Source organism: Streptomyces sp. NPDC048337, assembly GCF_043201175.1.
In the GTDB taxonomy this organism is placed as follows: Bacteria; Actinomycetota; Actinomycetes; order Streptomycetales; family Streptomycetaceae; genus Streptomyces.
The window spans coordinates 111639-316165 of sequence record NZ_JBICYR010000004.1; the positions used below are offsets into that span (position 1 = coordinate 111639).

The window sequence follows — 204527 nt, forward strand, 5'->3', positions numbered from 1 at the left end:
GTTACGGACAGGCGGGTCACCATCACCGAGCCCGACGACGCGACGGTGACGGAGTGGCGACGCGTGATCGACTACGCGAAGCGCCACAGCCTCGTCCCTGAGGGCAAACGCATCGAGAGCCTCCGCATGTGGAATCGCGACCTGCAGATCTCTCTCGCCGAGGGGTCACACCCCAACTCGCTGAGGCAGAGGCCGGATGAGGCGCCGCCCGTCCATGTACCCACTCAGTTGCGCTCTCCGCATCCAGTCGTGGCCGCACTGAGAGACGATGAGGGCCGACTCGTCATGCCCGGCCCGCTGCGTCGCCGATCGTTGCTGCTTCTCCAGGGCCTCGCCGCCGAGGCAGTACGTCGAGGGCACAAGGTGAAGGGGCATGAAGTCCCCTCCCGCCGGCGCAGCCATGCCTACACGTACAACGGGCGTCACTACCCCTCCAGCTACTCCCTCCGCGAGGGCGAAATGGACTTGGTCGTGAACGGCTTCACCTACACCGTCACGATCGATCAGGAGTTTCCCCAGTCCACCGACCCAGAGCGCTCGAAGAGCCTCGTGATCGAACTCGGCTACAGCCGATCCAGCCGGCAGTCCCGCTGGGCCGATCGCAAGCGCTGGGTGCTGGAGGACATCCTGGGAGCCGTTCTCCGGGAGATCGAGACCCGCGCAGTAGAGGACGCGCAGCGGAAGGCAGACGAGGAGCGTGCGAAGGCCGAGCGCGAGGTCCGCTGGCGGGCGGCCATGGAGAAGGCGAAGGAGCTAGCCGCCCAGGAGCAATATGCCGAGGTACTCCGCGCTCAGGCCCGCCAGTGGCAGGAAGCGGCGGCCCTTAGCGCGTACTGCGACGCCCTGGAGCGCCGGCTGGAAGACCCGTCTGGAGAAGATGAGACGGCGATGGAGTCGGCACAACGATGGCTGACCTGGGCGCGCCGTTACGTTCAGAGCCTCGACCCACTGACCCGTCTACCTGCCATGCCCACCGCTCGCGAACCGAAGCCCGAGGAGCTCGCGCCCTACCTGAACGGCTGGAGCCCACATGGCCCCGAAGCACACCGCGGCCGGGGGGTCCGCTGAGAAGAGACGGAACCCCCATGCGAGGTGCTCCCATCCCGAACTGCTGCCAGCCTCGCACCTTGGGCGAGACCGGCACGGGCGGAAGATCCCCGGCCCTACGCCTCCGCGATGACTTCCTCGGCTGCGACGTCCGGCTTGACCTCGCCACCCAGTGCCTCGGCGATCGCCTCAAACTCGGAAAGGGCGGCTTGGAGGTCATCAACGATCTCCTGGGCAATGACCTCGGGAGGGAGCAGGCTGTCTGCGTCGTCGAGCGCCGGGTCCTTCAGCCAGGTGATGTTGAGGTTTGCCTTGTCGCGTGCGACGAGCTCCTCGTACGTGAACCGCTTGAAGCGACCGTCCTCGGTCTCCTTGCGCGCCGAACGGTCGTCCGCCCTGTACGCCTCGATGAAGTCGGCCAGGTCGGCCAGGCGGAGGGGATGCTTCTTGAGCGTGAAGTGCATCCCGGTCCGGAAGTCGTACACCCACACCGCGGACGTGTTGGGTACGTCGTCGGCCCGCGGGGGCTTCTTCTCGAAGAACAAGACGTTGGCCTTGACGCCGCCGGCGTAGAAGATGCCCTTCGGCAGACGCAAGATCGTGTGAAGGTCAAACTCTTGCAGGAGCCGACGCCGGATCTTCTCGCCAGCCCCACTCTCGAACAGCACGTTGTCGGGCAGTACGACCGCCGCGCGGCCATCCATTTCCAACAGAGACATGATGTGCTGCAGGAAGTTCAACTGCTTGTTGGTGGTCGTCGCGCGGAAGTCAGACCTGTCGTAGGTAATGTCCTCCCGGTCGGTCTTGCCGTCCGTCCCCACCACAGTGATCGCCGACTTCTTGCCGAACGGCGGGTTTGCCAAAACTAGTGACGCCCGGTCGCCGGGAGCATCGGCAAGCGCGTCACCGGTGGTGATGAGAGACTCACCACCAGCTTCACCAATGCCGTGAAGCAGCATGTTCATCGCGGCGAGTCGAGCTGTGCCTGGAACGAGCTCGTTTCCCCAGATACTGCCCTGGCCAAGTCCAAGGCGCTGCTCTCGGGAGAGGCCCTTCAGGTGGTGCTCGCGGATGTAGCTGTGCGCAGCAATGAGGAATCCAGCGGTTCCGCAGGCCGGATCAGTGATCCTGTCCTTGGGGCCAGGCCGCATCACCTGCACCATGGCATCGATCAGGGGGCGCGGCGTGAAGTACTGTCCGGCACCGGTCTTAGTGTCCTCGGCCCCTTTGGCAAGTAGGCCCTCATAAGCGTCGCCCTTAAGGTCGGTGCCTTCGAGGACCCAGTCGGTCTTGCCAATCAAGTCGACTACCAGCTTCTCAAGAAGAGCTGGCTCAGTGATCCTGTTCTGAGCCTTTGCGAAGACAGTTCCCAACGTCGTGCCAGGGCGCTTACCGAGTTCGGTGAGCACGTTGCGATAGTGCGCCTCTAGCTCCTCACCGCGCTTTGAGACAAGGGACTGCCAGTCGCAAGCGGGGGGAACGATGGGGCTGGCTGTCTCCTCAGCGAACGGATCCGAACCCATCTCATCAGCCATCTTGAGGAAAAGAAGGTATGAGAGCTGCTCGACGTACTCGACGGTCGACAGACCATTGTCACGAAGGACGTTGCAATAGTTCCAGAGCTTGGCGACAAGCGAATTGGTCTGCGCAGTGATCTTGGCCGGAGCAGTCGAAGTAATCTCAGTAGTACCCACTAGAGCTCGAACTCCTGCTGAATGTCCACGCGAGGTGTCGGGGAAACGGAAGCAGAGGAAGCAGCCGGAGTCGCGGAACCAGCCTCGTCCCTCTTCTTGCGTGATCGGCGGGTGCGCTTTGGTGGAGTTCCACCTGCTTGCAGTTCATCTCGAAGCCGATCAAACATCAAACTGGCGGTTCCCTCGTCCGGGTCCTGGGGAACGAGGGCGCCCGTGAAAGCACGATACAGAAGGGATCTCCGCAGGCTGACCGCACGCAACTGTGCAAGCTCGATACCTCTTTCCGCCATGTCAAGGCGTGAAATGTAGGCATCCAGGGCTCCAACGATCCGCTTTTGCTCATCGAGCGGCGGGACGGGGATCTCTACCCCCTCGAGGATCTTCTGGTTAATCTTATAGATCCCTGCTGTCGTGCGAACCGAATCCTCGATTTGCCTTCTCACGATAGCGGAGTCCCAAATAAACTCCAGGTACTCAGCTAGCACCATGGAGTGTCGGACTCGAACGCGAATCATCGTATCCGGAAAAGCGACCGGGAATGGCACGTGCTTAACCCTTGCACCGCGCCCAACAAGATTCAGAGAGCCGTTCCCGCGACTCAGAAGGAAGTCCCCTTCAGATACCAGGAATGGAGCCGCCTCCTCTTCGCTCCACGCGCCAGACTTATGTTCTGAAAGGTCGACTCCACCACGCTTCAGCGCAGTGAGGCGCAAGACCGGGAATCCGCCATCCATGCTGCGCACGGAACGGCCATTAATCAAGGGCTCACTCAGTACGTCCGCCAGACGGACACGCACCCATCCGGGAGGAATTTCCGTGGTACTCAAGCCAGTTCTCGATTCAGCTCATTCAGGAGGTCGTGCGGGCTGCGCCCCGGAAAGGCCAAGGCAAGGCCCCTGCCCCCGCCGCGGCTGACGAAGGGCTCAGCTCGGAAGTCCGGCGGGGCGATACCGACGTCGCTGGCGACGACGTCGCGGATGGCCTCCAGCCACCACATCTGGTCCTCAGTGAACTCCACGCCAGCCTGCCGCTGCCTGAGCAGCCAGCCTTCGAAGCGCTTCTCTACCGTCTCACGGTACGGCTTGAGCTCCGAATCTACGCCGAGCTCGTATCGGATGAGCGAGATGAGGTCGGGTACGCCGGCCTCCCTGCCCGGCTGCTCGGTGGCACGGCCGAGGTCCTCGTAGTACGTCCACAGGACCTGCGGGGTCCAGGCGAAGTCGGGGCGCCGAATCTTCTCGGCCAGCGCCTTGAGCGCCGTGTACGCCTCCGTCGGGCCGACCGAGCGAGGGCTGGAAAGTGCGATGGAGATTGCGGCGATCTTGTCACGTTCATCCTCGAGCAAGCGGCTCCAGCGGTCGACCTGCTCGCGTGCCCGCTCCTCGCGGGGAATCGCGTGAACGTTGGTGACGGCGACCGCCGTGGTCTCATCCATCACGTAGTCCTTGTCCCGGCGGATCTCGATGATCACCCGGCGCAAGTCGGGGCTAGCGGTGAGTGGAGCGACCGCAGACACGATCAACGCGTGGGCTGCCTTCTCCCCGCCCTCCGCCTGGGCCCGGTCCTGCCTATCAGGGTCGGCGGCCTGCATGATCTTGCCCGCGATCTCCGAGAGGGTGAGGCCCCCTGCAGCCTTGGTGATCTGATCGCGCTCGCCGTCATTGAGCTGCTGGTTCAGGCGAGCGAGGCGACCGGCAAGGATCTCCGCCTCCGAGGCACTGATCGACTTGGTGCCGGCCTTGTCGAGGAGCTTGGCCAGGGAGACCTGGCGCTCCCCGGCCGGAACGAGCGGCCGTGCGTCCACGAGCGGGGAGTCGGTAACACCGACGGCGTCTACGAGGACGAAGCGCTCCTTGCGTACCCGCGCATCTCCGCCCGGGGTCACCTCAAGCAGCTCGGTGGCGTCGATCGTGCGGGCACCGCGGCCCTTCATCTGCTCGAAGAGGACCGCGCTGCGCACCTCCCGCAGGAAGATCACGCACTCCAGCGCCTTGACGTCTGTGCCGGTCGCGATCATGTCGACGGTCACGGCGATCCGCAGGCGCGGGGACGTCCGCAGGGCACGAATCAGCTCGTCAGGGTCCTCGCCAGCCTTGCGGCTCTTGTACGTGATCTTTTTGGCGAACTCGTCGCCCCGCCCGAAGACCTCCTTGGCCTGAGCGAGAACGTCCTCAGCGTGGTCCTCACCGACCGCGAAGATTAGCGTCTTGGGGACTTCCTTGCGGCCAGGGAACCACCGCTGCCAGTTGTCCCGATAGGCAGTGAGAACGGCTCGGATCTCATCGACGGCCACCACCGAGCGTCCGATCTGACGTGTGGTGTAGGTGAAGTCGTCCGCCAGCTGCTCGTAACGCTGGTATCGGGTCTTCCGGTCACGGATCTTGACCGTCGTGCCCTCTTCTATGGTCGCGCCGCCGTTCTCCCGCAAATCCGTGTGGATGCGGATGACGTCGAAGTCGACGTTGACGCCATCGGCTACAGCCTGGGGATAGGTGTACTCGGAGACCAGGTTCCGGCCGAAGAAGCCGAGGGTCTGCAGAGTCGGGGTGGCGGTCAGCCCGACGAGGTGGGCATCGAAGTACTCCAGCACCGCGCGCCAGAGGCCGTAGATGGAGCGGTGGCACTCGTCCACGATGATCAGGTCGAAGGACTCGATCGGCACGGCCGGGTTGTAGCCCACCTCGATGGGTCGCTCGGCTGCGTAGGACTCTTCGTAGGCTCTGTCGTCGTTCGCCTCGTCTACCGGGTCGTCGTCGACGAGCTGCTCGCCGGTCAGCAAGCGGTACATCTTCTGGATCGTGCAGATCACGACCGAGCTGCTGTCCTGCAGTCCCGCAGCGCCCAGGCGCTCGACGTTGTAGATGTCGGAAAACTTGCGGCCGTCGTCCGGGGTCGTGAACTTCCGGAACTCGTCCAACGCCTGCTTACCGAGGTTGTTTCGGTCCACCAGGAACAGCACGCGGCGGGCTCGGGCGTGCTTGAGCAGCCGGTACGTCTGAGAGACGGCGGTGTAAGTCTTGCCCGCGCCGGTCGCCATCTGAATCAGGGCCCGCGGCTTGTCCAGGGCGAGCGAGCTCTCCAGGCCCTTGATCGCCTCGATCTGCGCCGGCCGAAGACCGTTGCGGTGGAGCTCCGGAACACTGCGCAGGGCTGCGCGGAAGGTCCGGGCCGCCGGGTGCTCCTCGGCTCGACGCATCCAGTCGGCGATGGTGTCCGGCTTGTGGAAGGCGAACACCTCACGGGAGCGTGCCTCGGGGTCCAGCCGGTTGATGAAGTACGTCTCGGTGCCCGTGGTCGCGTATCGGAAGGCGAACGGCTCGTCCTCACGCCACACCGCAAGCCGGTGCTCCTTGAGCACTCCGCCCGCGTATCGGTCGTTCTGCGCGACCGCGCTGGCCAGGTGCGTACCCTCACGCTTGGCCTCGATGACGCCGGCGATCTGTCCGTCCACGTACAGGACGTAGTCGGCCCGTCCCGTGGCGAGCGTGAACTCACGCACGGCCACGCCCCGACCGGCCATCGGGTTGACCTCGCTGCGGTCCTGCACCACCCAGCCGGCGGCGCGCAGCAGCTTGTCGATCTCCTTACGGGCTTCGATCTCGTTCAGCGGAGCCCGCCGCTGCGCGCGATGGATGATCTCGTCGCGGGCGGCCGGATCGACCTTGCGCGGGGCCTGACGGGCCTCTTCGTAGGCGGCCGTCTGAGCAACGCGCATCTCGGCGACCTGCGCCGCCAACTGCTCGATCTGGGCCAAGAGCTCCGCGTTGTTCACGCTGGCACTGGTGATGAGGCGTTCCGCCTCGACCCTTGCCTTCCGCTCGGCCTCGAGCTCGCTCGTGGACTCCGTGAGGCGCGTGCGCGCGTCGGTCAGGGCCTGGCGGTGCCCGTCCAGGGCCTCATTCAGTTCCGCGACCTCATCGGGGTCCGACAGGCGTTCGACCGCCTGCGGATCCGTAGGCGGCACGAACTCCGCCACCGTGCGACGCCCGGAGATCGCGTCGTGGAACCACAGGCCAAGCTTGTAGCAGACCCGAACGGCGTCCAGCGCTCGTGCCGTGTCGAACAGATGGGCGTGGGCGGCCCTGTTGCGATCCACCCGCAGCTGGTCAAAATCCCGACGCGTCTCGGGGATCAGGACGCCGGCTCGAGTCAGGGCGGTAAGTCGGTCGATCTGCCGATCGCCGTCCACTCGCATGCCGATCCGGGTGATCAGCTCCTCCGCGAGAACCTCACCGAATTGGCCTGCCTGGACGAGCGAGGAGTTCGGGTTCGTGAAGACCGTGGCCTCGGCCTGGGCGCCGTAGAGCGACAGCAGAGGCTTCAGTGGGTAGAGGATGCCGAAGTTCGGAGAGGACTTCGCCAGTTTCCGCAGCCGCTCGTCCATGTCCCCCACCAGCTACTCCATCCTCGTGGCTGACCGCATTGCCGCCCCTGCTGTGTCGAAGGCACACAGTCTAGGAGGACGTGATCAGTAAGCAGAAGGGAATTGGACAGGTAGGGCAGACCTCAATCGTCATGCCGACGGGGTTACATGCCACGGGCCGTGCTTCGCGTTCCCCGTTGCCGAGATGCGAAGCAGTCAGATCCCTGGTTCCGGCGACTGGCCGTGTTCGAGGTAGGCGGTCAGCCCGTTTGTTCGGGCCTGGATGGCCGCTGCGATTCGGCGTGCGAGGCGGGGGATGGTGAGCCCGGGCACTTGGTCGGGGTTGTGGAAGTCGTAGCCGTGGAGCTCGTCCGCTTGCAGTGCGATCTGCTCCCGGTGCTCAACGCTAAGGCGGCCGCCATCGAAGAGGTAAAGGACCTTGTCGCCCTCCCCCTGGTTCGGTGCCCAGTCGACGACGAGGAGGCGGCCGATGTGCGGTGCGATGCCGAGTTCCTCCTGGACCTCGCGCACGCAGGCTTGTCGGGGTGACTCCCCCTCCTCGACGTAGCCCCCTGGGATGTCGCGGTAGTCCTTGTAGGACGGTTCGACGAGGAGGACTCGATCGGATTCGTCGAAGAAGAGAGCGCCGGCTGCCATGCGGGGGCGGGCCATCTTCGCTTCGTGCTCGTTCTCGCTCACAGTTCGGACTTTAGCCGCCCGCGACGACGCCCAGTCCGCGGGCCAGATCTGCCACGGGACGGGAAGGCCGGCCCCTGGTGCCACGTATCCAGCCGATGACCAGTTCCCGGCTCAGGTAGTGGTGTCGCACCTGCTCGGGCGCGGCCTGTTCGGCTTCCAGCAGGACGGCCAGGGCTTCGTCGGTGCGGTTCCAGGAGCTCAGCGCTCTGGCGACTTCGAGGCTGTGTCGTACGCGCCGCTCCACCGGCAGGGCTCTCGCGTCGATGCGTGAGCCCAGATCTGCGGCGATCTGGATGTCGCCGAGTTCGCCGGCGGTGGCCACGCAGTGGATAGCCACGTTGGTCGGGCCGAAGGCCGTCCACATGTGATTGGCGTCGGTGCCAAGTCGTTGCGCGGCCTCGTCGGCTTCGCGGAGGAAGGTCTGCGTGGTCGCCCGGTCATCTGCCCGCGCGGCAGCCATCGCGCCGGTGAGGAACAGCGTGCCGTACACCGAGAGGTATTCGTTATTGGCGTCGCCCAACTCCGGCTGCATGACGGCTGCCGCGTCGTTCACCAGCTGGACCGCGGCTGTGAAGCGCCCGGTGGCCAGGAGGCAGTGCGTGACTGCTCGGAAGAGCGAACCCGTGACCTCGCTGCGGCCGCTGGACTGCGCTGCTGCCAGGCCCCGGTCCGCGGCGATCCATGCCAGCTCGGGCTCTCCCAGCTTGCCCAGCACCATGGCCGCCCCGTGGTAGGCGAGAGCGAGCAGCGCGTGGGCTTCCTCCGCCTCGTGCCCCGAGTAGGCGCGGGACGCGGCGAGGGCATCGGCCAGGACGAGGGGGAGACGTCGGGTGGCGAAGCCGTACCGGGACGCCTGGTAGGCATCGAGCACATCGCGCACGTTGCCTCGAAGGTCCTGCAGGGCGGGGGGCTCATCGTCGACTGCGAGGCTCAGTAAAGGGGTGAGCTGCTTGTAGTCCATGAGCGTTTCGCGCAGCGCGGGGACGGTCCGGCGCCCGCTGTCGGCCGACCACTCCATGAGGGTCGGCTCGGCGAGCAGGTCTCCGAGGGAGACGTCGAGCGCGTCGGCGAGTGAGGTGATCACCGAAAGGCGATCAAGCTCGATCCTGTTGTTCTCCGCCTTGCTCAGCCAGTCCGTCGTACGGCCGACAAGGCCGGCCAGGACCTCTTGGGAGAGGCCGCGCCGACGCCGGTACCAGGCGACGCGCTCCCCGATGGTCAGGTTCTGTGTCATCCCGCGCATGTCCTGATCATCACCTCGTGGCCGAAGTGGACCCCGGAAGGATTTTCCGGGGTGCCCTGGGGTGCCCTGGCTACTGTCGCAGCAGACCGAGAACGCCGCAGGGCGATGCGAGCAACTCAGCCCGTGGCAAACGGCTTTGACCAAGGACGTTCATCCGTCCCACCCGTCTTCCTCAGGCCGAGAGATCGGAGTTTGTCATGCGCGAAACCATCACGACCGAGGGTGGCTACCTGTCCATCGAGACGGGCACCGCCAAGCCCGGTGCGACCACGATCGTCGAGCGGAAGGGGCTCGGTCACCCGGACACCCTGGCCGACCACCTCGCCGAGCGGCTGTCCCGCGCGTACAGCCGCTACACCGTCGAGCGCTTCGGCGCGGTGCTGCACCACAACTTCGACAAGCTCGCCCTCCTCGGCGGTGCCAGCGAGGTCCGCTACGGCGCCGGCCGCATGACGGCCCCTGTGCGCGTCCTGGTCAACGGGCGGGCCGCGCCCATGTGCGGGGGCGAGAAGATCCCCGTCGAGGAGATCGTCGAGGCCGAGGTCGGGGCATTCTTCGCCGAGCGGCTCCCGGAGGTGTCGGAGCACCTCAACATCACCTTCAACATCACCAGCAACTCCAGCCCCGGAGCGGTCCTCACCGGTGACGCGGTGCCGGACCGCACCCGCTGGTTCAACCCCCGCTCCATCGACGACCTGCGTGAGCGCCGGGTCCGGCTGTCGAACGACACCTCCCTCGGAACCGGCTGGGCGCCGGAGAACCCCTTCGAGTCGTTCGTCCGCGAGCTGGTGGACCACTTCTCCGGGGAGAGCGACTTCACTCTCTCGCGCGCGTGGTGCGGATCGGACGTGAAGCTCATGGGCTACTGGGACGGCGAGCAGGCGGACGTCGTCCTCTGCGTCCCGCAGAAGTCGCGGCTCGTCGCCAGCCGCGCTGAGTACGTGCGGAACACCGAGAGCGTCCTCGCCGAGTGCCACCGGCTGGCCGGCCTCCGTCTGCCCGGAGCCGAGACGCGCTTCCGGCTCAACGCGCGCGACGTGCCGGAGAAGGACGAGCTGTACCTCACCTACACCGGCAGCTCGATCGAGTCCGGCGACGAGGGCGTCGTCGGCCGCGGCAACCGGGTCAACGGACTGATCACGCCACTGCGGCCGATGAACTTGGAGGGTGCCAACGGCAAGAACCCCGTCTACCACGTCGGCAAGCTCTACAACATCGCCGCCCAGCGCCTGGCCCAGCGGCTGTACGAGGCCACCGCCGGGCACGCGGAGGTGCACCTCATCAGCACCACCGGCCAGCGCCTCGATCAGCCGTGGCGGATCCTGGTCCGGCTGTCCTCCCCGGAGGTCGAGACTGACAAGGTCCAGGCGCTCGTCGCCGAATCCTTGGAGGGCTTCCCCGCCCTCACGGACGAGCTGGTCTCCGACGGAATCGTGCTGAGCTGATGGAGAAGCGGACGCTCGGCGAGGTCTCCGAGGAATGCCGACGGCGGCTGGTCACGCACTACGGTCCTGGAGTCTCCGGCTGGCTCGACGCCGTGCCCACCTTGATGGAGCGCGCGGCGGAACGCTGGAAGCTCACACTCTGGGCGTACCACGACGCCGGACATGCCTCGGTGGTCGTCACGGCCGGAACCTTCGACGGGCGTCCGCTGCTTCTCAAGGCGTGGGCCGATCCCGCCCGGTTCCGCAACGAGGTCAATGCCTTACGCCTGTGGGCGGGCGGGCCGACGGCGGGCGTCGTCGAGGCGGCGGACGACCTGGCCGTGGCGGCCCTGGAGATGATCGGAGGGAGCCCCGGTGGCGGTGAGCGACCGCCGCGCGAGCTTCCGACTGTGGCCGCCGCCCTCCACGGCCTCCACACCTTCGGCCGCCGTCGGCGCCGGCCGCGTGACCTTCCTTTCCTGACCGCGTACATCCACCAGGAGGTACGCCCCAGGGTGCGGTGCCGACTGGAATCGGTCGACGCCAGCCCGTGGCAGGAGCACGTCGACGCGGCCGTCCCGGCCCTCGTGGCCCTGGAGGAGGACTCCGCTCGATCCACCGTCCTGCACGCGGACCTCTACCGAGAGAACGTCCTCTTCGACTGGCTGGGCCACCCCCGCCTGATCGATCCCCTGCCGATGGTGGGCGACGCAGCCTTCGACTGGGCCTTCTGGACCGTGTACTACGACCTCGGGCACGGCACGGACGCTCGCTTGGCCACAGCCGCCCGGATCTCCCGCATCCCCGTGCCCGTCCTGGCGCCATGGTGCAGGGCCCTGGCCCTGGACGGCCTGCTCTTCTACCTCGACACCGATGATCCGCGCGCGCCGAGGATGGCCGACGTCCTCGCGTGGCTGTCGGCGCCGACCCCAAGGAACCGATCATGACGACGTACGTCCTCCGCCACGGACAGACGAACTACAGCCGGCGCTATCTCGTCAACGGCGATCCGACCGCGCCCATCCGCCTGAGCGAGGAGGGCCGCCGGTCGTTGAACAAGGGATGGAGCAGCGTCCCCCTCCACAGCGTGAAGACGTGGCTGGCCAGCGAATTCCCCCGCGCCCAGCAGACCGCCAACCTGCTAATGGGGGTCCCTGGGCCGGAACTGATCATCGATCCTCGGTTGAACGAACTCGACTACGGGGAATTCGAGGGAAACCCGTTCCTGGAGTACGCCGTCTGGCTCGACGGCCATGGCGCCCACGAGCGCCCGCCGGGCGGGAGCGAGTCGCAGCGCGAGGGCATCCGAAGGATGCTCACCGGGGTGCTCGCGGCCCTGGAGCATCCCGGCCCCCGCGTCATAGTGGCCCACGGCCTTCTGGTCTCCGTTGTTCTGTGGCACCGCGAACGGACTCCTGGCGGGGCCATGCCCCTCTTCTTCCGGGAAGCCCCGTACATCGAGCCGGTCGCCATCCCCGATGACGAGTTGCCGGTATTCGTCGGGGCCCTGATGAACGATCTTGAAACTGGCGTTCTCGATCACGCGGTCGGCTCTGGTGACGGGGAGGTAATGCGGATCGGCGAAGGGGCCGCGGTTGCTACCGTCGATCCCGTATCCCACCACTCGCCGGATCAGAAGGATCTTCCTCATGCATGATGCCCGCGCCCTGATTGAAATGGGTGCCGAAGCGGTTCGTCGGCTCGCTCGTCGCGGTTACTCCCTGGACCTGTCCGAGCTGGAGTCGCTCCAGTCTCGTCGGAACCAGAACATCCGCTCGGCTGACGAGCTGCGGGCCGAGTCCAAGCGGGTGGCGAGTAAGGTTCAGCAGACGGCCAAGCAGGGCGGCGACATCAGCAAGCTGAAGGAGCGCGCCCGCGAGATCAAGGAGCAGGTCCGCGACATCGAAGCGGGGCAGGAAGAGATCGAAGCCCAGCTCCGTGATCTGCTCCTGAGTATCCCGAACCTGCCGGACGACTCGGCGCCTGATGGCAACTCCGAGGAGTTCGCCATCGAGATCCGGCGCATCGGCACGCCTCCCGCGTTTCCGTTCGAGCCGAAGGACCACGTCGATCTCGGAGAGGCCACCGGCATCCTCGACTTCGGCCGCGCGACCAAGCTGTCCGGCCCGCGCTTCGCGGTCTCCCGCGGCGCCGGCGCTGCTCTGGAGCGAGCCCTGGCCACGCTCTTCCTCGACCTCCACACCCGCCGCCACGGGTACGTCGAGTACGCGGTCCCGTACCTGGTCACCCGCAAGACGATGACCGGGACCGGCCAGCTCCCGAAGTTCGAGGAGGACCTGTTCAAGACCGGTGTCGCCGACCGGGAGCTCTTCCTCATCCCGACGGCCGAGGTTCCGCTGACCAACCTCTACGCGGACGAGATCATCCCGCCCGCCGAGCTGCCGCTCGCGTTCACGGCGCACACTCCGTGCTTCCGCTCGGAGGCCGGCTCGTACGGCCGCGACACCCGTGGTCTGATCCGCCAGCACCAGTTCGCCAAGGTCGAGATGGTCAAGATCGTCGACCCGGAGACGGCGGACGCCGAGCTGGAGGAGATGGTCGGCCACGCCGAGGCGTGCCTCAAGGAACTCGGCCTCGCCTACCGGGTCATCAAGCTGCCCGCTGGCGACACGGGCTTCTCCGCCCAGCTCACGTACGACATCGAGGTCTGGATCCCGAGCCAGAACACGTACCGCGAAATCTCCTCGGTCTCTAACTTCGGCACCTTCCAGGCCCGCCGGGCGAACATCCGGACCCGCGGCGAGGACGGCAAGCCCAAGCTCGTCGCCACCCTCAACGGCTCCGGTCTGCCCGTCGGCCGCACCCTGGCCGCGCTCCTTGAGCAGTGCCAGCAGCAGGACGGCTCGATCGTCCTGCCCGAATCACTCTTCCCGTATCTCGGCTTCCGCCGTATCTCGGCGGACGGAACACCGGAGGCATAACGTGCTCGTCGGCGTCTGCGACTTCCCTGGTAGCTACGCCTTTCCACCCGCCGGATACGGCGGGATCGAACGATGGCTGTGGGCGGTCGCAGTAGGCGCCCGTGCCGCAGGCGCCGACGTACACCTCCTCGGGCCGGGCTGGCTCACGGACCTGGAGCACGACTGGGTCCGCAAGCCGGTCCGTCTGGAGGACATCTCCACCGGATCGCTCGCCGAGCGCGAGCTGCGCGACACGGGGTACGACCTCCTGGTCGTCGGCCACGAGTACCCGTCGCTTCCCGCGTGGACGCGCACCTGGAATGAGCTGGCCTGCGACGTCGCCACCTTCCAGCACTCGCCCGTCTTCCAGCACACCGCCACCGCCTTCGACGGCCAGCGTTCGCGGCTCTACTGCTACTCGCCCGAGATGGTCGAACGGTACGCGGACCACCGGCCGATCCCTGAGCTCGCCGTCCATCTCGGCCTCGACGAGGAGGAGCCGCCGGCCACCGCGGGCACCGATCTCGTCTGGCTCGGCCGGATCGACGAGGAGAAGGCACCGCACATCGCCGTGCGGGCGGCCCAGATCCTCCATCGTCGCATTCGGATCGTCGGCCCCGTCTTCGACGAGGCGTACGTGCGACGCCACGAACGGCTCTTCAGCGCCGACCACGTGAAGTGGATCGGCGAACTTGGCGGTCCTGCCAAGACCGCAGCCATCGCCGACGCCTCGGTCTTCGTCTACACGTACGCCCGCACGTACGTGGAAGCCGGTGCAGCGGTGTTCGGAGAATCCCTCCGCGTCGGCACCCCCATGGCCGCCCTGACCTGGCGCGAAGGAACCTGCGCCCACGCTGCCCTGTGCGACGAGACGGGCACGGTCGCGGTCGTCGACCCCAGGGAGGAGGACGAGACCGCGGCACGAAGGCTCGCCGACGCGATCGAACGGGCGGAAAGCCTTGACCACCAGAACGTCCAGGCGATCGGCATGCAGCGCTTCGACCCGGCGCGCCACTTCCAGGCGATGTCGGCCCGATCGTGCTGACCCGCGCCGCCGGCACCGTCGGAGACGACCTGGCCCAGCGGATACCAGACGTACTGCGCACCGCATTAGGCCCCCACTGGGAGTTCACCGCCGACGGCCCCCACATCGCGATTCTTCACCCGCACCGGGAGAGCCCCTACCAGCCGCCACGCAGATCACCCACGTGGAGGGAGATCCTCGACTGCCTGGAAGTCGGCTTCGCGCGGGTCGGCGCCCCACGTGACGCCTGCCTCCCGCTCAGGTGGGGCAGGGAGACCGAACTGACGATCTCCGCTGTCCAGGCCCTGGACCCGGTCCTCAAGGACGGCCAACCCCGCACGTATCGAAGCGGATTCATCCCGCAGCCGGTCGTCCGTTTCACCGGCCAACGGGACGCGGAAGGCCATTTAATGGACGGCTTCCTGACCTCTTTCGTCAACGTCTCCCGAGTCCAACCCATAGGCGGCCTCGACGAGTACGGCGCCATCCTCGACGGCTGGCTGACCGTCCTCTCCCAACTCGGCTTCCACGCAAGGCATCTGAGCATCTACGGAACGCTCACCCCGTGGCGCCGACGGCAGGTCGAAGGCATCACACTGCGCTTCCGCCACCTGGACCTCACCCTCGGCGACATCGTCCTCCTGTGGAACACGGATCACCCGGACCGGATGGCCGTTGACCTCGGCACTGGGCTGGAACGCCTGGCCTGGGCGCGTACCAGGGCGAGCTGGCACCCCCTGATCTTTGGGCGCTTCGCACAGATGGCGACACCACCGACACTGGATGCCCTCCGTACCGCCACGCTCCTGCTCGGCCACGGGATCGCCCCCGCAGCCCGCGGTGCCGGCGGAATCACACGGCGCGTCATAGGCGCCATCGATCCCGAAGCCACCCGCCTCGGCGTCAGCGCCATGGTTCGAGCCGCCTACGACTACTGGTCGCTCTTCGGTGCCTTGCGCGCTCCATGGCCGGAGATCGCTCGCGTCATCGAGGGAGAGGGGGAGGCGACGCGCTCGGCACTGGCGGCATAGCAGTTGCGTGCAGCGATCGTTCTCGACCCAAGCTTGAAACGGCTGAAGCTGGTAGGTCGAGCCGTAAACGCGCAGGTCGAACGATGAGCGAGGGACGGGGTGCGGGGTTCTTCTGACCGAAAATCCATCACTCCCGGTGATCGACTTCTTACATGCTGTCGGTGGTGCGTGCTGTCATACGACCGGCGCGGGGATGCACCAACGGCCTTGGACAGAGGGGGAATTCCTTCATGGCGGTTCAGCTTGCGGACCACGTTCGGGGTGACGTCCCGGTGTGGACGCAGACATGGTGGCATGTGGGATCAGACGCGGTAGGCGGTGCCACGTGCACGCCGCACCTGTGTGCTTCCTCCGCCTCGGCGCAGCTGGGCGGGACTCGATGAGCCGCCGCCCGGCGCGGCGTACTGCCCGGCGTCGACGGGTCAGCCGTTCCAAGAGACAGGACGAACAGATCGTTCTGGTATTCGGTGCCGTGGCGGTGATCGGCTTGATCGCCGCCATCGTGCAGTGGCTGCTCACGCACTGGTGGGTTCTCGTCCTCGCGGCCGTCATCGCCGTGGTCATCGGTGGCTTCTGGTACCAGAGGGCCAAGCAGAGGGCGGAATGGGCACGCGTCCGTGCGGCAGCCCTGCGGCTGAGGATCGCTGAGCTGGACGGGCTGGATCACCGCGCGTTCGAATTTGCCGTACGGGACCTGATGCGCCGCGACGGGTGCGACGCCGAGCGGCTGGGCGGCGCCGGGGACAACGCATGCGATGTGCGCGCAGTCGACCCCGCTGGCCGAGTCTGGGCGATCCAGTGCAAGCACCGCCGTGACGGGGATCGAGGCTCTGCTGTGGGCGTCGGGGTACTGCAGCAGGTCAACGGCACTGCACGCCAAATCCACGGTGCGGACGTCGCGGTCGTCCTCACCAACGGCCGCTTCTCCTCAAAGGCGATCCCCTGGGGTGCGCAGCACCGAATCCACCTCGTCGACCGCCGCATGCTCAGTCAGTGGGCTGCGGGATCCCGGCCCCTGTGGGACCTGCTTGACCGCATCCCACCACCGCGCCGCCCTTCGGCGCTGTCCTGATGCGTCGGAACGTGACGCAGGAAAGCGGAGATGTCTGATGAATTGCTTGCCAGGAGGGCGTACAGCGTGATCTTGACCATCAACATGGCGGTCCTGCTGGCCGTCATCATCGTCCTGCGCCTTCGTCGACGTACCCAGGCCCGAAGCCGATTAGATGAGAAGGCGACCGTGATCATTGTGCTCGTTTTCGGAGTGCTGGTTGCTCCGACAGCCTTCGGTCAGGGCGTCTTGGACGTAGTGACCCAACTTGCGCGCGGCATCTGTCCCGTCTCATTTGATCTTTCTCGTGAGCAACGCTGCGACCTGGGCGGATGCAACGGCAGGTGAGACGAGTTCGGGCTGGAGTCTCAGATGACGTCGTCTCTCAGGTGCGTTTCGGTGCGGTTGTCTCACTTGTTGTTGCTGGTCAGTCGTGAAGCGCCGTGCGTTGGCGCCAGGCGGCTTGCCGGCAACGGTGTGAACAGTATCGGGCGTCCTGACGTCGGTCGTTGCCGCTTGTCCAGGTGACCCCGCAGGTTGGGCACTCCACCTTCTGCATGGAGGAGGAGGGGTCGCTGAGTGCGCGTTGGTGCTGTTCGAGCCTCCAGTTGCGTGATCTGCATGCGGTTGAGCAGAACCGTGTCCTCGAATTTCGGGCCTTCAACTGGCTGCCGCAGTTGGCGCAACGGCTCCGGTCGTCAGAGGTGAGCATGGCGGCCCGGCGAGGAAGTTCGTCCGGCCTCTTTGAGTTGTCCGCCCGGGGCTCGTCCAACTTCGGCCAGGGGTGGTCGGGCAGGGTGCGGTAGTAGCGTTCCTCCTCGATCCAGCGGACGAGTGGGTCGGCGGCTCCGGCGCCTTCGTAGCGGTAGCCGGGGGCGACTCGGTCACGGACTTCTTTGATGAACCGACGGAAGTCTCCGGTATTGCCGGTGAAGGGCAGGCTCCGGAGCGTTGGCGAGGCCAGGAGGCCGGCAAGGGCGACGATGTTGGGGTAGCCGCTGGCGATGAGTCGGGGGTCGTCGCGGTAGTGGGACCATCCGGGGGCGCTGAGGGCTTGTGCCCTGCGGTCGCGGCGGTGGTGGAACCTGCGGCCGTTCCACCAGCTTGAGCACCAGTCGGTCGCCTCGCGGACGGCGATCTCCACGGTCTGCCAACCCTGTTGACGGACCAGGCGGTGGTGGTTGTGTTGTGCCTGGCTGATCTCGGGAAGCGGGCGGATGTCGATCTGCTGGCCGTGGGTGTCAGTCCAGCGGCCGTGGCGGAGACAGAGCCGGGTGCTTTGGGTGATCCAGCACCGGGCTTCGGTGAAGACGCCCTTGCTGGCCAGGCAGTGTGTGCAGGCGGCCTGGATCCGCCAGCCGCGGTCGAGCGGCTGGCATGCCGCGGGCAGGTGTCGAGCGAGGTCCGGGGTCCGCAGGTCTGGCAGGGCTTTCAGAAGCCGGTCGCGAGGATGGCCGGACAGGCTGCTGACGGCGTCCAGCAGGGGCAGCGGAGCGGGATGGATTCGATGCCGGCTGTTGATGTGTTCGTGGAGTTCGAGGTGGGCGATTCGGTTCGCCAGGGCGAGCCGGTTGACGTAGGAGCCCCAGCTTTCATGGTGCAACGGGGCGACGGTGTGCGGGAGCCGCCGCAGGTGCGGCGGCGGCAGGTGCCGGATCATGCCGCGTCGTCGGCCTCGTCGTCCTCGGCCCCGGCGGGGCCGGGGCTGTCGGACTGGGTGTTGTGGTCGACCGGGACGGACTCCAGCAGACGGCGGGTGATCCGTTCGCTGCCGTCGGCGATCGCGCTGATAGCGCCCGCACGAACGAGGTGGGACAGGCTGCTGATGCTGCCGCCGGTGCGAGCGTGGAGATACTTCGCCAGCCGGACCAGGCTGCCGGGCTCGTGATGGTGCAGCCGCAGGGAACCCTCCATCGCCGCGATCATCGAGCGCCATTCGACCTGGTAGGGGAAGTTCCCCGTGTACTTCATCACGCATCTGGCCGCGATCTGCTTGCCGCGGACCCCGGCGAAGAGGCCCTCGCGTTCAACGTTGATGCCGGCGTAGATGAACGTGGCCGGGATGTGCTCGGTGAAGTACTTCAGGTGGTCGGACAGGTCCTTGCCTGTGGAGGTGGCCATATTGATGTTGTGGATCTCGTCGACCAGGACGAGATCGCAGCGGGCGTCGGTGAGGATCTCGCAGACCGCGTCTGCGATGTCCATCTCGTTGTGGCGGGACTTCAACGGCAGGCCCAGGAAGTGCGCGAAGCGGGTGGCGAGCTTGCGAGGGGAGCCGCCCGGTGGGGCGGAGATGTAGACGACCGGGATGCGGTCGTGCTCCGGAAAGCGTTCGCGTACTCGCAGTTCGTGGGCCCGGCCGAGTTGCTTGATGGCGGTGGACTTGCCCGTCGCCCAGAGCCCGGAGACGATCAGCCCACGGCGGGCACTGATCTCCCGCCGGTTCACCAGGGTCAGCAGCCGGCCCTGGTGGAGGACCTCGCGGATGGTCGGGGTCTCCACGATGATCAGCTCGGAGTGGTAGTTCACCCGGCCTTCGTCGTACTTGTCCCGGGCCCGGGGAGGCAGGTCCTTCCACTCGTCCTCGGACAGCAGGAGGAATGCGATCGGGTCCTCGTCCACGAAACGGCGCCAGCCCTCCAGCGTCGTCGTGGGCATCCGTCGGTCCTCCGGTAGCCCGAACTCGTAGGGGTTCACCACCATTTCTTGGCCTCCTTGCGTGCGTCGAAGACTCTGAGCGGGACAACGTCGGCGATGGCCTCGTCGTCTGCCTCCTCGGCTGCGGCCGCGGCCGAGGGCTGCGGCAGGGCGGCAGGCCGGGGAGGAGGTTCAGGTCTGGGGCAGGCGGGTTCGCGGCTGGTGGCCTGCGTGCGGGCGGCGACCTTGGAACTGCGGCCCCCGCCGCGGCGACGTCGGGCGGGCTTGTCATTGTCGGGCCCCGCACCCGCGCGTTCCAGCAGGTCCTCGACCGCATCCGCGATCGCGTCCTCGGTGGTCGGCTGCCCTTGCGCGCGCAGGTCCCGGGTGGCGTGGTCCCAAGCCAGCTCTCCGAACGGTGTGGCGGTCCGCGACAGAAGTCGCCAGGGGACAGTGATCCAGTGGCCCTCGTGGTGATCGCGGAGCCAGACGAGCCGGATGTCGTAGGGGTCGTGGCGAACTTCCCAGTGGTTCTTGTGCTCCGCGATCCCGGACTTCTGCCGCCGTAGAGCGACCAGCTCGTCACAGTCGTAGATGCGATGGCTGATCTTGATGCCATAGGAGTTGACGGCCTGCCAGCGCGTCGGCAGCAGCTCCAGGTAGTCCTCGGCGGTCAGCGGCAGCGGCAGGTAGCCGGCCGTCTCCACCAGGGCCGCGTACTTCTCGTTCGGGGTGAACGTCCGCCCCGGGGCGAGCGGGTCGCGCAGCGAGTCGTGCGGCCGATTCTGCCACAAGGTGATCCATTCCTGCAACAGTTCCTGGAGCTGGTGCATGGACCACAACGGCTCATCCTCCACCTTCCGTCCGCGATGCTCGGCCGAGCGGCCGGTGTAGCCGGTGAGGAACTGGGCGAACAGGGAGGCGGCCGAGCCCAGTGTTCGCTCGATGTGGGGCTTGTGGGTCGGAGTGCGGGGCGGGGCGTGGATCACCTCGGTGCCGAACGCATTGCAGGCGGCGTGGAAGTTCTTCGACAAGAACGCCTTGCCGCCGTCGACCACGATGGCCTCCGGGATGATCAGCGGGACCGCGGCCGCGTGCCGCAGCCGCTCGTCGACCGACAGCAGCCGCTGATAGGGCAGGGCCGAATACTCCATCCGCAAGGCCTGCGGCCAGCCGGGCCGCATCGGCGCCGGCGTCACCGCGCGGGCCAGCAGCAGCGCGGCGTCCACCGACTTCGTAGTCGGCTGCAGGACTGCGGCGGCGATGGTCCGCGTCGCGATGTCGACCAAGCCGGTCAACTCGACCCGGTCCACCTCGCCGTTGTCGAGCCGCACCAGCACATCGAACGGCGTGGAGTCGATCTCCATGAGTTCGCCCGGCCGGCAGACCGTCACCTTGTCGAACACGCCGTCGGGCTGGTTGGCCAACGAGCGGCGGGTGCGGGCCGAGCCGGTTGTGTGGCGCCCGGCTTCCAATCGGTCGAACAGGCGGTAGAACGTCGCCCGGGACGGCATCGTCACCGGTGAGCCCTCCAGCTTCCTCACCGCCAGGCCCACCTGCACGAAGTAGTAGCTGACTGTGCGGGTCGATCCGTTCGAGGCTTCGCCCATCAGCTGCCGCAGCACCTCCACCACCCGCGGGTCCACCTGGCCGCCGACCGTGCGGCGCGGGGACTGTCGGCCATCGACCATGCCCAGCACTCCACTTCGCTGGTAGCGGCGGCGGCGCCAGCGGACCGTGTGGACGCTGACCGCACGTCCCGTCTCCGCGCTGAGTTCGGCTGCCTTGGCCGTCTCCCGTTGGGCCAGTGTCCGCGTCGCAGGGTCGTACTCGGATCGCGGCGCCTCTCCGAGCGGAGCGTCCGGCGGCAGGCCGTTCAACAGCTCGGCCATGTGCCGGTGCCACCACAGGGCCTTCTCCGCCCGGTCGGGCGGCACTCCGTCCAGCAGCCCCGCCGGGAGCTGCGGCGGCAAGCTGGCGGCGCCGAGTACCTCGAACCCGGGTGCGGTCATCAGGGTGGGCAGGTGCATCGCGCTGCCCTGCCCCATCGCGTCGGCCAGTCGCACCAGCACTCCGGAGAGTCCGACCACCGTGTGCACCCGCCCGTCGAACCGCACCCGGTCTCCCGGCCTGACCACCAGCGGACGCCGCACCTGCCTCACCTCCGTCCGATCGGCGCGCGGACCACGCTGTGTGGGCCCAGCGGCCCCAGGTCCAACTTGACGTTCAGCAGCCTCCGCCAGAGCAGGTGGTAGAGGACCGGCAGCACCGCTAGGCGGTCGCCGACCCGTTCAGCTCCGGCGAACAAGGCCGTCGGCTCGGCGAAGGCCGCCAGCAGCCGCGTGGCGACAGGCTCCAGGTGGTAGCGCGGGTGTCGGTAGCCCGCCAGCCAGCGGACATTCGCCAGCAGCACCGGGTCGATCGCCCCCACCCGGCGGAAGGACCATCCCGCCAGCTCGCACGCCCGCGCAGTCGCTGCGAACGCCTCCGCGTCCTCCGGCTCGATCCGGTCGTCCGGCCGGACGTCCACCACAAGGCCCCCGCCGCCGGCCAGGCGGGCGAAGAAGTCCGGAACATGCCCGCGCCGGCCCCGTCGCCCTGGCCAGAACAGGCGGAAGGGCTGACACGTCAGGCCCGTCACCTGCGGATCGAAGTCCAGCAGCATCGCGTGGTGCCGCTCCAGCTGCGACTCGCACGACACCTGACCGCCCGTCGTAGCCGCCCAGTAGTCCCGCGTCACGGACCCCTGCCCCGGATAGGACTTGACCGGCCGAACCGGCTGCAGCTTCTCGAAGCCCAACGTCCAGCACGCCGCCAGCGACTCACGACGATGTACCAGGTCCTCATCGACGTACGCGACCTCGAACCCATCCGGCCCCACCACCCCGACATCCACCAGTCGACCTCCTCTCCCGTCCGTGCTGGTTCGAGGGAGCCACAACCGGCAAGACGCCACCGTGTGAATCGGACCCAAACCGCCCGGGAGAGGGAACGAACCCTGAGACATCACATGATCAGCGACAACCTCAGCCGAGACGACTGTCCGGATCCGTCCAGGTCAGGGCCTGCGCAGGAAAATAGCGACGGAATAAGCAGGAATCAGCTTGACTCGCATGAGACCAGGAGAGCATCCTACTCATGCAAGTGATTCGTCATTCCGTCGTTATTTTGAGGGGCAGGGATAGGCGCGCATGGCCATCACATTCACGATCACGTGCACCGAGGACGACGATGAGTTCGCCCGGAAGCTGATGCAACTACTCAACGAGTACGGGGCCGTTGAGAAGCCCGATGAGGAGAACGGCTGGACCATCGAGCTGGCGAAGGAACTCATCCGCGAGCTGAACCACCGCGCGAAGACCCTCCTCCGAGCCGCCGCCGACGGAGAAGGCTGGGTGAGCGGAGGGGAGTTCCGAGAGGAGCATGGCGACAGCGCTCTCTACGGCCCCACCGCAGCGATCACCAAGGCGGTGAAGCGCTGCATCCGCAACGGCAAGCTCCCTGAGGGCTCCACGAGCCCGATCAAGCCCACCTACGACCCGGACAACCCCAGTTGGCAGAAGACCGGCGGGTACACCATGACCAAGCACGATGCGAAGGTGTTCTCCGGCGCGTTCGCTGCACTGGACGGCCAGTAGGCGATCGTCCCTGAGTCGGGGAGTCTCACCGGCGTTATCCCTCGCTGGCGAATCGGACAACGTCCGGTGAGGCAACGACAAAATCCGGTGAGACGGGACAGCATCTCGCAGTCCGGCAGCCCCTGATGCTTCCCAGGCATGCCGTTGCCGCAGTCGTCATACGCGCCGGTTGCGTCGAGGTCGAACCTCCGCCTCGCCCATGCCACGTCCTGGAGTGTGGGATCGGGGCCAGCCGCCCGCGCCAGAGGTGTGCGGAGAGGGAGCGGTTGCTGCGCTGACGGAGGTGGTGGGGAAGTCGGTGGGATGAGCGATCGCTCTCGGGGCTGGCGGCGGCGCTCCAGCCCCGAGAGCTGCAATGGCTCAGTCCAGGGCGATCAGGCGCTGGGCCAGGAAACGGACTTCGGGTGCAAGACCCCCGAGGATGTCGCGGGTGAGCTGAGTGCCGGGCCGGGCGGCGAGGTCCTGGACGGTGGTCCAGTTCTCGGCAATCAGCTGGAGAGTGTGCTGGGCCCGGTCGATGGCGTCTTGCCGGTGGGCGAGGAACTCTTCGGCGCGCTGGTGTGCCTGGCCCCATGTGATGTCGCCGCGTTCGACGAGTTGGGCGAGGGGCGGGGTGGTGTCGCCGTCCGCGAGGCGCAGGGTGTCGGCATCGATCACGTGCTGCCGGAGCCGTTCCGTTTCCAGCCGCTCGTCGAGTGCCGCTGTGGCGTCGTCGAAGGTGAGGAGGCCCTCGGTGACCTGTGCGGCGAGGTCGGGGGCGTGCTCGCGAAGGCGGTCGTACTGGGCCTTGAGTGCGGCAGTCCGGTCTCTCTGCTCGCGGGCGGCGGTGTAGGCGGCGTCGAGGCCGAGTGTGCCGACGCGGACTTGTTCGGCCAGGTGAGGGGCGTGCTTGAGGACGGTGGCGGCGTTCGACAGGCGGGTGAGGCTGAGGCCATGGTGCTTGGCCTGGTCTCGCAGGGAGTGTTCCGAAACGGAACAGGCCATGGCGGTGATCATTGCCTGCTGGCCCTTGCTGGTGTGCCGACGGACCAGGTTGCCGGACATGATCAGCCTCATGTGATCGGTGCCGGTGTAGGTGGTGAAGCGGGGTTCGACGCCAGCGATCTTGCAGGCGGCGAGGCGGTTTCGGCCGTCGAGGAGGACGCCATCGGGGTCGAGGACGATCGGCTCGTGCTGGCCCTCAGTCTTGATCGACGCGGCGAGGTCGAGCAGTTCGTCCTGGTCGAGCATCGGGAAGATGTCGGCGGCGGGGTGGATCTTCAGGGCGGGCTCCTTATTGTCGGCTGTGGTGGTGTGTGGCTGTTGGGTGGCTGTCACAGGGGCTCCTTGTGGCTGTCAGCGGCGTCGGTGGCGTTGATCGGTGGGCGTCGTGGGTGTGGTGGTGGGCTGGAGGTTTCGGGCCTGAGGTCCGCTGGGCGGGAGCGCCATGGTGGAGCGGCGGCGGGCGGCTTCGGCGCGGGGGTTGGGTGCGGGGTTGCGGCTGGTGTGCTGGATGCGGGTGATCAGGACGCGGGCGGGTTGGCGGGCGGTGGCGAGTTCACGCCGGGCGGCGGCCTCCTTGAGGAGCTGGTGGGGTTTGTGGCCGCCGGCTTCGGCGTCGGCGAGGACGGTGGCGAGGGCCGGCCAGGCGGGGTCGGTGAGGATGCGGTCGGCGTGGTCGGGGACGGCGGCCCGTACGTCGTGGGCGAGAGTCCGGCGGGCCTGATCGTTCGGCCGGCGGGTGGCGAGGCTGTCGACGACGGGCGTGAGGGCTCGGTCGGCGGCGGCCTGGAGGTGGTGGAGGGTCTGGCGGGCGGCTTCGGTCTGGTGGGCGTGGTTCTTCGCCTCGTGCCAGCGGGCGGCGACGATCGTGGCCCAGACGAGGGCGGTGAGCAGGGTCGCCAGGGCGCTGCCGTCGGGGCCGGTGGCGGTGTGTGCGAGGTCCCGGGCCGCTCGGCGCAGGGTGTGGGCGGCCTGGTTCTCGGCGCGAATCTGGGAGCGCTGAGCGCGGGCGAATGCCCTTGAGGCTGCTCGTAGTTCGGCGTGGAGGTGGTTGGGGGCTTTCTGAGCGGTGGCTTCGATGAGGTCGCCGAGCGCGGTGATGTGGGCCTGAGCGTGGGTGTCGTCAGCCATCCCCTGGTGGAGGGTGTCGAGGGCGTCGATGGCCTGGTGCCAGGGGGTGGCTGGCTGGTCACGGCGGGCGGTGGGGTGCTCCTCCGGCTCGGTGGTTTCGAGGCGGGCCTTGAGCTTGGGGAGGGTGAGGTCGGGGCCGATCTTCCCGCCGGGGTGGAAGATCTGTTCGCCGTCCTTGTTGAGGTCTCCGGGGCGGCCGGCGGCGTAGCCGAGGAGGTCTCCGGACGGTCCGCGGCGGGGTTTGACCGCGATGCCCATGGCTTCGAGGTAGGCGAGGAGTTCCTCGGCGGTGCGGGCGTGGGGGATGGCGGCGCGGATGCGGTCCTGGAGCCAGTCGCGGCTGGTCTGCTCCCAGCCGAGGCGCTGGGCCTTGTGCATCTCGGCCTGGGTGGGCCGGCGCCCGGCGGTGCGGTCGCCCTTCTTCAGCTGGCGCAGGCCGTAGTCGGTCTCGATCTGGCGGCAGGCGTCGCCGACGCGGATGCCGCTGTCGTGGAGCCTGGGGCGGCGGCCGTCCTCGCGGATGGTGGTGGCGAGGATGTGGATGTGGTCGTCGGCGTGGCGTACGGCGATCCACCGGCAGGCCAGGTCGTCGCCGGGCGGTGCGATGCCGGCGGCCTCGACGATCCGCTGGGCGATGTCGGCCCACTCGACGTCGGAGAGGTGCCGGTCTTCGGGGGCGGTGCGGACGGGGCAGTGCCAGACGTGGTCGGTGACCTTCTTGCCGAACTCGCTGTTCCGAAGATGGACGGGCTCGTCGAGGTGGCGGGCGAGCTGGGTGAGGGTGGCGTCGGGGTCGCGGCCGGGGTCGGGCATTCCGAGCATGGCGAAGCCGGCGACGATGTGCGGGTCGGTGTGTTCGTCGTGGCGGCCGGGGCCGTAGAGGTAGGCGAGCAGGCCACGGGTGTTGGACCCTGCCGGTTTGATGGCGGCGATCACGCGGCCTGGTCCTTCCTGGATTCGGTCGGTTCGCGCAGGGCCTCGGCGATCAGCTCCAGCAGGCGGTGGAGCTCGTCGAGTCGGTGGCGGATGTCGGGTGGGGTGAGGTCGCTGTTGAGGGCGCGGGCGATCTGGTTGACGTTGACGCCGATGCGGTTGAGCTCGCGCAGCACCTGGGCGCGGAACATGTGGGTACGGCGGCGGTCCTCGGACAGCGGCAGGTTCGCGGTGAACCTGCCGGCGATGAAGGTGAGGACGATGTCGGCGGCGAAGCCGGACTCCCCCTTGTAGCCGTGCTCGGCGGCGGCCTCCTGGAGCGCGTTGTGCTCGTCGCCGGTGAACCGCAGCGGTCCGACGCGTACGGTCCGCTTGGTGCCGGTGAAACGGCGGATCGCCGGCTGGACGCTCTGCACCGCTCGCTCGCCGACCGGAGGATCGGCGGCGGGTGTGGGGCGGAGGATCTGCTGCTGGGCGGCGTGGAGTTCGTCCTGGTCGGGGCCGCCCTCGGCCCCGACCTCCCGGACCGGCGCCCCCTGGCGTCGGGCCGTCTCCGCCACCCCCGGGGCGGAGATCCCCGAAGACCGGCCTTGAGTCGGACTCGGGGTACTACTGGCTCCGCCAGGGGCCGTCCGCCCGAACGCGCTCCGCAAACGGTTCATGAACGTAGGCGACTTCGGCTGGAGGGACGCCGTGACGGTGCCGGCAGTGGCGTCGTCGTGGGAGTCACGGGGCACAGGCGTTCTCCGATGCGTGGGACGGAGGCGGGTGCTGGGGGCACGGGGAGGGCATGTGTGCGTATCCACAGGAGCGGCCCCCAGGGTGTGGACAAGGCCGTGGTTGGGGTGGTCGGAAGGGTTCCGACCACCCCAACCGGGCTCAGGGTTCGGACGGTCAGGAGGTTTCGGAAGGGGCCTTCGCCTCGGCCCGGAGGATCTTCATGACCTCGGTCAGTCGCTCGCCGGCCATGCCGAGTCCCTGGTCCCGAGCGGCCTTCTTGACGATGGCTCGCGACAGCTCGCCCTGCTCAGCGGCAGCAGCACGGCCGATCTCGACCAGGTCCTCCAGCGAGGCGTCCGGTGGACGTCCGCCTCGCCGCTTGGCCTCCGTATCCCCGGCAGGCTGTTCCGGAGCCTCGGTGGTGGTCTCACGGGTGATCAGGATGTGGAGGTGGACCGCGCCTGCCAGGGCGAGCGGCGCGATGGTGGAGAGGACGCCCACGGTGGCGTCGCCCAGGTACAGGCCGCCGGATGTGACCTGTTGGTTGAGGCGGAGGGCGTGCAGGGCGTTCGCCCAGATGCTCGCCGTGGTCGCTGTTCCGAACAGGGTCCACACGTAGAGGCGGGCTCGGAACGGGGCGGTGCGCAGAACGAGGAGGGCTCGTACCCCGTAGGCGATGAACCCGTCGATCACGAGCGGGAAGAGGTAGGTGAGGAACCCGCGGATGTGGATGGCGACGGCCATCTGCTGCAGTGCGTCGTACGAGAGGGCACATGCGGCGGCGCCGAGGGTGAGGATCGCGGCGCGGTCCCATCCGGTCGCCTGGTGGGCTGTGTGGTGGTGGTCGGGTATGGCAGGGGTGCTCAAGCGGGAGGCTCCTGTGGTGGTGCGTGATGCGTCTTGGGCGTCTTGGCCGTTGCAAGCGCAGGTCAGGGCCGGTACGGCAGGTCCGGCCGGTGTCCGTCTTGGCCCCGCCCGCTGAGGATCAGGGGCGAGGACGGTACGGGGCTGTCTTCCGTCTTGGCCTCATGGCCGGTGACCTGCGGCGATACGGCGCGTACGCATGGGACGGCACGAGACGGATGCGGGCGACGTCCCGCGCTTCACACGGGCGGTCGTGATCGTGTTGCCGTCTTGGGCCCGGTTGCCGTCTTGCGCGTATGCCCTCTGACCTGCGCGATCACGGCAGGGACGGCAAGGACGGCAACCAGCGGGGGTGGGCGGGGTCAGCCCTGCGGGAGGGTGGGCGCGGCGTCGACCGGGTGAATGGTCGGGCAGTAACGGCGCCAGGGGTCGAGGAACTTGTTGCGCATGTAGCCCTTGCGCTGGGTTCCGTCGGCGATGCGGACGTTGCCGGGCTTGATGCCGAACTGCCGGAGCATCGAGCCGAGGTCACGCGGGCTCAGCCCACTGCGCCCCCACACGGCCCACGGGCTCTCCGGATCCTGGCGCAGGTGGTGGATCAGCTCCTCCGTGGAGAGGCTATCGACCTCGCGCTGCGCGACGAAGACGCGCCGGATGTCGGCCAGGATGCGGGCCCCGCTGGGGTGGTCCTCTTCAGCCGCTGCCTCGGCTGCGACCATCTGCTCGCACGCGGTACGGGCGCGGCGTGGCCAGGTGCCGGCGGCGAGGTCGGCGACGATGGCGAGGGGTTCCCAGGTGTCGGCGGCCCGGTCCTCGACCGGCATCGCCGGTTCCAGGTCGGCGGCCTCATCCAGCATGGGCCTCGCCCAGGCTGCGATGCGATCGCGCAGACCGTGCAGGGCGGGGATGTCCCGCCGTGACCGGAAGGGGCGGACGGTCTCGCCTTCCGCCCGCCGACGCATGCGGATGACCACCGACCGGTCCATGATCGTGTCGGGTAGGTCACCGATTCCGGCGATGGCCGCCATGGCGAAGGTGGCGAATCGGTGGGGCGTGTGGTCATTGCCGACCACCCGGGTCACGTACCGGTTGCGCTGATGGCCGGCGTTCAGCAGGCCGCGCATCTCCTCGTTCTTCTCCGCCTGCTTCGGCGTGCCGAAGATCGTGTCCGCCTCGTCCACCAGGAGCGTGGGCGGCTCCTCGGTGATGGAGCGGAAGACCGCCGCAGGCGTGGTGTTGATGGTGAGCATCGGCTCGTGGACCGTCTCGGTCAGCACGTCCAGCAGCCGTGACTTGCCACACCGCTTCGCCGGCCCCACCACCGCCAGGCGCGGGGCGTGCTGCCACGCGGGCTGCAGATGCGTCGCCGCCACCCACAAGGTGACCGCGTCGAGCGCCTGCTCGGAGGGGAGGATGACGAACTCCAATATCTGCGCACGCAGTTCGTCGAGCAGCTCCGATCCGTGTGTCGGCTCCGGATCTGCCTGTTCCGTCTCGGGACACCGCTTGGGGTCGAGGTCGGACCGTTCATTTTCGGGACACCGCTCGGCGGGCGGCGAGGTCTGCGCCGGGTCGCCGACGGCCTGGCCGGTCTCGGATATGGTCCGGCCCGGCTGGCCGGGCTTGGCGACCGGCGGCCACTCGGGCCTGTCAGGGGCGGAATAGGGATGGGGTTCGGGGTGTTCCACAGGGCAGCTCCTCGTCTGGCGGTGGCGGGCTCGCACGCCCTTGCCGCCGGGTTGGTTCTTCCAGGGCCGTTCGGGGTTGCTCGGGCCTCCGGCGTCGCACCGCCGGGGGCCCATTCCCTTCTCGCGGGCATCAGGCCACCGCGAGGGACCACGAACCGTACGTCCACGCCTGGCCACAGTCCAGCGCTTCTGTGTCAGCTCAGCGCAGAACTGCCTGCTATGTTGCCTCGCCCTCAAGCGGCCAGCCCCAGCAGACTGAGCAGATCCGCGGTCACCACGCGGTACGCCTTGCCCAGCCGCAGGACCTTGCACGGGTACTCGCCCCGCTTCGCCAGCTCGTAGCCCTTGCTCCGCCCGAGACCCAGCGCACGGTTGCCTGTGTCCAGGTCAACGGCAACAGGAAGAGCCAGCAGCTCCTCGCGAGTCATGCCTGTTGCCCGCTCGGTCATCGCGTCATCGCGCACGTGGCGCTCCTCTCGTCACAGCCCTCGGCGAACATGCCCAACACATCCGGCTCCAGGCGTCTAGGAACCATCATGAGAGAGCTAGTGTGTCTACATGACACAACACGGTTTCGATGATGAAGAGGACGACGACTTCCCGGAGTGGGTCGACCGGATCAAGGCCAACGTGGCTGGCGAGGTCCGGCGACGGAGAAAGGAGATGGGGTGGAGCGCGCAGGACCTGGCGGACGAGTGCGAGAGGCTCGGGCACCCCATCCCGCGCAACGTGATCGCCAACATGGAGTCCGGGCGCCGGGCCACCCTTCCTCTGGTGGACGTCATCGTCCTCGCCGCCGCCCTGGAGACGTACCCGGTCTGCCTGATCTTCCCGGTCGGTTACGTCGACCGGACCCAGGAACTCCCGTTCCAGAGCCTCGTCCCCACCTGGGACGCCCTACGGCGCTTCACCAGCGAACAGGAGGTGCCCGAACGCGACGCGGGCATGGTCCCCGACTTCGAGCTTCACGCCAGACTCACGCGCACCGCGCTCGCCGCGCTCGAAGAGGAAGAACGGGCACGATTCGCCGCCAAGACGGCCACTAGCCGCGCCCAGCAGGAAGAAGCCGAACGCAGGCGGACCGAATACGCCGACCAGGCCATCTCCGCCAAGTACAACCTTCGCCACCTCCGCCGGGACATCCGCGAGGAGGGTGCTATCCCACCAGACCTTCCGCCCGCCCTGGGCGATGTCGACCCGCCCGAAACCGATCCCAACACCACCCCGGAGGAAAGCCTTTGAAGGGCTCTACCTATCGCCGCTGCTCCTGCCGTGACCCGAAGACCGGCAAGGAACTCGGCTCTGCCTGCCCGAAGCGCAACAGCAGGAATCACTGCACGTACTCCATACGCCAGGAGTTGCCTCCCCGCGAGGACGGCAGCCGACGTTCCTTCGCCCGTGGCGGGTACGGCAACCTCAAGGCCGCCCAGGCCGATCTCGACCACGTACGAGCTCTCCTGGGACTCGCCGAAGCCGACGACCCCGAGGGCATCCAACTGGTCGCCGCGATGCTGGCCGAGGTCAGCGGCGAGAAGCTGCCCCTGCCGGACGTGGAGGAGACCCGGCGCCGGCTCAGGGCTGGCCAGGATCTCATCGGCAGCCTGACCGTGGCCGAGTGGCTGGACCGGTGGCTCGCCGGCAAGCGCATCCGGAAGTCGGGCATCAACCGGTACGAGACCGATGTCCGCGTGCACCTCAAGCCGCACATCGGCCACCGGCGTCTCGACCGGCTGCGTGTCAGCCACCTGAGCGACATGTTCACCGCGATCACCGACGCCAACGCCGAGATCCTGGAGCAGAACGCCCAGCGGCGTGCGGCGGTCGAGGAGTTGGCGACCGTCCCGTGGAAGGGTGTGGCGAACCGCGCCCGCCGCAAGGCGATGAAGGCGGCGATCGACGCGATGCCGGCCTTCCGCCGCGTCACCGGCCCTGCCACGCGCCAGCACATCAAGGCCACGCTCCGCGCGTCCCTCAACGACGCGATCGGGCAGCAGATCATCACGTTCAACCCGGCGGCCCACGTCGAGATCGACCCGGTGCGCAAGCCGAAGGCGCTCGTATGGACGGACGAACGGGTCGCCAAGTGGGAGCAGACCGGCGAGAAGCCGCCCCCCGTGATGGTCTGGACGCCGGAACAGACCGGCGCCTTCCTCGACTTCGTCGCCGAGGACCGGCTGTACGCGATGTGGCACCTGATCGCCTTCCGCGGCCTGCGTCGTGGCGAAGCGTGCGGACAGCCGTGGTCGGAGACCAACCTCGACCGGCACTCCCTCACGGTCACCGGCCAGCTCGTGCAGGACGGCTGGGAGGTCGAGGCGTCCGAGCCGAAGACAGACAGCGGCTTCCGCGTCGTGGCTCTGGACGACGACACCGTCCACGTCCTGAAGCGGCACCGTGAGCAGCAGGAGGCCGACCGCGCCGAGTGGGGCTCGGCCTGGGTGAACACCGGGCTCGTCTTCACCCAGGAGGACGGTTCTTGGCTCCATCCGGGCAAGGTCACCGACCTCTTCGAGCGGCTCGTGGCGGCCTCCGGACTGCCGCCGATCCGGCTGCACGATCTCCGACACGGGGCGGCGACGCTCATGCTGGCGGCCGATATCGATATCAAGATCGTGTCGGACACGCTCGGGCACAGCGACACCCGGATCACGCGTGACATCTACCAAAGCGTGCTCCCCCACGTCGGCAAGAGCGCCGCTGAGGCCACCGCGAAGCTCGTGCCCCTCCAGCGCAAGGCCGAGCAAGAAGCGCAGGTCCGAGAGGCCGCCGAGGAAGCGAAGAAGGCCGCCAAGGCGAAGGCCAAGCGGAAGAAGAAGGCCAAGGCCAAGAAGGCCGCGAAGAAGGGCTAACGGCCGCTCCGCTCACGCATCGCTCACGCAAGCAAAGTCACGGCACTCCGACCGTGTAGCTCGCCATGCCCCGAGCAACAGAAAACCCCAGGTCACGGGTGATGTGACCTGGGGTTTCTCTGAGCCGCCTTCGGGATTCGAACCCGAGACCTACGCATTACGAGTGCGTTGCTCTGGCCAACTGAGCTAAGGCGGCACCGCTGGTCAGACAAGTATTCCCCCGAAGAGGTGTGCTCATCAGCAGCGGCGCCAAGTCTACAGGGTGCAGACGGGTGCCCCGAACCGCTTTGCTCAGACTCGGACGATCGGGGACATATCGGGCCCTAGGGCTTGGAGGTCCCGCGGCACTTCTTGCCGGGATCCGGGGCCTTGCCCTCCAGGAGGTACTGGTTGATCGAGGTGTCGATGCAGTCGCTGCCCCGGCCGTAGGCCGTGTGTCCGTCGCCCTCGTAGGTGAGCAGGGTGCCCGAGTCGAGCTGGTCCGCCAGGGCCTGGGCCCACTTGTACGGGGTCGCGGGGTCGCGCGTCGTGCCGACCACCACGATCGGCGGGGCGCCCTTGGCGGTCAGTGCCTTCGCCTCGCCCGTGGCCTTCACCGGCCAGTACGTGCAGTTCAGCGAGGCCCAGGCCAGGCCCGCGCCGAAGACCGGGGAAGCCTTCTCGAAGGAGGGGAGGGCGGAGCGGACCGCGTCCGGGCCGCTGAAGGCCGGGGGCTGGTCCAGGCAGTTCACGGCGGCGTTCGCGTACATCAGGTTGGCGTACTTGCCGTCCGGCTCGCGCTCGTAGTAGCTGTCGGCGAGCGCCAGCAGGGGCGCCCCGTCGCCGTTCATGGCGTCGGTGAGCGCCTCGCGCAGCTGCGGCCAGGCGCTCTCGTCGTACAGCGCGGCGATCACCCCGGTCGTCGCGAGGGCCTCGCCCAGCGGGCGGGCCGACTCGCCGGTGGGCACGGGCTGGGCGTCGACCTTGCGGAAGAACTCCTTCAGGCGCGCTCCCACCTCCTCCGGGGTGCCCCTGCCCAGCGGGCAGTCGGACTGCTTCGCGCAGTCCTTGGCGAAGGAGGTGAAGGCCGTCTCGAAGCCCGCCGTCTGGTCGCGGTTCAGGTCGAGCGCCGGACGGGTGGGGTCCATCGCGCCGTCCAGGACCAGCCGGCCGACCCGGCCCGGGAAGAGGTCCGCGTACGTCGCCCCCAGGAAGGTGCCGTACGAGGCCCCGACGTACGTCAGCTTCTCGTCGCCGAGCACCGCGCGCAGCAGGTCCATGTCGCGGGCGGCCTCGACGGTGGAGACGTGCGGCAGCATCCGCTTCGAGCGCTCCTCGCAGCCTGCCGCGAACTCCTTGAACGCGGTCACCAGCAGGGCCTGCTCGGCCGCGTCGTCCGGTGTCTGGTCCACCTGCGTGTACTTGTCCATCGCCGGGCCGCTCAGGCACTCGACGGGGCTGCTGCGGTCCACCCCGCGCGGGTCGAAGGAGACCATGTCGTACCGGGCGCGGACGGGCGCGGGATAGCCGATGCCCGCGTACGCCTGGAGGTAGCCGATGCCGGAACCGCCGGGCCCGCCCGGATTCACCACCAGCGAGCCGAGCCGCTTGCCCGGGCCGGTGGCCGGGCGCCGGGCCACCGCGATGTCCACGTCCTGGCCTGAGCCGGGGTTCGCGTAGTCCAGCGGGGCCTTCATGGTGGAGCACTGGAACCCCGGGACACCGCAGTCGCGCCAGGTCAGCTTCTGCTCGTAGTACGGGCGCAGCGCGACCGGGTCCGGGGACGGCTGCGCCGACGGCGTCGCCGAGGACGCGGCGGCCTTCGGACCCTCCGACCCGCCCGAGGTGCATCCGGAGAGCAGCAGCCCGGCGGCTGCGATCAGGGTCCCGGTGGTACGCAGCACGCTCCTGGTGTCCATTCCCGGAGCCTACGTCCTGTCGGCGCGGCCCGGCGGGCGGCCCTGCACCGGACGGCCGCACGCCTTCCGTGGCCCGTACCGGGCAGGGCAAGGACCGGGCCCGTGCCGACCCGGGCGGCCGGTCCGCCCGTACGGGTGAGCCGGTCAACCGGGCGGGTCCGCCTCAGCCGGCGCGCAGCGACATCGTCATCGCCTCGACCGCGAGGAGGGGGGCCACGTTCCGGTCCAGGGCGTCCCGGCAGGCGATGATCGCCTCGATCCGGCGCAGGGTCCGCTCGGGACCCGAGGCCCGGGCGATCCGGTCGAGGTCCGGCCGTATCTCCTCGTTGGCGATGGCCACGGACGAGCCGAGCTGCAGGGCCAGCACATCGCGGTAGAAGCCGGTGAGGTCGGTCAGTGCCAGGTCGAGGCTGTCGCGCTGGGTACGGGTGCGGCGGCGCTTCTGCCGGTCCTCCAGCTCCTTCATCACGCCCGCCGTGCCGCGGGGCATCCGGCCGCCGGTGCCCGCGGCCGCGCCGAGCGCGGCCCGCAGCTCCTCGGTCTCCTTGGCGTCGATCTCCTCCGCGACCTGCTTGGCGTCCTCGGCGGCGGCGTCGACCAGCTCCTGCGCCGCCTTGAGGCAGCCGCCCACGTCGTCGACGCGGAGCGGCAGCTTCAGCACGGCGGCCCGGCGGGAGCGGGCGGCCTCGTCGGTGGCGAGCCGGCGGGCCCGGCCGATGTGCCCCTGGGTCGCCCGGGCGGCGGCCGCGGCGGCGGCGGGCTCGATGCCGTCGCGCCGGACCAGCACCTCGGCGACGGCGTCGACGGGCGGGGTGCGCAGCGTCAGGTGCCGGCAGCGGGAGCGGATCGTGGGCAGCACGTCCTCCAGGGAGGGCGCGCACAGCAGCCACACCGTCCGCGGAGCGGGCTCCTCCACGGCTTTGAGGAGCACGTTGCCCGCGCCCTCGGTGAGCCGGTCGGCATCCTCCAGGACGATGACCTGCCAGCGGCCCACGGCCGGGGAGAGCTGCGCCCGGCGGACCAGGTCGCGGGTCTCCTTCACGCCGATGGACAGCAGATCCGTACGGACGATCTCCACATCGGAGTGCGTGCCGACCAGGGTGGTGTGGCAGCCGTCGCAGAAGCCGCAGCCGGGCTCGCCGCCGAGGGCGCGGTCGGGGCTGGTGCACTGGAGGGCGGCCGCGAAGGCACGGGCGGCGGTGGACCGCCCGGAGCCGGGCGGTCCGGTGAACAGCCAGGCGTGGGTCATCTTGGACGCGGCGGGCGCCTCGCCCCCCTGCTCGATGGCCGTGACCAGGGCGTCTGCATCGCGGGCGGCGGCGGCCAGCTGCGTCTGGACCCGCTCCTGTCCCACCAGGTCGTCCCATACGGGCATCCCGCCCACCACCTTTCACTCTCCGTGCACCCATTGTGGCGGGCGCCACCGACAATCCCGTACGGCCGGCCCCGCCGCGGGTCAGCGGCGGCGGCGCGGGCCCCGGCCCTCGTCCTCGTCGTCCTCGTGGCGGCCCAGCAGTTCGTCCGCCAGCGTGGGCAGATCGTCCAGCGGGGTCTCCTCGGCCCAGTCCGGGCGCGGGCGGCGCGGGCGTCCGTCGTCGCCGAGGACCGGGAGCTCCCGCGTCCGGTCGTTGCCGGAGTCGGCGCCGGAGTCCCGGAAGATGTTCGGCGGCACCCGGTCGGCCGGGTTCTCGTCGGGGCGCCGGCTCGTGGGCCGCGAGGCGGACCGGGCCGGTCCGGTCCCACCGGAGGGCCGTACGGGCGGCAGGACGGCCGTCTCGTCGGTCGCCCGGACCGGCGGCAGCACCGAGGTCTCCGCGGCGGACGCGTCCACCGCCGGATCGACCTTCGGCACCGGGACGGTCTGCGTGACGTCGTCCGGCCGTACGACCCGCCTGTCGACCACCGGGGTCTCGATCGTCACGGCGTCGTCCGCCTGCGGGGCCTTCGTCATGCCGACCTTCGGCGCGGGCGCCGGCGCGGGCGCCGGGGCGGGCGCGGGCGCCGGAGCCGCCGCGGCCGAGGCGGCAGCGGCCGCCGCAGCCGCCGCCAGCCGGCGCGCCTCCTCGGCCTTCAGCAGGGCCTCCTCCGCCCGCCGCTGCTTCTCCAGCCGCCGCTCCTCGGCCTCGGCCCGCAGCCGGGCCTCCTCCTCGGCCTGCTTGCGCAACCGCTCCGCCTCCGCGGCGCGCGCCTTCTCCTCGGCCTCCACCCTCAGCCGCTCGGCCTCGGCCCGGGCCCGGGCCTCCTCCTCGGCCTTCAGCCGGGCGTCCTCCGCCTTGCGCGCGGCTTCCGCCTCGGCCTTGATCCGGGCCGCCTCGGCCTCGCGGGCCAGCCGGGCCTCTTCCTCGGCCTTCAGGCGGGCTTCCTCCGCCTGGCGCGCGGCCTCTTCCTCGGCCTTGCGCCGGGCCTCCTCCTCGGCGAGGCGCCGGGCCTCCGCCTGGGCGGCCACCTCGGCCTCGGAGAGCGGCAGCATGCGGTCCAGGCGGTGCCGGACGACGGTGGTCACCGAGTCCGGGTCCTGGCCCGCGTCGACCACGAGGTAGCGCCCGGGGTCCGCCGCGGCCAGCGTCAGGAACCCGGACCGCACCCGCTGGTGGAATTCCGCCGGCTCCGACTCCAGCCGGTCCGGAGCCTCCGTGAACCGCTCCCGCGCCGCCTCCGGCGATACGTCGAGCAGCACGGTCAGGTTCGGGACGAGCCCGTCGGTGGCCCAGCGCGAGATCCGGGCGATCTCGGTCGGGGACAGGTCGCGGCCGGCGCCCTGGTAGGCCACCGAGGAGTCGATGTAGCGGTCGGAGATGACCACCGCGCCGCGCTCCAGGGCCGGGCGCACCACCGTGTCCACGTGTTCCGCCCGGTCGGCGGCGTACAGCAGCGCCTCGGCACGGTTCGAGAGCCCGGCAGAGGAGACGTCGAGCAGGATCGAGCGGAGCCGCTTGCCGACCGGGGTGGCCCCCGGCTCGCGGGTCACGACGACCTCGTGGCCCTTGCCCCGTATCCATTCGGCCAGCGCCTGCACCTGGGTGGACTTGCCGGCTCCGTCGCCGCCCTCCAGGGCGATGAAGAACCCGGTGGCGGATGCCGCCTGCACCGGCTCCCCGCCGCGCAGCGCCTCGCGCAGGTCGCGCCGCAGGGGCACGCCGCCGCGGTCGTCAGCCTTGGTCAGGACCACCACGGCGACCGGCAGCAGCAGGGCGCCCACCAGCATCAGGGTGAAGGCGGCCCCGCCGTGCGAGAAGACGATCTCGGCGCCGGTGAGCCGGTGCGGCCCGATCACGGCGGCCAGAACGGGGGCCACGACGGCCCCGACGGCGATGGCCACCCGGACCACGGCCTGGAGGTGCTCGGTGACCCGGGCCCGGCGGAACTCTTCGGTCTCCTGGTCCAGCAGCGTGTGCCCGGTGTTGGCGGCGACGCCCGCGGCGGTGCCGGCGAGCAGCGACAGGAACAGCACGGTCGCCGTGTCCGGGACCAGCCCGGTCAGCAGCAGCGCCAGCCCCGCCACCGCTATGGCGAGGGCCAGCAGACGGCGCCGGGACAGCGCGGGCAGCACCTTGCCGGCCTGGGTGGCGCGGATGCCGGCGGCGGTGCCTCCGACGAGCGCGAGGACGGCCAGGGCGAAGGAGGCCGGGCCGCCGCCGAGGTCGAAGGCGTGCAGTACGGACACGGCGACGGCGCAGGACACCGCTCCGGCGACCGCGGCGCAGGCCAGGACCAGCAGGGGGATGGCGCCCGTACGGCCCTTGTCGGGCCGGTCGCCCGCCTTGGGGGCGCGCAGGCCCTCCAGCGGGGAACGGGGGCGCGGGGTCTTCGTCCCGGGCAGGACGAGCGGGAGCAGCAGCGAGACGGAGGCGGCGAAGAGGCCGGAGGCCACGTACGAGCCGAGGGCGGCCTGGTTCTCGGCGAACCAGTCGATGCCGAGGCCGAGGGCCTTTCCGACCAGGGTGGCGGCGAGCAGCGCGGCGGCGGCGACCGGGAGCGCCGCGAAGGCCGTACGCAGGGTCAGGCGGCGCAGCGCGTCCAGGTGGTCCGGCAGCGGCCGTACGGTCGCCCCCTCCGGCGGCGGCGCGGGCAGCAGGGCGGGGGCCGCGCTCTCCTTGGCCAGGGTCCACAGCCGCTCGGCGGTGCCGGCGACGAAGACGGTGGCCAGCAGCGCGGTGAGCGCGTGGGCCGGGATCCAGTCGAGCCACAGCGGTGCGACGACGAAGAGCCCGAGGCGGACCCCGTCGGCTCCGATCATCGTCCAGCGGCGGTCCAGCTTGCCGCCGGGGGCGATGAGCCCGGCCAGCGGGCCCAGCAGGACCGCGCCGAAGAGGAGGGTGGCCAGGATCCGGACCCCGAACACGGCGGCGACGGCGAGGGCCGCGCCGCGGTAGCCGCCGCCGAAGGCGTCCTCCGAGACCGCGGCCTGCAAGGCCAGCAGCACCAGCACCAGCAGGGCGAGGGCATCGCCGATGCCGCTCACCAGCTGGGCGCTCCACAGCCGGCGCAGCCTGGGGGTGCGCAGCAGTGCGCGCACCGCACGCTCGCGGGAATCCGCGGCTAGGGCTTCGTCGTAGGTGGGGTTCGCGGGGGCGGTCACGACCGTTGGCTGCTCGGCTCGCGTCATCCGCCCAGCCTATCCGCTGCGCTTGGCCGCTGCGGAGGCCTGTGGACAAGGCCCCCTGTGACTCCGGCCCCACCACCCGGGGCTCCGCCCCGGACCCGTACCTCGGGCGCGGCCCGACGGCGGTCGCACGCGACGGGCACCGGCTCCGCCGGGCCCCCGGGGCTCCGCCCCGTACCACGCGCCTCAAACGCCGGCGAGGCTGGATGGTGCCCGACGGGGCTGAACGCGCCCGTCGGCGCCGGACGCGCGTAGGCCCCGCGCTGCAGCGCGGGGCCTACGTCTGCGGCCTGCGGCTACTCGTCCGCCGGGGCGGACGCCGCCGTCTTCTTGGCCACCGTCTTCTTGGCCACCGTCTTCTTGGCGGTCGTCTTCTTCGCGGCGGTCTTCTTCGCGGCAGCGGTCTTCGTCGCCGTCGCCTTCTTCGCCGGGGCCTTCTTCGCCGCCTTCTTGGCCGTCTTCTTCGCCGGGCCCTTCGCCCGCTTCTCCGCGAGCAGCTCGTAGCCCCGCTCCGGCGTGATCGTCTCGACGTCGTCGTCCCGCCGCAGCGTCGCGTTCGTCTCGCCGTCCGTCACGTACGGCCCGAAGCGGCCGTCCTTCACGACCACCGGCTTCTCGCTCACCGGGTCGGTCCCCAGCTCCTTCAGCGGCGGCTTGGCCGCCGCCCGGCCCCGCTGCTTCGGCTGCGCGTAGATCGCGAGCGCCTCGTCCAGCGTGATCGAGAAGAGCTGGTCCTCGGTCTCCAGCGACCGCGAGTCCGTGCCCTTCTTCAGGTACGGGCCGTAGCGGCCGTTCTGGGCCGTGATCTCCACGCCCTCCGCGTCCGCGCCCACCACCCGCGGCAGGGACATGAGCTTCAGCGCGTCATCCAGCGTGACCGTGTCCAGGGACATCGACTTGAAGAGGGAGGCCGTCCGCGGCTTCACCGCGTTCTTGCCCGTCTTCGGCGTGCCCTCGGGCAGGATCTCCGTCACGTACGGCCCGTAGCGGCCGTCCTTCGCGACGATCTGGTTCCCGCTCACCGGGTCGGCGCCCAGCGCGAACTCCCCGCTCGGCTTCGCGAACAGCTCCTCCGCGTACGCGACCGTCAGCTCGTCCGGAGCCATGTCGTCCGGTACGTCGGCCCGCTGGTGGCCCTCCGCGTCCTTCTCGCCCCGCTCCACGTACGGCCCGTAGCGGCCGACCCGCAGCACGATGCCCTCGCCCACCGGGAAGGAGGAGATCTCCCGGGCGTCGATCGCGCCCAGGTCCGTGACCAGCTCCTTCAGACCGCCGAGCGCGTCACCGTCGGCCGGCACGACCTCGGTCGCGTCCTCCGAGCCGAAGTAGAACCGCTTCAGCCACGGCACGGACTGCGCCTCGCCTCGCGCGATGCGGTCGAGGTCGTCCTCCATCTTCGCGGTGAAGTCGTAGTCCACCAGGCGCCCGAAGTGCGTCTCCAGCAGGTTGACGACGGCGAAGGACAGGAAGGACGGCACGAGCGCCGTGCCCTTCTTGAAGACGTAGCCGCGGTCGAGGATCGTGCCGATGATCGACGCGTACGTCGACGGGCGGCCGATCTCCCGCTCTTCCAGCTCCTTGACCAGCGAGGCCTCGGTGTAGCGGGCCGGCGGCTTGGTCGAGTGGCCGTCCGCCGTGATCTCCTCGGCGGCGAGCGCGTCGCCCTCCGCGACCTGCGGCAGCCGCTTCTCGCGGTCGTCGAGCTCGGCGTTCGGGTCGTCCGCGCCCTCGACGTACGCCTTCATGAAGCCGTGGAAGGTGATCGTCTTGCCGGACGCGGTGAACTCGGCGTCCCGCCCGTCCGAGGCCGTGCCACCGATCTTCACGGTCACCGAGTTGCCGACCGCGTCCTTCATCTGGGAGGCGACGGTCCGCTTCCAGATGAGCTCGTACAGGCGGAACTGGTCGCCGGTCAGACCCGTCTCGGCCGGGGTGCGGAAACGATCACCCGAAGGACGAATCGCCTCGTGCGCCTCCTGCGCGTTCTTGACCTTGCCCGCGTAGACGCGCGGCTTCTCCGGCAGGTAGTCGGCCCCGTAGAGCTGCGTGACCTGCGCCCGGGCGGCCGCCACCGCGGTGTCGGACAGCGTCGTGGAGTCCGTACGCATGTAGGTGATGAAGCCGTTCTCGTACAGCTTCTGCGCCACCTGCATCGTCGCCTTCGCGCCGAAGCCCAGCTTGCGCGAGGCCTCCTGCTGCAGCGTCGTCGTGCGGAACGGGGCGTACGGGGAGCGGCGGTACGGCTTGGACTCGACCGAGCGCACGGCGAACGAGGTGTCCGCCAGCGCGGCGGCGAGCGCCCGGGCGTTGGCCTCGTCGAGGTGCAGCACCTCGCTCTTGAGCTGCCCGTTCGCGCCGAAGTCGCGACCCTGCGCGATGCGCTTGCCGTCGACCGTGTTCAGGCGGGCGACCAGCGACGACGGATCGGACGGGTCGCCGGCGCGGCCGGTGGAGAAGGTTCCGGTGAGGTCCCAGTACTCGGCGGAGCGGAAGGCGATGCGCTCGCGCTCCCGCTCGACGACGAGGCGGGTGGCCACGGACTGGACGCGGCCGGCCGACAGCCGCGGCATGACCTTCTTCCACAGGACCGGCGAGACCTCGTAGCCGTAGAGGCGGTCGAGGATGCGGCGGGTCTCCTGGGCGTCGACCATGCGCTGGTTGAGCTCGCGCGGGTTGGCGACGGCGTCGCGGATCGCATCCTTGGTGATCTCGTGGAAGACCATCCGGTGGACGGGGACCTTGGGCTTGAGGACTTCCTGGAGGTGCCACGCGATGGCTTCGCCCTCGCGGTCCTCATCGGTGGCGAGGAAGAGTTCGTCGGAGTCCGCCAGCAGCTCCTTGAGCTTCCTGACCTGGGCCTTCTTGTCGGCGTTGACGACGTAGATCGGCTGGAAGTCGTGTTCGACGTCCACGCCGAGGCGGCGGACCTCGCCGGTGTACTTGTCGGGGACCTCTGCCGCGCCGTTCGGGAGGTCGCGGATGTGCCCGACGCTCGCCTCGACGACGTATCCCGGGCCGAGGTAGCCCTTGATCGTCTTCGCCTTGGCAGGGGACTCGACGATGACGAGTCGGCGGCCGCCCTTTGCGGTCTCGCTAGTCGGGGACAACTTGGCTCTTCTCTCCGGTCGGCACGGTCGGCACTCGGTCGCGGTACGACGACGCTGCGGAGTGTGACGGTACAACCCGCCCCCGTGTCAAACGGCACAAGCCCGCAACGGCCACTCGAACGGTAACCCGACAAGTGCCATTTCTGCCGCCCGGATGCCTCGGCGGGCCCTTCGCGATCACCGGGCCGAGTGGCCTGGGGGCCGTCTGGCCCCGCACCCGCACCCGCTCTCGGGCCGGTCTTCGGAACCCCTCCCGCGACCGCTCCGACCTCGGCGTTCCCGGCCGGATCCTCGGCGGATCCCGGCCGGATCCGGTCGGGTCGCGGCCCCCGCGTCAGAGCCGCGCGAGGCACCACACACCGAGGGCCAGCGACGTCGCGCCGGCGAGCAGGGCCAGCGGTACGGCCACGACGGGGCGCACGCCCTCAGCCACCGGCGCGCGGTGCAGGGCACGCGCCCCCGTCCAGGCCAGCAGAGCGGCCCCGAACAGCAGAAACACGGTCGCCGCGAAGATCCCCGGGCCGTCTTCCATGCAGCTCCCCTTTACCCCTGGGCCGCTCTCGGGATCCCCCCGGATCCCGCTGTGCATGACCCTGACAGCCCAGGGGGTACGGAGGGCGAACCCCGGGTTACATCTGGGTTCCGGCTACTGCGCGGGGCCCGCCACCGGCTCCAGGAAGCCCTGCTCGACCAGCATCCGGATGGCCTCCGGGGTGCGGTCCCGAAGAACGACCGGATCTTCCTGCACGAGCTGCGCGATCGCGTCCAGGATCCGGCCCGCGGTCAGTGAGCCGTCACACACTCCGGCGAAGCCCGCCCCGACCGTGTCGACCTTGGTGGCGCGCCGCATCCCGCGGTGCTGCCGGAGCACCACGTGCTCCGGGTCCTCCGCGCCGGGCGCGCCGACCTGCTCCTGTACGACTTCCTCGGTGAGGGCGAAGTACCCCTCCAGCAGGGCCGCGTCATCGTGGTCCCGCAGGTAGTCCTGGCGGGCGAAGTGGGCCAGGACGGTCTCGCCGAGCGGCTGCTCCACCGAGTGCGGCCACTCCTCGATCACGATCGAGGGCTCGGCCGCGTCCGACCGGCGCAGCGTGATCCAGCCGAAGCCGACGGACTTGGTCTTGCGGGCCTCGAACTCGTCCAGCCAGTCCTCGTAGCGGCTCGCGTACTCGGCCGGGTCGGTCCGGTGGTCGCCCGCGTCGCGCAGCCACAGCTCCGCGTACTGCGTCACGTCCTGTACGTCACGCTGCACGATCCACGCGTCGCACCCGCGCGGCACCCACGAGCGGACCCGGTCGTGCCAGTCCTCGCCCTCCACGTGCTGCCAGTTGCCGAGGAACTGCGCGTACCCGCCCGGGTTGAGCCGCGCGCCGGCCTGCTGGACCAGGGTCCGGCACAGGTCGTCGCCGCCCATCCCGCCGTCCCGGTACGTCAGCCGGGCGCCGGGAGAGATCACGAAGGGCGGGTTCGACACGATGAGGTCGTACGTGGCCTCGCCGACCGGTTCGAAGAGCGACCCGGCGAGCAGCTCGGCCTCCGGGGCGCCGGACAGCGCCAGCGTCAGACGGGTGAACTCCAGGGCGCGGGGGTTGACGTCGGTGGCCGTGACCCGGGTGGCGTGCTGGGCGGCGTGCAGCGCCTGGATGCCCGATCCGGTGCCGACGTCGAGGGCCGAGCCGACCGGGGTGCGCACGGTGATCCCGGCCAGGGTGGTGGATGCGCCGCCGACGCCGAGGACCACGCCCTCCTCGCGGCTGCCGATCCCGCCGGCCCCGCCGACGGAGCAGCCGAGGTCGGAGACGATGAACCAGTCCTCGCCGTCGGGGCCGCCGTACGGGCGCACGTCGACGGTGGCGTGCACCTCGTCGCCCTCGCGCCGCAGCCAGCCGTCGGCCAGGGCCAGGTCCGCGGGGAACGCGGCCACGGCGTGCACGTGCGGCACGGGCTGCTGGAGCAGGAACAGCCGGACCAGGCAGGCGAGCGGGCCGTCGCCGCGCGTGGCGCGCAGGGCGGGGACCGTCTCGCTGCGGGCCAGAGCGGCGTAGGCGGGGGCGCCGAGCAGCTCGAGCAGCCCGTCGGCGGTGAAGCCGTTGGCGAGGAACGCGGCACGGAGCTCGGCGGCGTGGTCGGACGTGGGGAGGCTGGTGGTACTCACCCGACCATTGTGTCCGCTGGCGCCCGTCTTGCCGATCAGCCGGGGCCCGGCTGATCGGGGCGGCGCAGCTCGGGGCGGGCGGGGCGGGACGTGCGACGGGGCGGCCGCGGCCCGTTGCGAGGGCCCCGGCCGCCCCGGTCGGTCTCGGGTCGGCGCGCCGAGGCTACTTGGGCGACGGCGAGGGCGCCGCCACCTGACAGCCCTTCTGGCTGTTCATCGCCTTGTCCAGACCGCCTGCGTTGAGCTCGGCGAGGGCGTCCTTGCCGCCCTTGGCCGCGTCCTGCAGGCCGCCGGCCACCTCCTTGAGGCCCTCGGCGAACTTCGTCTGGTCCTTGGCGTCCAGGGCGTCCATCTTGGTCTTCAGGTCGGCGTAGCCCTTCGAGGTCTCCTCGAAGCCCTTGACCGCCTTGTCCAGGGTGCTCTGGCCCTCCTTGACCGGCGGAACCCCCGCCCCCTGCAGGGCGGTCCCCATCGCCTTGTACGACTCGGACATGGTCCCGAACGCCGCCGAGTCGGTCTTCTGGACCTCGTCCGGCTTGCTGCTCTCCGTCGCCACGCGCTTGATGTCGGCGTTGGCCGCCTCGATCTTCTTGAGTTCGGGCTGCCACTGGTCGCAGACCTTCTTGGCCCAGTCGTTGGCCTTCTTGTCGCTGTCGTCCCCACCGCAACCGGACAGGACGAGCATCAGTACCGCACCGCCCGACAACGCGGCCGCAAGCTTCTTGTTCACCGGATTGGTCCCTTCGAAGGCTCTCGGCCCGGAAGATACACGGCTGCCATCCGGCCACGCACAAAGGCGGACAGACGGCGCGTCAGTCCGCGCCGCCTGTCCGCCGTTCGGGCGCACGGCCGGCCCTGCCCGGCTCCGCCCGTACCGCGGTCGTGCCTCGGGTCAGGAGACCGTCGCCGGGTCGGCCTGCTGGGCCACCCGCTCGGCGGCTCCGCCCTGGGCCTCGTCGCCCACCGCGATGCCGCGGCGCTTGGAGACGTACACCGCGCCGACGATGATGACGATCGCCAGGACCGCCACGATCGCCCGTACGGTGGCGCTGGTGTCCGCGCCGTAGCTGAACTGCACGACGGCCGGGGCGATCAGCAGCGCCACCAGGTTCATCACCTTGAGCAGCGGGTTGATCGCCGGACCGGCGGTGTCCTTGAACGGGTCGCCGACCGTGTCGCCGATGACGGTCGCGGCGTGGGCCTCGCTGCCCTTGCCGCCGTGGTGGCCGTCCTCGACGAGCTTCTTCGCGTTGTCCCACGCGCCACCGGAGTTGGCGAGGAAGACGGCCATCAGCGTGCCCGTGCCGATGGCCCCGGCGAGGAAGGAGCCGAGCGCGCCGACGCCGAGGGAGAAGCCCACGGCGATCGGGGTGAGGACGGCGAGCAGGCCGGGCGTGGCGAGCTCGCGCAGCGCGTCCTTGGTGCAGATGTCCACGACGCGCCCGTACTCGGGCTTCTCGCTGTAGTCCATGATCCCGGGGTGCTCGCGGAACTGGCGGCGCACCTCGTAGACCACGGCGCCCGCGGAGCGGGAGACCGCGTTGATGGCCAGGCCCGAGAACAGGTAGACGACGGCCGCGCCCAGGACCAGCCCGACCAGGTTGTTGGGCTGCGCGATGTCCAGGCTGAGGTTCATCTCCCCGGCCTTGGCACCGACGTCCTTGATCGCGCCCGCGATCGCGTCGTTGTACGAGCCGAACAGCGCGGCCGCGGCGAGCACGGCCGTGGCGATGGCGATCCCCTTGGTGATGGCCTTGGTGGTGTTGCCCACGGCGTCCAGGTCGGTCAGGACCTGCGCGCCGGCGCCCTCGACGTCGCCGGACATCTCGGCGATGCCCTGGGCGTTGTCGGAGACGGGCCCGAAGGTGTCCATGGCGACGATGACGCCGACGGTGGTGAGCAGGCCGGTGCCCGCCAGGGCCACCGCGAAGAGCGCGAGCATGATCGACGTGCCGCCGAGCAGGAACGCCCCGTAGACACCGAGGCCGATGAGCAGCGCCGTGTAGACGGCGGACTCCAGGCCCACGGAGATCCCGGCGAGGATGACGGTGGCCGCGCCGGTCAGGGAGGACTTGCCGATGTCCCGGACGGGACGGCGGTTGGTCTCGGTGAAGTAGCCGGTGAGCTGCTGGATCAGCGCCGCGAGCACGATGCCGATGGCGACGGCGACGACGGCCAGGACGCGCGGGTCGCCGGTGTGGTTGGTGATCGCGGCGTTCTCGACGCCGACGAGCTCCTTGTAGCTGCCCGGCAGGTAGGCGTAGACGGCGATCGCGACGAGCACCAGGGAGATCACGGCGGAGATGAAGAAGCCGCGGTTGATGGCGGTCATGCCGCTGCGGTCGCTGCGGCGCGGGGAGACCGCGAAGATGCCGATCATCGCGGTGATCACGCCGATGGCGGGCACGATCAGCGGGAAGGCGAGGCCCAGGTCGCCGAAGGCGGCCTTGCCGAGGATGAGCGCGGCCACCAGGGTGACGGCGTAGGACTCGAAGAGGTCGGCGGCCATTCCGGCGCAGTCTCCGACGTTGTCGCCCACGTTGTCGGCGATGGTCGCGGCATTGCGCGGGTCGTCCTCCGGAATGCCCTGCTCGACCTTGCCGACCAGGTCGGCGCCGACGTCGGCGGCCTTGGTGAAGATGCCGCCGCCCACGCGCATGAACATCGCGATCAGCGCGGCGCCGAGACCGAAGCCCTCCAGGACCTTGGGGGCGTCGGCGGCGTAGACCAGGACGACGCAGGAGGCGCCGAGCAGGCCGAGGCCGACGGTGAACATGCCGACCACGCCGCCCGTGCGGAAGGCGATCCGCATCGCCTTGTGGGCGACCTCGGTCAGGTCCTTGGCGGGCTGGCCCTCGGCGGGGGTGGCCTCGCGCGCGGCGGCGGCGACGCGGACGTTGGCGCGGACCGCGAGGCGCATGCCGATGTAGCCGGTGGCCGCCGAGAAGAGGGCGCCCACGAGGAAGAAGGCGGACCGCCCCGCCCGCTGTGACCAGGTGTCGGCGGGGAGCAGGAAGAGCAGGAAGAAGACCACGACGGCGAAGATGCCGAGGGTGCGCAGCTGCCGGCCGAGGTAGGCGTTGGCGCCTTCCTGGACGGCCGCGGCGATCTTCTTCATGCTGTCGGTCCCCTCGTCGGCGGCGAGGACCTGGCGGACCAGGATCTGCGCGACGAGGAGGGCGGCCAATGCGACGGCCGCGATGACGATCACGATAAGGCGATTGTCATCGGTGAGTACTGCGGCTGCCAGATCGGTGGTGGCATCCGGCGCGATAGGGGTGAAGAGCCCCGTCATTCGTCCTCCTTGACGTGATGAGCTCAAGATGTGGACGGATTGTAGGGAGCGCGCCCTGATCAAAACAGTGCGCAGGAAACGGAATTGGCGTGCTCTTGCTCCTCAGCAATAGATCGCGTCACTCCATTACCCTCGAAAGTGCTAATGGTTCAAAGGCATTGACGGCCCATCGATGATCTAGGAAATGCGTTCAGGCATGAAAAAGGCCCTGCTCAGCAGGGCCTTGATAAAGATCGGAAGATACGACGGAATGCGGGGCTCAGTGGATCTACGGAAGATCGGAGCTCCCCGACACGGGCCAGCTCATCCGGATGGTCCCGCCCGATTCCCCACTGGTCACCTCGACGTCGTCGACGAGCCCGCTGATCACGGCGAGGCCCATCTCGTCCTCGCCCTCGTTGTCCGGGTCCAGGACGGCGTCGATCCCGGACACGGCGTCGCCCGGGCCGCCGGCCGGTCCGGGAACCTCGTCGCCGACCTCGATGGAGAACACCTTCTCCTCCTCGGTCAGCACGACCCGGACGGGCGCGGTCAGCCCGTTGCTGAGGTGCAGCCCGACGGCGCGCGAACAGGCCTCGCCCACGGCGAGGCGGACCTCGTCGAGCACGGCTTCGTCCACGCCGGCCCGCCGCGCCACGGCGGCCGCGACCAGGCGGGCCGTCCGGACGTGCTCGGGCTGAGCGCTGAAGCGCAGTTCAACGGTGGCCATGCGCGTCCCCCTCGGACTACGGGCGTGCCTTGACAGGGTCCCGGGCCAACCGTGGCCCGGTACCCCCGCTCTCCTCGTCGGCTCCCTGCTCCAGGGAGCCGTCAGTCGGTGGCGTTGACGGCGTCTTCCACGGTGGTGTGGATCGGGAACACCTTGGTCAGACCGGTGATGCGGAAGATCTTCAGGATGCGCTCCTGGTTGCACACCGGACGCAGCGAACCCTCGTGCGCGCGGACGCGCTTGAGGCCTCCCACGAGCACACCAAGTCCGGTGGAGTCGAGGAAGTCCACTCGCTCCATGTCGACAACCAGGTGGTAGCTGCCGTCGTTCACCAACTCGACCAACTGCTCGCGCAGCTTGGGCGCGGTATACACATCAATCTCGCCACCGACCTCCACGACCGTACGGTCGCCGACAGTGCGAGTCGACAGGGACAGGTCCACGGATCCTCCAGCACCTTGCTATCGAGCGGCGCCCCCCAGGGGCCTCCCCACCCGAAGGTAGGTGAGGGATTGGCTGCCGCGATGGCATTCAATCACTTACCGGCAGGCGCGCACGACGCCTTCGGACCATTGTCCCGCACGCCGGTGACACACTCGGTTCCAATGGCCAATACTCACCGTCCCGGTCGGCACACGCCACCCGCGGACTCCCGACCCACCCCCGGCACGGTCCTGGACCGGCTGTCACGGGGGCCTTCCCGAGCTGCGCGCATCACTCATACGGAGCACTTGCCCCCTCGGGAGGGCCGTCATGCAGTCTGGCCCGACCGCATCCGAACGGATGTCGTAGCCGCCATTCAGGCCGCCGGGATCGGCCATCCGTGGGAACACCAGGCCGCAGCCGCCGAGCACGCCCTGGACGGGGAGTCCGTGGTCGTCGCCACCGGAACCGCCTCGGGCAAGTCCCTGGCCTACCTCGCGCCCGTGCTCTCCGCCCTCGCGGACGGTGCGCAGGCCCCGAACGGTCGGGGTACCACCGCCCTCTACCTGGCCCCCACCAAGGCCCTGGCGGCCGACCAGCGGCGCGCCGTACGGGAACTGGCCGCCCCGCTCGGCAACGCGGTCCGCCCGGCCGTCTACGACGGCGACACGCCCGTCGAGGAACGCGAATGGGTGCGCCAGTACGCCAACTACGTCCTCACCAACCCCGACATGCTGCACCGCGGCATCCTCCCGGCCCACCCGCGCTGGGCCTCCTTCCTGCGGGCCCTGCGCTACGTCGTGATCGACGAGTGCCACACCTACCGCGGGGTATTCGGCTCCCACGTGGCCCAGGTACTGCGCCGGCTGCGGAGGCTCTGCGCCCGCTACGGCTCCGATCCGGTCTTCCTGCTGGCCTCCGCCACCGCCAGCGACCCGGCTGCGGCCGCCTCCCGGCTCACCGGGGTCCCGGTGATCGAGATCACCGACGACGCCTCCCCGCGCGGCGAGGTGGTCTTCGCCCTCTGGGAGCCGCCGCTCCTCACCGATCTGCGGGGCGAGAAGGGCGCGCCGGTACGCCGTACGGCCACGGCCGAGACCGCCGACCTGCTGACCGACCTAGTCGTCCAGGGCGTCCGTACGGTCGCCTTCGTCCGCTCCCGGCGCGGCGCCGAGCTGATCTCGGTGATCGCCCAGGAGCGGCTGGCGGAGGTGGACCGCTCCCTGCCCCGGCGGGTCGCCGCCTACCGCGGCGGCTACCTGCCCGAGGAGCGCCGGGCCCTGGAGCGGGCCCTGCACTCCGGCGAGCTGCTGGGCCTGGCCGCCACGACCGCCCTGGAGCTGGGCGTGGACGTAGCGGGCCTGGACGCCGTCCTGATCACGGGCTACCCGGGCACCCGGGCCTCCCTGTGGCAGCAGGCGGGCCGGGCCGGGCGCTCGGGCCAGGGCGCCCTGGCCGTGCTGATCGCCCGCGACGACCCGCTGGACACCTACCTCGTCCACCACCCCGAGGCGCTGTTCCGCCGACCGGTGGAGGCCACCGTCCTGGATCCCGACAACCCGTACGTCCTCGCCCCCCACCTGTGCGCGGCGGCGGCCGAGCTGCCCCTGACCGACGCCGACCTGGAGCTCTTCGGCCCGGCCACCGACGACCTCCTCCCCCAGCTCGAAGCGGCGAAGCTGCTGCGCCGCCGTGCGACGGCCTGGCACTGGACCCGCCGGGAACGGGCCTCGGACCTGACCGACATCCGGGGCGGCGGCGGCCGCCCCGTGCAGATCGTGGAGGCCTCCACCGGCCGGCTGCTGGGCACGGTCGACGAATCGGCCGCCCACACCGCCGTCCACGACGGGGCCGTCCACCTCCACCAGGGCCGCACCTACCTCGTGAAGCACCTGGACCTGGAGGACGCGGCGGCCCTCGTCGAGGAGGCGGACCCGCCCTTCTCCACCACCGCGCGCGACACCACCTCCATCTCCATCCTCGAAACCGACACCGAGATCCCCTGGGGCGCGGCCCGGCTCTGCTACGGGTCGGTCGAGGTCACCAACCAGGTCGTCTCCTACCTGCGCCGCAAGCTGATCACCGGCGAGGTCCTGGGCGAGGCCAAGCTGGACCTGCCGCCCCGCACCCTGCGCACCCGGGCCGTGTGGTGGACGGTCACCGAGGACCAGCTCGACGAGGCCCGGATCAACCCGGAGATCCTCGGCGGCGCGCTACACGCCGCCGAGCACGCCTCCATCGGCCTGCTCCCGCTCTTCGCCACCTGCGACCGCTGGGACATCGGCGGCGTCTCCGTGCCGCTGCATCCCGACACCCTCCTCCCCACGGTCTTCGTCTACGACGGCCACCCCGGCGGCGCCGGCTTCGCCGAACGGGCCTTCCACACGGCCCGCGCCTGGCTGACCGCGACCCGCGACGCGATCGCGGCCTGCGAGTGCGAGGCCGGCTGCCCCTCCTGCATCCAGTCCCCCAAATGCGGCAACGGCAACGACCCCCTCCACAAACGCGGCGCCATCCGCCTCCTCACCCGCCTCCTCTCCGAACCCCCGCAGCCCTCACCCGCGTAGCGGGCCCGGTGGACGCGGCGAGCCCGGTGGTGGGACCGGTGGGCCCGTCGGTGGGACCGGTGAGCCCGTCGGTGGGACCGGTGGGACCACCGCTTCCGCGGGCGGGCCCGCGCGGGCCCGGATCCCGGGGGTGAACGGGCCCGTCGCGGGATGGGCCGTGACCTCGGCGACCTCCCCCTCGACCCGGCACGCGGCCAGCGCCGCGCCCTGCGCCCGTGCCACGCGCCGGGCCGTGGCGCAGGCCGCCTCGGGGCCGTGGGCCCAGCTCGCCGCCGCCGCGAGGGCCGCCAGGTCCGCGGCCGCCGCCGCCCGGTGACGGGCCACGACGGCCTGGCCGAGCAGCAGCACACCGCCGAACACCGCCCCCAGCACGGTGGCCACCAGCGCGGCCCACACGGTGGCCGAGCCCCGGTCCCGGCTCACGGCGGCGGCCCCACGCTGTCCTCCGCCAGGGCCACCGCCTGCGCCCCCAGCCGCACCGGCAGCAGCCCCGGCCCGGGCGCCGGGGCCGCCACCCGGACCCGCCAGAGGTCCCCGGCCCGCTCCACCGCCACCTCGGCTCCCGAGGGGGCGGCCGCCCGGGCCGCCGCCACCGCGACCTCCGCCGGCTCCGACCGGGACGCCGCCCGGGCACCGGCCCGGGCCGCGTCCACACACCGGATCTGCGCGGCCGCCGCCATCAGCGCCCACACCAGCAGGGCCGCGAACAGCACCAGCGCCGGAATCACCAGGGCGGCCTCAGCCGTCACATATCCCCGATCTCGCCGGTCCCCGATTCCCCAGGACCGCCCGGCCCTTTCCTCAGAACGGCACATCGAGCGCCTTCCCGATGGTCGACTGAAGGGCCGTGGCGACCACTTCGCTCGTCACCACCTTGTACAGAACGGCCGCGAATGCACAGGCCGCGATCGTGCCCATGGCGTATTCCGAGGTGGACATCCCCCTATCGCTCCCGCGGGCACCCAGTGCCGCCCGTACCCGAAACCAGATGATCCTCATGGCAACCTCCTGTTGATTTCCCTCGCGACGTGCTCTGCAGAAATGACGTGTTGATGCGTGTGGTTGATGTGACTTCAGGTGTTCGAGAGGAGACCGGAGGCCATACCGATCACCACCGGGGCGACTCCGATCGCGAGAAATGCGGGGAGGAAACACAGCCCCACCGGAGCGGTGACGAGGACCGCCGCCCGCCCGGCCCTTGCGCCCGCCTGCCGGGTGCGCTCCTCCCGCAGGGCCGTCGCGATACGGGAGACCGGTTCCGCCGCGGGCGCCCCGGTCCGGGCGGCCCGCTCCAGGCATTCCGCGAGCGTCCGGGCACCCGGTATCTCGGCCAACCTCCCCCACGCGACTCCCGGTTCGCCGCCGAGCCGCAGCTCCGCCCCGGCCCGCGCCAGCCGCTCGCCCACCGGGCCGCCCAGCGACTCCCCCACCACCTCCGCGGCCTCCACCGGGCCCGCCCCGGCGGCCAGGCAGGCCGCCAACAGGTCGGCGGCGAAGGGCAGCTGACGCTCCGCCTCCTTCGGGTCCACCCCGGTCGGCGGCCGCACCCGCAGCCGCCACCGCCGGACCGCGAACGCCGCGAGGCCTCCGACGGCCACACCGGCCACTCCGCCGACGAGCACCCAGCCCGCCAGCAGCGCCCCGGCCGGCCCCGCCCAGGCCGCCACCGCGCCGCGCACCCGGGAGCCCGGCGCCGGATCCCGCAGGCCCGGTTTCACCCCCAGCAGCACCGCGAACCGGCGCCGGGCCGCCCGCGCCCGGAACCGCGCCACGACCGCCGACCCCACGCACAGCGCCGCCACCGCCAGGCACAGCGCCATCCCCAGCCTGTGGACATCGAAGCCCCGGAAATCCGAGCCCCCGTAGCCGCCCATCACCGCTCCCCCGTCCGCACGATCCGCCGGCACCACGCCAGTCCCAGCGCCTCCAACACCCCGCCCGCGAGCAGGCAGCCCCACCCCATCGGGGTGTGCAGCAGCACGCGCAGCGGATCCGCCCCCAGCCCGGTGCCGATCAGCAGCCCCACCAGGGGCAGCAGGGCGAGCACCACCGCCGTGGACCGCGCTCCCGCCAGCTGGGCCCGCAGCGACTCCCGGCGGTCCCGCTCGGCCCGCAGGGCGCCCTCCAGCCGGTCCAGCCCCGCGGCCAGGCCCGCACCGCCGTCCACCGACACCCGCCAGCAGGCGGCCATCCCCGCCAGCCCCTCCGCGCCGGGCTCCCGCGCCGCCTGGCGCAGCGCCGCGGGCACATCCCCGCCGAACGCGGCGGCGGCCAGCACCCCCGCCTCCGCCGCGCCCGGACCGCCGGGGCCGGCGGCCGTCCGCCGTATCGCCGCCGTCAGGGCCTGACCCGGCTGGGCTCCCGCCCGCAGCTCCCCCACCGCCGCCCCGCACAGGGCCACCACCTCGGCGGCCCGCGCCACCCGGGCCCGCTCCCGCGCCCTGGTCCGCAGCCACCGCCGCACCAGCGGCACCGCGGCGGCCCCCGCCAGCAGCGGGATCACCGACCCGCCCAGCAGGGCGACCACGAGACCGGCACCGAGGCAGGCCCACTCCCGCCACCGAGCCGCCCGCATCCGTACGACGGCCACCAGCCGGTCCGGCCGCACCCGCCCGCCCCGCGCCACCGACCCGCCCCCGGCCACCAGCACCCGGGCCCGCCGGGAGACCCGGTCGCCCCCGGCCAGCACCCAGGCGGCCGCCCCGGCGCACAGCACTCCGGCGAACACCGGCACCGGCAGCACCACCCCGGCGCTCACCGGGCACCTCGCAGCAACGGGCGCAGCCGCTCCCAGCCGCGCTCCCGCACGAAGCCCCGCGCGGCCCACCGCAGCGCCGGTACGGTGACCACCAGACCGGCGGTGTCCCGTTCCAGCACGTGCAGTTCGGCGACCCGGCGCCGCCCCTCCCGGTCCCGGACCAGGTGGACCACCAGGGTCAGCGCGGCAGCCAACTGGCTGTGCAGGGCGGCCCGGTCGAGCCCGGCGGCCGTCCCCAACGCCTCCAGGCGGGCCGGGACATGGGCGGCGGCATTCGCATGGACCGTGCCGCAGCCTCCCGGGTGCCCGGCCTAACCGTGCAAAGCGATTCGCAACGGTCCAGGTCTTCACTCACACCCTCGAAGGTCTGTATGAGCCAGAAGACCGTAGTCATCTACGACCGCCTGTCCCGCCTCTTCGCCGAGGAAGCACCCGACCACCGCATAGCCGCCTGTCGCGCCTACGCCGAACAGCGCGGGTGGAAGGTGGTCCACGTCGCCACGGACACCAACGTCAGTGGTGCCAGCAAGTTGGAAGACCGACCCGGAATGCGTGAGGTGCTGACCTGGCTCCCCCGCGCTGACTACGTGCTCGCCGCGAAGCTCGACCGGTACGCGCGCAGCGTCCGCGAGTTCTCACGCCTGGTGGAGGCCGCTGGGTCAACCAGGGCAACGGTCGTCACAGCAGACGGGATGATGTCTCCGGAGAACGGATCGTTCCTCGCCAACCTGCTTGCCGCGTTCGCTGAGTACGAGCGCGACATGATCACGGCCCGCATTCAGGCATCCAAGGAACACTTTCGTTCGCGCGGCAACCACCTTGGAGGACTCGCCCCGTACGGCTACGTGTCCACGGGCCCGGTCAATAACAAGCGTTGGGCCATCGACGAGACGGCCGCCGCCATCATCCGCGAGTGCGCCGACAAGATCATTCATCACGGCGCGTCCGTCGCGGGGCTTGCACGGGAACTCACCGCGCGCGGCATCCCCTCCCCGGCAGACCATGCCCGACAGCGCGACGGCCGCAAGGTACGCGGAACCAAGTGGCACACGACGACGCTACGGGATGTGCTCTACACCCCCGCTCTTCGCGGGTGGCTCGTACAGGCCAAGCCGGGGAGCAAGCGGGGAGCGCTGACCCACCAAGCCGTACTCGACGCGGAAGGGCGTCACGTCTCCGCCGGGCCCGCCATCCTCGACGCACAGACGTGGACCAACGTCCGCACGGTGCTCGACAGCAAGGCCAAGGGTCGGGGCGTGGACCGACCGAGCCGGGGCAAGGCTCTGCTCCTCCACATCGCGCGCTGTGCCGTGTGCAGCGGACCCATGTACAAGCAGCGCCGTTCCGTCAACGGGAAGGACTACAGCACCTACGTATGCCCGAAGGGCGTCGGCAAGGCAGGCATCCATCGGCCGAACGTCGTTCTCGCGTCAGCCGTGGACGAGCTTGTCACTCGCCGCTACCTGACCGTGTTCGGTGGTTCCTACCTCAAGCGTTGGGCCGAGCCGGACGGCAGCGCTGTGCTTCAGCTCTCCGAGGTTCGGACGCAGATTGACCGCTTGGCAGGAAGCCTTGCCCAGTTGGACCCGAGCGGCCGAGCGGGTCAGCTCGTGATTCATCAGATCACCGCCCTTGAACAGCGCGAGATCGAGTTGCGTAAGGAAGCCGACCACGCCGAGGGGCGATGGGTGGACGCAGGGGGCCCGGTCTCCGCCGAGTGGGAGCGGCGCGACGACGAGGGGCGGCGGGCGCTGCTCGCGGACATGGGAACCCATGCCGAGATCCAACCGGCCACGCCCGGCGCACCGAAGCGGTTCGACGCATCGCGGGTGGCCGTGCGCTTCGACGGTCCCGCGTGGGTCAGGGAAACCGACCCGGCTACCGCTGCACTGGCCGCCATAGCGATGGATGAGGCGGAAGCGTAAGACGGCAGCGCACACGGGCCCCGTTCCTGAATCACCAGGGAGCGGGGCCCTTTGCTGTCTCCACAGGAGGTCACGCAGCAGCTCTTAACCCAGACCCTCTCTAGTACATAGAAGCCCAGTCGGCTCCGACCGGTTTTTCTTGCCTGTGTTTCACCAGATACGCCGCACGCCTACGACGGGTTACACCAGATACGCCGACGAAGACAAACCGCAGATACCCACATACGCCGGATACGCGGACCCCACCAAGCGGGTTGCACCGGATACACGGAGACAGGATTCATGGAAATATCCAGGTTCACCGAATTGCTCACGGCCCTACGTGAAGCCGAGATGGAAGGAAGTTTCGGGCTTAGCCCTGACAGCAAGCACACCCCAACCAGGGCGCTCTATGTCGTACATCACCACGTCACATCCGCCCTGCAAATCGTGGAATCCGTGCTCACGGGCCAGGAATGCGCGCTGCCTGGCTGCCGGAACCCCATTGAGTACAAGGGCACCGGCCGCCCTGCCGAGTACTGCGGGCGAAGCTGCCGGGACCGGGACGCCTACCGAAAGAAGCGGGAAGAGGCACAGCGGGGCGAGGCTTGATTTTCTCCCTTTGTGTTGAGTGTTGATTCTCGACATAGAAATAGGTCACCTCATGGAAACTCCAATGGGGACCGAAACTCTCCCTCAAGAACAGCACTCGACACACGTCCGAGTATTCGAATGCACCACCCCCCAGCCGGCTGGAATCTGGGGGTTTTCTCATTTGGGGGTTTCTCTTGTCCTTCTTCGGTGCCCACGATTGGGCTGCCGCCGCCTCGCTGCTAGGCATCGAATATGACCCGTCGGCCACGTCGGCCCGTGCCGCTATCGAGGAATCCGGGTTTATCGTCCGGGACCTGACCGAAGAGGCCGAGGCCGAGTTGCGTCGTGCGCGGGGTCGTGAGGCCGACATCCCGCAGCCGTTCCCCGAGGTCGCTGTAAGGGCCGTAGAGGCTCGTTCGCTGCGTGACGCGATGGATGACCCTTGGCGGCCCCTGTGGGAGCTTCACACGGGCGCTGAACGGCTTCTCAGGCTCGCCGTCCGGCAGCGCTCCCAGACCCTCGCCGTAACCAAGTCCTGGGCGACGGCCGCCGGTTGGGTGGAGATGAGCCACGGACAGAAGCGCTTTGCGGGCAACTGCCTTGAGTGCGCAAGGGAGTTCAGCGTGACTCGCCCCGCTGCCTCGTCTCGCCGCTGGCCGCAGATATGCGACGGCTGCAAGGTCGAGCGGGAGCGCGCCCGTAAGCGCGAGTGGGCACGACGCAACCGCGCCAAGGTCGCGTAGACGCCTACTTATGACTATGGGCCGGTGCTCGTTAACCGGTCCGCCTCCCCTTAGAAATAGCGCGGTTAGTTGGTGCGCCCCCTGGCGGTCATTGCTGCTGGGGGGCGTTTCATTTTGATTGGAATTCGCATGTCCTCTGACCTCAAGGCTGACGCACAGTTTGCCTTTCACCAGTACCAGACCGGCGCTGTTGCCGACCCGTACACCGTCCTGGACTCTCACCGCCTATTCGCGGTGGAGCTGCTGTGCGATGGGCTCGTGACCGCCGATGACGTACGCGAGTCGGTTCACGGCCTTATCGCTGTGCTCAACATCGTGACCGATTACCGCAAGTCTCACCCGACCAACACCGTCCTTTCTGAGGAGGTCTAACAAATGGCCAACATCTTTGCCGTTAGCAATGTCGTTGCCAAGAATGCCGCATCGCTACTCAAGGCCGAGCTAGTTCTAGGCCGTCTCGTGTTCCGTGACGCCGAGGCTGATTTCATCGGCGGGCGGGGTGACACGGTAAGTGTTCGTATTCCGCGCGTCCTACAGGCGTCCAAGTTCACCGGCTCCACCTCGGCTATCAGCACGCCGCTGAATGAGCAGACCGTCCCGGTCAAGCTGAACACTCACGCGATGCAGCCGCTAGAGCTGACCGCCAAGGATATGACGCTGAATGTCGAAAACTTTAGCGCGCAGGTCCTCGTGCCGCAGGTTGCCGGTGTGGCTGAGATGATCGAGGCGGAGATTGCCACCGTGATGCAGCCGGTTATTACCGGTGCCACGCTGACGATTGATCCGGCCAACCCTCGTGACGCCATTACCGAAGCGGGCGAAATTCTCGACACCCGCAAGGTTGGCGGGAAGTCGCGCGTCCTTGTGGTGAGCCCGAACGTTAAGCGCGCACTGCTGATGGACCCGAACCTTTCGAACGTTGATTCCGCCGGTTCGCCGTCCGCTCTCCGTGACGCGATTGTGGGCCGTCTCCATGGCTTCGACGTTTACATGTCGCCATTCATCACCAATGGCGCTGTCGCCATGACCCGTGAAGCATTCGCTGCCGCTATCAAGGCTCCTGCCAAGCCTGAGTCGGTTTCCGGGGCATCGGCAACTGATGACGATAACCAGGGCTACGCAATGACTTGGTTTGTTTCCTTCAACGGTGAGACCCGAACGGAAATGAGCGTCGTTGAGGCGTTCGTGGGCGCTACCGTCCTGGACACTAAGCGCGCGGTTGGCCTCAAGTTCGTTCCGGCTGCGTAAGGAGGGGTGATTGTGGCTGAGGTAGAGAATGCGCCGGAGACGCCACAGGAGCCCGCTACAAGCCTCATTGAGGCCCTGGAGGTGGAGTCGGCCCCCGAAGTCGATTCCACCCCGCAGGCGGGCACCGAAGGCCCCTCGCTGGATGAGCTGCGGGCGAACCTGGAGAGTGCCTCTACATCTCTCCGCACTTCCGAGGATCTACGACAGCAGCTCAATTCCCAGTTGGATGACGCCGAGACGCGGGTAAAGGCTGCCGAGGTTGCGCTAGAGCGTGAGCGGGTCGGCCGTCGTCATGGGCTGCCGGATGAGCTAATGGGATTCCTGCGCGGTGAATCCGCCGAGGAGCTAGAGGCCGAGGCAAAGATTCTCGCCAAGTATGCGGCCGTGGGCCGCTCGGGACTCGGAATTGGTGGCCTTGACCCGACCGATTCCAGCGACGGCGGGGCGGTCGGCCGGATTCTTCGCGCACAGCGGGAGTTCTAGTGAGTCGGCAGTCTGATTTCAACGCGACTGCACAGGCTTACCAATTGGCGCAGGTTGATATCTCCGAATCGCTTGTGGAGCGGGTCATGTCTTGGTGGCGTGGCCTGTCTCCACAGCGAGCGGCCGAGGGCTCATCCGCTGTGGTCCGTGAATATCAAGCGCTAGTGAGCCAGTCCCGCAGCCGGTCGTATGCCGAGGGCGTGAAGTATCACAATGCGGCCCGAGAGGCAGCGACCGGCAAACCTGCCCCTGAATCTGTATGGGATAGCCGGGACCTGGCCGCCGAGTCTGGCAAGGCCAAGGCGTCGTTTTACGTCCACACCGCGCCGCTCCGAAAGGAACTCCAGCGGGGGCGGTTGGATGACCCGGAATTCGTCAAGTCCCTTGACAAGGCGATGGAAAGCGCCGGACGGAACCTCGCTCTAGATGCTGGCCGACTCGCTGAATCGGGCGGCCGTGACGCGCTGGCCGAGGCCCGAGAGAATGACGCCGACGTGATCGGGTGGTATCGCAAGACGGATGCCGACCCCTGCGGGTTCTGCGCGATGATTGCCAGCCGAGGGACGGCCTACTCCGATTACATGGAGCCGGACCAATTCCACCCTGGTTGCCACTGCCAGACTCTCCCGCTGTTCCGGGGTGTCGAGATGCCCGCCGACGATGCTGCCAAGCGGGATGGATACCTGGCTCGCTGGAACGCGACGGACGGCAGCGGAGCCGACCAACTGAGAACCTTTCAGCGGGAGTTCAACGAGGAACGCAGGCAGCGAAGGGAGGCGGCGGGTAAGGATGCCATGGGAGACCAGTAACCGGCGCGAGCGCCTACCGGCCAATTGGCACAAGCTGCGCGCCCGAATAATTCGACGTGCCGGGGGTCGCTGTCAGGGCGTCCTCATGGACACCGGCCAGCGCTGCGGAGAAGCAGGCACGGACGTGGACCACATCACGCCCGGAGACAACCACTCACTAGACAACCTGCAATTGCTCTGTCGGTGGCATCACACGCGCAAGACTCAGGCCGAGGCAGCGAAAGCGCAGGGGCCCCGACTACGAACCAAGATTGACCGGTCGGATAGGGAAGCCCCGCCGTCGCCCTGGTGAGAGGCAGCGAGCATGACGCCTTGCTTCTAAAGGTCACTTTTAGTGGCGGAAGGGGAGGGGGACGACCCGGAAACGATCCCTTTCCGAACCGCAAGGTGGTGGCACCTGGAAACCGGTACGAGTAATGGAGTCGCCGAAGCGTCCTTGGACCGCAGTTGAACACAGATAGTCACTGCGCCTCATCGGGGCACCTTCGAATAGCGGCGGTTTCCCGGCCGGCTGCGAGGGCGAGCCCAGCGTTCCCAAGGGTTCCGTCGCCTTCGATTCCTCACCGCGCCCCCGTGGCCGCTCCTTCGCCGGGGCTGGCTGCGGGGGCTTTCGCTGTCTCGCTGACAGATCATCGCCGGGGCGTCCATGCTGGTGAGGCTGTGTCCACTGTGAAGGGAGCACCCATGGCAAGGCGCTTGAAGATGCTCGGCACCACCAGCGAAGACAACGACTGCCCCACGCTGTACGAGGACCTAGACACGGGCGAGATCATCGTTCAGGGCGACAAGGTGACCGACCCTGCCGACCTGGCCCAGCTCGCCAACGTCAAGGAGCGGGAAACGTTCGTCGTGATCCCGCGAGAGCTGTTGATCCGCTTCGCGCCGAAGGAGTAGCCCCTTGCCTGAGCTGACCAGTACGGCCGTGCTGAACGAGCTGTTCGAGGATTTCGAGCACACGGCTTGGCGACTGGAGACGCAGCGGGGGTACGAGGCTGACCAGAAGTCGGACCGGTACCAACGGTGGGCGCGCGGCGAGGGGTACAGCGCTGGAGGCCGGGAGGCGTTCCTAGCCGGTCGCCGCAAGCTTGTCGAGCAGGGCAAGCGGGTGGAGCGCGTACGGATCGTGGACGACCCGCCGACCGAGAACCAGCGCTATCTACTCGCTGGAGCCCCGGCGACCATCGAGGCTGGGGAGGAGATCCGGCACCTGTGGCGTGCTGACGCTGACCGGCTCGGCTTGCCCCCTTCCGACTTCTGGTTGTTCGACTCCCGCACTCTGGCCCGCTTCCACCATGAGGACGGCCGCACGCTCGGGCTGGAGCTGATCACCGATCCGGCGGAAGTGCTCAAGGCGTGCCAAGTACGCGATGCTGCATGGCACTTCGCCATTCGGTACGAGGAGTTCGCCCGGCGGGTACCTTCCGCTGTGTGAGCACCGACTACCAGAGAGCCCGTGAATCCCTCGGTGCGCGGCTTCGAGAGCTGCGCACCGGGGCCGGACTGACTGGCCGACAACTGGGCGAGCGTTGCGAGTGGCCGCACTCCAAGGTGTCCAAGCTGGAGAACGGGCGCCAGACAGCGACGCCGGAAGACCTGGACGAGTGGGCCCGTGGCTGCGGCGTTCCTGCTGAGGCTGAGGACCTACAGCGCCGGTTGCGCGGTCTGGAAATGCATGTCCAGTCCCGCCGTCGCCAGCTCTCCACCGGGCACGGCCCCATTCAGGAACAGTCCGTGGTCGAGTACCGCGAGACGCAGACGATCCGGGCCTATGAGGCGACCGTGATTCCGGGGCTGTTCCAGACTCCCGACTACGCCCGTGCGCTGTTGGTCCACAACGCCGAGATCCACCAGACGCCCCGCGACACAGAGGCCGCCGTGCGTGCCCGCATGAGGCGACAGGAAGCCCTCTACGAGCCTGGGAAGCGCCACCGCATCATCTTGTGGGAGGGAGCGCTACACGCCCTTCCCTGCCCCCCTGAGACGCTGGCCGCGCAGCTTGACCGGCTCGCCGGGCTCATCGGTCTGGACACGGTTTCTCTCGGGATCATCCCCCTCGGCGCAGCCATGGCGCTGACCCCGAAGCACGGGTTTTGGATCTTTGATGAGCGGCTAGTCCGGGTGGAGACGATCAGCACGGAGCTGCGCCTTGACGACCCGGCCGACGTGGCACTGTACGGGCGCGTGTGGGACCGGCTGAACGATGCGGCGGCTTACGGGGCGGATGCTCACCGGGTTCTAGCCCGCGCCCGCCGGTTGCTCTCTGTGGCGTGAGAACCATCGGGAAGATCGCGCACCAGCGCGAGAAACATCGAGAAACACAGCGGGAGTTGGGCGCGAAACCGTCCTAGCGTCGTCGTCATTGGACCACGTGAGGGGACGGCGACCATGGCGGGCAAGACACAGGAGATCGACACCGACGCAAGCAGGTGGGAGTACAACACGTTCGCGCCGAAGGGCGAGACGTGCCCCGAGTGCAAGCAGCCGATCGCAAGCCTTGATCGCTGCCGCCGGGGGACGTTCGAGCGACAGTCCGGAGCGCCCGCCGTGGTGTACCGACACATCGACTGTGCCGACCCGAGGGGGCTCCGCCTCGGTCACCCCAAGCCCAAGGTCCGCCGTCGGTGACCCGCGCCGTCCTCCGGTTCGTCTCGCACCGGATCAGCCGAGACCAAGACGAGAGAGTCGCAGCGTCCGCGACATGCCGCACAGAGGGCTGTGACTGGCTCACAGGGCCCGTGGAGGACCCGTCCGCCGTAGAGGTCGCCTGTATGGAGCACACGGGCCGTACGGGGCATCAGAGGTTCGCCCGGCGGTTCGAGGACGCGGCCCTTGTCGAGCGGATCGAGGGGACCTAACTCCCAGGATTCCCACCCTTCCCGTGATCGCGGCGACACGAGGCGGTAGGGGTGGGAGGACAGACCCGGCCGGTTGGGTCACGCCGAGGACCCGGCCGACCGGACAGCGGCACTCCCGATCGGACAAGCCCAGGGCAGGGACAGGTCGTGTCCCGTCTGAGCTGACGTGCTCAGGCTCTCGCCCCGGTCCGCCCTCGTAGGCGGGGTGCCACTTCCCCTCGGGAAGCGGTGAGGGTGCCGCTGTGGCCCCGTCTGTGCGCTGCCCCCCGTGGCGCATGGGCGGGGTTTCGCCGTGTGCGCTGCCCAGTTCTATGTATGGTTTGGGCAGGCACTCACCTTCGTGGCCTGTGTTGAGGGCCGCGAGCAGGTCCGCCACCTCGGGGCCCCGGACCTCTCCGACCACCAGCCGGTCGGGCCGCATCCGCAGGGCCTGCCGGACCAGGTCCGCCAGCGTGACCAGGCCCGCCCCCTCCTGATTGGCGGGCCGGGTCTCCAGCCGCACCACGTGCGGATGGTCCGGGCGCAGCTCGGCCGAATCCTCAGCGAGCACGATCCGCTCACCGGGGCCGACCAGTCCCAACAGGGCGCTGAGCAGGGTGGTTTTGCCGGTTCCGGTCCCGCCGGAGACGAGGAAGGACAGCCGGGCCTCGACCATCTCCCGGAGCAGCCGGTGGCCGCCGGGCGGCAGTGTCCCGGCCGCGACCAGCTCCTCCAGCGTGAACGCCCGCGGCCGCACCACCCGCAGCGATAGACAGGCCGATCCGACCGCCACGGGAGGCAGCACGGCATGCAGCCGGGTGCCGTCCGGCATCCGGGCGTCCACCCAGGGCCGGGCGTCGTCCAGTCGGCGGCCCGCGACGGCGGCCAGCCGCTGGGCGAGCCTGCGCACGGCATCGGCGTCGGCGAAGGTCACCCCGGTCAGCTCCAGCCCGCCGCCCCGGTCCACCCACACCCGGTCGGGGGCCGCCACCAGCACATCGGTGACCTCGGGGTCGGCGAGCAGCGGCTCCAACGGGCCGGCGCCGACCAGCTCGGACCGTAACTCGGCGGCCACCCCCAGCACTTCCGCGTCACCGAGCAGCCGGCCCTGGGCCCGCAGGGCGGCCGCCACCCGCGCCGGCGTCGGCTCCGCCCCGGTCTCGGCGAGGCGCCTGCGCACCGCGTCCAGCAGTACCGCGCTCATGCCGGCACCCCCTGGGCGGAACCGAGCGCCCGCTGCCAGAAGCCGTCGCAGAACCGGGCCAGCGCGCCCCGCCCCTGCGCCCCCGGCGGTTCCCCCTCGGCCACCCGCCCCGGGAGCCCCACCTCGACCGGCACCTCGCCGGCCAGCGGCGCCCCCAGCAGTCCGGCGACGGCCTCGGCATCGAGACCGCCAGGGCAGCGGCCCCGTACGACGACACGCACGTCCCGGGCCACCATCCGCACCCCGGCCGCCACCCGGCCCGCGGCGGCCACCGCCCGCAGCTCGCCCGGGACCACCATGAGCACCAGGTCGAGCTGGGCCAGCACCTCGGCGACGGCTTCGTCCACCCGCCGCGGGAGGTCGACCACCACGACCCCGCCCCGGCGACGCGCGGCGGCCACCACCGAGCGCATCGCGTCGGGCGGCACCACCACCCGGTCCCCGCGGTCCCAGCTGAGGACCCGCAGGGCGTGCAGCTCGGGCAGGGACTCCTCCAGCGCTCCGGCTCCCACCCGGCCGCGCGAGGCCGCGAAGTCGGGCCAGCGCAGCCCTTCCGCGGCCTCGCCCCCGAGCAGGACGTCCATGCCCCCGCCCAGCGAAGCGCGCGGGTTCGCGGATTCCTGGACGTGTCTGGCCGGTATCCCGCGTGGGGTGCGGTGGTTGATGGGGAAGTCCCGCGCGGGTTCGCGTGATCAGCGAGGCAGCCGGGCGGTCTTCTCGGGGTGGGCGGCAGTGATGTAGCGCATGGCGGTGGTGTCGCTGATGCCGAACAGCCGCATGAGGCGGAGAGGGTCCGCAGACTTGCGGGCTTCGTGCAGGATGCGGTCCTGCCGGAGCTGTGACATCGAGGCGTCCAGGTCGCGGAAGGTCTGTTTGAGCATGGTGCGAGTGACCGGCGGGTGCTCGGAGTGCATAGCGGTCTGCTGGCTGACCAGCAGGTAGGGGTTGGTGGAGCCGGGCCAGCGGCGGTGCCGTTCGGTGAGCCACTCCATGGCAATGGTCTGGGTGAACTCTTCGAGGTGGATGGTGTGGCGTCGCAGGCCGCGCCGGACGACGAGGTGCCCCTTGGCGAGGTCGAGGTCGGCCGTCAGAAGGTGCCGGACCTCGTGAGGGGGCAGGGCGTGGACCGCGACCAGGGCCAGCGCGAGGCGTCCAGCGCCGCTGTTCGACCGCTCAAGGAGCCCGGCCAGGACGTCGGAGGGAACGGCTGGCGGAAGGGTCTGGACGCCGCCGACGACGACGCCCCGGGTGGGATTCCGGAAGATCAACTGTTCCTGCTTCAGGGCCTGGAACAGGCTGCGGAACGCAATGTGGAGAGAGCGGGCCGGGTTGCCCTGGCGGGCGCCGACGGCCTTCTTGACGTCCTCGTTGGTGATCTCCCGCAGGCTGGTGACGCCGTCGGCGATCCAGCTCTCCAGCGTCGTTTTGAAGGTCGTGAAGTAGCTGCGGATGGTGTAGTAGCTGCGGGGTTCGTGCTCGCGCCGGCCCTGCCCGCGCAGGACGGTGACCCAGGCCCGTACTTCCATGGCGATCTGCTCAGGCAGCCCGGCCAGGGTGTGCTCGATCCACTCGTAGTCCCGGTCCCGGTGGAGCGCGGGATCTTCGACGAGCATGTTGCGGAACTTGAGGAACTGGCAGACGCGTCTGGCAGACAGGTTGACGTCCTGGCGGGAGAGCTCGACCACGTCAGCCTCCCGGATGGGGGCATCGGCGCCGAGCCAGGACAGCAGGATGACCAAGGGCCGCAGGTGGGCGACCCTCTGGTCCAGGTCCCACTGCTGGTCACGCATCATCGCCACGAACTCGTCGGCCAGCTGCTGTGCGGGCTCGGTCAGCTCCGGGAGCCTCTCGTGGCGCCGGTTGATGTCCAGCAGCGGTGTCCAGTCTCTGCGCATCGTGAACAGCGTTTCCTGCCCTGGGAAGGCGGGTTGTGGGACGAGCGGAGTGCGGGCTGCCCGCCGCTCGGCGACCTGCCGGTCTCGGTAGGGGTGCTTGCTCGACAGCTCGTAGCCGAGCTGGCCCCGCAGGACCCGCAGGCCGACGGAGAACGGGTCGGCGAACCACAGCTGGGTGAACGGCTCCTTCTCGGCGGTGAGCCCGTTGATGTTCACGTGGAGGCAGCAGCCGCGGCAGTGTCCGGCCTTCAGCGGCAGGCCCTCGCGGTGGCAGCGTTCGCACTGGCCGATGGGCCGGTTCTTGTGCTTGCCGTGCCAGGTCTGGCAGGCATGGCAGCGGCGCTTGTGGACGCCGGTCATCCATGCGTCGCAGTCCCGGCAGGACCGCGGTGACGGCGGCAGAGGAGGTGGCGGTGTGGGGACGTAGCCGGATTTCGGGGGCCGCCTCCGCCTCGGCGGCGCCGGCGTCTGCCGGGCCTGGAGCATCCCGGCCCGCGTCAGAATCTTCCCGACCGGCGTCCAGTAGCTCGGCAGCTCATCGAGCACTTCCTCCGGCACCAAGTCGTGCCCGTCGGCGTCCCGGAGGGCCATGGCCAGACGGATCATCTCCGAGACCTGGCGGACCCACGCATCACTCAGGCCGTACTCGCCAGCGAACACAACGGCCTCGGCGACAGCCTCCTCGTAGCCGTCCAGGGGCCGGGCGAGGATGCTGCGGACGGTGTCGATCGACATCTCCGCCCGCTTCACCACGAACAGGGCCTGCTGGCCCCGGACGGCCGGCGGCAGCACCGCCGCGTCGTCGCGGTCGACCGCCTCCCGGGCCTCCCACTTCAGCTTCCACCGGTTCAGCTCGCGCCTGCCGCCCTTGGCCGACTTCCTCAACGGCAGCGCGTTGGTCACCGCGAACCGCCGGAAGATCAGCACGAGCTGGCGGTCGCGCGGCCTGGCGACCTCGGGAGCCATGACCCACTCGACATCGTCGTCGAGCCGGACCGCCTGGAGACACGGACGGCAGATCCCGTCAGGGCCGGGGTAGTCCTCGTGACGGCAGCGGCCGCAAAGGCCCAGCTCAAGGTACTTCTTCCGCCACTTCTCGCAGCCCCAGCAAAACCGCCGGGAGTCCAGCGTCCCCCAGCCGAAGCACGACTGGCACTGTCGGGAACCGCGCGGTGTCCACCCCATGGCGGCTCAGTTCGGCGGGAGCGAACGCGGACCGCTCCGCCGACCGCTGCGCGGGGTCGGCCGCACCGGTCCGGGCCTCGTCTCCTCGGCTCCAACTGCCTTCTGTCCGTGCTCTGGTGGCGCCAGGGCCGCGTCCAGGGGCTCGGCCTGCAACAGGTCGCCGGGCGTGCAGTTCAGGGCCGCGCAGATCTTGTCCAGGTCGTCCAGGCGGACGGAGATCGGGGTGCCGCCCCACATCGCCGCGACCTTGCTGAGCGACGGGGTGAACCCGACCTCCGTGAACGCGGCCAGCACCTCGGTGGGCCTCCATAGATCGCGCTGTGCGGCCACCATCCGCAGATTCCACTTCACCGCAGGTTCCCCTTGTCCATCACCAGTCGCTGAGCCGCCTCGGTGCTGGCGGCCAGATTCGCATGTTCGGGATCGGCTTGGGCGGTCGCCATGTACCGAAGTGTCGTGGTTGCCCAGTCGTGGCCGAGGACCTTCTGCACCTCCCAAAGGCTCATCCCGCGCTCGTAGTTGTGGGTCGCGCAGGCATGACGCAGGAGGTGGGGGTGGAGGTCGGTGACCGGGCCGGTCAGGTAGGCGGCCGCCGCGTCGTGCAGGTGCTTGCGGAACGTCGAGGGAATGATTGCCGGGGCGATCGGCAGGTTCAGCGCGGCGACCGCCTTCGGCTTGCGCTCCGAGGGCCAGAGCGGGGCCCGCGGGTGGTCCGCGTCGTCGCCGAACTCGCCGCGGATCTCCTCGACGTACCACCACAGAAGATCGCGGCCCTCCTGGAAGAGGTATGCCTCCCGCTGCCGGGGGCCGGAGCCGCGGGCGGCCTTGCCGTTCACCAGGAAGCGGCCCCACTGCCCGTGTTCCCAGTGGACGTCTCCGATGCAGACGCCGCAGAGCTCGGCCGCCCGGACCCCGGACAGGTAGGCGATCTTCGTCATCACATAGTCGCGGCAGGCCACCAGGTATTTCCGGTGGTTCGCCAGGTCCTCGCGCCAGCGGGCGAAGAAGTCCTTCAGCGCCGTCTGCGACGGCGGGATGCGCAGACCGAAGTCGCCGCGGTGCCTGGGGCGGTTGAACGGGTCGATCGGGGACTCGACGTTCGCCCCGAAGCGCCGCATGATCTCGCCCGCGTACCGCTGTTCGAGGAACGCGAAGTACCCGTCGATCCGGTTGATCTTCTGCCGCAGCGTCGAGTGCGCCCGCTTGCCCGGCCCGGCGAAGTACTTGTCGACCTGCCTCGGCGTGAGCTTCCAGGGCACCGTGCCGTAGTAGTCGCACACCTCGATCACGGGCTTGATCAGGGTATCCAGCGTCGACATCGCCAGGCCGGCGGAGTCCCGGGCCCACTGGTACTCGGAAAGCGTGTCGATGAAGAAGCTCTCTTCGTCCTGCTCGGACACGCGCGCCTGCCGTCGGCGCTGGAGCGTGACCACGTCCGCCAGCCCGGTGTCGACCGACACTGCGGCGGCGTCCGCCGCCGCAGATGGGTCTGGGGCGGAGCGTACGAGGGTGAGCACGCGACTTTCCGAATCCGACACAAGGCCGCAGATTACGGAGACAACTCATGGAATCCGCGAGCTACTGCTGAGATCCCACACCATCGAGTGAACAGAGGTGAGAGTGTCATCTGCCTGCTGAAATGCGGCTATGAGGCGTCAGACGGGGCCGGGGGAACCTGCGCGTACTCCAATAGGGTCCCCGTCGATGAGGATGGTCCGCTCCCCGGCGCGGGCGGCCCGGAGGGCGAGCGCGCAGGCAAGGGTGGAGGCCCCGGCCCCGCCGCTGCCGCCGATCACCCCGACGGCGAGGGCGGGCCGTCCGGCCCCTTCCACCACATCGGCGATGCGGTCCACGAGCCGGCTCTCGGCGTCGGGGAGCCGCAGCACCTCCTCGGCGCCGATCTCCACGGCCCGCTGCCACACGAGGGGGTCGTCCAGGTCCCGGCCGACGAGGAACACCCCGTCCCTGCGCGGCGCCCCGCGCACCCGCCGGGCCGCGTCGTCCCCGACCAGCACCAGCGGCGCGGACTCCCATCCCATGCTCCAGACGCGCCTGACGCCCTCGGTGTTCCCGTCACCCGTTCCGCTTTGCTCCGGCACCGCGTGGTGCACATGCGGCTCGGCCCCCGCGGCGGCGCACAGCCGCAGCAGGTCGTCGAGCAGCAGGGGATCCTCGGTGATGATCAGCGGCCGCCCACCACCGGGCCCCGCCCCGCCCACCACCGACTCGGCTGTTTCACACGACTTCGATCGGACCACGATCTCCGCCCCCTTCTCACTGCGAAATCCAGCACCGCGGACTTCGCGGCCGGAATCACCGTGCAGCGATCAGGAAAAAGAAGTGGATCTTGCTCGAAAACTGTGGACGCCAAGTCGATTGTGAATAACCCGCTCACCCACTCAGGTGAGTTCCGGAGCGCGGCGGAACCACTACGCACCGTTACGAGTCTGAGAGGGTGAGGGCCTTCGCCACGCAGGCCCCGTAGACACAGGAGGGCCGGAGGAATGGTCACTTGGGGCCGGAGGCAGGGACGCGAACCGCGTCCGGACATGCGACGACCCCCGCCGGGGGGGAGAGCGGGGGTCGTCCCCACGGTCCGACTCGGGGGGGGAGGAGCCAGACCGGGTTAGCACGGTCGCGAACGATCCGTGACTTCCATGGTGTACCCGAGAGCCTTCTCAGGCAAACCCACGCGCCACACCTTACGCCGAATGGTGGGCGCATATGCTCGGTGCGTGGAAAATCAGCCCTTGCCGCACTCCTCGCCTCGCACCGCAGCCTTCTTCGACCTGGACAAGACGGTCATTGCGAAGTCGAGCACCTTGACGTTCAGCAAGTCCTTCTACCAGGGCGGACTCATCAACCGCCGCGCCGTGTTGCGGACCGCGTACACCCAGTTCATCTTCCTGGCCGGCGGCGCCGACCACGATCAGATGGAACGGATGCGCGAGTACCTCTCCGCCCTCTGCAAGGGGTGGAACGTGCAGCAGGTACGGGAGATCGTCGCGGAAACCCTGCACGACCTGATCGACCCGATCATCTACGACGAGGCCGCGTCCCTCATCGAGGCCCACCACACGGCCGGCCGCGATGTGGTGATCGTGTCGACCTCGGGCGCGGAAGTGGTCGAGCCCATCGGGGAGATGCTCGGCGCGGACCGCGTCGTCGCCACGCGCATGGTCGTCGGCGAGGACGGCTGTTTCACCGGAGAGATCGAGTACTACGCCTACGGACCCACCAAGGCGGAGGCCGTCCGCGAGCTCGCGGAGTCCGAGGGCTACGACCTCACCCGGTGCTACGCCTACAGCGACTCGGTCACCGACATCCCCATGCTGGAGGCGGTCGGGCACCCGCACGCCGTCAATCCCGACCGGGCACTGCGGCGCGAGGCCCTGGCCCGGGAATGGCCGGTGCTCGTCTTCGACCGGCCGGTACGGCTCAAGCAGCGGCTGCCCGGGCTGTCCATGCCCGCACGCCCGGCCCTGGTCGCCGCCGCGGCCGTCGGGGCGGCAGCCGCCACCGCGGGGCTGGTCTGGTACGCGAGCCGCCGCCGGGCCAGCGCACTGGCCGCCGCCGCGTCCGCCTGATTGTCCTGACCTGCGGCGATACGGGCTGTCCGGTTCGCCCGATCTCGTCCTGGAAAGTAAAAAGTGGAGCCAGGGGTTTCGCATGGCTCCCAAGCGGAGTACAAATAAAGCAACGGCCCGCGAGACCAAAGAACATCCGAGAGGATCATCTTTAAAACGCAGTAAGGCCCACGGACCGAAGCATGAACGCCGAGCACCCACGCGACGTCGACCCGTCGATTACGGGCCAGCCGCACCAGGTGACGGGCAAAGTCCCCGACCTGATGGGCAACTATCGAGGACGCTTGGTAACTGGGCGTAAATGCCAGCGGCGACACCAAAGCAGTACGGTGTCGCCGCAACCCATGTCCGGGCGAAAAGCGCCGGAGGATCAGGCCGCGCCGCGCTGAAGCGCCTCGCAGACGGCCGTCGACTCGCGCACGCCCAGCTCGATCGCCCGCCCACAGTGGGCGATCCAGGCGGCCATCCCCTCCGCCGTACCGGAGACGTAGCCCTCGAATGCGGCCAGGTACGCCTCGCGCCCCAGCTCGGCGTGACCGACCTCCGCCGGGCAGATCGCCTTCGGGTCCAGGCCGCTGTTGATCAGGACGATGCGCTCGGCCGTCCGCGCGACCAGGCCGTTGTACGTGGCGAAGGGCCGCAGGGCCAGCAGCTCGCCGTGCACCACCGCGGCCGTGACCAGCGCCGGGGCCGAACCGCCCGCGATGATCAGGCGGGAGAGCCCGTCCAGTCGCCCGGCGACCTCCTCCGCGCTCGGCAGCTCCAGCTCCACCAGCGGCTCGTCCACCGGCTCGCCCACCAGCCGCGGCCGGCCCACCACGTCACCGGCCGACGTCGACCCCGACGCCACCAGGTGGAGCCGCGCCAGGACCCGCAGCGGCGACTGGCGCCAGATGCTCAGCAGCTGCCCGGCCTCCGCGGTGAGGCGGAGCGCCGCGCCCATCGTCAGCGCCTCGGGCTCCGACCCGAAGTCGGTCCGGCGGCGCACCTCCTCCAGCGCCCAGTCCGCACCGGACAGCGCCGCGCTCCCGCGCGCGCCGCGCAGTGCGGCCTCCGAGGCGATCTCGCCACTGCGGCGCCGCATCACCCGGTGTCCGTAGACCCGGTCCACGGCCTTGCGTACGGAATCCACGGACTCGGCGACACCCGGCAGCCCGGCCAGGGCGGCCAACGGGTCAGAAGCGCTACTCATAAGTAGGGAGCCTACGCACTGCACACCCATAGCACCGACCCCTCCTTGGAGTGGTCTTCTTCACTCACCTTGACAACTCCCCGCGATCACTCCACTACGCTTGGTGAACATGAAGATCGCTTTCGTGGGAAAGGGCGGCAGCGGCAAGACCACGCTGTCCTCCCTCTTCATCCGCCACCTCGCCGCCAATGAAGCCCCCGTCGTCGCGGTGGACGCCGACATCAACCAGCACCTGGGCGCCGCGCTCGGACTCGGCGAGGACGAGGCCGCCGCACTGCCCGCCCTGGGTGCGCACCTGCCCCTGATCAAGGAGTACCTGCGGGGCTCCAACCCGCGCATCGCGTCCGCCGACACGATGATCAAGACCACCCCGCCCGGCAGGGGCTCGCGCCTGCTGCGCGTCACCGAGGACAACCCGGTGTACGAGGCCTGCGCGCGCACGCTCCTGCTCGACGGGGAGCCCGTACGGCTCATGGCCACCGGGCCGTTCACCGAGGCCGATCTGGGCGTGGCCTGCTACCACTCGAAGGTCGGGGCGGTCGAGCTCTGCCTCAACCACCTGGTCGACGGCCCGGACGAGTACGTCGTCGTCGACATGACCGCCGGCTCGGACTCCTTCGCCTCCGGCATGTTCACCCGCTTCGACGTGACCTTCCTGGTCGCCGAGCCGACCCGCAAGAGCGTCTCCGTCTACCGCCAGTACAAGGAGTACGCGCGGGACTTCGGGGTCTCGCTCAAGGTCATCGGGAACAAGGTGCAGGGGCCGGACGACATCGAGTTCCTCCAGGACGAGGTGGGCGAGGACCTGCTGGTCACCGTCGGGCACTCCGATTGGGTGCGGGCGATGGAGAAGGGCCGGCCGGCCTCCTTCGAGCTGCTGGAGGCGACCAACCGGCTCGCCCTCCAGTCCCTCCAGGACGCGGCCGACGACTCGTACGCGCACCGCGACTGGGAGCGGTACACCGAGCAGATGGTGCGCTTCCACCTCAAGAACGCGGAGAGCTGGGGCAACGCCAAGACCGGGGTCGACCTGGCGGACCAGGTCGACCCCGATTTCGTCCTGCGCGAAGGGGCCGAGACAAGCGGAGGCGTCGAGGCGATCGGTGGGGTCGAGGCCCTCGTCAGCCCTCGTCCGCAGCCCCATCAGCCGGCTCCGCAGCCGGCTTGACCTCGGCGGGGGCCGCCGGCGGCGCGGGCGGCGGCCCCGCGGTCAGGAACTTCGTCCATCCCTGCTTCGGCGCCTCGCCGACGTCGAGGGTGCGCATCCACTCCAGGGTCTTCGGGTCCTGGGCGTCCAGCCAGTCCGCCAGCTCGCGGAACGGCACGCACCGGACCTCCTTCTGGGTGCACATCCCCTTGATGGACTCCTCGACGGCGCGCATGTAGGTGCCGCCGTTCCAGGACTCGAAGTGGTTGCCGATGATCAGCGGCGCGCGGTTGCCCTGGTAGGCCCGGTCGAAGGCCTGCCGCAGGCCGTCGCGCATCTGGTCGCCCCAGTACCGGTGCTGCGACGGATCGCCCTGCGAGGTCGTCCCGGACTGGTTGACCATGTAGTTGTAGTCCATGCTCAGGGTGTCGAAGCCGCGGTCCGGCAGGGGCACCAGCTGCAGCGGCAGGTCCCAGAGCCCGTCCGTCTTCTTGGGCCAGATCTGCTTGCTGATGCCGCTGGAGTCGTAGCGGAAGCCCATGTCCTTGGCCGCCAGCATGAAGTTCTTCTGGCCCTCCAGGCAGGGCGTGCGGGCGCCGATCAGCTCCTTGTCGTAGTCGAAGGGGAGCGCCGGCATGTCCTTCAGGCCCGCGTTCGTCTTCCAGTTCTTGACGAAGGACTTGGCCTGGTTGATCTCGCTCTTCCACTCCTCGACCGACCAGGTGCCGACGCCGCCGTCGGGACCGCAGAAGTGGCCGTTGAAGTGGGTGCCGATCTCGTTGCCCTCCAGCCAGGCCGCGCGGACCTGGGTGGCGGTGTCCTTGATGCCCTGGAGATCGCCGAAACCGATGTCGGAGCGGCCCGGTGAGTGCTGCGGGGCGGTGTAGAGGGAACTCTTCTCCTCCGGGAGCATGTAGACGCCGCTGAGGAAGTACGTCATCCGGGCGTTGTACTGCTTGCCCACCTCGCGGAAGTGCGAGAAGAGCTTCTGGCTGTCCTCGCCGGCCCCGTCCCACGAGAACACCACGAACTGCGGTGGCTTCTCACCGGGCTTCAGTCTCTCCGCCTTCCGTACGTGGGGCTGCGCGCCGGTGTACGCGGTAGAGCCGTCGCCGATGAGCCGGTTGACACTGCCGGGGGCTTCGGGGGCGTTGGCGCCCTTCCGGGCGCTCTGGGCCCCGGAAGCCGGGGACTTGGCGGGCTCCGAGGAGCTGCACCCGGCGACTCCCAGGACCAGCGCCGTGGCGACCACGCCGCCGGCGATCTTCTTCGTGGCGGCGCTCATCCGCCCCACCTCTCCCTCGCAGTTCCGTTTCAGGGCTTCCGCGCCGCAACGTCCCATGGGGTTCACCGTGAAGAAGATGTGACAAGCCGGACAAAATGCTTAATCACCCTTGAGTGCTAATTCCTAGGCCATTTGCTCGTATTACCCACCACTCCTCTTTACTCTCCATTACCATCCATTTACCGAGTGTTGAGACTCCCGCCGCTTCACCCCTCCCCCGAGGAGACGGGACCTATGACAGCCAGCCACCCCACCCCCACGAACGACGAAACCCGGGAGGGCGACCGCGCCACCCCCCGCGAGCGTCGGCGCCAGGACCTGCCCCAGGACCTCTCGGCCTCCCTCGCCGTCTTCCTGATCGCCCTGCCGTTCTCGCTCGGCATCGCGCTGGCCACCGGAGCTCCGCTCCAGGCCGGCCTGGTCGCCGCGGCGGTCGGCGGGATCGTCGCCGGGCGGCTCGGCGGCACACCGCTCCTGGTGAGCGGGCCCTCGGCCGGACTCACCGTCGTCACGGCCGAGTTGATCCAGCACTACGGGTGGCGCACCACCTGCGCCATCACGGTGCTCGCCGGCTTCTGCCAGCTCGGTCTCGCGCTGCTGCGCACGGCGAGGTCGGCCCTCATGGTCAGCCCGGCCATCGTGCACGGCATGCTCGCCGGCGTCGGCGTGACCATCGCGCTGGCCCAGCTGCACATCGTGCTCGGCGGCACCCCGCAGAGCTCGGCCGTCGCCAACGTCCTCGGGCTGCCCGCGCAGTTGGCCGATCTGCACCCCGTCGCGCTGGGCATCAGCGCGCTGACGCTGCTGGTCCTGTTCGGCTGGCCGAGGCTGCCCGGGCGGACGGGCCGCGCCCTGCGCAAGGTGCCCGCGGCCCTCGCCGCCGTCGGGACCGCCACCGCCTTCGCCGCCCTGGCCGGGCTCAGCCTGCCCCGGGTGGACCTGCCGTCCTGGCGCAGCCACGCCCTGCCCGAACTGCCCGAGGGCCCGGTCCTCGGCATCATCGCCGCCGTACTGACCATCACCCTGGTCGGCAGTGTGGAGTCCCTGCTCTCCGCGGTCGCGACCGACAAGCTGATCGCCTCCGAGCGCGGTACGGGCAACCGCCCGCCGCGCGCCGACCTCGACCGGGAACTGCGGGGCCAGGGCGCGGCGAACATCGTCTCCGGCGCCCTGGGCGGACTGCCCGTGGCGGGCGGAGCCGTCCGCACCGTGGCGAACGTCAAGTCCGGCGCGATCAGCCGACGGTCGGTCATGCTCCACGGCCTGTGGGTACTGCTCGCGACCGGGCTGCTCGTCCCCGTCTTCGACCTGATCCCGCTCGCCGCGCTGGCCGCGCTCGTGATGGCGGTCGGGGTGCAGATGGTGAGCGCCACGCACCTGCGCAGTGTCACCCGGCACCGAGAAGTCCTGGTCTACGGGACGACGATCCTGGGTGTGATCCTCGGCGGAGTCCTGGAGGGTGTCGCCATCGGCATCGCGGTGGCGGTCGCGCTCGCCCTGCACCGGCTGGCCCGGACCCGGATCACGCTGGAGCGGCTCGACGGCGGTGTCCACCGGGTCTGGGCGCGCGGGCAGTTGACCTTCCTCGCCGTGCCCCGGCTGAGCCGGGTGCTGAACCAGATCCCGCACGACGGGAAGGCCGTGATCGAGCTGGACGGCTCGTTCATGGACCACGCGGCCTACGAGACGCTTCAGGACTGGCAGGTCTCCCACCTCGCACACGGGGGATCGGTGGACGTCACCGGCCGTCGCACCGAGGGGGCCCAGCGCACCGACCTGATCGGGCGTGGCTCCGCCCGCGATGGGCACCAGTGCTGCCGCCCCTGGACTCCCTGGCAGAACCACTGCGCCCACCGCGCCACGCGCTCCCGTACGGACACGGTCGCGGACACGGCGGCCGACGCGGGGGCCCCGGCACCGACGGCGGCCACCGGGGCCACGCCGACCACCGGGGCCGGCACAGGGGGCCCCGAGCCCACCGCCCGACGGCGCGGGGCCGGTCAACTGGCCAACGGGATCAGCGCCTTCCAGCGCGACACCGCGCCCCACGTGCGGGACGAGCTGGCCCGGCTGGCCCGCGAGGGGCAGCGGCCCTCCCAGCTCTTCCTCACCTGCGCCGACTCCCGCCTGGTGACCAGCATGATCACGGCCAGCGGGCCGGGCGACCTGTTCACCGTCCGCAACGTCGGAAACCTGGTCCCCCTGCCGGGCGCCGAGTCCACCGACGACTCGGTCGCAGCGGCCATCGAGTACGCGGTGGACGTACTCAAGGTGGACAGCATCACGGTGTGCGGGCACTCGGGCTGCGGGGCCATGCAGGCCCTGCTCAACTCCGCGCCCGGAACCCCGATGACCCCGCTGCGCCGCTGGCTGCGCCACGGGCTGCCCAGCCTGGAGCGGATGGCCAGCCGCCACCACGCCTGGGCCCGGATCGCGGGGCGGCTCCCGGCGGACGCCGTGGAGCAGCTGTGCCTGACCAATGTGGTCCAGCAGCTGGAGCACCTGCGGGCGCACGAATCCGTGGCCAGGCGGCTCGCCGAGGGCACGCTGGAGCTGCACGGGATGTACTTCCACGTGGGCGAGGCCCAGGCGTACCTGCTCTCCGAGGGCGAGGACTACTTCGACTGCCGGGTCTTCGACACCGTCGGCGCCGCCGGGGGCGTAGGGACCGTCGGCGCCGTGGGAGCGGTCGGAACCGCGTGAGCCCTCGCACAGAGCGCCTCGATCCACAGCGCGTCTGAACCGATAGCCTCCCGTATCCGTGCAATCGTTTTGGCCCCTTCCCGCACCCTGCAGCGGGAAGGGGCCTTTCGCGCCCGGAGCCAGCCGTGCTATAGGTCTAAACCAATTCTCGGCTACCCCTTGTCACCTGGGCCGCTGACTGATGAGCTATGCCCGGGGACACAACGGACACCCTGGGAAAGGGAGATGTCGTGAGCAATGAAAGCCTGGCCAATCTGCTCAAGGAGGAGCGGCGGTTCGCACCGCCCGCCGATCTGGCCGCCGCCGCCAACGTGACAGAGGCTGCGTACACACAGGCCGACGCGGACCGGCTGGGCTTCTGGGCCGAGCAGGCCCGGCGGCTGACCTGGGCCACGGAGCCGACCGAGACACTCGACTGGACGAATCCGCCCTTCGCGAAGTGGTTCGCGGACGGCAAGCTGAACGTCGCCTACAACTGCGTGGACCGCCACGTCGAGGCCGGCAACGGCGACCGCGTCGCCATCCACTTCGAGGGCGAGCCCGGCGACAGCCGCGCGATCACCTACGCCGAGCTCAAGGACGAGGTCTCCAGGGCCGCCAACGCCCTGACCGAGCTCGGCGTGCAGGCCGGCGACCGCGTCGCCGTCTACCTGCCGATGATCCCCGAGGCGGTCGTCGCGATGCTCGCGTGCGCCCGCGTCGGCGCCGCCCACTCCGTGGTCTTCGGCGGCTTCTCCGCCGACGCCGTCGCCTCCCGCATCCAGGACGCCGACGCGAAGCTGGTCATCACCGCCGACGGCGGCTACCGCCGCGGCAAGCCCACCGCGCTGAAGCCCGCCATCGACGAGGCCGTCGGCAAGTGCCCGCAGGTCAAGAACGTGCTCGTGGTGCGGCGCACCGGTCAGGACACCGCCTTCACCGAGGGCCGCGACGTCTGGTGGCACGAGGTCGTCGGCCGCCAGTCCACCGCGCACACCCCGCAGGCCTTCGACGCCGAGCACCCGCTCTTCATCCTCTACACCTCGGGGACCACGGGTAAGCCGAAGGGCATCCTGCACACCTCGGGCGGCTACCTCACGCAGGCCGCGTACACCCACCACGCGGTCTTCGACCTGAAGCCGGAGACCGACGTCTACTGGTGCACCGCCGACATCGGCTGGGTGACCGGGCACTCGTACATCGTCTACGGGCCGCTCGCGAACGGCGCCACCCAGGTGATGTACGAGGGCACCCCGGACACCCCGCACCAGGGCCGCTTCTGGGAGATCGTGCAGAAGTACGGCGTCAGCATCCTCTACACGGCGCCGACGGCCATCCGCACGTTCATGAAGTGGGGCGACGACATCCCCGCGAAGTTCGACCTGTCGAGCCTGCGCGTGCTGGGCTCGGTCGGCGAGCCGATCAACCCCGAGGCCTGGATCTGGTACCGCAAGCACATCGGCGGCGACCGCTGCCCGATCGTGGACACCTGGTGGCAGACCGAGACCGGCGCGATGATGATCTCCCCGCTGCCGGGCGTCACCCACACCAAGCCGGGCTCCGCGCAGCGGGCCCTGCCCGGGATCTCCGCCACCGTCGTGGACGACGAGGCGCACGAGGTCCCCAACGGCGGGGGCGGCTACCTGGTCCTCACCGAGCCGTGGCCGTCGATGCTGCGCACCATCTGGGGTGACGACCAGCGGTTCATCGACACCTACTGGTCGCGCTTCGAGGGCAAGTACTTCGCGGGCGACGGCGCCAAGAAGGACGACGACGGCGACATCTGGCTGCTCGGCCGGGTGGATGACGTGATGCTGGTCTCCGGCCACAACATCTCCACCACCGAGGTCGAGTCGGCGCTCGTCTCGCACCCCTCGGTCGCCGAGGCGGCCGTGGTCGGCGCCAACGACGAGACCACCGGCCAGGCCATCGTGGCCTTCGTCATCCTGCGCGGCAGCGCCTCCGAGACCGACAACCTGGTCGCGGAACTGCGCAACCACGTCGGCGCCACGCTCGGCCCGATCGCCAAGCCGAAGCGGATCCTGCCGGTCCAGGAGCTGCCGAAGACCCGCTCGGGCAAGATCATGCGCCGTCTGCTGCGCGACGTGGCGGAGAACCGCGCGGTCGGCGACGTGACCACGCTCGCGGACTCCTCGGTCATGGACCTGATCCAGAGCAAGCTGCCGAGCGCTGCCAGCGAGGACTGAGACACGACGAAAGGGGCATCCGGCGCGCCGCGCCGGATGCCCCTTTCGCACATAAGGTGATGATCGCCGGATACACCCTCGCGTACACCCTGTAAAATATTGAAAACGTAAAAACCACAGGGTGCGCCGGGAAGTCTGGTCGGCAACAGCGTTTGTCATGCCGTCGACCACCCGGAGGTGTCCCACCGTGGCCACGCCCACCCCCAGCCGCAAGCTGCTCGGCCGGCTCTCGCTGCCCGAGCGCCGCTTCGTCGCCGACGCCCTGCGCGCCGAGACCGTCGGCGGCGTGCTGCTGCTCGTGGCCGCGATCGCCGCCCTGATCTGGGCCAACACGCCCGCCCTGACGAACAGCTACGACACCGTCCGGGACTTCCACATCGGCCCGGCCGCCCTCGGCCTGGACCTGTCGATCCAGCACTGGGCCGCCGACGGCCTCCTCGCGATCTTCTTCTTCGTCGCCGGCATCGAACTCAAGCGCGAGCTCGTCGCGGGCGACCTGCGCGACCCCAAGGCGGCCGCCCTCCCGGTCATCGCCGCAATATGCGGCATGGCCGTCCCGGCCCTGGTCTACGCGCTGGTCAACACGCTCGGCGACGGCTCGATGAACGGCTGGGCGGTCCCGACGGCGACCGACATCGCCTTCGCGCTCGCGGTCCTCGCGGTCATCGGCACCTCACTGCCCTCCGCCCTGCGCGCCTTCCTGCTGACCCTCGCCGTCGTCGACGACCTCTTCGCCATCCTGATCATCGCGGTGTTCTTCACCAACGAGATCGACTTCCTGGCGCTCGGCGGCGCGGTCTTGGGCCTGGCTCTCTTCTGGTTCCTGCTCCGCAAGAACGTCCGCGGCTGGTACGTGTACGTCCCGCTCGCCCTGGTCATCTGGGGCCTGATGTACAACAGCGGCATCCACGCCACCATCGCCGGTGTCGCCATGGGCCTGATGCTCCGCTGCACCCGCAAGGACGGCGAGCAGCACTCCCCCGGCGAGCACATCGAGCACCTGATCCGGCCCGTCTCCGCCGGTCTCGCCGTCCCCCTCTTCGCGCTGTTCTCCGCCGGTGTCTCCCTCTCCGACGAGTCCATCGGCCAGGTGTTCGGCCGGCCCGAGACCCTCGGTGTCGTCCTCGGTCTGGTCGTCGGCAAGACCGTGGGCATCTTCGGCGGCACCTGGCTGGCCGCACGCTTCACCAAGGCCGAGCTGAACGAGGACCTGGCCTGGCCCGACGTACTCGCCGTGGCTTCGCTCGCCGGCATCGGCTTCACCGTCTCGCTGCTGATCGGCGAGCTCGCCTTCGCCGGCGACGAGATCCTCACCGACGAGGTCAAGGCGGCCGTCCTGATCGGCTCGCTCATCGCCGCGGTCGTCGCGTGCGTCCTGCTCAAGCTCCGCGACCGCAGGTACAGGGCGCTCACCGAGGACGAGGAGCGCGACGACGACCGCGACGGCATCCCGGACATCTACGAGGAGCACAACCCGGAGTACCACCTGCGGATGGCGAAGATCTACGAGAACAAGGCCGCCGAGCACCGCCGCAGGGCCGAGGCGGCGGCCGCCGGGCGGGCCGAAGCGGCGGCCGGGTCCAGCGCCGAGGGCGACCGTCCGGCATGATCTGACTGACGACGGAGGACAGCCGCCGGCAGCAGACGACAGAGGGAGAGAGCGATGAGCGCAGTGGACCAAGGGGTGCAAGGAGCCGAGCGCACACTCGGCCAGCTGGTCGCCTCGGCAACCGCCGAGATGTCCGCCCTGGTGCACGACGAGATCGCCCTCGCCAAGGTGGAGATCAAGCAGGACGTCAAGCGCGCGGGCATCGGCAGCGGCGCCGCGATCGTCGCGGGCGTCCTCGTGCTCTTCTCCCTCCCCGTACTGAGTTTCGCCGCGGCGTACGGGATCCATAACCTCGGGCTCGGCCTCGCCTGGTCCTTCCTCATCGTCGGCGGTGCGTTCTGGCTGCTCGCGGGCCTGATCGGGCTGCTCGCCGTGGTCAAGTTCAAGAAGGTCAAGCCGCCGGTGAAGACCATCGAGTCCGTCAAGCAGACCGCCTCGCTCGTCGGAACCGTCAAGCCGCACGCGCGGCCGTTGAGTGACAACGCCGTGGGTGTGGCACGCTCGTCCTCATGACAGCGCCCTCGCCGGACTCCAGCACTCCGCCCACCGCCGCCACGGCGGTACGGCTCGACGTGCCCGGCAGGACGGTGATCCACCGGGACGTCGCCGCCAACGGCGCCCGCTTCCACGTCGCCGAGCTCGGCGACGGGCCGCTGGTACTGCTGCTGCACGGCTTCCCGCAGTTCTGGTGGACCTGGCGGCACCAGCTGACCGCGCTCGCCGACGCCGGCTACCGGGCGGTCGCCATGGACCTGCGCGGCGTGGGCGGCAGCGACCGCACCCCGCGCGGCTACGACCCGGCCAACCTGGCGCTCGACATCACCGGGGTCGTACGGTCCCTCGGCGAGCCGGACGCCGCCCTCGTGGGGCACGACCTGGGCGGGTACCTCGCCTGGACGGCCGCCGTGATGCGGCCCAAGCTGGTGCGCCGCCTCGTCGTCTCGTCCATGCCGCATCCGCGGCGCTGGCGCTCGGCGATGCTGTCGGACTTCGGGCAGACCCGGGCCAGTTCGCACATCTGGGGCTTCCAGCGGCCCTTCGTCCCCGAGCGGCAGCTCGTCGCCGACGACGGGGCCCTCGTAGGGCAGCTGATCCGGGACTGGTCGGGGCCGCTGCTTCCGGAGGACGCGGATCTCGCCGTGTACCAGCGGGCGATGTGCATCCCCTCCACCGCGCACTGCTCGATCGAGCCGTACCGCTGGATGATGCGGTCGATGGCGCGGCCCGACGGACTCCAGTTCAACCGGCGGATGAAGCGGCCGGTGCGGGTGCCTACGCTGCATCTGCACGGCTCGCTCGACCCGGTGATGCGGACGCGCAGTGCGGCCGGCTCCGGGGAGTACGTCGAAGCCCCGTACCGGTGGCGGCTGTTCGACGGTCTCGGGCACTTCCCGCACGAGGAGGACCCGGTGGCCTTCTCGACCGAGTTGGTGAACTGGCTGAAGGACCCCGAGCCGGACCGCTGACCCGCACCCCGCTGCGGTGTGACAATCATTCAATTGCCCGGCGCATAGGCCAATTGGCCGCCGCGTACGGGGTTACCGACCATGGGGCACGGGCACAGCTCGGAGTATGAGCTGGACGCACGACCACGGTGACACCGCGCACGAACGCCGCTCGGCAGCTACGCCGGGCACCCACGAGAGGGCCGGCCGACACGGCCACGACCTCAGACTCGGGATTCCGCGCATCCTGCGACGCAGGGCCCGCTGGGTCTCGGCACGGCTGCGGCATCCGCGGACGTAGACGCCGCGGAGGCCGCGGGCCCATGCCGGCGCGGGAGCCTCAGAGGGCGCAACCCTGGCTGTCGATCCGCTGCACGGCGGTCCTGCCGATCCGGATGTCGTCGCGGATCTCGTCCGCCGTCAGCGCGTAGCCGGTGTTCGGGTCGTCGAGGGACTTCGCGAAGACCACCCCGTACACCTTGCCTTCGGGAGTCAGCAGTGGGCCGCCGGAGTTGCCCTGGCGGACCGTCGCGAACAGCGAGTAGACGTCCCGTCGGACGGTGCCCCGGTGGTAGATGTCCGGACCGTTGGCGTTGATCCGGCCGCGGACGCGGGCGGCGCGCACGTCGTACGAGCCGTTCTCCGGGAAGCCGGCGACGATCGCGTCGCTGCCGCTCGCCGCGTCCTTGTCGGTGAACTCCAGCGCCGGGGCCTTCAGCTTGGGCACGTCCAGGACGGCGATGTCGCGCTCCCAGTCGTAGAGCACGACCTTGCCGTCGTAGAGCTTGCCCTCGCCGCCGATCTGCACCGTCGGCTCGCCGACCCCGCCGACGACGTGGGCGTTGGTCATCACCTTGCCGGGCGCGAAGACGAAGCCCGTGCCCTCCAGCACCTTGCTGCAGCCGGGCGCGGTGCCGACGACCTTCACGATCGAGTTCTTGGCCTGCTCGGCGACGGGGCTGGTGGCGAGGTCCGGGTCCGGCGCCTGCACCTCGGGGATGGGCTCGTTCGAGAACGGGGTGAACACCTGCGGGAAGCCGTTGCGCGCCAGGGTGGAACTGAAGTCCGAGAACCAGGTGTTCGCCTGCGCGGGCAGCACCCGCGACACTCCCAGGAGCACCTTGGAGTTGCGGACCTCCTTGCCGAGCGTGGGCAGCGAGGTTCCGGCCAGTGCAGAACCGATCAGCCATGCCACCAGCAGCATCGCCACCACGTTGACCAGGGCCCCGCCGGTCGCGTCGATCACGCGCGCCGGTGACCATGTGATGTGGCGGCGCAGCTTGTTGCCGAGGTGGGTGGTCAGCGCCTGGCCGACCGAGGCACAGACGATGATCACGACGACCGCGATGACGACGACCGTGGTGGAGACCTGGGTGCCGTTGTCCGTCACCCGGTCCCAGATCAACGGCAGCAGGGACACGGCGACGAGGCCACCGCCGAGGAATCCGATCACCGACAGGACGCCGACGACGAACCCCTGGCGGTAGCCGACGATCGCGAACCACACGGCGGCGAGCAACAACAGGATGTCCAGCACGTTCACTGGGTCACCGTCTCACGCGCGCCAGTCGAGCGGGACGTGCCGCGAGCGGTCCCAGGGACGCTCCCAGCCCGCGAAATGCAGTAGCCGGTCGATCACTCCGGCCGTGAAACCCCAGACCAGAGCCGATTCGACGGTAAAACCCGGCCCCAGGTGGCCACTCGGGTGGACGGCCGTGACCCGGTGCTCGGGGTCCGTGAGATCCGCCACGGGAACCGTGAAAACGCGGGCCGTCTCGGCCGGGTCCACGACGCCCACCGGGCTCGGGGTGCGCCACCAGCCGAGAACCGGGGTCACGACGAACTCGCTGACCGGGATGTAGAGCCGGGGCAGTACCCCGAAGAGCTGGACGCCCGAGGGGTCGAGCCCGGTCTCCTCCTCGGCCTCGCGCAGGGCGGCGCGCAGCGGTCCGGTGGTGTGCGGATCGCCGTCCTCCGGGTCGAGGGCGCCGCCGGGGAAGGAGGGCTGGCCCGGGTGGGAGCGCAGGCTGCCGGCGCGCTCCATGAGAAGCAGCTCGGGGCCGCGCGGGCCCTCGCCGAAGAGGATGAGCACGGCGGACTGCCGGCCGCGGCCGTCCTCGGGGGGCAGGAACCGGCTCAGCTGAGTCGGCCGCACCGTGCGCACGGCCGTGACGACGGGGTCGAGCCACGCGGGCAGGCCGTCGGCGGACACCTCGATGCCGTCGCCCTCGCGGGCTGCCGATTCCGTCTCGTCCCGTGTACCGCGCGTCATAGGCACCCCTGTCCGTGATTTCCCTTACCGCCAAACGCGGTGCGGGTACTGATTCGTTCCTACGGCTGCCCGCCGCTGGGCGGGGCCGGAAGGCCCGGGTAGTCCGGGGGCGGGGTCAGGCGCTGGCCCGGCTGGCCGCCCTTCTCGTACTTGAGCAGCTTCTTCGCCTTCTCCGGGTCCGTCTCGCCCTCCCCGTACGCCGGGCAGAGCGGGGCGATCGGGCAGGCCCCGCAGGCCGGCTTGCGCGCGTGGCAGATGCGGCGGCCGTGGAAGACGACCCGGTGCGACAGCATCGTCCACTCGCTCTTCGGGAAGATCGCGCAGATCTCCGCCTCGACCTTCTCCGGGTCCTCCTGCTCGGTCCACTTCCAGCGGCGGACCAGCCGGCCGAAGTGCGTGTCGACCGTGATCCCGGGGACCCCGAACGCATTGCCAAGGACCACGTTCGCCGTCTTGCGGCCCACCCCGGGCAGGTTCACCAGGTCCTCGATCCGGCCCGGCACCTCCCCGCCGAAGTTGTCCCGCAGGGCCTGCGAGAGGCCGAGAAGGGACCTCGCCTTCGCCCGGAAGAACCCGGTCGGCCGGATGAGCTCCTCCAGATCCTCGGGAGCGGCCGCGGCCATGTCCTCGGGGGTCGGGTAGGCGGCGAAGAGGGCCGGGGTCGTCTGGTTCACCCGCAGGTCGGTGGTCTGCGCCGACAGCACCGTCGCGACCAGCAGCTCGAAGGGATTGCGGAAGTCGAGCTCCGGATGGGCGTACGGATAGACCTCGGCCAGCTCCCGGTTGATGCGGCGGGCCCTGCGGACCATGGCCAGATGGGATTCCGGATTCGGAGCCTTCGGTTTCTTGGCCGAAGCTTTGCCCTTGGAGGGGGGCAAGGCCTGCGAAGATGCCTCCCCGAGGGCTTGTTCGCCCACGGCTGAATTATGGGGCGCCGTCACTCCGGCGGACCCCTTGGCCTGTGCTCTCACCGGCTTATTGGACACCCGGCCAGCCTAAGGCCGACCGCTGACACCCGCCCGGACCTCAGGTAACACCACCCCGATTGGTCTCACACCGCACAGCACACGCGTACGTCCGGCATCCTTGGTAGTGATTGATCGCACTGTTTGAGCCGTCCGGCAAAATGGGAGACCCCGTTCCGGGCCCCCTGAGCTGGTCGACATAGGAGAGAGACTCGTGGACGACGTTCTGCGGCGCGCCCCGCTCTTCGCGGCGCTCGATGACGAGCAGGCCGCGGAGCTCCGCGCCTCCATGGGCGAGGTGACCCTCGCACGCGGTGACGCCCTGTTCCACGAGGGCGACCCCGGCGACCGGCTGTACGTCGTGACCGAGGGCAAGGTGAAGCTGCACCGCACCTCCCCCGACGGTCGCGAGAACATGCTGGCCGTCCTCGGCCCCGGCGAGCTGATCGGCGAGCTGTCGCTCTTCGACCCGGGCCCGCGCACCGCCACCGCCACCGCGCTGACCGAGGTCAAGCTGCTCGGTCTCGGGCACGGCGACCTCCAGCCCTGGCTGAACGCCCGGCCCGAGGTCGCGACCGCGCTGCTGCGCGCCGTCGCCCGGCGCCTGCGCAAGACCAATGACCAGATGTCCGACCTGGTCTTCTCCGACGTTCCCGGCCGCGTGGCGCGGGCGCTCCTCGACCTGTCGCGCCGGTTCGGCGTGCAGTCGGAGGAGGGCATCCACGTGGTGCACGACCTCACGCAGGAGGAGCTGGCGCAGCTCGTCGGCGCCTCGCGCGAGACCGTGAACAAGGCCCTGGCCGACTTCGCGGGCCGCGGATGGCTCCGCCTGGAGGCGCGAGCCGTGATCCTGCTGGATGTGGAGCGGCTCGCCAAGCGGTCGCGCTGACGCTTGGTCCTCGCTGTTCGAGGGGTCCCGCCCGGTTGGGTGGGGCCCTTCGCGTTTGCGGGTGCGGCGCCGTTGCGGGAGCTCTGCCCCCCGAGCCTCGAACGCCGGCGGGGCTGGGTTTGACCAGCTGGATTTGCCGGGGGAGCCCGGCGTTTGGACAGCCGGTCCCGGCCAGGGCAGAGGCACAGTAGGAGGCATGGAGCACAGAGGGCTGGACGCGGACGGGTACATCGAGCGGGAAGGGGCGCTCGGCCGCGTGCCGGTCGGGTTCAGGGGGGTCGTGGCCGCCGCCCGGGAGCGGATCGCCGAGGCGTACGGGAGGCGGCTGCACAGCGCCTACCTGTACGGGTCCCTGCCGCGCGGGACGGCCCGGCCCGGGCAGTCCGACCTCGACCTGCTCCTCGCCCTGCACCACGAGCCCGCGGACGAGGACCGGGACACCGCCGATGTGCTGTCCCGCGGGCTCGACGAGGACTTCCCGGAGATCGACGGCGCCGGGATCCTGCTCTACGGCAAGGACACCCTGCTGAGCGAGCAGGAACGATACGACCTGGGTTGGTTCCTCGCCTGCCTGTGCACCCCGCTGCTCGGCGCGGACCTGGCCGAGCACCTGCCCCGCTACCGCCCGGACGGACTGCTCGCCCGCGAGACCAACGGCGACCTGGCCGACGTACTGCCCGGCTGGCGGGCGAAGGTGCGGGAGGCGTCGACCCCGGAGGAGTACCGCAGGCTGAGCCGGGCCTTCTCGCGGCGGCTGGTGCGCACCGGGTTCACCCTGGTCATGCCGCGGTGGGGCGGCTGGACCAGCGATCTGGCGGAGTCCGCGGAGGTCTTCGGCGGGTACTACCCGCAGCGGGCGGCCCAGATGCGCGCCGCGGCCGCCGTGGCCCTGGAACCCGTCGCGGACCCGGCCGTACTGCACACCTACATCGAGGACCTCGGGCCGTGGCTCGCGGACGAGTACACGGCCCGGCACGGCACGAAGGCCCCGCGGTCCTGACGCGGGGCCCGCGTGCTCACTCGGGTCCGCCCGGGATCAGGCCGTGCTCCTGGAGGTACTCCAGCTGCGCCCGTACGGACCATTCCGCCGCCGGCCACAGGGAGCGGTCCACGTCCGCGTAGACCTGGGCGACGACCGCCTCGGGGGTGGTGAAACCGTTCTCGACGGCCGTCTCGACCTGGGCGAGGCGGTGCGCGCGGTGGGCGAGGTAGTACTCGACGACGCCCTGGGCGTCCTCCAGGACCGGCCCGTGACCCGGCAGGACGGTGTGCACCCCGTCGTCGACGGTGAGAGAGCGCAGGCGGCGCAGGGAGTCCAGGTAGTCGCCCAGGCGGCCGTCGGGGTGCGCGACGACGGTGGTGCCGCGGCCGAGGATCGTGTCCCCGGTCAGCACGGCCCGGTCGGCGGGCAGGTGGAAGCACAGGGAGTCGCCGGTGTGGCCCGGGGTCGGGACCACGCGCAGCTCCAGCCCGCCCGTCCGGATCACGTCCCCGGCGGCCAGGCCCTCGTCGCCGAGGCGCAGGGCCGGGTCCAGGGCGCGGACCTTGGTGCCGGTGAGCTCGGCGAAGCGGCCGGCGCCCTCGGCGTGGTCGGGGTGGCCGTGGGTGAGCAGGGTGAGGGCGATCCGCTTGCCGGCCTGCTCGGCGGCGGCGATGACCGCGCGCAGGTGCCCCTCGTCCTGCGGGCCGGGGTCGATGACGACGGCCAGCTCCGAACCGGGCTCGGAGACGAGCCAGGTGTTGGTGCCGTCCAGGGTCATCGCGGAGGCGTTGGGGGCCAGGACGTTGACCGCGCGGGCGGTCGCGGGCCCGGAGGTGACGACTCCGCGGGGCTGTCCCGGCAGGGCGGCGGCATCGGTCATGCGGGGCCTCCGAGGCGCACTCGCTTGGTGAACTCGTCGTGTCCGGGCCAGCTCAGCACGAGCACGCCGTCTTCCAGCGCGGCCTGCGCCAGCACCGGGGTGAGGTCCTGCGCACCGGCCGCGGCGAGAGCGTCGGCGGCGCTCCCGTACGGCTCCAGGGAGCGCAGCGTGGAGATGGTGGGCGGCATCATCAGCAGCTCGCCCTTGTCGTACCCGTCGGCCGCGTCCGCGGGGCGGATCCACACGGTCCGGTCGGCCTCGGTGGAGGCGTTGCGGGTGCGCTGCCCCTCGGGGAGGGCGGCGACGAAGAACCAGGTGTCGTAGCGGCGCGGCTCGAACTCCGGGGTGATCCAGCGGGCCCACGCCCCGAGCAGGTCGGAGCGCAGCCGCAGGCCGCGGCGGTCGAGGAACTCCGCGAAGGACAGCTCCCGGGCGACGAGGGCCTGCCGGTCGGCCTCCCAGGCGTCGCCGGTGGTGTCGCCGACGACGGTGTCCTCGGTCTCCCCGGCGAGCAGGACGCCCGCCTCCTCGAAGGTCTCCCGTACCGCGCCGCACACGATGGCCTGGGCGGCGGCCGGATCGGTGCCGAGGCGTGCGGCCCAGTCCTGCCGGGAGGGCCCTGCCCAGCCGACCTGGTGTTCCGCGTCGCGCGGGTCCACGCCGCCGCCCGGATAGGCGTACGCGCCTCCGGCGAAGGCCATGGAGGCCCGTCGGCGCAGCATGTGGACGGCGGGCCCGGCGGGGGTGTCGCGCAGCAGCATCACGGTGGCGGCGCGCTTCGGTTCCACCGGGGTGAGCGAGCCGTCCGCGAGCGCGCGGATGCGGTCGGGCCACTCGGGCGGGTACCACTGGCCTCCGGCGGGGGGCTGCTGCTGACCGTACTGACCATTCGGCATGGCGGGATGCTACGGGGATCCGGGCCGATGTTCGAGAGGCCCCGGCCCACGAGCGGGCAATGCTCAGCCCCCCGAGCGGGTGGCTCGGGGGGCCGGTGCGTACGGGTGACGCGTCAGGAAGAGGCGATCTCGACCTGGATCTCGACCTGGATCTCGACCTCGACCGGGGCGTCCAGCGGGAGGACCGCCACGCCGACCGCGCTGCGGGCGTGGACGCCCTTGTCGCCGAGGACGGCGCCCAGGAGCTCGCTCGCACCGTTCAGCACGCCCGGCTGACCCGTGAAGTCCGGGGCCGAGGCGATGAAGCCGACGACCTTCACGACACGCGCGATCTTGTCGAGGTCGCCGATGACCGACTTGACGGCGGCCAGGGCGTTCAGCGCGCAGGTCGCGGCCATCTCCTTGGCCTGCTCAGCCGAGACCTCGGCGCCGACCTTGCCGGTCAGCGGCATGCTGCCCTTGACCATCGGGAGCTGGCCCGCGGTGAAGACGTACGCGCCCGACCGGACCGCCGGCTGGTACGCCGCCAGCGGCGGGACGACCTCGGGGAGGGTCAGGCCGAGCTCGGCCAGCTTCGCTTCGACGACGCCGCTCATGCCTTCTCCCGCTTCAGGTAGGCCACGAGCTGCTCGGGGTTGTTCGGCCCGGGCACGACCTGGACGAGCTCCCAGCCGTCCTCGCCCCAGGTGTCCAGGATCTGCTTGGTCGCGTGCACGAGCAGCGGAACCGTCGCGTATTCGAACTTCTTGGTCATGGGAGCGAGGGTAGTGCCTGCCGTGCGGAGCGAAGGAATTAGGCTCGGACGCTGTGAGCAGGCTCCAGGTGGTCAGCGGCAAGGGCGGCACCGGCAAGACCACGGTCGCCGCGGCACTCGCGCTTGCCCTCGCACGCGAGGGCAAGCGGACTCTTCTGGTGGAGGTCGAGGGCAGGCAGGGGCTCGCGCAGCTCTTCGGCGCCGAGGCGCTCCCGTACGAGGAGCGGAAGATCGCCGTCGCGCCCGGCGGGAGCGGTGAGGTCTTCGCGCTCGCCATCGACGCCGAGCGGGCACTGCTGGACTACCTGCAGATGTTCTACAAGCTCGGCTCGGCCGGCCGCGCCCTCAAGAAGCTCGGCGCCATCGACTTCGCCACCACCATCGCCCCCGGGCTGCGTGACGTGCTGCTGACCGGCAAGGCCTGTGAGGCGGTGCGGCGCAAGGACAAGGCCGGCCGGTACGTCTACGACCACGTGATCATGGACGCGCCGCCAACCGGGCGGATCACCCGGTTCCTGAACGTCAACGACGAGGTCGCGGGCCTGGCCCGGTTCGGGCCGATCCACAACCAGGCCCAGGCCGTCATGAAGGTGCTGAAGTCCCCCGAGACGGCCGTCCACCTGGTCACCCTCCTGGAGGAGATGCCCGTCCAGGAGACCGCGGACGGCATCGCCGAGCTCCGGGAGGCCGGGCTGCCCGTGGGCCGGGTCGTCGTCAACATGGTGCGGCCGCACCACCTGGACGAGGACACCCTGCGCACCGCCGCCGGCGACCACCGCGCCGAGGTGGCCAAGGCGCTGTCCCGCGCGGGCCTCGGCGGCGCGCGCCGCGGCGGACTGGCCGAGCGGCTGGTGGACCCGCTGCTCACGCAGGCCGCCGAGCACGCGAGCCGGGTGGAGCTGGAGCGCGCGCAGCGCACCGTACTGGCCGGGCTGGACGTGCCGACGTACGAACTTCCCCTGCTCGGCGCGGGGATGGATCTGGGCGGGCTCTACCAGCTGGCCAAGGAACTGCGGAAGCAGTCGGTGGCCGAATGAGCGAGGGGGTGGACACCGTGGGACCGGACTCCGTGGGACTGGACACGCCGCCGCGGCTGGCGGTCGACGCGCTGCTGGACGATCCGGAGACCCGGATCATCGTGTGCTGCGGCGCGGGCGGCGTCGGCAAGACCACCACGGCCGCGGCGCTCGGCGTACGGGCGGCCGGACGTGGGCGGAAGGCGGTCGTGCTCACCATCGACCCGGCGCGGCGGCTCGCGCAGTCGATGGGGATCGACTCGCTGGACAACACCCCGCGCAAGGTGGCGGGCGTGGGGGCGGACGGCGGCGAACTGCACGCCATGATGCTGGACATGAAGCGGACCTTCGACGAGATCGTCGAGGCGCACGCGGACGCCGAGCGGGCCCAGGCCATCCTCGCCAACCCCTTCTACCAGTCGCTGTCGGCCGGCTTCGCGGGCACGCAGGAGTACATGGCGATGGAGAAGCTGGGGCAGCTGCGGGCCCGGGACGACTGGGACCTGATCATCGTGGACACCCCGCCGAGCCGGTCGGCGCTGGACTTCCTGGACGCGCCGAAGCGCCTCGGATCCTTCCTGGACGGGAAGTTCATCCGGGTGCTGATGGCGCCGGCGAAGGTGGGCGGCCGGGCGGGGATGAAGTTCCTCAATGTCGGCATGTCGATGATGACCGGCACGCTGAGCAAGCTGATGGGCGCCTCGCTGCTGAAGGACGTGCAGACCTTCGTGGCGGCGATGGACACGATGTTCGGCGGGTTCCGCACGCGGGCGGACGCCACCTTCCGGCTGCTCCAAGCACCCGGTACGGCCTTCCTCGTGGTCGCGGCGCCCGAGCCGGACGCGCTGCGCGAGGCGGCGTACTTCGTGGAGCGGCTGGCGGCGGAGAGCATGCCGCTGGCCGGGCTGGTGCTGAACCGGGTGCACGGCAGCGGCGCCGACCGGCTTTCCGCCGAACGGGCGTTGGCCGCCGCAGAGAATCTTGAAGAGGCCGGCATTGTCGATCAGGAGTCCGGGAAGGCTGGACTTCGTGAAGCCGACGGCAACGGCAACGGCAACAACGACGAGACCGGCGACACCACGGAGGTCGACGCGATCACGGCGGGGCTGCTGCGCCTGCACGCCGAGCGCATGCAGGTGATCGCGCGTGAGCGGCGCACACGCGACCGCTTCACCTCGCTGCACCCCGAAGTGGCGGTGGCCGAAGTGGCCGCCCTGCCCGGCGATGTGCACGACCTCGCCGGGCTGCGGGCCATCGGAGAGCGACTCGCGGCCGGGGTTCCGGCCGGAGCGTAGGCGTTCATACGACGTGACGTGATGTGGCGCGGCGTGGCGCCCGGGTGATCTACCCGGCTGCCGCGTACGTCTCGTACGGAACGTCGATCTCCGCGTCGTCATCCATGGTGAGGATGCCCGTACTGCGCTCGTACTCCGTGCGGGCGGTTTCGAGCAGCCGTCGCCACGAGGTGACGGTGGGACGCCGGCGCAGCAGCGCACGTCGTTCCCGCTCGGTCATTCCGCCCCATACTCCGAACTCGACACGGTTGTCGAGCGCGTCGGCCAGGCATTCGGTCCGCACCGGGCATCCGGTGCACACCGCCTTGGCCCTGTTCTGTGCCGCTCCTTGAACGAACAGTTCATCCGGATCGGTAGTGCGGCAGGCTGCCTGCGCACTCCAGTCGGTTACCCAGCCCATCCCGGCGCCGTCCTCTCCCGAATCGAGGCTCCCCCACGGCGGTAGCGGCATATTCACCGCTGCCAGTTGAGGACGTTACGGAAGGCGGGCACAGTGCAACACCCCCGACGGGCCCAATCTTGAATGGTCCGAACGGACTATGGGTAAGCGGCAGATCACCCGACGGAGTGATCCGACGACATGCCAGACCATTCCGGCGATTCGGGTGAAATCGGCGGGGCATCATCAGCACAGCAGGCGGGATTCGGACATGAGTCCACCCCATTCGGGAAGGGTGAAAATCAAGCCGAGGGGTTGATGTCGCACCGCACTGCTGTGACAGTTGGGGACAGCTTAGGCCAAGGCATTCGCGTGTGTCCGGTGAATGAGAACGTAGGCTGCCCTCCATGGGAAAGAAGCGCTCGGGCGGCGGGCTCACGGGGAGCCAGCAGGCCGCCAAGTTCCTCGGTGTGTCCGTTCTCTCCGGAGTTGTGCTGGCCGGCATGGCGATCCCGGCGGCAGGCGCCCTGGGGCTCGCGGCCAAGGGCACGGTCGAGGGATTCGATGAGATCCCGGCCAATCTCAAGACTCCGCCGCTGAGCCAGCGGACCACGATTCTGGACTCCGAAGGTGGCTTGATCGCCACGGTCTATTCGCGCGACCGGCAGGTGGTCCCCCTCACGGCCATCTCCCCGTACATGCAGAAGGCAATCGTCGCCATCGAGGACTCGCGTTTCTACGAGCACGGCGCCGTCGACCTCAAGGGCATCCTGCGCGCGGTCAACCGCAACGCGCAGGAGGGCGGCGCGGCCCAGGGCGCCTCCACCCTCACCCAGCAGTACGTGAAGAACGTGTTCGTCGAAGAGGCCGGCGACGACGAGACGAAGGTGCGCGAGGCCCAGGAGAAGAGCCTCGGGCGCAAGATCCGCGAGCTGAAGTACTCCATCCAGGTCGAGGAAGAGCTCGGGAAGAAGAAGATCCTCGAGAACTACCTCAACATCACGTACTTCGGTCAGCAGGCCTACGGAATCGAATCCGCGGCCCAGCGCTACTTCAGCAAGCCGGCCAAGGACCTCACCCTGGAGGAGTCCGCGCTGCTGGCGGGCGTCGTGCAGTCGCCGAGCCGGTACGACCCGGTGAACGACGCGCAGGAGGCGATGAAGCGCCGCAACGTCGTCCTCCAGCGGATGGCCGACGTGAAGGACGTCTCGCAGGCGGAGGCGGACGCGGCGAAGGCCAAGCCGGTCACGCTGAAGGTGACCAAGCCGAAGAACGGCTGCATCACGGCCGTCAAGGGCGCCGGCTTCTTCTGCGACTACGTCCGCAACTCCTTCCTGACCGACACCGTCTTCGGCAAGACGCGCGAGGAGCGGGCGAAGGTCTGGAACCAGGGTGGTCTGACCGTACGGACGACCCTGGACCCGCAGTCGCAGGACGCCGCGAACGAGTCGATCAAGGACCACGTCTACCAGGAGGACTCGGTCGCGACGGCCGTGACCATGGTCCAGCCGGGCACCGGCCGGGTGCTGGCGATGGGTCAGTCCAAGCCCTACGGCTTCGGGAAGAACGAGACGCAGATCAACTACTCCGTGGACAAGCGGATGGGCGGCTCGAACTTCGGCTTCCAGGTCGGCTCGACCTTCAAGCCGTTCATCGCGGCGGCCGCCCTGGAGCGGGGCACGCCGCCGACGCAGGTGTACGGGTCGCCGAACAAGATGGACTACCCGAGCGGAATCCCGCGGTGCGACGGGTCGCAGTACGTGAACGTCCCCAAGAACGGGAAGCTCGAGACGGCGAAGAACGAGACCGAGGACGAGATCGGTCCGTACGCGCTGCGGACGGCGATGGAGAAGTCCATCAACACGTACTTCGTCGAGATGATCGGCGAGATCGGGCTCTGCCCGGTGACGGAGATGACGCAGAAGCTCGGCGTGGTCCCGGCGGACGGTTCCAAGCTGCCCGAGGGGCCGTCGATCGCGCTCGGCTCCGCCGAACTCTCCCCGCTGACCATGGCCAACGCGTACGCGACCTTCGCCAACCGGGGCATCTACTGCACGCCGGTCGCCATCGAGTCGATCACCGACGCGCACGGCAAGGCCCTCGCGGTGCCGAAGTCCAAGTGCGACCGGGCCATGTCGGAGAACACGGCCGACACCATCAACACCCTGCTGCGCGGGGTGGTCGACTCCGGTACCGGTGAGCGGGCCGGCCTGTCCGACCGCGACAACGCGGGCAAGACGGGTACGACGGACGGACGGTACAACGCCTGGTTCGTCGGCTACACCCCGAACATCTCCGGCGCGGTGTGGGTCGGTTCGGGCGGCACCAGGAAGATCTCGATGGAGGACATCGTGATCGGCGGCAAGTCGTACGACAAGGTCTTCGGCGGCGGCCTGCCCGGCCCGATCTGGAAGGACGCGGTCACCGGAGCCCTGTCCGGGCGCGAGGCCCCGAACTTCGCCACGATCAGCATCCCGGAACCCGTGGTCCCGGGCGGCGGCAACAACGGCGGACGGCCGACCACGACCCCGGTCAAGCCCGGGAAGCCCGGCAAGCCGGGCGGCGACGGCAAGCCCGGCGGCCGCCCCGGCGGAACGACGGCGGCCGGAGCCACCGGCGGGACGACGGGAGGCGCCACCCCGGGCAACCCGTTCCCCGGGATCACCGTCGAACCGGGCCTGATCGGCGGACGCGACACCCAGTAGCGAGCGGTACGTGTGAGGGGCCCCAGCCGAATCCGGCTGGGGCCCCTCACACGTAGAACGATGCGGCAGCACTACTACGAGCTGCTGCGAGCTACTAGGAGAGCTGCTTCTTCACGACGGCGGCGACGCGCCCGCCCTCCGCCAGCCCGGCGACCTTCGGGCCCACGATCTTCATGACGGCGCCCATGGCCCGCGGCCCCTCGGCACCCGCCGCCTTGGCCTCCTCCACGGCCTGCGCCACGATCGCGGCGAGCTCGTCGTCGGAGAGCTGCTTGGGCAGGTACGTGTCGAGGAACTCGCCCTCGGCGGTCTCGCGCGCGGCCTGCTCGCCGCGGCCGCCCTGGGCGAAGGCGTCCGCGGCCTCGCGGCGCTTCTTCGCCTCCTTGGCGATCACCTTGAGGACTTCCTCGTCGGAGAGCACGCGTGCTTCCTTGCCCGCGACCTCCTCCTTGGTGATGGCGGAGAGGGTCAGTCGCAGGGTGGACGAGTGCAGCTCGTTCCGCTCCCTGATTGCGGTCGTGAGGTCTTCCTGGAGCTTGGCCTTGAGCGTGGTCATGGAGCTGAGTCTGCCAGGTGCGGGGGCGGTGGCGCCCGTTGGTTTTGCGGGTCTGCGACGATGGGGCCATGCGTGCGCGTTACGGAGTACCCCTGAAAGCGGCTGCCGGAATCGCTGCGGTGGGGGCCGCGGGTGTGGCCTATGCCGCCGGTTTCGAGGCGCGGTCCTTCCGCCTGCGGCGGGTGACCGTCCCGGTCCTGCCCCAGGGGATGCGACCGCTGCGCATACTCCAGGTCTCGGACATCCACATGGTCTGCGGGCAGCGCAAGAAGCGCGCCTGGCTCCAGTCCCTGGCCGGCCTGCGCCCCGACTTCGTCGTGAACACCGGCGACAACCTCTCCGACACGGAGGGCATCCCCGAGGTCCTCGACGCGCTGGGTCCCCTGATGTCCTTCCCCGGCGCGTACGTCTTCGGGTCGAACGACTACTACGGGCCGCGGCTGCGCAACCCCGGGCGCTACCTGATCGAGAAGGTGCAGGGCCGGCACGGGCTGAACGGCAACAAGCCGGTCGTCGGCGCCGTCCACAACCCGTGGGAGGAGATGCGGGACGCCTTCGACGCGGCGGGCTGGCTGAACCTCACCAACACCCGGGCACGACTGAAGCTGGACGGCCTGCAGCTGGCCTTCACCGGGCTGGACGACCCGCACATCAAGCGGGACCGCTACGAGCGGGTCGCGGGCGGCCCGGACCCGGACGCGGACTTCTCGATCGCCGTCGTGCACGCCCCGTACCTGCGCACGCTGGAGGCCTTCACGGCGGACGGCTACCCGCTGATCCTCGCCGGGCACACGCACGGCGGGCAGCTGTGCATCCCCTTCTACGGGGCACTCGTCACCAACTGCGACCTGGACACCAAGCGGGTGAAGGGCCTGTCCACGCACGAGGCGGGCGGCCACCGCGCGTACCTCCACGTCTCGGCGGGCTGCGGCACCAACCGGTTCACCCCGGTCCGCTTCGCCTGCCCGCCGGAGGCGACACTGCTGACGCTGACCCCGAAGGCGTAGTGGACGTAATACGTTGACGGGATGATCTCACCGGCGATCCCGTCCCCGCGCCTCGTCCCGGCGGCCTTCCGCGCACTGATCTCCGCCGCGGCCGTGGTGGGGGTGGTCATCGAGTGCGTGTACGGCAGCGTGCCCGTCGTCCTGAGCTTCTTCACCATCTGGACCAACATCGCGGTCGCGGTCGTCTTCGGCGCCTCCGCCGCGCGCGCCTGGCAGCGCCGCCCGGACCTCGCCCCCCTCCACCGGGGCGGGGTCCTCCTCTTCATCCTGATCACGGGGCTCGTCTTCCACCTGGTCCTGGACAACCCGTCGAGCCCCTTCAACATGGTCGGGGAGCTCGACAAGCTGACCGGCGCCAAGGCCGTCGCCAACCAGCTCCTCCACACGGTCACCCCGATCGGCGCCGTCCTGGACTTCCTCCTGCTCACGGCCCCGCGCACGCTGCGCCCGCGCCACGCCGCCCAGTGGCTCGCGTACCCGCTGGCGTACGTGACCTTCGCGCTGATCCGCGGCGAGCTGCTCGCCCCGGGCACCAAGACCCGGTACACGTACCCCTTCATCGACGTGGCCCAGTACGGCTACGCCCGGGTCGCCCTGAACGCCGCCGTCCTGGGCATCGTCTTCTACGCCCTCGGCCTGCTCCTGATCACGGCGGACCGCTTCCGCCCGGCCTCCCCCCTGGCCCCGCGACCACTCCGCGAAAACCGGATTTCGTCTCCGGCCGCGGGTCCGCTAAAGTAATCGATGTCGCCAGGGCAGCCAACACTGCAAGGCGGCGATCGGGGTGTAGCGCAGCTTGGCAGCGCGCTTCGTTCGGGACGAAGAGGTCGTGGGTTCAAATCCCGCCACCCCGACTTCGTAAGACCAGATCAGGGGCCTGATCCACTTAGTGGATCAGGCCCCTGAGTGGTTTCCGGAGATCGTTTGGGTGAAATCTGGGAGAAGATCTTGGTCGGCTTCTCCCAGCGCCTGTCTGCCGGGCAGGTGCGGGGCGCCTCGCGTGGAGCGGCGGACACCTGCACCTTCGCGAACTCCAGCCACAGATTCGACCCCCGACCGAGGACAGCTCGTGGATCACGCCTTGACCACCACCGACGACAGCGACGCCATCTCGGAGCGGACGGGACGCCCCTGCGCGATCTGCGGAACGGTGATGGAGTCCTGGCGCCCGCGCAGTCAGAAGTACTGCTCTGATCCTTGTCGCGAGGCCGCTGCCAAGAAGCAGCGGGCGGAGCGCCCGAAGGACGCCCCGAAGATACGTCGCCCCAAGCCGACGCTCACACCGGGGACCCCGCCCGTACCCGATCCCGCCAGGACACGCGAGGTGCCTGGCGATCCGTACTGGGGCCCCATCCTCGCTGCCGCCGACCGTGCCACAGGCGGTGAGCCGTGCCGGGTCTGCGCCGAGCCCATTGCCGCAAAGACGCCCTGGTCGTACCGGGACCGCCACGTGTGTTCCCACCGGTGCAACGAGACGCTCAAGCGCCGCACAGCGACCAGGATCCGACGCGGCGAGATCGATCTCGGCTCCATCCCCGGCATGGGGACCCGTGGCGCGGCAGATGAGGAACAGCGCGCCCACTTCGGCCAGGAACGCCAGCCGGCTGTCTTCCGTACCCGAGACGCCGACGCCGACTTTCCCTACGAGTTCTATGGGCTGGGCCCGCTCCCGGGAGATGTCGTCGAGCGGCACGGCTCGGTCACGACGTACGCCACCGCTGCCTCCATGGGCGCGGACTGGCTCGTGGACCTGGTGCGGTCCAATTCCGAAGACGACGCGGAGCCGATCCTCGCGATCCACGAGCAGACCGGCGCACTCCTCGCCTACACGGGCCGCACCCCGTGGTGGACCAGCGTGCCGGGCCAGGAGCAGCCGCTCGGCCAGCAGCAGTCGTTCCGGGATGACGACGGGAGGCAGTGGACGTGGCAGAACGAGATCATCCGCGACGTAGACGAGAACGGTAAGGCCTATGACTGGGAAGCGTGGGTCTGCGTAGCCGAGCCCGCTCCGACCCTTTGGACGCCTGCCTATTCCGCCCGCTCCGAGAAGCAGCGGCGCTCCACCCGTGCCCGTAACAGCTACCAAGCCCGCATGCGTGGTTACGGCGTCCTCGACGCCGCCGCCGCGCAGGTGGATCCACTCGACATATACGAGCGCGACCAGTGGGCCTGCCAACTGTGCCACAAGGCGATCGACTCGGCCGCCGAATGGCCCGACCCGTGGTCAGCGACCCTCGACCACATCAAGCCGGTCTCGCTGGCCGGCGAGCACTCTGCGGAGAACCTCCAGGCGGCCCACTGGATCTGCAACGTCCGCAAGGGAGACGCCTGGGGGCCAGGGGGTCGCGAGATCAGCGGGGGATGATCAAGTCAGTCAACTGCCCTGGAGTCGGGACCTTCCCCCGGTTGATCACGATCGCCGCCACGATCACGACCACCGGGAGGAGAGCAACGAGAGCCGCCTCGGGAAGACCTGCCAGCGAGGCGCCCGCCAGGGCGAGAACAACTGCCAATCCCACCGACGCAAGCCGCAGTCGTTCGTGAGGCACAACGGGTTCGGCGTCACCTATCTGTTCCTGGTTGAGCAGTTGGCCGACTTTGCCTTCGGCGTAGCGTTCCGCGATCGTCAGCAGCAGCACCGTGAGTTCTCGCAGTGCATGCTCGGGATCGGTGTCTTGTCGGGCCTCCGCCTTGCGGAGCGCACCCACCACAAGCGCCGTATGTGCGCTAACGACGCGCTCGTGATAGCCACGGACATCGCCACGGCGCGACCGGGGGGCCAGCCATATGGCGCTCTCCGCTGCCTTGAGTGAGATTCGGGGCACGTCATCACCCGGCCGTCCGGTTTGCCAGCGCCTCTGCGCGTGTGCGCATTGCACGGCGGCGACAACCAAGACCACGACCGGCCAACATCGCAGATAGTCGACGCCTCGCGTCTTCCTCTCCGCCCGTTCGCGTTCCCGGCGCCGCTCCGGGCTGTGGGAGAGCGCTGCGCTCACCCGACTGATGAGGGGTACGGCGAGCAGAAGGATCAGAATCACCAGTACGCCACGCAAGGCCTCGAAGGCTTCGGCAGGCCCTTCCCAGTCACGGGCCGCCCCGGGAATCGCCAGGAACCTCTCCACCAGATCGCCCAACGGATCGGGTCCACTGCTGGCAGCACGGCTCGCACGAGGATCCCGGAAGATGGCGTCGGCATTCCACACCGTGAGCGCGAAGGCAGCCACGGCCGCCAGATGTGCAGGGATGGCAACCTGCGCTGAGTACCACCATCTCACCACCCACACGGGAGTCAGTCCGTGGCCCGGCGGGACCCGACCCGCGACGACCTCTGGAAGCACACCCCGGGCTTCAGCCAGGAGCACATCCGCCTGCCGGACCGCCAGGACGCGCCTTCGGCGTTTGATCTCCTGGACCACCCGCCGGTCAAAGGGCTCCAATATGCGCCGTCGCCACCATAAGCGCAGAGGCACATAGGAGAACAGAAGGGCTACCCCGAACAGCACCACGAGTTCAACTGCCAGCACCAGAAGCGTCTTCACGTCGGGCAGTGTCGCTGATTCCTCTGACAACACCTCGGGGCGGAGGCCACTCGGCCTGCAATGAGTCGACGCCGAAACGGCAGCCAGGGGCGGGAACCGGTCAAGATGGCGCAGCGGGGAATTGCTCCATACTGCCGATGCTGGCGCTTCCCACCTGGGGTGATGTCGATCCGCCGGATGGCGGTTCTCGCCACGGGTTCGACCGTCCTGGTGGCGCGTCTGCAACTTTCGCTGACTGATCCAATCGTTCGTGGGCAGGATGGGCCCCCGAAGAGCAGGGGGTCTCGGGGGAGGTGGCCTATGTCCCTGTTGCCTTGGCGCGCCTCTGTGCAGAGCAGTTCACCCCGCAATATCGCCGCCGAGTCAGGTCACGCCGATGCGGTTCCGGGTGTTCCACTCCTGAAGAGTCCTGACAAGACCTCTCAGGTCAATGGCCACCAGGCCCTACGCCCGACGTACGCGACGCGCGACGAGCCGCCTTCCACGAACGCGGCCACCCGCATGCTCGCGGGAGCCATGCACGAGCGCGTGAACCGTATCGGCCAGGCGCGCGACCTCATGGGCCAATGGCAGGACCGAGTACGAGGCCGCAAGGAACGGGACATCCGGCACCTCGGTCCGCTCGTCGGCGAAGAACTCGTTCGATGGACGCTGGACAAGGTCCTCAACGCACGCAAGCGCCCCGCCCCCTCGTTCGGCTTCAGTCTTCCGCTCGTCCTGACGCACAGCGTCGCTGCCCGCCGTCAGCTGCGATTCCGCGGTGCGGTGATCGTAGGAATGGTGGGTCTGGTGGGCGTGCGCCACCCATGGGGTGCGATGGCCCTGGTGGTGCTGGCACTGCTCCGCCACTACCTCCTCACGGCGGGTCTCCTCCGTGCCCTGGTGCGCTGGGGCTTCAGCTCCCTCGTTCCCATGTTGCTCGTGCTCGCCGGGGGGTATATGGCCTGGTCACGGCTGCGTCCCCACACGCCGGTCCTCGCGTTCGCGGTGCGCGATTCCGTCGCCGTCGGCGTGTGGATGACCCTCCTGCTCACGATCGCCTACATGGTGGACCGGTGGGCCTGCCTCGCCTACCTGGCCTCTTTGGGCCCCTGGCGCCGAACCCAGGCAGCCCGGCCGCGTCTGGCCCCACGAGCGTCGGCCCGGATCGCTGAATGCGAGGTGAGCCAGAGGTGGCAGAGCATCCCGTACCGGAAGGAAGAAGGGATCAACCGCTTCGTCGGTGCCGGCCTCGATGCCTGGCGCGCCACCGGACCGCGCATCCAGCTCACCGCAGCCCGTCGTGCCGAGGAAGAAGCGGGCGACGGGCGAAGCAGCGCAAGATCCGTACCCCAGCCACGGCCACCCGCTGATGCCGAAGCGTGGTGGAACGAGAAGCCGGCCGGTATCCGCAAGTTCGAGGCCGACGAGTTGCTGGACAAGGTCCGCGACGAGCTGGAGCGCCTCAGCGGGGTCCTTGTGGAGACCCACGCACTGCCTCACTGCGACATCTTCGAAACTCTCGCCGTTCCGCAGTCCCGGTGGAAGAAGCTCCCGCGCAGGCCCGGCCGCAAGGCTGGCGCCCTGCCGAAAGTGCTCGATGGCACCTGGCCGGAAGCCCAGGAAATGATCGAGGAAGGCAGAACGGCTCCCTCAGGCCACCACTCACGTCGCTATCTGGCCGCGCAGGTCGTCGACTGGAAGGGAGACATCGTCGTCACAGTCTTCGCCCACGCCGCGCTGGAGGGCAAGACGCTCCACTTCGTAACCCGGCCACACGTCTTGGCTCCCGTCGCAGACGAGGCCCGCGCCGAGTCCGCCACGGGACGGGAGCTCGTCAAGAAGATCCTGCTCACCCCTGTACACGCGCTCGGCGACACCGCAGCCCTGGCACGCCGGTCCCACGCCGCCCTTATCCGTGGCTTGGATGCGGTCGTAGGCGGCTTGTTCGGGCGCTCGGCGCAGCAGCAGGTGGCAGCGGTTCTCGACAAGACGGAGCAGAAGGACAGCGGCGAGCCGGTCAGCCTCCGTGAACACTGCGCCCTCGACGAGCCAGAGGACATGCACCAGGTCGAAGACGCGGCTCGGCACATCTCGATCCTCCAGTCGCGCATGTTCAGTACCGTCAGCGCCTTCCTCGACGACCACGGCGTCTACACCGGCGACTTCAGACGCCAGGCGCAGGAAGTCGTCACCAAGATCTTCATCAACGGCGACCACAACCAGGTCAACACCGGAACCATGCACGGCGGTCAGGCACAGACCGCCGAGACCGACAGCGCACAGACGAAGGGTTGATCATGAGCATCTGGCGGGGTCGTGAGACGAGCGGTGGCATTCACATCGCGGGAAGCGGCAACCAGGTCAACACCGGCCGGATCGGTGGGAACCAGCAGCAGTCGTACGTCGGCGCCGGTCAGGACACCACCAGTCTTCAGGCCGCCCTGGCGAGGCTCGCGGAACTCGAAGCGGCCCTCGAGGAGCACGCCGCAGAGGTGAGCAACCCCGATCTGGCACGCCGCACGGCAGGACGCATCGGCGAGGAGCTGAACAGTGCCCAACCCGACCAGCGCCGCATCAGGGACAACCTCGAAGACCTCGGACTCGCTATCGGGTCGGCGGCGGCCGTCGTCACCGTTCTGCAGGGCCTCAACGCCGCAGTCGCCGCGCTGCTCGGATGACACCCGGAGCCGCCGTCCCCCTGTGAGCCGGGCTGACGGTGACCCCACGCCCAGGCTGTCCCAATAGTGCTGCTCCTCAGCCAAGATGAAGGGGCGGGCCATACGATCTCTCCAGGATGCCGTACGGAACACAGTCGATCGGGGGGCCGATGGATCCGCAGCTGTTGGAGACAGCCGGGGCGACACTCGTGGCAGTCATGGCCACCGATGCCTGGCAGACGACGAGAGACGGTGTAGTCGCCCTCTGGCGACGGGTGAACCCGGCCCGCGCCGACGGGGTGGACGCCTCTCTCACGGAGGCGCGCTCCGATGTCGTACTGGCCAGGGAGCAGGGTGACACCGCCGCCGAAGAGGCGCTCGCCCTCCAGTGGCAGGGCCGACTCCTGCAATTCCTCGCGGCGCATCCCGACGCCGCGCAGGAGCTGGATCGTGTACTCCGGGAAGCCCGTGCGCAGTTGCCCGCCTCCGAGCAGATGGTGATCGGCACCATACGGCTGGAGGCCCGTGCCAGCGGGCACGGCCGCGTGTACCAGGCCGGGCGCGACCAGCACATCACCGAGCGGTGAGCGAGCAGTCGCACTCCTCCGCGTCCGCCTCCGGACAGGGCCGTGTCTACCAGGCGCACGGCGACCAGTACGTCACCGAGCACCATCACCACGCGCCCGCGCACGGCGACTGGATGGGGCCCGTACCGCACTCCGTCCGGGTGCCGCTGACCGCAGAGCCCGCCACTGCTCTGCGGGACCGTGTCGAGCTGCGCGAGCGGCTGATGCGTTCGGTCACCCACGGCCGCGGTGGGCCGGCACAGGTTCTGCACGGCATGGCAGGGTGCGGGAAGACCGCCCTGGCCCGGCACGTCTTCACTCAGGCCGTCGAGCATGAGGGTGTCATCGGGTTCTGGGTCGACGCTTCGTCCGCGAGCTCGCTGCGGTCGTTCATGATCGGTATCGCGGCGGACCGCGGTGCCTCTCCCGCCGAGCTGGAAGCCGCCCACGCAGGCCGGCGCCCGGCCGCCGATCTCGCCTGGGAGTGCCTCTCACAGTCTGCGGAGCCCTGGCTGCTCGTCCTCGACAACGCGGACGAGCCTCGTCTGCTCCAGGAGGGCGGTTGGCTTCGGCGGAGTCCACGCGGCACCGTACTCGTGACGACCCGCGACCCCGCGGCCGAGGTCTGGCGCAGCTGCGACACCCATCCGGTGGGCGTACTGCCGCTCACGGCGGCCGCCCAGGTGCTCTTCGACCTGGCCCCCGGCACCGGGGACCCGGAGGACTTCGAGCGGCTGGCACTGCGACTCGACCGCCATCCTCTGGCCCTCTCCCTCGCGGGCAACCACCTACGCCGCCAACTGCTGGAGAGGTGGACAGTGAGCGACTACCTGGAACGGCTTCCGGAGGACCCCAGCGAGCTCCTCGACCAGGCAACGGACCCCTCGGAGGAGCACGCCAGGGCACGTTTCAGCAGTACCTGGCAGCTCTCCCTCGACGCCCTGGACCGACAGAACCTGCCGGAGGCCGTCACCCTGCTCCGCCTGCTCTCTTGCTTCGCGGCCCAGCCGGCGACGGTACCGCTCAGCCTGCTCGCTCCGGCCCGGCTCGACACCACCGTCCTGCCCCGCCTCGACCCTCCGCTGACCGGTGCCCGTGCCGATGCCGCGTTGCGGGGGCTCGTCGCCACCTCTCTGGTCTCCCTGCTCGACGTGCCGGGTGACCGGGGCCGCCCACCCGTGCGCGGCCTGCAGGCCCACGGGCTGCTCCTGGACACGGTCGCCGGCCGGATGCCGGCGGAGGCCCGTGACGTTCGTCCGGTCCGCGGCGGAGCTGCTCGAAGCGGCCGTCCCCGATGCGCCGGAGGACCAGGACCTGCGGCTGCTGGCCCCACACGCCATCGCGCTCCTGCGCCGGTCGCGCGGTCCGGAGCCCCTTCCGCTGATCAGGCGGTTGCGGTCCCTGTACTACGAGCGCGGGCACTTCACGGCCGCCCTCGACCTGGCTGTTGCGGCCCAGCGGTTCAGCTCGGGGCTGTTCGGTGCGGAGCACCGCGAAGCTCTGGCCGACGCCCACGAGACGGGACGGGCACAGAGCGGTCTGGGGCACTTCGCGGAGGCCGAGCAAACGCTTCGGGGTGTGCTCACCTCGCGAGAGACCCTGCTCGGCGCCGACGATCCGCTCACCCTGGACACCGTCCATGCCCTGGGCATCGCCCTGTACGGGCTGGGCCATTGGGCCGAGGACGAGCAGCTGCTACGGCGCGCCCTCGACGGCCGTGAGCGCGTCCTGGGCGGCTCCCACCCAGACACCCTCGACACGCTCGGCCGGCTCGCCGAGGCGGTCGGCGAGCTGGGCAGGTGGGAAGAGGCACGCTCCCTCGCCGAGACCACTCTGGAGCGGTCCGAGGCCACTCTGGGGGACGGCCATCCGAACACCGTGCTCAGCCGCCTCGCCCATGCTTGGGCCGTGGCTGGCGAGGAGCGGTGGGAGGAGGCGGAGCCCCTCGCCCGGAATACAGCCATGACCGCCGGGGAGGTGTTCGGACCAGCTCATCCCCGGACCCTCGCCGCCCGCCACCTGCACGCGACCGTCCTCGTCCGGCTGCAGCACTGGCAGGAGGCAGAGGAGTTGCTCCGACACGTCATCGCGGCGCGCGAGTCCATGCTCGGTCCCGAGCACTCCCACACGTTGTCCGCCCGCACCGACCTGGCAACAGTCCTGGCGGGCAGCGGCCGTGCCGAGGAAGCAGTGACCGTGGCCGCGGCGACGCTCGACGGATACGTACGTACACTCGGCCGTGATCATCCCCGTACCGAACGCTGCCGGGCGGTTCTTCGAACGGCGCAAGAGGCGTGTGCAGTCGCGCGTGCCGCCAAGGAGACTTCGTGACCGACGACTTCGGATTCCGCTGGCACAAGAGCACGTACAGCGGTGAGACCAACGGCTGCCTGGAAATACGCACCCCCCCCCCGGCTGGGAAAGACACGCATCCGTGACTCGAAGGATCTGACACGACCGCCTCTGATCTGCACCACGGAGAGCTGGATGGCTTTCGTTCGTTCCGTCAGTGCCACAGACTGTTCCGACGGTGAGACGGCATGACCTGTGGGGGAGGGTGACATCGGGGATGGAGCGCAGCCCGGCCACGTCCGCTCACCGGCACGCCACAGCACAGGGGCACAGCCGCGTCTTTCAGGCGGAGCGGGACCAGCACATCACCGAGTACCACACGCATTACCACCAGGACCCGCCCACAGCCCTCGCCGCTGCTCACCCTGGTCCTGAATCGGTCCGTGTCCCGCTCGCCCCTCGCCTGCGCTCCCCCGTGCGGGACCGCAGAAGCCTTCGCCGGCAGCTGCTCGATGCCGCTGTGGGCACCGATACACCGGACTCCATCCACGTCGTGCACGGCATGCCCGGGTGCGGCAAGACCGCGGTCGCACAGAGCATCTTCGACGAAGCCGTACATGAGCACGGCGTCATCGGACTGTGGGTGAACGCCGCCGGAGCCTCCTCCCTCCGAGCAGGAATGCTCGCCGTCGCACTCGACCGCGGAGCCGGGCAGGACGAAGTCGATGCCGCCTGGGCGCGTCGCCGGCCGCCGGCTGACCTTGTCTGGCACTACCTGGACAGGTCACCCGATCGCTGGCTGCTGGTCCTCGACAACGCGGACGATCCCGCGCTCCTCGACGGCGGGTGGCTACGGGCCAGTGCAAGAGGCACCACCCTGATCACTACCCGCCACGGTCGGGCGCCGCTGTGGCGCGAGGCCGACACGCATCCGCTCGATGTGCTGGACATACCGGACGCCGTGGAGGTCCTGCAGGATCTGGCTCCCGGCGGCCACGACCGTGCTGCTCTCGAAGCCCTGGCGCATGAGCTGGGCTGCCACCCTCTCGCCCTCGTCCTGGCCGGATCGTTCCTCGGCCACCAACTCCTGGAGCCGGTCTCCGTGGACGAATACCGCCGCCGTTTACGTGACGATCCGAACACCGTTCTCGATCTCGGGGCGTTTCCCGGGGAACGAGACGTTCGAAGGCTCATCAGCAGTACCTGGCAGCTGTCTCTCGACGTGCTCGCCGACCAGGGAAACCCGGAAGCGACAACGCTGATCCGGCTACTCTCCTCCTTCTCCGCGGATCCGCTGCCCGTGGGGCTACTCGCGGCCGCTCGCCTCGACCTCACCGCGCTGGCCCAAGCGGATCCGCCTTTGGCGGGATCCCACGCGAACCACGCCCTGCACGGATTGCTCGAGCAGAGCGTCGTCGCCCTGCTCGATGTTCCCGGCGACCCCGGACGCGAACCGGTACGGTGCATCCAGGCACACGGTCTGCTGCTCGACTCGGTGTGGTCGCGTGTCCCGCTCGACCAGCGCGACCAGCGCGACCCCATACTTTCCGCCGCCGCATCCCTCTTGAAGCAGTTCCTCGCCGTCCGGGCCGGTGTGTACCCGGACGCCCAAACCGTGCGGCTGTTCGTCTCGCACGCGATAACGCTGGTCCGCCGGTGCGCCACGGTGAGGAGCCCATCCCTGACAGCGGCCCTCGCCGTCGTACGGAACTTGCGTACCCAGACCTTCGACCGCGGCGACTACACAACGGCACACCTGCTGGCCACCGCCGTGTGCGACACCTCTGCGGATAGCGGCCCGGAGGCCCTGACCGACCGGTTCGAACTGGCCCGGGCCCTGGCAGGCCTCGGACGATTCGCAGAAGCCGCAGAACTCCACCGGTCGACGCTCGCACGCCGCGAAGAGGAACTGGGCCCGACCCACCCTGACGTGCTGGACAGCACTCACGCACTCGGCCTCGCCCTGTACGGCCTCGGCGCCTATGCCGAGGACGAGCTCCACATGCGCCGAGCCGTGGACGGCCGTACCGAGGTCTTGGGCACAGGCCACCCCGACACCATCGAGAGCGTCGCCTGCCTCGCCGAGGCGATCGGCGAACAGGGACGCTGGGCCGAAGCGGAGGCCCTGGCCCGGCCGAACCTCACCGTCGCCGAACAGGTCCTCGGTGCCGAGCACCCGCGCACACTCATCAGTCGGATCACGCTCGCCTGGGTGCTCTCGCGCCGGGGGCCCTGGTCCGAAGCCGAGCTCCTTGCCCGGTCCGTCATTGACGGCAATGAACGGAATCTGGGTGCGAACCATCCCCGCACCCTGGCTGCCTGCGACCTCCTGGCCGGCATCCTGCTCCGGCAAGGCCGCTGGAGCGACGCCGAAGAGGCAGCGCGTACGGTCCTCGCAGCGCGCGAGCGCGCCCTCGGCCCGGAGCATCCACACACCCTGGCCATCCAGGCTCGTCTCGCCCGCATCCTCACAGGGGCGGGCCTCACAGCCGCTGCACGGGACATCTCGGCGACGGCACTCGATGCCGCTGCTCGAGTGCTGGGTCCTGACCACCCGATTACGCAGGAATGCCTGCGGGCCCACCAGGAAGCTGGCTCCGCCACTCCGGAGCCCATGACAACGGAAGAGAACGGGGAGCGGGGACAGTGAGTGACGCCATCGCCAGAACCTGGCGGAAGAGCAGCTACAGCGGCAACGAGAACGCCTGTCTGGAGCTACTCACCCCCCCCCCACCGGGCCAGGCTCCTGTCCGAGATTCGAAGCGCACCGACGCCGTGATCGTTTTCCCGTCTGCCGCATGGTCTTGCCTCGTCGAAGCGGTACGACGGGGCGACCTCGCATGACGTGAGCAGTCGTGAGGGCAAGGGATCTGGACCTCGACCACGTCGACCGGTGCCGGGCAGCCCAGTCAGGCCCGGGCGAGCAGGAGCCGGTCAAGCACCCCGACCGGTGACCTCGCGCTCATCACCCGACGGGCGTCGAGGGATGCCTCCCATTGCTCGGTCAGGCCGAGCATGAGGCGCTGACGCATGCCCGGGGTGACGTGGGCGTAGCGGGCAGAGACCGAGCCGTCGAGGTGGCCCATGCGCTCGTCCATGAGGACCTTCTCGGTACCGAGGTCCTCCATCACGGTTCGGTGGGAGTGGCGCAGGCCGTGCGGGGTGAGTCCCTTGGCGATGGGGAGCCAGCAGGCGTCGGCGCGGCCCTGGGCGTTGCGGCCTCGGACGGGGATGCCGGGCCAGGGTTCGCCGACGATCGGAACCGGGCGGGCCTCCTGCGGAGCCTTCCTCGGGTACCAGCCGTCGGCGGCCGGTCGAAAGAGCCAGGTGGCGAAGCCGTTGCGGCGCCAGTGGGCTGCCGGGTCGCCGGGTACCGGTCCATTGCGCATGAACCCCAGCTCAGCTATGGCGAGTTCGACACGGATACGGGTCTCTTCACGCACTCGGTCCGGATGGTTGAGGACGTTGGAGACCGTGCCGGTGGAGACGCCCGCGTGACGAGCGACGTCGACGAGCTTCGCGCCGTGGTGGCCGCCGGTTCGGGCGGTGCCGAGCCCGCGGTAGACGTAGGTCCTGCCGTGGCAAGAGCAGGGCTGCGGCTTCGTACGGGCGACGTGGTCGGAAACGAGGGCGGACAGCCAGTCCATCGTGTCGATGGTGCGATAGCTGTCGTCCTTCGGCGGGCAGCGCACGAACTCGCCGGTGTCCAGCTCGTACAACTGCCACTCGACGCGCACGGAGTCGCGACGGACGAACTCCGTCTCCAGCCCGACGATCTCGCCCCACCGCATGCCGGTGTATCCCTTGTGCACCACGGCGACGAACTCGTCGTCACGGCCGGAGAGCAGAGCAGCCCGCTCAGCAGCCAGCAAGATGCCGAGGGCATCGGTGATGACCTTCTCCGGTCCTCGGTCCCGCGAGCGGCCGGCGCGCATGCCGCGTCCGCGGCGCCTCGCTGCCGGGTTGGCCGTGATCAGGCCCTCGTCGATCGCGTCCTCGAAGATCAGGTGGAGGGTCGAGCGCCAGGTCTTGACGCTGGAGGCGGCGTACGTGGCCTTTTCGCTCTTCTCCCAGGCGTCTACGTCCCTGCGCAGGATTGCGGCGAGTGCCTTGTCCTCGAAGACGGGGAGCAGGTGCTCCTCGATGTGGCGACGGTAGTTCTGCATGGTGGAGGCAGCCAGGTCCTGGTCGTCGTACCAGCGGCTGGCGTACTCGCCGAACGTCTCCTGTCCGAGCGACGGGTCGCGCCAGCTGCCACGCCGGACCTTGGCCTCTTCCTCGTCAGCTGCCTGCTTCGCCTCCCGCTTGGTGGCGAACTTGATCACCGTGCCGCTCGGGTCGGCGACCGTGCCGTACTTGCCGTCCTCGATCTTGTAGCGGCCCCGCCAGTAGCCGGCGCGCCTTTCGCCGTACCCCACGGTTCTCCTCTCGCTGTGGTGGCTGTGTGGTGTGGGTCTTCTGGGGAGCGGCTACGCGGCGGTGCCGTACTGGGACTTGAGCGCGCGTCGCGGGGGCCGGGCCCTCAATCGCGTGGCGGGCACGGTCGGGTCGGGCTTCCGCGGTGCCACGGCGGCCTTCGGTTGAGGGGCCGGATCAGCGGTGCGCCGTGAGGTGGCACGGGCAGGACGCTCCTCGTGGAGGCGGACGATGTCGGCGAGGTGGTCGGCTGTGAAGCGGTACGCGCCGCCGACGTACGTGAACGGTATGAGGCGTCGGCGGGCCCGGTCCTTGACCCACCAGGCAGAGCAGCCGAGAGCGGCAGCGATCTCCTCGGGGCGGAACAGGCGGGGCAGAGCGAGCAGGCTGGCCTCTTGGCGCAAAGGTGGTCCTTCTCTGGTGTGTGGCGGGATGGTCGGTTCGGTCACGTCGGCGTCGAGGCTCCGGTGCGAACGTCGCCGAGTGCCTGCGGCGTGAGGGGCGCGCAGGGCGCGACTCGCTACGGAGTGGCGTGGAGCAGGGCGAGCGGGGAGACGCCGAGGGCGGCGGCGATGGCGACGAGGTCGTCGACGTCGCAGCGGCGTCGACGGCGTTCGATGCGGGAGATGGTCGTGACGGTCATGGGGTGGCCCAGCGCGGTGGCGCGGGCTGCCAGCTGACGCTGGGCGACACCGCGGGCAGTGCGGGCTCGCTCGATGGCGCGGGCAGCCCGCTTTCCGGCCGGACCGATTTCCAGAGGTGTTGGAGGCATGGATATTTTGTAACTCCGGATCCCCGGTTTCGGTAACCGGGGATCCGCTGTTATATTCCTCCGCTTTGTTGTCAGGTTCCCTACCCTGCCGCAGGAAAATTGCGCAACATAGCACGGGATTCCCGGTTGACCAAATAACGGATCGTCAGACCGGCCGCTTGGTGGACGCGGGAACTGGTCATGCCTCTGACCTGCCCAGAGGGTGTGACGGGTGGGACCGGGGCGTGCCAGTGGTACGCGCCGTCGAAGCGTTACGGCTTGCCCCAATTCATCCCGGCGATTTCCTGCACTATTTCGTCAACCGGGGATTCGGGTCTACCGTTTTTATGCGGACGCAAGGACGTGTTCGCCGTGGGCTGTTTGCCTTCGCGGCGGATTGCTGGACTTGCACGCACGGATGTGGCTGTCTTGTCCATGCGCCCCGAACGCTGATTCCGGGGCGCGGCAAGACCGGCATGCGGAGGCCGGGGCAGAGCAGCGCCGGCGCCCCATGCCGCAGCCTCGCCGTCACCCCGCGCACTCCCCCTCCCCCTCACCTCGAAGCGGGCTGCCCCCTGCCCGCCCTCACCAAGGAGCCGCCACCCGATGAGTCACGACGCCCGCGCATGGGTGTGGGACCACAGCCGCAGCAAGGGCACCGCCCGCCTGATCCTCGTCCTGATCGCCGATCGGTGCGTCGATGACCGCTGCATCGCGTACGCCTCGGTCACTGCCCTCATGAAGCGGGCCAACGCCTCCCGCAGCGCCGTCCGGGCCGCCCTCGACAAGCTGATCGCCAGCGGCGAGCTGGTGTGGCTCGACGACCGCCAGGGCCCTCGCGGCGAGCGGTACTACCACCTCCCCGACGCGGCCCGGTTCCTCGCCGAGCAGGCCCTGAAGGGGGAGCGGAATCCGGCCCCCACAGGGTCGGAATCCGACCCTGCGAAGCCGCTTGAAGAGGGGCCGGAAACCGGCCCGGGGGAACGGAATCCAACCCCCTGGGGGAGCGGAATCCAACCCGGGAGGGGGCCGGAATCCGACCCCCAGAACAGTAGTGAACCAAAGGTGAACGGTAGTAAGAGCAGCAGCAGCTCTCCGCTCATCCCCGCCGCCCAGTGGCACATCGACGACGCCACCCAGGCGTGGCTGCGGCAACAAGGCCACCTCGACCGGCTCGGCGAGCACGCCCTACGGGCCGCCGACGAGAAGTGGCGCACCTACCGGACGGTCTGGGCACCACGCACCGCCGTCGCCTGGTCCGCCGACTGGCGCGAGTGGATCACCCGCGAACGCACCCCTGCTGCTGGCCGCCCGTACCTCCGCTCCCTGCCCGGCGGCGGTGCCTCCACCGCTCCTGCGGCGGGAAGGACCCGCGCCGAACAGCACGCCACCGCCCTGCTCAACGCCCTCACCGAACTCGAAGCCCGCAACACCCCCACCGGAACGGAGTGACCACCCTGGACCGCCGCGAAATCGCCGCCCTGCTCGCCTACATCGGGTGCCTCGACCCCCGCACCACCCATACGGACACCGGCACTGCCCTTGACCGGATCGCCCAGTGGCACGAACTCCTGCACAACGTGCCCGCCACAACTGCCCACGGCTGGGACGCCCGCGAAGCGGTACGGGCCCATATCGTCGCCTCGCCCTATCCAGTCCTGCCGGTGGACGTCGCCCGCAAGTGGGCTGCCTACCGCCGCGACCGCCTGGAGCGGCACACCGATCCCACCCCAGTTGCCGACCCGGACGACCCGGCTGCCTGGCGGTCCGAACTACTCGGTACCCGGCACGCCGTCGCCGTCGGTCTCGCCGCGCCGTCCAACCTCCGCCAGCTCACCGCCGGCCCGCACCCCGATGCCGAGGCCCGCATACGCTCCGTCGGATCCGAGATCCCTCCCGAGGCACGCGCCCAGCTCGCCCGGTACCGGCCCGCCCGTGCCGCCCGCGAAGCCGCCACCGCCGCAGGACGTCCCGACGCCCTCAGTGTCCCGTGCCCGTGGTGCCACGCCCACGAAGGCGTACCCTGCCGCAACCGGCGCACCGGCCTCGATGGCGGCGCACGGGGCAACGCCCCACGCGCCATCCCCCACCCGTCCCGCGTCGACCTCGCCTCCGCATCCCGCACCCGGCAAGTGGCTGTACCGCGCCCTGCCACCGTGCCGGGCGGCACCAGCGCCCACCGTACGGACCCCGCTCGCTCCGCCGGTCGCTGAGCCGCTTCTCCGCACCCGCGGTTCCGCCGCCTCCGGTTCGACCGTGCTGCCGCGCCCTGGGCTCGTAGCACCGGCCCCACCGGCGCCGCCTACCCATCTCACCGCCTTCACCACACCGCCCGCCCGCACCCACATGGCGCGGCGGGTCTCTGGAGACCCCTGCATGACACCACTCACCCTGCCCGTAGTCGGGCAATGGAACGCCACTTCCCTCGCGCTCACCGCGCTCCCGCTGACCTGCTCCCTGCTGCTGATCATGTGGCTGGTCAAGCAGCGCGCACGCCGGACCGGCGGCAGCCGCAAGCCCGGATCGCCCGCGGTCATCGTGGCCGCGCTGGCCGCGGTCGGCTGCACCGCCTACAGCGCCGACACCAGCTGGCGGTTCGCCGCCCACTACCTGGACATGGGCGGCACAGCCGAACGCGCCGCCATGTTCGCCGCCGCGGAGTTCGCCCTGTTCGCCACTGCGCTGTTGGCGCGGCAGAACCTCCACGGCCCCAAGCAGGCACCCGGCTTGCCGGGCACCCTGACCTGGGTGATCACCGCCGTACAGGTGATCCCCGCGTACGCCGAGTCCGGCCTGGTCGGCGGCACGGTGCGAGCCTTCGTGGGCCCGGTTCTGGCCGCGGCGCTCTGGCACGAGGCCATGGGCATCGAACTGCGTCTTCGCAAGCCGGAAGCCGCGTCCCACAGCATCCTCGCAAAGATCGGCCGCGAGATACGCGAACGCCTCCTCTCCCGCCTCGGCATCGCCGAGCGCGACCGGGACGCTGCACAGATCACTCGCGACCGCGCCACCCTCAAGGCCGTCGCCCTGGCCACACGCCTCGCCGAACTCACCCCGGCCAAGCGCAACCGGTGGCAAGGCCGGCGCATCGCACGACGGCTCTCGCGGGCCGTCGCCCAAGCCGCGGTGGCCATCGACGACCGACAGCGACAAGACCTGCTGCGGCAGCTCGCCGCCCGCCGCCATGCCGTAGCGCTGGCGACCATCGAGCTGCCTTCGCCCTGGGCCGAGCCCAGCCCGGCCCGGAACACCGCACTCCCCTCCGAGCCGACACCTTCACCCAGCCTGTGGGGAGCAAGCCATAGCCCGGAAGACGAGGACGCTTGGGAACACCCCGACCCCGACGAGCGTCCCGACTGCCCGCCGCCCACATTCGTGCAGCTCCACCCGACCCTGCACGAAACGCGCCCCGCCCGCGACGGCTCGGAGCCGTCCGCTGAGGAAGGCGACCTGATGGCGCAGCGCTACGGTCGCCCTCCCGGCGCCGAAATGGACGAACTACTCGCCATCGGCCGCCAGGCCATCGCCGTGCACGGAAAGGCCACCCGCTCCATCTTGCGGAACGCCGTGCGTGACGCGGGGTTCCCCATCGCCGAGGACCGGCTCACCGAGCTCCGGACACGCCTGCTCGCAGAACAGAACGCCGACAGCAGCGCTCCCAGCGGCTGACCGGATATCCGGTCAGGCACGGAACGCCGGAACGGGAACCTACGGACCAGCGGCTCCAGCTGGTTCGTAGGTCTTCCACTCGCTCAGCCACGCCGGCAGCAACCTGGCACGAATACCTCTCGCTGCCGTGCGCCAAGCCCGCCCCCGGCTCCTCGCCCAGCTCACCCCCATCCACCTCCACCTCCACCTCCACCGCAAGGAGTTCCTCCATGCACGATCAGCCCGCTCTCCCCTCCCCCGACGACCAGCAGCACGCAGCCTCGACATCAGCCACCGACCGGGCAGCAAGTTGGAGGTTCGGACACTCCCCCGCAGGGGGCGCGTCCGAACCCGAGCCCGCCCCGGGGGTGGCGAGCACCGTCCCGCGCCAGGGGGCACGGGACGGGGAGGCGGCGGCCGAGGGCGGACCGCGGCCGGGCAGGCGCCGGGGCAAGCCCCGTGTCCGCGCCGGCAAGCAGCGCCCCGCCCACAGCGTCCGCCTCACCGAGCCCGAGTACCTGCGCATCGCCGCCGGCGCCGATGCCGTCGGCATGAGCGTCGCCGGCTTCCTCGCCACCTTCCGGCCTGGCCGCCGCCCGCGACCTCGACCGCACCGCTGCCGTCATCGCCACCACCCAGGACGTCCTCACCACCCTGTTCGCGCTGCGACGCCAGCTCGGCATCGCCAACAACAACCTCAACCAGGCGGTCAAAGCCCTACACCTGGGCGTCGCCCCCGAAGGACTCGACGACACCATCGCCGCCGTCCTCCGCGCCGCCGAGGACATCCGCCACGTCACCACCCGTATGACCAACCCCGAAGGAACCCACGCCGCTTGATCCCGTCCATCCACAAACAAGGCACCAGCACCGCCGGACTGATCGCCTACCTCTACGGCTCCGGCCGCAGCGAGGAGCACACCGACCCGCACCTAGTCGCCTCCTTCGACGGCCTCGCCCCTGATCCCGGCCGAGGTGCCACCGAGGAGGACCTCCAGCAGCTCCTCGACGAACCCCTCCACCTCCTCCCCGCCGACAGGCGACCGGACAAGCACGTCTGGCACGCCTCGATCCGCGCCGCCCCCAGCGACCGGACGCTCACCGACGCCGAGTGGGCGGACATCGCCCGCCGCGTCATCGCCGCCACAGGCATCGACCCCGGCGACGGCGCGGGCTGCCGCTGGGCGGCCGTCCGCCACGCCGACGACCACATCCACCTCATCGCCACACTCGTCCGCGAGGACGGGCGCAAACCCGACCACCACCGCTCCGGCCAGCGCGCCCAAACCGAATGCCGCCGCATCGAAGCCGACTACGACCTGCACCGCGTGGCGCCCGGAGACGGCACCGCCGCCAAACGCCCCACCAGCGCCGAACGCCACAAAGCCAAGCGCCAGGGCCGGGACCGAACCGCCCGCGAGGAACTGCGCGAGACCGTCCGCCGAGCTGCGGCAGGCACCGCCTCGGAGACGGAGTTCTTCGACCGCCTCGCCTCCGCCGGCCTCCTCGTCCGCCGCCGGTCCGCCCCCTCCGGCGACACCCTCGGCTACACCGTCGCCCTCCCCGAGGACCGCAACAAGGACGGGCTGCCGGTCTTCTACTCCGGGTCGAAGCTCGCGCCCGACCTCTCCCTGCCCCGCATCCGCGAACGCTGGACCGGTACACCGACCCAGCCGACCGCGGTCCCGGCGAGCGGTCCCGCGTCCGCCCGCCGTCGCGCCACCGGTGCCCTCTGGCAGGCCGTCCTCCTCATCGACCACGGCGCCGACGGGACCGTGGCCGCCCAGATCGCCGCCGCCGGCGAAGTCCTCGACGCCCTCGCCAAGACCTCCGCCGCCCACACCCGCCACCAGCTGAGCCAAGCGGCCACCGCGTTCGAGCGGGCGGCCCGCTCCCACGTACGCGCCGAGCGCGGCCACGACCGCGCCCTGCGCCAAGCCGCCCGCGACCTCATCCACAGCGGACCAGCCCTGGGCCGGGGCGAGGACGGCGCCACCACCGCCATGGTCATCGACATGGCGTTCTTCCTCGCCACCGCGGCAGCAAACTGGCATGCCAGGAAGCACCACGCCCAGCAGGCAGCAGCCGCGCTCCAGGCTGCGGAGCACCTGCGCGCCGCCTACGAGGCCACGGCAGCCCAGCCCATGGCCGTACTCCAGCTGCGAGGGCAGCACCTGGCCCTGCGCGTGCAGCATCGGCAGGCCGACCTTGTCCGCCAGGCGCTGCCTGAGCTGGCGGAGCAGGTTCTGTCCGAACCCGGCTGGCCCGCCTTGGCCGCCACCCTCGACGACGCCCGCAATGCCGGCCATGACCCGGCCGCCCTGCTGGCCGACGCCACTCGCCGCCGCGAGCTCGACACCGCCACCTCGATCAGCGACGTCCTCGTCTGGCGGCTGCGCCGCAGCGCTCGCCTGCCCGCCGCCCCCGACGCCTTGCACACCCCGACCGCCCGAGGCAGCCGGCGCACACCGCCTGCGGCACGCGCCACACAGCAGGCGACCGCGCCCCCGATCAAATCACCCCGGCGGCGCTGACCAAAGAAGGGCGGATGAAGGTAACCGACGATCCCCGGTTAGCCAAACCGGGGATTCTCCAGACCCTTGAAGTACAGCCCCACCCACCACACCCTCCCCAGGAGCACCCGTATGCCCGAAACCGAAATCCGCCCCCACATCGTCGCCCTCCTCTGCGACTCGAACTTCAAATACCGACGCGACACCAACACCTGGTCCCACATAGACGGCCGCCCCTTCACCAAGGAGGAACAGGCCACCGCCTTGCACGCCACCCGCGCCGAGTTCGAAGAGTTCGCGGCACAGCACAGTCGCTACATGGAATACAAGCGGACGCTGGAGGAAGCCCCGGAATCCCTGAACCGATTCCTCGCCCCGTTCATGGACCAGCTCACCACGAAGAATCTCGGCAACGCCGTCGAGCTCATGACCAAGGACGAGAAGGCCGAGTTCGACCGACTGCTCGGCCTCGTGATCGAGCCACCTCGCCGCTTCACCCCGTACACCTTCTGACCAACGCCGCCGGGGTCAACGCACTTCAGCGTTGGCCCCGGCGGCATGCTCGCGCATCAGTCGGGCTGCATCGCGCCCTCGTCCCCGAGGGTGCCAGCACGTCGGTGATCTCCTCGGGCTTGAGGTCGATGCCGAGTACGGCCGACGGCAAGGAATCCGCTCGCGCCACCCGCCATCCGCCTGTCGCCGAGGTGGCCCACTGACTCAGCACTACCCGCGAGGTCGCCCCGCCCAAGGCGCCTACCGACGCACCTGGATCAGAGCGTGCGTCCCGCTCGTACGCCACGCCGTGCCCGATCGCTCCAGAGAGTCCAGCGCTCCGGCTTCCAAGCCGGCGACTACGTCGGACTTCAGCGTGCGCAGGGCTGCGACGGCCCCCGGAAAGTATCCGGTGAGGTCGGCGAACGGCGTCGTGGCGTACCAATGCCTGTCGCCCACCAGGCGGCGGTAGTTGAGGTCGCCCTTCAGGATGGTCAGAGCGGCGCCCTCGAACTCGCTTCGGAGGTCCGCGGGCATCTCCACGTACGGCAGCGGCGCGCAGAAGAACGGGTGCGAGCGGACCTCAAGGGTCCCGGCCGCCATGGCCTTCCACAGGCGGCCGCCGATCCGGCCTGCCTCACCCGGGGCATCGGTGAGACGGCGCAGACAGTCGACTACATCCGCCGTCATCGCGTCGGCGACGTAGTACGGGTAGGGCTTCACGTGGAGCACTACCCGTTCGGCGCGTCGGTGTTCGAGGAGGTGGTCGATGAGGATCAGGTCCGGGATCAACTCTCGACCCGCATTGTCCGCCACGACGGCGACGGTCGAGGCAGCCCTGGTGGGCAGGAGCTTCCACAGCAGGGCGCTCTCGTCGGCGACCAGGGCCGAGGCTTCGAGGGCACCGACGGCCGGTTCTCCCTCGACCACACGGAAGCCGAGGTCTGCGCGGTTGCCCCAGAGGGAGGCGTGGAGGAGGGCCGTGGCCCGTTCGCCAGCCGATGCATCGGCCAGGGCATCCAGAGCGCGCAGTTCCTCGTCGACCGCCTCGCCACGGAGTTCGGCCTGCTTGAACGGGGCGAACGGGTCGACTCCACCCCACGGGCCGGTTCCGAAGTACCCGACGGCAGCGAGGAGCTTGCGGTAGAAGTAGCTCTCCGCCCACAGGAACGGGGCGTCGTACCAGGACTGCCAGAAGCGCCCTTTCCCCCAGCCCATCCAGCTCTCGTAGTCGTGCTCTCTGTCGGCCAGCGGTTCGATGGCGCCGTGGGTGATCTCGTCCAGCAGGGCGTCGAGGGCGTCGTGCTCACGGGGGCCGTACGGAAACGCGTCCCGTACCTGCTGGATGAGGGCGGGGTGGCGCTTGGCCATCACCCCCCAGGCGAACGAGCCGGGCTCGTTGCTCAGGATGACCTGCGCACCCGCCGCAGCAGGTCCCGGAGCGCGAGAGGTCGTGTCTGCCATGGTGTCCACAGTCCTTCGCTTCTTATCACGCTTCCGTGATCCTCAGTGCCACGACGCCGGCCGCGCTACCCACCAGCACCTCGCCCATCGCGAGTACCCCACGATGGTCGCCGGGCGTGAGCGTATGGCGACCTCGGTGATCGCCGTTCAACCACCCGCAGCCTGGGCGTCGCCGGTCTCCCTGCCGTTACGGCACTGCAGTCCACCGCCAGGGACGCTGCCCCTGAGCTCCCATGAGGCATTCGATTCGGTACTGGGTCTCGTGGCGGGCATGGGGATGGTCGGGGTGCTCGGTCGTGATCCGGGCTGCGTAAGCCGTCATCCGGAGTTCCCTGATGTCCCGCAGGACCTCGTACCCGTCCCAGGAGGTGACGTCCGCTCCGTAGACGGTGCAGAAGTCCTCGTAGTCCTGCCGGGTGATGCCGCTGGTGGACGTGAGTTTCACGGCGGTCGACGTCAGGTCCCACTCCCGCGGGCCGACGGTGAAGCTGTCGAGGTCGAGGAGGTAGGCCGTGCCGTCGTCGGCCGAGGCGACGTTGCCGACCCAGGCATCCCCGTGCAGGACGCATCGAGACAGGCCAGGGCTCTCTACGAGCTGGTGCCATGCTGCTTCGAGCTCGTCGGTGTAGCCGTACAGCCATTCACGGTCGCGCTCGCTGATGGCCTTCGCCTGGTCGAGCCTGGTACGGATCTTCCCGAACGGTTCCAGCGGCTCAAGGTCGAAGTCCGGCTCCGGAAGGGCATGGAGGGCCTTCAAGAGGTGAGCGACCTCGCGGACGTTCCCGTCGCGGTGAGGTGGAAGTTCCTCCCAGATGGTCACGGCCCGGCCGTCGATGGTGATGGGTTGGTCGAGACCTGGGGCGGGCCGTACGGCGGGGATGCCATGGCCGGCGAGCCAGTTGGCAACGGCGATTTCACGCGCAGCAGCGGGAGTGCCACCCGGGCGGGAGATCCGGGCTACCAGCTTCCCGGGGAGGCGCCATATTGCGTTCTCCGCGATCCGGATCGGTTCGGCGCCTTCGATATCCAGCCCAAGGGTCGGGCAGGCTTCGATGAGTACGCCGCGGGAGACGTGAGCGCTGTCGGCGGGGGCGAGGGTCACGTCTTGATCGTCTCCTTGATGCGGTCGCGCAGCTTGATCGCCTCGGGGGTTGTTCGGTGCACGGCGGTGAGCCGAGCCAGGTCCTGCATGCCGTCCGATGCCCGGCGGGAGTGGAGTTTCACGACTTCGTCAAGGGCCTGATGCCCGATGGTGGCGGCTTCATGTGGGTCTCCGGTGGCCATCGTGAGAGAAGCCAGCTTCGTCATGGAGAACGTACGGGATCGCACGTACGCCTGTGTGTGCCCATCAATAGCCGTTCTCAGGCGGTCTGCGGCCGTGACCGGCCTGTACCCGACGGCAACGAGGTCGTACAAGGCGTGCCCGGTGTCGCCCGCGTGCTGGGCGGCATCGTAGTAGGCCATCCAGGGCGGGTCCTCGCCGGGACGGGCCTGTGCGAAGGCATCGTCTGCCTGTCCGACCGCCCGTAGCGTCGCTTGCACGTCGCCGGCCTTGGCCAGCGCGCGGGCTTTCGCGGTGTGGAGCATGGCCCGCTCGGTGCCGGTGAGCCGGTTCTCGTGGGCGAGCCCCAGTTCCGCGTACGTCAGGCCGGAGTCACAGGCCCCGAGCCAGACGGCCTGACGTGCTCGGTACGAGTAGACCTTGGCTCTCAGGTGCCACTGGCCGGCCTCTTCCGCACAGGCGGCGGCGAAGGCGAAGACGCGACGGGCGTCGTGGTGGGCGTGGGCGTCGAAGTCCGCCGCGCCAACGACCATGCCGAGTCGGGCGGCGGCTGCGAAGAGGCTGGCCCGCATGGGTTCTGGGCAGGGCAGTTCGAGGAGCGCCGACGCCCAGCGGAGTTGCGCTTCGGCGGCGGTGCGGACGATGCCTCCGCCGCCGTAGTGGTGATCCCACCCCGCGAGCACCGTCGCCGCGGCCTCGACCTGCTCGATGTCCTCGGGCCGGACGGCTGAAGGCAGGCGGGAGGGCTCGGCGGGCTTGATCAGGTGGGATAGCGGGGTACCGCCTAACAGGGCTGCGGCCCCAGAGGCGCCGAGGAAGGAACCGCGGTCCCCATGGCTCCCGTCGTCGGTGGCGCTTCCAGTCATCGGCGGCGCGACGCCTGGGAACCCCGGTGGGCCCAGCAGCGCAGGGGCTACCGTCGCGTTGTACGCATCGCCGACTGTGTTGTCCGCATCAGTGCCCGTGCGCAGGCACAGCCACGCCAGGATCCCGCCGGTGTCCAGTGCGTCATCGAGGCTGCGCGCCAACGCCAGGTCACAGGGCCGCTCGGCCTTCTCGATCTTCGCGATGGTACTGGCGCTGACGTGGACTTCGAGCGCCAGCTCCCGTTGCGTCTTCCTCCGTACCTTTCGCCAGTGGCGCAGGTGAGCACCGAACCAGTCCTGCGGAGACCTGGTCGGGTCCAGGTTCTTGGACGGCTGCGGCACGTTCGCTCCCTTCCCCCTGATGCGTACACCGGCGCCGTACACATCCACTCCTGGCCCCGCAGCGCAGCGGACGCGCAAGGTTCTTACCAAGTAAACGGCCCAACCACCCACGCTCTGCGGGTTTTTCGGATAACCCCCGCTGTTTCTTCGTCATGGAGGTCCAGTGATCGGCTACGCCACACCGAACCGGAGCGACATCACCTACAACCACGACACCGAGCGGGTCTCGATGCCCATCACGCTCCACCACCTGGACGAGACCACCGACGACACCACGCTGGTGCTCACCCCCGGGCAGGTGGAGCTGTTCCACGGCCAGCTGTCGCGGGCCATCGAACTCCGCGAGCAGCAGCAGAGTCCCCGGTGACGGACCAGCCCCACGACCGTCTCGGCACGGTCCTCGCGTGGCTGTGGGCCCTCGGTATGGCCGCCGGATTCGGCACCCTCGGCGTCGCCGCGGTGCACGCCGACCACACCGATGAGGCGGCCTCCGCCTGGTCGGCCCCCGACGCCGACGCTCCGACCTGAGCAGACCTCCTGCCCGGTGCCCTCCAAGCGGGCACTGGGCGGGGATGGGCGCCCCACGGGTGCGTATTCGAAGCGCGATATCGGTCGATGCGGTCGCAGCAACCGCTCAACCGAACCCATGCAGCACCACATGGTTACCGGCCCGCACTCGCAGGGCCGCCAACGGGAGGGAACTGATGGACAGCACCTTGACCACCCTGGCCGGGCAGATCGCCCAGCTGGACAGCATCGACTCCGCCCGGCTTGAGCGGATGCGCCACGAGGCCCTGACCGCCCCGGCCCCCTGGAAGGCGGAGTACAGCGCCTACCAGTCGGGCGGCTGGTGGACCACCTCACTCATGAACGCCTCCGGCGACGCGGCCGATGTGACGATCGGCGACTGCACCGCCAAGCCGACCGACCTCCTCGCGCAGATGCCGGCCACCACCGCGCTGCTGGGCGAACTCGGCCTGAACTACATGTGGGTGCGGCTCGCCAGGCTTGAGCCCAACGCCTTCCTCTGGGAGCACCGCGACTACGACGACCTCGACAAGGTCGAGCGGCACCGGCTGCACATCCCGCTGCACACCAACACGTCCGCGTTCCTGGTCACCGGCGGCGCGAAGGTACACATGGCCGGCGGGCGGATCTGGCGGCTGACGCCGACCTACGCCCACGGCGTGTGCAACCTGCTCGGCCCCGAGCGCGTGCACCTGATCGCTGACGTGTACGCCGACGACGCCTACGAGCGGCTGGCCCGGCGCCCTACCCTCCACCCGGCCGCTGCCGAGCCCCTCCCCGAGGCGGACCAGATGGTGCTCGCCGAACGGCTTCAGGCTGCCCGGGGCATGGTCGCCCTGGGTTACACGGAGGCGGCCGAGCGGATGCTGCTGCGGCTGTTCTACACCTACGCCCTGCCCGAAGGCGCGGTCTACGACCTGCTCGTCGAGCTGCATACCTCGCTCGGCGACGCGGAGGCCGCCACGCGGTGGACGACGGCGAAGAACCGGCTCCTCGCCCTCACGGCCTGACCGACCGCCCGTCTCGCACGGTTCACCCCGCCCGAATCCGAACGGAGGACGAGCATGTCCACCTTGCAACTGACCGCACTCACTCACGCCAACCGACCGGCCCAGCTCCCGCTCCTGTCGAAGCTCGCCGACATCCTGGCCGCCTCCCCTGCCGTCACCCACCTGCTGGTCCGTGGTTCGCTGGCCCACGGCACGGCCGACCGCCTGTCGGACGTCGACTTCGTCGTCGGCGTCCACGACGCTCAGCTGCCCGCGTTCGCCGAAGCCCTGGACGACCTGATGTCCGTCGAGGCCGGCGCCCTGTTCCCCGGCTGGCGCGACACGATCGTCGCCGACCTCGGTGGGGTCGGCATGGTCTTCCTCGTCCCCGACGACGGCCGCCTACAGCAGATCGACCTCTACCTCGCACCGGCCTCCCGTCTCCCGGACCTGCAGGCGAGCATCGCCACCGCCTCGCTCCTCGACCGCCGTCCGGCACCGGCCGCAATGGACGAGGTCGCGGTGGCCGAGCGCTTCGCCATCGAGTTCGCCGCCCGGCCGCGCACCTGCACCGAGCTGGTGATCGAACACCTCGTACTGGCCGTACTGCTGCACAAGCGCATCAAGCGCGGCCAGCGGTTCGTCGCGTACTCCGAGTGGCACCGGCTGCATACCGCGACCAAGGACCTCATCAAGGCCGCCCTCGCGCCCACCTCCCGGTTCTGGGGTTGGTACCAGCTGGGCGAGGAGATCGCCGTCACCCCGATCGGCCGGGCCTGCGTGAGCGACCTCAACACGGCGATCAGCGGGCCGGCGGTCCCGCTGGCCACCGACGTCAACGCGGCGATCGAGCGGATGCTCGCCCTCGTCGACCGGGTCTGCCCCGAGGCACTCGACGGGCTGCGGGACGCAGTCGACGCCTACCGCTCCTACCAGGAACTGGTGTGAACGCACCCCACCTCGCGGGCCCGGCCACCAGCCGGACCCGCGAGGGCCTGACCGCCGTCTTCTTCGGCGGCGTCGTCCTTGCCTCCACCGAGGAGGAAGACCTGGCCGAGGAGATCGGCCGGGCGCTCGCCCAGGCCGGGTACGCGCTCCTCCACGGCGGCTACAACGGCCTGATGGAGGCCGCCGCACGAGGAGCCGCCTCCCAGGGCACCACCGTCACCGCGGTCACCCTGGCGGACAAGCACGACGAGTGGGGAGCGTTCAATCCGCACACCACCGTGTCGGTCCACCTGCCTGACCTCGGCGCCCGTCTCCAGCACTACCTGGAGAGCGCCGACCTGATCGTCGCGATGGGCGGCGGCGTCGGCACCTTGCACGAGCTGACCGCCGCCCTCTACTACTCGACCACCGTCCGGCCCGTACCGGTCTGCCTCGCCGGGTCGGCCGCCCTTCGCCTGCTGGCCTTCCTCCGCGAGGAGAAGTGGCTGTACGAGACCCCGACCCGACCGCTCGGCTTCCTCACCGTCGCCGATACCGCCGACGTCTTCCGCGCCCACCTCGCCGCGCTCGATACAGCCCCGATCGGAGGAGCATGACCACCAGCACGTCACTGGCCAGCCTCACCGCCCGGCTCGCCGAAGCATCGTGTGTCAAAGGCACGTTCAGCCTCGCCAACGGGGAACAGCTGGACACCTACTTCGACGAGTACCGCCTGGCCGCCGACCCTGCCCTCCTGCGTGACACCGCCGCGGCCATGGCTGGCCTCGTCCCCGATGACGCCCAGCTGCTGGCCGGTATCGAGCTCGGCGGCGTCCCGCTGGTCGTCGCCCTGTCGGCTGTGACCGCCCTGCCGGCCGTGTTCCTGCGCCGGAGCCTCAAGGGCTACGGATCCCGCCGTCAGATCGAAGGTGCCGCCCTCGACGGCCGCCGCACCGTTCTCGTCGATGACGTCGTTCGTTCCGGCAGCCAACTGCTCGCCATGACCAACACCCTGAGGGTCGCCGGAGCGCCGGTCACCGACGCGCTGTGCGTGCTGGAGCGCCCGCTTGGTGGCCGGATGCTGCTCTCCGAGCACCGCGTCACGCTCCACTCCCTGCTCACCGAGGCCGACCTGCCGGCGCCCCGAGAGGGGTACACCGCATGAGGCGAGCCGTACTCTTCGACCTCGACGGTGTCCTCGTCGACAGCCGGGCCGCCCAGCTCGCCACCCTGGCAGGCTTCGCGACCTCCGCACTCGACCGCCGCATCACCATCGACGACCTCCCGCCCGAAGCCGAGACCACCCCGCGCGAGCAGGTACTGGCCCCCCTCGGGCTGGACGGGGCGATCGACGAGAACGGCTGGGATGCGGCCACCGCCACGGCCACCCTCGTCACCGAGGTCTTCCCGTTCGTGGCCGAGACTCTCACCAAGCTGCGGGCTGCCGACGTCGCGACCGGCATCGTCACCCTGCGAAGCCGCCGGCGGTTGCACTGGCTGCTGCCGCCCGACGTCATCGGCCTGCTGGACACCGTCGTCTGCTACGAGGACGCGACGCCCAAGCCGGCGCCCGACGGTCTCCTTCTTGCCCTCGACCGGCTCGGAGCGGCCCCCAGCAGCACCGTGTTCGTCGGAGACACGGAAGCCGACATGCACGCCGCCCGGGCCGCGGGCGTGACAGCGGTCGGCGCAGGCTGGGGCTTCGCCGGGCCCGACGCACTCACGCGAACCGGCGCTGACCTCGTCCTCTCCGAACCAGCGGACCTGACCTCCGTACTGCTCCGCCTGATCGGGTTCCACAGCTGAACGGATTCCCCAGCGATCGCGACTCCTGATCCGCTACGCTTGGTGGTGCAGTCACAGCGGACCGTTCCGTCCCTTGCCGACTGCACCACCTGTGAGCAACGGATCAGGAGTCATGGTCTACACCGTGGGGGCGCGAGCTATCTGCGTCGAGCTGGAGAACTGAGAACCCTCAGTCCCTGTTCTCGGCCCGGCTCGGCGTGTGATCAACCCCCACCTCTCCACGACTCTTCCGTGAGGGCCATAACGCCATGCGCTCGACGCAGATCCGCTCCACCTTCCTGGACTACTTCACCTCCCGCGGCCACCGCCAGGTCCCGTCCAGCCCGCTCATCCCCTCCGACCCGACCCTGCTGCTGGCCAACGCCGGCATGAACCAGTTCAAGCCCTACTTCCTGGGCGAGGTCACCCCGGAGTACCGCCGCGCCACCACCATCCAGAAGTGCGCCCGCACCTCGGACATCGACAACGTCGGCCGCACCAACCGGCACGCCACGTTCTTCGAGATGATGGGCAACTTCTCCTTCGGCGACTACTTCAAGGCCGACGCCATCGCCTACGCCTGGGAACTCCTCACCGAGGGCTACCACCTGGAGAAGGACCGGCTCTGGATCACCGTCTACGAGGACGACGACGAGGCCGAGCAGCTGTGGCGCAAGATCGGCGTCCCCTCGGAGCGCATCCAGCGTCTGGGCATGGAGGACAACTACTGGTCCATGGGCGTCCCCGGGCCTTGCGGCCCCTGCTCGGAGGTCAACTACGACCGAGGGCCCTCCTTCGGCCGCGAGGGCGGACCCGCCGTCGACGGCGAACGCTACGTGGAGATCTGGAACCTCGTCTTCATGCAGTACCAGCGCGGCGAGGGCGACAAGAAGGGCAACTTCCCGATCCTGGGCGAGCTCGCCCAGCAGAGCATCGACACCGGCCTCGGCCTCGACCGCCTCGCCGCGATCCTCCAGGACGTCGAGAACGTCTGCACCACCGACCTCCTCATGCCCACCCTGAACACCGTCCGGGAGCTCGCCGGCCGCGACTACCCCGGCAGCGGTGACGAGAAGGTCTCCTTCCAGGTCGTCACCGAGCACGCCCGCTCGATCGCCTACCTCATCGCCGACGGCGTCCTGCCCGCCAAGGACGGCCGCGGCTACGTTCTGCGCCGCCTCATGCGGCGGGCGGTCCGGCACGCCCGTCTGCTCGGCATCGACCAACCCGTTCTCGCGCCCGCCACCGCCAGCGTGATCGCCAACCTCGGCGACGTCTGGCCTGAGCTCACCGACCAGGCCAACCTCATCGAGCAGGTCGTCACAGCCGAGGAGGAATCCTTCACCCGGACCCTCGCGCAGGGCACCCGGCTACTGAACGCCGCGATCACCCGCACCCGGCAGAGCCGCTCCGGCTCACTGCCGGGCGAGACCGCCTTCGAACTCGCCGACACCTTCGGCTTCCCCCTGGAACTGACCATCGAGGCCGCCCGCGACGCCGGCCTGACTGTCGACGAAGACCGTTTCGCCACGCTGCTGGACGAACAGAAGAAGCGCGCCAAGACCGGCGGCAAGGCCAAGACCGCCGACGCCCTGCGCCGCCAGGACACCTACCGGGAACTGTCTGCCCACCTGCCGCGCACCGACTTCCTCGGCTACGAGCACCTCACCGCCGAGGTCGCCGTGCTCGGCCTGATCTCCGGCGGGGCCGTCACCACCAGCGCCCCCGAGGGCTCCGACATCGAGTTCGTCCTCGACCGCTCGCCGTTCTACGCCGAAGCCGGCGGCCAGGTCGGCGACACCGGCACCCTGCGCACCGAAGACGGCACCCTGCTGCGGATCACGGACACCCGGTACGGCCTGGAGGGCTTCCGCGTCCACAGCGCCCGCGTCGTAGAAGGTGAGCTCCGTACCGGGGCGAGGGGCGAAGCCGCTGTCGACGCCGACCGCCGCAAGGGCCTCATGCGCTCCCACTCGGCCACCCACATCCTGCACGCCGTCGTGCGCGCCATCCTCGGTGATCACGCCCGCCAGCAGGGCTCCCTCGTCGAGTCCGACCGCCTGCGCTTCGACTTCGCCCACTTCTCCGCCCTCACCCCCGACCAGCTCACCCGGATCGAATCCGCCGTCAACGGCCACGTCCTCGACGACCCGGCCGTCCGCGCCTGGTACGCCGACCGCGCCGAAGCCGAGGCCGCCGGCGCCATCGCCCTGTTCGGGGAAAAGTACGGCGACATCGTCCGCATCGTCGACATCGGCGACTTCTCGCGCGAGCTGTGCGGCGGCACCCATGTCGCCCACGGTTCCCAGGTCGGCGCCTTCCGCCTGCTCAGTGAGGGCTCGATCGGCTCCAACCTCCGCCGCATCGAAGCCCTCACCGGCCACGGAACCCTCCGCAACCAGGACAGCGAGCGCCGCCTGCTCGACGAGGTCTCTTCCCTCCTCGGCACCCGCCCGAAGGACGCGCCCGAGGCCCTCCGAAAGCGCCTGGACGCCCTGGCCGCCGCGCAGAAGCAGCTCGCCCAAGTGCGTGACGCCGAGCTGCGGAGCCATGCGGAACAGCTCGCCTCCGCCTCCCACCACGTGCCCGGCGGCCGGATCATCTCGCAGCGGGTACCGGGCCTCGGGGCGGACGACCTCCGCACGCTCGCTACGAACGCCGTCGGCCGCCTCAGCGACGACCATGCCGTCGTCGTCCTGGGCACCGAACACGACGGCAAGGCCCTGCTCGTCGCCGCCATCACACCTGGCCTCCTCAGCGGGGGAACCGAGGCCGCCCACATCCTCGCCTCCGCCGCGCGCACGGTCGGCGGAGGAACAGGGGGTACCGGCCCCGTCGCCAGCGCCGGAGGCCGCCGCATCGAAGCCCTCGACGAGGCCCTGACCGTCGCTGCTCAGGAAGCAACCCGCGTTCTCGCCCAGTAGGAGGCCAGGCACGGTGCAGCACGCTGCAGGCGGATGTCCCCCGCGGGGGCCGCCGCCTGCAGCTTCGCCCCACGCACTCAGCGGGCCAACAGAGCCTTCGACAGAACAACGCTCTCGTAGTTGGTGACGTCCCACCGCCACGTGCCCACCAGCACGTAGCCACGCCGGCGGTACCAGCCGACGAGCTCGGTTGCCTTGGCCGAGGTGTCGATGACGACCTGGGCGGAACCCAGCGCCGTGATCCGCTCCTCTGCGAGATCCATTAGGCGCTGCCCGAGCCCAGTGCCCCTCTCCGACGGGTCCACGGCCAGTTGCCAGAACGAGCCGGCGGTGGCTGGCGCGGGGTACCCCTCCGGAACCGCGTGAGGAGCCGCCACTGTCACTGTGCCCACCAGCGCGTCCCCCCGGCGTGCGACCCAGCACTCCCCCTTGCCCAGACGGTTGGCTGTGTCCTGCAAGGACTGGTAGGAGGCGAAAAAGATCCTCCCTGCGGCGGAGTGGTCGGCGTACGCACGATGGAGCAGCCGGGTCAGCTCCTCTACCGAGTCATCCTCGGCAAAGCGCCGCACGACAACGGGTGCGTCGGGGCCGGTTCGCATCAGTGGACCGGCTGATCGCAGGGTCACAGCAATCAGTTTGCGCCGGATGTCGCCCTTCGGCCTGTCGAGTCATCGGTGCACAGGCTGGTGGAGGTCTCCAGAGCCGGACACGGGGCTGCACACAATGAGGGACGTCGCCCTGTCACCGACCAGAGGGAGTGTTGTGACCTTCGGCCCAGCCGCTGAGCCACGTCGCGCCCAAGCTCTGGTTGCGGCCGTTGTGACACTCAGGCAGGGACCAGGTCACCAAGCAGGTCGCGCAGAGCCTCGTCGACTCCGTTCGGTGCAGCCTCCGCCATCTGGCGGAGGTCGATCTGCTTCACGTAGCGGTAACTCTGCGGCGGGTGGAAGGTACCGATGGCCCGGAGGGCCGTGAGCGGCACCGGCTCCTGGAAGGTCACCGGATCAGCCAGCGTGAGCCCACTGGCCCGGCTCGCACCACTCATGTATGCGTCGTACTCGCGGCGACTGATACCCGCGCGTGTACGGCTGGTCGACCACACTTCCCGGGGAGAGGCCACCTGGACCGAAGCGATGCGGGCCGCGCCGACGATGGCCATCGTCGGCGCGGTGGCGTACAGGAGGACGGGAGTGCCGGGAGGTGCGGCGACACGCTGCCGCCGCACCTCCACCGTCTTGCTCCCGGCAAGGATCGCGGTCGCGAACCGGGGGTGGACGGACAGCAGCATCGCGCGCTCCGGATCGTTCACGTCTTTCGGTGCCCCTCTTCGTAGACCGCCTGGAACAGCCTGCTGTTGATCTTCGACAGCTGTTGCAGCGAGAACGCTAGTCCCAGATTCTCCGCCAGCACACGCAGACGCCTGTAGGGCACCTGCACGGGGAACATCTCGGTGTCCGAGAACCTCAACGCCATGGCCCTGCCATAGGGTTTGGCCGCGTCCCTGACTTGCTCACGACCATATACGCCCAGGTGTTCGAATTGCGAGTAGAGGGTGTCGGGATCATCGATCACCACCTCATCGAGGCGGGAACAACCGATCACCATCTGCCCCTGCTCACCGGGGTTCCCCCGGCTCACGTACCAGAGAAGCCGACCCGGAACGCTCTCGTTCCGACGGCCGGGGGAGCGGTAGTAGACGTGCTCGCGGCTGATCCCGAGGACGTCGTCCCTCGGCAGCAGCATCGTGGGAAAGTCGAACAGGTCGGCAGACCAGCGGGGTTCGATGGGCACGATGAACGACGGCAGCCCGGAATTCATGACCTTCGCCGGCCACCAGGCTCGCTCGGCAACACTCGCTACCTCGGCGGACAGGTCAGCGGGCAGTGCGGGCACGGTGAGAGCCAGGCGCTGTGCGATGTCAGCGGCTGCGCGGGAAACCTCCGAGGCGACACCGCATACATCCACGAGCAGGGCGGTGAGGCCGTCTTCGTTAGCGGCGAAACCGTCTGCGCCTGCCGCCGCCTTGGCCACCGCCGATGGATACGGGTCGGTGATCCGGATGACCTGTGCCCCGCGCTCACGCCCGAGGCGCTTGAGCATGAAGAGCAGTTGGCGGGCCAGCGTCTCCTCCAGCACGTGCCCAGCAGTGCGCAGAACCGGAACGTTCAGGGTCCTGCCGTCCAGAGCCCATACGTACAAAGCAACCGGCTGCCCCTCTCCGTCCCGCAGTAGCTCCCGTCGCCACAGGATCGCGCCCGGGGCGAAGCTCTTGAGACGCTGCTCGAATGCGAGCCCGCCCTCATGCTCCCCCTGGTCGAAGAACGAGACGAGATCGGCCTCGCTGCCGACAGCGACCTCATCCGCCGAGAACACGGTTCCCATGAGGTCCCTGGGCCGGTATACCTGCGCCTGCAGAAGCTCGTCCACGTGCAAGGTGACGACGGAGGGTGCCACCACCTTGACTCCCGCGACGTCCCAGGCGACGCCGGCCATCCGCGCAAGCCCCGGGTCACGCGTCACGAGCAATTGCAGCCCGGTACAGGAGGTCTCGGCCACGTACCGCAGCCGCGCACGGGTTCGCGCGTCGACCGGCATATCGGGGAGTGCGCCGGCCACCGCGGCCACGAGCTCTGCATGACGCGCGGCTACCGCCTCCGGGTCCGGGGTGATCTGCCGGAGGCCCGACAGGTCGGCTCGTCGGTGCTGCCGCTCGGCACTGTCGGCCACCTCGTGCACGTCATGCAGGAGCTGCGGCGTGAACGCCAGCTCGACGAGATCGGTGAGCCAACCGGCTTCCAGAGCGCGGGCCTCCTCGACCTCCCGTTCGGAGCCGCCTCCATCAAGGCCGGCGAAGACCGAGTGGTCCACGGTCACCACCAACAGGGCATCGCTCTCAGCCTCCGAGAACAGGTCCTGATGCCCGAGATCCAGCCACCAGGAGTCCAGGATCTTCCGTTCCCGGCCACGCCCCAGGCCTTCGCCACGGGGCACGAACCCTAGGCTGGTCCACATGTCGCTCAGCCCGTAGTCGCGACGGCACCTCACCTTGATGGCGAGGCGATGGGCCTGACGTTCTCGGATGGACTGCACGAGCCGCCGGGCTACGCTCTTGCGGCGATGCTCCTCGGCCACGCATAGGTGGGCCAGGCGCACGTACGGGCTCCGCTTCGGCAGCCCGAAGAGCGCGTATCCGACGATCTCTTCGCCCTCCAAAGCCACGAGCAGGCCACCCTCATCCGCGGCCTGCTGGTATGCGGGCGGGGTCAGCAGCCCCAGCCGTTTGGTGTACCGGTTCCCGAGTGCCACAGCGGCATCAATCAGCTCCGCTTGTTCACCCGACACCAGCACCACGTTGACCGTCATGAGCTCCCCCTCCGGATCGCCAGGCCCCGATGCTGCCAATCTCCGCTGTCCTGCTCCCCACTGCACACCTCGGCGATGGCTGCCGGACAGTCCTTTTTTGATCAGTTCCGGCCCGGGCGGCCGAAACATTCCTCTCGGCATATGTGCTCCGTCAGGAACCCCCATGCCGGCTCGGCCCGTACGGGCTCCAGCCCCTGAGGAACGGCTTGAGGTCTTCTGCTTCCAACTCACGTGCCTTCGGCATGCCGGGCAGGAGCACGAGCGGGTCAAGGGACTGCGCGTAGCGGCGGGCCCAGTCAAGCCACCGCCGAGCGTCTGCCAGACCATTCTCCTCTGGCTCCGCTGCGACAAGACGCCGCTCCAGCGCGTCACAGTACTGGTGCAGGAGCCGGGATTCCCGCCAGGCTCCCGACTGCTCTCGCAGGACTTCGGCAAGCTGTGCTTCGACTGCCCGGTCCCGGGCCTCATCCATGGCTGCGAGCCATAGAGCCTTGCCCTCCGCCGCCGCCCGCTCCTCGTCGACCTTCCGCTGCGCGTCCTCGACGGCGCGCAGTTCGATCTCCCGGAGGACGGCTCCGAGCACGTCCTCCAGCTTCCAGCGCTTGCGATCGGCCCACTTGCCCTGACGGCCTGACCGACTGTGGGGCAGCTCGATCATCAGCACGACCGCCCGTTCCGGATCAATCGACTCCGGATATTCCCGCTTGATCGTCACCCGGCAGGTGAAGCCGTCGACGGTCAGCTCCACGTACCCTTCCCGCTGCGCAGCCCATCTTCCGTGGGCGGTTGAGCGCTGGGTGCGTACTTCGGGGGCCGGACCGGCAACCTGGTGTCCACGTCGCTCAGCCTCGGAGCACAGAGCCTGAAGGATCCGGAGCGAGCGTGCCCGGGATGCAGAAGGCATGTGCAGCCAGCTGTCGTCCTCCATGAATGCGGCCATTGCACGATGCGGCTTGCGGATCCGAGTCGGCACCCGGACGGCAGGGGCCTCCCCCGGTCGCTGGCTCTTCTCGTTGGGGTGCGGTCCTTCCTCGAGGGATATCTGAAGGTCGCGCCCCCGATTCCACAGCCGCTGCTTTTCGATACGTCGGCCCGGAGGTACGAGCCCGTGACGCTTGGCGTAGTCGATCACCCGTCGCCACTCACCCACCTCATCCTCGTCAGGGTGGGGGAAGACCACCCTGCGCTCGCTGACCAGCCGCTCAACCAGCTGTTCCGCCTTGGCCCGCCGCGCCCGCGCGACCGGCCGATCTGCGTAGGAGAGCAGCCTCTTCTCTGCCTCTCCCTGCCGTTCGGCTGCGACGTGCTTCGGATCGTCTGGGTGGTGGCCGTGCTCCAGGTAGAAGACACCGGCCTCTGTCACCTGTGTCCGTACGCCTTCACCCTGCTCACGGGCCACTTCGAGCAGCCCCCGGTCCCGCAGTGCATAGGCCGTCCGCCGCAGGCCGGGATCTGGACCAAGGCCCTCGCCACCATGCAGCGTCCGCAGGAGCTTCAACTGCCTCTCGTTCAAGGAAGCCCACCGATGCATTGATCTCCCTGCCTCACGCTGAGGCCGCCGTCTACGGTCAGCGCCGAGTAACGGGGTTCAGATCCGGCGCAGTTCCCCTCTACCCAATCCGCGACGATGCCGTGCGCAGTTTCGCCGTATTCGCTACCTGGCCAGCGCCACTGGGGTGATCGGAATCAGCGGACCGCCTCTGATCCGACCCTGAGGTCGCACAGCACATCCCTCGGGTGGCGGTCAGGCGGAAGCAGGAGCACGTTGTCGAGTACCAGCGCCTGTGACACCAGATATCCGTTCGGACCATCGGCCCGTACCAGCCGCAGCCCCCTCTTCTCGGCGAAGACGTAGAGCTCGGCGGCCGCCTGGATACGGTCGTACTCCGGCGACGAGATGGTGACAACACCGCGGCCGTCCCCAAGGTCCACCGAGACGACGGAAGGCGCAGACGGCTCCTGAGTGCTCTCATCCCTGAAGCCTGTAGTGGGTGTCTCGTTCATCATGTGAAGTCCTCCGTGGGGAGACAATTCCAGCGGGAAGCGCTACTCAACGCAGCCGGTGCCGTGTTCGTCGCACAACACGTCCTGGACAGCTCCCTGGTTCTCAGCCGAGCCAAATATCAACCCAGAGAGCGACGCGGGCAGCCGCGCCTGGATCCGGCGTGGGCGAGACGGCGTGGCCAAGCCGCCAAACGCCAAGCGGTGCGACCCAACAAAGCCTTGCACCCGCAACGTGGCGAATAGTGACAGCCAGCCCCGCCAGCAGTCCGGGCCTGGGAGAAATCCGGGAGAAGAAGTTCTCCCAGAGACCCTGCGAGACCGCTCCAGACCCACCCACCCAAACGCTCTGACCTGCGCAGATATCTTTTTGGCTGTTGCGGATCTTGGTTGGACGTTCTTCGGGACGAAGAGGTCGTGGGTTCAAATCCCGCCACCCCGACTTCGTAAGACCACATCAGGGCCTGATCCACGCAAGTGGATCAGGCCCTGATTGGCGTTCCGGGGGCGTGGTCACCCGGGGTCGGCTTTGGGGTCGGCCAGGCGGGTGTGTGCGGTCGCGGGGTGGTCGGGGGGCTGGCTAGCGTGGGGCGGGAGGGCGCGCGGCGGCCTCGTTCCGGCAGGAGGTCCTCGTGGCGCTGTGGCTGCTCAACCACCTCAGCACGGTCGCGCTGGCCGTGCTCATGGTCGGCGCGATCGTGCTCGTGGCCGTCGCGGGGAGTGCGTTCGCCCGGCGCCGGTTCCCGCGCCTCGCCGAGGGCGAGCACAACGAGATGATCGGTGTCGTGCTGGGCATGTTCGGCGCGATCTACGGGATCATCCTGGCGTTCGTGGTCGTCACCCTGTGGACTCAGCTGGACCACGCGCAGACCGTGGTCTCCCAGGAGGCCACCGACGTCTCCCTGGTCGTCCGCGACACGCGGGCGTTCCCGTCCGCCGAGCGGGCGCGCGTCGACCGGGCCGTGCACGACTACGTGCACGCCGTGGTCGAGGTGCAGTGGCCGCTGATGAAGGAGGGCGCGCCGAGCTTCGAGGCGACCTCGAAGCAGGTGGGGGCGATGTACGACGCCCTGCAGGCCTACGACCCGAACAGCGCGCGCGACCAGGCCTTCTACGGGGAGGCCGTCAGCCGGCTCAACGAGGCGGCCGCGATGCGCCGCGAGCGGATCAACATCGCCACGACCGAGCTGCCCGTACTGCTCCAAGTGCTCGTCTACGGCGGCGCGCTGGTGATCATCCTGCTCACCTTTCTTTACGGTCTGCGCAGCCTGAAGATGCAGTTCCTGTTCGTGGCGACCGTCGCGGGGCTGATCGGCTTCAGTCTGCTGCTGGTCCTGGTCCTCGACCGGCCCTTCGCGGGTGATCTGAACGTCAGTCCGCAGCCGTTCAAGGAGTCCACGTTGGCCCAGTTCTGGGCCTCGGGCCGGCCCTGAGGCCTACTCCGCCAGCGAGGCCAGTTCCGTGGCGGACAGGTTCAGGAATTCCGTGGAGAGGCCTGGTCGTACGCCGCGCTCCGCGGACGCCGCGACGAGGTGGTCGAGGACCGAGTCGACCGTGGGGAAGGAGCCGACCGGGCGGAGGAGCCAGAGGCGGCCGCGGGGGCGGGGCGGGAGGCCCAGGGCGGCGATGGCGGTGTCCGTCTCCCCGTCGAGGTCGCGCAGGTCGGCCTCCGGGAGCGGGGCGCAGGCCACGTCCGTGATGTGGCCGTGGCCGTCCAGGGAGGTCTCCACGGCCCAGTGCGTGGAGCGGTCCGGGATCCAGGTGCGGTCCGCCGGGGGCCACACGTACGGGAGGAAGGCCCAGCGCAGTTCCTCGGGCGCCGGCTCCCAGCCGAGCACCTCCAGCTCCCGGATCTCGGGCAGCCGGTCCGCTTCCTGTTCGCTCCGGCCGGTGCGGCGCAGTGCGAGCGGGTGCGGTGTTCCGTCCTCGTCCCACGACATGCGGGCACGCTATCCGACGCGGTAGCGGATGTGGGTGACCTCGGGGGTGGCGACCGTACGGTCCGGGGCGAGGCGCAGTTCCGGGTCAACGCCGTCGAGCAGGCGGGTGCCGGAGCCGAGGAGGATCGGGGCGAGGTGGATCTCCAGCTCGTCTACGAGGCCCGCGTTGAGGTAGGTGCGGACCGTCTCGGCGCCGCCCGAGATCTGCACGTCCTTGTCACCGGCCGCCTTGCGGGCCGCGTCCAGGGCCGCTTCCGGTCCGTCCGTGACGAAGTGGAAGGTGGTGCCGCCCTCGCGGACCCACGGTTCGCGCGGTGTGTGGGTGAGGACGAAGACCGGGGCGCGGAAGGGCGGCGGGTCGGGCCAGGCGAGCTCGCCCTCGGCGAACATGCGGTGGCCCATGACGTAGGCGCCGGCCCGGGCGAAGTTCTCCTCGACGATCTCGGCGGACGGATGGGCCACCGTGGCGACGACGCCCCCGCCAGGTAGCAGGTTCTGGCGTTCGCGCCAGGCCTCCACCTCGTAGACCCAGCGGTGGATCCGCGCGCCGCCGTCGCCGAGGGGGTTGCCGGGGCGGGCGTTCGGGCCGGCGAGGAAGCCGTCCAGGGAGGTGCCGATGGATGCGAAGACCGTGCTCATGCCGGGAGCCCCTCTCGTGCGAAGACCGCCCTCCCCTCCAGGGTGCGGTGCCGGGCCGCCGGCTGCCCGGGGGTCACCTGGCGCGCCCGGCCCGCTCCGCGCAGTCACCGCGGAGCGGGCCCACGACGCCGTGCGGTCCGAAGGGACGGCCTAGCCCAGCCGCTCCAGCGGGTTCGCCGCGATACGGGCCGCCGCGCCGCCCGCGACGTAGGCGGCGGCCGCGCAGGCGGGCTTGCGCTGCGCCTGGTCCTCGACCAGGGCGGTGAAGGCCGCGCCGAAGTCGCCCCGCGGGTACGCGGCGAGCAGGCGGGCCGTGAAGGAGGGGTCGAACTCGGCGACGCGCAGGCCCGACACGTCGGCGCTGGTGCCGACCTGGAGCAGGTGGCTCTCCACGTCCTCGGCAGCCGTCACGTCGTCCCGCATGTGCAGGACGATCACCTCCTCGGCGCGGGCCCGCCGGTCCTTCGGCCAGCCCAGGCCCGCCGTCAGGACGCGCGCGACGTGGCCGCCGGCCTCCTCGAAGGGGAGGGTGTGGCTGTCGAACGGGGCGGTCAGGCCCAGGTCGTGGACCAGCGCCGAGACGTAGAGCAGTTCCGCGTCGTACGTCAGGCCGTGCCGGTCCGCGTACTCGGCCCCGAAGGCGTACGACCGTACGGAGTGGTTGAGCAGGGCGGTGTCCGCGTACTCCGAGGCGATCTCGAGCGCGGCGCGGGCCGATGGGATGTCAAGCGTCCATGTCATGGCCTGTGAGCCTAGGTTCGCGACTGAAGTCGATCTCCGCCGGGGCCTCCCCCGGCCAGGTCAGGCGGGTCGGTGCCGGCGGGGTCTCGGCGATGACGGTGCCGCGGGCGACGACGTACCGGGGGCGGACCTGGCGGCGGATCGCCTCCTCGGGCGTCGGCGCCGGGAGGAGGACGAAGGAGGCCGGGGCGCCCTCCGCGATGCCGTATTCCGCGTCCGAGAGGCCCAGGACCCGCGCCGCACGGTCCGTCACCATCGAGAAGGCCACCGGGATCTCGTCCGCTCCCGTGAGCTGGGCCGCGTACAGCCCGATGAGGGCGGTCTGGAGCGGGTTGGCGGTGCCGAGCGCGTTCCAGGGGTCCATCACGTCGTCGTGGCCGAAGGCCACGTTGACCCCGGCCGCCAGCATCTCCTTGACCTGGGTGAGGCCGCGCCGCTTGGGGTAGGCGTCGAAGCGGCCCTGGAGGTTGAGGTTGGCGAAGGGGTTGGAGACCAGGTTGATGCCCGAACGGGCCAGGAGCCGCTGGAGTTTGAAGCTGTACGCGCCGTTGTAGGAGCCCATCGCCGTGGTGTGGGAGGCCGTGGCGCGCTCGCGCAGCCCCGAGCGCAGTGCGAGGGTGGCCAGCACCTCCACGAACCGGGACTGCTCGTCGTCGATCTCGTCGCAGTGCGCGTCCACGCGCAGCCCGTGCTCCTCGGCCAGCGCGAAGGCCGTCCGCAGCGAGGCCACCCCGTCCTCCCGCGTGTCCTCGAAGTGCGGGATGGCACCGACGACGTCCGCCCCGCGCCGGACCGCCTCGCGCAGCAGCGCCTCGCCGTCGGGGAAGGAGACGATCCCCTCCTGCGGGAAGGCCACGATCTGCAGGGTCATGACGTCCCGCACCCGGTCGCGCACCTCCAGCAGCGCGTCGAGCGCGGTCAGGGCCGGGTCGGTGGTGTCGCAGTGGGTGCGGACGTGCAGCACGCCCTGCGCGGCCTGCCAGCGCAGCACCTCGCTCGCCCGCGCGACGACGTCCTCGCGGGTCAGGGTCCGCTTGCGTTCGCTCCAGCAGGCGATGCCCTCCCAGAGGGTGCCGGAGGCGTTGGGGCGCGGATCGCCGGCGGTCAGGGCGGTGTCGAGGTGGATGTGCGGCTCGACGAAGGGCGCGCTGAGCAGCGAGCCGTGGGCCTCGATGAGGACGCCGGTGGCCGGCGGTTCCTTCTGGTCGTCGTACGGGACCACCCGCGCGATGCGGCCGTCCTCGGCGACCTCCACGTCGACGAGGCCGTGAACGTGCAGCAGCCGGGCACCCCGGACGATCATCCGCATGGCGCCAGCGTACGCAGGCGGCCCGACGTTTCACGTGAAACATCGGGCCGAGACCGGTGGCGTGGCTCAGCCGCGCTTCGACTGGGCCTTCTGCTGCATGCCCCGCGTCTTGGCGGAGAGCGACTGCACGTCCCTGACCGCGGCCTTGGCGCGTGCCTCGGCCGCCGTGTTCTTCGCCATCGCACGCTCGGAATCCTCGTGGGCGTGGTGACCGTGGTGACCGGTACGAGCCTTCTTGGCCATGATCACTCCTCCTCGGAGCACGGGACAGGCGTACGGGTTCCACTGTGCTCCCGTTCGGAGCAGTCGGCATCCCGGCGGGCCGTGCGGCCGATGCGGCAAGAATGGGGGGCATGACCAGCGACAGCGAGACCACCCCCGAGATGCCCGACTGGGAGAGGCGCTTCCGGGCGCCGCGCGTCGGACTGCCCGACTGGGCGGAGGACGCCCCGGACCGTTCCCTCTTCGTCTCCAACGCGACGGGGACGTACGAGCTCTACGCCTGGGACCGCACCACCGGCGCGCAGCGGCAGGCCACCGACCGCCCCAACGGCACCACCGACGGCACCCTCTCCCCCGACGGCGAGTGGATCTGGTGGTTCTCCGACACCGACGGCGACGAGTTCGGCACCTGGGTCCGCCAGCCCTTCGCGGGCGGCGCCGACGAGCCCGCCACCCCCGGGCTGAAGCCCTCCTACCCGGCCGGGCTGGCGATCGGCCGGGACGGGACGGCGGTCGTCGGGCGCTCCACCGACGAGGAGGGCTCGACCGTCCACGTGGTCCCCGCGGACGGCTCCGCGCCCACCGTGATCTACCGGCACCCGGAGTCGGCCGGCGTCGGCGACCTGTCCCGCGACGGGACGCTGGTCGCCATCGAGCACACCGAGCACGGTGACGCCATGCACTCCGCGGTGCGCGTGCTCACCCTCGACGGGACCATCGTCGCCGAGCTCGACGACTCCAAGGGCGGCACCGAGGAGCTGGGCCTGGAGGTGCTCGGCTTCGCGCCGGTCACGGGCGACACCCGGCTGCTCGTCGGGCACCAGCGGCGGGGCCGCTGGGAGCCGATGGTGTGGGACGTGGCCGCCGGCACCCAGGAGGGCCTGGCCATCGATCTGCCGGGCGACGTCAGCGCCGAGTGGTACCCGGACGGCTCGGCCCTGCTCATCGCGCACAGCTTCGAGGCGCGCAGCGAGCTCTGGCGGTACGACCTGGCCGCGCGGGACCTCGTACGGGTGGACACGCCGCCGGGGACGGTCTCGGGTGCCACGGCGCGGCCCGACGGGACGGTGGAGTTCCTGTGGTCCTCGGCCGCCGAGCCCTCGGCGGTACGGTCCACCGCGGGCGGCATCGTCCTGGAGGCCCCGGGCTTCCGCCCGCCCGGCTCCGTACCGGTGGAGGACGTGTGGGTGGAGGGCCCGGGCGGCCGGATCCACGCGCTCGCGCAGCGGCCGGCCGGGCGGGGCGACGGCCCCTTCCCGACGATCTTCGAGATCCACGGCGGGCCCACCTGGCACGACAGCGACGCCTTCGCGGCGACCCCGGCGGCCTGGCTGGACCACGGCTTCGCGGTCGTCCGGGTCAACTACCGCGGCTCGACCGGCTACGGCCGCGAGTGGACGGACGCCCTCAAGCACCGGGTCGGCCTGATCGAGCTGGAGGACATCGCCGCGGTCCGGGAGTGGGCCGTCTCCTCCGGCCTCGCGGACCCGGCGCGCCTCGTCCTGTCGGGCGGCTCCTGGGGCGGCTACCTGACCCTGCTCGGGCTGGGCACGCAGCCCGGGGCGTGGGCCGTGGGCCTGGCCGCCGTACCCGTGGCGGACTACGTGACGGCGTACCACGACGAGATGGAGGCGCTGAAGTCCCTGGACCGCACCCTCTTCGGCGGGACGCCGGAGGAGGTCCCGGACCGCTTCGAGGCGTCCTCGCCGCTGACCTACGTGGACGCGGTGAAGGCCCCCGTCCACATCGCGGCGGGCGTCAACGACCCGCGCTGCCCGATCCGACAGATCGAGAACTACGTGGACCGGCTGGCGGCGCGCGGGGCCGTGCACGAGGTGTACCGGTACGACGCGGGGCACGGCTCGCTGGTCGTGGAGGAGCGGATCAAGCAGGTCCGCATGGAGCTGGAGTTCGCGCTGAAGCACCTGCCTCCGCGGATGCCCGCCTGACCCTGCGGGACGGCGACCGGTGCACCCCCCGTACCGTGGTGGGGTGCACCGGTTTCTCCTGACCCCGCGCTGGTGGGGGATCAACGTCTTCGTCGCGCTCGCCGTTCCCTTCTGCCTGTTCATGGGGTCCTGGCAGCTCGGCCGTTTCGAGGACCGCGTCGACAGCCACCGGGAGGCGACCGCCGAACGGCCCGCCGACCAGGTCGCCACGCCGCTGGACTCGCTCCTTCCGGTGGACAAGAAGACCTCCGGGCGCCTCGCCTCGACGGCCGGCGAGTACGCCGAACAGTTGCTGGTCCCCGACCGGCGGCTCGACGGGAAGACCGGCTTCTACGTCCTGACCCTGCTGAAGACCGACTCCGGCAAGGCCGTCCCGGTGGTCCGGGGCTGGCTGCCGGGGACCGCGGACGCCTCGAAGGCGCCGGCCGCGCCGACCGGGCGGGTGGAGGTCACGGGCGCGCTCCAGGCCTCGGAGAACTCCGGCACGAAGGGGGTCCACTCCCAGGGCGGCCTGCCGGCCGGGCAGCTCGGGGTGATCGGGGCGGCCTCGCTCGTCAACCTCGTCCCGTACGACCTGTACGACGCCTGGCTGACCGTGCAGACGCCGGCGGACGGAATGGCTCCGGTGCCCGCGCAGGCGCCGGTCGACACCGGTCTCGACCTGAAGGCCTTCCAGAACCTCGGCTACACGGGCGAGTGGTTCGTCTTCGTCGCCTTCGTGCTCTTCATGTGGTTCCGGCTGTACCGGCGCGAGGTGGAGACCCTGCGCGATGCGGAGGCCGGCCTGGTGCCGACTGCGGCGGACCCGGCCTGACCTGCGGCGCCGTTGCCGGGGCTCCGCCCCGGACCCTCCCCCAGACTCCGTCCGGGGGGACCCCCACGCCTCAAACGCCGGCGAGGCTGTACTCGCTACGGCTTCGGGGGCTCCACCGGGATCGTGCCCGTGCGGTACAGGGTGCCTCCGCAGGCCTCGGGAATCGTTGTCCGGGTGGTCGGGGAGCCCGTCTGCGGGGTGTGGGACACCGCCACGCCGGCCGGATTCGCGGGCTCGCCCGCCTGCGTGCCGGGGGAACCCACGGCTCCGGACGTGCCCGTCCCGGCGTCCGTGCTCTGCCCCTGCGGCGGCTTCGCGCTCGCGCCCGGGCTCGCCGCCGTACAGGCCTCCCCCGACGGCACCCACGCGAAGCGGACCTCGTACGCCGTGTTCGGCGGCAGCACCAGCGCCGCAGCCTCCACCGAGGGGTCCGGCAGCAGCCCGCTCGCCGGGTCGCCCGCCGTGTGGCCGACCACGGTGACCCCGGAGCCCTGGCCCGGCGCCGTACCGGCCGCGGCGGCCGCCGTCACCGTGTCCGGGCCGGTGACGCTGCAGCCGCGTCCCGAGACGTTGGTGACCTTGAAGCTGCCGTAGACCTTGCCGTCGGCCTCGGGGGCGCGGGCCGAGCCCACCACCCCCAGCTGCTCGGATCCGCACCCGGGGACGCCCGCGGCGGCCGCCGGCGGGTACGGTCCTCCCCCGGCGACCGGGCCTGCCGCGGTACCGCTGGGCCCGGCCGAGGCGGCGGGGCCGCCCGACGGGCCGGCCGTCACGCCGCCGGACGGGAAACCGCCGAGGCTCGGGAGCGGCTGCCCGACGGTGCCGCCCGCGTCGGGGCCGGAACCGGCGGAGCGGGAGGACCTCGGATGGGCCCCGGATCCGTTCTGGTGCGGATCGACGGGGGTCGCGCCCGGTTTGCCGCCGGGCTGCGTACCGTGCCCGGCCATGGCCGAGTGCTGGGTGGGGTCGCTCTCGGCCGCCGTCATGTGCATGGCGGCCGGGATCGCGGTCCCGGCGAGCAGGGCCACCGCCGCGGCGCCGACGAGTACCTGCCGCTTGAGGGTCCGGCGCGCGGGGACCGCGTACCGCAGCCGCTCCAGCGCCCCCTCGGAGGGCTCCAGTCCCTCGACGGCTCCGCGCAGCAGGCTCCGCAGGGCCTGCTCCTCGCTCGCGCCGCCCGGCGGAATGTGGTCGTCCATCATGATTGCGCAGCCTCCATCGCCACCCGCAGCGCGGCAATGCCCCGCGATCCGTACGCCTTCACCGAGCCGAGGGACACTCCCAGCGTCTCGGCCACCTGGGCTTCCGTCATGTCCGCGAAGTAGCGCAGCACCAGTACCTCTCGCTGGCGCCGCTGCAGTCCGCGCATCGCCTTGATCAGATCGTCCCGTTCCAGCTGGTCGTACGCGCCCTCCTCGGCGCTCGCCATGTCCGGCATCGGCTTCGACAGCAGCTTGAGGCCGAGGATGCGCCGGCGCAGGGCGGACCGGGAGAGGTTCACGACGGTCTGGCGCAGGTACGCCAGCGTCTTGTCGCGGTCGCGGACCCGGTTCCGGGCCGAGTGGACGCGGATGAACGCCTCCTGGACCACGTCCTCGCAGGAGGCGGTGTCGTCGAGGAGGAGCGCGGCCAGGCCGAGGAGCGAGCGGTAGTGCGCCTGGTAGGTCTCGGTGAGGTGGTCGACGGTGGTTCCGGCCACCACCCCGGTCACCGTCTCGGCCGTCGCGGCGGTGTCGACGGTCTCGGCGGCTGCGGCCGTCATGGCCGACTCCACCGGCTGCGCCGAACCTCCCGTACTGCTGCTCCCCGACCCGTCAGCGCTGTCGCGCGGCGCGGGCACACGGCCGCCCCGGGTCGTGGTGGCCGCCCGTACGGGCGCGTCGGCCGGCCCCGCCGGCGGGACGGGAACGATCACGGGAAGACCGCCGCGGGGTGCACGGGAGCCCCGGTGCGACGGGACGAACCCGGTGCGCGCCGGTAGGACGGCCAATTCCAGCAGTGCCTCTGCCACGCCTGTAGGACACGCGTCCCCCCGTCAGGGTTGTACGCGCGAGGCAGTCCAGCCAGCAAAATCCCCATTGCCCTCATGCGTACCCGCTCTTCCCGATTGCCCCGTCCTTCGAGACGGCAGTCGGGCCATCACCTTGATCAAGGGATCGGGAACGATCCTACAAAGCGAATTACGCAAATTCACCTGCGATCAGTTCCGCGATCTGAGTCGCATTCAGGGCGGCGCCCTTGCGGAGATTGTCGGCGCACACGAAGAACTCCAGCGAGCGCCGGTCGTCGAGCGAGACCCGCACCCGCCCCACCCAGGCAGGATCCGTCCCCGCGGCGTCCGAAGGGGTCGGGAACTCCCCCGCCTCCGGGTCGTCCACGAGGACCACGCCCGGCGCGGCCTCCAGGATCTCCCGGGCGTGCGCGGCCTCCACCTCGTTCTCGAAACGGGCCCGCACGGTCAGGGAATGCCCGGTCACCACCGGCACCTGTACGCAGGTCACGGCGACCGGCAGCTCCGGCAGGTCCAGGATCCGGCGCGTCTCCGCCCGTACGGCCAGCTCGTGCGAGGACCAGCCGTCGGCTCGCAGCTCACCGGACCAGGGCACGACGTTGAGGGCGAGCGGGGCCTCGAAGGGGCCGGTGTCGTCACCGACGGCCCGGCGTACATCACCGGTCTGCTCGCCGAGGGAGGTGCCGGCGACGAGGGACAGCTGGCGGCGCAGCACCTCGGTTCCGGCCCGGCCGGCGGCGCTCGCGGCCTGGTACGTGGAGACGGCCAGCTCGCAGAGGGAGTACTCGGCGTGCAGCGCGCCGAGGGAGGCGATCATCGCGGCGGTCACGGTGTCCGGGGCGGCGACGATGCCGCGCGGCCGGATCCGTACGGCGTGCCCGTTGATCTCGGGCACGACCAGCGGCACCTCCGGATCCTCCCGGAAGGCGGCGGACTGGTCCACGACCACGACGCCGCGCGCGGTGACCACGGGCGCCCAGCGGGCCGAGACCTCGGCCGGGGTGAGGAAGAGGGCCACATCGCCGACGCCGAGGCCGTCGAAGGCGTCCTCGGTGAGGGCGAGCACCTCGGTCTCCTCCGCGCGGACGGCCAGCATGCGGCCGGCCGAGCGCGCGGAGGCGATCAGGCGTATGTCGCCCCAGACGTCCGCCCTCTGGGACAGGATCTGGAGCAGGACCGAACCGACTGCTCCGGTCGCTCCGACCACGGCGAGCGCCGGGCCGGAGGACCGGTCGGCGGTCATCGTCCGGTGCCTCCGTAGACGACGGCCTCGTCGCTGTCGGAGTCGAGGCCGAAGGCCGTGTGCACGGCGCGGACGGCCTCGTTGACGTCGTCCTGGCGGGTCACGACCGAGATGCGGATCTCGGAGGTCGAGATCAGCTCGATGTTGACGCCCGCGTCGGACAGCGCCTGGAAGAAGGAGGCGGTGACGCCCGGGTTCGTCTTCATGCCCGCGCCGACCAGGGAGATCTTGCCGATCTGGTCGTCGTAGCGCAGGGAGTCGAAGCCGATGACGGACTTCGCCTTCTCCAGGGCGTCGATGGCCTTGTGGCCCTCGGCCTTGGGGAGCGTGAAGGAGATGTCGGTGAGGCCAGTCGAGGCCGCCGACACGTTCTGCACGATCATGTCGATGTTGATCTCGGCGTCCGCGATGGCGCGGAAGATCGCCGCGGCCTCGCCCGGCTTGTCCGGGACGCCGACGACCGTGATCTTGGCTTCGGAGACGTCGTGAGCGACTCCGGAGATGATGGCGTGCTCCACCTGCTCGTCCCCTTGCGGATTCTCGTTGCTGACCCACGTGCCCGGCAGTCCCGAGAAGGACGAGCGGACGTGGATCGGGATGTTGTATCGGCGTGCGTACTCGACACAGCGGTGCAGCAGCACCTTGGAACCGGAGGCGGCGAGCTCCAGCATGTCCTCGGAGGAGATCCAGTCGATCTTCCGGGCCTTCTTCACCACGCGCGGGTCGGCGGTGAAGACGCCGTCCACGTCGGTGTAGATCTCGCAGACCTCGGCGTCCAGCGCCGCGGCGAGCGCGACGGCGGTGGTGTCCGAGCCGCCGCGGCCGAGGGTGGTGATGTCCTTGGAGTCCGCGGACACGCCCTGGAAGCCGGCGACGATGGCGATGTTGCCCTCGTCCAGCGCGGTGCGGATACGGCCCGGCGTGACATCGATGATGCGCGCTTTGTTGTGGACCGAGTCGGTGATGACGCCTGCCTGGCTACCGGTGAACGACTGGGCCTCGTGGCCCAGGTTTTTGATCGCCATGGCCAGCAGGGCCATGGAGATCCGCTCTCCGGCGGTCAGCAGCATGTCGAACTCACGCCCGGCAGGCATCGGGGATACCTGCTCGGCGAGATCGATCAGCTCGTCCGTCGTGTCGCCCATCGCGGAAACCACGACGACCACCTGGTGGCCGTTCTTCTTGGCGTCCACGATCCGCTTGGCGACGCGCTTGATGCCCTCGGCATCGGCTACGGAGGAGCCTCCGTACTTCTGCACGACAAGGCCCACGTGCGCTCCTCGCTCAGTCCGTCTCATTGCTGGTGCAGTCTAACGAGCGGCCGCGATCCGACCGCTTCGTACCACATCATGAGACGAAAGGATCAAAGAATACGTTCCCCACCAGGGGCTTTACTTTCGGCCGAGTCCGCCGAGCTCCTCGGCCATGACCTGCCCGGCCTGCTCCGCCAGGTCGTCCTCGGCCAGGTCCTCGTCCGTGTCCAGGCCGTCCAGGGCCGCGAGGGGCTGGTTCAGTCGTACGTGCGCGATCAGCGACTGGAGGGCGCGCAGGGTGGCCGAGGCCGTCGGGCCCCAGTTGGTGAAGTACGAGAACTGCCACCACCACAGCGCCTCGGTGACCCGGCCCTCCTGGAGGTGGATGAGGCCGTGCCGCAGGTCGGCGACCACGTCGGCCACGTCGTCGGAGATCCGGTGCGCCACCGGGGCCTTGCGCGGCTCGTACGGGTCGAAGACCTCGGAGTAGACGTCGACCGGCTCCAGCATGATCGCGAACCGCTCGCGCAGGTCGTCCACGTCCGGCTCCGGGCCGAGGTCGGGCTCGTAGCGCTCCTCGGGCAGCACGTCCTGGTACGCGCCCAGCCGGCCGCCCGCGAGCAGCAGCTGGGAGACCTCCAGGAGGAGGAAGGGCACCGCGCTGTCCGGGTCCTCGCCCTTGGCGACCTCGGTGACCGCGACGATGAACGACTCGATCTGGTCCGCGATCGAGGCGGCGAAGTCGTCCGGATCCTGGCCGAGGGCGTGCAGCGTTGCGTCAGACATCGAGAAGTCGCCTTCCTTCAAAGGCCCGCCCGAGCGTGACCTCGTCCGCGTACTCCAGATCTCCCCCGACGGGGAGCCCGCTGGCCAGGCGGGTGACCTTCAGGCCCATGGGCTTGATCATGCGGGCGAGGTAGGTGGCGGTCGCCTCACCCTCCAGGTTCGGGTCGGTCGCGAGGATCAGCTCGGTGACCGTGCCGTCCGCGAGGCGCGCCAGCAGCTCGCGGATGCGCAGGTCGTCGGGGCCGACGCCCTCGATCGGGCTGATCGCGCCGCCGAGGACGTGGTACCTGCCCCGGAACTCGCGGGTCCGCTCGATCGCGACGACGTCCTTCGGCTCCTCCACGACACAGATCACCGTGGCGTCGCGGCGCGGGTCACGGCAGATCCCGCACTGCTCCTCCTGCGCCACGTTCCCGCACACCGCGCAGAACCGGACCTTCTCCTTGACCTCCAGCAGCGCGTGCGCGAGGCGGCGGACGTCGGTGGGCTCGGCCTGCAGGATGTGGAAGGCGATCCGCTGCGCGCTCTTGGGCCCGACGCCGGGCAGCCTGCCCAGTTCGTCGATCAGGTCCTGGACCACGCCTTCGTACAACGGACTGCCTTCTTTCGGTGTCGGTGGGTGTTGCGGGGACTAGAACGGAAGGCCGGGAATGCCGCTGCCGCCGCCCAGCCCCTGGGCCAGCGGGCCCAGCTTCTGCTGCTGGAGCGCCTGGGCATTCTCGTTGGCCGCCTGGACCGCCGCCACCACCAGGTCGGCGAGGGTCTCGGTGTCCTCCGGGTCCACGGCCTTCGGGTCGATCACCAGCGCGCGCAGTTCACCGGAACCGGTGACGGTCGCCTTGACGAGACCGCCGCCGGCCTGGCCCTCGACCTCGGCCTTCGCGAGCTCCTCCTGGGCCGCGGCGAGGTCCTGCTGCATCTTCTGGGCCTGCTGGAGCAGCTGCTGCATGTTGGGCTGGCCACCACCGGGAATCACAGGTCACTCACTCCGTAGCATCGGTCCGAGCCTGGGGCGGCTCGGTCAATCCGAGCCTACGTGCTCCCCGGGCGCCGCGCCCTACGCCGTGAGGACCAACTCTTTCGAGTGAGAGACGGGGCGTACGCGTACCTGATGGAGACCTCCTTGTGGGCGGAAATCCCGGGATTCGTTGTCCATCGAGCGTCATTCGAAGGTAGGAAGAGCATGCGCATCATTGCGCACACGCGCACCACCACACGTCAGCGCAGGCAGAGGGAGTGCCGGGTGAGCCAGCCGGAGATGCAGCCCGAGGGGCCACCCCGGGATCCCCGGGAGGAGGGCGGCGGGCCGATGGCGGGCGATCTGACCGGTCGGCCCTTCCCCCTGGGGGACTGGGGCGAGCCCGCCGAGCGGCTCGACGAGCTCTACCGGCGGGTCGAGGCCGACGCACTGCGCACCGCCGAGTGGTATCTGTCCGACCGGGCGTGGAAGCGCCGGGGGGCGCGCGTGCTGCGTGCCGGGGCGGCCGTGGGCGCCGTCACGGGCGCCGCCATGCCGCTGCTGGAGCTGACGGGCTCGGCGCCGGGCGCGTCGGCGTACGGGTACCTGTCGCTCCTCCTCGGCGCGGCCTGCCTGGCCTGCGACCGGTTCTTCGGCCTGACCTCGGGCTGGATGCGGGACGTGGCCACCGCCCAGGCGGTGCAGCGCCGCCTGCAGACCCTCCAGTTCGACTGGGCCTCGGAGAACGTACGGGAGGTGCTCGGCCCGACGGAGGGCACCGCCAGCGAGGCCGCGGAACGCTGCCTCACGGTGCTGCGCCGCTTCTCGGAGGACGTGACGGAGCTCGTCCGCTCGGAGACCGCGGAGTGGATGGTGGAGTTCAGCTCCGGCCCCGCGCCCCTGGTGATGCAGTCCCTGGGCGCCGCCGGTACGCGCGCGGACGCGTACATCCCCCCGGCCCGCTTCCCCCTCCCCCCGGGCACCCGCCCGAACATGCCCCGCCAACGCCCGCCGGAACAGCCGCGCTGACTTGATCGGATTCAGTGCCGCCGGCGTGTGAGGCGCGGGGCAAATCCAGCCTCGCCGGCGTTTGAGGCGCGGGGTCTGGGGCGGAGCCCCAGGAGGCCGGGGCGCAGCCGACGAACGACCCCGGCCCGGCACCCGGGAACCACCGCTCAGCTGAAGATGATCATCGAGCCTTGCCCCAGGCTCCGCGTAGCGGCCGCATGCAACCCCAGCCACACATGCCGCTCCCGCGCGAACGGACTGTCGTCATAGGGAATCGGCCCCGCCGGCTCCTCCAACGACGTCGGCCGCCCCGGAGGGGCCGGCGCGGCGGGCGGGTTCGCCGGGTCTATCCCGATCGCCGGCGCCACGAAGGCCAGCTCCCGCAGCAGCCCGTGCGCGGATCCCAGCGGCCCGCCCCCGGCCAACAGCTCCTCGTTCGCCAGCGGAGCCGCGAAGTCCACCGGCACGTACGCCCCCGCGTGGTCGTAGTGCCACACCAGGTGCGACTGCTGGGCCGTCGACTCGAACATCTCCAGGAGCTGCTCGTAGTCCCCGCCCAGCTCGTCCACCGGCGTCACCGGCAGCCCGCAGATCTGGAGCAGGTACGCCCGCCGCAGGAAGTGCAGGGCGTCGTAGTCGAAGCCGGCCACCGGAGCCACGTCCCCGCTCAGGCCCGGCATGTATGCGAACACGGGCACCGACGGCAGACCCGCCTCGCCCAGCGCCTTGTCGTACGAGGCGATCTCTTCCGCGAACGGGTTGTCGGGGCTGTGGCACAGCACGTCGACAAGGGGGACCAGCCACAGGTCACAGGCCACGCGGGCTCCGATCAGTCGTTGCCGCCGATCCGGCCAGCGTAGTGCGCCGGACACCCTCCGCGAAGGGGTGCGCAGAACCCGGTATACGGCGGGTGACGTCCTGGCCCCGCACCGCACGCCCCTACAGGCGGGCGGCCCACTCCAGACCGTGCTCGTTGTACTCGTGCACGATGCGCCGCACCGCGTCCGCGTCCGCCAGTGTCACCGCCTCCACCAGCTCGCGGTGCCCGCACCACAGCGCCGCCCGCAGCTGCGGCTCCCGCTGGAGGTGGGGTACGGCGAAGACCCAGCACTGCACGCGGATGCGGTGCAGGAACTCCGAGATGTAGGTGTTGCCGACCAGCTCGCTGAGCTCCCGCCAGAAGCGGAGGTCGTAGCCGATCAGCACTTCGAGCGAACCGCTCTCCGCGGCCCGCCGCGCCTCCTCGGCCCGGCGGCGCACCGACACCAGCATCTCGGCGGCGCCCGGGGCGGTGCCGTGCTCGGCCAGCCGGCGGAAGATCCCGTCGACGACCAGCGAGCGCGCCTCGATCATTCCGCGGAAGTCGTCCACGGAGAAGATCCGCACGCGGAAACCGCGGTGCTGGACCAGTTCCAGCAGGCCCTGGGCCGAGAGGTCCACGAGCGCCTCGCGGACCGGGGTCGCGGAGACCTCGTACTTCTCGGCGATCTGCTTGACGGTGAACTCGGTCCCCGGCGGCAGACGTCCCGCGAGCACCTCGTCACGCAGCGCGTCCGCGATCTGCTGGCGAAGTGTGTTGCGGGTGACAGCGCCGCTGCCTGGCATAAGGGTCCGTCTCCTCCGGGTAGGACTCCGGACACCTTAGGCCAGACAGCGCGGCCGAAACCGAGCGGTTGGCGATCGTTATACGGATCTACCAACCGTTATGCGGACGGAAATCCGGCCACTATCCGGCCGTGGTGTGGCGGTCGGCGACCGTCAGCGCCTCGTCCAGCAGGGCGAGGCCCTCCTTCGCCTCCGCGTCCGTGATCGTGCACGGCGGGACGACGTGCGTCCGGTTCATGTTGACGAACGGCCACAGGCCGGAGGCCTTGCAGGCCGCGGTGAATTCGGCCATCGGCGTGTTGGCGGCGCCCGACGCGTTGTACGGGACGAGCGGCTCGCGCGTCTCCTTGTCCCGTACGAGGTCCAGGGCCCAGAAGGTGCCCAGACCCCGGACCTCCCCGACCGAAGGGTGCCGCTCCGCCATCTCGGCGAGCGCCGGGCCGATCACGTTCTCGCCGAGGTGGGCGGCGTGCTCGACGATGCCCTCCTCCTCCATCGCGTTGATCGTCGCGACGGCGGCGGCACAGGCCAGGGGGTGACCGGAGTAGGTCAGTCCGCCCGGGTAGGGGCGGGTGGCGAAGGTCTCGGCGACGGCGGCGGAGATGGCGACGCCGCCGAGCGGCACGTATCCGCTGTTCACGCCCTTGGCGAAGGTGATCAGGTCGGGGGTGACGCCCCAGTGGTCGGCGGCGAACCACCGGCCGGTGCGGCCGAATCCGGACATGACCTCGTCCAGGATGAAGACGATGCCGTGGGCGTCGCAGAGCTCGCGCACGCCGGCGAGGTAGCCGGGCGGCGGGGTCATGATCCCGGCGGTGCCGGGCACGCTCTCCAGGATGATCGCCGCGATGGTCTGCGGTCCCTCGAAGGCGATGGTGTCGGCGAGGTGCGCGAGGGCGCGGTCGCACTCCTCGGCCTCGGTGGTGGCGTGGAAGGCGGAGCGGTAGAGGAACGGGCCCCAGAAGTGCACGACGCCGGCGGCGGCCGTGTCGGAGGGCCAGCGGCGCGGGTCGCCGGTGAGGTTGATCGCGGCGGCGGTGGCGCCGTGGTACGAGCGGTAGGTGGACAGCACCTTCTGCCGGCCGGTGTGCAGCCGGGCCATCCGTACGGCGTTCTCGACGGCCTCGGCGCCGCCGTTGGTGAAGAAGATCTTGTCCAGGTCGCCGGGGGTCCGCTCGGCGATGAGGCGTGCGGCCTCGGAGCGGACGTCGACGGCGAAGCCGGGCGCGAGGGTGCAGAGCCGGGCGGCCTGCTCCTGGACGGCGGCGACGACCTTGGGGTGCTGGTGGCCGATGTTGGTGTTGACCAGCTGGGAGGAGAAGTCGAGGAAGCGGTTCCCGTCGTAGTCCCAGAAGTACGAGCCCTCGGCGCCGGCGACGGCCAGCGGGTCGATCAGGGCCTGGGCGGACCACGAGTGGAAGACGTGAGCGCGGTCGGCGGCCTTGACGGTCGCGCCGGTGACATGAGGGGTCATGTCGTCACGCTAGAAGTGCGCAGGTGGGGAGGGATATCGGCGGACTGTATGGGGTGAGGGGGCCACTCTCGGCAGTCTGTCTGCGGTCTTGTCTGCGGCTGTCCGCGACGCCCGTACGCCCGCACACATTGACAGCACACTGCCATCATGACAGCCTTCTGTCATAGCAGGGAACGAAAAAACGGTGCCTGATCCCGACCCCGGAGGCGATCACGATGACCGAGACCCCGCGCAAGCCCGTCCACCTGGCGGTCTACGACACGTACGCGGACTGGGAGACCGGCCACACCACCGCCCACCTCGCGCAGCGCGGCCACGAGATCCGTACGGTCGGCTTCGCCGCCGGCGAGCCGGTCACCACGATGGGCGGCGTCCGCATCCTGCCGGACCTGTCCCTCGCGGACCTGCGGCCCGAGGACTCCTCCCTGCTGATCCTGACCGGTGCCGCGCTCTGGGACACCAGTGACGATCTGGCGCCCTTCGCGTCCAAGGCACGGGAGTTCCTGGCGGCGGGCGTCCCGGTCGCGGCGATCTGCGGAGCCACGGCCGGCCTGGCCCGGGCCGGCGTACTCGACGGCCGTACGCACACCAGTGCGGCCTCCTTCTACCTGGCTCCGCAGCCGGGCTACGCGGGGGGCGAGCGCTACGTCGAGGCCGACGCGGTGACGGACGGCGACCTGATCACGGCCGGGCCGACGGAACCGGTGGCGTTCGCCCGCGAGGTCTTCGCCCGCCTGGGCGTCTACAAGCCGGACGTCCTGGACGCGTGGTACCGCCTGTTCCACGACTCGGACGAGACCGCGTACCCGGTGCTGATGGCGGCCTCGGAGGCGGGCGATGCGTGAGCCGGTGCCCGGCGACGACGACCTGTCGCTCCGCGCCCGCCAGGACCTCCTGAGCCGTACCGCACTCGGCATCTTCCGGCTGAACGGCCAGTTCCTCTCGGTCTCGGAGGAACTGGCCCGGCCGGCCGGGCTGACGGCCGCGTGGTGGCAGGTCCTGGGCGCGGTGCTTCGGGAGCCGCTGCCGGTGGCGGGCATCGCCCGGGCGATGGGGATCACCCGGCAGAGCGTGCAGCGCATCGCGGACCTGCTGGCCGCGAAGGGCCTGGCGGAGTACGTCCCGAACCCGGCCCACCGGCGGGCCAAACTCCTCCGCCCGACGGAAGCCGGCCGCGCGGCGGTGGCCCGCATCGGCCCGGGCCACGCCTCCCTGGCCACCCGCCTCGCCGCCGAACTGGGAGACACCGCCTTCACGGAAACGGTCCAGGCCCTGGAACGCCTGACAAGAGCCCTGGACACCCTCCAGTCCCCGAACCCCCCAACGGTCTGAGGCCCGGGGCCGGGGCAGGGACCCCGCCGAAGATCGCCGTCTTCTACACCGGGCTGCTCCCCACCCTCGCCCCGCCCGGCCTGCGCCCGGCGGTGGGCATGGCGCTGCTGGTCCTGATCCACGTACTGCTGACCCTGGTCTGGCTGGGCTCGTACGTGTACGTGCTCGCGCGCGCCCGGCGGTTCTTCGCCGGCCCGCGTGTCCGCCGGGCCCTGGACCGGACGACGGGTGTGGTCCTGATCGGCTTCGGCGTGCGCGTGGCGACGACGTAGCTGACCCGCGGCCAGGCCTCGGCCAGGCCTCGCCTAGGGCTCTTCGAGGGCGTCCAGCTCCTCCCCGATGGCGGTCCGCAGGCCGTCGTGGCGGCTGGTCAGCGCGTACTGCTCGGCTCGCCAGAACTCCTCCGCGTAAAACCAGACGGGCAGTCGGACGCGGTCGGCGGGCTCCCAGTCGTAGCGGGGCCAGATGTGGGCGTGGAGGTACGGGTCGGTGTTGCCCAGGATCTCGATGTTCACGCGGCGGAATGCCGGGTCGATCCTGCGGCAGGCGCGCTCGACGGCCTCGGCGAGCCGGTCCAGGTCGGTGAGGTACGTGATCCTGCGCGGCCGGGGGAGGTCGGAGAGCCGGGTCACGGCGGGGTCGTCGGTGAGCAGGACGGAGTAGCCCGGGAGGAACTGCCGGTCGCCGATGACGGCGAAGCCTGCTTCGAAGCGGCGCAGGACCGGCTCCGCCGTCGGCGACATGGTCCTGTACGGGAGTCCGGGCACGGGGGCCGGGTCCGCGTGGGAGCTGCCGACGGCGGCCCGGGTCTGGGCCGGCCGGGGCAGCGGCGACTGGATCGGGAGCGTCCCGCACGTCCGGCTCGGCGGAGTCGGCTTCGGTACCGACCCGGTGGACCCCGCCTTCGGGGCGCGGGCCTTCGCCGCCGGCGCGGCCGGGCACAGCGACTACCTCAAGCCGGGCACCGAGTCCCTCGACGGCCTGGCCGCCATCGTCCTCGGCACCACGCCCGCTTCGGAGGCCCCCCATGCGTAAGCTCCGCGCCCGCTGGACCGGCCTGGCCGAGGCGGTCGACCGTGCCACCCCGCGCGACAGGGACCGCGCCGTGGACGCGCTGCGGGCCTTCGCGATCCTCGGCGTGGTGCTCGGCCACTGGCTGGTCACCGCCCTCACCACAGCCGACGGCGGCCTGAGCAACACCAGCCCGCTGGCCCACATGTCCTGGCTGGCGCCGGTGTCCTGGGTGTTCCAGACGCTGGCCGTGTTCTTCCTCGTCGGCGGACATGTCGCCGCCCGCGGCTACGCCACGGCGCGGGCCCGCGGAAACTCGTACCGGACCTGGATCGGGCAGCGGCTGGGGCGGCTGTTCCGTCCGGTCGCCGCCGTGCTCACGCTGTGGGCGGTCGTGGCGGGCGGGATGCTGATCGGCGGGGTGGAGCTGGACACCGTCCAGACCCTGGTCAGGCTGGTCCTCTCCCCCTTGTGGTTCCTCCTCGTCTTCGCCGCGCTGACCGCCGCGACCCCACTGGTGGCCCGGATGAACCCGCTGTGGCCGCTCGCCGTGGTGGCGGGGATCGACCTCTGGCGCTTCGGGCTCGGCGGACCCGAGTGGGCCGGCTGGATCAATGTGGCCGCCGGCTGGCTCGTCCCCTACACCCTGGGCGCCGCCTGGTCCCGGGGAGCGTTCGCCCGGCGCGGACCGGCCCTCCTCCTGCTCGCGGCGGGGGGCGCCTCGACGGTCGCGCTCGTCCTCTGGGGCGGGTACCCGGCCTCGATGGTGGGTGTCCCGGGGGCTGCGATATCGAACCTGAACCCGCCGACGCTCGCCGCCGTCGCGTTCGGACTGGCCCAGTGCGGGCTGGCGTTGCTGGTGCGCGAGCCGCTGGCGCGGGCCATGCGGCGCCCGGCGGCCTGGGCGAAGGTGGCCCTGGTGAACCTGTCCGCCATGACGATCTTCCTCTGGCACCAGACCGCCATGATGGCCGTCACCGCCGTCGGGTTGCTGCTCTCGACCGACCTGCCCGGGCTGCACACCGTGCCCGACTCGGGTGGCTGGATAGCCGCCCGGCTCCTGTGGCTGCCGGTGTTCGCCGCCGCGCTGACGCTGTGCTGGGCCGCGTTCCGTACGTACGAACAGGGCCGGCGCACCGAGTCGAGGACTCCCCGGCGCTCCCCCGTCCGCGGGTCCCACACTCACACGGGCTCCCGCGTACCGGCCCGGACCCGGGTCACGCCCGCCCAGGAGATCACCCATGCCTAGTCTTGACGACGTGAACGAGCAGAGCAGGCTCCCGGAACAGGTCCCCGCGAAACGGAGCGAGATGCTGCGGGCCACGGCACAGGAGCTGCTCGTCCTGCGGCGGGCCCCCCTCCCCCGGATGTCCCGGCCGCGGTGGCTGGCCTGGCTGCCGCACGTCCTCGTGTCCTACGCCGCCATCTTCTTCGGGTTCCTCACCACGGAACAGCTCGGTGACCACTACCACGTCACCGGCGGCACCCCGCTGGTGGTCGCGCTCATGACCGGCGGCTCCATCGCGCTCGCCATGTTCCGCCCGATGGCCGCGTGGTGGCTCGGCCTGCTCGCGGCGGGTCTCGGTGCCTGGACGATCCACGACCAGGTCGGTCAGGGCCAGACCTGGCCCTGGACACCGGGCGGGCTCATCGCCTTCGCCCTGGTGATCCTCCTGGTCGCCCTGCGGGTACCGCCCCGGGTCACGGTCGCGGTCGTCTTCGTCTCCGTCGCCTGCACCGGCCTGGCCGAGCTCCTGCTGAGGCCGGACCACAGCAGTTCCACCGTGACCGGGGCCGTCGTCCTCTTCGGCTTCGTCGGGCTGCTCGGCTATGCGCTGCGCGCACTGCGGCTGGCCCGCGGGGAGCTGGTCGAGCAGGAGACGCTCACCGAGGAGGAGCGCGCCCGGCGCACCCTGCTCGAGGAGCGCAGCCGGATCGCGCGCGAGCTGCACGACGTCGTCGCCCACCACATGTCGGTCATCTCCATCCAGGCCCAGGTCGCCCCGCACCTGGTGGAGAACCCGTCCGAGGAGCTGAAGGAGAACCTGGCGGGCATCCGGGAGAACGCGCTGGAAGCCCTGACGGAGCTGCGGCGGGTGCTGGGCGTGCTGCGTTCCGAGCAACCGGACGATCCCGCGGCCCGGCAGCATCCGCAGCCGACCCTCGCCGAGCTGGAGGGCCTCGTGGACAACGTGCGCGGGGCCGGGCTGGATGTCACCACCGAGATCGCGGGCATCCGGCGGCCGCTGACCCCCGGCGTCGAGCTCACCGCCTACCGGATTGTGCAGGAGGCACTGAGCAACTGCCTGCGTCACGCGTCGGGTTCGCGGGTGGAGGTCGGCATCGCGTACGGCCCCCGCGATCTGCACCTGTGCATCGCCAACTCGGCTCCGACCCGGCCGGCGCCGCCCTCGCCCGGCGCTGGGCACGGGCTGCTGGGGATGCGGGAGCGGGCGGGCATGCTGGGGGGCGAGCTGGCCGCCGGTCCGCGCCCCGACGGCGGGTACGAGGTGTCCGCCGTCCTGCCGATGGATCCGCAGGACCGTCCCGGCGGCTCCTCATCCGAGACGGAGAGGTAATCATGAGTACGCCGATCAAGGTGATGATCGCCGACGACCAGATGATGGTCCGGCAGGGTTTCACCGTGCTTCTCAACGCCCAGCCCGACATCGAGGTGGTCGGCCAGGCCGTGGACGGGGCGGACGCCGTGGCCAAGGTCGGCGAACTGGGGCCGGATGTGGTCCTGATGGACATCCGCATGCCCGGGATGGGCGGCATCGAGGCCACGTCCGTCATCACGGGCGACGCCGGCTCCACGCTGAAGGTGCTGGTGCTGACCACCTTCGACCTGGACGAGTACGTGTACGAGGCGCTGCGGGCCGGGGCCTCCGGGTTCCTGCTGAAGGACGCGTCGGCCGACCAGCTCGCGGAGGCGGTGCGGGTGGTGGCGGCCGGGGAGGCCCTGCTGTCCCCGAACATCACGAAGCGGCTGATCACGGAGTTCTCCCGGCTGGGGGCGCCGCGCGCGCCTTCGCGGGCGCGGATCGACGAACTGACGGAGCGGGAGACCGAGGTGCTGACGCTCGTCGCCCAGGGCCTGTCGAACGCGGAGATCGCGCAGCACCTGACGGTGGCGGAGCAGACCGTGAAGACGCATGTGGGCCGGATCCTTGTGAAGCTGGGCCTGCGGGACCGCACCCAGGCGGCGGTGTTCGCGTACGAGACGGGACTGGTCCGCCCGACGGGCTACTGATCTCACCCAGGTAGTACTTGAGGGGGACGCCGGGAAATCCCCATTGGCGGCGACGCGGACCAGGTGGGTGGCGGCCTACGGTTCCTGTATGAGCGAGAGGACCACCGGGGGGACAGCCCGGACACCAGAATTCCGACTGGCATCGGATGTGATCGCGACCCTGCGCCAGGACCTCCTCACCGATGCCCTGGCCTACCGACCGCTGCCCCTGGCCGAGGGGCCCGGGCGGTTCACCCGGTGGCTGCCCGCCTCCATACGGCGGTACGCGCCGTGGCGGCAGTATGCGGCGGTGGTGGCGCTGGCCCTCCTCGTCCTGGTGTTCACCACCGCCTCCCAGACCGGTTACATGGGCGACGCCGGCCGGCTGTTCGCGGCGCTGCTGGCCGCGGCGCCGGTGCTGATGACGCTGGTGCGGCCGATCGCGGCCTGGTGGGCGGCGGTCGCGATGACCGTGGTGCTCGCCGCGATGCCGGGGCTGGCCGGGTCCGACTTCTGGCCCTGGAGCCCGGGCGCGTTCCTCTCCTACGTGTCGGTGATGTTCCTCGTCACGCTCAGGACCGGACCGCGGGTGGCGGTGTGGATGTGGACCCTCACCCTGGCACTGGGCTTCGCGCTCTCGGTGCTGATCTACGACCGGTTCGGGTCGAACCTGCCGGAGGTGGCCGTGACCTCGGCCTTCGCCCTGGCCATCGCGAGCAGCCTGCAGATACGTCGGCACGCGCGGGCCGAGGTGAGCGCGCAGCAGGAGGTGACGGCCGTCGAGCGGGACAAGCGGACGCTGCTGGAGGAGCGGACGACGATCGCCCGGGAGTTGCACGACGTGGTGGCCCACCACATGTCGGTGGTGGCGATCCAGGCGGAGGCCGCGCCGTACCGGGTGCAGAACCCGCCGCCGGAGCTGGAGGCGGCGTTCGTCACCATCCGGGAGAACGCGGTGGCGGCGCTGACGGAGCTGCGCCGGGTGCTGGGTGTGGTGCGGTCCGCGGACTACGAGGCGCCGGACGCCCCGCAGCCGACGCTGGCCTCGTTGGACGGGCTGCTGGCCAATGTGCGGGAGGCCGGGCTGAGTGTGGAGAAGACGGTCACGGGCGCGGTGCGGGAGTTGCCGCAGGGGGTGGAGCTGTCGGCGTACCGGATCATCCAGGAGGCCGTGAGCAACACGCTGCGGCACGCGCCGGGCGCGGCGGCGACGGTGGAGGTGTCGTATGTGCTGGGCGGCCTGGGGATACGCGTGGTCAACGAGGCCGGGACCGGGGATGTGCGGCCCTCGCCGGGGGCCGGACACGGGATCACCGGGATGCGGGAGCGCGTGGCCATGCTCGAAGGGGAGATGACGGCCGGCGGGACCGGGGCGGGCGGGTACGAGGTGGCGGTGTTCATACCGGTGCCCAGCCGTCCGGAGCCGGGGACCGGGCCGCGGGAGGGGGTGGCATGACGATCAGGGTGCTGATCGTCGACGACCAGATGATGGTCCGCGAGGGGTTCTCCGTCCTGCTGAACGCCATGGAAGGCATCGAGGTGGTGGGCGAGGCGGTCGACGGACGGGAGGCCATCGCGCAGGTGGCGGCGCTGCGGCCGGACGTGGTGCTGATGGACATCCGGATGCCGCGGATGAACGGGCTGGAGGCGACGCGGGAGATCGTGGCCGCCGACACGGACGCGAAGGTGCTGGTCCTGACGACCTTCGACCTCGACGAGTACGTGTACCAGGCGCTGCGGGCGGGGGCCTCAGGGTTCCTGCTCAAGGACGCGTCGGCCCGTCAGCTGGCGGACGGGGTACGGGTGGTGGCGGCCGGGGAGGCGTTGCTGGCGCCTTCGGTGACCAAGCGGCTGATCGCGGAGTTCTCGAAGCTCTCCGAGACGCCGAGGCTCGCGGACCCGGCGGGGGTGGGCGAGTTGACGGAGCGGGAGAAGGAGGTGCTGGTGCTGATCGCGCAGGGGCTTTCCAACGGGGAGATAGCGGGCCGGCTGATCGTCGCGGAGTCCACGATCAAGACCCATGTCAGCCGGATCCTCGTGAAGCTGGGCCTGCGGGACCGCACCCAGGCGGCGGTGTTCGCCTACGAGACCCGGCTGGTGACCCCGGGATAAGGCCGGGGCGCCGGGCGGGGTGGGTCAGGGCGGAGAAGCTGTGATCGGCCGCGGGGTCGGCGGCCATGGCGTCGAGGAGGGGGCGCAGGACCGGGTCACGGGTGGGTGAGGTGCGGGAGGCCGCGGAGAACTGCGACTGGCCGCCGGGGCGTTGCAGCGCCGGTGCAGACGGCGGGGGTCCGGTCGGCGCGGCCGCCCGCGCCGAGATCACCGCGCTGCACCCGCGGCCGGAATTCAAGCGGCGGATCCTGGAAGCGTTCACCGAGGGCATCGCGCAGAAGCCGGCGACCACCTTCGGCAATGTGAAGGCGGACGTGCTGCGGCACTTCGTCCCCGGTTTCGTCACCGGGGATTTCGTGGAGGTGATCCAGGGATCTCCCTGGGAGGAGTGATCCGGATCTAGGGTGCGGGGATGGGCTTTGATCCGTGGGATGCCGCGTTCGTCGCCGATCCGTATCCGGCGTACCGGGAGGTGCGGGAGCAGGGGCGGGCCGTGTGGTGTGAGGCCACCGGGCAGTGGCTGGTGGGGCATTACGCCGATGTGAGTGCGCTGTTGCGGGACCGGCGGCTGGGGCGGACCTATCTGCACCGGTTCTCGCACGAGGAGTTCGGGCGCGAGGCTCCGCCGCCGGAGCACGAGCCCTTCCACGTGCTCAACGGGAACGGCCTGTTGGACCTGGAGGATCCTGCGCACGCGCGGGTGCGCAGGCTCGTGGCGAAGGCCTTCACCCCGCGGACGGTGGAGCGGCTCGTGCCCGCCGTGCGGCGGCTGGCCGGGGAGCTGGTGGGGCGGCTGCTCGCGGACGGGGGCGGGGATCTGCTCACCGTCGTCGCCGAGCCGCTGCCCGTGGCGGTGATCGCGGAGCTGCTGGGGGTGCCGGAGGCGGACCGGGGGCTGCTCAGGCCCTGGTCGGCGGAGATCTGCGGGATGTACGAGCTCCGGCCGGACGAGGAGACGGCGCGGCGCGCGGTGCGTGCGAGCGTGGAGTTCAGCGCGTACCTGCGGAGCCTGATCGCCGAGCGGCGCACGCGGCCCGGCGAGGATTTGATCTCCGGGCTGATCGCCGCCCACGATGAGGAGGGCCGGCTCAGCGAGCAGGAGATGATCTCCACCTGCGTGCTCCTGCTGAACGCCGGGCACGAGGCGACCGTCAACACGACCGTCAACGGGTGGTGGGCACTGTTCCGCAATCCCGGGCAGCTCGACGGCCTCCGCGCGCATCCCGAAAAGTTGTCCACAGCTGTGGATGAACTGATGCGCTACGACACACCCCTGCAGATGTTCGAGCGCTGGGTGCTCGACGACATCCGGGTCGGGGACACCGTGATCCCCCGCGGAGCCGAGGTCGCGCTGCTGTTCGGGTCCGCGAACCGGGATCCCGCGCGGTTCGACGACCCCGACGCGCTGGACCTCGTACGGGCCGACAATCCGCACCTGAGCTTCGGGGCCGGGATCCACTACTGCCTGGGGGCGCCGCTGGCCCGGCGGGAGCTGGAAGCCTCCTTCGGGGCCCTGCTGGCAGACGGGGTCCCGCCCCTGCGACTCGTCGAGGAGCCGCAGTGGCGGGACGGGTATGTCATCCGCGGATTGCGGGAGTTGATCGTGGAGTTCTAGGCGGTCATGTCGCGGTGGCGCAGGGCCGCCAGGCCCGTTGCCGTGAAGGCCGCCGCCAGGGCGGTGAGGGTCAGCAGCGGGGCCCAGGCCAGGGAGTCGGCGCCCGGGAGCTTGGGCAGGTGGGCGAAGGGCGAGAGGTCCAGGACCGCCTGCGGGAGGTTCAGCGCCGGGCCGATCCAGCCCAGGACCAGCGCGGCCCCGGCCACCGCCCAGGCGGCCGCCGCGTACCGGGGGGCCGCGCCGTGCAGGAGCGCGGCGAACGCCCCGATCAGCCACACCGCGGGGAGCTGCGCGAGCGTGGCCCCGGCCGCGGCGCCCACCTCCCGGCCGTGCCCGATGCCCAGGCCGAGCCCCGCGAGCAGCAGGATCAGCGCCGAGCCACCGAAGGCCACGGCCAGGTGCCCGCCGGCCCAGCGCAGCCGGCCCACCGCGTGCGCGAGCAGCGGTTCGGCGCGCTGCCCCGCCTCCTCGCCGCTCAGCCGCAGCACCGCCGAGACGACGTACAGCGCGGCGACCATGCCGAACATCCCGGCCATCGTGGCGAGGAAGGCGTCGGTGATCCCGCTCTGCCCGCCCATCCGCTCGATGATCTCGCGCGTCTTCTCGTTGTCGCCGACCAGCTCGGCGGCGCCCTCCGTCATCCCGCCGAAGACCACACCGGCCGCGAGGAATCCGAGGCTCCAGCCGATCAGGCCGGGCCGCTGGAGCCGCCACGCCAGAGCACCGGCCGAGCCGAGCCGCCCCCGCGCCGGGCCCGGGCGGGCCGGCAGGAAGCTCATGCCCAGGTCGCGGCGGCCGGCCAGTATGTACGCCGCCGCCACCTGCGCGACCGTGGCCGCCGCGAACAGGGCGAGCACCCACCAGCGTTCGGCCGCGAAGGCCCGTACGTGCTCCAGCCAGCCCAGCGGCGAGATCCAGGTCAGGACCGAGCCGCCGTCCGGCGTGCCCGCGTCGCCCGCGGCGCGCAGGACGAAGGCCGCGCCGAGCAGCGCGCCCGTGAGCCCCTTGGCGGGCCGCGCGCCCTCCGTGAGCTGCGCCGCGATGGCGGCCAGGCCCGCGAACAGCATCCCGGTGGCGCCGAGGCCGAGCCCGAGCGCCACCGCACCGCCCGCGCCCCGCCCGGCCAGCCCGGCCGTCACCAGCAGCGCGACCGCCGTGTTGGCGACGAGGGCCGCCAGCAGCGCGGCCGTCAGCGGGGCCTGCCGCCCCACCATGGCGGCGGAGAGCAGTTCCTGACGGCCCGTCTCCTCCTCCTCGCGGGTGTGCCGGACCACGATGACCAGGCTCATGATGGCGGCGAGCACCCCGGCGAAGACCCCGCCGCGCCAGGCGGTCAGGGCACCGACGGAGTCGCCGAAGAGGGGCCCGTACAGGGCGCGCAACGAGCCGTTGGTGCTCATCGTGCGGACCAGGCCGGCCCGTTCGGCCTCCGTGCCGTACACCGATTCGAGCGCGCCCGGCAGGCTCAGCACCAGCATCGCCACGACCAGGATCCAGACCGGCATCATCACGCGGTCGCGGCGCAGCGCGAGCCGGAGCAGCGCACCGGTGCCCGCCAGCTGGTTCTTCATCGCGACGCCTCTTCCGTGTAGTGGCGGAGGAAGAGCTCCTCGAGGGTGGGCGGGTTCGAGGTCAGCGAGCGGACGCCGGAGGCGGTGAGGGAGCGCAGGACGGCGTCGAGCTTGTCAGTGTCGGCCTGGAGGCGCACCTTCAGCCCCTGCACCTCCACGTCGTGGACACCCGGCAGGTGCGCCAGGCCGTTGGGCGGGCCGGCGAGCTCGGCGCTGATGGACGTACGGGTGAGGTGGCGCAGGTCGGCGAGGCTGCCGGTCTCCACGGTGCGGCCCTTGCGGATGATGCTGACCCGGTCGCAGAGGGTCTCGACCTCGCTGAGGATGTGCGAGCTGAGCAGGATGGTCCGGCCGGCGGCGCGGGCTTCGCCGACGCAGGTCTGGAAGACCTCCTCCATCAGCGGGTCGAGGCCGGAGGTGGGCTCGTCGAGGATGAGCAGTTCGGCGTCGGAGGCGAAGGCGGCGACGAGGGCGACCTTCTGCCGGTTGCCCTTGGAGTAGGTACGCCCCTTCTTGGTCGGGTCGAGTTCGAACCGCTCGATCAGCTCGGCGCGGCGCGCGCGGTCGAGGCCGCGGCCGCCGCGCAGCCGTCCGTAGAGGTCGATGACCTCGCCGCCGGAGAGGTTGCGCCACAGGGTGACGTCGCCGGGGACGTAGGCGACGCGGCGGTGGAGGGATACGGCGTCGGCCCAGGGGTCGCCGCCGAGGAGCTCGGCGGTACCGGAGTCGGCGCGCAGCAGGCCCAGCAGGACGCGGATGGTCGTGGACTTGCCGGCGCCGTTGGGGCCGAGGAAGCCGTGGACCTCGCCGGTGGCGACCGAGAGGTCGAGTCCGTCCAGTGCGTGGGTGCGGCCGAACGACTTGTGGAGTCCGGCGACGCTGATTGCCTTCGTCATACTTCCGAACGTACGCTACTTTCACAAATTTGTGAATCTAGGGAATCGCGTAAAGTTTGGAGGGTGGCGGACGAGATGGCGGTACCGGCGGCGGTACGGAACGAGGAAGCGGTCTCCCGCTTCGTGGAGCGGTTCGCCGCGCAGCTGACCGAGGCGGGGATGCAGCGGATGGCCGCGCGGGTCTTCGCGCAGCTGCTGGCGAGCGACGAGGGCGCGCTGACCTCGGCGGAGCTGGGCGAGGCCCTGCAGATCAGCCCGGCGGCGGTGTCGGGGGCCGTGACGTACCTGAGCCAGGTCAACATGATCAGCCGGGAGCGGGATCCGGGCTCGCGCCGGGACCGGTACGTGCTGCACAACGAGCTCTGGTACGAGACCTTCACGCGGCGGGACCAGGTGCTGACGCTCTGGGAGAAGACGCTGCGGGAGGGCGCCGCCGGGCTGGGCGCGGACACGCCCGCCGGGGCGCGGGTCGCGGAGACGGCGGCGTTCTTCGAGTTCATGCAGGGCGAGATGCTCGGCCTCCTGGACCGGTGGCGGGCCCACCGCGCGACGCTGGACCTCGGCTGAACCCGGCCTTGAGCTCCGCCGCGGACCCGCGCCACAAACGCGCCTCAGAGGCGCCTCAGACGCGCCTCAGACGCGCCTCAAGGGTCGACCGGGCCCGGCTGGTGGGGCAGGGTGAGGGTCCAGGCGCCCGGGTGGAGGGTCCAGGTGCGGCGGCGGACCGGGCCCGCCGTGGCGGCGTCGGCGCGGTAGCGGAAATCCGCACCCGAGACCGTGATCGTTTTCGCGCGCGTCCTGATCGCGGTCTCACCCGTGCGGACCACGACCTCCGCCAGCCCCCCGTCCTCGCGCGTGGCGAGCGAGACGTCCTGGATCGGGCGGTCCACATCCGCCAGCACCTCGCCGTCCGCCTCCACCCGCAGCCGGTGGCCCGAGGTCCGTACGGGCGCCGGCCGGACCAGCGTCCGCACCAGCGACCGGTACGCGCTCCACACCGAAGGCCCGGCCGGCCGCGGCGACGTACGGGCCGGGGCGATGCGCAGCGCGCCCAGGACCACCCCGTCGCTGTCGTCCACCAGCAGGTCGCACATCCGGACGCGGCCGTCCAGAACCGCCCGCGCCCCCGAGACCGCCGACAGCGGAACCCCCAGCGACCTCGCCAGCCCCAGCGATCCCACGGGCCCCACCGGCACCAGCGCCAGGGCGGCCTCCGCCAGCCCCCGCTCCCGGTGCAGCAGCCCCACGGCCCGTACCAGGGCCCGGTCGTCGCCCACGATCACCGGCCGCCGATGACCCCGGCGGGCGAGTGCCCGCGCAAATTCCTCCTGCGAATCCGGGAGGCAGATTTTCGCCGCAGCTCCCGCTGACAACACATCCTTCGCGATTCGCACGGACTCGCCGTCAAGACGGCGGGCGACCGGGTCGACGAGCACGAGCAGGCCGCCTACCGGCGCGCCCGCGTGGCTCATGGTGGGCTCTGGAGCCGACACCTCGGTCCTTCCTCGGGTAGCATCTTTGTGCAAGAGGCCCTTGCGCTATTGCGCCAGGGCCTTCGTCTATTCCGGGGTACCGGTCCGACGGCTCAGCCTGCGGTGTACATCGTCGTACGCCCCCTGACCTTGGACATGCCCCATCCGGAAGAGGTGTACGCCTGTGCCCGCTCTTGTGCTGCTCGGAGCTCAGTGGGGTGACGAGGGCAAGGGAAAGGCCACCGACCTGCTCGGTGGATCCGTTGACTATGTAGTGCGCTACCAGGGTGGCAACAACGCCGGCCACACGGTCGTCGTGGGCGACCAGAAGTACGCGCTGCACCTTCTCCCTTCCGGCATCCTCTCCCCCGGATGCACCCCGGTCATCGGCAACGGTGTCGTCGTCGACCCGGCCGTCCTGCTCTCCGAGCTGCGCGGCCTCAACGAGCGCGGGATCGACACCTCCAAGCTGCTCATCAGCGGTAACGCGCACCTGATCACGCCGTACAACGTCACCCTCGACAAGGTCGGCGAGCGCTTCCTCGGCAAGCGCAAGATCGGTACGACCGGTCGCGGCATCGGCCCGACGTACGCGGACAAGATCAACCGCATCGGCATCCGCGTCCAGGACCTCTACGACGAGTCGATCCTCACCCAGAAGGTCGAAGCGGCGCTGGAGGGCAAGAACCAGCTCCTCGCGAAGCTCTACAACCGCCGCGCGATCGACGCCGCCGCGATCGTGGAGGAGATGCTCCAGTACGCCGAGCAGATCAAGCCGTACGTCGCCGACACCACCCTGATCCTCAACAACGCGCTGGACGAGGACAAGGTCGTGCTCTTCGAGGGCGGCCAGGGCACCCTGCTCGACGTCGACCACGGCACGTACCCCTTCGTCACCTCCTCGAACCCGACCGCGGGCGGCGCCTGCACCGGTACGGGCGTCGGCCCGACGAAGATCAGCCGCGTCATCGGCATCCTGAAGGCCTACACGACCCGCGTCGGCGCCGGCCCGTTCCCGACCGAGCTCTTCGACCAGGACGGCGAGGACCTGCGCCGCATCGGTGGCGAGCGCGGTGTGACCACCGGCCGTGACCGCCGCTGCGGCTGGTTCGACGCGCCGATCGCGCGCTACGCCACCCGCGTGAACGGCCTCACGGACTTCTTCCTCACCAAGCTGGACGTGCTGACCGGCTGGGAGCAGATCCCGGTCTGCGTCGCGTACGAGATCGACGGCAAGCGCGTCGAGGAGCTCCCGTACTCGCAGTCGGACTTCCACCACGCGAAGCCGATCTACGAATACCTCCCCGGCTGGTCCGAGGACATCACCAAGGCCAAGACCTTCGGGGACCTCCCGAAGAACGCCCAGGCGTACGTCAAGGCCCTGGAGGAGATGTCGGGCGCCCCGATCTCCGCGATCGGCGTCGGCCCCGGCCGCACCGAGACGATCGAGATCAACTCGTTCCTCTAAGCCCGTGAACGGAGGGGCGGGACCGCTTCGCGCGTCCCGCCCCTCCGGCGTATCCGGGCCGATGGGCCTCTGACCTGCGAGGCCTGTTGCAGAGCGGTGACACGCGGCGGATGGTTCCAAGATCCGTCGCATGTGAGGATGAGCACATCGCGGCGGCCAGGGGGGTTCGAGGAACCGGCGGCCCGAAGCGACCTTCGCACCGTCAACACCGCGCCCGCTCATCACCTTGTTCATTCCGGGGGAATCCACCATGCCCGTTCGCTCCGCCGCCGCTGCCGTCGTCACCGCCGCCGTCGCCGGCACCGTGCTGATGCCGCTGTCGGCGTACGCCGCGCCCACCGACAACGCGCCCGGGCTGAAGCTGGAGCTGGGCGCTCCCGTACAGAGCGGGCCGCTGACCCGCGGAGGTGCGACCGAGACGTTCGAGCTGACCGTGAAGAACCCCTCGGACAAGCCGGCCGCCTTCCACCCGTGGCTGAACGGCCACCCGACCGGCGCGAGCCCGCTCCTCGCGACGGACGTGGTCTACAAGGTCGAGGCCGTGGACGCGCCGGCGACCGGGTCCCACGTCGGGAACCAGGACGGCGAGTGGGAGGGCATGTTCTACCCGGCGGGCAAGCCCGAGGCCGGATTCGAGGTCCCGGCGGGCGGCAAGCTGACGTGGAAGGTCACGATCGGCCTCGGGAAGGACTACCCGACCAACAACGGGGACTTCTCGCTCACCGCCGACAGCTACGCCTCCGAGATCCCGGAGGGCGGCGCCCCCACCATCACCTTCAAGTCCGACCCGGCGATCACGCCCGGCAAGCTGAACACCCGCATCGAGACCGCTGGCCCCTGCGAGACCGGCGGTGACGAGACCCGGTGCCGTGAACTGAAGCTCACGTACAAGCAGACCGGCGACGGCGCGTTCAGCCACCCCCTCACCCCCTTCCTGCGCGGGGACTTCGACGGCGTGGGCCAGGCGCAGTCGGACCTGCAGATCGGCGCCCTGATCGACGGTCAGTGGAAGGACCTGAAGACGGACGGCGCGGGCAACTTCCGCCTGCCGGAGATCGCCAAGGGCTTCGGCTCCGCCTCCGGCGAGCGCGTGGTGCGGCTGCGGGTGAAGCTCGGTGCGAAGACCCAGGTCAAGGGGGTCTCGCCGCTCACGCTGGAGTCCCACGTCGGCCTCGGTTCCGAGACCACCTGGCCCTTCGCGAGCACGCAGGTCACCTTCGGCCTCGGCCCGGCCAAGCCGACCACTCCCACCAGCCCCTCGCCGACCCCGTCCGGCACCCCGTCGCCCACGGCCTCGGCGACCCCGTCGGCCTCGGCCACCGCGACCCCCTCGGCCTCGGCCTCGGCGTCCACGACCCCGACGACCGGCGGCAACCTGGCCAAGACCGGCTCCGACACGAACGTCGCCCTCTACTCGGGCCTCGCGGCCGCCCTCGTCGCCCTCGGCGGCACGTCCCTCTGGCTCGCCACCCGCCGCCGTCGCAACGCCGGCGCCGCCTGATCCCTTACTCGTACGTCGGCCCCGGCCCCCGCGTGTGACGCGGGACCGGGGCCGTCGGCGTGAGCCGGTCCTAAGCCGCGCCTTCGACGGCATGGTGGGCGGTCTCGCTCAGGCTGTCGGTGAAGCCCGTGAGGTCCGACATGACGTCGGGGGACTCCTCCGCGCCCCAGGTCTTGTCGGTGGTCAGGGGGGAGTTGGTGAGGGCGTCGATGCTCGGCATGTCGACGGGCTCGGTCAGGGCGACGGCGTCGGTGAGGCCGGGGGTGTCGTCCGTCGTGGCGGCGGAGGCCATGGGGGCGGCCGCGGAGACGGCGGCCAGCGCGAGGGCGCCTGCGGCGATGATGTTCTTGATCTTCATGCCGTGCTCAACGAAGCGGGCGGTCCGACGTCACCGTGCCGGGGCCGCCCGGGGGCTACCAGGCCAGTTGGGAGATCTCCTCCGCGACCACCGCGCAGGCGTCCGCGGCCGGGTCGATCAGGGGGAAGTGGCCGATCCCGTCGAGCAGGGTCAGGCCGACCATCTCGCCCGCCTTCGCGGCCGCGGCGACGTACGACTCCGCCACGCGGGCCGGGACCACGATGTCCTCGCGGCCCTGGACCACGGCCGTGGCGATGCCCGTCGGGAGGAGGGACGCCGGGTCCGCGTACGGGAGGCGGGCCTCGAAGTGGTCGGGGCCGCCCAGGAGTTGGGCCGAGGCCCCGCCGCAGACGCCCAGTTCCTCGGCGACCCTGAAGTCCGCGATCGGGGCCAGCGCCACCACTCCGCGCAGCGGCGGCGGGGAAGACAGCCCCCACGGGGACCCGGACGGGAGCCGGTGGCGGGCCGCCGCCCACAGGGCGAGGTGGCCGCCCGCCGAGTGCCCGGTGACCACGGTGCGGCGGAGGTCGGCGGCCGGGAGGGCCCTCGCGGTCAGGTCCGGCAGGGCGTCCATGGCGGCGGCGACGTCGTCGAAGGTCTCCGGCCAGCGACCGGCGACCGGGCCGTCGGCGTTCTGGTGCGGGAGGGAGCTGCCGCGCCGGTACTCGACGTTGGCGACGGCGAAACCCCGGCGGGCCAGGAAGTCCGCGAGGGGGGTGATGTGCTGCCGGTCGTACGGCGCCCGCCACGCACCGCCGTGCAGGACGACCACGAGGGGGGCCGGGCCCTGGGTCTCGCCGCGCGGGGCGTAGAAGTCGACGACCTGGTCGGGGTGTTCCCCGTACGCGGCCGTCGCGTCCGGCGCGACCGCCGGATGGGAGAAGGCCGAGGCGGCCTCGGCGGCGTCCCGTTCCACTGCGGCGGGGTCCGTCATCGGCTCAACCTCTCGGTAACGCGTGGGACAGCGGGGACAGATGTTCCGGTGGTTCGGCAGAGCGGGACCGTATCAGGCTGGAACGGGGCGTTCCGTGCGGGGTCCGGGATGCGGGAAGGCGGGCGGAGCCGTAGCCCCGCCCGCCCGGTGATGTGACGTTTCGCTACCGGGTCACCCGAAAATGTGACCCAGTGTGCGCGCGGCGCGCTCCGCGTCGGCGAAACCGACGTACAGCGGGGTGAAGCCGAAGCGCAGGACGTCGGGGGCGCGGAAGTCGCCGATGACGCCGCGGGAGATGAGTTCCGCCATGACCTCGCGGGCGTTGTCGGTGCGGAGGGATATCTGGCTGCCGCGCTCGGCGTGGCGGGCCGGGGTGACCGATTCGACCTTGCCCTGCGGGACGTACGCCGCCACGCATTCGAGGAAGAAGTCGGTCAGGGCGAGGGACTTGGCGCGGACGGCTTCGACGGAGACCCCGTCCCAGGCGTCGAGCGCCGACTCCAGGGCCAGCATGGAGAGGATGTCCGGCGTGCCGACGCGGCCGCGGCGCGCGCCGTCCGCCGGGCGGTAGTCCGGGGTCATCGCGAAGGGGTCCGCGTGGCCGTTCCAGCCGGGGAGCGGGGAGTCGAAGTCGGCCTGGTGGCGGGCGGCGATGTACAGGTACGCGGGGGCGCCGGGGCCGCCGTTGAGGTACTTGTACGTGCAGCCGACCGCCAGGTCGACGGCGTGTGCGTCGAGGCCCACGGGGAGCGCGCCGGCCGAGTGGCACAGGTCCCAGACCGTGATCGCCCCGGCCGCGCGGGCGGCGGCGGTGAGGGCGGGGAGGTCGTGGAGGCGACCGGAGCGGTAGTCGACGTGGTTGAGGAGCACGACGGCCGTGTCACCGTCGATCGCCTCGGCCGCGTGGCTCGGTTCCACCGGGGTGATGGTGAGGCCGGTCATCCGGGCCGCGGATTCGGCGATGTAGCCGTCCGTGGGGAAGGTGGTGGCGTCGACCAGCATCCGGGTGCGGCCGGGGGTGGCGAGGCGGGCGGCGCCCACCAGGGCCTTGAAGAGGTTGACGCTGGTGGAGTCGCCGACGACGACCTGGCCGGGGCCCGCGCCAATGAGGGGGGCGATCTTGTCGCCGATCCGCTCGGGGGCGGTCCACCAGGCGCTCTCGTCCCAGGACCGGATGAGGAGCCGACCCCACTGGCGTTCTGCGACGTCGGCCAGTGCGTCCGGGACCGCTGCCGGGAGGGCGCCGAGGGAGTTGCCGTCCAGGTAGACAACGCCCTCGGGAAGGGCGAACCGCTCGCGGAGCTTCGCCAGGTCGTCGGCGGCGTCCAGGGCGGTCGCCCGGGCCATCAGGTCCTCCGCGGCGGAGCCGCTGGGGCTCTGCCCCGGACCCCGCGCCTCAAGCGCCGGCGAGGCTGGATGTGCCCCGGCCGAGTCGGCGGGTGCGGAGGGGTGTGGGGCGCCCTGCTGCGCGGGCGGGGCAGGGGTGGCTGCGCTCGGCTGCGTCGGCCCGGTCGGCGGGGCGGGCGGCTGGGGGGTTGCTGTCGGCTCAGACATGGCTGCGGGCCGTCCAGAGTTCCGGGAAGACGTTCTTCGTGGCGCGCTTCTCCAGCCAGGTCACCCCGGCCGAGCCGCCCGTGCCCGTCTTCGCGCCCATCGCGCGGCGGGTGGCGACCAGGTGGTCGTTGCGCCAGCGCCAGACCAGTTCGGCCACGTCCGTGAGGACCTCGCCGAGGCGGTGGAGGTCGTGGTGCTCGTCCGGGTTCGCGTACAGGGCCGTCCAGACGGCCTCGACCTCGGGCGAAGGCTCGTAGCGCTGGGAGAGGTCGCGGTTCAGGACGGCGGCCGGGATCGGCAGGCCGCGGCGGGAGAGGAGACGCAGGACCTCGTCGTAGAGGCTCGGCTCCTGGAGGGCCTTCTCCAGCTCCGCGTGGACGCGCGGCGCGCCGCGGTGCGGGACCAGCATGGAGGAGGACTTCTCGCCGAGCAGGAACTCCATCCGGCGGTACATCGCCGACTGGAAACCGGAGCCCTCGCCGAGCGCGGCGCGGTACGCGTTGAACTGGCCCGGAGTGAGCTGGGCGAGCGGGCGCCAGGAGGCGTTGAGGGCCTCCAGCTCGCGGAGGGAACGTTTCAGCGCGTCCATCGCGACCGGGATCCGGTCCTCTCCGAGCGCGCGGGCGGCCGTCTCCCATTCGTGGACGATGACCGTGAACCACAGCTCCATGACCTGGGTCGTGACCAGGAAGACCATCTCGCCCGGGTCGTCCGAGCGGAGGTGCTGGAGATGGGTGAGGACGTCCGCCTGGACGTAGTCCTCGTAGGGGGTGGTGCCGTCGAAGTCGAGGTTCGGGGTGTCCGAACCGGCTCCGGAGGCATCAAGGGGCTGCGACATTGCTGTCTCCTCGACACGTGCTTCCGGGTAGCGGTCCGCTCCTTCCGGTGAGGTAAGTGGAGCCCCGGTCCCCTGCCTCGCATCATAAGCAGGAGATCCGGGACGCCTCTAGGGCAGTCGCCCTGCCCGTTATGCGAGCGTGTCCGCCGCGGTGGGGGACGAGTCGCGCAGGAAGGTCGAGCAGCGCTCGTACTCCTCCTTCTCGCCGATCGCCTCGGCGGCGCGGGCCAGGGCGTGCAGGGCGCGGAGGAAGCCGCGGTTCGGCTCGTGCTCCCACGGCACCGGGCCGTGGCCCTTCCAGCCGGCGCGGCGCAGGGCGTCGAGGCCGCGGTGGTAGCCCGTACGGGCGTACGCGTACGACTCGACCGTGCGGTCGGCGGCGAAGGCCTCGTCGGCGAGGGTCGCCCAGGCGAGGGAGGAGGAGGGGTGCGCGGCCGCCACCTCGACGGCGGGGGTGCCGGCGGCGAGGGCCTCGCGGCCGGGCTCGTCGGGGAGGTGGGTGGGGGCGGGGCCCCCGAGCAGGTTCTCGTGAATGGACATGTCCCTAGTCTGGCCGACCGCGTGCCATGGCGGGTGCCGCGCCCGAGTGGGCACGTGCCGGTACGGGATCGCGCCACGCCGGGCCGGGCTGTTCGTCAGGTTCCGACGGCCGGGGGCGGGCAGTTGACGGACTGGTCCGCGGGCGGCTGACACCGTATTCCGGCGTCTCCACGATGGCCGGATATCGACACCACCCACCCCAGCCGTCTGAAAGGACGTTCCGCATGCCTCACGTCACCGTGGGAGACGCCCGACTGCCGTACGAGGTCCACGGCGAGGGCACCGGATCCCTGCCCTCCCTGGTGCTCGTCCCCGGAGCCGGACCCGGCTCGGTCATCTTCGACCACCTGGTGCCCGGCTTCACCGAGGGCGGCCGCCGGGTGATCCAGGCCAACTTCTCCGGCAGCGCGCACGCCGAGGACGACGGCGGCGAGCTGACCCTGGAGCTCCTCGCCGAGCAGGTCATCGCCGTTCTGGAGGAGGCCGGGAACGGCCCGGTGGACCTGCTGGGCTTCTCGCTCGGCTCGCTGGTCGCCGCCACCGTCGCGGCCACCCGGCCCGACCTCGTCGACCGGCTGGTCCTGGTCAACGGCTGGGCCGGCCCGGGGGACCAGTACCTGCGCAACATGATGACGGTCTGGCGCGAACTGGCCGGCAACTCCGACGCGTTCGGCCGGTACGCCACCATCACCGCCCTCAGCCACGGCACCCTCAACGCGGGCGGCCACGACGGCTTCGAGTCGATGCTCGGGCTCATGCTGCCCACCCGCGGCACGCTGCGGCACATCGACCTCAACCTGCGCGCCGACACCCGCGGCGCGCTGTCCCGGATCGAGGCGCGGACGCTGGTCGTCGGCTCGACGCTGGACCTGACGATTCCGGTGCAGAACACCCGGGAGGTGCACAGCCTGCTGGCGAACAGCACCTACGTCGAGATCGAGAGCGGCCACGCCGTGATCGGCGAGCGCGCCGAGGAATTCACCAAGGTGGTACGGGACTTCCTGACCGCCGACGCCGGCTGACGCGGCCGGCGGGGGTGGTGGGCGCCCCACCACCCGGCGGCGCAGGCGTGTGCCCGGCACACCTCCCGGTGGTGGGGGTCCCGGGGGGACGGTGGTGGGGCAATCGACGAAGGGGGTATGTCGTGAACACCACCACCCGCCGTGACGTCCGCGGTGAGTTCCAGTTCCACAGCACGGGTCTGCAGCCGGTCGGGGGGCCGGACCGGGTCCGGCGCGATCCGGTCGGCGAGGCGGCCGACGACCTGTGCAAGGCGGTACTCACCTCCCTGCGGCGCCGGGACCAGCGGGAGCGGGGGCGCCAGTACGTACGCGGCATCCTCGCCACCCAGGGCCGCAAGTCGATCCGCAACATCGCGCAGCAGGTCGGCGGGCCCGCCGCCGAGCAGAGCCTGCACCACTTCATCGCCGGTTCCACCTGGGACTGGCAGCCGATCCGTACGGCCCTGTCGCACTACCTGGAGGAGTCCACCCCGCTCACCGCGTGGGTCGCGCAGCCCATGGCGATCCCCAAGGGCGGGGACCACTCCGTGGGCGTCGGGCACCGCTTCGATCCGCACCAGGGGCAGATGTTCCGCGGGCAGCAGGCCTTCGGGATCTGGTTCACGTCGTCGGAGGTGATCACTCCGGTGGGGTGGCGGCTGTTCCTGCCGCCGGGTGAGGAGGGTGCGGGGGGCCCGTCCGAGCGGGAGCCGATGCCGTCCGCGTCGGGGCTCGAAGCGGGTGAGGAGAAGTACGAGTCGTACGAGGAGTGCGCGGTCACCGGTGTGCTGGACACCGTCCGGCAGTGCCGCATGCCCTCGCGGCCCGTGGTCCTGGACATCCGCGGGATCGGGACGCGGTCGACGATGAACCGCTTCGCCGAGGCCCGGCTGCCTGTGCTGGCGCGGATCGGCTCCGGGGCGCGGCTGCTGGTCACCGACCCGGCTCTGCCGGGGTACGGGGCCGGGGTGCTGGCCGCGCGGGACATCCTGCAGAACGTCAAGGGGCTGCGGATCCCGGTGGAGTGGCGGGACCCCTCGCACCCGGGCGCGCGGCGCACGTCGCTGGTGGCGGCGGTCCGCGTGATGATGCCGGACCCGTCGCCGGCGCGGCGGCGGCAGGTGCTGCTGGTGGGCGAGTGGACGGACCCGCGCCGGCTGCCGTCGCAGCTGTGGGTGACGGACCTGACGCGGCTGACGCCGGCGGCGCTGCTGCGGCTGACGAAGCAGGCGCGGCGGGTGTCGGCGGCGGCGTCGGCCAGCGTGCAGGAGGTCGGCCTGCGGGACTTCGCGGGGCGTTCGCTGTCGGGGTGGCACCGGCACGTGACGATGGCTTCGGTGGCGCATGCCGCCCGCTGCCTGGGCGACTCCGTCGGGGCGGTGGGGGGCGGCGGCTACGCCCGGCCGTCGGCGCCCGCGCGGGTCCCGCACCCCGCCAACACCTCCGCCGGGGTCCGCCCGGCCTGGCTGTGGCCGGCCTGAGGCTGGAGGACCGGAACCCCGGTGCTCAGGGGGTGCGGGGCGTGCGGAGGGCGGACTGGGCCTTGCGGAGGCGGAGGGCCATCTGGATCTCCAGGGCCTGGGCCGGCTTCTGCCAGCCCTCGCCCAGCAGTTCCGCGATCCGCTCCAGCCGCCGCGACACCGTGTTCGGGTGGACGTGCAGCGCCTCCGCCGCGTGCGTGGGGCTGCCGCCCGACTCGTAGTACGCGTCCAGCGTGCGCGTCAGGTCCGTCATGCGGGTCTCGTCGTACTCCAGCACCGGGCCGATCGTCGACGCGATGAACGCGTCCACGTCGTGGTCCGTGGACAGCAGCAGCCCCAGGAAGCCCAGCTCGCGGAGTGACGCCGTGCCCCCGGCTCCGTCCAGCGCCGTCAGCGCGTCCAGGCAGCGCGAGGCCTCCTCGTACACGCTCGCCACCCCGGCCGCCCCGCGGGCCGGGCCCGCGGCGCCCGTGGACACCGGGTGGCCCAGCAGCGGCGAGAGTTCCGCCGAGACCCCGCGGGCCACCGCCGACGCGTCCGTGCCCGGCAGCAGCAGCACGATGCAGCCGCGCCGGACGCCCTTCAGGCCCCCGCACCGGTACGCGTACGAGCTCGCCCACGCCACCGCCTTGCCCAGCTCCCCGCCCTCCGGCCGGGCCACCACCACCACGTGCGGCACGTCGAGGTCGATGCCGAGCCGCCGGGTGCGTTCCCGCAGGTGCAGTTCGGAGTGGTGCGGCCGGTCCAGCAGGTCCTGGAGCAGCTCGTCGTGGACCGGCCCCTCCGCGGCCGCCGTGCCCCGCTGGATCAGCAGGAGCGCGGCCACCGACTGGGCCGCCAGCTCCAACAGCCGTACGTCCTCGGGCGTCAGCGCCGCCGAGGCCCGCAGCACCAGCACGCCCAGGTCCTCCGCGCCGGCCGTCACCGGCGCCACCCAGACCTCCCCCGGCAGGGAGACCGGCGTACGGCCCGTGTGCGCCTGGAGGGCGGCCCGGGTGACGGCCTCCTCGTCCAGGCCCGGGAGTCCGTCGGCGGCGGTCAGCGGCCGCCCGCCCGGGTCCCGTACCTGCAGTACGCCGTCCAGCGCGTCGGCGGCCGCCCGCGCGAGCGTGGACAGCCGGGCCCCGTCCAGCACCATGCGGGCCAGCCGGGCGTGGCAGTCCCACAGGTGACGTACGCGCGTGAGGGTGGTGTTGGTGGCGGAGCCGAACCGTTCCAGCTCGGTGACCTCCTCGCGGGTGCGTTCCAGCAGGGCCGCCTGCTGGATGGCCAGCGCCGCGAGGTCCGCGAGGGAGAGCAGCACCCCGATCTCGTCGGGGGTGAAGTGGCGCACCGTGCGGTCCGCGCCGTAGAGGGCGCCCAGGGTGGTGTCCCCGGACCGCAGCGGGACGGCGATGATCGCGCGCAGGCCCTCGGCGCGGACGACGGCGTCGATGTCGGGGCGGTGGGGGACGGAGTCGTCGTCGAGGTAGTCGGCGCTCCAGACCGCGGCGCGGCGCTCCTCCGCGAGCCCGCCCAGACTGGGGCCCTCGCCGAGTTCGCGGCCGGCGTTGAGGGCCGTGGTGTCGCCCTCCGAGGTGTGGACGTACGAGGTTCCGTCGGTGCGGCGCAGGCTCACGTACGCCATGTCGAAGGTCAGCAGGCGGCGGGCGCGGCGGGCGATCACCCGGAGCAGGCTGTCGAGGTCGTAGGGGGAGGTGAGGTCGTGCGCGGTGTCCACGAGCGCGGCGAGGGCGGCCTCACGGTCGCGGCCGCGGTAGGTGCCGGCCTGGATGGTGCGGGCCAGTTCCACGGCTCTGGAGAGCTCGGCGAGTTCGGTGTCCGGGGCGCCGGCGCGGCGGGCGTCGTGCAGCAGGCCTTCGATGCGGGTGGTCGGGGCCTCTTGGGCGAGGAGTTCCAGTACGGCGAGCGCACCTGTCCCGTTGTCCCCGGTCATAGCCCCTCATCCCCCGATGTGCGGTGCCGTTCCGAGGTCGCGGAGGATCGGAATCAGGCCATCCGAACCTAGGTTCCTGGGCGGCCGTGGTCAAGTGCGGGCTGGTCACGGGGGGGGTGTGGCTCAAGGAGTCGGGGATACGCCCCAGCCCTGGTCGCCCTCGCGTGCCGCGAGGCGGATGTGGCGGCCGGTGGTCCGGTGGTGGTTGGCGGCGATATTGGTCATGCCGGGTACCTCGACAGATCGTTGGAAAAAGACCCGCTGGAATGTTGCCCATCCTGCGGATTCGTTCAGTTCATCGTGTGCCCGCGCCCAGGGGCCCGCCAACTCCCACCGGGGCGATCCGTCAAGTCGGCTTGGCGTCAACTCGGCTGCCCTGTAAGGGAGTTCATGTCGGGGGTGAGACCCCCCGGGGCGGGGGTTCCCGGGGGGTCGATCAGGGGGCGCGGTCCGGTCCGGGCCTCCCGGCCGGCCGCCGGGTCACGCCATGGAAGGGGCCGGAACTCCGCGCAGCAGGGAGTGCCGCAAGGAACCCGCGGCGGCCTCGGCGTGGGCCGTGGAGCGGCGTCCGAAGTCCGCGCGGACCACGGCGGCCGGCTCCCGGTATGTTTCGCCCCTCCCGGTGAGCGCCCGGGAGGTTCGTACCGCTGTACGGGCCGCCTCCCCCGGCGGCAGCGCCCCGCGGAGCCGGCCCCAGCCGGAGTCCGTGCCCCGCAGGCCCGGCACGAGGGACAGCTCGGCCAGTCCGGAGCTCAGTTCGCGGTGCCGGCCGAGGGCCAACTCGGCCTCCACCCACTGCTCCACGACCGCCTTGCGGGTGGCCTCCAGGTCCGCGATCCGCGCGTGGAGCCGCGGCCCGGGGGTCACCCCGTCGAAGGCCGGGCCCTTCCACAGCCGCAGCGCCCCGCGCAGCCGACGGGCCGCCGACTCGTGGTCCCCGCGGGCCATGGCGCGGTATCCCGCCCCCGCCTCGCGGGCGAATTCATGCAGGTCGGAGCGGCCGTTACCGGTGTCGAGGAGGTACCCGCCGGGGGTCTGGACCAGGATCGACTCCGCGGTGCGGCGCCCGCCCGGCGCGACGGCCGCGGCGAGCCGCCGGCGCACCAGGTCCACGCAGGAGTACACGGTCGCGCGCGCGTGCTCGTGCGGTACGAGCGCCGCGAGCTCCTCGGCGAGGACGCCGACGGGAACCACCTGGTCGGCATGGGCGGCCAGTACGGCCAGAACCTGTCGGGCGGGCGGCGTGGCGGGCGCGACGGGTACACCGTTCTCGAGGACCTCCAGCCCTCCGAGTACGTCAATGTCCACAGTCTTCTCCCAGGGCAAAGGCAGGAGCGCGCGGTGGGCGCGGGCTCCGCTGGAAAAAGAATACCCGGGATTTTGTTTTTGGCTACCGATCACGACGGGCCCCGCCGGTGACGCCCGGCACACCCCCGAAAAACACGTGGTCCCCCGCCCGGGGAGGGCGGGGGACCACGAAGAGGAGAGGCGCGTGCGGGGTCAGCCGGCGATGGCCGTCTCGGCCTCGGGGGCGACCAGCCCGGAGCCCGAACAGTTGCACAGGTGAGCGCCGTTCGGGCCGTGCAGCGCCCGGGCGCCGCGGCCGGGAGCGGTGTCGAGCCGGATCGCCACGGCCGAGACCACCAGGCTCGGCATCACGCTCGTGTAGAGCGCCGAGACCTCCCGGTCCAGTTCGAGCCCCAGCGTCTGCGACATGACGTTGAGCCCCGCGAAGGCCCCGACCACCAGCCGCGAGGGACCCGCCGGATCCACGTGCGAGAGCAGCTCCCCGCGCTCCTTCGCCTCGACCATCAGCGCGGTGTGCAGGTCGATCCACCCCTGGTAGGGCGCGGCGCGGTCCAGTGCCCGGCCGTTCTGCTCCAGGGTGAGCCGCGCGCTGCCGCGCATCAGCACGTCGTGCTGGAGACGGTGCGAGAAGATCATGCCGATGTCGACGAACTCCTGCGCCTTGAACTCCTGCGGAGCATAGGCCGGGTCGACGCCCACCTGGGCGTCGATGACCGCCTGGGCCAGGTCTTCCTTCGAGTCGAAGTGGAAGTAGAGCGCGCCCTTGGTGACGTTTGCGAGCCGGACGATGTCCGTCAGTTTGGCCGCGTCGTAGCCGCGGTCCTCGAACACCACGGCGGCGGCTTCCAGGATCGCCTGGCGCGTGCGCACGGCGCGATCCTGCTTCACCTGCGGTCGTTCGGTCTTCATGTATATGTCCCTCTCCATGCCCCCGATCAATACATGCCCCCGGGTACGTACCTCTGAGTACAGTTTCACACCATTGTGAAGCCTCCGTCCACCGGCATCGTCACCCCGGTCACGAAGGAGGCGCGGGGGCTGCACAGCCAGGCCGCCGCCTCGGCGATCTCCTCGGGCTCCGCGGTACGGGGCTGCGGGGTGGCCTCGTGCAGCCGCTCCTCCATGCCCGGTACGGCCGCGAACCACTCCTCGACCACCTCGGTACGGGTGGTTCCGGGAGCCACCGCGTTGACGCGGACCCCCTGGGCCGCGTACTCGGCGGCGGCGGCCTTGGTCATGCCGATCACCGCGTGCTTGGCGACCACGTAGGGCGCGGCCACCGGGGTGGCCAGCAGGCCGGCGACGCTGCTGTTGTTGACGATCGTGCCGCCGCCGGTCCTCAGCATCGCGGCGATCTCGTCGCGCAGGCAGTTCCACACCCCGCGCACGTTGACGTCCATGATCCGGTCGTACAGCTCGTCGTCCATCTCGTGCAGCGGCGTGCGCCCGGTCCCCCAACCCGCGTTGTTGAAGGCGCAGTCCAGCCGCCCGAACCGGCTCACGGCCAGGTCCACCGCGCGCGCCGTGTCCTCCCTGCGGGTCACGTCGGCCACGGCGTACTCGGCCTCCGCGCCCTGGGCGCGCAGCTCCTCGGTGAGCTCCTTGAGCCGGTCCTCGCGGCGCGCCACGAGGACGATCCGGGCGCCCTCGCGGGCGAACACCCGGCCCGCGGCGGCGCCTATGCCGCTGCTCGCGCCGGTGATCAGTGCGACCTTGCCCTCGAGCATGCGCTCCCCTGCCATGACTCTCCCTCTTACCTCTGTACGGACGGCTGCGCCGTGACGGCTACCGGGATACGGCTATCAGGCGGCCCAGGCGAGACCTGCGGCGGCCTCCCCGTCGAGGGCGCGCAGCAGGTCCTCGTCGATCTCGTCGAGCGAGCGGACCAGGTGGCGTACGCCGGCGTCGCGCATCAGACGGCCCTGGAAGCCGTACTCGAAGGGGCTGGGGTGCCCGATGAAGGGGACCCGCAGGTCACGGGCGGCCTCGGAGACCCGGGCGACGTCGTCGATGAAGAGGACCCGGTCGCAGTCGAGGCCGAAGGAGTCCACGGCGATCTCGCGGATGCCGGGGCGGAAGTCGTTGGTGCAGATGTAGCCCGGCTCGTCGAAGAGGTGCGCGAGGTGGCCGAGGTAGGAGTCGAAGTGGCCCTTGTCGAGGCCGCCGTAGCAGATGGTGGACAGACCGAGGGCGCGCAGCCGGTGCAACAGGGCCTCCGCGCCCGGCAGTACCCGCAGCGGGTGCTCGGCGAGGTAGGCGGCCCGCTCCTCGAAGTAGACCTCCAGCACCTGCTCCGGGGTCCAGTCCACCCCGGCCGCGGCGCCGAGCGCGCGGGCCGCGGTGGTGCGCGACTGCGAGAAGACCGCGCGCTCCACGCTCGCGTCGTAGGTCCCGCCGCGACTGGTGACGAAGTGGTGGATCACCGGGCTGAAGGTGTCGTTGAGCAGGACCCCGTCGATGTTCACGGCGGCGAGTCGCAGGTGCCCCAGCGGGCGGACGGGCCGGAGGGCGTGCATCGGTCTCCAATCGGCGGGGGCCCGGGCGGTGGCTGGACGCGGTGCGCCGCTGAGGAGAACCGGCAGCCACGGAGCGCCCGGGGGACCCCCAAAAAATACTCCCGGGTACGCGGCTGCCGCTGAGCAAAAGATACCCGACGCTCCCTCAGGATCCTCTGCGCGGCCGAAAATCGACACAACGTGAGCAGAACCCCCCGTTGTAGTGACTGACCTGCGGGAACATCTACTGGAGGCATCCGTTCCACTACTTTCGGTGGTGTGGTTTACGTCACCTTCGAGTCCGAGAACCAGCGATCATCAGGTAATCCTCTACCTGACAAGCAAACCCGAAAGTACGTACTTCGCGTCAGGCAAGCGGTGCGGCTCGGCTTTCGGCCATGATCTCGAGGGACTTCATGATCACGACCTTGGAACCCACGGACGTCCTCACCAAGCTGCCCTCCTCCACCGGCGATTGCCGGTGCCCGGACCGACAGGAAGGGGGGCTCACCACCACGGTCCCCCGCGAGCTCGTGCACCGGGCCGCCCTTGCCGAGGTCTTCCTGACGGGCATGTGCCGTCCGGCCGAAGACCGGTTCCACGTCACCGCGCAGCTCCCACGCGGCCACAGCTTCTTCGCACCGATCGCCGGAACCCACTACGACCCGATGCTGATCTGCGAGACCATCCGCCAGGTCGGCTCCTACGTGGCCCACGAGGCCTTCGAGGTCCCGCTCGGCCACCAGTTCCTGCTGTGGGGCCTCGACTACACGGCCACCCCCGAGAACCTGGTCATAGGCGACGCGCCCGCCAACCTCGACCTCGACGTCGTCTGCACCGAGGTGCGCCGCCGGGGCACCCAACTCCAGGCGCTGCGCTACCAGGTGACGATGCGTCATGGCAACGCCGTGGTGGCCACGGGGGACGTCGGCTACAACGTCGCCTCCCCCGCCGTGTACCGCCGGCTGCGCGCCGGACAGGTCGACCGGCGGCCCGAGCCCTCGCTGCCCGCCAACGCCCTCCAGCCGGCCCAGGTGGGCCGCTTCTCCCCCTTCGACGTGGTGCTCGCCGCCGCGCCGCAGCGGGGCACCGGCTCCACCTGGCAGCTGCGCTACGACACCCGGCACCCGGTCCTCTTCGACCACCCGGGCGACCACCTCCCGGGCATGGTCCTGCTGGAGGCCGCCCGCCAGGCCGCGGTGGCGCTGACCGCCGCCCCCGCCGTCATGCCGGTGTCCGTGAGCAGCACGTACCAGCGGTACGCCGAGTTCGGCGCGCCGGTCTGGATCCACGCCGAGCGCACCGGCCCCGCCACGGTCAAGGTCACCGGCACGCAGAACGGCGAGGAGGTCTTCGAGGCCCTCGTCGGCACCGGCGTGGTCGACGCCCTGCCGTACGGCATGACGGCCTGACGGATTTCCGGGCGCCGGGGGGCGCCGCGGGAACAGGGGGGATCTCAGGGGAAGCCGAAGGGCCCGGCCACCGTCGTGAGACGGGGTCGGGCCCTTCGTGCGGAGTCCCGCGAAAACTACTTCAGCTTGGTACCGGTCGAGCGCAGGTTCGCGCAGGCCTCGGCGACACGCGCGGCCATGCCCGCCTCGGCGGCCTTGCCCCAGGTGCGGGGGTCGTACTTGGACTTCGTACCGACCTCGCCGTCGACCTTCAGGACACCGGCGTAGTTGGTGAACATGTGGTCCACGACCGGGCGGGTGAAGGCGTACTGGGTGTCGGTGTCGAGGTTCATCTTCACGACGCCGTTCTCCAGCGCGGTGGCGATCTCCTCGGCCGTGGAGCCCGAGCCGCCGTGGAAGACGAAGTCGAACGGCGAGGCCTTGCCGAACTTCTCGGCGACACCGGCCTGGAGGTCCTTGAGGAGCTCGGGGCGCAGGACGACGTTGCCCGGCTTGTAGACGCCGTGGACGTTGCCGAAGGAGGCGGCCAGCAGGTAGCGGCCCTTCTCGCCCAGGCCCAGGGCCTCGGCGGTGCGGATCGCGTCCTCGACGGTGGTGTACAGCTCGTCGTTGATCTCGTGGCTGACGCCGTCCTCCTCGCCACCGGTCGGGGTGATCTCGACCTCAAGGATGATCTTCGCGGCGGCGGCCTTGGCGAGCAGCTCCTGGCCGATGGCCAGGTTGTCGGCCAGGGTCTCGGCGGAGCCGTCCCACATGTGCGACTGGAAGAGCGGGTTCTGACCCTTGGCGACGCGCTCGGCGGAGATGTCGAGCAGCGGGCGGACGTAGCCGTCCAGCTTGTCCTTGGGGCAGTGGTCCGTGTGCAGCGCGACCGTGATGTCGTACTTGGCGGCCACGATGTGGGCGAACTCGGCCAGGGCGACGGCGCCGGTGACCATGTCCTTGTTGTGCTGGCCACCCAGGAACTCCGCACCACCGGTGGAGATCTGGATGATGCCGTCGCTCTCGGCCTCCGCGAAGCCGCGCAGTGCAGCGTGCAGGGTCTGGGACGAGGTCACGTTGATGGCCGGGTAGGCGAACTTGCCTGCCTTCGCCCGGTCGAGCATCTCGTTGTAGACCTCGGGGGTTGCGATGGGCATCTGTCCGCTCCTTGGATGTGCGGGGAGTGTGCTTATTGCGGGCCCTGACCTGGGGGCGACGTCACCGTCGCGCCTATCTTTCCAGACTCGGCGCGACACTCCACCCCAGCTGTCCACAGTGCGAGCCGGAAGGGCCGGGACGTTTCACGTGAAACATCCCGGCCGCCCGAAAAGGAGCAGGTCAGGACCGGCTCCGGGACGTCGGAGGACCTTCGTCACCAGTTGCACACGGTGGCCGGGACCGGGCCGCTCCTAGGACAGGCCGAGGTCCTCGAGCCGGTAGCCGGTGAGGTACGGAAGCCCGGCCTCGGCGATGGCGCCGGCCGCACCGCGGTCGACGATCGTGGCGACGGCGACGACCTCGCCGCCGGCCTCGCGGACCGCCTCGACGGCCGTCAGCGGGGACCCGCCGGTGGTCGAGGTGTCCTCGACGACCAGGCAGCGCTTGCCCTTGACGTCGGTGCCCTCGATGCGGCGCTGCATACCGTGCGCCTTCTGCGCCTTGCGGACGACGAAGGCGTCCAGGCGCTGCCCGCGCGCGGCGGAGGCGTGCAGCATCGAGGTGGCGACCGGGTCGGCGCCCAGGGTCAGGCCGCCGACGCAGTCGAAGTCGAGCTCGGCGGTCAGGTCGAGCATGACCTGGCCGACCAGCGGGGCCGCCTCGCCGTCGAGGGTGATCCGGCGGAGGTCGATGTAGTAGTCGGCCTCGCGGCCGGAGGAGAGGATCACCTTGCCGTGCACGACGGCCTTGTCCTTGATCTGCTGCAGAAGCTCATCGCGTACGTCACTCATACGTCTGAGCTTAATTGCGTCCTACGGGAGCCGCCGCCACGTCCAGGTCGCGGAGATCTCCAGCGGGTCGACGGGGGTGACCAGGCGCGGCAGGGTGTTCAGCCCGTTCGGCGGTCCCGACTGGGGCTCGACGCAGACGGCCTCGGGCTCCTCGTCGTAGACGACCACCCATTCGGAGCGGCTGGTGACCTTCAGCTCCAGGGCGCCGGGCCAGGTGAGGGTGACGTCGACCCCGTCCGGCATGCCGAAGCAGTCGTCCCAGGGACCGGGCTTCGGGTCGATGCGGCGGCCGGTGGGGAGGTGGTCGGCGCCGCGCTCCTCCTGCCAGGCGGGGTCGAAGGCGAGGCTCACGTCGGGCCCGCCGGCTCCGAGGTTGCGGCGGAACCAGGGGTGCCAGCCGGCCTGGGCGGGGAAGGAGTTCTCGTACGTCTCGATGCCCAGGGTGAGGGTGAGCGCGTCCTCGGCCAGCTCGAAGATCTGCGTGACCCGGCCGGAGTACGGCCACGGGTCGGCGAGGTCGTAGGTGAAGACCGCCTCGGTGGCTGTGGCCTTGGCCGGGCGCCAGGCCGCGTCACGGCCGAAGCCGTGCAGGGCGTGCGGCGGGTGGTTGACCGGCATCTGGTGGACGGTGGCGCCGTCCCTGAACCGGCCGTTCTCGGTCCGGCCGCACCACGGGACCATCGGGAAGGACCCGTAATGCGGGCCCTGGCGCAGCAGCTCGGTCCCGTCGATGCGCAGGCTGCTGATCCGGCAGCCGTTCTCCTGGTCGACGGTCACCTCGGCGCCGCCGGCGCTCAGTTGCGTACTCATACCGCCGACCCTAGGGGGTGTCCGGCTAGCGGCGGCGGCGCAGGGCCCTGCCGATGAGCACCGCCGACGCCAGGGCGAGGGCGGCGGCGGGGGCGATCCAGCGGAGGTTGTCGCCGGCCGTGGTGACGGCGGGCGCGGGGACCGGGGCGTACCGGCCGCGCGGGGGCGCGTGGTCCACCTCTTCGGCGCTGCGGCCGATCATCGTGCGGCGGGCGTGCGCGGCTTCGGCCGGGGGCCGCGGGGAGCCTCCGTCCAGCTCGTCGAACTCACTGGCCAGGAAGGGGTCCAGGGAGGGCGGCGGCACCTCGGTGTCGAACACGGACGCGGTGACCTCCGTGACCTCGTCCCCGCCGGACCCCGCGTCCCCGGACGCCCCGGTGTCCCCGGCTTCCGCCGCCTCCTCGGCCTCGGCCACCGGATCGGCGACCCCCGGCTCCGTACGGGCGGCATCCGGCGCGGCCGCCACGGCCAGCAGTTCGGCGGCCCGCTCCAGCAGCCGCCGTACGGCGGTCGCGGTGGCCTCGGCGGTGAAGGCGGCGGCCCGGCCGTCGGCGGCGCCCCCCGCGGTGAAGTCCAGCCGGGTCCCGTCCTCCTGCGGGGTCAGCCGCAGCGCCAGCGCGAGGGTGACGGTCCCGCTCCCCCGCACCTCAGTGCCCTCGCCGTCGAGGTCGAAGCGGCCGGGGTCCCGCTCGGTGACGGTCAGCGCCCCCCGGTAGGTCACGGTGCTTCCGCCGACCCGGACCTTCAGCCGGCCCGAGACGGGTCCGGAGTCGATGTCGGCGTCCTGCTGGAGCCCCGGCACGCACCGGGCCACCCGGACGGGGTCGCGCAGCACGGCGCGGAGGCTGTCTGCCGGTACCGGAACGAACACCTGATGCTCCATGCGGTCGAGCCTACCGACGAGACCGGCACCGGGTCACGAATACCGCGGGTGCGGCAGGGTCGACGGCGGGAGTCCGGTCATCCGGGTGCGCTCCGCGTCGCGCGCGGCGTCCTGGAGGGAGCCGGTGGACAGCGAGCGCAGCCCCGGCGTGTCGCGGTCCACGCGCAGCGCGGGCGCCTGCTCGCGAGCGGCGAGGACGAAGCCCCAGTCCTGCGGCGGTGTGCCGGTCAGCCCGGTGCGGTCGGGTCCGGCGGCGAAGCCGGAGAGGCGGCCGCCGGCGCTGTAGGGGGCGGTCCACAGCCCGGCCGCGCGCAGGGTCGACTCGACGGTCCAGTACGTACGGGGCCGCGTGGCCAGCGGCCCGGCGTGGACGGCGATCCGGCCGCCGGGGCGCAGGGCCCGTGCGGCCAGCCCGTAGAACTCCTGCGAGTACAGCTTCGTGCTGGGGGTGATCCCGGGGTCCGGGAGATCGGAGACGATGACGTCGAACCGGTCCCGGGCGGCGGGCCCGCGCAGCCAGCGGAAGGCGTCCTGCGTGACGACCCCGAGGCGCGGGTCCCCGTAGACCCCGGCGTTGAGCGCGGACAGCATCGGGTCGGTGCGGGCGAGCCGGACCACGCCGGGGTCGAGCTCGACGATGGTGACGGAGGCGACGTCGCGGTAGCGCAGCACCTCGCGGGCGGCGAGCCCGTCGCCGCCGCCGAGGACCAGGACGCGGGAGTGCGGGCCGGTCATGGCGGGGTGGACGAGGGCCTCGTGATAGCGGTACTCGTCGTAGCCGCTGACCCGCAGCCGCCCGTCGAGGTACAGGTCGAGGGAGCGCGGGGAGCCGGTGGTGGGGCCGGTGAGCACCAGCTCCTGCACCCCGGTCTGCACGGCGACCCGGACCTCCCCGCCGTAGACGGCGCGGCGGGCGGAGCGCTCGAAGTCGTCGGCGAGGACGGTCGCGCAGCCGAGGACGGCCAGGACGGTCGCGTTCGCGGCGATCAGCAGCCAGCGCTCGCGGCGGCCGAGGTCGTGGCGGAACAGCCACAGCACCAGACCGCCGCCGATGACCACGTTGACGGTGCCGGTGAGCATGGCCCCGGTGAGCTGGCCGAGCACGGGGAGCAGCAGGAAGGGGAAGGCGAGGCCGCCGACCAGGGCGCCCACGTAGTCGGCGGCGAACAGGTCGGCGACGGCCCCGCCCGCGTCCTGTCTGCGGATGCGCTGGATGAGGACCATCAGGAGCGGGATCTCCGCGCCGATGAGCACTCCGATGCCGAAGGAGAAGGCGACGAGGGCGGGCCGGGATTCCCCCAGCCAGGCGAAGCTCGCGTACAGCGCTATGGCGGAGAGCCCGCCGAGCAGGGCCAGCGCGGCCTCGATGGCGCCGAAGCCGAGCGCGGGCCGGTTCCGCAGCCGTTTGGCGAGCAGGGAGCCGACGCCCATGGCGAAGACCATGACGGACAGCACGACCGACGCCTGGGTGACGGAATCACCGATGAGGTAGGAGCCGAGGGCGAGCAGCTCCAGTTCGTACACGAGCCCGCAGGCGGCGCAGACGAACACGGTGGCCAGGACGAGGAGCCGGCCGGTCCGGGGCCGTACGGGCAGGGCGGCCGGGACGGGCGCGGCGCCCCGAGGCTCCGGAGCCGGGAGCACCCGGCGCGGGACGGAACGGTCGATCATGAAGCGAACCGTACGTCACCGCCCACTCACATCCGGTCACCCACATGGGTGCAAGTGGCGTACTGGTTCGGCCAGTTGGCGCAACCGTGTGGGGGCTCCCGGCGCGCCCCGGTCTAGCGCAGTGCGGGCGACTCCCGTTCCGCGGCGGCCGCGGCGGCCGCCGCCATCCGTACACCCACGCGGGTCCGGGTGGCGACGAGCTGTCCCTCCTGCGGGTACGCGTGCCAGGTCCGCCAGCGCACCTGGCCCTCGTAGCGCTGCGCGAGCATGGCGGTGAAGGCGTGCGGACTGCCGGGAAAGGTGCCCGCCAGTCCGTTCGGGTGGTCCGCGACCAGTGCGAGCAGTTCCTGCGCCCGCCCCGCGAAGGATCCGCGGGACAGAGTCTCGACCCGTGCGGCGAACTCGTACTCCCAGTCGCCCACCCGCTTGGCCACGCCGAGCGGCAGCGGCGTACTGCTGCCGGGCATGCAGGCGACCGTCTCCGAGCAGAGCACCTCGCCCTCCTCCAGGAGCACCTGATGGGAGGCGCCGAGCAGGCGCAACTCCACCTTCGCGCCCGACAGTTCGAGGTTCAGTACGGCCAGGGCGGGCAGCCGGTCCCGACCCAGGGCCCAGGCGAGATCGGCGGCACGCGTGTCGGTATAGGTGGTCTGGAGGGTCGTGAGCATGAGTCGGCTCCGCAAACGCGCGAGGGAGATGGGCCGGGGCCCGCCAGCGGTAGTCAACGGGTGGGGGGACACCGGCACGGGTCCACAGGAAGTCCCGGGAGGTCCGGGGACTGGTCTACTCAACCGAGGGAATCATGAAAGGCACGGCACTCACAGCGTTTTTACCCAACTTGACGGGGTTTACATCCCCCCGGGGGCTTCGCAGTTCACGTGTTCAACACGTCGCGTCCAGCGCGCCGTGATGCACGTTGTGATGCACGTTCTGATGCACGCGCGAACGGGAGGGCGCCCGACGGAAGTCGGACCGCCGGACGCCCCCGTCCGCGCGGTGCCAGCTGCCCCGTGTCAGCTGGAACCGCACCCCCCGCCACCGCCGCAGGACGAAGATCCACCGCAGGACGAGGAGGATCCGCAGGAGGAAGACCCGCCGTCGCCTCCCCACCAGCTGCTGCTACTGCTGCAGCCGGAACCGGACGACGAACCGCTGAAGCCCCTCTTGAACCCTCGCAACGCGATCAACGCCAAGACGAAAAGGACGAGAAAACCGATCCCTACGAAGACGAACTCCATGTCCGCCCCCTCTCTCACACCCCGGTCTTCCCGGGGGAGCGGGATCCCCGCGTCCCGCGTGACAGGGGGATGCCCGCAGGCCACGCGGCCCAAAGCACACTTGAGCAAGTCCAGAGGTTCCCCCCAGGATGGCGCCCATGAGCGCACCCGTGGGCAGCGACCGCCCCTTCCTGAACCGCCGCCTCGCGGCCTTCGGCACGACGATCTTCGCGGAGATGTCCGCGTTGGCCGCCCGCACCGGGTCGATCAACCTGGGCCAGGGCTTCCCCGACACCGACGGCCCGGCGGAGATCGCCGAGGCGGCCTCCCGCGCGGTCCTCACCGGCCTCGGCAACCAGTACCCGCCGGGCCCAGGCATCCCCGAGCTCCGTACGGCCGTCGCCGCCCACCAGGAGCGCTTCTACGGGCTGTCCTACGACCCCGACACCGAGGTCCTGGTCACCGCGGGCGCCACGGAGGCCATCGCCGCCTCCCTCCTCGCCCTCCTCGAACCGGGTGACGAGGTCATCGCCCTCGAACCCTTCTACGACTCCTACGCGGCCTGCATCGCGATGGCCGGCGCCGCACGGGTCCCCGTCACCCTGCGCCCGCACTCCGGGGCCTTCGCCCTGGACCTGGACGAGCTGCGCGCCGCCGTCACCCCGCGCACCCGGCTGCTCCTGCTGAACACCCCGCACAACCCCACGGGCACGGTCCTGAGCCCGGCGGAGCTCGCGGCCGTCGCGGAGCTCGCCGTCGAGCGGGACCTCCTCGTCATCACCGACGAGGTCTACGAGCACCTGGTCTTCGAGGGCGCCCACACGCCGCTGGCGGGCCTCCCGGGCATGCGCGAGCGCACGGTCACGATCTCCTCCGCCGGCAAGACCTTCTCCTTCACCGGCTGGAAGGTCGGCTGGGTCACCGCGCCCCCGGAGCTGGTGACGGCGGTCCGCTCCGCGAAGCAGTTCCTGACCTACGTCTCCTCGGGCCCCTTCCAGTACGCGATCGCCGAGGCCCTCGCCCTCCCCGACAGCTACTACGACGCCTTCCGCGCGGACCTGGCCGCCAAGCGCGACATCCTCGCCGACGGCCTCACTGCGGCCGGCTTCGAGGTCTACCGCCCGCAAGGCACGTACTTCATCACCACCGACATCACCCCCCTCGGCGAGAAGGACGGCCTCGCCTTCTGCCGGGCCCTGCCCGAGCGCTGCGGCGTGGTCGCCATCCCGAACCAGGTCTTCTACGACGACACCTCCGCCGGAGCCACCCAGGTCCGCTGGGCCTTCTGCAAGCGGACCGAAGTACTCCAGGAGGCCGCCTCCCGGCTGGCCCGGCTCTAGAGCCGGGGGCCGACGGGGGTGTCGGTTCCGGCGGGTGGTTGCGGGGTGACTGAGGGCGGTGTGAAGCTGGCGGTCGTGCACATGCCCGGAGCCCTCACCAAAGGGTGAGCGTCGTCACACGAGCTGGAAAGTCGGGATACATGGCAACGGGCAGAGCGACGGTGACCGCGTCGCCCTTGGAGATCCGCGCGGTCCGGTTCGTGCGGTCGGCCGCGCCGACGACCGTGATCGCACTCGGGGTGTTCGCCGCCGTACGCGGAGCCGGGGTGTTGGTGCTCACCCTGGGCTCCTGGTGGGCCGGTCGGGACCCGCTCAAGGTGCTCGGCCGCTCCTGGGACTCCGTCTGGTACCTCGGGATCGCCGCGAACGGCTACGGCCGGACCCAGATGTGGCCCGACGCCGTGACCGGCACCGGGTACATCCAGAGCGACTACGCCTTCTTCCCGCTCTTCCCCGCCCTGATGCGGGCGGTCGCCGCCGTGCTGCCCGGCGGGCTCCTCCCCGCCGGGATCCTGATCGCCTGGGTCTGCGCCGCCGTCGCCGCCGTCGGCGTCTACCGGGTCGGTGAGCTGGTGATCGGGCCGCGCGCCGGGCTGCTGCTCGTGGGGCTGTGGGCGGCCCTGCCGCACTCCGTCGTACTGTCCCTGGCCTATACCGAGCCGGTGCTCGCCGCGCTCGCCGCCTGGGCCCTGTACGCCCTGCTGCGGGGCCACTGGATGTGGGCGGCCGGCCTCGCCGTGCTCGCCGGGCTGACCCGGCCCACCGGGCTCGCCGTCGCGGCCGCCGCCTCGGCCATGGCCCTCCACGCGATCCTCGTCCGCAGGTCCCGCGCCCCCGAGGTGTGGGCGGCCGGGCTGCTGGCCCCCGTGGGCTGGGCGGCGTACGTCCTGGCCGTCGGGATCCACGTGCGTGATCCCCTCGGCGGGTACTTCGCCGTGCAGCGGAACTGGGGCTCCCGCTTCGACTTCGGCGGCGGGGCGCTGCGCTCGGCGGAGCGGGTGCTGACCGGCGGGCACGTGCCGCTCGCCACCACCGTGACCGTGGCCCTGCTGGCCGCGGCCGGGCTGCTGGCGCTGCTGCTGTTGCTGGACCGGACCCCGCTGCCGCTGCTCGCCTACACGGCGATACTGCTGGTGATCACCTTCGGCGGGGCCGGCTTCTTCGAGTCGAAGCCACGGTTCCTGCTCCCCGCCTTCCCGCTGCTGCTGCCGGTGGCCGCCGTCATGGCACGAGCCCGGCCGCGCACCGCGGTCCTGGTGACCGTGGGGCTGGCCGGGCTCGGTTACGCCTACGGGCTCTACCTGATGCTCGTGGCGCGCGTACCGCTTTAGCGGCGGGTGACCGGGGGACTAGTTGGCGTCGCCGTTCTTCTCGCCGTCGTCGTCGCCGTCGGTGGAGTCGATGTCCTTCTCCAGGCCGAACTGCTCGACGAGCCACTTGTCGAATTCGATGGAGGCGCGGACCCAGCTCACCGTGGAGGAGACGAAGTGCTCCAGGTTGACGCCGGTGCCGATCAGCATCTGCGCCTCACCGATCAGACGGACCGAGCCGTCGTCATGGGTGTGGCTGTAGACCTTCGGCCACAGGGTGCGGCGGTTCCAGTCGTCGATCGACTCGAGCAGCTGCGGCTTCTCCTCGATCTTGTGCGGACGGTCGTAGAAGGTCCGCACCGAGAAGACCTGCTGCTCGTTCTCGCCGCGGAACATGAAGTACGTGCGGAACTCCTCCCACGGCGCCGCGAGGTCACCCTCGTCGTCGACGACGTACTTGAGCTCCATCTGCTCCAGCAGCTGCTTGACCAGATCCTGGTCGGGGACGACGGGGCCCGCCGGTCCTGTGGCCTGCGGATCGGGCTGCTGCCCTCCGAAGTTCGGAATCGAGGCCGGGTCGATGCTCACCGTGTACTTCCCTTCGTGCGGATAACTGCATCCTCCCCCATCCCGCCCACCCCGTGTCCAGCCCCGCACGTACGATCCGCTCCGGGCGGACAGGAGTAGGAACCGGGTAAGGAGGGCGTCGGATGATCCCGCGTACGTTGAGGCTGGTCATGTGGCTGCCGACGGCCGCCGCACTCGCCTTCTGCGCCGGGCTGCCGGCGTGGCTGTGGACCTCCCTGGACGACTACGGGGCCCACGACGCCTACGAGGCGCAGCAGGGCACCGCCGCCGCCTGTCCCGAGGCCCTTCGGTTCGCCCGTCTCGCCCCGCCCCCGGGCTTCCGGGACGGGAAGTGCGACCGGGTCACCGGCACCTTCCGGATGGAGCACCGCGACGTCGATGCCTGGCTCGCGTCGTTCCACCGGCCGGCGGAGCCCGTGGCCTGCCCGGGGCCCCACCCGGACGGCTACGACCCGGAGAGCGAGGGCTGCGTCGCCCTCGTGTACGAGGCCGCGCAGCCCGGCCGGGCGGCCGGGCTGCGGCTGCGCATCACCCCGGAGGTCGGGACCACCGCGACGGTCCGCTTCGAGGCGGAGTGAGGCGGCCCCGCCCGGCGGCTACAGCGCCTTGCCGACCAGCAGGTCCTCGCCCGCCACGTCGACCCGTACGGTGTCGCCGTCGCGGACCTCGCCCGAGAGGATCTCCTTCGCCAGGCGGTCGCCGATGGCCGTCTGGATCAGGCGGCGCAGCGGGCGGGCGCCGTAGGCCGGGTCGTTGCCCTTGTCGGCCAGCCAGGCCAGGGCCTCGGGCGTGACGTCCAGGGTCAGGCGCCGGTCGGCCAGGCGCTTCGCGAGCCGGCCGATCTGGAGCTGCGCGATGTGCGCGAGCTCGTCGCCCGTCAGCGCGGAGAAGACCACCAGGTCGTCCAGGCGGTTGAGGAACTCCGGCTTGAAGCTCGCCCGCACCACGTCCAGGACCTGCTGCTTCTTCTGGTCCGGCGGGGTCACCGGATCCACGAGGAACTGGCTGCCCAGGTTCGAGGTGAGGACCAGGATGGCGTTGCGGAAGTCCACGGTGCGGCCCTGGCCGTCCGTGAGGCGGCCGTCGTCCAGGACCTGGAGCAGGATGTCGAAGACCTCGGGGTGGGCCTTCTCCACCTCGTCCAGGAGCACCACGCTGTACGGGCGGCGGCGGACGGCCTCGGTGAGCTGGCCGCCCTCCTCGTAGCCGACGTAGCCGGGCGGGGCGCCGACGAGGCGGGCCACGCTGTGCTTCTCGGAGTACTCCGACATGTCGATGCGGACCATGGCCCGCTCGTCGTCGAAGAGGAAGTCCGCGAGGGCCTTGGCCAGCTCGGTCTTGCCCACGCCCGTGGGGCCCAGGAAGAGGAAGGAGCCGGTCGGCCGGTCCGGGTCGGCGATCCCGGCGCGGGTGCGGCGCACGGCGTCCGAGACGGCCCGTACGGCCTCGGTCTGGCCGATCAGGCGGCGGCCCAGCTCGTCCTCCATGCGGAGCAGCTTCTGGGTCTCGCCTTCGAGGAGGCGGCCGGCCGGGATGCCGGTCCAGGCGCCGACCACGTCCGCGATGTCGTCCGGGCCGACCTCGTCCTTGACCATCGTGTCCTTCGAGACCTCGGCCTCGGCCTCGGTGGCCTCCGCCAGCTCGCGCTCCAGGGTCGGGATCTCCCCGTAGAGCAGCTTGGAGGCGGCGTCGAAGTCCCCGTCGCGCTGGGCGCGCTCGGCCTGCCCGCGCAGGTCGTCCAGGCGCTCCTTGAGCTCGCCGACGCGGTTGAGGGACTGCTTCTCCTTCTCCCAGCGGGCGGTCAGGCCCCGCAGGTCCTCCTCCTTGTCCGCCAGGTCCTTGCGGATCTTGTCCAGGCGCTCCAGGGAGGCCGGGTCGGACTCGTTCTTCAGCGCCAGCTCCTCCATCCTCAGGCGGTCGACCGAGCGCTGGAGCTCGTCGATCTCCAGCGGGGAGGAGTCGATCTCCATGCGGAGGCGGGAGGCGGCCTCGTCGACGAGGTCGATGGCCTTGTCGGGGAGGAAGCGGGAGGTGATGTACCGGTCGGAGAGGGTCGAGGCGGCGACGAGCGCGCTGTCGTTGATCTGCACCTTGTGGTGGGCCTCGTAGCGGCCCTTGAGCCCGCGCAGGATCGCGATGGTGTCCTCGACGGAGGGCTCGGCGACCAGCACCTGCTGGAAGCGCCGCTCCAGCGCCGGGTCCTTCTCGATGCGCTCGCGGTACTCGTCGAGGGTGGTCGCGCCGACCATGCGCAGCTCGCCGCGGGCCAGCATGGGCTTGAGCATGTTGCCCGCGTCCATGGCGGAGTCGCCGCCGGCGCCCGCGCCGACGACGGTGTGCAGCTCGTCGATGAAGGTGATGATCTGGCCGTCGCTGGACTTGATCTCCGCGAGGACCGTCTTGAGCCGCTCCTCGAACTCGCCGCGGTACTTGGCGCCGGCGACCATCGCCCCGAGGTCCAGGGAGACGAGCCGCTTGTTCTTCAGGGACTCGGGGACGTCGCCCTTGACGATGCGCTGGGCCAGGCCCTCGACGACGGCCGTCTTGCCGACGCCGGGCTCGCCGATGAGCACCGGGTTGTTCTTCGTACGGCGCGACAGGACCTGGACGACGCGCCGGATCTCCTGGTCGCGGCCGATGACCGGGTCGAGCTTGCCCTCGCGGGCGGCTGCCGTGAAGTCCGTGCCGAACTTCTCCAGGGCCTTGTACTGGCCCTCGGGGTCGGGGGTGGTCACCCGCCGTGCTCCTCGTGCGTTCTGGAAGGCGTCCAGCAGCTTCTTCGCTGTCGCGCCCTGGGTGGAAAGGGCCTCGCCGGCCGCGCCGCCCTTGGCGGCGATGGCGATGAGCAGGTGCTCGGTGGAGAGGTAGTCGTCGCCGAGCCGGCCCGCTGCGGCGTCCGCCTCGGCGAGTACGGCGAGCAGCTCGCGGGTGGGCTGCGGGGGCGCGACGGTGGAGCCGGTGACGCTGGGCAGGGCGGCGAGCAGCCGCTCCGCCGCGTTGCGTACGGCGGCCTGGTCGGCGTCGGCGGCAGCCAGGAGGTCGGTGATGTTCTCGTTGTCCTCGCCGGCGAGCAGGGCCAGCAGCAGGTGCGCGGGGGTGAGATCGGCGTGACCGTCCTTGACGGCCCTGCTGGTGGCCGCGTTCAGCGCGTCCCGGCTCTTGTTCGTCAGCTCGGCGTCCACAGGTGGCTTCTCCTCTCCGGAGGCAATCGAGGCAGTGGCAGAACTATGACAGATACAACCTACGTAAAGTTGAGTCTATTCCACTCAAGGCACCTGAAGGCAGGGATTGGCACCCTCCGGCCGTACCCTTCGGCCATGTCCCATGACGTACTCAACCCGACGCCCGAGTACCTCGCCTTCTGGCGGGAGCGGCACGTCTGCACGCTGACCACCCCGCGCCCCGACGGCACGCCGCACGTGGTGCCGGTGGGCGTCACGTACGACCCGGAGGCGGGTCTGGCCCGGGTGATCAGCAACAAGCACAGCAAGAAGGTGCGCAACATCCTGGCGGCCCAGGCCCTGCGGCCGGGCGGGGCCCGGGTCGCGGTCTGCCAGATGGAGGGGCGCCGCTGGGCCACCCTGGAGGGGCGCGCGGTGATCCGTACGGACGAGGCGTCGGTCGCCGACGCGGTGGCGCGCTACGCCGAGCGCTACGGGCGGATGCCCTCACCCAATCCCGACCGGGTGGTCATGGAGATCACGCTGGACCGGGCCATGGGGCGCGCGTAGCCGGCCGTACGCCACCCGGCCGTTGATTCTTCATCTTGTCCGGTCCGCGTCTGTACGCGGACAGCACAACGGCGCCATCGTGGTCAGGTCCACGATGGCGCCGTTGTGTGGGGGTAGCACCTGAGCGATCTGCAACGACGGGGGAATCGCTTCAGGCACTGCGGGGGGTGGCGGTGGTGATATCGGGTTCGAAGAGCTGGTGGTCGCGCTGATCAAGATTGACGAAGACCATTCCGTAGCGCACCTCGCAGCGGACGGGCTGCGGCGCGCCTCGGGGGCGGCGCAGGCACCGGTACGCACGTACGTCCTCGTCCTCCTCGCGCACGACGACGATGGGTTGGCCGAACAGGGTGACCATCAGCGAGTCCCCGGGGTACGGGATTGCCGTGGCCAGGTCGATGAACTGCCATCCCGACCGGTAGGCGGAGGCCATTTCGCGGCGGAAACCGCGGTCGTCGGGGGTCATGCGTTCGTGGACTTCCCACCCACACCCCAGCCACTGTCAGACTGCGCGCCCACCGGCGCGCTGCCCCAGCCGCTGTCGTTCGTTCCGGGAGATCCCCATCCGCTGTCATTGCCGATCGGGCCGGCACCCCAACCACTGTCGGCGGGAGCGCTGCCCCAGCCGCTGTCCGCGAGCGAGATTCCACCGACAGCAGCGGCCGTAGAGAGAGCAATGGCAGCCACCGAGCGAGCCAATTTCTTGTACATGGTCGACGTTGTCCTCACTTGATGGATTCCTCTCCCCCGCATCTCAGACGATGACTTATCGAGCCACGCCATTGCCACCGTGGCGATGCATCATGTTCCTGTACATGCAGGACCCTGGGGGTGGGAGATTTGCCGACTATGCGCACGAACCAGACACATCCCCATGCCGTGACGGATCTGTGCGATCTCGGGGCCGAGCTGTACGCCAGCGCGCTCAGCTCCGGCCGAATCGCCCGCGAGGAAGTCGAGCAGACGCCCTGCCTGCTGGAATTCGCGCTGCTGCACCCTGATCCCGATGACGACAACTGGCTTCGCCCGGTTCCGCCTTCGGTGGCACTTGCCCAGCGACTTCACCCGCTGGAACGGGAGATCCTGCAACGCAGGCGCTCCTCGATAGAGCTCACCGAAGCGTTTGAGCCATTCATGGCCATCAGCGCGCTGACTCCCGCACCCACGCACGCCATCACCGTGCTGGAGGGATTCAACAGGATCAACGCGGCACTCAATGTGGCCACCGCGGAGTGCCAGGCCGAAATGCTGACCATTCAGCCGGGCGGGGGGCGTTCGGAGAACATTCTCAACCAGGCGATAGAACGTGATCAGCCGCTCATCCGGCGCGGCGTCAGCATGCGCACCCTCTACCAGCACACGGTGCGCCACAGCCGCGGCACGATGGCCTACGTCGACCGCATGGCCAGCGGAAAGGTCGAGATCCGCACCCTGGAGGAGCTCGTCGAACGGCTCATCATCTGCGACGAGTCGGTCGCCTTCATCCCGGCCAGCGACGACCAGCAGATCGCCCTGGAGCTCCGCCACCCGGCCCTCGTCCGCTACCTGGTCCGGGTCTTCGAGCAGCTGTGGCGCCGCGCCACCCCGCTCAACGAGCAGATCCCGTACGACCCGACGCCGTCGGGCATCTCCGGCGTCCAGCGCTCCATCGCCCAACTCCTGGTCGAGGGCCACGTGGACGAGGCCATCGCGCGCCGGCTGGGCATGAACGTACGCACCTGCCGCGCGCACATCGCCAAACTGGCCACCGCCCTCGGCAGCGGCAGCCGCGCCCAACTCGGCTTCCTGATAGCCCAGTCGGGCATCCTGGGCCAAACCTCGGGGCCGAGCCGGGAGCCGCGGCCCTGAGCCGTTCAGGGCGCCCGTACACGACGCGAAGGCCCCGCCCGGTATCGGGCGGGGCCTTCCGCGTGCTCGTCAGTCCATCGGGCGCTTAGGCGCGGGGCGCCAGACGACCAGGGCGTTGCCCGGCTGCGGGGGCTGGTACGGGACCAGGTCGCGGCGGTAGGAGGCGTGGACCTGGGCCTCGCGCTGCTGCATGGCGACGGCCGCGCCCTCGACGGCGGCGGAGAGCTCGGCCACGCGCTGCTGGAGCGCGGCGACCTGGTTCTCCAGCTCGATGATCCGCTTGATGCCCGCCAGGTTGATGCCCTCGTCCTGGGACAGCGCCTGCACCGTGCGGAGCAGTTCGATGTCACGGGCCGAATAGCGCCGGCCGCGACCGGCCGTACGGTCCGGGGAGACCAGACCGAGTCGGTCGTACTGGCGGAGGGTCTGCGGATGCAGACCCGAGAGCTGGGCGGCCACCGAGATCACGTAGACCGGGGTCTCGTCGGTGAGCTGGTAGCCCCCACCCAAACGGGAGGACTGTCGTCGGCGGCCGTCCATGTCATGCTCCCTTCGCGGACTCGAACAGCGCGGAGCGCGGGTCCTGCGACCCCGTCGCCTCGCGGTACATCTCCAGGGCCTCACGGGCCTTGTCCGACAGCTCCGTCGGAACCGCGACCTCCACCGTCACCAGCAGATCGCCGCGGGTGCCGTCCTTGCGGACCGCGCCCTTGCCGCGGGCCCGCATGGTGCGGCCGCCCGGGGTGCCCGGCGGCAGCTTCAGCGTCACCGAGGGGCCGTTCAGGGTCGGGACCTTGATGTCGGCGCCCAGGGCGGCTTCCGCGAACGTCACCGGCACGGTCACCGTCAGGTTGTCGCCCTTGCGGCCGAAGACCGGGTGGGAGTCGACGTGGACCACCACGTAGAGGTCGCCCGCGGGACCGCCGCGCTCGCCCGGCGCGCCCTTGCCGCGCAGGCGGATCCGCTGGCCGTCGGAGACGCCCGCCGGGATCCTGACCTGCATGGTGCGGGAGCTGCGGGCGCGGCCGCTGCCCTTGCAGACCTCGCAGGGGTTCTCCGCGATCAGGCCGCGGCCCTTGCAGTCCGCGCAGGGGTCGGTCAGCGAGAAGCCGCCGCCGCTGCCCCGCGAGACCTGGCCGGTGCCGACGCAGGTCGGGCACACCCGGGGGGTGCCGTTCTTGTCGCCGGTACCCGAGCAGGCCTTGCAGGGGGCCTGCGAGGACATCCGGAGCGGGACCGTGGCCCCGTCCACCGCCTCCGTGAAGGAGAGGGTGACCTCCGACTCGATGTCCTGGCCGCGGCGCGGCTGGGTGCGGGTCCCCGCACCGGCGCCGGCGCCGCGGTTGAACAGGCCGCCGAAGACATCGCCCAGGCCGCCGCCGAAGCCGCCGCCCGCGCCGCCCTGCTGCTGACCCCCGAAGAGGTCACCGAGGTCGAAGTTGAAGGAACCGCCGGCGCCGCCCGGCCCGGGGCGGAACCCTCCGTTGCCGAACAGGGCTCGCGCCTCGTCGTACTCCTTGCGCTTCTTCGCGTCGCCGAGGATGTCGTTCGCCTCGGAGATCTCCTTGAAGCGCTCCTCGGCCGAGGCGTCGCCCTTGTTGGCGTCCGGGTGGAACTCGCGCGCCAGCTTCCGGTACGCCTTCTTGATCTCGGCCTCGGTGGCGTCCTTCGGGACACCGAGGACCTTGTAGTAGTCCTTCTCGACGAAGTCCTTCGTGCTCATCCCCGGTGTCCCTCCTCTCGTGCCTCTACTGGTTCAACATCAGCCCTTGTCGGGGGCATCCGTGTCCTTGTCCGACGGCGTGTCGGCCTCGGCCGACTCGGACTTGGGAGCCGTGCCCGGCTGGGGCTCGGCCACCGCGACCCGCGCGGGGCGGATCGTACGCTCGCCGATCCGGTACCCAGGCTGCAGGATCGCCACGCAGGTCGTCTCGGTGACGTCCGGCGCGTACGAGTGCATCAGGGCCTCGTGGATCGTCGGGTCGAAGGGCTCGCCCTCCTTGCCGAACTGCTGCAGACCCATCTTGGCGGCGACCGTCTCCAGCGATTCGGCCACCGACTTGAAGCCGCCGACCAGCTCGCCATGCTCCCGCGCCCGGCCGATGTCGTCCAGGGTCGGGAGCAGCTCCGTCAGGAGGGACGCGACCGCGATCTCCTTGACGGTGATCCTGTCCCGTTCCACCCGGCGGCGGTAGTTCTGGTACTCCGCCTGGAGCCGCTGGAGGTCCCCGGTGCGCTCGCCCAGCGCCATACGGGCCTGGTCCAGCTGCGCCAGCAGGGCTGTTTCCTGGCCGACGGCCTCTGCAGATCCCCCGGCCGGAGCCGCCCCCTCCGCCTTGTCGGCGGAGTCGGCGGCCTTCGGCTCGTCGGGCGTGCCGTCGGCGGGGACTTCGGGCTTCTCGTCGAAGCCCGGGGTCTCCTCCGACATCAGGCAGCGCCGCCCTTCGGCTTCTCGTCGTCGACGATCTCGGCGTCGACGACGTCGTCGTCGGCCTTGGCCTGGCCCGCGTCACCGGCGGCGCCGGCCGCACCCTGAGCGGCCTGGGCGTCGGCGTAGATGGCCTGGCCGAGCTTCTGGCTGACCGCGGCGAGCTTCTCGGTCGCGGTGCGGATCTCGGCCGTGTCCTCGCCCTTCAGGGTCTCCTTGAGCTCGGCGACAGCCGCCTCGACCTCGGTCTTGACCTCGGCCGGGACCTTGTCCTCGTTGTCCTTGACGAACTTCTCCGTCTGGTAGACGAGCTGCTCGCCCTGGTTGCGGGACTCGGCCGCCTCCTTGCGGCGGAGGTCCTCGTCCGCGTACTGCTCCGCCTCCTGGCGCATGCGGTCGACCTCGTCCTTGCCGAGCGAGGAGCCGCCGGTGACGGTCATCTTCTGCTCCTTGCCCGTGCCAAGGTCCTTGGCCGTGACGTGCATGATGCCGTTCGCGTCGATGTCGAAGGAGACCTCGATCTGCGGGACGCCACGCGGGGCCGGGGGCAGGCCCGTCAGCTCGAACATGCCGAGCTTCTTGTTGTACGCCGCGATCTCGCGCTCACCCTGGTAGACCTGGATCTGCACGGACGGCTGGTTGTCCTCGGCCGTCGTGAAGATCTCCGACCGCTTGGTCGGGATCGTGGTGTTGCGCTCGATGAGCTTGGTCATGATGCCGCCCTTGGTCTCGATACCGAGGGACAGCGGGGTCACGTCGAGGAGCAGGACGTCCTTGACCTCACCCTTGAGCACACCGGCCTGCAGGGTCGCGCCGATGGCGACGACCTCGTCCGGGTTGACGCCCTTGTTGGCGTCCTGACCGCCGGTGAGCTCCTTGACGAGCTCGGCGACGGCCGGCATACGGGTGGAGCCGCCGACCAGGACCACGTGGTCGATCTCGGACAGCTGGATGCCGGCGTCCTTGATGACGTTGTGGAACGGGGTCTTGCAGCGCTCGAGCAGGTCCGCGGTGAGCTGCTGGAACTGGGCGCGCGTGAGCTTCTCGTCCAGGTGCAGCGGGCCCTCGGCGGAGGCCGTGATGTAGGGCAGGTTGATCGAGGTCTCCGTGGAGGAGGACAGCTCGATCTTCGCCTTCTCGGCGGCCTCGCGCAGACGCTGGAGCGCCATCTTGTCCTTGGACAGGTCGACGCCGTGGCCGTTGTTGAACTGCTTCACGAGGTAGTCGACGACGCGCTGGTCCCAGTCGTCACCACCGAGGTGGTTGTCACCGTTGGTGGCCTTGACCTCGACGACGCCGTCGCCGATCTCCAGGAGCGACACGTCGAAGGTGCCGCCACCGAGGTCGAAGACGAGAATGGTCTGGTCGTCCTTGTCGAGACCGTAGGCCAGGGCGGCGGCCGTCGGCTCGTTGACGATGCGCAGGACGTTCAGACCGGCGATCTCGCCGGCCTCCTTCGTCGCCTGGCGCTCGGAGTCGTTGAAGTAGGCCGGGACGGTGATGACCGCGTCCGTGACCTTCTCGCCCAGGTAGGCCTCGGCGTCGCGCTTCAGCTTCTGCAGGATGAAGGCGCTCATCTGCTGCGGGTTGAAGTCCTTGCCATCCAGGTTGATCTTCCAGTCAGTGCCCATGTGGCGCTTGACGGAGCGGATGGTCCGGTCCACGTTCGTGACCGCCTGGCGCTTGGCCACCTCGCCGACGAGGACCTCGCCGTTCTTGGCGAAGGCGACGACGGACGGCGTGGTCCTGGCGCCCTCGGCGTTGGTGATGACGGTGGGCTCGCCGCCTTCCAGAACGCTGACGACGGAGTTAGTGGTGCCCAGGTCGATGCCGACCGCACGTGCCATTTCGATTCCTCCAGCTGACTTGAGTGGAACAGACTCAAGGATGCCGTACCGCCGCGCCGGCGTCAACAGACCTGAGTCGAGGGGACTCAACCTTTAGCTGCCGCTTACGCGCAACCCTGCCCCGGCGGGGCCGTGCGGGGGACCCGGCCGCGCGCCACCCGACCCCCGACGGCGGCGTGCGGCAACGTGCTGGCATGCCGCCAACACTTACCGCCCCGCCGGCGAAGCGGGTGGTCGACCTCGTCGGAGCGGCGTTCCTGACGGTCCTGCTCGCGCCGGCCCTGGCCGCGGTCGCGGGGCTGCTGTACGCGACGCAGGGCGGGCGGGTCTTCCTACGGGAGCCCGCGGCGGGCCTGGCCGGGCGGCCGTTCCGGACCTGGCGGTTCCGCACCACCCCGGGAGGCCGCGTCGGAGCCGCGGTGGAGCGCTGCGCGCTGGACGCGCTGCCCCAGCTGCTCAACGTGCTCCGCGGGGAGATGTCCCTGGTAGGCCCGCGCCCGGAAGCCCGTACGGACCGCTGCGACAGGCTGCTCGTACGCCCTGGAATGACCGGCTTGTGGCAGGTCAGCGCGCGCTCCGACCTGCCCTGGGAGGAAATGGCCCTGCTGGACCGACACTATGTGGAGAACCACTGGCTGGGGATGGACCTGGCGATCCTCGCGCAGACCCCGCGGGCCGCCTACCGGCAAAGGCATGCCTGAGCGACACAGATCACCGCTCGCTCAGCTACATTGCGGCGTCGGGAGTCGGTAACCTCATGCCTTGACTCAATAAGTTACCGCTTAGTAAGTGCCGCCCGAGGAGCCCCCCCATGCAACTCGCCGCGATCATCGTGTCGCTGGTCATCACGGTGGTAGCCGTCGCGCTGTTCGGCCGTGCCATCGCGCAGATCTACCACTTCGTGCGCCTCGGCCAGCCAGTGCCCGCGGGCACGCGCACCGGCGACCCCAAGCAGCGCACCATCACGCTGGCCAAGGAGTTCCTCGGCCACACCCGCATGAACCGCTGGGGCATCGTCGGGTTCGCGCACTGGTTCGTGGCGGTGGGCTTCTTCTCGCTGCTGCTGACCATCGTCAACGCCTTCGGTCAGCTCTTCCAGGCCGACTGGCTGATCCCGATCATCGGCGACTGGCTGCCGTACGAGATCTTCACCGAGTTCCTCGGCCTGATGACCGTGCTCGGCATCGTGACCCTGATCGTGATCCGGCAGCTGAACCGGCCGGGCGGGGCGGGACGCAAGTCCCGTTTCACGGGCTCCAAGACGGGCCAGGCGTACTTCGTCGAGGCCGTCATCCTGATCGTCGGCGTCTGCATCATGACGCTGCGCGCGCTGGAGGGCGTCCAGCACCACGTCAGCGGCTGGGAGCCGGGCTTCTTCGCCTCGTACCCGCTGATCGCCGCCCTCGACGGGCTGGACCTGAGCACCATCCAGCACCTCACGTACTTCTTCGCGGCACTCAAGATCGTCACGTCCTTCACCTGGATGATCACGGTCTCGCTCAACACCAACATGGGTGTCGCCTGGCACCGCTTCCTCGGCTTCCCGAACATCTGGTTCAAGCGCAACGCGGACGGTTCCACCGCCCTCGGCGCCCTGCAGCCGATGACCAGCGGCGGCAAGGAGATCGACTTCGAGGAGCCGGGCGAGGACGACGTCTTCGGCGTCTCCCAGGTCGAGCAGTTCTCCTGGAAGGGCATCCTCGACTTCTCCACATGTACGGAGTGCGGTCGCTGCCAGTCGCAGTGCCCGGCCTGGAACACCGGCAAGCCGCTGTCCCCGAAGCTCCTGATCATGTCGCTGCGCGACCACGCGCACGCCAAGGCCCCGTACCTGCTGGCCGGCGGCGGCAAGACCATGGAGGGCGAGGAGAAGGCCTCCGCCGAGCAGCTGAAGGACGTCCCGGCGACGGCGCTGGCCGAGGCCGAGCGGCCGCTGATCGGCACCGCCGAGGAGAACGGCGTCATCGACCCGGACGTGCTGTGGTCCTGCACCACCTGCGGTGCGTGCGTGGAGCAGTGCCCGGTCGACATCGAGCACATCGACCACATCGTCGACATGCGGCGCTACCAGGTGATGATCGAGAGCGCGTTCCCGTCGGAGGCGGGCACGATGCTCAAGAACCTGGAGAAGAAGGGCAACCCCTGGGGCCTGGCCAAGAAGCAGCGCGTCGAGTGGACCAAGGAGGTGGACTTCGAGGTCCCGATCATCGGCAAGGACGCGGAGGACCTCTCGGAGTTCGACTACCTGTACTGGGTCGGCTGCGCGGGCGCCCTGGAGGACCGGGCCAAGAAGACCACGAAGGCCTTCGCGGAGCTGCTGAACATCGCGGGCGTCAAGTTCGCGATCATGGGCGGCGACGAGAAGTGCACCGGTGACTCGCCGCGCCGCCTGGGCAACGAGCCGCTGTTCCAGCAGCTGGGCCAGGAGAACGTGGCCATGCTGAACATGGCGTTCGGCGAGGACGACGACGACCCGGAGACCAAGAAGCCGAAGTCGGCGAAGCGCATCGTCTCGACCTGCCCGCACTGCTTCAACACCATCGCGAACGAGTACCCGCAGCTCGGCGGCGAGTACGAGGTCATCCACCACACGCAGCTGCTCCAGCACCTGATCGACGAGGGCCGGCTGACGCCGGTGACGCCGGTCGAGGGCCTGATCACGTACCACGACCCGTGCTACCTGGGTCGGCACAACAAGGTCTACACGCCGCCGCGCGAGATCATGTCGGCCGTTCCGGGCCTGCGGCAGCAGGAGATGCACCGCCACAAGGAGCGGGGCTTCTGCTGTGGCGCCGGTGGCGCGCGGATGTGGATGGAGGAGCGGATCGGCAAGCGCATCAACAACGAGCGCGTCGACGAGGCCCTGTCCCTGAACCCGGACATCGTCTCCACCGCCTGCCCGTTCTGCCTGGTCATGCTGACCGACTCGGTCAACGGCAAGAAGAACGACGGCCAGGCCAAGGAGTCCGTGCAGGTCGTGGACGTGGCCCAGCTGCTGCTGGAGTCCGTGAAGGCCCCGGGTCCGACGGAAGAGGAACTGGCCGCCCTTGCCGCCGCCGAGGCGGAGGCCGAGGCCGCCGCCGCTGCCGCCGCGAAGGCCGAAGCGGAGGCCGCCGCCAAGGCGAAGGCGGAAGCGGAGGCTGCCGCCAAGGCCGAAGCCGAAGCCGAAGCTGCTGCCGCCGCGAAGGCCGAGGCCAAGGCGAAGGCCGAAGCGGAGGCCAAGGCCGAAGCTGAGGCGACGGCGGAAGCCGAGACCAAGGCCGCCGCCGAGGCAGAGGCTGAGCCTGTGGCCGCCGCCGCTGAGGCGGAGACCGAAGCCGCCGCCACCGAGGCGCACGCGGAGCCTGAGGCCGCCGCCGCTGAGGCGGAGACCGAAGCCGCCGCCGAGGCAGAGGCTGAGCCTGTGGCCGCCGCCGCTGAGGCGGAGACCGAAGCCGCCGCCACCGAGGCGCACGCGGAGCCTGAGGCCGCC

The 204527-nt window shown here is 70.5% G+C and carries 182 protein-coding genes, 2 tRNA genes and 8 pseudogenes (1 of these 192 only partly in view); 88 read left to right on the plus strand and 104 right to left on the minus strand.

Annotated elements, in window-relative coordinates:
• Positions 1 to 1068, plus strand: the 3' portion of a protein-coding gene (locus ACGFYU_RS08500; RefSeq protein WP_393826513.1) for a hypothetical protein. The gene continues 342 nt to the left of window position 1, outside the view; 1068 of the gene's 1410 nt are visible here — the last part of the coding sequence; the start codon falls outside the window, past its left edge; it ends in the stop codon at positions 1066 to 1068.
• 95 nt (positions 1069 to 1163) lie between these two features.
• Here ACGFYU_RS08500 and ACGFYU_RS08505 read toward each other — a convergent pair whose 3' ends face one another.
• The 5 genes from ACGFYU_RS08505 to ACGFYU_RS08525 all read right to left on the minus strand — a co-directional run bounded on the left by ACGFYU_RS08505 (position 1164) and on the right by ACGFYU_RS08525 (position 9037).
• The gene (locus ACGFYU_RS08505; RefSeq protein WP_393826514.1) at positions 1164 to 2741 is read right to left on the minus strand and encodes an N-6 DNA methylase; all 1578 of its coding nucleotides are present in this window, start codon (positions 2739 to 2741) and stop codon (positions 1164 to 1166) included.
• Positions 2741 to 3568: a restriction endonuclease subunit S gene (locus ACGFYU_RS08510; RefSeq protein WP_393826515.1), complete on the minus strand. Its 828-nt coding sequence runs from the start codon at positions 3566 to 3568 to the stop codon at positions 2741 to 2743. Before ACGFYU_RS08510 ends, ACGFYU_RS08505 begins: the two co-directional genes overlap by 1 nt.
• Positions 3565 to 7125: a DEAD/DEAH box helicase family protein gene (locus tag ACGFYU_RS08515; protein WP_393826516.1), complete on the minus strand. Its 3561-nt coding sequence runs from the start codon at positions 7123 to 7125 to the stop codon at positions 3565 to 3567. The genes ACGFYU_RS08510 and ACGFYU_RS08515 overlap by 4 nt, the downstream gene beginning before the upstream one ends.
• Before the next feature lie 195 nt (positions 7126 to 7320).
• Positions 7321 to 7803 (minus strand): NUDIX domain-containing protein, encoded by a 483-nt coding sequence (locus ACGFYU_RS08520; RefSeq protein ID WP_393826517.1) that lies wholly within the window; start codon positions 7801 to 7803, stop codon positions 7321 to 7323.
• Between the two features lie 10 nt (positions 7804 to 7813).
• The gene (locus ACGFYU_RS08525; RefSeq protein ID WP_393826782.1) at positions 7814 to 9037 is read right to left on the minus strand and encodes a helix-turn-helix domain-containing protein; all 1224 of its coding nucleotides are present in this window, start codon (positions 9035 to 9037) and stop codon (positions 7814 to 7816) included.
• A gap of 206 nt (positions 9038 to 9243) precedes the next feature.
• Between ACGFYU_RS08525 and ACGFYU_RS08530 the strand changes: the two genes are divergently transcribed.
• From ACGFYU_RS08530 to ACGFYU_RS08565, 8 genes are all read left to right on the plus strand, one after another.
• The gene (locus ACGFYU_RS08530) at positions 9244 to 10491 is read left to right on the plus strand and encodes a methionine adenosyltransferase (protein WP_393826518.1); all 1248 of its coding nucleotides are present in this window, start codon (positions 9244 to 9246) and stop codon (positions 10489 to 10491) included.
• Complete coding sequence (locus tag ACGFYU_RS08535) at positions 10491 to 11417, plus strand: aminoglycoside phosphotransferase family protein (protein WP_393826519.1); 927 nt, start codon at positions 10491 to 10493, stop codon at positions 11415 to 11417. The genes ACGFYU_RS08530 and ACGFYU_RS08535 overlap by 1 nt, the downstream gene beginning before the upstream one ends.
• A complete protein-coding gene (locus ACGFYU_RS08540) occupies positions 11414 to 12127 on the plus strand; it encodes a histidine phosphatase family protein (RefSeq protein ID WP_393826520.1) in 714 nt (237 codons plus the stop codon). The genes ACGFYU_RS08535 and ACGFYU_RS08540 overlap by 4 nt, the downstream gene beginning before the upstream one ends.
• Positions 12120 to 13412, plus strand: coding sequence for a serine--tRNA ligase (gene serS, locus ACGFYU_RS08545; protein ID WP_393826521.1), 1293 nt, complete (start codon positions 12120 to 12122; stop codon positions 13410 to 13412). Before ACGFYU_RS08540 ends, serS begins: the two co-directional genes overlap by 8 nt.
• 1 nt (position 13413) lies before the next feature.
• Positions 13414 to 14436 carry a glycosyltransferase gene (locus tag ACGFYU_RS08550; protein ID WP_393826522.1) on the plus strand — a complete coding sequence of 341 codons (1023 nt, stop codon included), beginning with the start codon at positions 13414 to 13416 and terminating at the stop codon, positions 14434 to 14436.
• Positions 14430 to 15446, plus strand: coding sequence for a hypothetical protein (locus ACGFYU_RS08555; RefSeq protein WP_393826523.1), 1017 nt, complete (start codon positions 14430 to 14432; stop codon positions 15444 to 15446). Before ACGFYU_RS08550 ends, ACGFYU_RS08555 begins: the two co-directional genes overlap by 7 nt.
• Positions 15447 to 15825: 379 nt before the next feature.
• Positions 15826 to 16518, plus strand: coding sequence for a restriction endonuclease (locus ACGFYU_RS08560; RefSeq protein ID WP_393826524.1), 693 nt, complete (start codon positions 15826 to 15828; stop codon positions 16516 to 16518).
• Positions 16519 to 16548: 30 nt separating this feature from the next.
• Positions 16549 to 16845 carry a hypothetical protein gene (locus ACGFYU_RS08565; protein WP_393826525.1) on the plus strand — a complete coding sequence of 99 codons (297 nt, stop codon included), beginning with the start codon at positions 16549 to 16551 and terminating at the stop codon, positions 16843 to 16845.
• Between the two features lie 79 nt (positions 16846 to 16924).
• Here the strand turns inward: ACGFYU_RS08565 and ACGFYU_RS08570 are convergent, their stop codons facing one another.
• The 4 genes from ACGFYU_RS08570 to ACGFYU_RS08585 all read right to left on the minus strand — a co-directional run bounded on the left by ACGFYU_RS08570 (position 16925) and on the right by ACGFYU_RS08585 (position 22030).
• A complete protein-coding gene (locus tag ACGFYU_RS08570) occupies positions 16925 to 18157 on the minus strand; it encodes a hypothetical protein (protein WP_393826526.1) in 1233 nt (410 codons plus the stop codon).
• Positions 18154 to 19200 (minus strand): ATP-binding protein, encoded by a 1047-nt coding sequence (locus tag ACGFYU_RS08575; protein ID WP_393826527.1) that lies wholly within the window; start codon positions 19198 to 19200, stop codon positions 18154 to 18156. Before ACGFYU_RS08575 ends, ACGFYU_RS08570 begins: the two co-directional genes overlap by 4 nt.
• The gene (locus tag ACGFYU_RS08580) at positions 19191 to 21200 is read right to left on the minus strand and encodes an integrase (protein ID WP_393826528.1); all 2010 of its coding nucleotides are present in this window, start codon (positions 21198 to 21200) and stop codon (positions 19191 to 19193) included. Before ACGFYU_RS08580 ends, ACGFYU_RS08575 begins: the two co-directional genes overlap by 10 nt.
• A gap of 92 nt (positions 21201 to 21292) precedes the next feature.
• Complete coding sequence (locus ACGFYU_RS08585; protein ID WP_393826529.1) at positions 21293 to 22030, minus strand: TnsA-like heteromeric transposase endonuclease subunit; 738 nt, start codon at positions 22028 to 22030, stop codon at positions 21293 to 21295.
• Between the two features lie 295 nt (positions 22031 to 22325).
• Between ACGFYU_RS08585 and ACGFYU_RS08590 the strand changes: the two genes are divergently transcribed.
• The gene (locus tag ACGFYU_RS08590; RefSeq protein WP_393826530.1) at positions 22326 to 22772 is read left to right on the plus strand and encodes a hypothetical protein; all 447 of its coding nucleotides are present in this window, start codon (positions 22326 to 22328) and stop codon (positions 22770 to 22772) included.
• 360 nt (positions 22773 to 23132) lie between these two features.
• Here the strand turns inward: ACGFYU_RS08590 and ACGFYU_RS08595 are convergent, their stop codons facing one another.
• From ACGFYU_RS08595 to ACGFYU_RS08620, 6 genes are all read right to left on the minus strand, one after another.
• Entirely contained in the window at positions 23133 to 24089 is a 957-nt protein-coding gene (locus tag ACGFYU_RS08595; protein ID WP_393826531.1) for a ParB/RepB/Spo0J family partition protein, read from the minus strand.
• 18 nt (positions 24090 to 24107) lie between these two features.
• Positions 24108 to 25820: a relaxase/mobilization nuclease domain-containing protein gene (locus tag ACGFYU_RS08600; RefSeq protein ID WP_393826532.1), complete on the minus strand. Its 1713-nt coding sequence runs from the start codon at positions 25818 to 25820 to the stop codon at positions 24108 to 24110.
• Positions 25817 to 26377, minus strand: a complete 561-nt coding sequence (locus tag ACGFYU_RS08605; RefSeq protein WP_393826533.1) for a MobC family plasmid mobilization relaxosome protein — start codon at positions 26375 to 26377, stop codon at positions 25817 to 25819. The genes ACGFYU_RS08600 and ACGFYU_RS08605 overlap by 4 nt, the downstream gene beginning before the upstream one ends.
• Positions 26378 to 26711: 334 nt before the next feature.
• Positions 26712 to 27404, minus strand: a complete 693-nt coding sequence (locus tag ACGFYU_RS08610; protein WP_393826534.1) for a DUF2637 domain-containing protein — start codon at positions 27402 to 27404, stop codon at positions 26712 to 26714.
• A gap of 359 nt (positions 27405 to 27763) precedes the next feature.
• Complete coding sequence (locus tag ACGFYU_RS08615; protein ID WP_393826783.1) at positions 27764 to 28855, minus strand: DUF3631 domain-containing protein; 1092 nt, start codon at positions 28853 to 28855, stop codon at positions 27764 to 27766.
• Between the two features lie 467 nt (positions 28856 to 29322).
• On the minus strand, positions 29323 to 29538 hold the full coding sequence (locus ACGFYU_RS08620) for a hypothetical protein (protein ID WP_345614405.1): 216 nt from the start codon (positions 29536 to 29538) through the stop codon (positions 29323 to 29325).
• 109 nt (positions 29539 to 29647) lie between these two features.
• Between ACGFYU_RS08620 and ACGFYU_RS08625 the strand changes: the two genes are divergently transcribed.
• Both ACGFYU_RS08625 and ACGFYU_RS08630 read left to right on the plus strand, forming a co-directional pair.
• Positions 29648 to 30331, plus strand: coding sequence for a helix-turn-helix domain-containing protein (locus ACGFYU_RS08625; protein ID WP_393826535.1), 684 nt, complete (start codon positions 29648 to 29650; stop codon positions 30329 to 30331).
• Positions 30328 to 31938: a tyrosine-type recombinase/integrase gene (locus ACGFYU_RS08630; protein ID WP_393826536.1), complete on the plus strand. Its 1611-nt coding sequence runs from the start codon at positions 30328 to 30330 to the stop codon at positions 31936 to 31938. The genes ACGFYU_RS08625 and ACGFYU_RS08630 overlap by 4 nt, the downstream gene beginning before the upstream one ends.
• 122 nt (positions 31939 to 32060) lie before the next feature.
• Here the strand turns inward: ACGFYU_RS08630 and ACGFYU_RS08635 are convergent.
• The 11 genes from ACGFYU_RS08635 to bldG form a co-directional block, all read right to left on the minus strand.
• Positions 32061 to 32134 (minus strand) — tRNA-Thr (locus tag ACGFYU_RS08635).
• Positions 32135 to 32261: 127 nt separating this feature from the next.
• Positions 32262 to 33836 carry an alpha/beta hydrolase gene (locus ACGFYU_RS08640; protein ID WP_393826537.1) on the minus strand — a complete coding sequence of 525 codons (1575 nt, stop codon included), beginning with the start codon at positions 33834 to 33836 and terminating at the stop codon, positions 32262 to 32264.
• 163 nt (positions 33837 to 33999) lie between these two features.
• Positions 34000 to 35211 carry a DNA polymerase III subunit delta' gene (locus ACGFYU_RS08645; protein WP_393826538.1) on the minus strand — a complete coding sequence of 404 codons (1212 nt, stop codon included), beginning with the start codon at positions 35209 to 35211 and terminating at the stop codon, positions 34000 to 34002.
• 81 nt (positions 35212 to 35292) lie between these two features.
• Complete coding sequence (gene tmk, locus ACGFYU_RS08650; RefSeq protein ID WP_393826539.1) at positions 35293 to 38442, minus strand: dTMP kinase; 3150 nt, start codon at positions 38440 to 38442, stop codon at positions 35293 to 35295.
• 293 nt (positions 38443 to 38735) lie between these two features.
• Positions 38736 to 41546 (minus strand): type I DNA topoisomerase, encoded by a 2811-nt coding sequence (gene topA / locus ACGFYU_RS08655; protein WP_393826540.1) that lies wholly within the window; start codon positions 41544 to 41546, stop codon positions 38736 to 38738.
• 334 nt (positions 41547 to 41880) lie between these two features.
• A complete protein-coding gene (locus ACGFYU_RS08660) occupies positions 41881 to 42078 on the minus strand; it encodes a hypothetical protein (protein ID WP_393826541.1) in 198 nt (65 codons plus the stop codon).
• Between the two features lie 114 nt (positions 42079 to 42192).
• Entirely contained in the window at positions 42193 to 43701 is a 1509-nt protein-coding gene (locus ACGFYU_RS08665) for a methyltransferase (RefSeq protein WP_393826542.1), read from the minus strand.
• Between the two features lie 163 nt (positions 43702 to 43864).
• The gene (locus tag ACGFYU_RS08670) at positions 43865 to 44431 is read right to left on the minus strand and encodes a small secreted protein (protein WP_393826543.1); all 567 of its coding nucleotides are present in this window, start codon (positions 44429 to 44431) and stop codon (positions 43865 to 43867) included.
• A 162-nt stretch (positions 44432 to 44593) separates the two neighbouring features.
• Positions 44594 to 46996, minus strand: coding sequence for a sodium-translocating pyrophosphatase (locus tag ACGFYU_RS08675; RefSeq protein WP_393826544.1), 2403 nt, complete (start codon positions 46994 to 46996; stop codon positions 44594 to 44596).
• Positions 46997 to 47264: 268 nt separating this feature from the next.
• Entirely contained in the window at positions 47265 to 47705 is a 441-nt protein-coding gene (locus ACGFYU_RS08680; RefSeq protein ID WP_393826545.1) for an ATP-binding protein, read from the minus strand.
• 101 nt (positions 47706 to 47806) lie between these two features.
• The gene (gene bldG, locus ACGFYU_RS08685) at positions 47807 to 48148 is read right to left on the minus strand and encodes an anti-sigma factor antagonist BldG (protein WP_393826546.1); all 342 of its coding nucleotides are present in this window, start codon (positions 48146 to 48148) and stop codon (positions 47807 to 47809) included.
• A gap of 81 nt (positions 48149 to 48229) precedes the next feature.
• Here bldG and ACGFYU_RS08690 point away from each other — a divergent pair, with 81 nt between their 5' ends.
• Positions 48230 to 50695 (plus strand): DEAD/DEAH box helicase, encoded by a 2466-nt coding sequence (locus tag ACGFYU_RS08690; protein WP_393826547.1) that lies wholly within the window; start codon positions 48230 to 48232, stop codon positions 50693 to 50695.
• Here the strand turns inward: ACGFYU_RS08690 and ACGFYU_RS08695 are convergent.
• The 6 genes and pseudogenes from ACGFYU_RS08695 to ACGFYU_RS08720 all read right to left on the minus strand — a co-directional run.
• Positions 50684 to 51118, minus strand: a complete 435-nt coding sequence (locus ACGFYU_RS08695) for an Rv3654c family TadE-like protein (protein ID WP_393826548.1) — start codon at positions 51116 to 51118, stop codon at positions 50684 to 50686. The genes ACGFYU_RS08690 and ACGFYU_RS08695 overlap by 12 nt on opposite strands.
• Positions 51115 to 51510 (minus strand): TadE family type IV pilus minor pilin, encoded by a 396-nt coding sequence (locus tag ACGFYU_RS08700; protein ID WP_393826549.1) that lies wholly within the window; start codon positions 51508 to 51510, stop codon positions 51115 to 51117. The genes ACGFYU_RS08695 and ACGFYU_RS08700 overlap by 4 nt, the downstream gene beginning before the upstream one ends.
• Positions 51497 to 51694 (minus strand): DUF4244 domain-containing protein, encoded by a 198-nt coding sequence (locus ACGFYU_RS08705; RefSeq protein WP_382637575.1) that lies wholly within the window; start codon positions 51692 to 51694, stop codon positions 51497 to 51499. The genes ACGFYU_RS08700 and ACGFYU_RS08705 overlap by 14 nt, the downstream gene beginning before the upstream one ends.
• A gap of 74 nt (positions 51695 to 51768) precedes the next feature.
• Positions 51769 to 52569, minus strand: coding sequence for a type II secretion system F family protein (locus ACGFYU_RS08710; RefSeq protein ID WP_393826550.1), 801 nt, complete (start codon positions 52567 to 52569; stop codon positions 51769 to 51771).
• On the minus strand, positions 52569 to 53453 hold the full coding sequence (locus tag ACGFYU_RS08715; protein ID WP_393826551.1) for a type II secretion system F family protein: 885 nt from the start codon (positions 53451 to 53453) through the stop codon (positions 52569 to 52571). The genes ACGFYU_RS08710 and ACGFYU_RS08715 overlap by 1 nt, the downstream gene beginning before the upstream one ends.
• A pseudogene (locus ACGFYU_RS08720) lies at positions 53450 to 53761 on the minus strand (ATPase, T2SS/T4P/T4SS family); the annotation flags it as partial. The gene ACGFYU_RS08715 and the pseudogene ACGFYU_RS08720, both read right to left, overlap by 4 nt.
• A 63-nt stretch (positions 53762 to 53824) precedes the next feature.
• Between ACGFYU_RS08720 and ACGFYU_RS08725 the strand changes: the two are divergent.
• The 10 genes from ACGFYU_RS08725 (at position 53825) to ACGFYU_RS08770 (ending at position 61859) form a co-directional block, all read left to right on the plus strand.
• Complete coding sequence (locus tag ACGFYU_RS08725; protein WP_393826552.1) at positions 53825 to 55378, plus strand: recombinase family protein; 1554 nt, start codon at positions 53825 to 53827, stop codon at positions 55376 to 55378.
• 767 nt (positions 55379 to 56145) lie between these two features.
• Entirely contained in the window at positions 56146 to 56694 is a 549-nt protein-coding gene (locus ACGFYU_RS08730; protein ID WP_393826553.1) for a hypothetical protein, read from the plus strand.
• Between the two features lie 129 nt (positions 56695 to 56823).
• Positions 56824 to 57066: a hypothetical protein gene (locus ACGFYU_RS08735; protein ID WP_393826554.1), complete on the plus strand. Its 243-nt coding sequence runs from the start codon at positions 56824 to 56826 to the stop codon at positions 57064 to 57066.
• A 3-nt stretch (positions 57067 to 57069) separates the two neighbouring features.
• Positions 57070 to 57942, plus strand: coding sequence for a P22 phage major capsid protein family protein (locus ACGFYU_RS08740; protein ID WP_393826555.1), 873 nt, complete (start codon positions 57070 to 57072; stop codon positions 57940 to 57942).
• A gap of 12 nt (positions 57943 to 57954) precedes the next feature.
• A complete protein-coding gene (locus ACGFYU_RS08745) occupies positions 57955 to 58425 on the plus strand; it encodes a hypothetical protein (RefSeq protein WP_393826556.1) in 471 nt (156 codons plus the stop codon).
• 164 nt (positions 58426 to 58589) lie between these two features.
• Complete coding sequence (locus ACGFYU_RS08750; RefSeq protein ID WP_393826557.1) at positions 58590 to 59234, plus strand: hypothetical protein; 645 nt, start codon at positions 58590 to 58592, stop codon at positions 59232 to 59234.
• A 684-nt stretch (positions 59235 to 59918) separates the two neighbouring features.
• A complete protein-coding gene (locus ACGFYU_RS08755) occupies positions 59919 to 60128 on the plus strand; it encodes a hypothetical protein (RefSeq protein WP_390456970.1) in 210 nt (69 codons plus the stop codon).
• A 4-nt stretch (positions 60129 to 60132) separates the two neighbouring features.
• The gene (locus tag ACGFYU_RS08760) at positions 60133 to 60666 is read left to right on the plus strand and encodes a DUF6879 family protein (protein ID WP_393826558.1); all 534 of its coding nucleotides are present in this window, start codon (positions 60133 to 60135) and stop codon (positions 60664 to 60666) included.
• A complete protein-coding gene (locus tag ACGFYU_RS08765; RefSeq protein WP_393826559.1) occupies positions 60663 to 61505 on the plus strand; it encodes a helix-turn-helix domain-containing protein in 843 nt (280 codons plus the stop codon). Before ACGFYU_RS08760 ends, ACGFYU_RS08765 begins: the two co-directional genes overlap by 4 nt.
• Positions 61506 to 61619: 114 nt before the next feature.
• Positions 61620 to 61859, plus strand: a complete 240-nt coding sequence (locus ACGFYU_RS08770; protein ID WP_393826560.1) for a hypothetical protein — start codon at positions 61620 to 61622, stop codon at positions 61857 to 61859.
• A gap of 99 nt (positions 61860 to 61958) precedes the next feature.
• On the opposite strand, the gene ACGFYU_RS08775 is transcribed toward ACGFYU_RS08770, so the two are convergent.
• The 6 genes and pseudogenes from ACGFYU_RS08775 to ACGFYU_RS08800 all read right to left on the minus strand — a co-directional run.
• A complete protein-coding gene (locus ACGFYU_RS08775) occupies positions 61959 to 63272 on the minus strand; it encodes a TadA family conjugal transfer-associated ATPase (RefSeq protein ID WP_393826561.1) in 1314 nt (437 codons plus the stop codon).
• A pseudogene (gene ssd, locus ACGFYU_RS08780) lies at positions 63269 to 63868 on the minus strand (septum site-determining protein Ssd); the annotation flags it as partial. The gene ACGFYU_RS08775 and the pseudogene ssd, both read right to left, overlap by 4 nt.
• Positions 63869 to 63964: 96 nt before the next feature.
• Positions 63965 to 66133, minus strand: a complete 2169-nt coding sequence (locus ACGFYU_RS08785) for a hypothetical protein (RefSeq protein WP_393826562.1) — start codon at positions 66131 to 66133, stop codon at positions 63965 to 63967.
• A 225-nt stretch (positions 66134 to 66358) separates the two neighbouring features.
• Entirely contained in the window at positions 66359 to 66703 is a 345-nt protein-coding gene (locus ACGFYU_RS08790; protein WP_393826563.1) for a helix-turn-helix domain-containing protein, read from the minus strand.
• Entirely contained in the window at positions 66700 to 67869 is a 1170-nt protein-coding gene (locus tag ACGFYU_RS08795; protein WP_393826564.1) for a tyrosine-type recombinase/integrase, read from the minus strand. Before ACGFYU_RS08795 ends, ACGFYU_RS08790 begins: the two co-directional genes overlap by 4 nt.
• 168 nt (positions 67870 to 68037) lie before the next feature.
• Positions 68038 to 68574 (minus strand): annotated as a pseudogene (locus tag ACGFYU_RS08800) (septum formation initiator); the annotation flags it as partial.
• A gap of 489 nt (positions 68575 to 69063) precedes the next feature.
• Here ACGFYU_RS08800 and ACGFYU_RS08805 point away from each other — a divergent pair.
• The gene (locus ACGFYU_RS08805; protein ID WP_393826565.1) at positions 69064 to 69939 is read left to right on the plus strand and encodes an HAD family hydrolase; all 876 of its coding nucleotides are present in this window, start codon (positions 69064 to 69066) and stop codon (positions 69937 to 69939) included.
• A 370-nt stretch (positions 69940 to 70309) separates the two neighbouring features.
• Here the strand turns inward: ACGFYU_RS08805 and ACGFYU_RS08810 are convergent, their stop codons facing one another.
• Complete coding sequence (locus tag ACGFYU_RS08810) at positions 70310 to 71131, minus strand: oxidoreductase (protein ID WP_393826566.1); 822 nt, start codon at positions 71129 to 71131, stop codon at positions 70310 to 70312.
• A 109-nt stretch (positions 71132 to 71240) separates the two neighbouring features.
• Here ACGFYU_RS08810 and ACGFYU_RS08815 point away from each other — a divergent pair, with 109 nt between their 5' ends.
• Positions 71241 to 72299 (plus strand): ATP-binding protein, encoded by a 1059-nt coding sequence (locus ACGFYU_RS08815; protein WP_393826567.1) that lies wholly within the window; start codon positions 71241 to 71243, stop codon positions 72297 to 72299.
• Here the strand turns inward: ACGFYU_RS08815 and ACGFYU_RS08820 are convergent.
• Positions 72253 to 73563, minus strand: a complete 1311-nt coding sequence (locus ACGFYU_RS08820; protein ID WP_393826568.1) for a hypothetical protein — start codon at positions 73561 to 73563, stop codon at positions 72253 to 72255. The two genes, ACGFYU_RS08815 and ACGFYU_RS08820, sit on opposite strands and share 47 nt — an antisense overlap.
• 234 nt (positions 73564 to 73797) lie before the next feature.
• Between ACGFYU_RS08820 and ACGFYU_RS08825 the strand changes: the two genes are divergently transcribed.
• From ACGFYU_RS08825 to ACGFYU_RS08845, 5 genes are all read left to right on the plus strand, one after another.
• Positions 73798 to 76266, plus strand: coding sequence for a SulP family inorganic anion transporter (locus ACGFYU_RS08825; RefSeq protein ID WP_393826569.1), 2469 nt, complete (start codon positions 73798 to 73800; stop codon positions 76264 to 76266).
• A gap of 188 nt (positions 76267 to 76454) precedes the next feature.
• Positions 76455 to 78452 carry an acetate--CoA ligase gene (gene acs, locus ACGFYU_RS08830; RefSeq protein ID WP_393826570.1) on the plus strand — a complete coding sequence of 666 codons (1998 nt, stop codon included), beginning with the start codon at positions 76455 to 76457 and terminating at the stop codon, positions 78450 to 78452.
• Positions 78453 to 78639: 187 nt separating this feature from the next.
• Positions 78640 to 80061, plus strand: coding sequence for a Na+/H+ antiporter NhaA (gene nhaA / locus ACGFYU_RS08835; RefSeq protein ID WP_393826571.1), 1422 nt, complete (start codon positions 78640 to 78642; stop codon positions 80059 to 80061).
• A 54-nt stretch (positions 80062 to 80115) separates the two neighbouring features.
• Positions 80116 to 80574 carry a phage holin family protein gene (locus ACGFYU_RS08840; protein WP_393826572.1) on the plus strand — a complete coding sequence of 153 codons (459 nt, stop codon included), beginning with the start codon at positions 80116 to 80118 and terminating at the stop codon, positions 80572 to 80574.
• Complete coding sequence (locus tag ACGFYU_RS08845; RefSeq protein WP_393826573.1) at positions 80571 to 81527, plus strand: alpha/beta fold hydrolase; 957 nt, start codon at positions 80571 to 80573, stop codon at positions 81525 to 81527. Before ACGFYU_RS08840 ends, ACGFYU_RS08845 begins: the two co-directional genes overlap by 4 nt.
• 319 nt (positions 81528 to 81846) lie before the next feature.
• Here ACGFYU_RS08845 and ACGFYU_RS08850 read toward each other — a convergent pair whose 3' ends face one another.
• The 3 genes from ACGFYU_RS08850 to nth are packed head-to-tail and all read right to left on the minus strand — an operon-like array spanning position 81847 to position 84695.
• Positions 81847 to 83049, minus strand: coding sequence for a MarP family serine protease (locus ACGFYU_RS08850; protein ID WP_393826574.1), 1203 nt, complete (start codon positions 83047 to 83049; stop codon positions 81847 to 81849).
• Between the two features lie 12 nt (positions 83050 to 83061).
• The gene (locus ACGFYU_RS08855; RefSeq protein ID WP_393826575.1) at positions 83062 to 83778 is read right to left on the minus strand and encodes an NUDIX hydrolase; all 717 of its coding nucleotides are present in this window, start codon (positions 83776 to 83778) and stop codon (positions 83062 to 83064) included.
• A gap of 59 nt (positions 83779 to 83837) precedes the next feature.
• Positions 83838 to 84695 (minus strand): endonuclease III, encoded by an 858-nt coding sequence (gene nth / locus ACGFYU_RS08860; RefSeq protein WP_393826576.1) that lies wholly within the window; start codon positions 84693 to 84695, stop codon positions 83838 to 83840.
• Positions 84696 to 84957: 262 nt separating this feature from the next.
• Here nth and ACGFYU_RS08865 point away from each other — a divergent pair, with 262 nt between their 5' ends.
• Positions 84958 to 85632 carry a Crp/Fnr family transcriptional regulator gene (locus ACGFYU_RS08865; RefSeq protein WP_003981529.1) on the plus strand — a complete coding sequence of 225 codons (675 nt, stop codon included), beginning with the start codon at positions 84958 to 84960 and terminating at the stop codon, positions 85630 to 85632.
• Positions 85633 to 85828: 196 nt separating this feature from the next.
• Positions 85829 to 86632 (plus strand): nucleotidyltransferase domain-containing protein, encoded by an 804-nt coding sequence (locus ACGFYU_RS08870; RefSeq protein ID WP_393826577.1) that lies wholly within the window; start codon positions 85829 to 85831, stop codon positions 86630 to 86632.
• Between the two features lie 16 nt (positions 86633 to 86648).
• Here ACGFYU_RS08870 and ACGFYU_RS08875 read toward each other — a convergent pair whose 3' ends face one another.
• The 4 genes from ACGFYU_RS08875 to ACGFYU_RS08890 form a co-directional block, all read right to left on the minus strand.
• Positions 86649 to 87494 (minus strand): MBL fold metallo-hydrolase, encoded by an 846-nt coding sequence (locus tag ACGFYU_RS08875; protein ID WP_393826578.1) that lies wholly within the window; start codon positions 87492 to 87494, stop codon positions 86649 to 86651.
• Complete coding sequence (locus tag ACGFYU_RS08880) at positions 87491 to 88390, minus strand: NUDIX hydrolase (RefSeq protein WP_393826579.1); 900 nt, start codon at positions 88388 to 88390, stop codon at positions 87491 to 87493. The genes ACGFYU_RS08875 and ACGFYU_RS08880 overlap by 4 nt, the downstream gene beginning before the upstream one ends.
• Positions 88391 to 88503: 113 nt before the next feature.
• Positions 88504 to 88986, minus strand: coding sequence for a RidA family protein (locus tag ACGFYU_RS08885; protein ID WP_393826580.1), 483 nt, complete (start codon positions 88984 to 88986; stop codon positions 88504 to 88506).
• Positions 88983 to 89144 (minus strand): DUF4177 domain-containing protein, encoded by a 162-nt coding sequence (locus ACGFYU_RS08890; protein ID WP_007264966.1) that lies wholly within the window; start codon positions 89142 to 89144, stop codon positions 88983 to 88985. The genes ACGFYU_RS08885 and ACGFYU_RS08890 overlap by 4 nt, the downstream gene beginning before the upstream one ends.
• Before the next feature lie 53 nt (positions 89145 to 89197).
• On the opposite strand from ACGFYU_RS08890, the gene ACGFYU_RS08895 reads away from it, so the two are divergent.
• Both ACGFYU_RS08895 and ACGFYU_RS08900 read left to right on the plus strand, forming a co-directional pair.
• Positions 89198 to 90181: an ArsA family ATPase gene (locus ACGFYU_RS08895; protein WP_393826581.1), complete on the plus strand. Its 984-nt coding sequence runs from the start codon at positions 89198 to 89200 to the stop codon at positions 90179 to 90181.
• Complete coding sequence (locus tag ACGFYU_RS08900; RefSeq protein WP_393826582.1) at positions 90178 to 91455, plus strand: ArsA family ATPase; 1278 nt, start codon at positions 90178 to 90180, stop codon at positions 91453 to 91455. The genes ACGFYU_RS08895 and ACGFYU_RS08900 overlap by 4 nt, the downstream gene beginning before the upstream one ends.
• A 49-nt stretch (positions 91456 to 91504) precedes the next feature.
• Here the strand turns inward: ACGFYU_RS08900 and ACGFYU_RS08905 are convergent, their stop codons facing one another.
• Positions 91505 to 91855 (minus strand): WhiB family transcriptional regulator, encoded by a 351-nt coding sequence (locus tag ACGFYU_RS08905; protein WP_382637509.1) that lies wholly within the window; start codon positions 91853 to 91855, stop codon positions 91505 to 91507.
• Positions 91856 to 92241: 386 nt separating this feature from the next.
• Here ACGFYU_RS08905 and ACGFYU_RS08910 point away from each other — a divergent pair, with 386 nt between their 5' ends.
• Positions 92242 to 94539, plus strand: coding sequence for a transglycosylase domain-containing protein (locus ACGFYU_RS08910; RefSeq protein ID WP_393826583.1), 2298 nt, complete (start codon positions 92242 to 92244; stop codon positions 94537 to 94539).
• A 94-nt stretch (positions 94540 to 94633) separates the two neighbouring features.
• Here ACGFYU_RS08910 and ACGFYU_RS08915 read toward each other — a convergent pair whose 3' ends face one another.
• Positions 94634 to 95095, minus strand: a complete 462-nt coding sequence (locus ACGFYU_RS08915) for a GatB/YqeY domain-containing protein (protein WP_393826584.1) — start codon at positions 95093 to 95095, stop codon at positions 94634 to 94636.
• A 68-nt stretch (positions 95096 to 95163) separates the two neighbouring features.
• Between ACGFYU_RS08915 and ACGFYU_RS08920 the strand changes: the two genes are divergently transcribed.
• The 4 genes from ACGFYU_RS08920 to ACGFYU_RS08935 all read left to right on the plus strand — a co-directional run bounded on the left by ACGFYU_RS08920 (position 95164) and on the right by ACGFYU_RS08935 (position 98467).
• Positions 95164 to 96102 (plus strand): metallophosphoesterase, encoded by a 939-nt coding sequence (locus tag ACGFYU_RS08920; protein WP_393826585.1) that lies wholly within the window; start codon positions 95164 to 95166, stop codon positions 96100 to 96102.
• A 21-nt stretch (positions 96103 to 96123) separates the two neighbouring features.
• Positions 96124 to 96843: a Pr6Pr family membrane protein gene (locus tag ACGFYU_RS08925; RefSeq protein ID WP_393826586.1), complete on the plus strand. Its 720-nt coding sequence runs from the start codon at positions 96124 to 96126 to the stop codon at positions 96841 to 96843.
• Between the two features lie 39 nt (positions 96844 to 96882).
• Positions 96883 to 96956, plus strand: a tRNA-Pro gene (locus ACGFYU_RS08930).
• A 215-nt stretch (positions 96957 to 97171) separates the two neighbouring features.
• Positions 97172 to 98467 carry an HNH endonuclease gene (locus ACGFYU_RS08935; protein WP_393826587.1) on the plus strand — a complete coding sequence of 432 codons (1296 nt, stop codon included), beginning with the start codon at positions 97172 to 97174 and terminating at the stop codon, positions 98465 to 98467.
• On the opposite strand, the gene ACGFYU_RS08940 is transcribed toward ACGFYU_RS08935, so the two are convergent.
• A complete protein-coding gene (locus ACGFYU_RS08940) occupies positions 98454 to 99644 on the minus strand; it encodes a hypothetical protein (protein WP_393826588.1) in 1191 nt (396 codons plus the stop codon). The two genes, ACGFYU_RS08935 and ACGFYU_RS08940, sit on opposite strands and share 14 nt — an antisense overlap.
• A 300-nt stretch (positions 99645 to 99944) precedes the next feature.
• Here ACGFYU_RS08940 and ACGFYU_RS08945 point away from each other — a divergent pair, with 300 nt between their 5' ends.
• The 4 genes and pseudogenes from ACGFYU_RS08945 to ACGFYU_RS08960 form a co-directional block, all read left to right on the plus strand.
• Complete coding sequence (locus ACGFYU_RS08945; RefSeq protein ID WP_393826589.1) at positions 99945 to 101921, plus strand: hypothetical protein; 1977 nt, start codon at positions 99945 to 99947, stop codon at positions 101919 to 101921.
• Between the two features lie 2 nt (positions 101922 to 101923).
• A complete protein-coding gene (locus ACGFYU_RS08950; RefSeq protein WP_393826590.1) occupies positions 101924 to 102304 on the plus strand; it encodes a hypothetical protein in 381 nt (126 codons plus the stop codon).
• Positions 102305 to 102501: 197 nt separating this feature from the next.
• Complete coding sequence (locus ACGFYU_RS08955) at positions 102502 to 102870, plus strand: hypothetical protein (protein ID WP_393826591.1); 369 nt, start codon at positions 102502 to 102504, stop codon at positions 102868 to 102870.
• Positions 102871 to 103124: 254 nt separating this feature from the next.
• Positions 103125 to 103451, plus strand: a pseudogene (locus ACGFYU_RS08960) (ATP/GTP-binding protein); the annotation flags it as partial.
• Here ACGFYU_RS08960 and ACGFYU_RS08965 read toward each other — a convergent pair.
• Positions 103341 to 103607, minus strand: a complete 267-nt coding sequence (locus ACGFYU_RS08965) for a hypothetical protein (RefSeq protein WP_393826592.1) — start codon at positions 103605 to 103607, stop codon at positions 103341 to 103343. The pseudogene ACGFYU_RS08960 and the gene ACGFYU_RS08965 sit on opposite strands and share 111 nt — an antisense overlap.
• A gap of 487 nt (positions 103608 to 104094) precedes the next feature.
• Between ACGFYU_RS08965 and ACGFYU_RS08970 the strand changes: the two genes are divergently transcribed.
• From ACGFYU_RS08970 to ACGFYU_RS08985, 4 genes are all read left to right on the plus strand, one after another.
• Entirely contained in the window at positions 104095 to 105180 is a 1086-nt protein-coding gene (locus tag ACGFYU_RS08970) for a tetratricopeptide repeat protein (protein ID WP_393826593.1), read from the plus strand.
• 42 nt (positions 105181 to 105222) lie between these two features.
• Positions 105223 to 105393 carry a DUF397 domain-containing protein gene (locus tag ACGFYU_RS08975; protein ID WP_393826594.1) on the plus strand — a complete coding sequence of 57 codons (171 nt, stop codon included), beginning with the start codon at positions 105223 to 105225 and terminating at the stop codon, positions 105391 to 105393.
• A 268-nt stretch (positions 105394 to 105661) separates the two neighbouring features.
• Positions 105662 to 107791: a tetratricopeptide repeat protein gene (locus ACGFYU_RS08980; RefSeq protein WP_393826595.1), complete on the plus strand. Its 2130-nt coding sequence runs from the start codon at positions 105662 to 105664 to the stop codon at positions 107789 to 107791.
• Positions 107710 to 107985: a DUF397 domain-containing protein gene (locus ACGFYU_RS08985; protein WP_393826596.1), complete on the plus strand. Its 276-nt coding sequence runs from the start codon at positions 107710 to 107712 to the stop codon at positions 107983 to 107985. Before ACGFYU_RS08980 ends, ACGFYU_RS08985 begins: the two co-directional genes overlap by 82 nt.
• Positions 107986 to 108050: 65 nt before the next feature.
• Here ACGFYU_RS08985 and ACGFYU_RS08990 read toward each other — a convergent pair whose 3' ends face one another.
• The 3 genes from ACGFYU_RS08990 to ACGFYU_RS09000 form a co-directional block, all read right to left on the minus strand.
• On the minus strand, positions 108051 to 109559 hold the full coding sequence (locus tag ACGFYU_RS08990; protein ID WP_393826597.1) for a LacI family DNA-binding transcriptional regulator: 1509 nt from the start codon (positions 109557 to 109559) through the stop codon (positions 108051 to 108053).
• Positions 109560 to 109610: 51 nt separating this feature from the next.
• Positions 109611 to 109961, minus strand: coding sequence for a DNA-binding protein (locus tag ACGFYU_RS08995; protein WP_393826598.1), 351 nt, complete (start codon positions 109959 to 109961; stop codon positions 109611 to 109613).
• Between the two features lie 116 nt (positions 109962 to 110077).
• Entirely contained in the window at positions 110078 to 110329 is a 252-nt protein-coding gene (locus ACGFYU_RS09000; protein WP_393826599.1) for a helix-turn-helix domain-containing protein, read from the minus strand.
• Between the two features lie 585 nt (positions 110330 to 110914).
• On the opposite strand from ACGFYU_RS09000, the gene ACGFYU_RS09005 reads away from it, so the two are divergent.
• From ACGFYU_RS09005 to ACGFYU_RS09025, 5 genes are all read left to right on the plus strand, one after another.
• Positions 110915 to 111760 carry a helix-turn-helix domain-containing protein gene (locus tag ACGFYU_RS09005; RefSeq protein WP_393826600.1) on the plus strand — a complete coding sequence of 282 codons (846 nt, stop codon included), beginning with the start codon at positions 110915 to 110917 and terminating at the stop codon, positions 111758 to 111760.
• Positions 111761 to 111765: 5 nt separating this feature from the next.
• On the plus strand, positions 111766 to 112521 hold the full coding sequence (locus ACGFYU_RS09010; protein WP_393826784.1) for a hypothetical protein: 756 nt from the start codon (positions 111766 to 111768) through the stop codon (positions 112519 to 112521).
• A gap of 163 nt (positions 112522 to 112684) precedes the next feature.
• Positions 112685 to 113977 carry a hypothetical protein gene (locus tag ACGFYU_RS09015; RefSeq protein ID WP_393826601.1) on the plus strand — a complete coding sequence of 431 codons (1293 nt, stop codon included), beginning with the start codon at positions 112685 to 112687 and terminating at the stop codon, positions 113975 to 113977.
• Positions 113978 to 114792: 815 nt separating this feature from the next.
• A complete protein-coding gene (locus ACGFYU_RS09020) occupies positions 114793 to 116490 on the plus strand; it encodes a relaxase/mobilization nuclease domain-containing protein (protein ID WP_393826602.1) in 1698 nt (565 codons plus the stop codon).
• A gap of 111 nt (positions 116491 to 116601) precedes the next feature.
• Complete coding sequence (locus tag ACGFYU_RS09025; protein WP_393826603.1) at positions 116602 to 116982, plus strand: hypothetical protein; 381 nt, start codon at positions 116602 to 116604, stop codon at positions 116980 to 116982.
• A gap of 240 nt (positions 116983 to 117222) precedes the next feature.
• On the opposite strand, the gene ACGFYU_RS09030 is transcribed toward ACGFYU_RS09025, so the two are convergent.
• From ACGFYU_RS09030 to ACGFYU_RS09040, 3 genes are all read right to left on the minus strand, one after another.
• Positions 117223 to 118425, minus strand: coding sequence for a damage-control phosphatase ARMT1 family protein (locus tag ACGFYU_RS09030; RefSeq protein ID WP_393826604.1), 1203 nt, complete (start codon positions 118423 to 118425; stop codon positions 117223 to 117225).
• 187 nt (positions 118426 to 118612) lie between these two features.
• Positions 118613 to 119527, minus strand: coding sequence for a phosphotransferase enzyme family protein (locus tag ACGFYU_RS09035; RefSeq protein WP_393826605.1), 915 nt, complete (start codon positions 119525 to 119527; stop codon positions 118613 to 118615).
• Entirely contained in the window at positions 119524 to 120915 is a 1392-nt protein-coding gene (locus ACGFYU_RS09040) for a helix-turn-helix domain-containing protein (RefSeq protein WP_393826606.1), read from the minus strand. The genes ACGFYU_RS09035 and ACGFYU_RS09040 overlap by 4 nt, the downstream gene beginning before the upstream one ends.
• Positions 120916 to 121078: 163 nt before the next feature.
• On the opposite strand from ACGFYU_RS09040, the gene ACGFYU_RS09045 reads away from it, so the two are divergent.
• From ACGFYU_RS09045 to alaS, 8 genes are all read left to right on the plus strand, one after another.
• Positions 121079 to 121282 (plus strand): hypothetical protein, encoded by a 204-nt coding sequence (locus ACGFYU_RS09045; protein WP_393826607.1) that lies wholly within the window; start codon positions 121079 to 121081, stop codon positions 121280 to 121282.
• Entirely contained in the window at positions 121279 to 121443 is a 165-nt protein-coding gene (locus tag ACGFYU_RS09050; RefSeq protein ID WP_393826608.1) for a hypothetical protein, read from the plus strand. Before ACGFYU_RS09045 ends, ACGFYU_RS09050 begins: the two co-directional genes overlap by 4 nt.
• A gap of 176 nt (positions 121444 to 121619) precedes the next feature.
• A complete protein-coding gene (locus ACGFYU_RS09055) occupies positions 121620 to 122453 on the plus strand; it encodes an aspartyl/asparaginyl beta-hydroxylase domain-containing protein (RefSeq protein ID WP_393826609.1) in 834 nt (277 codons plus the stop codon).
• Positions 122454 to 122507: 54 nt separating this feature from the next.
• Positions 122508 to 123380, plus strand: a complete 873-nt coding sequence (locus ACGFYU_RS09060) for a hypothetical protein (protein ID WP_393826610.1) — start codon at positions 122508 to 122510, stop codon at positions 123378 to 123380.
• Positions 123377 to 123976 (plus strand): LOG family protein, encoded by a 600-nt coding sequence (locus ACGFYU_RS09065; RefSeq protein ID WP_393826611.1) that lies wholly within the window; start codon positions 123377 to 123379, stop codon positions 123974 to 123976. The genes ACGFYU_RS09060 and ACGFYU_RS09065 overlap by 4 nt, the downstream gene beginning before the upstream one ends.
• Complete coding sequence (locus ACGFYU_RS09070; protein WP_393826612.1) at positions 123973 to 124524, plus strand: orotate phosphoribosyltransferase; 552 nt, start codon at positions 123973 to 123975, stop codon at positions 124522 to 124524. The genes ACGFYU_RS09065 and ACGFYU_RS09070 overlap by 4 nt, the downstream gene beginning before the upstream one ends.
• Positions 124521 to 125165, plus strand: a complete 645-nt coding sequence (locus ACGFYU_RS09075) for an HAD family hydrolase (RefSeq protein WP_393826613.1) — start codon at positions 124521 to 124523, stop codon at positions 125163 to 125165. Before ACGFYU_RS09070 ends, ACGFYU_RS09075 begins: the two co-directional genes overlap by 4 nt.
• Before the next feature lie 248 nt (positions 125166 to 125413).
• Positions 125414 to 128068: an alanine--tRNA ligase gene (gene alaS / locus ACGFYU_RS09080; RefSeq protein WP_393826614.1), complete on the plus strand. Its 2655-nt coding sequence runs from the start codon at positions 125414 to 125416 to the stop codon at positions 128066 to 128068.
• Between the two features lie 77 nt (positions 128069 to 128145).
• On the opposite strand, the gene ACGFYU_RS09085 is transcribed toward alaS, so the two are convergent.
• From ACGFYU_RS09085 to ACGFYU_RS09105, 5 genes are all read right to left on the minus strand, one after another.
• Positions 128146 to 128667, minus strand: coding sequence for a GNAT family N-acetyltransferase (locus tag ACGFYU_RS09085; RefSeq protein WP_393826615.1), 522 nt, complete (start codon positions 128665 to 128667; stop codon positions 128146 to 128148).
• Positions 128668 to 128894: 227 nt separating this feature from the next.
• Entirely contained in the window at positions 128895 to 129377 is a 483-nt protein-coding gene (locus tag ACGFYU_RS09090) for an ASCH domain-containing protein (protein ID WP_393826616.1), read from the minus strand.
• Complete coding sequence (locus ACGFYU_RS09095) at positions 129374 to 131431, minus strand: GNAT family N-acetyltransferase (RefSeq protein WP_393826617.1); 2058 nt, start codon at positions 131429 to 131431, stop codon at positions 129374 to 129376. Before ACGFYU_RS09095 ends, ACGFYU_RS09090 begins: the two co-directional genes overlap by 4 nt.
• A gap of 151 nt (positions 131432 to 131582) precedes the next feature.
• Complete coding sequence (locus tag ACGFYU_RS09100; RefSeq protein WP_393826618.1) at positions 131583 to 132944, minus strand: hypothetical protein; 1362 nt, start codon at positions 132942 to 132944, stop codon at positions 131583 to 131585.
• A 173-nt stretch (positions 132945 to 133117) separates the two neighbouring features.
• The gene (locus ACGFYU_RS09105) at positions 133118 to 133438 is read right to left on the minus strand and encodes a hypothetical protein (RefSeq protein ID WP_393826619.1); all 321 of its coding nucleotides are present in this window, start codon (positions 133436 to 133438) and stop codon (positions 133118 to 133120) included.
• 626 nt (positions 133439 to 134064) lie between these two features.
• Here ACGFYU_RS09105 and ACGFYU_RS09110 point away from each other — a divergent pair.
• Complete coding sequence (locus ACGFYU_RS09110; RefSeq protein ID WP_393826620.1) at positions 134065 to 134865, plus strand: DUF4239 domain-containing protein; 801 nt, start codon at positions 134065 to 134067, stop codon at positions 134863 to 134865.
• A 3-nt stretch (positions 134866 to 134868) separates the two neighbouring features.
• Here the strand turns inward: ACGFYU_RS09110 and ACGFYU_RS09115 are convergent, their stop codons facing one another.
• The 5 genes from ACGFYU_RS09115 to ACGFYU_RS09135 all read right to left on the minus strand — a co-directional run bounded on the left by ACGFYU_RS09115 (position 134869) and on the right by ACGFYU_RS09135 (position 138304).
• A complete protein-coding gene (locus ACGFYU_RS09115; protein ID WP_393826621.1) occupies positions 134869 to 135372 on the minus strand; it encodes a DUF5956 family protein in 504 nt (167 codons plus the stop codon).
• Between the two features lie 9 nt (positions 135373 to 135381).
• Positions 135382 to 136011 carry a dihydrofolate reductase family protein gene (locus ACGFYU_RS09120; protein WP_393826622.1) on the minus strand — a complete coding sequence of 210 codons (630 nt, stop codon included), beginning with the start codon at positions 136009 to 136011 and terminating at the stop codon, positions 135382 to 135384.
• 150 nt (positions 136012 to 136161) lie between these two features.
• Positions 136162 to 136752 (minus strand): HD domain-containing protein, encoded by a 591-nt coding sequence (locus tag ACGFYU_RS09125; RefSeq protein ID WP_393826623.1) that lies wholly within the window; start codon positions 136750 to 136752, stop codon positions 136162 to 136164.
• Positions 136736 to 138061 carry a cytosine deaminase gene (gene codA / locus ACGFYU_RS09130; protein WP_393826624.1) on the minus strand — a complete coding sequence of 442 codons (1326 nt, stop codon included), beginning with the start codon at positions 138059 to 138061 and terminating at the stop codon, positions 136736 to 136738. The genes ACGFYU_RS09125 and codA overlap by 17 nt, the downstream gene beginning before the upstream one ends.
• Before the next feature lie 66 nt (positions 138062 to 138127).
• A complete protein-coding gene (locus ACGFYU_RS09135; protein WP_382637487.1) occupies positions 138128 to 138304 on the minus strand; it encodes a hypothetical protein in 177 nt (58 codons plus the stop codon).
• 101 nt (positions 138305 to 138405) lie between these two features.
• On the opposite strand from ACGFYU_RS09135, the gene ACGFYU_RS09140 reads away from it, so the two are divergent.
• Together ACGFYU_RS09140 and ACGFYU_RS09145 are read left to right on the plus strand one after the other, a co-directional pair.
• Positions 138406 to 140232 (plus strand): prolyl oligopeptidase family serine peptidase, encoded by a 1827-nt coding sequence (locus tag ACGFYU_RS09140; protein ID WP_393826625.1) that lies wholly within the window; start codon positions 138406 to 138408, stop codon positions 140230 to 140232.
• 43 nt (positions 140233 to 140275) lie between these two features.
• Complete coding sequence (locus ACGFYU_RS09145) at positions 140276 to 141046, plus strand: SURF1 family protein (RefSeq protein ID WP_393826626.1); 771 nt, start codon at positions 140276 to 140278, stop codon at positions 141044 to 141046.
• 95 nt (positions 141047 to 141141) lie between these two features.
• On the opposite strand, the gene ACGFYU_RS09150 is transcribed toward ACGFYU_RS09145, so the two are convergent.
• From ACGFYU_RS09150 to ACGFYU_RS09180, 7 genes are all read right to left on the minus strand, one after another.
• Entirely contained in the window at positions 141142 to 142248 is a 1107-nt protein-coding gene (locus tag ACGFYU_RS09150) for a hypothetical protein (RefSeq protein ID WP_393826627.1), read from the minus strand.
• Entirely contained in the window at positions 142245 to 143057 is an 813-nt protein-coding gene (locus ACGFYU_RS09155) for a SigE family RNA polymerase sigma factor (RefSeq protein WP_393826628.1), read from the minus strand. The genes ACGFYU_RS09150 and ACGFYU_RS09155 overlap by 4 nt, the downstream gene beginning before the upstream one ends.
• A 169-nt stretch (positions 143058 to 143226) precedes the next feature.
• Positions 143227 to 144300 carry an aspartate-semialdehyde dehydrogenase gene (locus ACGFYU_RS09160; protein WP_393826629.1) on the minus strand — a complete coding sequence of 358 codons (1074 nt, stop codon included), beginning with the start codon at positions 144298 to 144300 and terminating at the stop codon, positions 143227 to 143229.
• Positions 144297 to 145571, minus strand: coding sequence for an aspartate kinase (locus ACGFYU_RS09165; RefSeq protein ID WP_393826630.1), 1275 nt, complete (start codon positions 145569 to 145571; stop codon positions 144297 to 144299). Before ACGFYU_RS09165 ends, ACGFYU_RS09160 begins: the two co-directional genes overlap by 4 nt.
• Positions 145572 to 145691: 120 nt before the next feature.
• Positions 145692 to 146339, minus strand: coding sequence for a DUF5063 domain-containing protein (locus ACGFYU_RS09170; protein WP_393826631.1), 648 nt, complete (start codon positions 146337 to 146339; stop codon positions 145692 to 145694).
• Positions 146332 to 146931: a recombination mediator RecR gene (recR, locus tag ACGFYU_RS09175; RefSeq protein ID WP_393826632.1), complete on the minus strand. Its 600-nt coding sequence runs from the start codon at positions 146929 to 146931 to the stop codon at positions 146332 to 146334. Before recR ends, ACGFYU_RS09170 begins: the two co-directional genes overlap by 8 nt.
• 39 nt (positions 146932 to 146970) lie before the next feature.
• Positions 146971 to 147315: a YbaB/EbfC family nucleoid-associated protein gene (locus ACGFYU_RS09180; protein WP_393826633.1), complete on the minus strand. Its 345-nt coding sequence runs from the start codon at positions 147313 to 147315 to the stop codon at positions 146971 to 146973.
• Between the two features lie 267 nt (positions 147316 to 147582).
• On the opposite strand from ACGFYU_RS09180, the gene ACGFYU_RS09185 reads away from it, so the two are divergent.
• Positions 147583 to 148326, plus strand: a complete 744-nt coding sequence (locus ACGFYU_RS09185) for an SLATT domain-containing protein (protein ID WP_393826634.1) — start codon at positions 147583 to 147585, stop codon at positions 148324 to 148326.
• Positions 148327 to 148472: 146 nt separating this feature from the next.
• On the opposite strand, the gene ACGFYU_RS09190 is transcribed toward ACGFYU_RS09185, so the two are convergent.
• The 3 genes from ACGFYU_RS09190 to ACGFYU_RS09200 form a co-directional block, all read right to left on the minus strand.
• Entirely contained in the window at positions 148473 to 149123 is a 651-nt protein-coding gene (locus tag ACGFYU_RS09190; protein WP_393826635.1) for a hypothetical protein, read from the minus strand.
• 121 nt (positions 149124 to 149244) lie between these two features.
• Positions 149245 to 149910: a GntR family transcriptional regulator gene (locus ACGFYU_RS09195; RefSeq protein WP_393826636.1), complete on the minus strand. Its 666-nt coding sequence runs from the start codon at positions 149908 to 149910 to the stop codon at positions 149245 to 149247.
• Between the two features lie 121 nt (positions 149911 to 150031).
• Positions 150032 to 151384: an aspartate aminotransferase family protein gene (locus tag ACGFYU_RS09200; RefSeq protein ID WP_393826637.1), complete on the minus strand. Its 1353-nt coding sequence runs from the start codon at positions 151382 to 151384 to the stop codon at positions 150032 to 150034.
• 215 nt (positions 151385 to 151599) lie between these two features.
• Between ACGFYU_RS09200 and ACGFYU_RS09205 the strand changes: the two genes are divergently transcribed.
• The 3 genes and pseudogenes from ACGFYU_RS09205 to ACGFYU_RS09215 form a co-directional block, all read left to right on the plus strand.
• Positions 151600 to 152229, plus strand: a complete 630-nt coding sequence (locus ACGFYU_RS09205; RefSeq protein WP_393826638.1) for a DJ-1/PfpI family protein — start codon at positions 151600 to 151602, stop codon at positions 152227 to 152229.
• The gene (locus ACGFYU_RS09210) at positions 152222 to 152716 is read left to right on the plus strand and encodes a MarR family winged helix-turn-helix transcriptional regulator (RefSeq protein WP_393826639.1); all 495 of its coding nucleotides are present in this window, start codon (positions 152222 to 152224) and stop codon (positions 152714 to 152716) included. The genes ACGFYU_RS09205 and ACGFYU_RS09210 overlap by 8 nt, the downstream gene beginning before the upstream one ends.
• A gap of 26 nt (positions 152717 to 152742) precedes the next feature.
• A pseudogene (locus ACGFYU_RS09215) lies at positions 152743 to 152988 on the plus strand (LysE family translocator); the annotation flags it as partial.
• Positions 152989 to 153021: 33 nt separating this feature from the next.
• Here the strand turns inward: ACGFYU_RS09215 and ACGFYU_RS09220 are convergent.
• Entirely contained in the window at positions 153022 to 153459 is a 438-nt protein-coding gene (locus ACGFYU_RS09220; RefSeq protein ID WP_393826640.1) for an HIT family protein, read from the minus strand.
• On the opposite strand from ACGFYU_RS09220, the pseudogene ACGFYU_RS09225 reads away from it, so the two are divergent.
• From ACGFYU_RS09225 to ACGFYU_RS09260, 8 genes and pseudogenes are all read left to right on the plus strand, one after another.
• Positions 153428 to 153751 (plus strand): annotated as a pseudogene (locus ACGFYU_RS09225) (alpha/beta hydrolase); the annotation flags it as partial. The gene ACGFYU_RS09220 and the pseudogene ACGFYU_RS09225 sit on opposite strands and share 32 nt — an antisense overlap.
• Entirely contained in the window at positions 153744 to 154976 is a 1233-nt protein-coding gene (locus ACGFYU_RS09230) for an acyltransferase (protein ID WP_393826641.1), read from the plus strand. The pseudogene ACGFYU_RS09225 and the gene ACGFYU_RS09230, both read left to right, overlap by 8 nt.
• Positions 154969 to 156306, plus strand: a complete 1338-nt coding sequence (locus ACGFYU_RS09235; RefSeq protein ID WP_393826642.1) for a sensor histidine kinase — start codon at positions 154969 to 154971, stop codon at positions 156304 to 156306. The genes ACGFYU_RS09230 and ACGFYU_RS09235 overlap by 8 nt, the downstream gene beginning before the upstream one ends.
• Before the next feature lie 2 nt (positions 156307 to 156308).
• Complete coding sequence (locus ACGFYU_RS09240) at positions 156309 to 156980, plus strand: response regulator (protein WP_393826643.1); 672 nt, start codon at positions 156309 to 156311, stop codon at positions 156978 to 156980.
• An 88-nt stretch (positions 156981 to 157068) separates the two neighbouring features.
• Positions 157069 to 158415 carry a sensor histidine kinase gene (locus tag ACGFYU_RS09245; RefSeq protein WP_393826644.1) on the plus strand — a complete coding sequence of 449 codons (1347 nt, stop codon included), beginning with the start codon at positions 157069 to 157071 and terminating at the stop codon, positions 158413 to 158415.
• Positions 158412 to 159071: a response regulator gene (locus ACGFYU_RS09250; RefSeq protein ID WP_393826645.1), complete on the plus strand. Its 660-nt coding sequence runs from the start codon at positions 158412 to 158414 to the stop codon at positions 159069 to 159071. The genes ACGFYU_RS09245 and ACGFYU_RS09250 overlap by 4 nt, the downstream gene beginning before the upstream one ends.
• Before the next feature lie 170 nt (positions 159072 to 159241).
• Positions 159242 to 159463 (plus strand): annotated as a pseudogene (locus tag ACGFYU_RS09255) (phosphohydrolase); the annotation flags it as partial.
• A gap of 20 nt (positions 159464 to 159483) precedes the next feature.
• A complete protein-coding gene (locus ACGFYU_RS09260; RefSeq protein ID WP_393826646.1) occupies positions 159484 to 160686 on the plus strand; it encodes a cytochrome P450 in 1203 nt (400 codons plus the stop codon).
• Here the strand turns inward: ACGFYU_RS09260 and ACGFYU_RS09265 are convergent.
• Both ACGFYU_RS09265 and ACGFYU_RS09270 read right to left on the minus strand, forming a co-directional pair.
• On the minus strand, positions 160683 to 162257 hold the full coding sequence (locus tag ACGFYU_RS09265) for an ABC transporter permease (protein ID WP_393826647.1): 1575 nt from the start codon (positions 162255 to 162257) through the stop codon (positions 160683 to 160685). The two genes, ACGFYU_RS09260 and ACGFYU_RS09265, sit on opposite strands and share 4 nt — an antisense overlap.
• Entirely contained in the window at positions 162254 to 163153 is a 900-nt protein-coding gene (locus tag ACGFYU_RS09270; RefSeq protein WP_393826648.1) for an ATP-binding cassette domain-containing protein, read from the minus strand. Before ACGFYU_RS09270 ends, ACGFYU_RS09265 begins: the two co-directional genes overlap by 4 nt.
• 75 nt (positions 163154 to 163228) lie before the next feature.
• On the opposite strand from ACGFYU_RS09270, the gene ACGFYU_RS09275 reads away from it, so the two are divergent.
• Positions 163229 to 163720: a GbsR/MarR family transcriptional regulator gene (locus ACGFYU_RS09275; RefSeq protein WP_393826785.1), complete on the plus strand. Its 492-nt coding sequence runs from the start codon at positions 163229 to 163231 to the stop codon at positions 163718 to 163720.
• 77 nt (positions 163721 to 163797) lie between these two features.
• Here the strand turns inward: ACGFYU_RS09275 and ACGFYU_RS09280 are convergent, their stop codons facing one another.
• Positions 163798 to 164625 (minus strand): diacylglycerol kinase, encoded by an 828-nt coding sequence (locus tag ACGFYU_RS09280; RefSeq protein ID WP_393826786.1) that lies wholly within the window; start codon positions 164623 to 164625, stop codon positions 163798 to 163800.
• A 184-nt stretch (positions 164626 to 164809) separates the two neighbouring features.
• Between ACGFYU_RS09280 and ACGFYU_RS09285 the strand changes: the two genes are divergently transcribed.
• Positions 164810 to 166093 (plus strand): adenylosuccinate synthase, encoded by a 1284-nt coding sequence (locus tag ACGFYU_RS09285; RefSeq protein WP_393826649.1) that lies wholly within the window; start codon positions 164810 to 164812, stop codon positions 166091 to 166093.
• A gap of 250 nt (positions 166094 to 166343) precedes the next feature.
• Complete coding sequence (locus ACGFYU_RS09290; protein WP_393826650.1) at positions 166344 to 167594, plus strand: LPXTG cell wall anchor domain-containing protein; 1251 nt, start codon at positions 166344 to 166346, stop codon at positions 167592 to 167594.
• Positions 167595 to 167664: 70 nt separating this feature from the next.
• On the opposite strand, the gene ACGFYU_RS09295 is transcribed toward ACGFYU_RS09290, so the two are convergent.
• The 5 genes from ACGFYU_RS09295 to ACGFYU_RS09315 all read right to left on the minus strand — a co-directional run bounded on the left by ACGFYU_RS09295 (position 167665) and on the right by ACGFYU_RS09315 (position 171818).
• Entirely contained in the window at positions 167665 to 167952 is a 288-nt protein-coding gene (locus ACGFYU_RS09295; protein WP_393826651.1) for a hypothetical protein, read from the minus strand.
• 55 nt (positions 167953 to 168007) lie between these two features.
• On the minus strand, positions 168008 to 168886 hold the full coding sequence (locus tag ACGFYU_RS09300) for an alpha/beta hydrolase family protein (protein WP_393826652.1): 879 nt from the start codon (positions 168884 to 168886) through the stop codon (positions 168008 to 168010).
• A 171-nt stretch (positions 168887 to 169057) separates the two neighbouring features.
• Complete coding sequence (gene kynU / locus ACGFYU_RS09305) at positions 169058 to 170233, minus strand: kynureninase (RefSeq protein ID WP_393826653.1); 1176 nt, start codon at positions 170231 to 170233, stop codon at positions 169058 to 169060.
• A 199-nt stretch (positions 170234 to 170432) separates the two neighbouring features.
• Entirely contained in the window at positions 170433 to 171278 is an 846-nt protein-coding gene (locus ACGFYU_RS09310) for a tryptophan 2,3-dioxygenase family protein (protein WP_393826654.1), read from the minus strand.
• A 129-nt stretch (positions 171279 to 171407) separates the two neighbouring features.
• On the minus strand, positions 171408 to 171818 hold the full coding sequence (locus tag ACGFYU_RS09315) for a DUF3151 domain-containing protein (RefSeq protein ID WP_393826655.1): 411 nt from the start codon (positions 171816 to 171818) through the stop codon (positions 171408 to 171410).
• 224 nt (positions 171819 to 172042) lie between these two features.
• Here ACGFYU_RS09315 and ACGFYU_RS09320 point away from each other — a divergent pair, with 224 nt between their 5' ends.
• Positions 172043 to 172840: an alpha/beta fold hydrolase gene (locus tag ACGFYU_RS09320; RefSeq protein ID WP_393826656.1), complete on the plus strand. Its 798-nt coding sequence runs from the start codon at positions 172043 to 172045 to the stop codon at positions 172838 to 172840.
• A gap of 122 nt (positions 172841 to 172962) precedes the next feature.
• Complete coding sequence (locus ACGFYU_RS09325; protein ID WP_393826657.1) at positions 172963 to 174300, plus strand: IS701 family transposase; 1338 nt, start codon at positions 172963 to 172965, stop codon at positions 174298 to 174300.
• Positions 174301 to 174325: 25 nt separating this feature from the next.
• Here ACGFYU_RS09325 and ACGFYU_RS09330 read toward each other — a convergent pair whose 3' ends face one another.
• From ACGFYU_RS09330 to ACGFYU_RS09350, 5 genes are all read right to left on the minus strand, one after another.
• Positions 174326 to 176236 (minus strand): GAF domain-containing protein, encoded by a 1911-nt coding sequence (locus ACGFYU_RS09330; protein WP_393826658.1) that lies wholly within the window; start codon positions 176234 to 176236, stop codon positions 174326 to 174328.
• A 480-nt stretch (positions 176237 to 176716) separates the two neighbouring features.
• Positions 176717 to 177544: a BTAD domain-containing putative transcriptional regulator gene (locus tag ACGFYU_RS09335; protein WP_393826659.1), complete on the minus strand. Its 828-nt coding sequence runs from the start codon at positions 177542 to 177544 to the stop codon at positions 176717 to 176719.
• Between the two features lie 192 nt (positions 177545 to 177736).
• Positions 177737 to 178453, minus strand: a complete 717-nt coding sequence (locus tag ACGFYU_RS09340) for a ScbR family autoregulator-binding transcription factor (RefSeq protein WP_393826660.1) — start codon at positions 178451 to 178453, stop codon at positions 177737 to 177739.
• A gap of 65 nt (positions 178454 to 178518) precedes the next feature.
• Positions 178519 to 179286: an SDR family NAD(P)-dependent oxidoreductase gene (locus ACGFYU_RS09345; protein ID WP_393826661.1), complete on the minus strand. Its 768-nt coding sequence runs from the start codon at positions 179284 to 179286 to the stop codon at positions 178519 to 178521.
• 60 nt (positions 179287 to 179346) lie between these two features.
• Positions 179347 to 180060 carry an HAD family phosphatase gene (locus ACGFYU_RS09350; protein WP_393826662.1) on the minus strand — a complete coding sequence of 238 codons (714 nt, stop codon included), beginning with the start codon at positions 180058 to 180060 and terminating at the stop codon, positions 179347 to 179349.
• Positions 180061 to 180455: 395 nt separating this feature from the next.
• Between ACGFYU_RS09350 and ACGFYU_RS09355 the strand changes: the two genes are divergently transcribed.
• Positions 180456 to 181451: a ScbA/BarX family gamma-butyrolactone biosynthesis protein gene (locus tag ACGFYU_RS09355; protein WP_393826663.1), complete on the plus strand. Its 996-nt coding sequence runs from the start codon at positions 180456 to 180458 to the stop codon at positions 181449 to 181451.
• A gap of 116 nt (positions 181452 to 181567) precedes the next feature.
• Here ACGFYU_RS09355 and fbaA read toward each other — a convergent pair whose 3' ends face one another.
• The 6 genes from fbaA to ACGFYU_RS09385 all read right to left on the minus strand — a co-directional run bounded on the left by fbaA (position 181568) and on the right by ACGFYU_RS09385 (position 187414).
• Complete coding sequence (gene fbaA / locus ACGFYU_RS09360) at positions 181568 to 182590, minus strand: class II fructose-bisphosphate aldolase (RefSeq protein WP_393826664.1); 1023 nt, start codon at positions 182588 to 182590, stop codon at positions 181568 to 181570.
• 252 nt (positions 182591 to 182842) lie between these two features.
• Positions 182843 to 183382, minus strand: a complete 540-nt coding sequence (gene pyrE, locus ACGFYU_RS09365; protein WP_393826665.1) for an orotate phosphoribosyltransferase — start codon at positions 183380 to 183382, stop codon at positions 182843 to 182845.
• A 21-nt stretch (positions 183383 to 183403) separates the two neighbouring features.
• Positions 183404 to 184192 carry an aldose 1-epimerase gene (locus tag ACGFYU_RS09370; protein WP_393826666.1) on the minus strand — a complete coding sequence of 263 codons (789 nt, stop codon included), beginning with the start codon at positions 184190 to 184192 and terminating at the stop codon, positions 183404 to 183406.
• A gap of 25 nt (positions 184193 to 184217) precedes the next feature.
• Entirely contained in the window at positions 184218 to 185075 is an 858-nt protein-coding gene (locus ACGFYU_RS09375; protein WP_393826667.1) for an SRPBCC domain-containing protein, read from the minus strand.
• Positions 185076 to 185108: 33 nt separating this feature from the next.
• On the minus strand, positions 185109 to 186746 hold the full coding sequence (locus ACGFYU_RS09380; RefSeq protein ID WP_393826668.1) for a polyamine aminopropyltransferase: 1638 nt from the start codon (positions 186744 to 186746) through the stop codon (positions 185109 to 185111).
• Positions 186747 to 186859: 113 nt separating this feature from the next.
• Positions 186860 to 187414 (minus strand): DUF2617 family protein, encoded by a 555-nt coding sequence (locus tag ACGFYU_RS09385; RefSeq protein WP_382690680.1) that lies wholly within the window; start codon positions 187412 to 187414, stop codon positions 186860 to 186862.
• 698 nt (positions 187415 to 188112) lie between these two features.
• Here ACGFYU_RS09385 and ACGFYU_RS09390 point away from each other — a divergent pair.
• Both ACGFYU_RS09390 and ACGFYU_RS09395 read left to right on the plus strand, forming a co-directional pair.
• A complete protein-coding gene (locus tag ACGFYU_RS09390; RefSeq protein WP_393826669.1) occupies positions 188113 to 189303 on the plus strand; it encodes a pyridoxal phosphate-dependent aminotransferase in 1191 nt (396 codons plus the stop codon).
• Positions 189304 to 189443: 140 nt separating this feature from the next.
• Positions 189444 to 190634 carry a hypothetical protein gene (locus tag ACGFYU_RS09395; RefSeq protein ID WP_393826670.1) on the plus strand — a complete coding sequence of 397 codons (1191 nt, stop codon included), beginning with the start codon at positions 189444 to 189446 and terminating at the stop codon, positions 190632 to 190634.
• Positions 190635 to 190652: 18 nt separating this feature from the next.
• Here the strand turns inward: ACGFYU_RS09395 and ACGFYU_RS09400 are convergent, their stop codons facing one another.
• Positions 190653 to 191201 carry a YbjN domain-containing protein gene (locus ACGFYU_RS09400; protein WP_393826671.1) on the minus strand — a complete coding sequence of 183 codons (549 nt, stop codon included), beginning with the start codon at positions 191199 to 191201 and terminating at the stop codon, positions 190653 to 190655.
• 122 nt (positions 191202 to 191323) lie between these two features.
• Between ACGFYU_RS09400 and ACGFYU_RS09405 the strand changes: the two genes are divergently transcribed.
• Entirely contained in the window at positions 191324 to 191779 is a 456-nt protein-coding gene (locus ACGFYU_RS09405) for a hypothetical protein (RefSeq protein ID WP_393826672.1), read from the plus strand.
• Positions 191780 to 191797: 18 nt separating this feature from the next.
• On the opposite strand, the gene clpB is transcribed toward ACGFYU_RS09405, so the two are convergent.
• Complete coding sequence (gene clpB, locus ACGFYU_RS09410; RefSeq protein ID WP_393826673.1) at positions 191798 to 194383, minus strand: ATP-dependent chaperone ClpB; 2586 nt, start codon at positions 194381 to 194383, stop codon at positions 191798 to 191800.
• A 135-nt stretch (positions 194384 to 194518) separates the two neighbouring features.
• Between clpB and ACGFYU_RS09415 the strand changes: the two genes are divergently transcribed.
• A complete protein-coding gene (locus ACGFYU_RS09415) occupies positions 194519 to 194932 on the plus strand; it encodes a pyridoxamine 5'-phosphate oxidase family protein (protein WP_393826674.1) in 414 nt (137 codons plus the stop codon).
• Positions 194933 to 195083: 151 nt separating this feature from the next.
• On the opposite strand, the gene ACGFYU_RS09420 is transcribed toward ACGFYU_RS09415, so the two are convergent.
• Positions 195084 to 195398, minus strand: a complete 315-nt coding sequence (locus ACGFYU_RS09420) for a (2Fe-2S)-binding protein (protein ID WP_073917230.1) — start codon at positions 195396 to 195398, stop codon at positions 195084 to 195086.
• 383 nt (positions 195399 to 195781) lie between these two features.
• On the opposite strand from ACGFYU_RS09420, the gene ACGFYU_RS09425 reads away from it, so the two are divergent.
• The gene (locus ACGFYU_RS09425) at positions 195782 to 196780 is read left to right on the plus strand and encodes a helix-turn-helix transcriptional regulator (protein WP_393826675.1); all 999 of its coding nucleotides are present in this window, start codon (positions 195782 to 195784) and stop codon (positions 196778 to 196780) included.
• A gap of 69 nt (positions 196781 to 196849) precedes the next feature.
• On the opposite strand, the gene ACGFYU_RS09430 is transcribed toward ACGFYU_RS09425, so the two are convergent.
• Genes ACGFYU_RS09430 through dnaK form a run of 4 tightly spaced genes read right to left on the minus strand, consistent with a single transcriptional unit; the run spans position 196850 to position 201055 of the window.
• The gene (locus ACGFYU_RS09430; protein WP_393826676.1) at positions 196850 to 197320 is read right to left on the minus strand and encodes a heat shock protein transcriptional repressor HspR; all 471 of its coding nucleotides are present in this window, start codon (positions 197318 to 197320) and stop codon (positions 196850 to 196852) included.
• 1 nt (position 197321) lies between these two features.
• On the minus strand, positions 197322 to 198503 hold the full coding sequence (dnaJ, locus tag ACGFYU_RS09435) for a molecular chaperone DnaJ (protein WP_393826677.1): 1182 nt from the start codon (positions 198501 to 198503) through the stop codon (positions 197322 to 197324).
• 39 nt (positions 198504 to 198542) lie between these two features.
• A complete protein-coding gene (grpE, locus tag ACGFYU_RS09440) occupies positions 198543 to 199208 on the minus strand; it encodes a nucleotide exchange factor GrpE (protein WP_393826678.1) in 666 nt (221 codons plus the stop codon).
• On the minus strand, positions 199208 to 201055 hold the full coding sequence (gene dnaK / locus ACGFYU_RS09445; protein ID WP_393826679.1) for a molecular chaperone DnaK: 1848 nt from the start codon (positions 201053 to 201055) through the stop codon (positions 199208 to 199210). Before dnaK ends, grpE begins: the two co-directional genes overlap by 1 nt.
• A gap of 194 nt (positions 201056 to 201249) precedes the next feature.
• Here dnaK and ACGFYU_RS09450 point away from each other — a divergent pair, with 194 nt between their 5' ends.
• Entirely contained in the window at positions 201250 to 201756 is a 507-nt protein-coding gene (locus ACGFYU_RS09450) for a sugar transferase (protein ID WP_393826680.1), read from the plus strand.
• Between the two features lie 110 nt (positions 201757 to 201866).
• A pseudogene (locus tag ACGFYU_RS09455) lies at positions 201867 to 204128 on the plus strand ((Fe-S)-binding protein); the annotation flags it as partial.
• Positions 204129 to 204527 lie beyond the last annotated feature (399 nt).

What these genes read in the sequence shown, in the direction of transcription:
- ACGFYU_RS08535 (WP_393826519.1), top strand. Translation starts at nt 10,491, where the DNA reads ATGGAGAAGCGGACGCTCGGCGAGGTCTCCGAGGAATGCCGACGGCGG.
- ACGFYU_RS09055 (WP_393826609.1), top strand. Translation starts at nt 121,620, where the DNA reads ATGGACAGCACCTTGACCACCCTGGCCGGGCAGATCGCCCAGCTGGAC.
- ACGFYU_RS08700 (WP_393826549.1), bottom strand. Translation starts at nt 51,510, where the DNA reads ATGTGCCGTTCTGAGGAAAGGGCCGGGCGGTCCTGGGGAATCGGGGAC.
- ACGFYU_RS09235 (WP_393826642.1), top strand. Translation starts at nt 154,969, where the DNA reads ATGCCTAGTCTTGACGACGTGAACGAGCAGAGCAGGCTCCCGGAACAG.
- ACGFYU_RS09420 (WP_073917230.1), bottom strand. Translation starts at nt 195,398, where the DNA reads ATGACCCCCGACGACCGCGGTTTCCGCCGCGAAATGGCCTCCGCCTAC.
- ACGFYU_RS08840 (WP_393826572.1), top strand. Translation starts at nt 80,116, where the DNA reads ATGAGCGCAGTGGACCAAGGGGTGCAAGGAGCCGAGCGCACACTCGGC.
- ACGFYU_RS09015 (WP_393826601.1), top strand. Translation starts at nt 112,685, where the DNA reads ATGACACCACTCACCCTGCCCGTAGTCGGGCAATGGAACGCCACTTCC.
- ACGFYU_RS09320 (WP_393826656.1), top strand. Translation starts at nt 172,043, where the DNA reads ATGCCTCACGTCACCGTGGGAGACGCCCGACTGCCGTACGAGGTCCAC.
- ACGFYU_RS09280 (WP_393826786.1), bottom strand. Translation starts at nt 164,625, where the DNA reads ATGAGCCACGCGGGCGCGCCGGTAGGCGGCCTGCTCGTGCTCGTCGAC.
- ACGFYU_RS09075 (WP_393826613.1), top strand. Translation starts at nt 124,521, where the DNA reads ATGAGGCGAGCCGTACTCTTCGACCTCGACGGTGTCCTCGTCGACAGC.
- ACGFYU_RS08620 (WP_345614405.1), bottom strand. Translation starts at nt 29,538, where the DNA reads ATGACCGAGCGGGCAACAGGCATGACTCGCGAGGAGCTGCTGGCTCTT.
- ACGFYU_RS08735 (WP_393826554.1), top strand. Translation starts at nt 56,824, where the DNA reads ATGTCCTCTGACCTCAAGGCTGACGCACAGTTTGCCTTTCACCAGTAC.
- ACGFYU_RS09030 (WP_393826604.1), bottom strand. Translation starts at nt 118,425, where the DNA reads ATGGCAGACACGACCTCTCGCGCTCCGGGACCTGCTGCGGCGGGTGCG.
- ACGFYU_RS08905 (WP_382637509.1), bottom strand. Translation starts at nt 91,855, where the DNA reads ATGGGCTGGGTAACCGACTGGAGTGCGCAGGCAGCCTGCCGCACTACC.
- ACGFYU_RS08915 (WP_393826584.1), bottom strand. Translation starts at nt 95,095, where the DNA reads ATGACCACGCTCAAGGCCAAGCTCCAGGAAGACCTCACGACCGCAATC.
- ACGFYU_RS08805 (WP_393826565.1), top strand. Translation starts at nt 69,064, where the DNA reads ATGGTGGGCGCATATGCTCGGTGCGTGGAAAATCAGCCCTTGCCGCAC.
- ACGFYU_RS08590 (WP_393826530.1), top strand. Translation starts at nt 22,326, where the DNA reads ATGGCCATCACATTCACGATCACGTGCACCGAGGACGACGATGAGTTC.
- ACGFYU_RS09085 (WP_393826615.1), bottom strand. Translation starts at nt 128,667, where the DNA reads ATGCGAACCGGCCCCGACGCACCCGTTGTCGTGCGGCGCTTTGCCGAG.
- ACGFYU_RS09350 (WP_393826662.1), bottom strand. Translation starts at nt 180,060, where the DNA reads ATGCACGCCCTCCGGCCCGTCCGCCCGCTGGGGCACCTGCGACTCGCC.
- ACGFYU_RS08845 (WP_393826573.1), top strand. Translation starts at nt 80,571, where the DNA reads ATGACAGCGCCCTCGCCGGACTCCAGCACTCCGCCCACCGCCGCCACG.
- ACGFYU_RS09390 (WP_393826669.1), top strand. Translation starts at nt 188,113, where the DNA reads ATGGCGCCCATGAGCGCACCCGTGGGCAGCGACCGCCCCTTCCTGAAC.
- ACGFYU_RS08645 (WP_393826538.1), bottom strand. Translation starts at nt 35,211, where the DNA reads ATGCCCGTATGGGACGACCTGGTGGGACAGGAGCGGGTCCAGACGCAG.
- grpE (WP_393826678.1), bottom strand. Translation starts at nt 199,208, where the DNA reads ATGTCGGAGGAGACCCCGGGCTTCGACGAGAAGCCCGAAGTCCCCGCC.
- ACGFYU_RS09230 (WP_393826641.1), top strand. Translation starts at nt 153,744, where the DNA reads ATGCGTAAGCTCCGCGCCCGCTGGACCGGCCTGGCCGAGGCGGTCGAC.
- ACGFYU_RS08680 (WP_393826545.1), bottom strand. Translation starts at nt 47,705, where the DNA reads ATGGCCACCGTTGAACTGCGCTTCAGCGCTCAGCCCGAGCACGTCCGG.
- ACGFYU_RS08925 (WP_393826586.1), top strand. Translation starts at nt 96,124, where the DNA reads ATGATCTCACCGGCGATCCCGTCCCCGCGCCTCGTCCCGGCGGCCTTC.
- ACGFYU_RS08530 (WP_393826518.1), top strand. Translation starts at nt 9,244, where the DNA reads ATGCGCGAAACCATCACGACCGAGGGTGGCTACCTGTCCATCGAGACG.
- ACGFYU_RS09240 (WP_393826643.1), top strand. Translation starts at nt 156,309, where the DNA reads ATGAGTACGCCGATCAAGGTGATGATCGCCGACGACCAGATGATGGTC.
- ACGFYU_RS08705 (WP_382637575.1), bottom strand. Translation starts at nt 51,694, where the DNA reads ATGAGGATCATCTGGTTTCGGGTACGGGCGGCACTGGGTGCCCGCGGG.
- ACGFYU_RS09070 (WP_393826612.1), top strand. Translation starts at nt 123,973, where the DNA reads ATGACCACCAGCACGTCACTGGCCAGCCTCACCGCCCGGCTCGCCGAA.
- ACGFYU_RS09245 (WP_393826644.1), top strand. Translation starts at nt 157,069, where the DNA reads ATGAGCGAGAGGACCACCGGGGGGACAGCCCGGACACCAGAATTCCGA.
- ACGFYU_RS08965 (WP_393826592.1), bottom strand. Translation starts at nt 103,607, where the DNA reads ATGGCGGTCGAGTCGCAGTGCCAGCCGCTCGAAGTCCTCCGGGTCCCC.
- ACGFYU_RS09385 (WP_382690680.1), bottom strand. Translation starts at nt 187,414, where the DNA reads ATGCTCACGACCCTCCAGACCACCTATACCGACACGCGTGCCGCCGAT.
- ACGFYU_RS09115 (WP_393826621.1), bottom strand. Translation starts at nt 135,372, where the DNA reads ATGTCGTGGGACGAGGACGGAACACCGCACCCGCTCGCACTGCGCCGC.
- ACGFYU_RS09000 (WP_393826599.1), bottom strand. Translation starts at nt 110,329, where the DNA reads ATGCCTCCAACACCTCTGGAAATCGGTCCGGCCGGAAAGCGGGCTGCC.
- ACGFYU_RS09105 (WP_393826619.1), bottom strand. Translation starts at nt 133,438, where the DNA reads ATGATGAACGAGACACCCACTACAGGCTTCAGGGATGAGAGCACTCAG.
- ACGFYU_RS08515 (WP_393826516.1), bottom strand. Translation starts at nt 7,125, where the DNA reads ATGGACGAGCGGCTGCGGAAACTGGCGAAGTCCTCTCCGAACTTCGGC.
- ACGFYU_RS09415 (WP_393826674.1), top strand. Translation starts at nt 194,519, where the DNA reads ATGTCCCATGACGTACTCAACCCGACGCCCGAGTACCTCGCCTTCTGG.
- ACGFYU_RS08955 (WP_393826591.1), top strand. Translation starts at nt 102,502, where the DNA reads ATGGCCACCGATGCCTGGCAGACGACGAGAGACGGTGTAGTCGCCCTC.
- ACGFYU_RS09250 (WP_393826645.1), top strand. Translation starts at nt 158,412, where the DNA reads ATGACGATCAGGGTGCTGATCGTCGACGACCAGATGATGGTCCGCGAG.
- ACGFYU_RS09370 (WP_393826666.1), bottom strand. Translation starts at nt 184,192, where the DNA reads ATGAGTACGCAACTGAGCGCCGGCGGCGCCGAGGTGACCGTCGACCAG.
- ACGFYU_RS09005 (WP_393826600.1), top strand. Translation starts at nt 110,915, where the DNA reads ATGAGTCACGACGCCCGCGCATGGGTGTGGGACCACAGCCGCAGCAAG.
- ACGFYU_RS09275 (WP_393826785.1), top strand. Translation starts at nt 163,229, where the DNA reads ATGGCGGTACCGGCGGCGGTACGGAACGAGGAAGCGGTCTCCCGCTTC.
- ACGFYU_RS08880 (WP_393826579.1), bottom strand. Translation starts at nt 88,390, where the DNA reads ATGCCGAATGGTCAGTACGGTCAGCAGCAGCCCCCCGCCGGAGGCCAG.
- ACGFYU_RS09310 (WP_393826654.1), bottom strand. Translation starts at nt 171,278, where the DNA reads ATGTCGCAGCCCCTTGATGCCTCCGGAGCCGGTTCGGACACCCCGAAC.
- ACGFYU_RS09200 (WP_393826637.1), bottom strand. Translation starts at nt 151,384, where the DNA reads ATGACCCCTCATGTCACCGGCGCGACCGTCAAGGCCGCCGACCGCGCT.
- ACGFYU_RS08900 (WP_393826582.1), top strand. Translation starts at nt 90,178, where the DNA reads ATGAGCGAGGGGGTGGACACCGTGGGACCGGACTCCGTGGGACTGGAC.
- ACGFYU_RS09220 (WP_393826640.1), bottom strand. Translation starts at nt 153,459, where the DNA reads ATGTCGCCGACGGCGGAGCCGGTCCTGCGCCGCTTCGAAGCAGGCTTC.
- ACGFYU_RS08710 (WP_393826550.1), bottom strand. Translation starts at nt 52,569, where the DNA reads ATGGGCGGCTACGGGGGCTCGGATTTCCGGGGCTTCGATGTCCACAGG.
- ACGFYU_RS09425 (WP_393826675.1), top strand. Translation starts at nt 195,782, where the DNA reads ATGCGCACGAACCAGACACATCCCCATGCCGTGACGGATCTGTGCGAT.
- ACGFYU_RS08540 (WP_393826520.1), top strand. Translation starts at nt 11,414, where the DNA reads ATGACGACGTACGTCCTCCGCCACGGACAGACGAACTACAGCCGGCGC.
- ACGFYU_RS09405 (WP_393826672.1), top strand. Translation starts at nt 191,324, where the DNA reads ATGATCCCGCGTACGTTGAGGCTGGTCATGTGGCTGCCGACGGCCGCC.
- ACGFYU_RS09330 (WP_393826658.1), bottom strand. Translation starts at nt 176,236, where the DNA reads ATGACCGGGGACAACGGGACAGGTGCGCTCGCCGTACTGGAACTCCTC.
- kynU (WP_393826653.1), bottom strand. Translation starts at nt 170,233, where the DNA reads ATGGCCCGGGCGACCGCCCTGGACGCCGCCGACGACCTGGCGAAGCTC.
- ACGFYU_RS08565 (WP_393826525.1), top strand. Translation starts at nt 16,549, where the DNA reads ATGTCTGATGAATTGCTTGCCAGGAGGGCGTACAGCGTGATCTTGACC.
- ACGFYU_RS09095 (WP_393826617.1), bottom strand. Translation starts at nt 131,431, where the DNA reads ATGACGGTCAACGTGGTGCTGGTGTCGGGTGAACAAGCGGAGCTGATT.
- ACGFYU_RS08740 (WP_393826555.1), top strand. Translation starts at nt 57,070, where the DNA reads ATGGCCAACATCTTTGCCGTTAGCAATGTCGTTGCCAAGAATGCCGCA.
- ACGFYU_RS08910 (WP_393826583.1), top strand. Translation starts at nt 92,242, where the DNA reads ATGGGAAAGAAGCGCTCGGGCGGCGGGCTCACGGGGAGCCAGCAGGCC.
- ACGFYU_RS09380 (WP_393826668.1), bottom strand. Translation starts at nt 186,746, where the DNA reads ATGATCGACCGTTCCGTCCCGCGCCGGGTGCTCCCGGCTCCGGAGCCT.
- serS (WP_393826521.1), top strand. Translation starts at nt 12,120, where the DNA reads ATGCATGATGCCCGCGCCCTGATTGAAATGGGTGCCGAAGCGGTTCGT.
- ACGFYU_RS09060 (WP_393826610.1), top strand. Translation starts at nt 122,508, where the DNA reads ATGTCCACCTTGCAACTGACCGCACTCACTCACGCCAACCGACCGGCC.
- ACGFYU_RS08855 (WP_393826575.1), bottom strand. Translation starts at nt 83,778, where the DNA reads ATGACGCGCGGTACACGGGACGAGACGGAATCGGCAGCCCGCGAGGGC.
- ACGFYU_RS08885 (WP_393826580.1), bottom strand. Translation starts at nt 88,986, where the DNA reads ATGAGCGGCGTCGTCGAAGCGAAGCTGGCCGAGCTCGGCCTGACCCTC.
- ACGFYU_RS09195 (WP_393826636.1), bottom strand. Translation starts at nt 149,910, where the DNA reads ATGCCAGGCAGCGGCGCTGTCACCCGCAACACACTTCGCCAGCAGATC.
- ACGFYU_RS09395 (WP_393826670.1), top strand. Translation starts at nt 189,444, where the DNA reads ATGGCAACGGGCAGAGCGACGGTGACCGCGTCGCCCTTGGAGATCCGC.
- ACGFYU_RS08525 (WP_393826782.1), bottom strand. Translation starts at nt 9,037, where the DNA reads ATGACACAGAACCTGACCATCGGGGAGCGCGTCGCCTGGTACCGGCGT.
- ACGFYU_RS08770 (WP_393826560.1), top strand. Translation starts at nt 61,620, where the DNA reads ATGGCGGGCAAGACACAGGAGATCGACACCGACGCAAGCAGGTGGGAG.
- ACGFYU_RS09375 (WP_393826667.1), bottom strand. Translation starts at nt 185,075, where the DNA reads ATGGAGCATCAGGTGTTCGTTCCGGTACCGGCAGACAGCCTCCGCGCC.
- ACGFYU_RS09295 (WP_393826651.1), bottom strand. Translation starts at nt 167,952, where the DNA reads ATGAAGATCAAGAACATCATCGCCGCAGGCGCCCTCGCGCTGGCCGCC.
- pyrE (WP_393826665.1), bottom strand. Translation starts at nt 183,382, where the DNA reads ATGAGTGACGTACGCGATGAGCTTCTGCAGCAGATCAAGGACAAGGCC.
- dnaK (WP_393826679.1), bottom strand. Translation starts at nt 201,055, where the DNA reads ATGGCACGTGCGGTCGGCATCGACCTGGGCACCACTAACTCCGTCGTC.
- codA (WP_393826624.1), bottom strand. Translation starts at nt 138,061, where the DNA reads ATGCGGATGATCGTCCGGGGTGCCCGGCTGCTGCACGTTCACGGCCTC.
- ACGFYU_RS08890 (WP_007264966.1), bottom strand. Translation starts at nt 89,144, where the DNA reads ATGACCAAGAAGTTCGAATACGCGACGGTTCCGCTGCTCGTGCACGCG.
- ACGFYU_RS08820 (WP_393826568.1), bottom strand. Translation starts at nt 73,563, where the DNA reads ATGAGCGCCGCCACGAAGAAGATCGCCGGCGGCGTGGTCGCCACGGCG.
- ACGFYU_RS09140 (WP_393826625.1), top strand. Translation starts at nt 138,406, where the DNA reads ATGGGGGGCATGACCAGCGACAGCGAGACCACCCCCGAGATGCCCGAC.
- ACGFYU_RS08660 (WP_393826541.1), bottom strand. Translation starts at nt 42,078, where the DNA reads ATGGAAGACGGCCCGGGGATCTTCGCGGCGACCGTGTTTCTGCTGTTC.
- ACGFYU_RS09315 (WP_393826655.1), bottom strand. Translation starts at nt 171,818, where the DNA reads ATGTCCATTCACGAGAACCTGCTCGGGGGCCCCGCCCCCACCCACCTC.
- ACGFYU_RS08560 (WP_393826524.1), top strand. Translation starts at nt 15,826, where the DNA reads ATGAGCCGCCGCCCGGCGCGGCGTACTGCCCGGCGTCGACGGGTCAGC.
- acs (WP_393826570.1), top strand. Translation starts at nt 76,455, where the DNA reads ATGCCCGGGGACACAACGGACACCCTGGGAAAGGGAGATGTCGTGAGC.
- tmk (WP_393826539.1), bottom strand. Translation starts at nt 38,442, where the DNA reads ATGACGCGAGCCGAGCAGCCAACGGTCGTGACCGCCCCCGCGAACCCC.
- ACGFYU_RS09355 (WP_393826663.1), top strand. Translation starts at nt 180,456, where the DNA reads ATGATCACGACCTTGGAACCCACGGACGTCCTCACCAAGCTGCCCTCC.
- ACGFYU_RS08775 (WP_393826561.1), bottom strand. Translation starts at nt 63,272, where the DNA reads ATGAGCGCGGTACTGCTGGACGCGGTGCGCAGGCGCCTCGCCGAGACC.
- ACGFYU_RS09265 (WP_393826647.1), bottom strand. Translation starts at nt 162,257, where the DNA reads ATGAAGAACCAGCTGGCGGGCACCGGTGCGCTGCTCCGGCTCGCGCTG.
- ACGFYU_RS08675 (WP_393826544.1), bottom strand. Translation starts at nt 46,996, where the DNA reads ATGACGGGGCTCTTCACCCCTATCGCGCCGGATGCCACCACCGATCTG.
- ACGFYU_RS09340 (WP_393826660.1), bottom strand. Translation starts at nt 178,453, where the DNA reads ATGAAGACCGAACGACCGCAGGTGAAGCAGGATCGCGCCGTGCGCACG.
- ACGFYU_RS09300 (WP_393826652.1), bottom strand. Translation starts at nt 168,886, where the DNA reads ATGACGGACCCCGCCGCAGTGGAACGGGACGCCGCCGAGGCCGCCTCG.
- fbaA (WP_393826664.1), bottom strand. Translation starts at nt 182,590, where the DNA reads ATGCCCATCGCAACCCCCGAGGTCTACAACGAGATGCTCGACCGGGCG.
- dnaJ (WP_393826677.1), bottom strand. Translation starts at nt 198,503, where the DNA reads ATGAGCACGAAGGACTTCGTCGAGAAGGACTACTACAAGGTCCTCGGT.
- ACGFYU_RS09260 (WP_393826646.1), top strand. Translation starts at nt 159,484, where the DNA reads ATGGGCTTTGATCCGTGGGATGCCGCGTTCGTCGCCGATCCGTATCCG.
- ACGFYU_RS09160 (WP_393826629.1), bottom strand. Translation starts at nt 144,300, where the DNA reads ATGACCGCCGACCGGTCCTCCGGCCCGGCGCTCGCCGTGGTCGGAGCG.
- ACGFYU_RS09210 (WP_393826639.1), top strand. Translation starts at nt 152,222, where the DNA reads ATGCGTGAGCCGGTGCCCGGCGACGACGACCTGTCGCTCCGCGCCCGC.
- ACGFYU_RS09290 (WP_393826650.1), top strand. Translation starts at nt 166,344, where the DNA reads ATGCCCGTTCGCTCCGCCGCCGCTGCCGTCGTCACCGCCGCCGTCGCC.
- ACGFYU_RS08920 (WP_393826585.1), top strand. Translation starts at nt 95,164, where the DNA reads ATGCGTGCGCGTTACGGAGTACCCCTGAAAGCGGCTGCCGGAATCGCT.
- ACGFYU_RS09120 (WP_393826622.1), bottom strand. Translation starts at nt 136,011, where the DNA reads ATGAGCACGGTCTTCGCATCCATCGGCACCTCCCTGGACGGCTTCCTC.
- ACGFYU_RS08985 (WP_393826596.1), top strand. Translation starts at nt 107,710, where the DNA reads ATGCCTGCGGGCCCACCAGGAAGCTGGCTCCGCCACTCCGGAGCCCAT.
- ACGFYU_RS09270 (WP_393826648.1), bottom strand. Translation starts at nt 163,153, where the DNA reads ATGACGAAGGCAATCAGCGTCGCCGGACTCCACAAGTCGTTCGGCCGC.
- ACGFYU_RS08810 (WP_393826566.1), bottom strand. Translation starts at nt 71,131, where the DNA reads ATGAGTAGCGCTTCTGACCCGTTGGCCGCCCTGGCCGGGCTGCCGGGT.
- alaS (WP_393826614.1), top strand. Translation starts at nt 125,414, where the DNA reads ATGCGCTCGACGCAGATCCGCTCCACCTTCCTGGACTACTTCACCTCC.
- ACGFYU_RS08570 (WP_393826526.1), bottom strand. Translation starts at nt 18,157, where the DNA reads ATGATCCGGCACCTGCCGCCGCCGCACCTGCGGCGGCTCCCGCACACC.
- ACGFYU_RS08825 (WP_393826569.1), top strand. Translation starts at nt 73,798, where the DNA reads ATGACAGCCAGCCACCCCACCCCCACGAACGACGAAACCCGGGAGGGC.
- ACGFYU_RS08690 (WP_393826547.1), top strand. Translation starts at nt 48,230, where the DNA reads ATGGCATTCAATCACTTACCGGCAGGCGCGCACGACGCCTTCGGACCA.
- ACGFYU_RS08815 (WP_393826567.1), top strand. Translation starts at nt 71,241, where the DNA reads ATGAAGATCGCTTTCGTGGGAAAGGGCGGCAGCGGCAAGACCACGCTG.
- ACGFYU_RS09125 (WP_393826623.1), bottom strand. Translation starts at nt 136,752, where the DNA reads ATGACATGGACGCTTGACATCCCATCGGCCCGCGCCGCGCTCGAGATC.
- ACGFYU_RS09450 (WP_393826680.1), top strand. Translation starts at nt 201,250, where the DNA reads ATGCCGCCAACACTTACCGCCCCGCCGGCGAAGCGGGTGGTCGACCTC.
- ACGFYU_RS09025 (WP_393826603.1), top strand. Translation starts at nt 116,602, where the DNA reads ATGCCCGAAACCGAAATCCGCCCCCACATCGTCGCCCTCCTCTGCGAC.
- ACGFYU_RS08875 (WP_393826578.1), bottom strand. Translation starts at nt 87,494, where the DNA reads ATGACCGATGCCGCCGCCCTGCCGGGACAGCCCCGCGGAGTCGTCACC.
- ACGFYU_RS08785 (WP_393826562.1), bottom strand. Translation starts at nt 66,133, where the DNA reads ATGGCTCCCGAGGTCGCCAGGCCGCGCGACCGCCAGCTCGTGCTGATC.
- ACGFYU_RS09430 (WP_393826676.1), bottom strand. Translation starts at nt 197,320, where the DNA reads ATGGACGGCCGCCGACGACAGTCCTCCCGTTTGGGTGGGGGCTACCAG.
- ACGFYU_RS08575 (WP_393826527.1), bottom strand. Translation starts at nt 19,200, where the DNA reads ATGGTGGTGAACCCCTACGAGTTCGGGCTACCGGAGGACCGACGGATG.
- ACGFYU_RS08870 (WP_393826577.1), top strand. Translation starts at nt 85,829, where the DNA reads ATGGAGCACAGAGGGCTGGACGCGGACGGGTACATCGAGCGGGAAGGG.
- ACGFYU_RS09345 (WP_393826661.1), bottom strand. Translation starts at nt 179,286, where the DNA reads ATGGCAGGGGAGCGCATGCTCGAGGGCAAGGTCGCACTGATCACCGGC.
- ACGFYU_RS08945 (WP_393826589.1), top strand. Translation starts at nt 99,945, where the DNA reads ATGTCCCTGTTGCCTTGGCGCGCCTCTGTGCAGAGCAGTTCACCCCGC.
- ACGFYU_RS09150 (WP_393826627.1), bottom strand. Translation starts at nt 142,248, where the DNA reads ATGATGGACGACCACATTCCGCCGGGCGGCGCGAGCGAGGAGCAGGCC.
- ACGFYU_RS09205 (WP_393826638.1), top strand. Translation starts at nt 151,600, where the DNA reads ATGACCGAGACCCCGCGCAAGCCCGTCCACCTGGCGGTCTACGACACG.
- ACGFYU_RS08950 (WP_393826590.1), top strand. Translation starts at nt 101,924, where the DNA reads ATGAGCATCTGGCGGGGTCGTGAGACGAGCGGTGGCATTCACATCGCG.
- ACGFYU_RS08625 (WP_393826535.1), top strand. Translation starts at nt 29,648, where the DNA reads ATGACACAACACGGTTTCGATGATGAAGAGGACGACGACTTCCCGGAG.
- ACGFYU_RS08640 (WP_393826537.1), bottom strand. Translation starts at nt 33,836, where the DNA reads ATGGACACCAGGAGCGTGCTGCGTACCACCGGGACCCTGATCGCAGCC.
- ACGFYU_RS09170 (WP_393826631.1), bottom strand. Translation starts at nt 146,339, where the DNA reads ATGTCTGACGCAACGCTGCACGCCCTCGGCCAGGATCCGGACGACTTC.
- ACGFYU_RS09135 (WP_382637487.1), bottom strand. Translation starts at nt 138,304, where the DNA reads ATGGCCAAGAAGGCTCGTACCGGTCACCACGGTCACCACGCCCACGAG.
- ACGFYU_RS08725 (WP_393826552.1), top strand. Translation starts at nt 53,825, where the DNA reads ATGAGCCAGAAGACCGTAGTCATCTACGACCGCCTGTCCCGCCTCTTC.
- ACGFYU_RS08755 (WP_390456970.1), top strand. Translation starts at nt 59,919, where the DNA reads ATGGCAAGGCGCTTGAAGATGCTCGGCACCACCAGCGAAGACAACGAC.